The following is a 230,686-nucleotide window of genomic DNA, read 5'->3' on the forward strand; positions in this document are numbered from 1 at the left end:
TCCGGTCTCGCTCCGTGGGCCCGCCGCCATCCGCCATCCATGGCGGGGGGCGGCTCTCGCGGCATCCATGCCGCTCGGCCCACTCCGCGAGACCTCCGTTCAGCCTGCACCCAAGTCGCGATTGGCGGTGTCTGGGCTATCGTGGAGAAGATCAACAGTAACAGTTTTCCGGCTGAGGCCGGTTCTACAGGTGCGCGCGGTCTGTTAGTGGGACCGGCTTTAGCCGGGAAGAGGCCAGTCTAGGCGCCAACAATTTTGCTGATCGCACCCCCTCCCTGTGGGAGCGAGCTTGCTCGCGAATGCTGTATTCCAAACACCAGATATTCGATGGATGTACCAACCCCTTCGTGAGCAAGCTCACTCCCACAAGTCCATGGCGACTCATCTGCCCTCGATCCGCCCTCTATCTGTTCTTGATCTGCTTTTGATCTTCATACGCAAAAGGTTCTAACACCGCCAATCGCGACTTGGGTGCAGGCTGAACGCAGACGACGCGGAGTGGGTCGAGCCGCATGGATGCGGCGAGAGCGCCGTCAGGACATGGATGTCCGTTCGGCGCGGGCCCACGGAGCGTCGTTGGAGTGAGGGAACCCGACGAAGGAGGGCCAAACCAGGAGCAGGCACTTTTGGTTACTTTTAGTGCTTTTTAAAAGTAACTCGCCGAAGGCGAAACAGTCTGCCCCTAGGCAGACGCTATTGATCTCAAACCTTCAGGCGCCGCCGAGAATCGGGAAATATCGATTTGTTACCGCACATCCGCCCCGGTAACCTCCCGCCCCGCCGTGAGGCATTTCTACCCGAAAACAAAGCATTTCATCGCCCCGAATCAACCCGCTCCCACGCTGGACTTGCCGGATCATAAGGCTTTGCCAATAATGGGCGCGTTATTTGCTTCGTTGATAGGTTTGCCAACTCTGGCACTTGCATAAAGCTTTTTGGATGTCAATTAGCCTGAATACGATTTCATGCGCTTCTGTAACTAGTTGTCGCATTGAAGAAATATCGACTTTCAGCCTGCCGCTAAAATGCCGACCACTCGCCGAAGGCTAGTCGGGTCCAGAGACCTGCCGGCACCTCGCGTCGCAATTTCTGATTCCTCCTGTTCATTGAGCGCCTCGCTCACTGCCATTTGTCGCGTTATACCGATGGAGTTCCAAGAAATGAAAAAGCTCATGCTGCTGGGTGCGCTGGCACTGACCGTATTGGCACAGCCCGTATTCGCCGATGAAAAGCCCATGAAGATCGGCATCGAAGCGGCATACCCTCCGTTTGCCTCCAAGGCACCGGACGGCAGCATCGTCGGCTTCGACTACGACATCGGCAACGCCCTGTGCGAAGAGATGAAGGTCAAGTGCGTATGGGTCGAGCAGGAATTCGACGGCCTGATCCCTGCGCTGAAAGTGCGCAAGATCGACGCCATCCTGTCCTCTATGTCCATCACCGAAGACCGCAAGAAGTCCGTCGACTTCACCAACAAGTACTACAACACCCCGGCCCGCCTGGTCATGAAGCAGGGCACCGTCGTCAGCGATGGCATGACCGAACTCAAGGGCAAGAACATCGGCGTGCAGCGTGGCTCGATCCACGAGCGTTTCGCCCGCGAAGTCCTGGCCCCGCTGGGTGCTGAAATCAAGCCGTACAGCTCGCAGAACGAAGTCTATCTGGACATCGGCGCCGGTCGTCTCGATGGCACCGTGGCCGACGCCACCCTCCTGCAGGACGGCTTCCTGAACACCGAATCCGGCAAAGGCTACGCGTTCGTCGGCCCGGCCTTCACCGACGTCAACTACTTCGGCGACGGCGTCGGCATTGCCGTGCGCAAAGGCGACAAGGCTGATCTGGACAAGCTCAACGCAGCCATCGCGGCCATTCGTGCCAACGGCAAATACAAAGCCATTCAAGACAAGTACTTCGACTTCGACATCTACGGCAAGTAACGTGGTTTGAAGCCGTCAATGGCGCAAGCAGCCGGTCACCGTACCGACTGATTGCGCCATTTTTCTATCCCGCGCTTGAGGGCCAAACAACATGTTGAAAGGTTACGGAGCCGTCATCCTCGACGGTGCATGGCTGACCTTGCAGCTCGCTCTGTGCTCCATGGCGCTGGCGATCGTGCTCGGCCTGATCGGCGTGGCATTGCGGCTGTCGCCGGTGCGCTGGCTGGCATGGCTGGGCGATCTGTATTCCACCGTGATCCGCGGCATTCCCGATCTGGTGCTGATTCTGCTGATTTTCTACGGCGGTCAGGACCTGCTCAACCGCATCGCGCCGCTGCTCGGTCACGACGACTATATCGACCTGAACCCGCTGGTGGCCGGCATCGGCACGCTGGGTTTCATTTTTGGCGCGTACCTGTCGGAGACCTTCCGCGGCGCGTTCATGGCCATCCCGAAAGGGCAGGCCGAAGCGGGCATGGCCTACGGCATGAGCAGTGGCCGGGTGTTCTTCCGCATTCTGGTGCCGCAGATGATTCGCCTGGCGATCCCCGGGTTCACCAATAACTGGCTGGTGCTGACCAAGGCCACCGCGCTGATTTCCGTGGTCGGTCTGCAGGACATGATGTTCAAGGCCAAGCAGGCGGCCGATGCCACCCGCGAACCCTTCACTTTCTTTCTCGCAGTCGCGGCCATGTACCTGGTGATCACCAGCGTCTCGCTGCTGGTACTGCGCTACATCGAAAAACGTTACTCGGCCGGCGTAAGGGTGGCAGACCTATGATTTTCGATTACAACGTCGTCTGGGAAAGCCTGCCGCTGTACTTTGGCGGCCTGCTGATCACCCTCAAACTGCTCGCGCTGTCACTGTTCTTCGGCCTGCTCGCCGCACTGCCGCTGGGCCTGATGCGCGTATCGAAAATCGCTTGGGTCAATCTGCTGGCGTGGAGCTACACCTACGTCATTCGCGGCACGCCGATGCTGGTGCAGTTGTTCCTCATCTACTACGGGCTGGCGCAGTTCGAAGCGGTGCGTGAAAGCATTCTGTGGCCGTGGCTGTCGAGCGCTACCTTCTGCGCGTGCCTGGCCTTCGCCATCAACACCAGCGCCTACACCGCTGAAATCATCGCCGGCAGCCTGAAGTCCACGCCGCCGGGCGAGATCGAGGCGGCGCGGGCGATGGGCATGTCCAAAGCCAAGATGTACCGCCGCATTCTGCTGCCGTCGGCCCTGCGCCGGGCGCTGCCGCAGTACAGCAACGAAGTGATCATGATGCTGCAGACCACCAGTCTGGCGTCCATCGTCACGTTGATGGACATCACCGGTGCGGCGCGCGCGGTCAACGCCCAGTTCTACCTGCCGTTCGAGGCCTACATCACCGCAGGCGTTTTCTACCTGTGCCTGACGTTCATTCTGGTGAAACTGTTCAAGCTGGCCGAGCGCCGCTGGCTCAGTTACCTCGCCCCGAGGAAGCACTGATATGCAGCGCATCGATCACGATTTGCCGTGGGGCAACCTCGGCACCCAGCGCACCTTGAGTGTGTTCCGATTCGGGCAGGGCGAGCGCAAGGCCTACATTCAGGCCAGCCTGCACGCCGATGAGTTGCCGGGCATGCGCACCGCCTGGGAGTTGAAGAAACGCCTGACACAGCTGGAAGAGCAGGGCCTGCTCAAAGGCGTCATCGAGCTGGTGCCGGTCGCCAACCCGATCGGTCTGGGCCAGTTGCTGCAGGGCAACCATCAGGGCCGTTTCGAGTACGGCAGCGGCAAGAACTTCAACCGCGATTTCACCGAACTCAGCGAGCCAGTTGCCTTGGCGCTGGCGGGCAAGCTCGGCGACGACCCCCACGCCAACATCAAGCTGATTCGTCAGGCCATGGCCGACGTGCTCGAGCAATTGCCGCCTGCCGGCAGCGAGCTGGCCGGCATGCAGCGCGTTTTGCTCAGTCATGCCTGCAGCGCCGACGTGGTGCTGGACCTGCATTGCGACACCGACGCCTCGCTGCACATGTACGCCTTGCCCCAGCACTGGCCCCTATGGCGTTCGCTGTCGGCGCATTTGGGGGTGACCGTTGCGCTGCTGGCCGAAGATTCCGGCGGCAGCTCGTTCGACGAAGCCTGTTCGCTGCCGTGGCTGCGTTTGTCCAAGCACTTCCCGGACGCGCAGATTCCGCTGGCCTGCCTGGCGACCACCCTCGAACTGGGCGGTCAGGCCAACACCGGCAAGGCCGAAGCCGAGGCTTACGCCGAAGGCATTCTGGCGTTTCTCGCCGAGCAGGGCCTGATCAGTGGCGAGTGGCCGCAACCGGTCCATGAGGCTTGCGAGGGCATGCCCTTCGAAGGCACCGAAATGATTTATGCGCCCCATCCCGGCGTGCTGACGTTTTTACGTCCGGCGGGAGCCTGGGTTGAACCCGGCGAACCGCTGTTCGAGGTCATTGACCCGTTGACCGATCGCGCCACCACCGTCTGTGCCGGTACGGCCGGGGTGCTGTTCGCCATCGAAAAACTGCGTTACGCCCAGCCGGGTTTCTGGATGGCCAAAGTGGCCGGCCGCACGCCGTTGCGCAGCGGCCGCCTGCTCAGTGACTGATTACTTGTGAGAACCGACATCATGAACAAACTGGAAGTCCAGGACCTGCACAAGTGCTATGGCAGTCACGAAGTGCTCAAAGGCGTTTCGCTGACCGCCAGAGCCGGCGATGTCATCAGCATCATCGGCTCCAGCGGCTCGGGTAAAAGCACCTTTCTGCGCTGCATTAACTTGCTGGAGCAGCCAAAATCCGGCCGCATCCTGCTCAACAACGAAGAGCTCAAGCTCGTCTCCAACAAGGCCGGCGGCTTGAAGGCGGCGGACCCCAAACAGCTGCAGCGCATGCGTTCGCGCCTGTCGATGGTGTTTCAGCACTTCAACCTGTGGTCGCACATGACCGCGATGGAAAACATCATCGAGGCACCCGTGCACGTCCTGGGCGTGCCGAAGAAAGAAGCGCTGGAAAAGGCAGAACATTACCTGAACAAGGTCGGTGTCTATCACCGCAAGGACGCTTACCCGGGGCACATGTCCGGCGGCGAACAGCAGCGCGTGGCGATTGCCCGGGCGCTGGCCGTGGAACCGGAAGTCATGCTGTTTGACGAGCCAACGTCCGCCCTCGACCCCGAGCTGGTCGGCGACGTGCTGAAAGTCATGCAGGCGCTGGCTCAGGAAGGCCGAACCATGGTGGTGGTGACCCACGAAATGGGCTTCGCCCGTGAAGTGTCGAACCAGCTGATCTTCCTGCACAAGGGCCTGGTCGAAGAGTCCGGCAACCCCCGTGAAGTGCTGGTCAATCCGAAATCCGAGCGTCTGCAGCAGTTCCTGTCCGGCAGTTTGAAGTAACCCGCCCGCCACGTGAGAGCGGTGCGTTTTGCATCAGAACGGTTCATGCTGCGCGTCATCCAGACCGCAGCCATTGACTGCAGGTTACAGAATCCCATCGCATGCCAGGCGTGCGACCCCTTTTAGCGACACGTTTCGGACTGCACGCCATGACTGCCCATCGAATCGGATTTCTCATCTGGCCCGGCACCAAAGCCTTGACCCTGGCGCTGGCAGAGGAAGCCCTGCGTGTTGCTCAGCGCGTTCACCCCGAAGTGGTTTACGAACTGTCGTTTCTGCAGGCCGAGCCGCCCGTTGACGCTGCCGGTTGGCAGCTGCCGGGCGAGCCATGGGTCGGTCGTCTGGAAGGGTTTCAGAAGCTGTTTCTGCTGGCCGACGAGCCGCCGGCGCCGATGTCTTCGGCCCTCGGTGGCGCGCTCAAACAACTGGTTCGTGCCGGTTGCGTGATCGGTGGATTGTCGGCGGGCGTGTACCCGCTGGCGCAGTTGGGTCTGCTCGACGGTTACCGTGCAGCGGTGCACTGGCGCTGGCAGGATGATTTCGCCGAGCGCTTCCCAAAGGTCATTGCCACCAGTCATTTGTTCGACTGGGATCGTGATCGCCTGACCGCCTGCGGCGGAATGTCGGTGCTGGATCTGCTGCTGGCGGTGCTGGCCCGTGATCACGGCGCCGAGCTGGCCGGTGCGGTGTCGGAAGAACTGGTGGTGGAGCGCATCCGTGAAGGCGGCGAGCGGCAGCGGATTCCATTGCAAAACCGTCTCGGTTCCAGCCACCCGAAGCTGACCCAGGCCGTGCTGTTAATGGAAGCCAACATCGAAGAACCGCTGACCACCGACGAAATCGCCCAGCACGTGTGCGTGTCGCGCCGTCAGTTGGAGCGCATCTTCAAGCAGTACCTCAATCGCGTGCCGAGCCAGTACTACCTCGAACTGCGCCTGAACAAGGCCCGACAGATGCTGATGCAGACCAGCAAATCGATCATTCAGATCGGCCTGTCCTGCGGGTTCTCCTCAGGGCCGCATTTCTCCAGCGCCTACCGCAACTTCTTCGGCGCCACCCCCCGCGAAGACCGCAACCAGCGCCGCAGCAGCAGCCCGTTCGAATTGTCCTCGGTGCCCGCCGAGCGCGGCTGAATATTCAGCTTGGCCGGTTTCGAATCAGCACTGCTCCAGGCGCACGCCACCGGTTAAACTGCGCCTTTGTGACGCAATTTGTCGCATTGCCGAAAACCCCGTAAAAAGCCGGTTTGGCGCTATAAGAAGTTGTCGCTTGGCGGCAAGGCCCGGCCCGAATCAGTCCTTACAATCCTTCCATCGCTCGCCTGTCCCAGGCAGGCGTTCCTCTTCAGGAGACTCCGATGTCCGTTGAGCAAGTACCGGTGCAACGTGCCGATTTCGACCAGGTGATGGTTCCCAACTATGCCCCGGCAGCGTTTATCCCCGTGCGCGGTCAGGGCTCTCGCGTCTGGGATCAGTCGGGTCGTGAACTGATTGATTTCTCCGGCGGCATCGCGGTCAACGTGCTGGGCCATGCGCACCCTGCGCTGGTCGGCGCGCTGACCGAACAGGCCAACAAGCTGTGGCACGTTTCCAACGTCTTCACCAACGAACCGGCGCTGCGCTTCGCCAAAAAGCTGGTCGACGCCACTTTCGCCGACCGCGTCTTCTTCTGTAACTCCGGCGCTGAAGCCAACGAAGCTGCGTTCAAGCTGGCCCGCCGCGTTTCCCACGATCTGTATGGCCCGGACAAGTACGAAATCGTCGCAGCCCTGAACAGCTTCCACGGTCGCACCCTGTTCACCGTGAGCGTCGGCGGTCAGCCGAAATACTCCGACGGCTTCGGCCCGAAAATCACTGGCATTACCCACGTCCCGTTCAATGACCTCGACGCGCTGAAAGCCGCCGTCTCGGACAAGACCTGCGCGGTGGTGCTGGAGCCGATCCAGGGCGAGGGCGGCGTACTGCCTGCCGAACTCGACTACCTGCAAGGCGCGCGCAAGTTGTGTGACGACCACAACGCGCTGCTGGTCTTCGACGAAGTCCAGAGCGGCATGGGCCGCAGCGGTCACCTGTTTGCCTACATGCATTACGGCGTGACGCCGGACATCCTCTCCAGCGCGAAAAGCATTGGCGGCGGCTTTCCGATGGCGGCCATGCTGACCACCGAAAAACTCGCCAAGCACCTGGCCGTTGGCGTTCACGGCACCACCTACGGCGGCAACCCGCTGGCGTGCGCGGTGGGCGAGGCGGTCATCGACGTGATCAACACCCCGCAAGTGCTGGCCGGCGTGAAGGCCAAGCATGAACGGTTCAAGGCCCGTCTGGAGAAGATCGGTCAGCAGTACGGCGTGTTCAGCCAGGTGCGCGGCATGGGCCTGTTGATCGGCTGCGTGTTGACCGAGGCCTGGAAGGGCAAGGCCAAGGACTTCTTCAACGCCGCCGAGCAGGAAGGCGTGATGGTGCTCCAGGCCGGTCCCGATGTGGTGCGTTTCGCGCCGAGTCTGGTGGTCGAAGACGCCGACATCGACGAAGGCTTGAACCGTTTTGAACGGGCGGTGGCTAAGCTGGGGCCGGGGCGTAACGCCCTTCGCTGATGGACGCATAACTTCTGTAGGAGTGAGCTTGCTCGCGATAACGGTGTGTCAGCGAAACACTTGGATCAGACACGACGCATTCGCGAGCAAGCTCGCTCCCACGAGGTTGAGCGCCGCTTCACCTTTTGTTTTTTCCTGTGCCGGTCGACCGGCCCGATTTTTTCTCAAGGAGTGACACCATGCTGGTGATGCGCCCCGCGCAAATGGCGGATCTGAGCGAGGTTCAACGACTCGCGGCAGACAGCCCGATTGGTGTCACGTCCCTGCCGGATGACGCTGGACGTCTGGGTGACAAGATTGCCGCGTCCGAAGCCTCGTTCTCGGCGGAAGTCAGTTTCAATGGCGAAGAAACCTACTTCTTTGTCCTCGAAGACACAGAAGCAGGCCGTCTGGTGGGCTGTTCCGGGATCGTCGCTTCGGCGGGCTATTCCGAGCCGTTCTACAGCTTTCGCAACGAAACCTTCGTCCACGCCTCCCGCGAACTGAAGATCCACAACAAGATTCACGTGCTTTCGCAGTGCCACGACCTCACGGGCAACAGCCTGCTGACCAGCTTCTACGTGCTGCCTGAGCTGGTTGGCACGCTGTGGTCCGAGCTTAACTCCCGCGGCCGTTTGCTGTTCGTCGCCAGCCACCCGGAGCGCTTCGCCGATTCAGTGGTCACCGAGATCGTCGGTTACAGCGACGACCACGGCGACTCGCCGTTCTGGGACGCCATCGGGCGCAACTTCTTCGACATCAACTACGCCGAAGCCGAGCGCCTGTGCGGGCTGAAAAGCCGGACCTTCCTCGCCGAGCTGATGCCCCATTACCCGATCTACGTGCCGCTGCTGCCCGATGAAGCGCAGGAAGCCATGGGCCAGGTCCATCCGCGTGCGCAGATCACCTTCGATATCCTGATGCGCGAAGGCTTCGAGACCGACCATTACATCGACATCTTCGACGGCGGGCCGACCCTCCACGCGCGGGTGTCCGGCATTCGCTCCATCGCCCAGAGCCGCGTCGTGCCGGTCAAGGTCGACACGGTCAGCACCGGTGATGCGGTCAAGGGTGGCCGACCTTATCTGGTTTCCAATGGCCAGCTGCAGGATTACCGCGCGGTGATGCTGGAACTGGACTGGGTGCCTGGCAAACCGGTGGCCCTGAGCCTGGCCGCGGCCGAAGCGCTGGGCGTCGGCGAAGGCGCCAGTGTGCGTATCGTCGCGGTCTGACAACCGGGTCATGTTGGGTTGAGATGAGTTGACGGCGACCGGTGCTGCAGTGGCAGGCCGACGCCGTAAAGCAGGTTAGCGAGTTCGCCGGGGGTTGCAGAACCCACGGCTTGAGGAGAAAGCATGATCGTTCGTCCCGTACGCAGCAGTGACCTTCCGGCGTTGATCGAGCTGGCGCGCAGCACCGGCGCAGGCCTGACCACCTTGCCGGCCAATGAAGAGCGTCTGGCGCACCGGGTCGGCTGGGCCGAGAAAACCTTCCGTGGCGAGGCCGGGCGGGGCGACGCCGACTACCTGTTCGTGCTCGAAGATGACGACGAAAAAGTCGTGGGCATTTCTGCCGTTGCCGGCGCTGTGGGGCTGCGCGAGCCCTGGTACAACTACCGGGTGGGCCTGACAGTCAGCGCTTCCCAAGAGCTGAACATCTACCGTGAGATCCCGACGCTGTTCCTGGCCAACGACCTCACCGGCAACTCCGAGCTGTGCTCGCTGTTTCTCCACGCCGATTACCGCAATGGCCTCAACGGCCGGTTGCTGTCCAAGGCGCGGATGCTGTTCATCGCTGAATTCCCGGAGCTGTTCGGCACCAAGACCATCGCGGAAATGCGCGGCATCTCCGACGAGCAGGGACACTCGCCGTTCTGGGAAAGCCTGGGCCGGCACTTCTTCAAAATGGAATTCAGTCAGGCCGACTACCTTACCGGTGTCGGTAACCGCGCCTTCATTGCCGAGCTGATGCCGAAGTTTCCGCTGTACAGCTGCTTCCTCTCGGAGGCCGCGCGCGAGGTCATCGGCCGCGTACACGTCAGCACCGAACCGGCGCTGACCATGCTCAAGGCCGAAGGCTTCAGCTATCAGGGTTACGTCGACATCTTCGACGCCGGCCCCGCTATCGAGTGTGAGACCAGCAAGATCCGCGCAGTCCGTGACAGCCAGGCCCTGGTGCTGGCGGTCGGGACGCCGGGTGACGATGCGACGCCATTCCTTATTCATAACCGCAAGCGCGAAGACTGCCGCGTGACCGCTGCGCCTGCGCGTTTCGCCGCCGGCACCCTGGTGGTCGACCCGCAGACGGCCAAGCGCTTGCGCCTCAGCGCCGGTGATCAGGTTCGCGCCGTGCCGCTGTCGCCTGCCCGGGAGGGTATTTGATGAACACCTTGTATATCGGCGGTGCCTGGCAGGACGGCCAGGGCGACGCATTCAATTCCCTGAACCCGGTGACCCAGCAGGTGATCTGGTCCGGCAAAAGCGCAACGGCTGAACAGGTCGACGCGGCAGTGAAATCGTCTCGTCAGGCGTTTCCGGCCTGGGCGACGCGCAACCTGGACGAGCGCATCGCCGTGCTCGAAGCCTTCGCTGCTGCGCTGAAGAGCCGCGCCGATGAAATCGCCCGTTGCATCGGTGAGGAAACCGGCAAGCCGCTGTGGGAATCGGCGACTGAAGTGACCAGCATGGCTAACAAAGTCGCGATCTCGATTCAGAGCTACCGCGAGCGGACGGGCGAGAAGAGCGGCCCCCTAGGCGACGCCACCGCTGTGCTGCGACACAAGCCCCACGGCGTGGTGGCGGTGTTCGGGCCTTACAACTTCCCGGGGCACTTGCCTAACGGGCACATCGTCCCGGCGTTGCTGGCGGGCAACACCGTGGTGTTCAAGCCCAGCGAGCTGACCCCCAAAGTCGCCGAGCTGACCGTGCAATGCTGGATCGAAGCCGGTCTGCCTGCGGGCGTGCTCAATCTGCTGCAAGGTGCCCGTGACACCGGTATCGCGCTGGCCGGGCATTCAGGCATCGACGGGTTGTTCTTCACCGGTTCGAGCCGCACTGGCAATTCGCTGCATCAACAGTTCGCCGGCCGTCCGGACAAGATTCTTGCCCTGGAGATGGGTGGGAACAACCCGCTGGTGGTCGATCAGGTCGCCGATGTCGATGCCGCGGTCTACACCGTGATTCAGTCGGCCTTTATTTCCGCCGGCCAGCGCTGCACCTGCGCCCGACGTCTGCTGGTGCCCCAAGGGGCGTGGGGCGATGCATTCCTGGCGCGGCTGGTTGAGGTGACATCGACCCTTCAGGTCGGCGCGTTCGATCAACAACCTGCGCCGTTTATGGGTTCGGTGATTTCCCTTGCCGCTGCCCGTGCGCTGCTTGATGCCCAGGAAGTGATGCTCGCCAATGGCGCAGTGGCCTTGCTTGAAATGACCCAGCCCGCTGCGCAATCGGCGCTGCTGACGCCGGGCATCATCGACGTCAGTGACGTGGCGGATCGTGCCGATGAGGAGCTGTTCGGGCCACTGTTGCAGGTCATTCGCTACGCTGATTTCGACGCAGCGATCGAAGAGGCCAACGCCACGCAGTACGGGCTGGCGGCGGGGCTGTTGTCGGACTCCCAGGCGCGCTATCAACAGTTCTGGCTGCAGAGCCGCGCGGGTATCGTGAACTGGAACAAGCAGCTGACCGGCGCGGCCAGTACCGCACCGTTCGGCGGTGTCGGCGCCTCCGGTAACCATCGCGCCAGCGCTTATTACGCGGCGGATTATTGCGCGTACCCGGTGGCCTCGCTGGAGACGGAAACCCTGGCACTGCCTGCCAGCCTGACGCCCGGCATTACCCTGAATTGAGCGCGCTCCTTGATAGCGCAGCGCACGTCGAAGAACGTGCACATAAAAACAGATCCACGGAGCCTCACCGATGAAATCCTGTGAAGTCAACTTTGACGGTCTAGTGGGCCCGACCCACAACTACGGTGGGCTGTCCTACGGCAACGTTGCGTCCCAGAACAACTGCCAGCAATCCTCCAACCCGCGCGAGGCCGCTTTGCAGGGGCTGGCCAAAATGAAAGCGCTGATGGAGATGGGGTTCACCCAGGGCGTACTGGCCCCCCAGGAACGTCCCGACGTGGCCGGTCTGCGCAAGCTGGGCTTCAGCGGCAGCGACGCACAGGTGATCGAGCGCGCCGCCAAAGAGTCGATGCCGCTGCTGGCCGCCAGTTGCTCAGCGTCGAGCATGTGGGTGGCCAATGCCGCCACGGTCAGCCCGAGCGCCGACACCGCTGACGGCCGCGTGCATTTCACCGCCGCCAACCTCAACTGCAAATACCACCGCAGCATCGAGCACCCGACCACCAGCCGTGTCCTCGGCGCGATGTTCGCTGATCAGCAGCATTTCGCCCACCACGCGGCGCTGCCTGCCGTCGCCCAGTTCGGCGACGAAGGTGCGGCCAATCACACGCGCTTTTGTCGCAGCTACGGAGAGCCCGGCGTCGAATTTTTCGTCTTCGGCCGCGCCGCGTTCGACAGCCGGTTCCCTGCACCGCAGAAATACCCGGCCCGTCAGACCCTCGAAGCGTCCCAGGCCGTTGCGCGTCTGCATGGCCTGAGCGCCGAGGGCGTGGTCTTCGCCCAGCAGAACCCGGCGGTGATTGATCAGGGCGTGTTCCACAACGACGTGATCTCGGTCGGTAACGGTGAAGTCCTGTTCTATCACGAGGACGCCTTCCTCAACACCGAGCCCATGCTCGCCGAACTGCACAACAAGCTCGGTCAACGCGGCGGTCGCTTCCAGGCCATCTGCGTGCCGCGCAGTGAAGTGGCCGTGGAAGACGCGGTGCGTTCGTACCTGTTCAACAGCCAGTTGCTGTCCCGCGCCGACGGTTCGATGCTGCTGATCGTGCCGGAAGAGTGCCGCAGCAACGAGCGCGTGTGGCATTACTTGCAGCGCCTGCTGGTGGACGACAGCCCGATCCGCGAGGTCAAGGTGTTCGACCTCAAGCAGAGCATGCAGAACGGCGGCGGCCCGGCGTGCCTGCGTCTTCGCGTGGCGCTGAATGAAACCGAACTGGCGGCGGTCAATCCAGGCGTTATCATGACCGCGCCGCTGTACGACACGCTGACGCAGTGGGTCGACAAGCACTATCGCGACCGCATGAGCGACAGTGATCTGGCCGATCCCCAACTGCTGATTGAATGCCGTACGGCGCTGGACGAGCTGACGCAGCACCTGAAACTGGGCGCGGTTTATCCTTTCCAGATCAACTGATGCACCCCATCCGTTACGCCTGCGCCCAAGCGGAGTCAGGCGACGATGTTTTTGCTTTTAAAGAGAGAGTTTTGCCATGACCGACGCGCTGCGTTTGATCCTTGAAGACACCGACGGCACTCAGCTGGAAACGTCCTGCACCCGTCTTGCCGTTATCTGGCAGGGCAAAGAGGTCTGGATTCAACAGGATGGCCGTGGCCAGTTGCTGATCGGCGTGGACGTCGAAGAAGGTGATGCCGAATACGCCAACCTGCTGCTGCGTCCATTGGCGACCAACCTGGTCAGCCTGCAGCTGGAAATGGAACCGGCTGACATGAGCGGCGACGACGAAGAAGGCCACGTGCACGGTCCCGACTGCACCCACGACTAAGCCTGCGCAGGAAGCTCCCCATGCTCGCCCTCGGCAAACTGCTTGAACTGACCCTCGCGGGTCGCGAACCCGCGGAAAAAACTCAGCTGACCGTCGACGGCGTTCGCATGCGCTGGCTCGCTGAAGGGGCACTGGAAGTCCGGCCTCCCGAAGCGCGGGACAATGGCACCGACCTGCTGTTGTCCGCCGGCATCCACGGCAATGAAACCGCGCCGATCGAACTGCTCGACGCGCTGATTCAGGCCATCGCCCGGGGCGAACTCAAGCCCCGCGCGCGTATTCTGTTCCTGTTCGGCAATCCCGAAGCGATGCGTCGCGGCGAGCGCTACGTCGAGCAGGACGTCAATCGGTTGTTCAACGGCCGTCACGAGCACAGCGGCGGCAGCGAAGCCTTGCGCGCCTGCGAACTCGAGCGTCTGGCCGCCAGCTTCTTCAACATTCCGGACCGCTACCGCCTGCACTACGACCTGCACACGGCGATTCGCGGTTCGAAGATCGAGCAGTTCGCGCTGTACCCGGGGAAGGAAGGTCGCGCCCATTCCCGCCGCGAACTCGCCCGGCTGCGGACGGCCGGCATGGAAGCGGTGCTGCTGCAGAACAAGTCATCGATCGTGTTCAGCGCCTACACCTACGACAAGCTCGACGCCGAAGCCTTCACCCTGGAGCTGGGCAAGGCGCGCCCGTTCGGGCAGAACCAGCAGGTCAATCTCGACAAACTGAAAACCTGCCTCGAACATCTGATCGCCGGCACCGAAGCCGATGAGCCTGCGGATCTGAACGGCTTGCAGCTGTTCAGCGTGGCCCGGGAGATCATCAAGCACAGCGACGCCTTCCAGCTGCACTTGCCGGCGGACATCGAGAACTTCTCGGAGCTGGAAAAAGGCTACGTGCTGGCCGAAGACCTGGCTGATTCACGCTGGGTGATAGAAGAGGAGGGCGCCCGGATCATTTTCCCCAACCCGAACGTCAAAAACGGGCTGCGAGCGGGGATTCTGATCGTGCCGGCGACGGAAGAGGCGTTGGTCTGACACGACCTGTTCAAACCGCCCTCGCTCAATGGTTGCAGGAGCGCGCTTGCTTGTGACGGCTTTGGTTGGGTCAGGCAGGGCATCAGTAATTTTCCCGCTGATGGGGACCTGTGGGAGCCGAGCTTGCTCGCGAAGGGGCCGGTACATTCGCTAAATATCTAGCGGCTGGAATGCCGTCTTCGTGAGCAAGCTCACTCCCACAGGGGCAGTTACACCCGCTCGATGTGCAGCGGATGAACTGCCGTCGGTTTGATCAACCCGCCGCTTTCTGCACCTCACCCACCCGACGCACCGCACGCAATTTAGTCAGTGTGTCCGCGCAGGTCTTGGCCGCTTCCTGGCCCTTGTGCACGAAGTGATCGAAAAAGAACTTCTGGTGCTCTTCACCGGCGTGGAAGTGGTGCGGGGTCAGCACGACCGAGAACACCGGCACTTCGGTTTCCAGCTGAACCTGCATCAGCGCACTGATCACCGATTGCGCGACGAACTCATGGCGATAGATACCGCCGTCGACCACCAGACCAGCCGCCACGACGCCGCCATAGCGACCTGACTTGGCCAGCAACTTGGCGTGAAGCGGGATTTCAAACGCGCCGCCGACTTCGAAGAAATCGATGTCGGTCTCGGCGTAACCGTGTTGCGCCATCTCGGCGACAAAGCCCTTGCGCGCCTGATCGACGATTTCCTTGTGCCAGCAGGCTTGAATGAAGGCGATGCGCTCGTGAGCGTGAATGGCGGTAGGTTGCATGTGTTCTGACTCCTGTTTAATAAAAAAAACAGGGCGTTTTGGATCGAATGGGATGCCAGGGTACGTGCGAAACCGTCCTCGACGCCAAGCGCCTGAACCCGTCTCGAAACGATCCTGCTGTGCCAGTCCCGTTCTCTCTTCATCCGGACTATGACCGTCGGCCCCGGGATCACACCGGGTCTGCTGACCTTGCATCGCGCATAAGCTCGCTGCAAGCGCTCGCGGGCTAGACGCATTGCGCGCCATTACCGCCGGTGGGGAATTGCACCCCGCCCTGAGAACGTTGCCAACGGTTTTTTCCGTCGGCGTGCAGTTTGTAACATAGATTCCCGCGATCCGCTTGGAGCCTTTTTGATGGTTTTCATCAGCTTTTCTTATAAGGCGTCTTGGCATTCCTGCCTCAAGCCTTGATTATCGATGCCCCGGCCTCAGAACTGAGGCTCGACCCTTACCAGTGGGAGCTTCATCGTGGCGGTTATCGATCTGCGCAGTGACACCGTGACCCAACCCTCTGCCGGCATGCGCGACGCCATGGCCAGCGCGCCCCTTGGCGATGACGTGTATGGCGAAGACCCGACGGTCAATCGCCTGGAGTCGTGGCTGGCGGAACGTCTGGGTTATGCCGCCGCGCTGTTCGTGCCGACCGGCACCATGAGCAACCTGCTCGGCCTGATGGCCCACTGCGAGCGCGGCGACGAATACATCGTCGGACAGCAGGCGCACACCTACAAATACGAAGGCGGCGGGGCGGCGGTGCTCGGCTCGATTCAGCCTCAGCCCCTGGACAACCAGACGGACGGATCGCTGGACCTGGATCAGGTGGCCGCCGCCATCAAGGCCGACGACTTCCATTTCGCCCGCACCCGCTTGCTGGCCCTGGAAAACACCATGCAGGGCAAGGTCCTGCCAATGGAGTACCTCTCGGCGGCCCGGGCATTCACCCGCGAAAAAGGCCTGAGCCTGCACCTCGACGGCGCGCGCCTGTACAACGCTTCCGTCAAGCTGGGCGTGGACGTGGGGGAAATCACCCGGCATTTCGATTCGGTGTCGGTGTGCCTGTCCAAAGGGCTCGGCGCGCCGGTCGGCTCGGTGCTGTGCGGCTCAAGCGAGTTCATCGCCAAGGCGCGGCGCCTGCGCAAGATGGTCGGCGGCGGCATGCGTCAGGCCGGGATGCTGGCAGCGGCGGGTTTATACGCGCTGGAGCATCAGGTCGAGCGGCTGGCCGACGATCACGCCAATGCCACCGCCCTCGGCAAGGCCCTCGCGGACCTCGGTTTTGACGTCGAGCCGGTACAGACCAACATGGTCTACGTGCACATCGGCGATCGTGCCCCGGCGCTCAAGGCCTTATGTGCCGAGCGCGGTATCGTGCTCAGTGCTGCGCCGCGGTTGCGCATGGTCACCCATCTGGATGTGACGTCTGCGCATCTGGACAAGGTGGTGGCGGCCTTTGCCGAATTTGGCGTTCGCTGATCGTGTGATCAGCCCGATTGCCGGTTTCTATCGAATAACACGCTGTACCGAGCGTACAACGCCTATATAATGCGGCCCTTTGCCGTCGCTGCGTCGAATGACGCTATGCATGTGCCAGGCCGCAGTTTCCGTGGAAGAACCTATGAAAAGCGCAGAAATCCGTGAAGCCTTCCTTCGCTTCTTCGAAGAGCAAGGCCACACCCGAGTCGCCTCCAGCTCCCTGATCCCGGGCAACGACCCGACCCTGCTGTTTACCAACGCAGGCATGAACCAGTTCAAGGATTGCTTCCTCGGCCAGGAAAAACGGGCCTACACCCGCGCCGTCAGCAGCCAGAAGTGCGTGCGTGCCGGTGGCAAGCACAACGACCTGGAAAACGTCGGCTACACCGCGCGTCACCACACCTTTTTCGAAATGCTGGGCAACTTCAGCTTCGGCGACTATTTCAAGCGCGACGCAATCACCTACGCCTGGACCTTCCTCACCGGCGTGCTGAACCTGCCCAAGGAAAAACTCTGGGTCACCGTTTACGCCTCGGACGACGAAGCCTACGACATCTGGACCCAAGAGATCGGCGTGCCGGCCGAGCGCATGGTTCGCATCGGTGACAATAAGGGCGCGCCATACGCCTCCGACAATTTCTGGACCATGGGCGACACCGGCCCGTGCGGTCCTTGCACCGAGATCTTCTACGACCACGGCGCCGACATCTGGGGTGGGCCGCCGGGTTCGCCGGAAGAAGACGGCGACCGTTACATCGAGATCTGGAACAACGTATTCATGCAGTTCAACCGCACGGCCGACGGCGTTCTGCACCCGCTGCCAGCGCCGTCGGTGGACACCGGCATGGGCCTCGAGCGCGTCAGCGCCGTGCTGCAACACGTCAATTCCAACTATGAGATCGACCTGTTCCAGAGCCTGTTGGCCGCCGCTGCCAAAGCCATCGGCTGCAGCAACGACAATCAGGCGTCCCTGAAAGTCGTCGCCGACCACATTCGTTCGTGCGGCTTCCTGATTGCCGACGGCGTGCTGCCGTCCAACGAAGGCCGTGGCTACGTGCTGCGCCGCATCATCCGTCGCGCCTGCCGTCACGGCAACAAGCTGGGTGCCAAGGGCAGCTTCTTCTATCAGATCGTGGCTGCACTGGTCGCCGAAATGGGCGAAGCCTTCCCCGAACTGAAAAACCAGCAGGCTCACATCGAGCGCGTGCTGAAGGCTGAAGAAGAGCAGTTCGCCAAGACCCTGGAGCAAGGCTTGAAGATCCTCGAACAGGATCTCGCCGAGCTCAAGGGCACCATCGTCCCTGGCGACGTGGTGTTCAAGCTCTACGACACCTACGGTTTCCCGATGGACCTGACCGGCGACATCGCTCGCGAACGCAACCTGACCCTCGACGAGGCGGGTTTCGAGCGTGAGATGGATGCCCAGCGTGAACGAGCGCGCTCCGCCAGCTCCTTCGGCATGGACTACAACAGCCTGGTGAAGGTCGATGTGGCCACGCAGTTCACCGGCTATAAAGCCACTGCAGGCGAGGCCAAGGTCGTCGCCCTGTACAAAGACGGCATCGCGGTCGAGCAATTGAGCGAAGGCGAGGACGGCGTGGTCATCCTCGACCAGACCCCGTTCTACGCTGAATCCGGCGGCCAGATCGGTGACAGCGGTTACCTGACTGCCGGCGGCGAAGTGCGCTTCGACGTGAGCGACACCACCAAGACCGGCGGCGCGTTCCTGCATCACGGTGTTCAAGTGTCGGGCAGCCTGAAAGTGGGGACCACCGTCAGCACCGACGTCGCCGCCGAAGTTCGTCAGGCGACATCGCTGAACCACTCCGCCACGCACTTGCTCCACGCCGCGTTGCGTCAGGTGCTGGGCGAACACGTTCAGCAGAAAGGCTCGCTGGTCGACAGTCAGCGCCTGCGTTTCGACTTCAGCCACTTCGAAGCCATCAAGCCCGAGCAGCTCAAGGCGCTTGAAGACATCGTCAACGCCGAAGTGCGCAAGAACACGGCCGTCGAGACTGAAGAGACCGACATTGAGACCGCCAAGCAGAAGGGCGCCATGGCGCTGTTTGGCGAGAAGTACGGCGACAGCGTTCGCGTGCTGAGCATGGGCGGCGGTTTCTCGGTGGAGCTGTGCGGCGGCATTCACGCCAACCGCACCGGCGACATCGCGCTGTTCAAGATCATCAGCGAAAGCGGTGTGGCCGCCGGCGTGCGCCGTATCGAAGCGGTGACCGGCGCTGTGGCGCTGGAATACCTGAACGCTGCTGAAGAACAACTGAAGGAAGCCGCGAACCTGGTCAAAGGCAATCGCGACAACGTTCTGGACAAGCTGTCGGCGGTGCTGGAACGCAACCGTCTGCTGGAAAAGCAGCTGGAACAACTGCAGGCCAAGGCGGCCAGTGCTGCGGGCGACGACCTGTCGGGCTCGGCAGTGGACGTCAACGGTGTCAAGGTCCTCGCTGCCCGTCTCGACGGTCAGGATGGCAAGGCGCTGCTGGCCCTGGTTGATCAACTGAAGAACAAGCTCGGCCGCGCAGTGATCCTGCTCGGCGGGGTGCATGAAGACAAGGTCGTGCTGGTGGCAGGCGTCACCAAAGACCTGACTGGCCAACTCAAAGCCGGTGATTTGATGAAGCAAGCGGCTGCCGCTGTAGGCGGTAAAGGCGGCGGTCGTCCTGACATGGCGCAAGGCGGTGGTGTTGATGCTGCCGGACTCGAAGCAGCGCTGGCACTGGCTGTTCCGTTCGCCGAACAAGGTATTTAAGTCGACCCACCCGGGGCCCGTCGTTCGGGCTCCGGCGCTTCGCGGTTTGAATGATAACGGGCGCCCTTCATGGGCTGAGGCGGCTTTGAGATGGCTTTAATCGTACAAAAGTTTGGCGGCACCTCGGTGGGCTCGGTCGAGCGCATCGAACAGGTGGCCGACAAGGTCAAGAAATTCCGCGATGCGGGCGATGATCTGGTGGTCGTGCTGTCGGCCATGAGCGGCGAAACCAATCGCCTGATCGAACTCGCCCGGCAGATCAGCGATCAGCCGGTGCCACGCGAGCTGGACGTCATCGTTTCCACCGGCGAGCAGGTCACCATCGCTCTGCTGGCCATGGCGCTGATCAAGCGTGGCGTGCCGGCTGTTTCGTACACCGGTAATCAGGTCCGCATCCTGACCGACAGCGCCCATAACAAGGCGCGTATCCTACAGATCGACGATCAGAAAATTCGCGCTGACCTGAAGGCCGGTCGTGTGGTTGTGGTCGCCGGTTTCCAGGGCGTCGACGAAGACGGCAACATCACGACCCTGGGTCGTGGCGGTTCCGACACCACCGGCGTGGCGCTCGCTGCAGCGTTGAAAGCCGATGAGTGCCAGATCTACACCGACGTCGATGGCGTTTATACGACGGATCCGCGTGTTGTCTCGCAGGCCCAGCGTCTGGACAAGATCACCTTCGAAGAAATGCTGGAAATGGCTAGCTTGGGCTCCAAGGTCCTGCAGATCCGCGCGGTCGAATTCGCCGGCAAGTACAACGTCCCGCTGCGCGTACTGCACAGCTTCAAGGAGGGTCCAGGCACCCTCATTACCATTGATGAAGAGGAATCCATGGAACAGCCGATCATTTCGGGCATCGCCTTCAACCGCGACGAAGCCAAGCTGACCATCCGTGGCGTGCCAGACACCCCGGGCGTTGCGTTCAAGATTCTCGGCCCGATCAGCGGCGCGAACATCGAAGTCGACATGATCGTGCAGAACGTCTCGCACGATAACACCACCGATTTCACCTTCACCGTACACCGCAATGATTACCAGGCGGCGCTGCAGGTTCTGCAGAACACGGCCAACGAAATCGGCGCCCGTGAAGTCATTGGCGACACCAAAATCGCCAAGGTTTCCATCGTCGGTGTCGGCATGCGTTCCCACGCCGGTGTGGCCAGTCGCATGTTTGAAGCGCTGGCCAAGGAGAGCATCAACATCCAGATGATCTCGACGTCCGAAATCAAGGTCTCGGTAGTGATCGAAGAGAAGTACCTGGAGCTGGCCGTGCGCGCGCTGCACACTGCCTTCGAACTCGACGCACCACGTCAGGGCGAGTAAGCCTTGGGCAGGGGGCGCGGTTTTGGTCGCGCCTTCCGATACTGAATGTGGGCAATAAACTGTTCTTTTTCCGGCGCTGGTCGATACTGAGACATAGACCTGCGGCCGCTTCCGGCTCGGGCCCCTGCCGTTTGTCTATGCAGACTGTTGTCCCTTGAATGCAAGCGGTAAGGAGATAGGTATGCTGATTCTGACTCGGCGGTGCGCGGAAAGTCTGATCATTGGTGATGGTGAAATCACCGTGACCGTGCTCGGCGTTAAAGGCAATCAAGTACGCCTTGGGGTCAACGCGCCCAAGGAAGTGGCTGTTCATCGCGAAGAGATTTACCTGCGTATAAAGAAAGAGAAGGACGAAGAACCAAGCCATTAATTTTTATTGAATTTTTGGTTTGCAAACGGGGAAAAGGGTGGTTATTATACGCCCCGTGTTGCGGAGAGCTGGCCGAGTGGCCGAAGGCGCTCCCCTGCTAAGGGAGTACACCTCAAAAGGGTGTCGGGGGTTCGAATCCCCCGTTCTCCGCCATTATTTGCGTAGTACGTTGTAATCTGGCTTGATCGGTAAGTTGTTGAATTTACTAGAAAAAGTGCTTGACCAAGAGATTTGACGGCCTATAATGCGCGGCAACAAATGCACTCGTAGCTCAGCTGGATAGAGTACTCGGCTACGAACCGAGCGGTCACAGGTTCGAATCCTGTCGAGTGCACCATTTAAGCGTTGTTTGTAGTGATACGAACAGCAGTCTTAAGTTAGAAAGAGCCTGGCTTCAACAGGTCTTCGGAAGAACCACTCACTTCCAGAAGTAAAATGCGATACCCAGAGGTGAACTGGTTTAAAAAGCGCCATATGCACTCGTAGCTCAGCTGGATAGAGTACTCGGCTACGAACCGAGCGGTCACAGGTTCGAATCCTGTCGAGTGCACCATAAAACGGAAAGCCCGCATGCAAATGCGGGCTTTTTGCTTTCTAGCGTTTGCCTTTTACGCAACCGTGTTCATCGAATGACACCTGTCGGCTGCGCCCCTTCTTCTCCTCATACACATACCGGACTTCAGCGTTACGGCTGACGATCTTGTCCGGTCGCCCCAGCAAGCTTTCCACGTCACGTTTGCTCATCCCCGTTGGCGTCTGCTGATTGATGATCGCCTTTCGGCGCTGCTCCGCACTCAGGACATTGCCGCAACCGTCGTCTCGCTGGCCCACAACCACCACTTCGTTGCTTTTACGTTTTTGCAGGGTGTCCGCGATTGCAGGCGGAGGAGGGGGAGTGAAAGTCATGCCCGACGCTGGATTGATACCCTGTGGGGTCATGGCTTGACCGCTGGGGCAGCTCAGTGTGGTGAATGTCACGCTGCCGCTTTGATCCTCGCAGCGATTAACGATGGTGGCGCCTGCGCCGAGTGGCAAAAACAGCACCAGGGTGATGAGGAGCTCTCCAGTGTTGCGCGGCATCGCAATGTCTTCCCTGATCCAAGTGCGGAAAGGGTAGCGGTGAAGATTTCTCACGGCGAGCGAGTTTTGTTCACCGGATGTGACCAGGGGGTAGGAGTGACTTCGTCAGCGTTAACGTTGTGTTGCAACCGATTGTTTCACGTTGAATTTTTAGCCTCCCGCCACGGCAAGCGGTGTATGATTGCGCCCGTCAGCCCCGCCGGGGCTTGTGGACTACCTCCATGGACTTACCCAGTAGCAACTCAACACTAAGTTTCACCAATCAAGAATCGACTGATTGATCTTCTGGCGGGTTCCACTGCTGGGAGTGGAGTTCGCCTATGACCCAAATCGAAGTAAAAAAGACGCAGGAAAGCCTTCAGGATCGTCTCGCCCAAGTCATCGACTTGCTGCAACGTCAGCGCATCGTCGAAGACCTGACACACCGTCAGGAAGGCCAGCACCAGGATCGTGTCGAGAACCTCGTTCACCGGCAGAACCTCGTCGAGCTGCAGCGTAAGCTCGACGACCTGCACTCTGCCGACGTTGCCTACATCCTCGAAGCACTTCCCCTCGAAGACCGTCTGACGGTCTGGCAGCTGGTGAAGGCCGAGCGTGACGGCGACATCCTTCTTGAAGTGTCGGACTCCGTTCGGGAAACCCTGATCGCCGACATGGACGATCACGAGCTGCTTGCGGCCGCCAAGGAAATGGACGCCGACGAGCTGGCCGACCTCGCACCAGAGCTGCCGCGTGATGTTGTCCATGAGCTGATGGAGGCGCTGGACAGCCAGCAGCGTGAGCGCGTGCGCTCGGCCTTGTCCTACGACGAGGAGCAGGTAGGCGCCCTGATGGACTTCGAGATGGTGACCATCCGCGAGGATGTCAGCCTGGAAGTCGTTCTGCGTTATCTGCGCCGCCTCAAAGAGCTGCCCGGTCACACTGACAAACTGTTCGTGGTCGACTCCGATGGCGTCCTCAAGGGCGTGCTACCCATCAAGCGTTTGCTGGTTAACGACCCGGAGAAGCAGGTGTCGGAGGTCATGGCCAGTGATCCCGTGAGCTTCCATCCTGACGGCGATGCGTATGAAGCCGCCCAGGCGTTCGAACGTTACGACTTGATTTCTTCCCCGGTGGTCGACAAGAACGGCAAGCTGATCGGCCGTCTGACCATCGATGAAATGGTCGATCTCATCCGTGAGGAGAGCGAGACCGAAGTGCTCAACATGGCGGGTCTGCGCGAAGAAGAAGACATCTTCGCCTCGGTCTGGCGTTCACTGCGCAACCGCTGGTCCTGGCTGGCGGTCAACCTGATTACTGCCTTTCTTGCATCGCGAGTGATCGGCCTGTTCGAAGGCTCCATCGAGAAGCTGGTGGCGCTGGCGGCGTTGATGCCGATCGTGGCGGGGATTGGCGGCAACTCGGGCAATCAGACCATCACGATGATTGTCCGGGCCATGGCCCTCGATCAGGTGAACACCGGCAACACCTCACGGCTGATGCGCAAGGAGCTGGCCGTCGCGCTCATCAACGGTCTTGTGTGGGGTGGCGTGATCGGGATCGTCGCTTACTTGCTGTACCACAGCTGGTCTCTCGGCGTGGTGATGACCGTCGCCATGACATTGAATCTGCTGTTGGCAGCATTGATGGGCGTGCTGATTCCCATGACCCTTTCTCGGCTGGGTCGCGATCCGGCGATGGGCGCCAGTGTGATGATCACGGCCATGACCGACAGCGGCGGGTTCTTTATCTTTCTGGGGTTGGCCACCGTGTTTTTGCTCTGACCCCACGCTTCACCCAAAACCGCCTTCAGGGCGGTTTTTTAATGTGCGCGATGCCGCTTAATGGGGTGGAAGCTATGAGTTCATTAAGTTTCAGGCACAAAAAAGCCAGCAGTGTGCTGGCTTTAAAGTCTCTGGTTTAAACGACTTATTCGTCGTCGTTTGCCAGGCTAGTGTCATGGGCAATCAACGAAACCAGTGCGTTCTGCTGGCGGTGAGCCAACTGACGGAAACGCTGCAGCAGCTCGCGTTCGTGGAGCGAAAGCTCCGGACTGTCCAGACGCAGACTCGGCTCATCACCCAGTGCGCCTTCCTGAATCAGACTCTGCTCAATACGCGCAATGATTTCCGAGTTCATGCTGCGGTGGTGCTGTTTGGCGACGTCCGCAATACGCTCGCGCATGCCTTCCGGTAGGCGAACTACGAACTTGTCAGCTGTGCGACTGGAATAATTGGCCTGTTTCATAGGGCTCATATATTTAACCGAATTAGTTCAAAGAGAGAGGCGGTTTCTACATTAGGCCGCAGATGTCATGCTCTGACTGTCTTTTGGCCGAAATGTTCAACCAGCCCGCATAAAGGATCGCCATCCTGCACCAACGTGTCGATTCCTTGGCGTCAAATGTGTGACAAATATTGAACTACATAAAGGCTTTTAGCCAGCACCAATTATCCGAAATGCGTCCTGGTTTGCAAAGTGAAACTCTGATCACCCTTGCAGTGCTGGGCAAACGCCGTGATGGCAATTTGTCTTCATCGTAGAGGGAGACTGGGGATAATACGAGGAGGCATTCAAGAAAGAGACGAAGGGTTCATTGCGCCCTTGTCGCTGTAGCGTAAGCCTAAGCCCACAGAGACAGGGTATCCGGCGTCGTATGTTTGGCGACTTGATGCGCCAGCAAGTGCTGGCGAAGGCTCGGGGCTTGGGTTAACGCAAAACCGGGTCAAACTTGATACGGCGACCCACAAACAGCGCTGCAACGAACAGGCTGGCGAAAATTGCTGCGGCTGCTTTCGCCAGCGTACTCATGGTTTCCATTGACGGAGCCAGCAGTTGGTCAGTGGCGAGGGCCATGACGGCCAGGATCAGGAACGAAATTGCTGCTTTGGACATGGCTGCTCTCTAATGGGTTGCTCTCTCATGGAAAGCGGGTCGAAGCCGTTGTGGTAGCTGATCAGCACCCGCTGTTCAGAACACCCAGCGCTCCGAGCGACTCACCGGCACGGCTTCTTCACTGTCATGGGCCAGAATGACTTCCGTGCCCTGACTTGGCATGACTGCGAACCGTGGCGTCTGTGGCATGAGGTGATGAGGCTGAGCCTGAACGGCGATGCTCTCTGATTTCACGGTCTCTGACGTGCTGCCATCGTTCTGGAAGTGGAAGGCGACCAATGCGACAAGCGCGGCAGCATTGAGCAGGGACAGTGTCATGTTCATCTCGGGTACCTTCGCTTGGACGGCGTTCAGAGGGGTGATTCGCGAAGAGTATGTTGCAGTCTGCATGCCAACCCTTAGTCCAAAGAAATGCTATAAAAATCAACAGGATGATTAGGATTTTCAGGATTGTAGGGTTGCGTTTTGCAATAAGGCCCATGGCCATCGTTGCATTCTGCACGATAGCCCTATGATGTGAGCGAGAGGCAGCGTCTTACAGCACCCATTGATAATGACGACATGACAAGCCAGCGCCTTGTCGTTAAGATGCACGCCGTCCGATTTGGTGTCCTCTTAGTTCAACGGATAGAACGAGCCCCTCCTAAGGGCTAGATGCAGGTTCGATTCCTGCAGGGGACATATCTGACTCGCCTTTACTCCCGCCCGAACACCTGTCTCACACCTCGCCCAACCGCCAGTCAACCCGAGCTGTCATTCATGCCTGCGCGCTCGCCTGTGGGTGCTGATCCGCGTACCACCGATTGCGGCCATTATTTTTCGCGCAGTAAAGATAGGCATCCGCCGCTTTGATCATGCCGGCAGGCGTCGTGTCTTCCCGCGCAGGGAACCTGACCGTCACGCCTGCGCTTGCGGTGACGATCTTTTCAGGATGATCGGCGTGCTCCAGCGCAAGCGCCCGGATGGCCTGCAGGATGTCCTCCACGAGGCGGCCCGCACCCTGAAGGTCGGTATCCGGAAGCAGCACGGTGAATTCCTCGCCACCGTAGCGAACGGCGAGGTCCGCAGGCCGCTTCAACACGCCGCTGATGGCTTGGGCGACCTGCTGGAGACAGTCGTCACCCGCCGCATGGCCGTAGCGGTCGTTGAAGCGCTTGAAGTAATCGATATCAAGCATGATCAAGGCGAGTGGGTAGCGCTGTCGTTTTGCCCGGCCGATCTCGGTTTCGAGGGTCATGTCGAGGCGGCGCCGGTTGCCCAGTCTGGTCAGGCTGTCGGTCAGGGCCATGTCTCTGACGGCCTGATGGGCGAGGCGAATCTCGCTCTCCATGGCCATCCGTCCGCGCAGTTGAGTGAGCACGATGAAGGCAAATCCGACAAAGCCGGCGACCAAGACCAGCAGCACAAGCCCGGACTTGAGCAGATCACGACGCCACGGCCCGACGAAGGATTCTCTCGACAGCCCGGCAGCGACCACCAGCGGATAACTCGACAGCGCACGAAATCCATACAACCGGTACGTGCCGTCCACCACGGCTTTGATCTCGACGATCCCTTCGTTGACGGTCGGCAGGTAGCGTTTGAAGATCTCGCTGTCAGCCAGGCTTTGCCCCACCACGGAATGAATGAACGGGCGTCTCACCAAAATGGTCCCGTCTCGCATCGCCAGCACCAGCGCACCGCGATCATCAATCTTGAAGTCGCCGTAATAATCCATGAAGTAGCTGAGTTTGATGGTCCCCAGCAGCACACCTGCGAACGAGCCATCAGCGTTATTCAGCCTTCGGGAGACCGGAATGATCAGCTCGCCGGTGGAGCGGCTTTTGACCACGTTGCTGATGCGCACACGGCGATCGGTGTGGGTGCGGTGATAGTTGAAATAGTCACGGTCGGCGTTGTTTGCGGTGTCCGGGGTCACGTCCTTGTCGGTGACGATCCATCGCCCGTCGGCGCCATAGATGAACAGCCCGTGGAGCTGAGGCATGAGCTTCGATTGCTCCGCCATCAGTGTGTGGAGGCGCGGAACGTTGATAGCGGCCAAGCCATCGCCCTCCACCCGCTCGCCCAGGGCGTAGGTAAGGATGTCGACTTGCCGGATGGCGTCCTCGGCGTGCTGCGCGGTGGCACGGGCCAGGTTAGTGACCGAGTCTCGGGCGAAATCGTAGGCGTGGGTGTAATCGCGCCAGGCGCGCCACCCCTCGACTGAAAGGAACGTCATCAGCACCATGATCATGAACGCGAGGGTCAGGCGAAACACGGCCGTATTGCGCCCTGGCCCCAAGTCCAATTGATCGAAGGCGCCTGACGGCGGCGGATGCTGTTCGCCTCCTGGCATGCTCTCTGGCCTCCTGTGAAATGTCAGCTGTTGACGGTGCGGACCGCTTTGGTCAGCGCGTCCGCCATTTCTTCCGCACTCAGCTGAGGGCTCAAAATAGTTTTTCGCATCGTCTCAATCGGCATGCTGGGCACCGGCGCTTCCTCGGGACGCTGTACGAAACTCAACCCGCCAGCGTTCCTGACCTCTACCGCGCCATCCGAACCGTCGGAGTCGCCGCCTGACAGCACCAGGCTGATCACCCGCTCGCGGAACACTTCGGCAGCCGTGGTGAACAGGCGATCGGCGGCAGGACGTGCGAGGTGTACCTTGGGGCCGTTGTCGAGATGAATGATCCCGGGCGAGACGATCTCCAGATGCCGGTCTGCAGGAGCCAGATACACACGGCCCGGCAGTACCGGTTCGCCTTCTTTTCCGTAGTCCACAGGCAGCGTCGAGTACCGAGCGAGCACAGACGCCAGGTAGTCCGGACCTAATGGGTGGGTGTGAATGACGATGAGCACGGCAGCGGGAAAATCTGCCGGCAGCTTGGCGAGGAGGTGACGGAGGGCCTCGGGGGCGCCTCGTGAACCTGCGATGACGACAACATCCCTCAGCACTTGCGTGTTTGTAGCGTCCATACCGTTGCCCCTCACTGGTTCTATAGGGTGGACACAACGCAAGCGCTTGCCGTTCATTTTCACGTCATCAGCGGCCGACGAATTCCTCGTGCAATTCGCGCGTCACTCGACGGGATCAATGGGCAATAAAAAAGCCACGAGACGCGGAGTCTCGTGGCTTTCGTGATCAGCGGCATCGGAATTGATGCAACCGGTCAGACTTTGTTACAGCGCCATGTCGCTGGCGGGCTTGCTTTCAGCAGGCTTGCCCGGCGCGGCAGTGCTGGTGCCGACGCTCTGATCGAGCACAGGCGGCTTGCCCAGTTGCAGCACTTCGGCGGTGTAGTTCCACTCTTGCTGAACAGCGGCTGGCGAATCATTCAGCTTGGTGCCATAGCTCGGCACGATCTGATGGATCTTCGCTTGCCACTCAGGCGTCGCGACCTGGGTTTTGAAGAGCTTCTCCAGGACATTCATCATGATCGGTGCAGCAGTCGATGCGCCTGGCGATGCGCCCAGCAGGGCAGCGATGGTGCCGTCCTGGGAAGAAACCACTTCGGTGCCCAGTTTCAGCACGCCGCCCTTGTCCGCGTCACGCTTGATGATCTGTACGCGCTGACCGGCTTGCCACAGGCGCCAGTCTTCTTTCTTGGCGTGCGGGAAGTATTCCTGCAGCGCTTTGAAGCGGTCGTCGTCAGACAGCATCAGCTGACCGGCGAGGTACTCGACCAGCGGGTACTGCTCCACGCCCACCTTGGTCATCGGCCAGATGTTGTGGGTGGTCATGCTGCTGAACAGGTCGAAGTACGAACCTTCTTTCAGGAACTTGGTAGAGAAGGTGGCGAACGGGCCAAACAGGATGACGCGCTTGCCGTCCAGCACGCGGGTGTCCAGGTGCGGAACCGACATGGGCGGCGCGCCGGTGGAGGCGATGCCGTAAGCCTTGGCCATGTGCTGCATGGCCACGGTCGGGTTCTCGGTCACCAGGAACGAACCGCCAACCGGGAAGCCTGCGTACTCCTGAGCTTCGGGAATGCCGGATTTCTGCAGCAGCTTCAATGCCCCGCCGCCTGCACCGATGAACAGGAACTTGGCGTCGGTACCGGTGGTGGTGCCGTCTTTCAGGTTCTTGTATTCAACGTGCCACGAGCCGTCGTCGTTGCGGGTGATGTCGTTGACTTCGCTGGACAGCTTCAAATCGAAGTTCGGGCGGGTCTGCAGGTACGACACGTACTGACGGGTGACTTCACCCCAGTTCACGTCGGTGCCGATTGGCGTCCAGGTGGTCGCCAGCTTCTGCGAAGGATCACGGCCCTCCATCATCAGCGGGACCCACTTGGCGATCTGCGCCGGGTCTTCGGAGTACTGCATCGGGCGGAACAGCGGGCTGGCTTGCAGCGCGTCATAACGCTTTTTCAGGAATTTGATGTTGTCATCGCCCCACACAAAGCTCATGTGCGGTGTGGTGTTGATGAACGAAGGCGGGTTCTTCAGGACGTTCTGGCGGACCTGCCAGGACAGAAACTGACGGGTGACCTGGAAGGCTTCGTTGATCTCGATGGCTTTGGAGATATTGACCTTGCCGTCTTTGTCTTCAGGCGTGTAGTTCAGCTCGGCGAGACCGGAGTGACCGGTGCCGGCGTTGTTCCAGCCGTTGGAGCTTTCTTCGGCGACGGCGTCGAGGCGCTCGACCATTTCCATCGACCAGCTTGGTTCGAGTTCATTGAGCCAGACGCCCAGGGTCGAACTCATGATGCCGCCGCCGATCAGCAGGACATCGACTTTCTTGCTCTCTGCGGCGTGGGCTTGCAGGAAGGTGGCCGAAATCGCGAGGCCCAGTAGAGCGGTGCTCGTTTTCTTGAACATCGAATCATCCAATAGATAGAAAGTTATCCGCCTGCCGCATTCGTCGCGCAACGTCCTGCAGTGCCGGGCGCCATCGTGCGGCGCGAACGTCAGACAGGCTTCGCTCTCGGAAAACGAGGAGGAAGGGTCAAGAGGCCAGTCAACAGGTCGACCTCGTGTTCTATGTCCCTCGGCGCTGTGCTTTTTATTCGATCATTGGAATCAGCAGCTTGAGTAAACATCATCCACCGCAGGACCTGGTCATCAGGTCCATCCCCTGCGGCGGGCGGGGATTGTACCCGAAATGTCATTTTCGACAAATCGAGTGTCAAATTAGTCAATACGCCATTTTGTCTCAGGGGGACGATTGGCTGGCCTGGCGCCGAAACGCCAAGCGGATTACAGCGTAAATTTGCCCACCATGCCGTGGAACGACACGGCCAGTCGCGACAAGGCCTGACTCGACGCGCTGGTCTGATTGGCGCCTGCCGCGGTCTGCGTCGACAGGTCCTGAATGTTCACCAGATTGCGGTCTACCTCGCGAGCCACTTGCGCCTGTTCCTCGGCCGCGCTGGCGATCACCAGATTACGTTCGTTCATCTGGCTGACGCCTTCGCTGATGCGCTCCAGTGCCCGGCCGGCTTCGGTGGCCAGTGACTGGGTATGCACGGCGATCGCCTGGCTCTTGCCCATGGCCTGCACGGCTTCGTCGGCGCCATTGCGCACCTTGGTGATCATTGATTCGATTTCGCCGGTGGAGGTCTGGGTGCGGTGGGCGAGGGCACGTACTTCGTCCGCCACCACCGCAAAACCTCGACCCTGCTCGCCGGCGCGGGCGGCTTCAATGGCCGCGTTGAGCGCCAGCAGGTTGGTCTGCTCGGCAATCCCGCGGATCACGTCGAGCACTTTGGTGATGTCGCGGATCTGCCCGGCCAGCGCTCCGACGCGCTCGGTCGATTCGGTGATTTCCACGGTCATGGTGTTCATCGCGGTGACAGCCTGCTGCACTTGTTACTGACCCCTGATGGCGTCTTCGGAAGTCTGCGCAGACACCTGCGACGCGCTGGCGGCGTTACGCGCCACTTCTTCCACCGCGGCGGTCATCTCGTTGACGGCCGTGGCGGCCTGCTGGATTTCATCGTTCTGACGCATCAGCCCGCGGGTGCTGTCGTCGGTCACCATGGTCAGCTCTTCAGCCGCAGAAGCCAGCTGATCCGAGGCGGTGGCGATCTGCTGAACCGTGCCTTTGAGGCTGCCCTGCATGGTGGACAGCGCCTTGAGCAACTGCCCGGTTTCGTCCTGGCCGCCGACGTGGATGGGCTGACTCAGATCGCCGGCCGCCACTCGAGTGGCGCTTGCCACCGATTGATAGATCGGCCGGGTGATCATGCGCGTGACGATCAGCCCCAGCGCAATGGCGCACACCACCGCGATCAGCGAACCGATGATCAGAATCCACGTCACCTGGGTGTCGGTTTCAACCCCGGCCTGTGCCTGCTCGTTGGCCTGGCGCAGATTGGATTCGATCATGATTTTCAATTCGCCCATGGTCTTGCGATAGCTGGGCGTCACGCTGGTCGCGGCCAGTTTGCTGGCTTGCTCCAGGTCTCCGCTCTGCGCCACAGACAGCGCATTGAGGGCGGCGCTGATGTAAGCGGCCCAGTCGCGTTCGAAGTCATCGCCTGCGGCTTTTCATCCGGATCGAGCGGCGTGGCGCGGTAGGTCTTGAAGTCCGTCTCGGCCTGGGCCTGGTTTTCTTTCAGTGACTGGATCGCGGCGTTGATGTCTTCAGGGTTGGCTTTGAGCGCGCTCAGTCCGATGGCCTTGAAAAAGTCGCGGTTGGTGGCGATGACGTTGGCCTTGACCGAATCGACCTTGGCGATCGACACCAGGTTGTCGCTCACCGTATTTTCAAACAGCTCGTACAGGCGCGAGATACCGCTCTGTCCCAGCACACCCACCACTACAGTGATCAGCGCACACAGGCAGAATGCCGAAAGGAGCTTGGTCTTCAATTTCAGATCGGTCAGCCAGGACATAGGGCGCACTCGGAGAGGGTGGGTGTGGCTGTTGGCTACGCGTTGCATGACTGGATATCGGCGGGACGCCCGAGGACTTTACCCATTCTCCTGCGCTTGCTTGGGCGTTGATCTTCCGTCGCAACGGCGCGTACGCGTCACTTTTCCAGCGCCGGGTGCCTAAGCTTTGCTCCGCTGCCGCCGATAACTCGGACAAGTGGCGTCATGCCGCAACTCTATTGGCCGTCTCTACCCCGACGTCGGGAACGAGACCGCCGCTCTTGCAAGTGCCTCAGGGCCGAATTTTTATCCGGTGACAGGAATCTCGATGCTGGCGTGGAACCAAAAAAACTTTCTGATCGTCGACGATTTTTCCGACTTCCGCAGTTCGGTCCGATCGATGCTGCGCGAGTTGGGGGTCAAGGTGGTGGACACCGCCGACACCGGCGAGGAGGCGTTGAAGATGTGCGCGCACAAGCGCTACGACTTCGTTCTCCACGACTTCAATCTGGGCGACGGCAAGAAGAACGGCCAACAGGTGCTCGAAGACCTGATGACCGATCGGCTGATCAGCCATGAAAGTGTGTTCGTCATGGTCACCGCCGAAAACAGCCAGGCGATGGTGATGAGTGCGCTGGAGTGGGAGCCGGATGCCTACCTGACCAAGCCGTTCAACCGCGCGAGCCTGGCTCAGCGTCTGGAGAAGATCGTCCAGCGCAAGACGTTGCTCAAGCCGATTTTGCAGGCGCTGGACCGTGGCAATCCGACGGAGGTGCTGAACGCCTGCGTCGCACTGACCCAACAGGAACCCCGCTTCGCGCCCCTGTGCCTGCGCTATAAAGCCGACGCCTTGCGTGACCTCAATCAGCACGAGCCGCTGGAAGCCTTTCTCAAGTCGATCCTCGCTGATCGTCCGCAACCCTGGGCCTATGCGGCGTTGGGCAAACTGTTGTTCAAGCGTGGGCGCCATGCTGAAGCGCAGACCGTTTACGAAGAAGCCATTCGCGCCTTCAATGCCATGCCGGTGCTGTATGACGGGCTGGCGGATGTGCTGGTGGCCACCGGCGATAGCAAGCGTGCGCAAAAGATGCTGGAAGAAGCGGTGCGCTTATCGCCCTACGCCGTGCGCCGTCAGCGTCTGCTGGGCAAGCTGGCGCTGGAAAACGAGGATTTCGACGGCGCTTCAAAGGCGTATCGTCAGGCCGTTTCCCAGGGCCAGTTTTCCCGCTTCAAAGACCCGGAAACCAACCTGGGTTTTGCTCAGGCCCTGATCAGCCGTGGCGGCGAACGCGGCCTGGATGCGCGCACCCGCGTGGAGATCAACCAGACCCTGACCGAAGTGGCCAAGGAAAACGGCAACGACGCCGGCCTGCAAGTGCGCGCGCGTCTGATGAAAGCCACCAGTGTCGCGTCCTCCGACCCTGAAATGGCCGCCAAGCTGACCGAGCAGGCGATGGAGCGGCTCGAGGGCATGGAGCAGTTTCTCAGCGCCGATGCGGCACTGGCAGTGGCTTCGCAGCTCAAGGCCCTCGGCCAGGAAGACGCTGGCGCGGGCATTCTGAAAAGCTGTGCCGAAATTTACGGTGACGACCCGCAGGTCATGCAGAACATCGCCAGGCAGACCGACGATCCTGAAATTCTGGGCGCGGGCAAGGCGGCCATCGATTTCAACATTCAGGGCATTCGCTGTTACCGCGCCGGCAAGCTCGGCGAGGCGCAGGACCTGTTCCGCCAGGGCCTGGCCCTGCAACCGAAGAACATCAGTATCGCGCTGAACATGGCGCAGTCGCTGCTGCACATGGGCGTTCATAACCTCGACGCGGCGAGCCTGGCGGAATGTCAGAACAGTCTGAAGATGGTGGGCAAGATGCCGGAAAGCGACGCTCGCTTCGAACGTTTCCAGAAACTGCGGCTCAGGGCTTTCGGCGAATGAAAGATCAGGATCTCGGGCTCGACTTCTCGATGGTGATTGCTTCCACCGTCCATGACATGAAGAACTCGCTGGGGTCGTTGATCCAGGCCCACGGCCAGTGGGTCAAGCAGCTTCCCGAGGCCTGTCGGGGTACGCCGGATCAGGGCGTCATCGACTACGAGTTCGCTCATCTCAACGGCATGCTCGTGCAGTTGCTGGGGCTGTACAAGCTGGGCGTGAACCAGTTGCCGTTGCGCCCGGATTATCACGAGCTGGATGACTTCATCGAAGCGCAGCTGGCTTTCCATCAGGAGGTGCTCGTCAGCCGCGGCATCACGGCCCGCTATGCGGTGGACGATTTCGGTCTGCCGGGGTTCTTTGATCGGGAGCTGGTGGGGTCGGTGGTGTCCAACGTGGTCATCAACGCCATTCGTTTTGCGCGCAGTGAAGTGCTGATCACGGCAGGCCAGGTCGGCGAGCAGCTGGTGATCAGCATCAACGACGACGGCCCGGGGTTTCCTGCGCGCATGATCGAGGAGCACACCGACTACGTGCTGGGCATCAACCAGAACAGCGGCAGCACAGGGCTGGGTTTGTATTTCGCGGCGAACATCGCCAAGCAGCACCAGCGAAAAGGCGTCCCCGGCCACATCGAAATTACCAACGGCGGCGAGCTGGGCGGCGGGTTGTTCAGCATTTATCTGCCCTGAGATTGCGTGCGCTTGGCTGCGGTCGAGAGCAGATCAAAGGCTTCCCGGCTAAAGCCGGTCCTACGAAGTGCACGCGTCGTTTTGTGGCGTTAAAGCTTCACGCCTTGCCCCAACACCACATTAAGCGCGTTGCGTGCATCGTCCAGTTGCACCAGCGTGGCGTGGTGGGCGCCCAGCGCATCGCGGTTTTCAATGGCGGTGAGGATCGCACGATGACGGGGCAGGGCCAGTTCGTGCAGGTTCGGGCGCTTGTTGGAATGCTTCAACGCCTCGCGCAGTGCCAGCGACAGCATGTTGCACAAGTGCGCGAGCAGGTCGTTGTGGGTGGCGTCGGCAATGCGGCTGTGGAAATCGAGGTCCGGTTGCAGCACGTCCTCGACGGTGGGCGCGGCGGCCATGCGGTCGTAGGCTTCGCCGATGGACGCAAGGTCTTCGGGGGTCGCGTGTTGCGCAGCGAGCGCGGCGGCAGCTGGTTCGATGATGCTGCGCACGCTGGTGAGCAGGGCGAAAAATTCATTCTGCGGCGAGCTTTGCATCAGCCAGTGCAGCACGTCCGGATCAAGAATGTGCCACTCCCGGCGCGGCTTGACCACCGTGCCCACCCTCGGCCGGGAATACACCAGCCCTTTGGCGACCAACACCCGCGTGGCTTCGCGCAGCACCGGACGACTGACGGCATATTCTTCACAAAGCAAGGCTTCGGCGGGGAGTTTGTCATCAGGTTTGAAGCGGCCCGAGACAATCTGCATGCCGATGTCCTGGACAATGCGCGAGTGCATGCTTTTACGATTGGAGGGCTTACGGTAATCCATGGGGCGCGGGGCAATCCTGAGCGGTGAATGCGGCGCATCATAGCATTGGCGACAGAGCGCAAGGGTGGACTCTGCCTCCACCTGTAGGGGCGTGGCGCATTCAATCAATGGCTCCTAATCAATGGGAATGCCGTGGCACTTCCGAGCCGCGCATACCCACCAGGAAGTCAAAATCGCAACCCTGATCCGCCTGCATCACATGGTCGATGTACAGCTGACGGTATCCGCCGATCAACAACTGTGGCGGCGCTTGCCAATCGGCCAGGCGCGCGGTCAGTTCCGCTTCCGGAATGTCCAGGTGCAAACGGCCGGTCGCGCAATCCAGTTCGATGAAATCACCTTCCTGCACCACCGCCAGCGGACCTCCGGCAGCGGCCTCGGGCGCGACGTGCAATACCACCGTGCCGTACGCCGTGCCGCTCATGCGCGCATCGGAAATCCGCACCATGTCGGTCACGCCCTGGGCCAGCAGCTTGGCCGGCAGCCCCATATTCCCAACTTCGGCCATGCCTGGATAACCCTTCGGCCCGCAGTTCTTCATCACGAGGATGCTGCTGGCGTCGACGTCCAGATCCGGATCGTTGATGCGTGCCTTGTACATGTCGAAGTTTTCGAACACCACCGCCCGACCCCGGTGCTTCATCAGCGCAGGCGTGGCGGCGGATGGCTTGAGCACCGCGCCCAGTGGCGCAAGGTTGCCGCGCAGCACGCAGATGCCGCCGTCGGCGACCAGCGGATTGTCGATGGCGCGGATGACTTCATCGTCGCCATAGATTGGCGAGTTCTGCACGTTTTCCCACAGCGTCTTGCCGTTGGCGGTCAAGGCGTCGGGATGGGGGATCAGATTATTCTCGCCCAGACGACGCAATACGGCCGGCAAGCCACCGGCGTAGTAGAACTCTTCCATCAGGAAGCGCCCGGAAGGCTGCAGGTCCACCAGCGTTGGCGTGCCGCGACCGATACGGGTCCAGTCGTCCAGCTCCAGGTCCACGCCGATACGACCGGCGATGGCTTTAAGGTGAATGACCGCGTTGGTCGAACCGCCGATGGCCGCGTTGACGCGGATGGCATTTTCAAAAGCTTCGCGGGTCAGGATTTTTGACAGGCGCAGGTCTTCGTTGACCATCTGAACAGCCCGCATGCCGGACATGTGCGCCAGTACGTAACGGCGCGAATCCACCGCAGGAATCGCAGCGTTGTGCGGCAGCGAGGTGCCCAGCGCTTCGGCCATGCAGGCCATTGTCGAAGCAGTGCCCATGGTGTTGCAGGTGCCGGCCGAGCGCGACATGCCCGATTCGGCGGAAAGGAATTCGTCGAGGCTGATTTGCCCGGCTTTGTAGGATTCGTGCATCTGCCAGACGATGGTGCCGGCGCCGATGTCCTTGCCTTTGTGTTTGCCGTTGAGCATCGGCCCGCCGGTGACGACGATGGCCGGGATGTCACAGCTGGCAGCGCCCATCAACAGGGCAGGGGTGGTCTTGTCGCATCCGGTCAGCAGCACAACGCCGTCGATGGGATTGCCGCGGATCGCTTCTTCGACGTCCATGCTCGCCAGGTTGCGGGTCAGCATGGCGGTCGGGCGCAGGTTCGATTCGCCGTTGGAGAAGACCGGGAATTCAACCGGGAAACCACCGGCTTCGATTACGCCGCGTTTGACGTGTTCGGCGATGGTGCGGAAGTGAGCGTTGCAGGGCGTGAGTTCGGACCAGGTGTTGCAGATGCCGATGATCGGCTTGCCCTGGAACTGGTGGTCGGCGATGCCTTGGTTCTTCATCCAGCTGCGGTACATGAAGCCGTTCTTGTCGGCGGTACCGAACCACTGGGCGGAGCGCAGCACGGGTTTCTTATTGGAATCAGACATAAATCAGCACTCTTATTGTAAGGCTTTATTTGTAAGACTAAAGGCTGCAGGTGCTGACTAAAATAGGCCGAAAATGTCACCAGTGGAAGAGTTGTAACCTTAAATAGTAATACTATATAGTCGATCTCAACCGAGGGACGACCCTGCCGGCTTCACCCGCAGCAATGCGCACACGAAGGCAGAGGCGATCCCCGCAGGCTTCCATAACAAAAACAATGAGGACCGCATCCATGAGCCAGGAACTCAGGCTTATTCGTCGCATCACCCTGAAACTCATTCCCTTCCTGATCCTGCTCTACCTGATTGCCTACGTGGATCGCTCAGCCGTCGGTTTCGCCAAGCTGCACATGGGCGCGGACGTCGGCATCGGCGACGCGGCATATGGCATGGGTGCCGGCCTGTTCTTCATCGGCTACTTCCTGCTGGAAATCCCCAGCAACCTGATGCTCGAACGCTTCGGCGCGCGGCGCTGGTTCGCGCGGATCATGGTCACCTGGGGCGTCATCACCATGGGCATGGCCTTTATCCAGGGCCCGACCAGCTTCTATGTCATGCGCTTCTTGCTTGGCGCTGCCGAAGCTGGGTTCTTCCCGGGCGTTCTGTACTACATCACCCAATGGTTCCCGGTCCGCCATCGCGGCAAGATCCTCGGCCTGTTCATCCTTTCCCAACCCATCGCGATGATGATCACCGGCCCGATTTCCGGTGGTTTGCTGGGCCTGGAAGGCGTGGCCGGTCTGCACGGCTGGCAGTGGCTGTTTCTGTGCATCGGCGCGCCGGCGATTCTGCTGACCCTGCCGGTGCTGCGCTGGCTGCCTGACGGCCCGAAAGACGTGAAATGGATGGACCCGGTCGAGAAGCAATGGCTCGCCGGCGAGCTGAAAAAGGACCTGGAAGAATACGGCCAGACCCGCCATGGCAATCCGCTGCACGCGCTGAAAGACAAACGCGTCCTGCTCCTGGCGCTGTTCTATCTCCCTGTGACCCTGAGCATTTATGGCCTCGGCCTGTGGCTGCCGACGCTGATCAAACAGTTTGGCGGCAGTGATCTGACCACGGGCTTCATTTCTGCCGTGCCCTACATTTTCGGCATCGTCGGCCTGTTAATCGTGCCGCGCAGCTCCGACCGGCTCAATGACCGCTATGGCCACTTGGCGGTGCTGTATGTGATCGGCGCCATCGGTTTGTTTCTCAGCGCGTACCTGACGGTTCCGGTGCTGCAACTGGCGGCGCTGTCGCTGGTGGCGTTCTCGCTGTTTTCCTGCACCGCGGTGTTCTGGACCTTGCCCGGTCGATTCTTCGCCGGGGCCAGTGCGGCGGCGGGCATTGCGCTGATCAACTCGGTGGGCAATCTTGGCGGCTACATCGGCCCCTTCGTCATCGGCTGGCTGAAAGAACTGACCGGCAATCTGGCCAGCGGCTTGTACTTCCTCTCAGGCGTCATGATCTGCGGCCTGATCCTGACCGGTGTGGTCTACCGCGTTCTGGAACGCAAGCACGTGTTGCCCGAATCGAAATTTGCCGCCAGCGCGCGCGGCTCTCGTTAACCGCAGGCCGCTCCGTGGAGCGGCCGTGTAGACCCCAAACAGGAGAACCCCATGCATTTAGTACAGTTCGAGCTGGGCAATGGCCAGCGTCGCGTCGGTCTGGTGGACGGTCCGCTGGTGCGCGAAATCCAGGGCGCGACCAGCACCCGTGAGCTGGCCCTGGCGGCCATCGAAAAACACATCTCCCTCGCCGAGCAGGTCGACAGCCTGGGCCTGGGTGACAATCACGATTACTCGCAGCTGCGCGCCGATTTGATGATTCTGCCGCCGCTGGACCATCCGGATCCTGCCCACTTGCTGGTCAGCGGCACGGGCCTGACGCACTTGGGCAGTGCCTCGGCGCGGGACAAAATGCACCAGCAAGGCAATGACGAAGCGGGCATGACCGACACCATGCGTATCTTCAAATGGGGCCTGGAAGGCGGCAAGCCGGCGGCCGGTCAGCCGGGCGTGCAGCCGGAGTGGTTCTACAAGGGCGACGGCAGCATCGTCATTCGTCCGGGCGAGTCGTTCCCGCAGCCTCCCTTTTCCGAAGACGCTGGCGAAGAGCCCGAGCTGAGCGGCCTGTACGTGATTGGTCACGACGGCAAGCCTTACCGTTTGGGTTTCGCCATCGGCAACGAATTCTCCGATCACGTCATGGAGCGCAAGAACTACCTGTACCTCGCCCATTCTAAACTGCGCGCCTGCTCGTTCGGGCCGGAGTTGCGGGTTGGCGATCTGCCGCAGAACCTGGCGGGCACCAGCCGCATCCACCGTGACGGCCAGGTGCTGTGGGAGAAGGAATTTCTCAGCGGCGAGGCCAACATGTGCCACAGCCTGGAAAACCTTGAGTACCACCACTTTAAATACGCCCAGTTCCTGCGGCCGGGCGATGTCCACGTGCATTTCTTCGGCACCGCGACGCTGTCGTTTGCCGACGGCATCAAGACCCGGCCGGGGGACAAGTTCGAAATCAGCCAGCATGAATTTGGCGCGCCGTTGATCAACGGTATTGCACCGGCCGAGGCCGTTTTCCAGCCGGGTGGCATCAAGCAGCTTTAAGTCATCAAGCCCTGCAGAAGCACGCTACTGCAGGGCTTTTCGTATCCGCGTCCTGCACACCCCGACACCCCCATAAAAACAAAACGAGGTGCGACCCATGACCGCCACTGCCATCCCGCTGGAACGGGTCGATGCCGACGCGCTCGAGGACAGCATCTACCGCAAGGTGAGCTGGCGAATCGTGCCGTTGTTCATCGCCTGTTTCCTGTTTGCCTACCTCGACCGCGTCAACATCAGCTTCGCCAAATTGCAGATGGCCAGCGATCTGGGCTTCAGCGAAACCGTTTATGGCTTGGGCGCGAGCCTGTTCTTCGTCGGCTACTTCCTGTTCGAAGTGCCGAGCAACGTGCTGCTGCACAAGATCGGCGCGCGGATCTGGATTGCACGGATCATGGTGTCGTGGGGCATCGCGTCCGCGTGCATGATGTTCGTGCAGACCGAGTTCTGGTTCTACACGCTGCGCTTTCTTATCGGCGTGATGGAGGCGGGCTTTGTCCCCGGCGTGCTGTATTTCTTCACCCAGTGGTACCCGGGCTCACGTCGGGCGCGGGTGAACTCCTACTTCAAAAGCTCCATCTGCCTGTGCGGGATTGTCGGCGGTCCGATTGCCGGGCTGATCCTCGGTCACTTCGATGGCGTTATGGGCCTGGCCGGCTGGCGCTGGCTGTTCCTGATCGAAGGCATCCCGTCCATCTTGCTCGGCGGCGTGGTGTTCTGGCTGGTCAAGGACCGTATCGAAGACGCCACCTGGCTCAGTGATCAGGAGAAACAGGTGGTGCTGGCGCGGATGGCGAAAGAGGCCAAACCCGTCGTCAAACAGACCGTGAAAGACATCTGGAAGCACCCGACCACCTACGTGATGTCAGGCATTTACCTGTGCCTGGTCATGGCGCTGACCGGGCTGTTGTTCTGGATGCCGCAGCTGATCAAAACTGCCGGTGTGATCGATACGCTGAACATCGGCCTGCTGACGGTGATTCCGTATGTGGGCGCGGTGATCGGCAATCTGCTGATCGGCGCCAGCTCCGACCGCCACGGCGAGCGCCGCTGGCACATGGCGGGCTGCGCAACGCTGACGGCTGCGGGCTATCTGGTGTGTGCGTTGTTTCCCGGGCAACTGCTGCCGCTGATGATCGGCATGACCATGATCATGACCGGCATCATCGCCTGGATGCCGATCTTCTGGACCATTCCGCCGCGCTTTCTCACCGGTATCGCTGCGGCGGCGGGCATCGCGCTGATCAACTCCCTCGGGCAACTGGGCGGGATCATCGCGCCGTTCATGGTTGGCCGCATCAAGGACCTCACCGGCACGGCGACGCCTGCGCTGTTTGCGTTGTTCGCCGTCAGCGTGCTGGCCATCGCGCTGATCGTCTGGGGCATCCCGGCGCGTTACTACGCCAGGGAAGCGGTTCAGGACTGACTTCGCTCTCTAACGACGCCAAAGCCACTGCTTCGGCGTCTTTTCACCTATCATTCGCGCTTTCACTGATGCGAACGACTGCCATGACCTCGACACCTCAATCCCTGCGCACTGAACTCCAGAACGCGCTGACCGCCCACAGCATGCTGGAAATCGACGGCCTGCACGCCTTCGAATTTACCCTCGACGACATGCTCCAGATCGAAAGCATGGACGGCCGCGAGCGCAAGGTCTGGCGCTTCTCGCTGGCGCAGATCGACGCCGCCGAATTTGATGCCGAATTGCAAAGCTGGATCGTTAACGACGGCAACGCCGACCATCGCATCGTGGTGCTGCAAGGGATCGCGGCGAGTGACGAGGATGAAGAGGGCGAGCAGGAGTAATCGCGCACTGTTGCACTGCAGAGGATTTGTAGGTGGAGTGAATATCGAGGGGACTGATTTATTTACAACGCTTCACTGTATCGAGGGGACTGATTTATTTACAACGCTTCACCGTAAATCAATCTGTCCCCGGGCATGCGGCGGTCAACCGTAAATCAATCCAACCCCGGCAAGCCTCATGCCCTCGCAGTTTCACAGCGCCCAGTCGGCAACTACTTTCCGCAATCCGCTGTCATAGCCGGAGACCCCCGCGCGCACGCCGCGCCAACAACTCCAAAAAGAGAACACCCCAAATGACTCCCAGACTTCTGCCGTGGTTAGCGCTCGCCAGCAGCCTTTCCGCGCTCTCTGCTCAGGCCAAACCCATGACTGATTACGACGTACTGGTGGGTTCCTACACCGCCGGCGCCAGCGAAGGCATCTACCGACTCGGTTTCAATACCCAAACCGGTCAGCTCGACGCCAAACCGCGTCAGGTGATCAACACTGAAAACCCGTCCTGGCTGACCCTCTCCAAGGACCAGCGCCACCTTTTCGCGGTCAACGAAAACGGGCCGGGCCAGACTGACGTCGTCGGCAAAGTCAGCAGCTACGCCATCGACCCCAAGACCCACGCGGTGTCGTTCCTCAATCAGGTCGAAACCAAAAGTGAGGAGCCGACCCATTCCAGCCTGAGCCTGGACGGCCGTTTCCTCTTCGTCGCCAACTACGCCGTGAACCCCGATCCGGGTGGCCTGCTGGCGGTAGTGCCGGTCGGCAAGGACGGCAAACTCGCGCCGGTGGTGCAGACCGCGGCCCACGAAGCGAGCAAGGTCAATCCGGAGCGTCAGGCTTCGTCCCACGTTCACGCGGCGGTCCCTACGCCCGACGGCAAGCATTTGATCGCCATGGACCTGGGCGCTGACAAGATGTTCGTCTTCAACTACGACGCCACCAAGCCTCAGCCCCTGCAACCGGCGAAAGTGCCTGAAGTGGATCTGCCAGCGGGCAGCGGTCCGCGCCATCTGACATTCAGCAAAGACGGCAAGCACGCTTGGCTGACGATGGAAATGACGGCGCAAGTGGCGGTGTTTGACTACCACGACGGCGTGTTCAAGCAGACCCAACTGGTGGACCTCGCCAACAAGGAAGGTCAGCAAAACCGCGCTGCCGGTGGCCTGCACACCTCGCCGGACGGCAAATTCCTCTACGTTGCCAACCGTGGCGAAGTGAACGAGCTGCTGGTGTTCAGCATTGACGCTGCCAACGGCCAGCTCAAGGAAATCCAGCGCCGCGCCGTGGAAGGCAAGGAACCGCGGGAATTCGCCTTCGACCCGAGCGGCCACTTTGTGCTGATCGCCAACCAGAAGAGCAACCAGATCGTGACCGTTCGCTTTGACCCGAAAACCGGCCTGCTGGGCGACACCGTGCAGAAAGTCGACTTCGATTCGCCGTCCGACTTTCATTTCCTCACGGCCAAGTAATCCCCGAGCAAGCAGCTCAGCGACACTTTGACGCAGGCTCAGCCCTTGGTTCTCAAGGGCTCCGGGCCTGTATCAATTCAGGTGATATGGGCTAGTGCCAGAAAAGATTTTTTCCAGAACATCCTCGGGCGTAACTTTCATTCCACGGCCACGACGGTCAAGACTTGAAACGACACCACAGCGAGGTACCCACCATGAACTTCAATCTCTTCTCCATCTCCGCCACTGTTGCATTGCCCGCCAGTGCCAGTGTTGAAGCGACCGACAAGAAAGTCAGTTCGACCCAGAGTTACACCCCGAAGTACCTGCAACAAAGCGCCAACTTCTACGCCGCTCTGGATCACAAGATTCAACAATGAACAGCACTTCGAAGTGAATCCATTCCCCGTTAACGAACGTATCGTTGCCGGGGAATGGATTTGTAAGAACCTGATTTGATCTGCAACTTTCTGAAAGCCGGAAAACGCTTTCGCGAGCAACTTCGTCTTCTACAGGTTGATGCGACCCACTGACCACCGCGTGTCAGGCCATGCATCAAGTGTCGGCGAGCTTGTTCGCGAAAGCGTTGATTTCCTCCCCTTTGGTCCCCGTCTGCTGGATAAGCGATGGGGATTTTTTTGTGGGCTGGATTCAAGGGGCGACGCCCGGTTTCCAACAGCAGGCACCGATCATGTGGGAGCGAGCTTGCTCGCGAAGACTGCATTTCAGCCTCTGGAGATTTGGTGGATGTCCCAGCCTATTCGCGAGCAAGCTCGCTCCCACTTGGATTGATGTCAATAGGACCAATGCGTTGGTCTATCAAGCTGATTAACTTCTTGAATAATCAAGCCCGTCGATGTTTTGAATCGTCCGCCATCGTTTTTTAATAAGAGCACCTTCAAGCATTCTGGGCGCCTGAAACAGACACGTCCCGGAGCTGCAAACATGGCCACTGCCATTCTCACTTCAATCAAACACGGCGCTTATACCGCCATCGCGTTGTATGTTGTTTTCATCGCAGTGGTCACCGTCATCAGCACGAACCCACCACTCAATGCCCCGTCGCAGATGTCGACGCAAACAGCGTCCGTTGAACTTAATCGCGCGGCGGTTCATTCCCAAGGGCGTGCGTCGTGAAAGGCGCGAACTTCTGGGTGATTGTGTTTTTTGCGGTCATCAACAACGGCTGCTCATTGCTCGGCCATGGCGAAGGTTCGGTGGGCGGTGTGGCACGCAGCATGGCGTTCAAGACCGAGGTCGCTGAAGCGGTCGAGATGCAGCGCTCGCAGAAGCTCAACGCCGGCAACCCGCCGCCACGGCACAGCGAAATGATTTCGCCGATCTTTCAGATGGAAGTGGTGTAGCGAAAGGGTTTGGCTATTAACCAACGCCGTTGCAATCAGCGTTTGGCCATCGCGGTGATGAACAGGTCCGATGCGAGAAATCGCTGTAACCAGCGTTGCAGGTGGGGGTAGGGGCTTTGCCAGAACCAGTCCGCATCCACCGCGCAGAACTGCCGTATGAACGGCGCAATGGCGATGTCGGCGAGGGTCAGTCGATCGGTGATCAGAAAGTCCCGTGACGCCAGTAATTCGTTCAGCCTGCGCAGAAAATCCTCACCCCGCTGGCGGTATTCTTCCTGGGTGAATGCGGGGTAACGCACGGCGTATTTGTAGTGATCCAGATCCTGCTTGAACCTGCCGTCGTTTTCCGCGATCAGCTCGGCGATCTGCCGCTGCCCGTCGTCGGCCAGGGACCAATCATCCGGGTCATGCTGCGCCAGGGCCCAATGCATGATGTCCAGACTTTGCTCCAGCACCCGGTCTTGCAGCACCAGAACCGGCACCGTGCCTTTGGGTGAGCGTTCGAGCATCTCGGCCGGTTTGGCCTTGAGGCTGACTTCCACGGTATGCACCGGTACGCCGCAATACCCCAGCGCCATGCGGGCGCGCATGGCGTAGGGGCAGCGGCGGAACGAGTAGAGCGTCGGCACCGTCGATTCAGCGTGAGGCGCCGACGTCATGCTCAGGCCTCGGTCAGTTCGCCGCAGTCGGCGATGATGACTTTCTTGCTGGTGCGGCCGGATTGCGAACCCAGCGCTTCGATGGCCTTGACCACGTCCATGCCTTCAACGACTTTGCCGAACACGACGTGTTTGCCGTCCAGCCATTCGGTGACGATGGTGGTGATGAAGAACTGGCTGCCGTTGGTGTTCGGGCCAGCGTTGGCCATCGACAGGTCACCCGGGGCGGTGTGCTTGAGGGTGAAGTTTTCGTCTTCGAACTTGTTGCCGTAGATCGACTTGCCGCCAGTGCCGTTGTGGTTGGTGAAATCACCGCCCTGCAGCATGAAGTTCTGGATCACGCGGTGGAACGACGAACCCTTGTAGCTCAGGCCATCGCCTTTTTCGCCGGTGCACAGGGCGCGGAAGTTTTCAGCGGTTTTCGGAACGACGTCGTTGTGCAGTTCCATGACAATGCGGCCCATTGGCTCGTCGTTGGCAGTGATGTCGAAAAATACTTTGGAGTTTGCCACGTGGTTCTACCTTCTTTCGAGTTTGGCGCGACTGCTGCCGCGCAAGGGATACAGGGTTGCACAGAAACGCCATCAGGCGTGTCCGTGCGTCGTGAAAAAACGGTTTAGCCGCTGCTGACCTCGACGGTGCTCAGGCCATTGCCCTGACGCCGGACCTGAATCTGCACGGGGATTCGCTCGTGCATTTCCTGTACGTGGGAGATCACCCCGACCTTGCGGCCCTGGGCCTGCAGCCCGTCGAGGGCGTCCATGGCCAGTTGCAGGGATTCGGGGTCGAGGCTGCCGAAGCCTTCGTCGATGAACAGCGATTCAATCTTCAGCGTGCTGGACGCCATGGACGCCAGGCCCAGCGCCAGGGCCAGGGAGACCAGGAACGTTTCACCGCCCGAGAGCGAGTGAACCGAGCGCAGCTCGTCGCCCATTTCGGTGTCCATGACCAGCAGGCCGAGCATGCTGCCGCCGCGTTTCAGGCGATAGCGACGCACCAGTTGCTTGAGCTGCGCGTTGGCGTGGTGCACCAGCAGATCAAGGTTGTAGGCCTGGGCGATCTTGCGGAACGTGTCGCCGGTGGCCGAGCCGATCAGCGCGTTGAGGCGGCCCCAGCGCTGGTATTCGGACTGGGCGTGAGCGATGCGCTCTTGCAGCTCGCTGCTGGCGTCGCGACGGCGGTTGTCTTCACTGACCTGGGCACGCAAGTCGGCGCACTGCTGATCCTGAACCACCGATTGCGCCTGCGCTTCGGTCAACGCCGCGAGTAACTGCTCGGCGTCGCCACTGTCACTGTGCTGGGCCTGATGCTGCTGCAACTGCGCCGCGCGCTCTGCCACCAGAACCCTGGCTTGCTCCAGGGCTTTTTCGCTGGACTGCAATTGCTGACGCAACCCGCTGACGCTGTCGTCGCTTAGCCCCAGCAAGGCTTCAAGGGCGGCATCGTCAAGCTCGCTGTGGCTGCTGCGCCACTCGGCGATCTGCCGTTCGAGCTCTGCCACGTCCTGTTCGAGGGCTTGCAAGCGCTGTTGTTCGCCCTCCAGCTCCGCAGTCACCTTGATCAGTTCGCTGCGCGCCGCTTGAAGTTCGTGGGCGATGGCGGCCTGAGCCTCACGGGCCTGCTCGACCCCCTGTTCAAGGGCGTGCTGCCAGCGCTCGGGCGATGCATGGTCGCCGAGGGTCTGCGCCAATTGTTGTTGCACCGTCTGTTGCTGCTGCTGACGGGCAGCGAGTTGCGCCTGCAATTTCTGATGTTCTGTCTCGCGACTCTGCTGCGCAACCTGCTCGCGCTCCAGTTTTTGCGCCCGCTCGCTGTGCTCTTGCTGCTCGGCCTTCTGCTGATCGAGCTGCTCGACGCGCGCGGCAATGTCGTTGTCCAGCTGCATGAAGCTCTGGGTCGCCGACTCGCGCCACTGGCTCAGGCTTTCGGCGGGGAGCAGGGGCTCGAACTCCTGCAGCGCCGCTTCGAACTCCTGGTTGTCCAGAGCGATGTGGCGTTGCTGATCGTCCAGCAGCTTCATCGCCTGCTGACTGGCCTCGCGGGCATCGAGCACCTGCTGCTGCAGGGATTCGGCATCCCGTTGCACTTTCAGCAGACGGCTCTGGCGCTGCTCGGCGCTGAAGATGTCCTGGGCCAGTTGATGCAGGCGTTCGCTCAGCCAGTCCCCGCGCAGGTGCTCGGGTTGCTCCATCAGGCGCGGATGCAGCGGGTGAGCTTCCAGTTCAGGCGCGAGGGTTTGCAACTGTTCGGCCAGTTGGTCTTGCTGCGGCTTGGACTGCTTAAGCTGATTGTTCAGCTCAGCAACTTCGGCGCGCAGCTCGGCGAGCTTTTCGCTGAGCTGCCCGACGGTCTGCCGGGCGCGCGCTTCCTCGCCGTCGTCGTGGCCCGACAGCGCTTCAAGCAGTGCCTCGGACTGGTGATACGGATGGTCTTCGCTGCCGCACACCGGGCACGGTTGCTGATCGACCAATTGCTCGCGCAGTTGCTCGACACTGGCGCTGCGGGTCAGGCGCTGGCGTTGCAGCAGTTCAACGGTGACCTTCAGCGCCTGCTCGGCGGCTTCATGTTCGGCCTTGAGTTTCAGGCCCTGGGCGATGCCTTGGGCACGACGTTCGGTGGCCTGCTGCTGGCGGGTTTGCACGTCGAGCAGGCGGCCGGCGACGTCCTGATGGCGCTGCCACAGACGTTCAAGTGAGTCGCTGGCGCTGTGCTGCTGGCGGTTGTCTTGCAGCAGTTGCCCCAGCCGCTCGATGTCGTGGCTGACCGCATCGGCCTTGACCTCGGCGTCGTCGTAAAGCGCCTGCAGGGCGCTGCGGCGTTCGCTCAGGGTCTGCTCGGCGAGGGTGGCGTTTTTTTCCAGCTGCGGCAGCTCGCCACGGCCCTGGATCAGACGCGCGCTGAGTTGCACGGTTTGCTGCAGACGCGGCCTGTAGGCGCTCCACGACTGACTCAAGGTGGTCAGCGACGCGCTCTGCTCCAGTTGCTCGGCGATCGATTGCAAACGCACTTCGACCTGGCGTTGCTGCTCGCCCAGGTGCTCGAGCGTCGACTGGCCCTCAATGCTGGCTTGCTGCGCGGCGCGCGCCTGCTCGCCGAGCGGTTGCAGCTCCTGATTCAGATGATTGAGCTGGGCCTGCTGTTCAAGCGCTTCACTCAGGGCCGGCCGCGCGTTGAGCAGTTGTTCCTGCGCCTGCTGCAACGCGCCGTCGGCGCTGATGCGTGTGCTGTCCAGCTCGGCGATGCGCCCATTGAGCCCGGTTTGCTTGAGCTGATGGGTCTGAATCGCGGCGGTGAGCGGCGCGAGCTGAGCCTGCAGCCGGGCGCGCTGACCGAACAGATGCCGCTGCGGCGCCAGACGCTCCAACAACGCGAGCTGCTGACGATCGGCGCTGTGTGCGTCCCACGTCTGCTGGGCGCTGGCGAGCTGTTCGTTGGCGGCCTGGTGGCTGTCGCGCAGGCGATTCAATTCCTTGAACCATTGCTGCTTGAGCTCCAACTGGCGCAGTTGCGCCTGTTCCAGCTTCAGTTGCTGTTGAGCGTCGTTGAAGCGCTGCTCAAGCTCGGCGCGCTGCGCAGGCTCCATCGGCGTCAGCGTGCCGGCCTGGGCCTGAAGGGTTTTCAGCGCTTCTTCGGCTTCCTTGCTTTTGCTGTAGGCGCGACGGCCCAGCTGGCTGTAGATCGCCGTGTCGGTGAGCTTTTCCAGCAGTTCGCTGCGGTCTTTGTCGTCGGCCTTGAGGAAGGCACTGAATTCGCTTTGCGCCAGCATCACCGCCCGGGTGAACTGCTCGAAGTTCAGCCCCAGGCGCGCTTCCAGCAGGGTCTTGTACTCGGTCTTGTTCTGCGTGCTGAGAATCTGCCCGCTGTCCAGGTCGATCAGCGTCTGGCGGCTGGCCTGGAGTTTTTTCGTGGCGTTGTCACGGGCGCGGTTGGCTTCCCAGCGCGCGCGATAACGGCGCTTGTCGATGCCGACGAAATCCACCTCGGCGTAACCGCTGCCGGTGCCGCGACGCAGCAGGTTGCGCGGGTCGTTGGTGCTGATGTCGCCGTCGATCTCCGGCACGCGGGACTGGCCGATGTTGTTGAGCCGGGGAATCGCGCCGAATAGCGCCAGGCAGAGGGCGTCCAGCAGCGTGCTTTTGCCCGCGCCAGTGGGGCCGGTGATGGCAAACAAGCCGGCGCTGGCGAGGGGCTCGGCAGTGAAATCCAGCTCGAACGGGCCGGCCAGCGAGGCGAGGTTTTTCAGGCGAATGGCGAGGATTTTCATGGCTGCTCGCTCTCCAGCTGCACGTCCTGAAGCAGGGTCGCGAAGTCCTGCAGCGTCTGCTCATCCACTTCGCTGCCGTAGCTGTCCTGCCATGCACGGCTGAACAGTTCCTGCGGGCTCAACTGGTCCAGTTCGATCAGGTCTTGATTGGCGTCTTCATCACGACTGCCCTTGCCGGCGTATTCGGCGGCGATGCGCACCAGTCGCACGGCCTTGCCCTCCAGCGCGGCTTCGATCTGGTTGCGCAGGTCCGGCTGAGGTTCGTCCAGACGCACACGGACTTCGAGCCACGGCTGACGGTCGACGTCAGCCAGCAAATCGATGTCCGGAAGATCCCGCAGTTGCAGCAACAGCTCGGCCAGTGGCGCCGGGCCGACCCGTTGCAGGTTGACGGCACGGGGGATCAGCAGGGGTTTGACGCTGACCAGCTTGTCGCCGTCGCACTCGATTTCGAGGATCTGATGCTGGTAGCCGATTTCCGAAAACGACAGCGGTATGGGAGAGCCGCAGTAGCGGATGCGGTCCTCGCCGTTGATTCGCTGGGGTTTGTGCAGATGCCCGAGCGCCACGTAGGTGATGCTTTCGCCGAAGAGGCTGGCGGGGAGGGCTTCGGCGTTGCCGATGATCAGGCTGCGTTCGGAGTCTTCCGACACCGAGCCGCCGGCCATGTGCGCGTGGCTGATGGCGATCAGGGCCTGGCCTTTCTTGCGCCGCTGATTCGCCGCGGCGATAAGCATGTCGTGGACCTGCCCGATGCCGCGCAGGTAGTTGTCGCCCAACGCCGCGCCGGTGACTTCGGCCGGCCGCAGAAAAGGCAACGCTAGGCACCAGCCGAGGACTTTGCCCTTGGCGTTGCTCAGTGGAAGCAGCAGTCGGTCAACGTCCAGCACGCCATCGTCAAGCCACAGCACCCGGCCCAGCGCGTGGGTGCGCAGGCGTCGCATCAGCGGCGCGGGCAACTCGATGCGCGAGCCGGAGTCGTGGTTGCCGGCGATCATCACGATGGTCAGGTGCGGGTTCTGTTCGTGGGCGCTGACGATGAAGTCGTACAGCCGCTCCTGGGATTTGACCGGCGGATTGACCGTGTCAAAGATGTCGCCGGCGATCAGCAGGACATCCGGTTTGCGCTCGGCGAGACGGGCCAGCAGCCAGGTCAGGAAGCCGGCGTGTTCGAAATCTCGCTCCTGACCATGGAGGTTCTGGCCGAGGTGCCAGTCGGAGGTGTGGAACAGACGCATGGGGGTACCTTGGTTTAACAATCAGCGCATTTTGTCTGTGACCGGAGAATGCGCTGATCGATGGAAATCATTTCGGATAAAGCGGCGGTAAGCTGTCGCCCCCGCTCGGGTCCTGGGGGTTTTCGATGGCGGGCAGCGCTTTGACGGCGCGCCAGAGGTCTTCGCCCAGCCACAGTTTTTCGGTCTCGCTGTACAACGCGCCGTTCAGGCCGTCCAGCGCATGGGACAGCGGCACGAAGCGCGCAGCCATATCGGCCAGGGTTTCCGGCTGCTGTCGGGCCCAGGCGTCCAGCGCCTGGCGGGTGGCGTGGGGATCGTTGGCCAGGGAGGCGCGTTTCAGGTCGTCGAGCACTGTACGCGGACTCGGCCCCGTTTGCGCGACCCGGGCCAGCGCCGGTTGCCAACGACCGCGCCACCACAGGCCGAAGCCCAGCAACGTGGTGAAGCTCAACAGCACTGTGCTCAACTGCCACGGCCACACCGGCGGGCCGATCACCGTCACATTGCTGTTGTCGCTCACGGGCGTGTCCACCGCAAACGCCGGGTTAAGGGTGACCTGCAAGGTGCGGGCGGGCAGGGCGCTGTGTTCAAGGTGATCTTCCTGGGTGTTCCACCAGACCAGATCGATAGCAGGAATCTCGATGGCGCCGGGACGGTTGGGGACGAGCGCTTCCCGCTCCTCGCGCACGCCGGTCAAACCGCGCTCACCGGGCTTGTTGCTCAGTTGCGGCTGATCGGGGTAACGCCGCAATGCGCTGACGTCGGTGGCAGGCAGCGGCGGCAACTGCGCGCTGGACAAGCCTTCGGCTTTCAGTTGCAAGGTGCGCGTGAGGGAATCGCCGACCTGGCTGTGGGCCGGCTCCGGGCTCCAGTTCTCACTGAGGCTGACACTGCGCGCCGGCAGCCATGGCGTGTCGGCGGGGTAGTGCGCCGGTTGCGGCTTGACGTCGAGGGTCAGGGGCAGCGACGTTACGTGCATCAATCGGCCCGGCTTCGGCCCGCTGGCGATTGCGCCCGGTGCCATGGCGGCGGCCGCACTGGCGTCGGTGGTGTCCTGAACCAGCGTGGCGCTGAACGCCTGGGCCGGGATGGTCAGCTTACCGCTGTGCTGGGGGTACAGCGCGTAGCGCATTTCGATCACGCCGTGGCGAATGCCGTTGATCTGCTTCTCGTATGTGCGGGTGTCGCCGAGCTTTTCGATGCGCGCGTCCGGCACTTGCAGCGGCGTCAGGCTGCTGTCGTCGAACAGCGACACCGAGTGGTAGATGCGCACGGTCAGCAAGACCTGCGCCTGAACATACACGCTGTCCTGATCGAGGCTCGCCTCCATGAACACCGGGGCGAGCTTCTGCTCCTGACCCTGGGCGACGGGGCCGACATCGACCACCTGCAGCACGATGGGCTTGCTGATCATTTCGCCCAGCTTCAGCGACGGAATCTCAATCGAGCCGCTGTGGCGCGGCATCAGCGTGATCAGCCAGCGAGTCGTCGCGTGAACGTTGCCTTCCAGTGTGGTCAGGCTGTTGAGCTGGCGGGTGTCGCGCACTTCGAAGTCGGTGTCCAGCGCGGTCATGTCCGGCCTGCCGAAGACGGTCGCGTCGTCGGTTTCAAGGGTCAGTTCAACAGTTTCGCCGGTGTTGACGCGCGTGCGGTCGACGCTGGATTGCAGCGTGGAGCCCGCACTCTCGGCCTGTGCCAGCTGCGCCACTAGAGCGAACAGGCACCACATTCCTGCAATCAGCAACCTGTGCAGACGACTCATCGGGTCTTTTCCTGATGCTGCTGTTGTTCGTACCAGAATTTGCGCCGCAACAGCTCACCGGGTTCGTCGGGGATCTGCCGCAGCCATTGTTCGAGCGCCTGTTTCTGCTCGCCATCGATTTGCCCGTCGCCCGGTTTGCCGGAGGCACGCGCCGGCTCATCGCTGTCGGATCCTGCGCCGGAAGCCTGCTCGTCGGCGGCGCTTTGCTGATCGCTGGCCGAGCGGTCGGCATTGGCCTCCTGCGCCGCCGACTGCGCGCTCGACGACGACTGTCCGGCATTGCCTTCGCGGGCCTTGTCTGCATTCTCGTCAGTCTTCGCCTTCTCGTCGGCTTTCCCCTGATCCGATGCCTTGGTCTGCTCCAGCACCTGTTCCACCAACGCCTTGTTGGCCAACGCCGCCGGGAAGTCCGGTTGACGCTCCAGCGCCTGTTCATAGGCGTCGATGGCGGCTTCCAGCTCACCGCTTCGGGCCAGCGCATTGCCGCGATTATAATGGTCGGCGGCGCTGCTGCCCTGGGCAAAGCGCTGGACGGCGCCGGCGTAGTCACCGGCCTGGTATAGCGCGACACCTTGCCACTGCGGGTCTTCGAAATGCCGCGCGGCTTCTGCCGGGTGATGCCGCTTGAGCAGATGCTCGCCCTGTTGATCGGGGCGGCGCCACAGGTCGTCGAAACCAGAGGCATAGCTGGGTTGCGGCACGGCCATCATCAGCAACGGCAGGCACAACAACCAACCGCGTCGCCCGGCGCAACCGGCCAGCAGCAGAAGTGGCAACAGCAACCAGTAGCCCTGGTCGGCCCAGCGGTCGAGGCGCACTTTCTGGCCCTGGCTGATCAGACTCTTCGGACCGTCGAGCAGGCCCAGGTCGTTGAGGTCCTGGTTGTCCAGGCGCAGCGACGTGTAGCGACCGCCCATGCCGTCGGCGAAATCCTTGAGCACCGGCCCGTCCAGACGCGGCACAAGGATGCCGCCCTGGGCGTCCTTCAGAAAACCGCCTTTCTCCTGGGTGACCGGGGCGCCTTCAGCGGTGCCGACGCCGAGCATCAATAAAGGAGGGGCGTCGCGGCCGGTCATCGCGGTGCGAATGCCCTGACGCTCGGCGTCGCTGAGGGACGAACCGATCCACAGCAGCCGCCCTTGACCGAGGTCGCCCTGTTCCAGCAAGTCGAGAGCCTTGCGCACGGCGAGGTCTGCGCGCTGGCCGGCTTCGGGCATGATCGACGGCTTGATCGCATCCAGCAGGTTTTTGCTGGTCGTCAGGTCGTCCGACAGCGGCACCAGCGTGTGGGCGCTGCCGGCATACACGATGATCGCGGTCTGTGAATCGCTGCGCGCCTGTAACAGGTCGAGCACTTTGCGTCGCGCCTGTTCCAGGCGGGTGGGCGGGCTGTCGGCGGCGAGCATTTCCGGCGTCAGTTCGAGCATCACCACCAGTGGATCAACCGGCCGCTGACTGTTCTGCTCGACACGCTGCCAGCTCGGGCCGAGCAGTGCCAGGACCGCCAGCAACCAGCCGAGACCCAGTACCACCCACGGCCATTTGCTGTCCCGGCCACCGCCGCCACTGAGCAACGCTGAATGAAACGCGCTGGGCAAAATCATCTGCCAGCGCCCGACGCGCTTCTGCCGATTCCATAACCGCCACAACAGCCAGCCGAGCGCGGGCAACAGGAGCAGCCAGCCAGGGCGGGACCAATGGGGCCATAGACCGGAGAGAAAGTCGATCATGGGCGCCTCGTCAGGCGCTTCAAGCGTTCACGCCACAGCGTGGCCTGTACAAGCGTCGGGCGGCGCGATAAAAGGCGGTAAACCGGGTTGTTCGGCCAGCGCTCCTGGACCACCAGCAGAAGGCTCAGCAACAGGGCCATCGCCAACGGCACATGATAAAGCGCCCGGGCCGGACGTGCCTGGGTCGGTTGCTGTGCCACCGGCTCAAGCCGGTCCAGCGCCTTGCCGATGCCGGCGAGTTCGGCGCCGTTGCGCGCGCGGAAATACTGCCCACCGCTGACCGCGGCGATTTCCCGCAGCGCAGGCTCGTCCAGATCCAGGCTGGGGTTGAGGCCAAGAATGCTGGTGGCGCCTTTATCGGGATCGGCACCGATGCCGATGGGGTAGATTTTCACGCCTTCGCTGGCGGCCAGACGCGCGGCCGTTCTCGGGTCGATCTGGCCCGCGTTGTTGGCGCCGTCGGTGACCAGAATCAGCACGCGGCTCTGGGCCGGGCGTTGGCGCAGACGCTTCAACGCCAGGCCGATCGCGTCGCCGATAGCGGTGTTCTTGCCGGCAATGCCGATCCGCGCTTCGTCCAGCCAGACCCGCACGGTCTTGCGGTCAAAGGTCAGCGGCGCCTGCAGATATGCCTGGCTGCCGAACAGAATCAGGCCGATGCGATCACCCTGACGGTGCTCAAGAAAGTCCCCCAGCAGGGTTTTTACCAGGGTCAGGCGGCTGACCTCGTCGTTTTTCCAGACCATGTCCGGGTAATCCATCGATCCCGACACGTCCACTGCGACCAGCAGATCGCGGCCGCTGGCGGCAACCGGTAACGGCTCGCCCAGCCATTGTGGACGGGCGGCAGCGACCAGCAACAAGAGCCAGACGGTCACGAACGGCAATTGTCGCCGCCAGCCCGGCAAATGGGTTCGCGCACGGCGCCCGGCCAGACCTTCCAGCTCCTGGAGAAAGCTGACGTTCAGCGCCGCTTCGCCGCTGTCTGCGGCGGGCAGCACAAGGCGCATCAGCCAGGGCAGCGGGAGGAGGGCGAAAAGCCACGGCCAGGCGAACTCAAACATGCTTGCGAATCCAGGTCTCGACCGACTGGGTCAGGCCGTTGATGGCCTTGTCGTCGAGTTTGCATTCGGGCTTGTAGGCGCCCTCGACGAGGATCATCCAGCGCGTGAGGCCGGCGGCCGGGCAGCGGTTGTCGAGGAACGCCAGCCATTTGCGGCCATTGAGGGTGTGGCTCTGGCTGTAGGGGTAGTGATTGCGGCACAGGCGCTTGAGCAGGCCGTTGATCTGTTGCAGCCAGGCTCCGGCCGGTGCGCCGTCGTAGGGTTTGGGCATCTGCGCGAGTTCGACCAGTGCGGCCTGGCGCAAGGGGTCCAATGGCTCGACGGTGTCAGCGCTGGCCTTTTTTGGCAGCAGCGTGCGCGCTCGCCACAGGCCGTAGCCGAGCGCGGGCAGCAGGATCAGCAACAGCCACCAGCCCGGCGCGGGCGGCCAGAACCCGACCGGCTCCGGCAGGATCAGCGGTTGCAGCTGGTCCAGCGCACTCATGGCTGTTTCACCGGACGCTGGCCGTTGAGGTACTCGCGCAATTGCTCGACCATTTCACGCTGAGTGCTCAGCGGCATCAACAGCACGCGCAGTTTCTGCGCCAGCAGTTCCCAGCGCGCCTGACGCGCTTCGCCCTGGGCACGGTAGCTCTGGCGCAGGTCGGCGTTCAGGGTGTCGAGCTCCAGGTGCGCGCCGCGGTCAGCGAAGCGCAATAAACCGGCGGCAGGCAACGCGTGGTCCAGCGGGTCGGAAAGCGGCAGCAGCAACAGGTCGCAATGCCGTGACAGCAAGGCCAGTTGCTGTTCGGCCGAATCGGACAGCGCGCGCTCGTCGCACAGGATGATCGCCAGACTGCCCGGACGCATCACCTCCCGCGCACGACGCAGCGCCACGCCGAAGGTGTCACGGTCGGCAGCCGCCTCGGTATGCAGCGACTGATTGACTCGCACCAGCCGGTTCAGCAGTTGCAGCAGGCTTTGCTTGCTGCGTCGCGGCTTGATTTCGTAATGCTCGTTGTCACCAAACACCAGCCCGCCGACCCGGTCGTTGTGGCCCAGTGCGGCCCATCCCACCAGCGCGGCAGCCTGGGCGGCGAGGACTGACTTGAACATCAGCCCGGACCCGAAAAACAGGCGGCGGCTTTGCTCGACCATGATGAAAATCGGCCGCTCGCGTTCTTCGTGAAACAGCTTGGTGTGGGGTTCTTGCGTGCGTGCGGTGACGCGCCAGTCGATGGTCCTGACGTCGTCGCCGGCCTGATAGACCCTGACCTGATCGAAGTCCACCCCGCGCCCCCGCAGCTTGGAATGGTGCAGACCAATCAGCGGGCTGCGCTGGCTGGGGGTGGAGAACAGCTGCACTTCCCGCACGCGATGACGCATTTCAATCAGCTCGGCGAGGCTGATGCGAATGCCCGGTTGGGAAATCAGATAGGGTTGCATGGGGTCAGGCGACGGCCACGACGTCGAGAATGCGCTGGATCACGCGGTCTTGATCGATACCCGCCGCTTCTGCTTCGAACGACAGAATGATGCGGTGACGCAGCACGTCGAAGACCATGGCCTGGATGTCTTCCGGGCTGACGAAATCACGCCCGGCCAGCCAGGCGTGGGCCCGGGCGCAGCGGTCCAGGGAAATCGAACCGCGGGGGCTTGCGCCATAACCGATCCACTCGGCCAGCTCGGCATCGAACTTGGCGGGCGTGCGGGTCGCCATCACCAGCTGCACCAGGTATTCCTCAACGGCGTCAGCCATGTACAGCCCGAGGATTTCCTTGCGCGCCGCGAAGATCGCCTGCTGGCTGACCCGGCGCTCCGGCTTGGTCTCGCCGTTGAGCGCTTCGCCCCGGGCCTGCTGGAGGATCTTGCGTTCGACGGTGGCGTCCGGGAAGCCGATCTTGACGTGCATCAGAAACCGATCGAGCTGCGCTTCGGGCAGCGGGTAGGTGCCTTCCTGCTCGATGGGGTTTTGCGTCGCCATCACCAGAAACAGCGGCGACAGGTCGTAGGTACTGCGCCCGACACTGACTTGACGCTCGGCCATGGCTTCCAGCAGCGCCGATTGCACCTTGGCCGGCGCGCGGTTGATTTCGTCGGCCAGCACCAGGTTGTGGAAGATGGGGCCTTGCTGGAACACGAAACTGCCGGTTTCCGGTCGATAAATTTCGGTGCCGGTGATGTCGGCCGGGAGCAGGTCGGGGGTGAACTGAATGCGATGGAATTGTGCTTCGATGCCTTCAGCCAGCTCTTTGATCGCCTTGGTCTTCGCCAGTCCCGGCGCGCCTTCGACCAGCATGTGACCGTCGGCCAGCAGCGCGATCAGCAAGCGCTCAACCAGTTTCTCCTGCCCGAGAATCTGGGTGGAGAGAAAGGTCCGCAGCGCGATCAACGCTTCACGATGTTCCATCGATGACAGTTCCTGGCAGGAGAGGCAGCAGCGCCAAGTGGCGCCGAAGCTGGGGGCGTTACTTTAATCCATCGCAGGGGCGCCGACTAATCGGCCGGCGGGTTTTTTCGGCTTTTCAGCAAAGGACGGGGCAAAAACAAGAACTGTCTTACATTTGCGTCAATTGGGGCCCGATGCCGGGGAGGTCTCAGTTGATCTGGCTGACGTACGTCCCGACACCGCTGAGGATGATCCGCAGCGTGGCGTCCAGCTCGGTCAGCTCATTGGCAGGTGTGCTGTGGGTAATGTCGTACGTGGCGTCGCCGCCCAAGGGTTTGGCGTCGTTGGCGTCGATCTCGACCAACAGCCGAGTGGCGCTCAGGGTGACGGTGATGTTGTCTTCGACATGGATAGTGTCGTCACGAAACGTGATATCGACCTCATCCTCATCGGGGAAACGCGCGAGCAGAAACAGATCACCGGTGCTGCTGCCATGGCAACAGGCCAGCGCCATATCATCTTCCTCCTCGTCGCATGGGTTATAGATGAAGCTGTCGGTGGTCATTTGCATGGCGGTGATTCCTGTGGCTGGGGGGCAGGGCAGGGATGGGTTTTGCCAGTCTTGTGGGAGATTTGCTGGATATTGCGGTTGGCAGTTGAATGACCGATCCGCCGGGGACAGATTAATTTACGGTGAAGCGCTGTAAATAAATCAGTCCCCTTAGCAGGCTAGTCCCCTTAGCAGGCTGGCCCCTTCCCGGCTAAAGCCGGTCCCACTAAAAAAGCAGCGCGTGCATCAAGTGGGATTGGCGCTGACTGTAGGACCGGCTTTAGCCGGGAAGCTTTTGCTTTTGATCTTCGTACACAAAATGTCCAGGCACCGCCAAACGCGACTTTGGTGCAGGCTGAGCGCAGGTCTCGCGCAGTGGGCCGAGCCGCATGGATGCGGCGAGAGCGCCGTCAGGACATGGATGTCCGTTCGGCGCGGGCCCACGGAGCGGGACCGGAGTGAAGGAACCCTGACGAAGGAAGGGCCAAGCCAGGAGCAGGCACCCTTGGTTACTTGGGGTGCTTTTCCAAGTAACTCGCCGAAGGCGAAACCAAGGCCGTTAGGCCGACGCTCTTGACCTTCTTACGGAACAGGCCCAGCGAAGCACCCTGCCTGCAACCCGATGTCCGAATATGTCGCAGCATCGCAAGCAGATTCAGGGCGCCACTCGTTAAGCTGCACCCGAGCCGAACAAATGTGACGGCACACACACCAAAAGCGTTAGTAATTCACGCAGTGCCAATCGCATTGCCCTCTGTCACGTTATGCTGACTATCATCGACCAGACGCAAACGAGGCAAACACACAAGCTCCACCCGACACACGCATCTCTCCTATATAAAAGCTCAAGCCAATCGGAGTACCACAGATGGCGTTCTTCACCGCAGCCAGCAAGTCCGACTTCCAGCACCAACTGCGAGCGGCACTGGCTCAGCACATCAGCGAACAGGCACTGCCACAAGTGGCGCTGTTCGCCGAACAATTCTTCGGCATCATCTCCCTCGACGAACTCACCCAGCGCAGACTCTCTGACCTGGCCGGTTGCACCCTCTCGGCCTGGCGCCTGCTCGAACGCTTCGAGCACGGCACGCCGCAGGTACGGGTCTACAACCCCGATTACGAACGTCACGGCTGGCAGTCCACCCACACCGCCGTCGAAGTGCTGCACCACGACCTGCCGTTCCTGGTCGACTCGGTGCGCACCGAACTGAACCGCCGCGGCTACAGCATCCACACGCTGCAGACCACCGTGCTCAGCGTGCGTCGCGACGAGAAGGGCCAACTGCTCGAACTGCTGCCAAAAGGCACCAGCGGCGACGGCGTGCTGCAAGAATCGTTGATGTACCTGGAGATCGACCGTTGCGCCAATGCCGCGGAGCTGAACGTGCTCGCCCGCGAACTGGAGCAGGTGCTGGGTGAAGTCCGCGTCGCGGTGGAAGACTTCGAGCCGATGAAAGCCAAGCTCCACGAGCTGCTGGCCGGCATCGACGCCACGGAGTACACCATTGACCCGGAGGAGAAATCCGAGGTCAAGGTGTTCCTCGAATGGCTGGTCAACAACCACTTCACGTTCCTCGGCTATGAAGAATTCACCGTCAGCAGCGAAGGCGAGGGCGGTCAGCTCCAGTACGACCCGTCGTCCTTCCTTGGCCTGACCAAACTGCTGCGCGCAGGGCTCACCGCCGAAGACCTGCACATCGAAGGCTATGCAGTGAACTACCTGCAGGAGCCGACCCTGCTGTCGTTCGCCAAGGCTGCGCACCCGAGCCGCGTGCATCGACCGGCGTACCCGGACTACGTGTCGATCCGCCAGATCGACGCCGACGGCAAGGTCATCAAGGAATCGCGCTTCATGGGCCTGTACACCTCCTCGGTGTATGGCGAAAGCGTGCGTGCCATTCCGTACATCCGCCGCAAGGTCGCCGAAGTCGAGCGCCGCTCCGGGTTCGACGCCAAGGCGCACCTGGGCAAGGAACTGGCGCAAGTGGTTGAAGTGCTGCCCCGCGACGACCTGTTCCAGACCCCGGTGGACGAGCTGTTCACCACCGTCATGTCGATCGTGCAGATCCAGGAGCGCAACAAGATTCGCGTGTTCCTGCGCAAGGACCCGTACGGCCGTTTCTGCTACTGCCTGGCCTATGTGCCGCGCGACGTCTATTCCACCGAAGTCCGTCAAAAGATTCAGCAAGTGCTGATGGATCGCCTGAAAGCCACCGACTGCGAGTTCTGGACCTTCTTCTCCGAGTCGGTACTGGCGCGCGTGCAGTTGATCCTGCGTGTGGACCCGAAAGTCACCCTCGACATCGATCCGCAGCAGCTGGAAAACGAAGTCATCCAGGCCTGCCGTTCGTGGAAAGACGACTACGCCAGTCTGGTCATCGAAAGCTTCGGCGAAGCCCAGGGCACCAACGTGCTGGCCGACTTCCCGAAAGGTTTCCCGGCCGGCTACCGCGAGCGTTTCGCCGCGCACTCCGCCGTGGTCGACATGCAACACGTGCTGAGCCTGTCCGAAGCCAATCCGCTGGTCATGAGCTTTTACCAGCCGCTGTCGGGCGACAAGGCGCAGCTGCACTGCAAGCTGTACCATGCTGACACGCCGCTGGCGCTGTCCGACGTGCTGCCGATCCTGGAAAACCTCGGCCTGCGCGTACTTGGTGAATTCCCGTACCGCCTGCGCCACACCAATGGCCGCGAATTCTGGATTCACGATTTTGCGTTCACTTACGGCGAAGGCCTGAACCTGGACCTGCAACAGCTCAACGACACGCTGCAGGACGCCTTCGTCCACATCGTTCGTGGCGAAGCCGAGAACGATGCCTTCAACCGTCTGGTGCTGACCGCCGGTTTGCCGTGGCGCGACGTGGCGTTGCTGCGTGCCTACGCGCGTTACCTGAAGCAGATCCGCCTGGGCTTCGACCTGGGTTACATCGCCAGCACGCTGAACAACCACGCCGACATCGCTCGCGAGCTGACGCGTCTGTTCAAGACCCGCTTCTATCTGGCGCGCAAGCTGAGCGGCGGCGACCTCGACGACATGCAGCAGCGTCTGGAGCAGGCCATTCTGACCGCGCTGGACGGCGTGCAAGTGCTCAACGAAGACCGCATCCTGCGTCGCTACCTTGACCTGATCAAGGCGACCATGCGCACCAACTTCTACCAGACCGACGCCAACGGCCAGAGCAAGAGCTACTTCAGCTTCAAGTTCAACCCGCGCCTGATCCCCGAGCTGCCGAAGCCGGTGCCGAAGTTTGAAATCTTCGTCTACTCGCCGCGCGTCGAAGGCGTTCACCTGCGCTTCGGTAACGTGGCCCGTGGCGGCCTGCGCTGGTCCGACCGTGAAGAAGACTTCCGCACCGAAGTGCTGGGTCTGGTCAAAGCCCAGCAGGTGAAGAACTCGGTCATCGTGCCGGTCGGCGCCAAGGGCGGTTTCCTGCCCCGTCGTCTGCCGACCACCGGGACCCGCGACGAGATTCAGGCCGAAGCGATCGCCTGCTACCGCCTCTTCATCTCCGGTCTGCTGGACATCACCGACAACCTGAAAGAAGGCGCACTGGTGCCGCCGGCCAACGTCGTGCGCCATGACGACGATGACCCGTACCTGGTCGTCGCCGCCGACAAAGGCACCGCGACCTTCTCCGACATCGCCAACGGCATCGCCATCGACTACGGTTTCTGGCTCGGCGACGCCTTCGCGTCCGGCGGCTCGGCAGGTTACGACCACAAGAAAATGGGCATCACCGCCAAGGGCGCGTGGGTTGGCGTACAGCGCCACTTCCGCGAGCGCGGCATCAACGTGCAGCAGGACAGCATCAGCGTGATCGGCGTCGGCGACATGGCCGGTGACGTGTTCGGTAACGGCCTGTTGATGTCCGACAAGCTGCAACTGGTCGCGGCCTTCAACCACCTGCATATCTTCATCGACCCGAATCCGGACCCGGCCAGCAGCTTTGCCGAGCGTCAGCGTCTGTTCGACCTGCCGCGTTCGGCGTGGACCGATTACGACACCAGCCTGATGTCCGCAGGCGGCGGTATCTTCCCGCGCAGTGCGAAAAGCATCGCGATCACCCCGCAGATGAAAGCGCGCTTCGACATCACCGCTGACAAACTGACCCCGACCGAGCTGATGCACGCGCTGCTCATGGCGCCGGTGGATCTGCTGTGGAACGGCGGCATCGGCACCTACGTCAAAGCCAGCACCGAGACCCACGCAGACGTCGGCGACAAGGCCAACGACGCACTGCGCGTCAACGGCAATCAGCTGCGCTGCAAGGTAGTGGGCGAGGGCGGCAACCTGGGCATGACCCAGCTGGGCCGCGTCGAATTCGGCCTGATGGGCGGCGCGACCAATACCGACTTCATCGACAACGCCGGTGGTGTGGACTGCTCCGACCACGAAGTGAACATCAAGATCCTGCTGAACGAAGTGGTCCAGGCCGGCGACATGACCGAGAAGCAGCGCAACCTGCTGCTCGAAAGCATGACCGACGAAGTGGGCAACCTCGTCCTCGGCAACAACTACAAGCAGACCCAGGCCCTGTCTCTGGCGGAGCGTCGTGCCTACGAGCGCATCGCCGAGTACAAGCGCCTGATGAGCGACCTGGAAGTGCGGGGCAAGCTGGACCGTGCCATCGAGTTCCTGCCGGCGGAAGATCAACTGGCCGAGCGCATCGCCGAGAAGAAAGGCCTGACCCGGGCCGAGCTGTCGGTGCTGATCTCCTACAGCAAGATCGACCTCAAGGAAGCGCTGCTGGAATCCCGCGTTCCGGACGACGACTATCTGGCGCGTGACATGGAAACGGCGTTCCCGCCGTCACTGGGCGCTAAGTTCTCCGAGTCGATGCGTCGCCACCGTCTGAAGCGCGAAATCGTCAGCACGCAGATCGCCAACGATCTGGTCAACCACATGGGCATCACCTTCGTGCAGCGGCTCAAAGAGTCGACCGGCATGACCGCCGCCAACGTGGCCGGTGCTTACGTGATCGTGCGTGACATTTTCCACCTCCCGCACTGGTTCCGTCAGATCGAGGCGCTGGACTACAAGGTCCCGGCGGAGATTCAGCTGGCGTTGATGGATGAGCTGATGCGTCTGGGCCGTCGCGCGACGCGCTGGTTCTTGCGCAGCCGTCGCAATGAGCTGGACGCAGGGCGTGATGTGGCGCACTTCGGTCCGCACATCGCGGCACTGGGTCTGAAGCTGGACGAGTTGCTGGAAGGCCCGACCCGTGAGGTCTGGCAGACGCGTTATCAGGAGTACGTCGCGGCCGGCGTGCCGGAGCTGCTGGCGCGGATGGTGGCGGGTACGAGTCACCTGTACACGCTGTTGCCGATCATCGAGGCGTCTGATGTGACTGGTCAGAATGCAGCGGACGTGGCGAAGGTGTATTTCGCGGTGGGCAGTTCGCTGGATGTGACGTGGTATTTGCAGCAGATCAGTGCATTGCCGGTGGAGAACAATTGGCAGGCGCTGGCCCGTGAGGCGTTCCGTGATGATATCGATTGGCAGCAGCGGGCGATTACGGTGTCGGTGTTGCAGATGGCGAATGGTCCTGCGGATGTCGAGGAGCGTTTGAGTCTGTGGCTGGAGCAGCATTTGCCGATGGTCGAGCGCTGGCGCGCGATGTTGGTGGAGTTGCGTGCGGCGAGCGGTAACGATTATGCGATGTATGCGGTCGCTAACCGTGAGTTGCTGGACCTGGCAATGAGTGGGCAGACGGCGGTGGTGTGATGGTTTAGTCGTCTGTAATCGGAAGCCCCGCGTTGTGAGACGCGGGGCTTTTTTGTTTTTGCGCTTGGGAGATCAAGGTCAAGGGCGCCTGCCTGGGGGCAGACTGTTTCGCCTTCGGCGAGTTACTTGGAAAAGCACCCCAAGTAACCAAGGGTGGTTGCTCCTGGTTTGGCCCTTCGTTCCTCAGGGTTCCTTCACTCCGGTCTCGCTACGTGGGCCCGCCGCCATCCGCCATCCATGGCGGGGGGCGGCTCTCGCGGCATCCATGCCGCTCGGCCCACTCCGCGAGACCTGCGTTCAGCCTGCACCCAAGTCGCGTTTTGCGGTGTTTGGGCTTTTTGTGTATGAAGATCAAAAGCAAAGCAGATCAAAATCAGATCAACAGCTTCCCGGCTGAAGCCGGTCCCACAGGGTGTACGCGGTGTGCTTTTTAGTGGGACCGGCTTTAGCCGGGAAGGGGCCAGTGTGAGCGCTGGCAGTTTTGCTGATCGGACACCCTGCCTGTGGGGGCGAGCTTGCTCGCGAATGCTGTTGATCATTCCCACGCTCCGCGTGGGCATGCATCCCCAGACGCTCTGCGTCGCTCTTCCACAGGCTGAGCGGTTATTTAAAGCGCGCCATGCTGATAGCGTCGACGAGGACGCCGTCGCGTATGGCGTAGTCCCGCAGGCGGCCTTCGGTTTCGAAGCCGAATTTGCGGTACAGCGCCAAAGCGGCTTCGTTGTCGGCAAACACGGTGAGTTCCACCCGGTGCAGGTTCATCCAGTTGTCCGCGACTTCCAGCACAGCGGCCATGAGCCTCGACCCCACCCCTTTGCCCTGCCAGGCCGCCGCGATGCCCATGCCGATGGCGCCGACATGCCGCTGGCGAATGCGCGCGTATTGCTCCAGACCAATGTTGCCGATCACCTGACCCTGATGCAGAGCGACAAGCTTCAATGAACGCTCATCCGCCCCCGCCAGCCGTTTGCGCCAGACATCGGCCGACTGATACGGCATCTGAAGCACCTGACGGCACACCTCAGGGTCGTTATACAACGCAGTGACACCCTCGATATGGGCCTCGGTAAAACGATGGATCACCACCTGATCAACAGCAACATTCACTGGATTCGTCCTATGAAAACAGAAAGAGGGGACAGTCTAAGCGGCTGACTGCGGACCTGGCTACGGCTACCCGCGCGCACGATCAACAGCATTCGCGAGCAAGCTCGCTCCCACGGGGAAGGCGTCGTCTCATCGGCCTTTGCCTGCCTGAACTGGCGCCTTCCCGGCTAAAGCCGGTCCCACTAAAAGCATGCGCTGTGTCAGTAGGACCGGCTTTAGCCGGGAAGCTTTTGATCTGTTCTAAACGCGCTTTTGATCTTCATACACAAAAAGCCCAGACACCGCCAAACGCGACTTGGGTGCAGGCCGAACGTAGACGACGTGGAGTGGGTCGAGCCGCATGGATGCGGCGAGAGCGCCGTCAGGACATGGATGTCCGTTCGGCGCGGGCCCACGGAGCGTCGTCGAAGTGAGGGAACCCGACGAAGTCGGGCCAAACCAGGAGCAAGCACCCTTGGTTACTTGGGGTGCTTTTCCAAGTAACTCGCCGAAGGCGAAACAGTCTGCCCCCAGGCAGACGCCCTTGATCTTAAAAACAAAAAACCCCGCCGAAGCGGGGTTTTCTCAACACGGTCTCAGCTGTTAAGCCTGAACAACCGGAATATTAGCGTTCGCTGCAGCCTCACGGAACTCCGCGATCTGATCGAAGCTCAAGTAGCGATAAACATCGGCAGCCATGCTGTCGATCTTGCCCGCGTACTCCATATACTCCTCGACCGTCGGCAGACGACCCAGAATCGACGCCACAGACGCCAACTCAGCCGACGCCAGATACACGTTCGCCCCATCACCCAGACGGTTCGGGAAGTTACGGGTCGACGTCGACACCACCGTCGAATTCGGCTCTACACGTGCCTGGTTACCCATGCACAGCGAGCAGCCCGGCATTTCCATGCGCGCGCCAGCCTTGCCGTAGATCCCGTAGTAGCCTTCCTCGGTCAATTGATGAGCGTCCATCTTGGTCGGCGGCGACAGCCACAGACGCGTTGGAAGCTGACCCTTGACCTGATCCAGCAACTTGCCCGCCGCGCGGAAGTGGCCGATGTTGGTCATGCACGAACCGATGAACACTTCGTCGATCTTCTCGCCGGCAACGCTGGACAGCAGACGCGCGTCGTCCGGATCGTTTGGCGCGCAAAGCACAGGCTCTTTGATTTCGGCCAGATCGATCTCGATGATTTCTTCGTATTCGGCATCAGCGTCCGCAACCATGAGCTCCGGATTGGCCACCCAGGCTTCCATCGCCTGAGCACGACGCTCCAGCGTGCGCGGATCGCCGTAACCCTGTTCGATCATCCAGCGCAGCAGCGTGATGTTCGAGTTCAGGTATTCGGTGATCGACTCTTTCGACAGCTTGATCGTGCAACCTGCGGCAGAACGCTCGGCCGAGGCATCGGACAGTTCGAATGCCTGCTCGATGCTCAGGTTGTCCAGGCCTTCGATTTCCAGGATGCGGCCCGAGAAGGCGTTTTTCTTGCCTTTCTTCTCGACGGTCAGCAAACCGTTCTGGATCGCGAAGTAAGGGATCGCATGCACCAGGTCACGCAGGGTGATGCCCGGTTGCATCTCGCCCTTGAAGCGGACCAGGATCGACTCCGGCATGTCCAGCGGCATGACGCCGGTGGCCGCGGCAAACGCCACCAGACCCGAACCGGCCGGGAACGAGATGCCCATCGGGAAGCGGGTGTGCGAGTCACCGCCGGTACCGACGGTGTCCGGCAGCAGCATGCGGTTCAGCCAGCTGTGGATGATGCCATCGCCCGGACGCAGGGAAACGCCGCCGCGGGTCATGATGAAGTCAGGCAGCGTGTGGTGCGTGGTCACGTCGATCGGCTTCGGATACGCCGCGGTGTGGCAGAACGACTGCATGACCAGATCGGTCGAGAAGCCCAGACACGCCAGGTCTTTCAGTTCATCACGGGTCATGGGACCTGTGGTGTCCTGAGAACCGACGGTGGTCATCTTCGGTTCGCAGTAGGTGCCAGGACGCACACCTTTGCCTTCCGGCAGACCGCATGCCTTGCCCACCATTTTCTGCGCCAAGGTGAAACCTTTGCCGGTATCGACAGGGGCTTCAGGCAGCTTGAACAGGTCGGTCGGGCCCAGGCCCAGCTCGGCGCGCGCCTTGTCGGTCAGGCCACGGCCGATGATCAGCGGGATACGACCGCCAGCACGGACTTCGTCGAGCAGCACCGGGGTCTTCAGTTCGAAGGTGGTGATGACTTCTTCGCTGTCATGCTTGCAGACTTTGCCCGCGTACGGGTAGACGTCGATCACGTCGCCCATGTTGATGTTCGAGACATCGAATTCGATTGGCAGAGCGCCGGCATCTTCCATGGTGTTGTAGAAGATCGGGGCAATCTTGGTGCCGAAGCAGAAACCGCCAGCGCGCTTGTTCGGGACGTTCGGGACGTCGTCGCCGAAGAACCACAGCACCGAGTTGGTCGCCGACTTTCGCGAAGAACCGGTGCCGACCACGTCGCCAACGTAGGCGATAGGGAAGCCCTGACCGCGCATTTCTTCGATCTGCTTCATCGGGCCGATGGAGCCTTGAACGTCAGGCACGATCCCTTCACGGGCCATTTTCAACATGGCGAGGGCGTGCAGCGGGATGTCCGGACGCGACCAGGCATCAGGTGCAGGCGACAGATCGTCGGTGTTGGTTTCGCCGGTGACCTTGAAGACGCGCAGGCTGATCTTCTCGGCCAGGGTCGGACGCTTCTGGAACCACTCGCCGTCAGCCCAGGACTGCATCACGCCCTTGGCGTGTGCGTTGCCGTTCTTCGCTTTTTCAGCGACGTCGTGGAAGGCGTCGAACATCAGCAGTGTGTGCTTCAGTTGCTGTGCGGCGACCGGTGCCAGCTCGGCATCGTCGAGCAGGTCAACCATGGTCACGATGTTGTAGCCGCCCTGCATGGTGCCGAGCAGTTCGACGGCGCGCTTCTTGTCCAGCAGAGGGGATTGAACTTCGCCCTTGGCCAGGGCAGAGAGGAAACCGGCTTTGACGTAGGCAGCTTCGTCAACGCCCGGTGGAACGCGATTGGTGATCAGGTCAAGCAGGAAAGCTTCTTCGCCAGCCGGTGGGTTTTTCAGCAGCTCGACCAGGCCTGCAGTTTGTTCGGCGTTAAGCGGCTGGGGCACGATACCCTGGGCGGCACGCTCTTCGATGTGTTTACGGTAGGCTTCAAGCACAGTATTACCCTCATCAGTGGTCCCAAATGGGTGTCCGGGACGCTCATCCAGAGAAGGTCCGCATCGGCGCTCTCGAACTTTTTAAAGTTTCTTGGCAGGAAGCTGACGATCTCCAACAGAAGCTGTTTTCAAAGTTTTACGCCTGCATGATCGGTCGAGGAGGGGACGCAAGCGAACTCGCGTCGGACCGGACTGCGGGGCGGGCTTTGTGCGACAAGTGGCTGGCCGACTCATCGTAAAAAGCCCTGACTGTGCTCGTGACGCTTTGAAAACAGCTTCCAACGGACATTGGCGCCTTAAAAGGCCCGGTGATTCTACGGTAAAAAACCGCTGAAGGTAAGTTAGCCCCTACAGGTTGAAGGGTGTACCTCGTTAGACAAAGGGCTAACATGCCGGCTTGTTTCGTTCGCCGCCGTGTTGCTCCGTCATGCCCAATCAAATCATCAAAACGCCCTGCGTGGGCCTGTGCTCCACTGTCTACGGCGACCTCGTGTGCCGCGGATGCAAGCGCTTCCACCACGAAGTGATCCACTGGAACGGCTACGACGAAGACGCGAAGCGCGCTGTCTGGCTGCGCCTGGAACAGCTGCTGGTGCAAGTGATGGCCGGGAAAGTCGAGGTGTTCGACCCGGCCAGGTTGCGGGCGCAACTGGAGCAACGCAAAATCCGTTTCGTCCCGCATCAGTCGGAATATTGCTGGGCGTACCAGTTGATTGCACGGGGCGCGCGGGTGATCAACCAGCTGGACGCCTACGGCATGGTGCTGCTGCCGGAGTTTCGCGACTGGTCGCTGCCTGAACTGCGCGATGCCATTGATCGGGAATTCTTCCTGCTGTCCGAAGCGCACTATGAGCGCTACATCGCGCCCGGCTTCCTCAAGGATGCAATGGGTGCGGTCTGACAGTGGCGTGACCCTCACCCGCTGGCAGTAAATCCTGCGCTTTTCATCTGCGCAGGCTGGCTCTGCCCGTCAGGCTCCGTATAATGCTGCGCCTTGCCCAGCCAGCCATCCGTGAACCCATGCAGATTTATCCAGAGATCGACGCCTTCCTGCTTTGCCCCACGCCCGACAGTTGGGTTCAGGCCGCTTTGCAGAATCTGGATATCCTGCTGATCGATCACGCCAACAATGAAAAGAAGGCCGCCGGTGCGGCGTTTCAGTTCATGTTCCAGTACAACGACAAGTTCGACCTGCTGGCCAAGATGTCCCGGCTGGCGCGCGAAGAGCTGCGTCACTTCGAGCAAGTGATCGGCATCATCAAGAAGCGCAACATCCCGATGGCCAACATCAGTTCGGCGCGCTATGCCGGGTCGCTGCGCAAACTCGTTCGCACCCACAACCCCTATCGCCTGACCGACGCGCTGGTCGTCGGCGCCATCGTTGAAGCGCGTTCCTGCGAACGCTTCGCAGCACTGGTGCCGCATCTGGACGAAGACCTGTCGAAGTTCTACGCCAGCCTGCTCAAGTCCGAAGCCCGGCATTTTCAGGATTACCTGAAGCTCGCCTACACCTACGGCACAGAGGCGGACGTCGATGCCAAGATCGAAGAAATCCGCCTGGCCGAGCGCGAGCTGATACTGAGCCCGGATGAAGATTTCCGCTTCCACAGCGGTGTGCCGGCGCTCTAAGCCCACTGTAGAAACCTACCCATTCAGCAGGCGAACCACGTTCGTCTGAATTCGCGCGCCTTAAAATTTGTTTCATTGTGTGTTTGCTGCCTAAGCAGTAAGATCCGCCCCATTCACTGCCTAAGCAGATAATGGGTGGCTATCAATGGCACATTTCACTCCTGAAAACTTTCACGACAGTCTTTTGGGCATGCTGCTGGGCCGGACTGAGCAGCTGAAAAACCGCATCCTCGACCGACATCTCGAGCCCCACGGCGTCACCGCGCAGCAGTTCAAAGTGCTGGTGATGATCGCGCGTTTCTGCGCCGAGACCCCGGCTGACATCTGCCGCATGTTGAACCTCGACAGCGGTTCGATGACCCGCATGCTCGATCGTCTTGAGCAGAAAAACCTGCTGTCCCGCGCGCGCTCGGAATCCGATCGGCGTCAGGTGCAGCTGGTGCTGACCGACGAGGGGAAGGCGCTCTCCGACCTGTTGCCGGAAATCGGCGCACACGCGATGAACGAGATGGTCGGCGTGCTGGAAGACAGCGAGCTGCTGGCATTGGAAAAGATTCTGACGAAAATTCTGGTTGCCTCGGGCGACCCCATCACGATTGCCCGGATCGCCGAACGATGAGCACTCACATTCAGCGGGGCTCGACCCTGCGCACGTCCTTGAGCGTGATATTCGTGGCACTGGTGCTGGCCGGTTGCGCCAGTTCCAAAGGCCTGAACACCGAAGCCGTCGGCATCGATGCCAACAGCCTGCAGACCGCCCAGAGCCTCAACGGCATCACCCTGTCACCGGCGGCCTGGCCGAAGCGCGACTGGTGGACCAGCCTTGGCGATCCGCAGCTCAATAGCCTGATCACCGAAGCACTGCGCGACAGCCCGGACATGCAGATCGCCGCGGCCCGTACCCATCAGGCCAGTGCCCAGGCCTATGCCGCCGACGCCGAACGTATGCCGACCGTCGATGCCGATGCCGGCGTCAGCCGTTCCCGTCTGGCCCGCGACCAGGACCCGACCGGTGCAGGCGGGCGCTACAGCACCTTGCGCAGCCTGAGCGCCGGCTTCAATTACAACTTCGATCTGTGGGGCGGCCAGCGCGCTGCCTGGGAAGCGGCATTGGGCCAGGCCCGTGCCAGCGAAGTCGATCAGCAAGCGGCGCAACTGACCCTGGCGGCCGACGTCGCCCGCGCCTACAGCGACCTGGGCCAGGCCTACATCGTCCGCGACCTGGCGGCCGAAGACCTCAAGCGCACCAGTCAACTGCTGGACCTGGGCGCGCGGCGTTTCAAGTCGGGCATCGACAGCGAGTACCAGTACGAGCAGACCCAGAGCCTGGAAGCCAACTCCCGCGAATCGCTCGCGGACGCGGACAAGAGCCTGCGCAGCGCCAAAATCCAGCTGGCCGTGCTGATGGGCAAAGGCCCGGACCGCGGCGAACAACTGAGCCGGCCTGCCGTGCTGCAACCCGCTGTTGTGGCCTTGCCCTCGGTTGTGCCCGCTGAGTTGCTGGGCCGTCGCCCCGATCTGGTGGCGGCGCGGTGGCGGGTTGAAGCGGCGAGCAAAAACATCGACGTCAGCAAGACCAACTTCTACCCGAACCTCAACCTGAGCGCGTCGGCGGGAGTTGAGTCGCTGTTGGGCGACGCGATGTTCGGCTCGGCCAGTCGCTTTTTCAACGTCGCGCCGACGGTGTCGCTGCCGATCTTCGACGGTGGCCGTCGCCGTGCCGACCTTGATGCGCGGGACGCCGACTACGACCTCGCCGTGGCGCAGTACAACAAGACGCTGGTCCGGGCGCTGGGGGATGTCAGCGATGGCATTGGCCAGTTGCGCGACATCCGCCGCCAGATCGAGGCGCGCCAGCAGGCGACCGACGTCATTCAGAAATCCTACGACACCGTCGTTCAGCGTTACTCATCCGGCATCGGCAACTACCTGGACGTGCTGAGCGTCGAGCAACAACTGCTGCAATCGCAACGCCAACAGGCTGATCTCAACGCGGAACGAATCGATCTTTCGATCCAGTTGATGCAGGCCCTCGGGGGAGGCTTCGAAGACAGCAAGCCCGGCGAAAACGCCGCCCCGGTCGTCCCGTCAACTGCTTCGCTGACTCATTAAGGTAATCGTCATGGCCACTGCCACTACCGACAACAATCCTGCAAACGAACAAAAGGACGCCAACGCATCGGCGCCCGACAACAGCGCTGACAAAGGCGGCGACAAAGGCGCCGAGCAGACCAAACCGGCCAAGAACCCGCGCAAGCGCAAGCTGCTGTTCCTTGGCCTGCTGCTGGTCGTGGTGCTCGGTGCGGTGGGTGTCTGGGCCTGGTACGAAATGTACGGCCGATGGAGCGAGAGCACCGACGATGCCTACGTCAACGGCAACGTCGTGGAGATCACCCCGCAAGTCACCGGCACCGTGGTGAGCATCGGCGCCGACGACGGCGATCTGGTCCGCGAAGGTCAGGTGCTGGTGCAGTTCGACCCGAATGACGCCGAAGTGGCGCTGCAAAGTGCCGAAGCCAATCTGGCAAAAGTAGTGCGTCAGGTGCGCGGTCTGTACAGCAACGTCGACGGCATGAAAGCGCAACTGGCGGCCCAGCGCGCCGAAGTGCAGAGAGCCCAGGACAACTACAACCGTCGTCGCAGTCTGGCGGCGGGCGGGGCAATTTCTCAGGAAGAGCTGTCCCACGCCAAGGATGACCTGACCACTGCGCAGAACGCGTTGACCAACATCCAGCAGCAACTGGCAACCAGCAGCGCGCTGGTGGATGACACCCAGGTCTCTTCGCACCCGGACGTCAAATCGGCTGCCGCGCAACTGCGTCAGGCCTACCTGAGCAACGCGCGCAGCACGCTGATCGCCCCGGTCACCGGTTATGTTGCCAAGCGCACCGTGCAACTGGGCCAGCGGGTTCAGCCGGGCACTGCGCTGATGGCCGTGATTCCCCTCGACCAGCTGTGGATCGACGCCAACTTCAAGGAAACCCAGCTCGGCCAGATGCGCATCGGCCAGCCGGTGGACATCGAAGCCGACCTGTATGGCGGCGACGTCAAGTACAGCGGCACCGTGGACAGCGTCGGCGCCGGCACCGGCAGTGCGTTTGCCTTGCTGCCTGCGCAAAACGCCACCGGTAACTGGATCAAGATCGTCCAGCGTGTGCCGGTGCGGGTTCGCATCAACGCCGATGAACTGGCCAGGCACCCGCTGCGCATCGGTCTGTCGACCACCGTTGACGTGAACCTGCATGACCAGAGCGGTCCGGTGCTGGCGCAGCAACCGCCGAAGCAGCCGCTGTTCACCACCGATGTCTACGCCAAGCAACTGGCCGATGCCGACACGATGATTGCCCGCGTGATCCACGAGAACAGCGCGTCAACCAGCGGCAAGACGGCCCAGCGCTGATTCGCCAATCCATCTGCCCCGGCCCGCTTCAGCCGGCCGGGGTGATCTTCGAGTGTCAAGGGATTCGCGATGAGTACTAACGCTCCCGCTTCTTTTACGCCGCCAAGCCTGTTGCTGACCACCATCGGCCTGTCGCTGGCGACTTTCATGCAAGTGCTCGACACGACCATCGCCAACGTGGCCTTGCCGACCATCTCCGGCAACCTCGGCGTGAGTTCGGAGCAGGGCACGTGGGTCATCACCTCGTTCGCGGTCAGTAACGCCATCGCGCTGCCGCTGACCGGCTGGCTCAGTCGACGCTTCGGTGAAGTGAAGCTGTTTCTGTGGGCCACGCTGCTGTTCGTGATGGCTTCGTTCCTCTGCGGCATATCCACGTCGATGCCCGAACTGGTGGGCTTTCGGGTCGTGCAGGGCATGGTCGCTGGACCGTTGTACCCGATGACCCAGACCCTGCTGATCGCGGTCTATCCCCCGGCGAAACGGGGGATGGCACTGGCACTGCTGGCGATGGTCACCGTTGTGGCGCCGATCGCCGGCCCGATTCTCGGCGGCTGGATCACCGACAGTTATAGCTGGCCGTGGATCTTCTTCATCAACGTGCCAATCGGTCTGTTCGCGGCGTTCGTGGTGCGTCAGCAAATGGCCACACGTCCGGTCAGCACCAGTCGCCAGCCCATGGATTATGTGGGCTTGATCACGTTGATCATTGGTGTGGGTGCGCTGCAGATCGTGCTCGACAAAGGCAATGACCTGGACTGGTTCGAGTCGAACTTCATCATCATTGGCTCGGTGATTTCAGCCATTGGCCTGGTGGCGTTCGTGATCTGGGAAATGACCGATGACCATCCGGTCGTCAATCTTCGGCTGTTTGCGTTCCGCAACTTTCGCTTCGGGACGATCTGCCTGGTGGGCGGTTATGCGGGGTTTTTCGGTATCAACCTGATTCTGCCGCAATGGCTGCAAACGCAGATGGGCTATACGGCCACCTATGCCGGGCTGGCAGTAGCACCGCTCGGGGTGCTGCCGGTGTTGATGTCGCCCTTTGTGGGTCGCTACGCGCATAAGTTCGACTTGCGTCTGTTGGCCGGTCTGGCGTTTCTGGCGATCGGCCTGAGCTGCTTCATGCGTGCGGATTTCACCAGTCAGGTGGATTTCACCCACATCGCTCTGGTGCAGTTGTTCATGGGGGCAGGCGTGGCGCTGTTCTTCATGCCGACCTTGAGCATTCTGCTGTCGGACCTGCCGCCGTCGCAGATTGCCGACGGCTCGGGGCTGGCGACGTTCCTGCGTAACCTTGGCGGCAGCTTCGCGGCGTCATTGACCACCTGGATCTGGATCCGCCGCGCCAATCAGCATCATGCGTATCTGAGCGAAAACGTGAACGCTTACGAGCCGACAACGCGGCATGCGCTGGAGACCCTGGGCGGGGCGAGCAACCAGGCCTACGCGCAGCTTGATTCGATGGTCACCAGTCAGGCCTACATGATGTCGACGGTGGACTATTTCTACATGATGGGCTGGATCTTCCTGTCGCTGATCCTGATCATCTGGCTGGCCAAGCCACCGTTTACCGCCAAGGCTGCGCCCGGGGGAGGGCATTGATCACAGCTATCGGGCGCAGACTGTAGGAGCGTGGCTTGTCCCGCGATCGGCCGGGAACCGGTCGTAAAACTGCGAATGCGGTGTATCAGGTGCATCGCGTTTTACCGGTTCACTGCCGCTGCGCGCCAGATCGCGGGACAAGCCACGCTCCTACAGGTTTAGTGCCCGGCAACGAGGCTGCGTTTAGGGCCGCAGGTCGCCCTGCTCATTCGCCAAACCCGGCTCTGGCTCAAACGCAAACGACTCCAGATGAAAGCCCGATTCATCGATCTGCAGCAACCACCCCTCGCGGTCCCAATCCCCCAGCACAATGCGCTGCGCCGTGGTCTCACCCAGCTGCACGTCGTGAACCGCAGGCCGGTGGGTGTGACCGTGAATCAGCGTCTCCACGCCAGACTCGGTCATCACCTGCGGCACTTCGTCCGGCGTCACATCGACAATGTCGTTGGCCTTCATTCGTGTCTGCGCACGGCTTTCGCTGCGCAGCTTGCGCGCCAACTTGTGCCGGGTGCTCAACGGTAGATGACGAAGCACCCACAGCGTCAGCGGATGGCGCAGGTAACGGCGCATACGCATGTAGGCTTCGTCCCGGGTACACAGGCTGTCGCCGTGCATCAACAGCACCGGCTGGCCGTTGAAATGTACGACGCTTGGGTCCTTGAGCAGCGTGCAGCCCGCCGCTTTGCAGAACGCCTTGTCGATCATGAAGTCGCGATTGCCGTGCATCAGGAACACCCGGGTGCCGCTGTCGCTTAACGCGCGCAGCGCCTGGCAGATCGAGCGCTGAAAGGGCGACATGGCGTCATCGCCGATCCAGGCCTCGAAAAAATCCCCAAGGATGTACAGCGACTCAGCGTTGCGCGCGCGGCCGTTCAGCAGGCCGAGAAACGCCCGGGTAATGTCCGGGCGTCCTTCTTCCAGGTGCAAATCGGAGATCAGCAATATCACTCAACGATCTCGGCTTTCTCGATGATCACGTCGTCAGCCGGCACGTCTTGATGACCCGCCTTGGACGTGGTGGCGACGCCTTTGATCTTGTCGACCACCTCAGTGCCTTCGACCACCTCGGCGAACACGGCGTAACCCCAGCCCTGTACGGTCTTGGCGCTGTGGTTGAGGAAGTCGTTGTCGGCGACGTTGATGAAGAATTGCGCCGAGGCTGAATGGGGCTCCATGGTGCGGGCCATGGACACCGAATATTTCTTGTTCGGCAGACCGTTGTCGGCTTCGTTCTGTATGCTCGGGCGCTTGTCTTTCTTCTCTTTCATGCCCGGTTCGAAGCCGCCGCCCTGGATCATGAAATTACCGATCACGCGGTGAAACACGGTGTTTTCGTAGTGGCCGGCTTTGACGTATTCGATGAAGTTGGCGACGGTCAGCGGCGCCTTTTCTGCGTTCAGTTGCAGAACGATTTCACCGTGGTTGGTGGTCAGCTTTACTTTCGACATGGTCAGCTCGCTCTTTGAAGTCGTGGTGAGAGGCAGTGATCGCGGCAGTCGGCCATCGAGATGCGAGGCCAGTGCCGCTGATGCACACCAGGCGCGCAGTTTACAGAGGGTAGCCGCTGCTCGGGTAGTTGCGATTGCGCCGGCGGTTCTCGCTGAGCGCAGGCCCATCTCGGCAGTTTTGTCACAGCGCGCTGTCAGGGGCTTGACAGCTTCGGCTATGATAGGCGCTTTGATTTAACCGGCCTTCCTGGCCGCGACCCGTACAAGGATCCTATGAGCAAGCCCACTCAAGATGCCGCTGCGAATTCCAAGGCAGGCCCTGCAATTCCAACCAACTTCCTGCGCCCGATCGTGCAGGCTGACCTGGACTCGGGCAAGCACACCCAGATCGTGACCCGCTTCCCGCCGGAGCCCAACGGCTACCTGCACATCGGTCATGCCAAGTCGATCTGCGTCAACTTCGGTCTGGCTCAGGAATTCGGTGGCGTTACGCATCTGCGCTTTGACGACACCAACCCGGCGAAGGAAGACCAGGAATACATCGACGCCATTGAAAGCGACGTCAAATGGCTGGGCTTCGAGTGGTCCGGCGAAGTGCGTTATGCCTCGCAGTACTTCGACCAGCTGTACGCCTGGGCGGTCCATCTCATCGAAGCGGGCAAGGCCTACGTCGATGACCTGACCCCCGAACAAGCTCGCGAATACCGCGGCACCCTGACCGAGCCGGGCAAGAACAGCCCGTTCCGCGATCGCAGCGTCGAAGAAAACCTTGACCTGTTCGGCCGCATGAAAGCCGGCGAGTTCGAAGACGGCGCCCGCGTCCTGCGTGCCAAGATCGACATGGCTTCGCCGAACATGAACCTGCGTGATCCGATCCTCTACCGCATTCGTCACGCGCACCACCACCAGACCGGTGACAAGTGGTGCATCTACCCGATCTACGATTTCACCCACGGTCAGTCTGACGCCATCGAAGGCATCACCCATTCGATCTGCACCCTGGAATTCGAGAGCCATCGCCCGCTCTATGAGTGGTTCCTCGACAATCTGCCGGTGCCGTGCAAGCCGCGTCAGTACGAGTTCTCGCGCCTGAACCTGAACTACACCATCACCAGCAAGCGCAAGCTCAAACAACTGGTCGATGAAAAGCACGTGCAGGGCTGGGACGATCCGCGCATGTCGACGCTGTCAGGCTTCCGCCGTCGCGGCTACACCCCGGTGTCGATCCGCAATTTCTGCGAAATGATCGGCACCAACCGCTCCGACGGCGTGGTCGATTTCGGCATGCTGGAGTTCAGCATCCGTCAGGACCTGGACCACAACGCCCCGCGCGCCATGTGCGTGCTGCGTCCGTTGAAAGTCGTGATCACCAACTACCCGGAAGGCCAGGTCGACCACCTCGAACTGCCGCGCCATCCGCAGAAGGAAGAACTCGGCGTGCGCAAGCTGCCGTTCTCCCGCGAGATCTACATCGACCGTGAAGACTTCATGGAAGAGCCGCCGAAGGGCTACAAGCGCCTGGAACCGAACGGCGAAGTGCGCCTGCGTGGCAGCTACGTGATTCGCGCCGACGAAGCGATCAAGGACGCCGACGGCAACATCGTCGAGCTGCGTTGCTCCTACGACCCGGAAACCCTGGGCAAGAACCCTGAAGGCCGCAAGGTCAAAGGCGTTGTGCACTGGGTGCCGGCAGCGGAAAGCATCGAGTGCGAAGTGCGTCTGTACGACCGTCTGTTCCTGTCGGCAAACCCTGAGAAAGCAGAAGAGGGCAAGACCTTCCTGGACAACATCAACCCAGGCTCCTTGCAGGTCCTGACCGGTTGTCGCGCTGAACCGTCGCTGGCTGACGCTCAGCCGGAAGACCGTTTCCAGTTCGAACGCGAAGGCTATTTCAGCGCGGATCTGAAGGACTCGAAACCCGGTCATCCGGTCTTTAACCGGACTGTGACGCTCCGCGATTCGTGGAGCTAAGGTAGGCAACGTGCTTTCTATCTACAACACGCTCAGCAAGAGCAAAGAAGTCTTCAAGCCGCTGGATGGCAACAAGGTGCGCATGTACGTCTGCGGGATGACCGTGTACGACTACTGCCACCTGGGCCACGGCCGCAGCATGGTGGCGTTCGACGTCGTCACCCGCTGGCTGCGTTTCAGCGGCTACGACCTGACCTACGTGCGCAACATCACCGACATCGACGACAAGATCATCAACCGCGCCCGTGAAGACGGCGAGGCGTTCGATGCCCTGACCGCGCGCATGATTGACGCGATGCACGAGGACGAAGCGCGCCTGAACATCCTCAAGCCGGACATGGAACCACGCGCGACCGATTACATCGGCGGCATGCACGACATGATCCAGCGCCTGATCGACAAGGGCTATGCCTACGCACCGGGCAATGGCGACGTGTACTACCGCGTTGGCAAATTCCTGGGCTACGGCAAGCTGTCGCGCAAGAAGATCGAAGACCTGCGCATCGGCGCTCGCATCGAAGTCGACGAAGCCAAGGACGACCCGCTGGATTTCGTGCTGTGGAAAGGCGTCAAGCCGGGCGAGCCTAGCTGGGAATCGCCGTGGGGTGCAGGACGTCCGGGCTGGCACATCGAGTGCTCGGTGATGTCCACCTGCTGCCTGGGTGAGACCTTCGACATCCATGGCGGCGGCAGCGATCTGGAATTCCCGCACCACGAAAACGAGATTGCCCAGAGCGAAGCCGCGACCGGCAAGACCTACGCAAACGCCTGGTTGCACTGCGGCATGATCCGCATCAATGGCGAGAAGATGTCCAAGTCCTTGAACAACTTTTTCACCATCCGCGACGTGCTGGATAAATACCACCCGGAAGTGGTGCGTTACCTGCTGGTGTCGAGCCACTACCGCAGCGCGATCAACTATTCCGAAGACAGCCTGAAAGAATCGAAAGGCGCGCTGGAGCGGTTCTACCACGCGCTCAAAGGCCTGCCGGTCGCTGAGCCTGCGGGGGGCGAGGCGTACGTCGAGCGTTTTTCGACTGCCATGAACGACGACTTCGGGACCCCGGAAGCGTGCGCCGTGCTGTTCGAGATGGTTCGCGAGATCAACCGCCTGCGCGACAGTGATGTCAACGCAGCGGCAGGCCTGGCGGCACGTTTGAAGGAGCTGGCCAGCGTGTTGGGCGTGTTGCAGCTGGAAGCCGATGACTTCCTGCGCGCCGGCGCCGAAGGGCGGGTGGATGCTGCCGAAGTCGAAGCCTTGATCGCCGCACGCCTGCAGGCACGCGCCGAAAAGAACTGGGCTGAGTCCGACCGCATCCGCGATCAGCTCACCGCCATGGGCGTGGCGCTGGAAGACAGCAAAGGCAGCACCACCTGGCGTTTGGCGGATTGATCGGCAACCCTCGGTAAACGCCTATCCTTGATCGTTCCTACGCTCCGCGTGGGAATGCCTCGCCAGACGCTCCGCGTCTTCGTTGACGCGGAGCGTCTTGGGCGGGGTTACCACGCGGAGCGTGGGAACGATCAGCGTCCCGAAGGTCGTTTGGCAAATTGTTGATTTCTACTGGCCTGCTGCCGTTCGCGCTTGGGCGCCTCAAGCCAGCACTGCGAGCGACGTGTACTTAGCAACCATCGCGTCTGACGTAATTAGCTTCATCGGTTCAGTGATGGCGGCAGCAACGATTAGCCTATCGAATGGGTCGCGATGATGGTGTTCCAGATCTTTGACTGCGATTGCATGTTCAACGCTGACAGGGAGCTCGATAAAGCCGCTGTCTCGGCAGTATTCGCGAATCTCCTCAAGATCAGCCGTTAGTTTCCCCAAGCCAATCTTTATCGACATCTCCCAAAACGTGGCGGCGCTGATGTAAACCTCAGTAGCGGTTTCGATCAGTTTTTTTGCTTTGGGAGAAAGCTTCGGGTCGTCAGTCAGAGCCCACAGAAGAATATGAGTATCCAGCAGTATCCTCATGGGCGACTGCCTTCGAAATCATCCAGCACAGAGTCAGAAAGCGGCGCACCGAAGTCGTCCGGTAGTTGAAGAATACCTTTCATAGCACCGATGCGTTTACCGGTGGGCCGCCCGATCGGGACGAGGCGCGCCATTGCGCGACCATGTTTGGCGATCGTGATAGTCTGGCCCGCCGCAGCGTCATCTACCAGTTTTGACAGATTGTCCTTGGCCTCACCGAGAGGGACGATAATCATGACGTATGCTCGCATTCGGAAATATTGGCCAAATATAGCCATATAATTCTTCTTGCCCAAGCCACCGTTACAATTCTGTGCTGATTGCGGTGACCCCCCCCCGCGTGGGAATACCTCGTCTGACACTCCGCGTCTAATTTGGCGCGGAGCGTCATCGGCGGGTTACCACGCGGAGCGTGGGAACCATCTAAGCCTTCAAAACCCCTGTTCCCTCAGCCGCTTGTACAGCGTATTCCGGCTCACCCCCAGGCGTTTCGCCAACTGCGAGATATTCCCGCCGGCCGCCTGCAGCAACTCACTCAGCTCTTCCGGCGTGTCCAGCGCTGCCTTGCGGTTGAACACTGTCTCGGGTTCGACGCGCTCGCAGCCCATCGCCAGGTCGGCAAAAAAGTCTTCCGGCAGATGCTCCGTGGAAATGGGTTGATCATCGGCCAGCGCCAACGCCACCTGAATCACGTTGCTCAACTGCCGCAGGTTGCCCGGCCACGGGTGCCGTTCGAACAACTCCATCACCTGTGGCTCAAAGCCTGCTGTCTGCTGCGGTTCGCGATGCTGTTCCCAGATGGCACGGACCAGCGCGGGCTTGTCGCTGCGATCCCGCAACGGCGGCAACTCCAGGTTCAGGCCGCTGATGCGGTAGTACAAATCCTGACGAAACCGTCCGTTCTGCACATGTTCGCGCAATGAGCAGTGAGTGGCGGAAATCACCCGAATATCCACCGGGTACAACTCGCTGCTGCCAACCGGCTGCACACACCGTTCCTGCAACACCCGCAACAGACGCGCTTGAACCGGCAGCGGCATGTCGCCGATCTCGTCGAGAAACAGCGTGCCTTTGTCCGCCTTGCGGATCAGCCCGATGCTGCCTTTATGGTGAGCGCCGGTGAACGCGCCTTTTTCATAGCCAAACAATTCAGCCTCGACCAGCTCCGACGGGATGGCCGCGCAGTTCACGGCAATCATGGGCTGATCGGCGCGGGAGCTGGCGCGGTGCAGGGCCTTGACGAACACTTCCTTGCCCACACCCGTCTCGCCAAGAATCAACAGCGGGACGTTCTTCTCCAGCAATCGCTGACCCTGACGCGCGGCTTTCTCGACCCGCTCGTCACCCATGCCGGGCTCAATGACACCGACCGCGAGTGGGCGGGACAGAATCGGCACCTGCACAGGCACCGTTCTGAGCTTGAGCACCGGTGCTTTCGGCCGCTTCAGCACGCAATGGAAACGGTTGTGGCCCGACGCCTGGAGCGGGAAGGGCTGGCCTTCCATTTGGTCAAGCAGATCGGCAACCGGCGCTTTGAACAGGTTCTCGATGTTGGCGTTGAGCAGGCTGACGCCCAGCAGGGTGTCGGCGCGGCGGTTGGCGCAGAGCACACGGCCGCTTTCATCGAACACCAGCAGGCCGGCCCACTGGCTGTCGAGGTTGTTCAGGCCGGTGTTGAACACCAGTTGAAAATGGCTGTGCTGGAACTGGTCGAGGATCAGCCGGTTTTCGATGGTCTGGCTCATCATCTTGACCATCCCAAGGGTGTGGGAAGGCGGCAGGAAGCTGTCGCTGGACACATCGAGCACCGCGATCATCCGCCGCGACGCATCGAAAATCGGCGCCGCCGACCCGGTCATGAAACGGTTGGCCTTGAGAAAGTGTTCATCGTGTTCAATGTGAACAGCCTGTTCACAGGCCAGCGCAGTGCCGATGGCATTGGTGCCGGCGCTTTGCTCCAGCCAGCTGGCGCCGGCGACGAAACCCGGCTGTTGATCCGGCTCGACGAAGCGCTTGTTGCCCCAGGAATTGAGCACCTGGCCCTGCTGATCGGCGAGCAGGATCAGGCAATTGGAATTGCTCAGGATGTTCTCGTAGAAGGGGAGCACCTGCTGATGGGTGGTCTGCACCAGGGAATGATGGCGCTCGAGCAGCTGCGAAACCTGCTGATCGGGCAGGCGACCGAAGGACGGGCGTGACTGGTGGTCGAGGCCGAACTCGCGGCAACGGGCCCACGAGTCCTGAATGATCGTGTCGTGGCTGGGGGATGCGCCTGCTGTGGCCATGAAATGGCTCCGTCCGAGTACTTTTATTTATTGTTGTCGAGATGCCGTTAGGCAGAGCATCCCTGCTCGAAAACGTCCACCCATTGTTGTTCAGGATTGTTCAAAGTCAATGTTCATTTTGTTCAGGTGTTCAGCATTTCCTGTTCATTTACGTTCATCAACGAATGCCGGTCTGTGCGGCAAATTGTCGCAACCGCTCTAGTCCGCGTATCCCAGCCAGAAAGCGCCTGAGCGGGCCGGTTGGCACGATTGTCGCTATCCAACAATCGGTCAGCACAATCGGTCAACGGATGTCACGACCTGCCATACGGCATACACGCAACACCCCGAACAAAACAAATAAAAAGGGCACGCCATGTCTCTCACGCTTGAGCACGTCAGCCGCGCCGTCGACGGTCAGATCTGGATCGACGATGCTTCGCTGAGCTTTGAACCCGGCTCATTCAACGTATTGCTGGGGCGCACCTTATCAGGCAAAACCAGCCTGATGCGCTTGATGGCCGGTCTGGACAAGCCAGACAGCGGCCGGATACTGATGAATGGCAAAGATGTCACCCAGGTCGCGGTGCGTCATCGCAATGTCTCGATGGTTTATCAGCAGTTCATCAACTATCCGAGCATGACCGTCTACGACAACATCGCCTCGCCGCTGCGCCAGGCCAAGATGTCGAAAGACGAAATCGACCGACGCGTCCGCGAAACCGCGAAGATGCTGCGCATCGAGAAATTCCTCAGCCGTCACCCCCTCGAATTGTCCGGCGGTCAGCAGCAGCGCACGGCCATGGCGCGGGCGCTGGTCAAAGACGCCGAGCTGATTCTGTTCGATGAGCCGCTGGTCAACCTCGACTACAAGCTGCGCGAAGAGCTGCGTCAGGAAATGCGCCAGCTGTTCGAAACGCGCAACACCATCGCCATTTACGCCACCACCGAGCCGAACGAAGCGCTGGCGCTCGGCGGGACCACCACGATTCTGCACGAAGGCCGCGTGATCCAGAGCGGCCGCACGCCCGAGGTGTATCACCAGCCGAAAACCGTGCTGGCCGCCGAATTGTTCTCCGAGCCGCCGATCAACCTGATGCCCGGCCGTATCGAAGGCAACGAAGTCAGCTTCGCCAATTTCGTGCACTTCCCGCTAAACGTTGACCTGCGCAGCATCGGTGACGGCGAGTACCGCTTCGGCGTGCGGCCGAGCCACCTGAGCCTGGTGCCGTCCAACGACGACGATCTTGAGCTGGCGGTCACCGTCGAACTCGCCGAGATCAGCGGTTCGGAAACCTTCCTGCACGTGCGCAACGAGCATTTCTCGCTGGTGCTGCATCTGCCGGGCGTCCACGAGTACGACGTGGACACGCCGATTCGCGTGTACATCCCGACTCACAAACTGTTCGTATTCGATCAGCAGGGCGGCCTGATTCAGGCGCCGGGCCTGCGCATGGCGAGGGTTGCCTGATGGCCGAGATCCGCTTGCAAAAACTCGCGCACAGCTACAGCGCCAATCCGACCGGCCCTGAAGACTATGCCATCCGGGAAATGACCCACATCTGGGAGCAGGGCGGCGCGTATGCCTTGCTCGGCCCGTCCGGCTGCGGCAAATCGACCCTGCTCAATATCATCTCCGGCCTGCTCAGCCCGTCTGAAGGCAAGGTCATGTTCGACACCACGGTGGTCAACGACATGTCGCCGGAGGAGCGCAACATCGCTCAGGTTTTCCAGTTTCCGGTGGTCTACGACACCATGACGGTGTACGACAACCTCGCGTTTCCGCTGCGCAATCAGGGCATGCCGGAAGCGAAAGTGAAGATCAAGGTGCAGGAAATCGCCGACGTGCTGGATCTGCAGCCGTTGTTGAGCAAGAAAGCCAAAGGCCTCACCGCTGACGAAAAACAGAAAGTCTCCATGGGCCGCGGACTGGTCCGCGATGACGTGTCGGCAATTCTGTTCGACGAACCGCTGACCGTGATCGACCCGCACCTGAAGTGGAAACTGCGCCGCAAGCTCAAGCAGATTCACGAGCAGTTCAACATCACCATGGTTTACGTCACCCACGATCAGTTGGAGGCCTCCACCTTCGCCGACAAGATCGCGGTGATGTACGGCGGCCAGATCGTGCAGTTCGGCACCCCGCGTGAACTGTTTGAAAAGCCGCACCACACCTTCGTCGGCTACTTCATCGGCAGCCCCGGCATGAACCTCATCGAGGTCAAGCCTGAAGCCGGTGGCGTGGGCTTTGGCGGCATTCACCTGCCGTTGCCCGATGCGCTGCAGCAGCGCCTTGCATCGACTCAGTGGAGCACGCTGAAAGTCGGGATTCGCCCCGAGTTCGTACACGTCTGGGACAGCCCCAACGACGACGCCATGCAGGCCGAGGTGACCTATGTCGAGGACCTGGGGACCTACAAGATCATCACCGTCAACCTGGCCGGCCAGTCGCTGAAAGTGCGCCTGCAGGAAGACAAGCCGGTGCCCCAGGGCCAGGCCTGGATCAGTTTCCCGGCGCAATGGCTGATGCTCTACGCCGATGAATTTCTGCTGGAGGCCGCCACGAACACACTGCCGGCCAGCGAGGTGTCCCATGACTAAAGTGCAAAACAACAAGGCCTGGTGGCTGGTGCTGCCGGTGTTCCTGCTGGTGGCGTTCAGCGCCATCATTCCGATGATGACCGTGGTCAACTATTCGGTGCAGGACATCTTCGACCAGTCCAGCCGCTACTTCGTCGGCGCCGACTGGTTCCGCCAGGTGCTGCAGGACCCGCGCCTGCATGACTCGCTGCTGCGCCAGTTCATCTACTCCGGCTGCGTATTGCTGATCGAAATCCCGCTGGGCATCGGCATCGCCCTGACCATGCCGACCAAGGGTCGCTGGTCGTCGCTGTGCCTGATCGTCATGACCATTCCGTTGCTGATTCCCTTCAACGTGGTCGGCACCATCTGGCAGATCTTCGGCCGTGGCGACATCGGCCTGCTGGGCTGGGTCCTCAACGACGTGCTGGGCATCAGCTACAACTACGCGGCCAATGCGTCGGACGCCTGGGTGACCGTGCTGGTCATCGACGTCTGGCACTGGACCTCACTGGTGGCGTTGCTGTGCTATTCGGGGCTGCGCGCCATTCCGGACGTGTACTACCAGGCGGCACGAATCGATCGGGCGTCCAACTGGGCCGTGTTCCGACACATCCAGCTGCCGAAGATGAAAAGCGTGCTGCTCATCGCCGTGATGCTGCGCTTCATGGACAGCTTCATGATCTACACCGAGCCGTTCGTGCTTACCGGTGGCGGTCCGGGCAACTCCACGACCTTCCTCAGCCAGACCCTGACGACCATGGCCCTCGGCCAGTTCGACCTGGGCCCTGCGGCGGCATTCTCGCTGGTGTATTTCCTGATCATTCTGTTGGTGTCGTGGGTGTTCTACACCGCCATGACCCACAGCGAAAAGAACTGAGGAGCGCCCATGAACAAGCGCGAGAAAGTGTCGTTCAAAAAGCTCATACCGCTGTGGATCTACCTGCTGTTTCTGCTGGTGCCGATCTACTGGCTGGTCAACATGTCGTTCAAGACCAACACCGAAATCCTCGGCGGTCTGACCCTGTTCCCACAGGACTTCACGCTGGCGAACTACAAGGTGATCTTCACCGACGAAAGCTGGTACAGCGGCTACATCAACTCGCTGTACTACGTCTGCCTGAATATGGTGATATCGCTGAGCGTCGCATTGCCTGCGGCCTACGCGTTTTCACGCTATCGTTTCCTCGGCGACAAACACCTGTTCTTCTGGCTCCTGACCAACCGGATGGCGCCACCGGCGGTTTTCCTGCTGCCATTCTTCCAGCTGTACTCGTCCATCGGCCTGTTCGACACGCACATTGCGGTAGCGTTGGCGCATTGTTTGTTCAACGTGCCGCTGGCGGTGTGGATTCTGGAAGGGTTCATGTCCGGGGTTCCCAAGGAGATTGACGAAACGGCTTACATCGATGGCTACAGCTTTCCCAAGTTCTTCGGCAAGATTTTCATCCCGCTGATCGGCTCGGGCATCGGTGTCACGGCGTTCTTCTGCTTCATGTTCTCCTGGGTCGAATTGTTGCTGGCGCGCACGCTCACCTCGGTCAATGCCAAGCCGATCGCGGCGGTCATGACCCGTACCGTTTCAGCGTCGGGGATCGATTGGGGGGTGCTGGCAGCGGCGGGGGTGTTGACCATTCTGCCGGGCATGCTGGTGATCTGGTTCGTTCGTAATCACGTGGTCAAGGGCTTTGCTCTTGGTCGTGTCTGAGGAGTCGAAAAATGGAGTGGATGTCCTGGACCCTGCCAACTGCTATTTTCTTTGCGTCCATCGCCGCGATTCTGGTGGCGATGACGGCCTGGGAACTGCGTTCGGCGAGTATTGAGCGTCGCGGTTTTCTGCCGATTGCCACCACGCGCGGCGATCGTCTGTTCATCGGCCTGCTCGGAAGCGCTTACCTGCATCTGCTGGTCATCGGCGCGACGAGCTGGGATATCTGGGTGGCCTCCGGGTTGTCCCTGGTCTGGCTGTTGGTGGTGATGCGTTGGGGTTGAAAGGTTTTGACGGTGCAAGCGCAGACGCGCTTGTGCCGCGAACGAATGACGAAGGTTGAAACGCGGGATCACATAAGAATCAACACAAGAGGTGTCTATGTTCAATAAGAAAAACAAGCTGCGACATAGTGTGACGGTAGCGACGATGGTAATGCTCAGTGGCTTGAGCGTGTCGGCTTGGGCCGATCAGTACGAGGATGCGGCGAAGAAATGGGCCGACAGCGAGTTCAAGCCGAGCACGCTCTCCGATGCCGAGAAGCTCAAGGAACTGGAGTGGTTCATCAAGGCCGCCGAGCCGTTCCGCGGCATGGACATCAAGGTGGTGTCCGAAACCTTGACCACCCATGAATACGAATCCAAAACCCTGGCCAAGGCGTTCACCGAAATCACCGGCATCAAGGTCACCCACGACCTGCTGCAGGAAGGCGACGTGATCGAGAAACTGCAGACCGCCATGCAGTCCAACCAGAGTATCTATGACGGCTGGGTGAACGACTCCGACCTGATCGGTACGCACTTCCGCTACGGCAAGGCGATGTCTCTGACAGACCTGATGGCCAGCCCGGAAGGGGCGAAAGTCACTTCTCCGACCCTCGACCTCAAGGACTTCATCGGCACCTCGTTCACCACGTCGCCAGAAGTCAAAGACGCGTCCGGCAAAGTCGTTACGCCGGCCAAGCTCTATCAGCTGCCTGACCAGCAGTTTGCCAACCTTTACTGGTTCCGCGCCGACTGGTTCGAGCGTCCTGACCTGAAAGAGAAATTCAAGGCCAAATACGGCTACGAGCTGGGCGTTCCGGTGAACTGGTCGGCCTATGAAGACATTGCCAAGTTCTTCAGCGAAGACGTCAAGGAACTCGACGGCAAGAAAGTCTACGGTCACATGGACTACGGCAAGAAAGACCCGTCCCTGGGCTGGCGCTTCACCGATGCCTGGTTCTCCATGGCCGGCAGCGGCGACAAAGGCTTGCCGAACGGTCTTCCGGTCGACGAGTGGGGTATCCGCGTAGAGGACTGCCACCCGGTCGGTTCGAGCATTACCCGCGGCGGCGACACCAACGGCCCGGCCGCTGTGTACGCCACTCAGAAGTACATCGACTGGCTCAAGGCCTACGCGCCGCCTGAAGCGGCAGGCATGACGTTCTCCGAGTCCGGCCCGGTGCCGTCCCAGGGTAACGTTGCTCAGCAGATCTTCTGGTACACCGCTTTCACCGCCGACATGACCAAGCCGGGTCTGCCGGTCATGAATGCCGACGGCACGCCGAAATGGCGCATGGCTCCATCGCCAAAAGGCCCTTACTGGAAAGAGGGCATGAAGCTGGGTTACCAAGACGTGGGCTCCTGGACCTTCCTCAAGTCCACCGAGGAGAAGAAACGCCTGGCCGCCTGGCTTTACGCGCAGTTCGTGACGTCGAAATCCGTCTCGCTGAAGAAAACCATCGTGGGCCTGACGCCGATTCGTGAATCGGACATCAACTCCAAAGAGATGACCGCCCTGGCGCCGAAACTCGGTGGTCTGGTCGAGTTCTATCGCAGCCCGGCCCGCGTGCAATGGTCGCCAACCGGCACCAACGTTCCGGACTATCCGAAGCTGGCACAGCTGTGGTGGAGTCATGTGGCTGAAGCCGTTACCGGCGAGAAAACCGCGCAGGCGGCCCTCGACGGTCTGGCCAAGGATCAGGATGCAATCATGACCCGCATCGAGCGCTCCAAGGTTCAGGAACCAAGCGGTTGCGCGCCGAAGATGAACCCGGAAACCTCGGCGGAAGAGTGGTACACCAAAGCCGAGAAGAGCAACGGTGCCTTCCTCGCACCGCAGCGCAAACTGGCCAACGAGAAGCCGAAGGGCGAAACCATCGCTTACTCCGACCTCTTGAAGAGCTGGGAAGCGGCCAAGAAGTAAAGCTGCACGCTTCCACGTTCAGCCCATAAAAAACGGCACCCTCGGGTGCCGTTTTCATGTGCGCGTCTTGATGCGTCGGCTTGAATGATCAGCCGTGCAGCGTTTCTGCCGCGTACAGTGTGTTTTCCAGCAGGCAGGCGCGGGTCATAGGGCCAACGCCGCCTGGCACTGGCGTGATCCAGCCGGCACGTGGCAGGGCGGTCTCGTACACCACATCACCCACCAGCTTGCCGTCATCCTGACGGTTGATGCCGACGTCGATAACGATCGCGCCTTCCTTGATCCACTCGCCCTTGACCAGGCCGGGCTTGCCCGCCGCCACGACCACCAGATCGGCACGGCCCACGTGTCCGGCCAGGTCCTGAGTGAAGCGATGGGTCACGGTCACGGTGCAGCCCGCCAGCAGCAGCTCCATCGCCATCGGACGACCGACGATGTTGGAAGCGCCCACCACGACCGCGTCCTTGCCGTACAGGTTGACACCGGTGCTTTCCAGCAGGGTCATGATGCCCTTGGGGGTGCAGGGCCGCAGCAGTGGAATGCGCTGGGCCAGTCGCCCTACGTTGTAGGGGTGGAAGCCATCGACGTCTTTATCCGGGCGGATGCGCTCCAGGAGGCTGGAAGATTCCAGATGCTCGGGCAGCGGCAGTTGCAGCAGGATGCCGTCGATGGCCGGGTCGTCGTTGAGACGATCGATCAGATCGGTCAGTTCGGTCTGGGTGGTTTCACTGGGCAGGTCATAGGCCTGGGAGATGAAGCCGACCTCTTCGCAGTCTTTGCGTTTGTGCGAGACGTAAACCTGAGAGGCGGGGTCGCTGCCGACCAGAATCACCGCGAGGCCCGGCGTGCGCAGGCCTTGCTCGCGACGCTGGGCGACTCGTTGGGCGATCTGCTGGCGCAGGTTGGCTGCGATCGCTTTGCCGTCTATTAGTTTTGCAGTCATTACGCGTGATTAACCATCGGAAGGGGAGGGAAAAAGAGCGCGCATTCTCGCATGACCTGACCCAAGGGCAAAGACGGTTGGTCCGCTTAATAACCTAACCCCTTTAATTAACTGAATTTTTTTGAAAAAAGTGTTGACGACCTTTTGGGCCGTCTATAAGATTCGTCGCACTTGTCGGGCACAACCCCACACAGGATTAGCCGGAAGCGGCAAATCAGGTCGAAAGGTTGAATAAGTCAGGTAGAGTTAAGATCTGCTCAGCGTGATTGAAAGCTCTTAATTTGCAGTCTTACGAAGGCAAATGAAATAAGTGCCCGTAGCTCAGCTGGATAGAGCATCCGCCTTCTAAGCGGATGGTCGCAGGTTCGAGTCCTGCCGGGTGCGCCATTAGGCAGCTTTGGCACAAGTAGCATTCAAGTTGAATGCGTCGGTTACAACGCAATATGGTGGGCGTAGCTCAGTTGGTAGAGCACGGGATTGTGACTCCCGTTGTCGAGGGTTCGATCCCCTTCGTCCACCCCATATTCGAAAAGGCGCCAGATTCATAATCTGGCGCCTTTGCTTTAAGCGCTTTAAAACGCGGATGTGGTGGAATTGGTAGACACACTGGATTTAGGTTCCAGCGCCGAAAGGTGTGAGAGTTCGAGTCTCTCCGTCCGCACCAGTTACAGGTCTCGCAACACCTCGGGTGTTGAGGGATGAAAGAAGGCCGCCTTGTGCGGCTTTTTTTGTTTCAGCGTACTGCTTTTTAACGCGGTGCGAGCTTGATGGGTCCAGGACACGGGGCTCGTCCGGTGTGCTTCCAGGGACTGGATCATGTTTCGGTCGTCCTTTTGCTTCCTTTATATAGGGGCGTATCAGGTGCGTTCCAGACACCTCGCGCGGGCTGAAACATTCGTCTGCGATTCCCGGGCTGCATGCCACTTTATTTACCCTTGTTCAGTAGGGTGACTTCTTGAGTTTGACCCACTAGAATGCTTGCCCTTGATTCTGGGGTCGGAAACGGCCGGCTAACGTCTGTGCAACGAGGAATATCCATGCAAGTTTCTGTTGAAAACACTTCCGCTCTCGAGCGCCGCATGACCATTGGCGTGCCCGCTGAGCGCATCGAGACTGAAGTCAACAAGCGTCTGCAGCAGACCGCACGTAAAGCCAAGATCCCGGGCTTCCGCCCAGGCAAAGTGCCTATGAGCGTGATCCGCCAGCGTTACGAAGACGGTGCTCGTCAAGACGCACTGGGCGACCTGATCCAGGCGACCTTCTACGAAGCCGTCGTCGAGCAAAAGCTGAACCCGGCTGGCGCACCTTCCGTCGAGCCGAAAACCTTCGAAAAGGGCAAGGACCTCGAATACATCGCTACTTTCGAAGTGTTCCCTGAATTCACCGTTGCCGGTTTCGACTCCATTTCCGTCGAGCGTCTGTCGGCTGACGTCGCTGATTCCGATCTGGACAACATGCTGGAAATCCTGCGCAAGCAGAATGTCAGCTTCGAAGTAGCCGACCGCGCTGCGCAAAACGAAGACCAGCTGAACATCGACTTCGTTGGCAAGATCGACGGTGAAGCGTTCGCTGGCGGTTCGGCCACCGGTACTCAGCTGGTGCTGGGTTCGGGTCGCATGATCCCGGGTTTCGAAGACGGTCTGGTTGGCGCTAAAGCCGGCGAAGAGCGCGTTCTGAACCTGACCTTCCCAGAGGATTATCAGAATCTGGAGCTGGCTGGCAAAACCGCCGAGTTCACCGTCACTGTCAACACTGTGTCGGCACCGACCCTGCCTGAGCTGAACGAAACGTTCTTCAAGCAGTTCGGCATCAAGGAAACCAACATCGAAGGCTTCCGCACCGAAGTTCGCAAGAACATGGAGCGCGAGCTGCGTCAGGCCATCAAGTCCAAGGTCAAGAATCAGGTAATGGACGGTCTGCTGGCCGCCAACCCGATCGAAGTGCCTAAAGCGCTGCTGGAAAACGAAGTGAACCGCCTGCGCGTCCAGGCTGTTCAGCAGTTCGGCGGCAACATCAAGCCTGACCAACTGCCGGCAGAGCTGTTCGAAGAGCAGGCCAAGCGCCGCGTTGAACTGGGTCTGATCGTGGCTGAAGTCGTCAAGCAGTTCGACCTCAAGCCTGACGACACCCGCGTTCGCGAGCTGATTCAGGAAATGGCTTCCGCTTACCAGGAGCCAGAGCAGGTTGTGGCCTGGTACTACAAGAACGAACAGCAAATGAACGAAGTTCGTTCGGTTGTGCTGGAAGAACAAGTTGTGGATACTGTTTTGCAGAAAGCGAGCGTGACCGATAAAGCGGTCTCGTACGAAGAGGCAGTCAAGCCGGTTGAAGCTCCACAAGCCGACTGATTTCCTTCTCTCGTTCGAAAACACCATAAGCCAGCCTTCGCGCTGGCTTATGCGTATTCAAGACATGACTATTTGGGAGTGAATGCGAGACATGTCCCGCAATTCTTATATTCAGCAGAACTCTGACATCCAGGCCGCTGGCGGCCTGGTCCCGATGGTTATCGAGCAGTCCGCCCGTGGCGAGCGCGCCTATGACATCTACTCCCGCCTGCTCAAGGAACGCGTCATCTTCCTGGTCGGTCCGGTTGAAGACTACATGGCCAACCTCATCTCGGCGCAGCTGCTGTTCCTTGAAGCGGAAAACCCGGACAAGGACATCCATCTTTACATCAACTCCCCAGGCGGTTCGGTGACTGCGGGCATGGCGATCTACGACACCATGCAGTTCATCAAGCCTGACGTTTCCACGACCGTCATGGGCCAGGCCTGCAGCATGGGCGCTTTCCTGTTGGCCGGTGGCGCCAAGGGCAAGCGTTTCGCACTGCCGAACTCCCGGGTCATGATTCACCAGCCGTTGGGCGGTTTTCAGGGCCAGGCGTCGGACATCGACATCCACGCACGGGAAATCCTGTTCATCCGTCAACGTCTGAACGAACTGCTGGCGCACCACACCGGCCAGTCGCTCGAAACGATCGAACGCGACACCAACCGCGACAATTTCATGAGCGCAGAACGCGCTGCCGAATACGGTCTGGTGGACTCGGTCATCGATCGGCGTCAAATGACCAAATGACTGCGTGAAGGGCAATGATCCCGGGCGGTCAGTACTTCCGTGCCGCCTGCGGACTTGAAAAATCGAGCAATTGCCTTCATCTTGTGTTGCAAGCCTACCGGATTGGATCGATCGAATGACTGACACCCGCAACGGCGAGGACAACGGCAAACTGCTTTATTGCTCCTTCTGCGGCAAAAGCCAGCATGAAGTGCGCAAGTTGATTGCCGGCCCCTCGGTATTTGTTTGTGACGAGTGCGTCGACCTGTGCAACGACATCATCCGCGAGGAGGTGCAGGAAGCACAGGCCGAAAGCAGCGCGCATAAATTGCCATCGCCTAAAGAAATCAGCGGCATCCTTGACCAGTACGTCATTGGTCAGGAGCGTGCCAAAAAGGTTCTCGCAGTAGCGGTGTACAACCACTACAAGCGACTGAACCAGCGCGACAAGAAAAACGACGACGTTGAATTGGGCAAGAGCAACATCCTGCTGATCGGCCCGACGGGCTCCGGCAAGACCCTGCTGGCGGAAACGCTGGCTCGTTTGCTCAACGTTCCTTTCACCATCGCCGACGCCACCACCCTGACCGAAGCTGGTTATGTGGGTGAGGACGTCGAGAACATCATTCAGAAGCTGTTGCAGAAGTGCGATTACGATGTCGAGAAGGCCCAGATGGGTATCGTCTACATCGACGAGATCGACAAGATTTCGCGCAAGTCCGACAACCCTTCCATCACCCGTGATGTGTCGGGCGAGGGCGTGCAGCAGGCCTTGCTGAAGCTGATTGAAGGCACCGTGGCTTCCGTTCCGCCTCAAGGTGGTCGCAAGCACCCACAGCAGGAGTTCCTGCAGGTGGACACGCGCAATATCCTCTTCATCTGCGGCGGTGCGTTCTCTGGCCTGGAAAAAGTCATCCAGAATCGCTCCACCAAAGGCGGCATCGGCTTCAACGCCGAAGTGCGCAGCAAGGAAGAGGGCAAGAAGGTCGGCGAATCCCTGCGTGAAGTCGAGCCTGACGATCTGGTCAAGTTCGGTCTGATCCCGGAGTTCGTGGGTCGTCTGCCTGTACTGGCGACGCTGGACGAACTGGACGAAGCTGCGCTGATGCAGATTCTGACCGAACCGAAGAACGCGCTGACCAAGCAATACGGCAAATTGTTCGAAATGGAAGGCGTGGACCTCGAGTTCCGCCCGGATGCGTTGAAATCGGTTGCCCGTCGTGCGCTTGAGCGCAAGACCGGTGCTCGCGGTCTGCGCTCCATCCTCGAGGGCGTTCTGCTCGACACCATGTACGAGATCCCGTCGCAATCCGACGTGAGCAAGGTGGTGATCGATGAGAGCGTGATCGAGGGCACCTCCAAGCCGCTGTTGATTTATGAAAACAGCGAGCCACCTGCCAAGGCGGCACCGGACGCGTAGCCTGCTGGCAACGCACCGGGCGACTGGAAACGAAAAGGGCCCTCGGGCCCTTTTCGCGTTTCCCTCAAGTCCGGCCCGCGTTTCAGGGTCCTTTCGCTTTAACTCAAAGCGGCGCTTGTTTTTTTAAGGTTCAACCCCCATCTTGATTTTCAGCTTATTTATATCTGTCCATGGCCTGAAGGCCGCCGTAGAGGCGAAATCATGAAGACGACCATTGAACTGCCTCTCTTGCCACTGCGCGATGTTGTGGTTTACCCGCATATGGTTATCCCGCTGTTCGTGGGGCGCGAGAAGTCGATCGAGGCCCTTGAAGCGGCCATGACCGGCGACAAGCAAATCCTGCTGCTGGCGCAACGGAACCCGGCCGACGACGATCCCGGTGAAGACGCGCTGTACAACGTTGGCACCGTCGCCACCGTGCTGCAGCTGCTGAAGCTGCCGGATGGCACTGTGAAGGTTTTGGTTGAAGGCGAGCAGCGTGGCTCGGTCGAGCGCTTCATCGAGGTCGACGGCCATTGCCGCGCCGAAGTCGCGCTGATCGATGAAGTGGACGCGCCGGATCGTGAATCCGAGGTCTTCGTCCGCAGCCTGCTGGCTCAGTTCGAACAGTACGTCCAACTGGGCAAAAAAGTCCCGGCGGAAGTGCTTTCCTCCCTCAACAGCATCGATGAGCCGGGTCGTCTGGTCGACACCATGGCTGCCCACATGGCGCTGAAGATCGAACAGAAGCAGGAAATTCTCGAGATCATTGACCTGTCGGCCCGTGTCGAACACGTGCTGGCGTTGCTGGATGCCGAAATTGACTTGCTGCAGGTCGAGAAGCGCATCCGCGGTCGCGTGAAAAAACAGATGGAGCGCAGTCAGCGCGAGTACTACCTGAATGAGCAGATGAAGGCCATTCAGAAGGAGCTCGGCGACAGCGAAGAGGGCCACAACGAAATCGAAGAGCTGAAAAAGCGCATCGATGCCGCCGGTCTGCCCAAAGACGCGATGACCAAAGCGACCGCCGAGCTCAACAAGCTCAAGCAGATGTCGCCGATGTCCGCCGAGGCCACTGTCGTTCGTTCCTACATCGACTGGCTCGTCCAGGTGCCGTGGAAGGCTCAGAGCAAGGTCCGTCTGGACCTCGCCCGCGCCGAGGACATTCTCGACGCCGACCACTACGGCCTGGACGAAGTCAAAGAGCGCATCCTCGAATACCTCGCCGTGCAAAAGCGCGTGAAGAAGATTCGCGGTCCGGTGTTGTGCCTGGTCGGGCCTCCTGGCGTGGGTAAAACCTCGCTAGCCGAGTCGATCGCCCACGCCACCAACCGCAAGTTCGTCCGTATGGCGCTGGGCGGCGTGCGCGATGAAGCTGAAATTCGCGGCCACCGTCGCACCTACATCGGTTCCATGCCTGGTCGTCTGATCCAGAAAATGACCAAGGTTGGTGTGCGCAACCCGCTGTTCCTGCTCGATGAAATCGACAAGATGGGCAGTGACATGCGCGGTGACCCGGCGTCGGCATTGCTGGAAGTGCTCGACCCCGAGCAAAACCACAACTTCAACGACCATTACCTGGAAGTCGACTACGACCTGTCCGACGTAATGTTCCTGTGCACCGCCAACTCGATGAACATTCCACCGGCGCTTCTTGACCGTATGGAAGTGATTCGTCTGCCCGGCTACACCGAAGACGAGAAGATCAACATCGCCACCAAGTACCTCTCGCCCAAGCAGATCGCTGCCAACGGCTTGAAGAAAGGCGAGGTCGAGTTCGAAGTCGAGGCGATTCGCGACATCATCCGTTACTACACCCGTGAAGCGGGCGTACGTAGCCTCGAGCGTCAGATCGCCAAGGTGTGCCGTAAAGCGGTCAAGGAACACGCCCACGAGAAGCGTTTCTCCGTGACCGTGACCGCGGACATGCTCGAGAACTTCCTGGGTGTGCGCAAATTCCGTTATGGCCTCGCCGAGCAGCAGGATCAGGTCGGTCAGGTGACCGGCCTGGCGTGGACGCAGGTGGGTGGCGAGCTGCTGACCATCGAAGCGGCGGTCGTTCCGGGCAAGGGTCAACTGATCAAGACCGGTTCGCTGGGCGATGTGATGGTCGAGTCGATCACTGCCGCGCTGACCGTTGTGCGCAGCCGTGCGAAGAGCCTGGGCATCCCTCTGGACTTCCACGAGAAGCGCGACACGCACATCCATATGCCGGAAGGTGCGACGCCAAAAGATGGCCCGAGCGCAGGCGTAGGCATGTGCACGGCGCTGGTGTCCGCCCTGACCGGGATTCCGGTTCGTGCCGACGTGGCCATGACGGGTGAAATCACCCTCCGTGGACAGGTGCTGGCAATCGGCGGTCTCAAGGAGAAATTGCTGGCTGCTCACCGTGGTGGCATCAAGACAGTGATCATCCCCGAGGAGAACGTTCGCGATCTGAAGGAGATCCCTGACAACATCAAGGCCGACCTGCAGATCAAACCGGTTAAATGGATTGACGAGGTCTTGCAAATTGCGCTGCAATACGCGCCAGAGCCCTTGCCGGACGTGGCTCCCGAGATGGTTGCCAAGGATGAAAAGCGCGAGTCTGACGCCAAGGAGAGGATCAGCACGCATTAGTCTGGGAGGCCTTCCTTGACAGGTTTTTGGAGCCCTTGCTATAAAGCGGCTCTTCAAGCCTGTTCAGGCCGCTCAGTGTTCGTTTGGTTACACCAAAAAAACTTAGAAATACTCAAATACATAAGGGGACTTAGAGTGAACAAGTCGGAACTGATTGATGCCATCGCCGCATCCGCTGACATCCCGAAAGCTGCTGCCGGCCGTGCGCTGGACGCTGTAATCGAATCCGTCACTGGCGCTCTCAAGGGTGGCGACTCTGTTGTACTGGTAGGCTTCGGCACGTTCTCTGTCACTGATCGTCCTGCCCGTACCGGCCGTAACCCTCAGACCGGTAAAACCCTGGAAATTCCAGCGGCCAAGAAACCAGGTTTCAAAGCCGGTAAAGCTCTGAAAGAAGCCGTCAACTAAGTTTCTTTCTACTTTGCCCGCCCAGGACAGCGTTATCTCTGTTCAGGGCGTGAAGCGGCAAGTGCGGTTGGTCAAGCGCTGGACTGTCACTCGGGGAACGCACATCGAACCCCGTCCGCTTTGCAAGTTACGAGAAGGCGCATCCTCCGATGCGCCTTTCTTCTATCCGGATTCAACCCACGCTCCGCGTTACCGTGTGCAGCAGCCTGGTGAGTCGAGTACAACCCTCTGGGGGATACATGCTGCAGAATATCAGGGACAATTCACAGGGCTGGATTGCCAAAACCATCATCGGGGTCATCATCGCTCTGATGGCCCTGACCGGGTTCGATGCCATCTTCCGCGCAACCAGCCACTCGCAGGATGCTGCGAAGGTGAATGGCGAAGAAATCACCCAGGCTGAACTGGGTCAAGCGGTTGAAATGCAACGCCGTCAGCTGATGCAACAGCTGGGCAAGGATTTCGATCCTGCGATGCTCAACGAAAAGATGTTGCGTGACTCGGCCCTCAAGGGCTTGATCGACCGCAAGCTGCTGTTGCAGGGCGCCGCCGATTCCAAGTTCGGTTTCTCCGAAGCTGCGCTGGACCAGCAGATGCTGCTGACCCCTGAATTTCAGGTCGACGGTAAATTCAGTGCTGATCGCTTCGATCAGGTCATTCGCCAGCTCGGCTATTCCCGTCTGCAGTTCCGCCAGATCCTGGGCCAGGAAATGCTGATCGGCCAGATTCGTGCCGGTATCGGCGGCAGTGCATTCGTCACTGACGCCCAAGTCGACGCATTCGCCCGTTTGGAAAAACAGACCCGGGATTTCGCGACGCTGACCCTGCCGGCCGATCCGTCGAGCGTGAAAGTCACCGACGACGAGATCAAGGCGCACTACGATCAGCACGCCAAAGAGTTTCTGAGTCCTGAGCAAGTGGTCCTCGACTACATCGAACTGAAGAAGTCCTCCTTCTTCGACAAAGTGTCGGTGAAGGACGAAGACCTGCAGGCGGCGTATCAGAAAGAGATCGCCAACTTGGCCGAGCAGCGCCGTGCGGCCCACATCCTGATCGAAGTCAACGACAAGACCACAGACGCTCAGGCGAAAGCCAAGATTGAGGAAATCCAGCAGCGTGTGGCCAAGGGCGAAGATTTCGCTGCGCTGGCCAAGGAGTTCTCCCAGGATCCGGGCTCGTCGACCAAGGGCGGTGACTTGGGCTACGCCGGCAAGGGGGTCTATGACCCGGCCTTCGAAGACGCGCTGTACGCGCTGAACAAGGATCAGGTGTCCGCACCTGTTCGCAGTCAGTTCGGCTGGCACTTGATCAAGCTGCTGGGCGTTGAAGCACCGTCGGTGCCGACGTTCGCCAGCCTGAAAGACAAGCTGACCCACGACCTGAAGTCTCAGCAGGTCGAGCAGAAGTTCGTCGATGCGAGCAAGAAACTGGAAGACGCGGCGTTCGAGGCGTCGGATCTGTCGCAGCCTGCTCAGGATCTGGGACTGAAAGTGCAGACCACTGCGCCGTTCGGTCGCGAGGGTGGCGAAGGCGTTGCAGCCAACCGTGCGGTGATTCAGGCGGCTTTCAGCCCGGAAGTGATGGAAGAGGGTTCTAACAGTTCCGCGCTGGAGCTGGATCCCGAGACCGTGGTGGTGGTGCATGTCAAAGAGCACCGTCAGCCTGAGCAGTTGCCGTTGGAAGCGGTATCGGCGCCGATTCGTGCGCAACTGGCGAAGGAACATGCCAGCGATGCGGTGAAGACCAAGGGCGAGGCGCTGCTCGGAGGCCTGCGTGACGGTAAAGTGCCGTATGCGGCGACCAAGCAGGAAGGTCAGAGCTGGAAGGTCGTGGAAGCGGCCTCACGCAGCCAGGAGGGTGTCGATCCTCAGGTGCTGCAGGCTGTATTCCGTATGCCGAAGCCGGAAGGCAAGGACAAGCCGGTTTATGGCAGCCTGACGGCGGCGGATGGCAGCTTTGTGATTGTGCGTCTGAATGGCGTGAATCAGGCGGCGCCGGCGTCGGATGAGGAGAAGAGCCAGTACCGTCGTTTCCTGTCGTCCCGTGAGGGTCAGCAGGATTTCGCGGCCTACCGTAAGCAGTTGGAAGCAGCGGCGAAGATCGAGAAGTATTGATCGACGCAGGAAGCTGTTAACAGAAAGCCCCGACTCGCGAGAGTCGGGGCTTTTTTGTGTCTTGTGAAAGGGTGTGAAAGGGGACTTGTGAAAGGGGACTGATTTATTTACAACGCTTCACCGTAAATTAATCTGTCCCCGGGTTTGCGGCGCGGCTGACTGTACCAAGATCAAGAGCGTCTGCCTCACGGCAGACATTTCGCCTTCGGCGAGTTACTTGGAAAAGCACCCCAAGTAACCAAGGGTGCCTGCTCCTGGTTAGGCCCTTCCTTCGTCAGGGTTCCTTCACTCCGGTCTCGCTCCGTGGGCCCGCGCCGAACGGACATCCATGTCCTGACGGCGCTCTCGCCGCATCCATGCGGCTCGGCCCACTCCGCGAGACCTGCGTTCAGCCTGCACCCAAGTCGCGTTCTGCGGTGTCTGAGCTTTGTGTGTATGAAGATCAAAAGCAGAGCTAAAGCAGATCAACAGCTTCCGGGCTAAAGCCGGTCCTACAGTCGGCGCCAGTCCCACTGGATGCATGCGATTTCTTGGTAGGACCGGCTTTAGCCGGGAAGCTTTTGCTGTTGATCTTGATCTTATACGCGGTAGCCCGGACACCCCGGAACCCGACGAAGTCGGGCCAAACCGGGAGCAGGCACTTTTTGTGAAAGGGTGTGAAAGGGGACTGATTTATTTACAACGTGTGAAAGGGGACTGATTTATTTACAACGCTTCACCGTAAATTAATCTGTCCCCGGGTCTGCGGCGCGGCTGACTGTACCAAGATCAAGAGCGTCTGCCTCACGGCAGACATTTCGCCTTCGGCGAGTTACTTGGAAAAGCACCCCAAGTAACCAAGGGTGCCTGCTCCTGGTTAGGCCCTTCCTTCGTCAGGGTTCCTTCACTCCGGTCTCGCTCCGTGGGCCCGCCGCCATCCGCCATCCATGGCGGGGGGGCGGCTCTCGCCGCATCCATGCGGCTCGGCCCACTGCGCGAAACCTGCGTTCAGCCTGCACCCAAGTCGCGTTCTGCGGTGTCTGAGCTTTCTGTGTTCAAAGATCAAAAGCAGGTCAACAGCTTCCCGGCTGAAGCCGGTCCTACTGTGGGTCCGCGGTGCTTTAAGTGGGACCGGCTTTAGCCGGGAAGCTGTTGCTGTTGATCTAGATCTTGATCTTCAAGCACATAACGCCCAGACGACACCTATCGCGACTTGGGTGCAGGCCGAACGCAGACGACGCGCAGTGGGCCGAGCGGCATGGATGCCGCGAGAGCGCCGCTAGGACATGGATGTCCGTTCGGCGCGGGCCCACGGAGCGGCGTCGGAGTGAGGGAATTCCGACGTAGGAGGAACCTAGCCAGGAGCAAGCACCCTTGGTTACTTGGGGTGCTTTTCCAAGTAACTCGCCGAAGGCGAAACAGTTCTGCCTCTGGCAGAACCCTGTCAGCGCCACCCGCGGCCTGGAATTATCACGCTACTCCAGGGCCGATCTCACCAAAGAAACCCAAGGCGAAAAAAAAGGGCAGATCATCCAGCCACAGGGCCGTCTGATCCACCGCTTTCGCCAGCTAGCCGGCGCTTACAGGTCGTGCGCCAGGCTTCAGAGCGTCATCACTCTGAAAAGGGGCAAGCAACCCTCAACCTTCCAGATCACCCATCGCCGTGGTATTGAAACCACCGTCGACGTACATGATCTCGCCACTGACACCGGACGCCAGGTCAGAGCACAAGAAAGCACCAGCGTTACCCACTTCTTCAATGGTCACGTTGCGACGCAATGGAGTCTGCGCCTCGTTGGCCGCCAGCATCTTGCGGAAGTTGGAGATACCCGAAGCGGCGAGGGTACGGATCGGGCCAGCCGATACCGCGTTGACACGGGTACCGTCCGGGCCGAGGCTGCGGGCCAGGTAACGGACGCCGGCTTCAAGGCTGGCCTTGGCCATGCCCATCACGTTGTAGTTCGGCATGGTGCGCTCGGCACCCAGGTACGACAGGGTCAGCAGGCTGCCGTTGCGGCCCTTCATCAGGTCGCGGCCGGCTTTGGCCAGGGCCACGAAGCTGTAGGCGCTGATGTCGTGAGCGATACGGAAACCTTCACGTGTGGTGGCTTGGGTGAAATCACCGTCCAGCTGGTCGCCCGGCGCGAAGCCAACGGAGTGCACGATGCAGTCCAGGCCGTCCCACTTTTTGCTCAGTTCTTCGAAGACCTTGGCGATTTCTTCATCGCTGGCGACGTCGCAAGGGAAGCACAGGTCGGCGTTCGAACCCCAACCCTCGGCGAATTCCTCGACGCGCTTCTTGAGTTTTTCGTTCTGATAGGTGAAAGCAAGCTCAGCGCCTTCACGGTGCATGGCGGCAGCGATACCGGATGCGATGGACAATTTGCTGGCGACACCGACGATCAGGACGCGCTTACCGGCGAGAAAACCCATTGTTTTGTTCCTCTTCAGGTTAATCGACAGCTGCCGGCGCCAAGAAGGCGGCCTCCAGCAGCTGCTGTGTATAAGGATGTTGCGGTGCGGCGAAGATGTCTTCTGCCACACCCTGTTCGACCACTTGGCCTTGCTTGACCACCATCAGTTGGTGGCTTAACGCCTTGACCACCGCCAAGTCATGGCTGATGAACAAATACGTCAGGTTGTACTTGGTTTGCAGGGAGCGTAACAGCTCCACCACTTGACGCTGAACGGTGCGGTCGAGGGCCGATGTCGGCTCGTCCAGCAAAATCAGCGCCGGTTTTAACACTAATGCCCGGGCAATGGCGATCCTTTGCCGCTGTCCCCCTGAAAACTCGTGGGGGTAGCGGTGCCGGGTGGCCGGATCCAGGCCCACTTCCTTGAGCGCTTCAACCACGGCGGCTTCCTGTTCCACCGGGGTTCCCATCTTATGAATCCGCAGGCCTTCGCCGACGATATCGCACACCGACATGCGCGGGCTGAGGCTGCCGAACGGGTCCTGAAACACCACCTGCATCTGCCGCCGCAGCGGTCTGACCTGATGCTGATTCATCCCGCTAAGCGATTGCCCGTGAAAGCGTATCTCGCCTTCGCTGCGAATCAACCGAAGGATCGCCAGGCCCAGCGTCGATTTGCCCGAGCCGCTCTCGCCGACAATCCCCAGCGTCTGGCCCTTGGGCAGACTGAAATGGATGCCGTCGACCGCCTTGACGTGATCCACCGTGCGCTTGAACACGCCTTTCTTGATCGGAAACCAGACCCTCAGGTCTTCAACTTCCAGCATCGGCGCGCCCGGCGGGTTGTTCGCCGGCCCGCCCTTGGGCTCGGCGCTGAGCAGTTCACGGGTGTACGGATGCTGCGGCGCGCGAAACAGCTCTTCGCACGATGCCTGTTCGACGATGCAACCGCGCTGCATGACACATACTCGGTTGGCAATTTGCCTGACGACGTTCAAATCATGGCTGATCAGCAGCAAGGCCATGCCCAGCCGGGCCTGCAATTCCTTGAGCAGCTCGAGGATTTTCAGCTGCACCGTGACGTCCAGCGCGGTGGTCGGCTCATCGGCGATCAGCAGCTCGGGCTCGTTGGCCAGGGCCATGGCAATCATCACCCGCTGACGCTGTCCGCCGGACAGCTCGTGGGGCAGAGCCTTCAAGCGCTTGGCCGGTTCCGGAATGCCCACCAGATCCAGCAGCTCTAGCGTGCGCCGCGTCGCGGCCTTGCCGGTCAGGCCCTTGTGCAGGCCGAGCACTTCGTTGATCTGCTTTTCGATGGACTGCAGCGGGTTCAGCGACGTCATCGGCTCCTGGAAGATCATCGCGATGCGGTTGCCGCGAATACCGCGCAGGCGCTTCTCACTGACTGTCAGCAGGTCATCACCGGCGTAGCGAATCGTCCCGGTCGGATGACGCGCGAGCGGGTAGGGCAGCAGCCGCAGGATCGAGTGTGCGGTGACTGACTTGCCCGATCCGCTTTCTCCGACCAGCGCCAGGGTTTCGCCCTTGCGGATGTCGAAGCTGATGCCCTCGACCACCCGCTGGACGTTGGTGCCGTTCACGAATTCGACGGAGAGGTCGCGGATTTCGACCAGATTGTCCTGATTCATCTCATTTCCTCGGGTCGAATGCGTCGCGGGCGGATTCGCCGATGAACACCAGCAGGCTCAACATGATCGCCAGCACGGCGAAGGCACTGATGCCCAGCCACGGCGCCTGCAGGTTGGATTTACCTTGCGCCACCAGTTCGCCCAAGGAAGGCGAGCCAGCCGGCAGGCCGAAGCCGAGGAAATCCAGCGCGGTCAGCGTGCCGATCGCGCCGGTGAGGATGAACGGCATGAAGGTCATGGTTGAGACCATCGCGTTGGGCAGGATGTGGCGGAACATGATCGCGCCGTTTTCCATGCCCAGCGCCCGGGCGGCGCGCACGTATTCCAGGTTGCGGCCACGCAGGAACTCGGCGCGCACCACGTCCACCAGGCTCATCCACGAGAACAGCAGCATGATGCCCAGCAGCCACCAGAAGTTGGGCTGCACGAAGCTGGCGAGGATGATCAACAGGTACAGCACCGGCAGCCCGGACCAGATTTCCAGAAAGCGCTGGCCGATCAGATCGACCCAGCCGCCGTAGAAACCCTGCAGCGCCCCGGCGATCACGCCGATGATGGAGCTCAGGATCGTCAGCGTCAGGGCGAACAGCACCGACACGCGGAAGCCATAGATCACCCGCGCCAATACGTCGCGGCCCTGATCGTCGGTGCCCAGCAGGTTGTCCCGCGAGGGCGGGGCAGGGGCCGGGACTTTCAGGTCGTAGTTGATGCTCTGGTAGCTGAACGGGATCGGCGCCCACAGCGTCCAGCCGTCTTTGGCCGTCAGCAGCTCTTTGATGTACGGGCTCTTGTAGTTGGCTTCCAGCGGGAATTCACCGCCGAAGGTGGTTTCCGGGTAGCGCTTGAACACCGGGAAGTACCACTCGCCGTCGTAGCGCACCGCCAGGGGTTTGTCGTTGGCGATGAGCTCGGCGCCGAGGCTGGCGCCGAACAGGATCAGAAACAGCCACAACGACCACCAGCCACGCTTGTTGGCCTTGAAGCGTTCGAAACGGCGTCGATTGAGGGGGGACAACGTCATATCAATGATCCCTGCGGTCGAAGTCGATGCGTGGGTCGACCAGCGTGTAGGTCAGGTCGCCAATCAGTTTCACCACCAGCCCCAGCAGGGTGAAGATGAACAGCGTGCCGAACACCACCGGGTAATCACGGTTGATCGCGGCTTCGAAGCTCATTAGGCCAAGGCCGTCGAGGGAGAAGATCACTTCCACCAGCAGGGAGCCGGTGAAGAAGATGCCAATGAACGCCGACGGGAAACCGGCGATCACCAGCAGCATGGCGTTGCGGAACACGTGGCCGTAGAGCACCCGGCGCTGGGTCAGGCCCTTGGCCTTGGCCGTGATCACGTACTGCTTGCCAATCTCGTCGAGAAAGCTGTTTTTCGTCAGCAGGGTCATGGTGGCGAAGTTGCCGATGACCAGCGCGGTGATCGGCAGCACCAGGTGCCAGAAGTAATCGCCCACTTTGCCCAGCCAGCTCATCTCATCGAAGTTGCTCGACGTCAGCCCGCGCAACGGGAACCAGTCGAAGTAACTGCCGCCGGCGAACACCACGATCAGCAGGATGGCAAACAGGAACGCCGGAATGGCGTAGCCGACGATGATCGCCGAGCTGGTCCACACGTCGAAATGGCTGCCATGGCGCGTGGCTTTGGCGATCCCCAGGGGGATCGACACCAGGTACATGATCAGCGTGCTCCACAGCCCGAGGGAGATCGACACCGGCATCTTCTCGACGATCAGGTCGATGACCTTGGCGTCGCGGAAGAAACTGTCGCCGAAATCCAGATGTGCGTAGTTCTTGACCATGATCCACAAGCGTTCCGGCGCCGATTTGTCGAAGCCGTACATGTGCTCGATTTCTTTGATCAGGCTCGGGTCCAGGCCCTGTGCGCCGCGATAGTTCGAGCCGGCCACCGAGACTTCAGCGCCGCCACCGGCGATGCGGCTGGTGGCGCCTTCGAAGCCTTCGAGCTTGGCGATCATCTGCTCCACCGGGCCGCCCGGCGCGGCCTGGATGATGACGAAGTTGATCAGCAGAATGCCGAACAGGGTCGGGATGATCAGCAGCAGACGCCGCAGAATGTAGGCCAGCATGCTATTGCTCCGTGCCTTTGGCTGACTCGGCGTCGGCCGGCATCTGATCTGGCGCGGCCTGCACGGGAATCGCCGGCGTCGCGTCGGGTTTGACCCACCAGGTCACGGTGCCGATGTCGTAGAGCGGGGTTTTGCCCGGGTGGCCCAGGTGATCCCAGTACGCCACGCGCCAGGTCTTGATGTGCCAGTTCGGGATCACGTAGTAGCCCCACAGCAGCGCGCGGTCGAGGGCGCGGGTGTGGTCGATCAGGCTCTGGCGCGAGTCGGCGTTGATCAAGCCGCTCACCAGCGTGTCGATCGCCGGGTCTTTTAGGCCGATCACGTTGTAGCTGCCCGGCTTGTCGGCGGCGGAGGAATCCCAGTATTCGCGCTGCTCGTTACCCGGCGAACTGGATTGCGGGAAACTGCCGACGATCATGTCGTAGTCCCGTGAGCGGCGGCGGGTGATGTACTGGGAGACATCGACCCGGCGGATTTCCAGATCAATGCCGATGTCGGCCAGGTTGCGTTTGTACGGCAGCAGCACGCGCTCGAATTCGGTCTGGGCGAGCAGAAACTCGATGGTGACCGGCTTGCCGTCGGTGTCGACCATCTTGTCGCCGACGATCTTCCAGCCGGCGTCCTTGAGCAGCTGGAACGCCTTGCGCTGTTGCTCGCGGATGATGCCGCTGCCATCGGTGACCGGCAGCTTGAATGCCTCGGTGAACACCGATTCCGGCAGCTTGCCGCGCAGGGGCTCGAGGATCTTCAGCTCGGCAGGCGTCGGCAGGCCTTTGGCGCCCATGTCGGAATTGTCGAAATAGCTTTTGGTGCGGGTGTAGCTGCCGAAGAACAGCTGCTTGTTGGTCCACTCGAAGTCGAGCAACAGGCTGAGGGCCTGACGCACGCGCACGTCCTGGAACATCGGCTTGCGCAGATTGAAGATAAAGCCCTGCATGCCCTGGGGATTGCCGTTGGGGATTTCTTCCTTGATCAGACGGCCCTCTCTGACCGCCGGAACGTCGTAGGCCGTCGCCCAGTTCTTCGCCGCCATCTCCTGCCAGAAGTCGAAAGCACCGGCTTTTAAAGCTTCGAGGGCCACCGTGTTGTCGCGGTAGTAGTCGGTGGACAGCCGATCAAAGTTGTAGAAGCCCTTGTTGATTGGCAGGTCCTTGCCCCAGTAATCCTTGACCCGCTCGTAGCGCACCGAGCGTCCGGCTTTGACTTCGACCACCCTGTACGGCCCGCTGCCCAGCGGGATTTCCAGGTTGCCCTTGCTGAAGTCGCGGGTGGCCCACCAGTGCTTGGGCAGCACTGGCAGCTGGCCGAGGATCAGCGGCAGTTCGCGGTTGTCGTTGTGCTTGAACTTGAACAGCACCGTGGTCGGGTTTTCGGCGACGGCCTGATCAACGTCCGCGTAGTAACTGCGGTACAGCGGCGAGCCGTCCTTGATCAGGGTCTCGAAGCTGAACACCACGTCTTCGGCGCGGACCGGGTGGCCGTCATTGAATTTCGCTTCGGGACGCAGGTAGAAACGCACCCAGCTGTTGTCCGGGGCTTTTTCGATCTTGCCGGCGATCAGGCCATATTCGGTGAAAGGCTCGTCCAGGCCCTGGCGGGCAAGGGTGTCGTAGATCAGGCCGATGTCGTCGGCAGGCACGCCCTTGCTGATGAACGGGTTGAGGCTGTCGAAGCCGCCAAACCCGGCGCTGCGCAGAATCCCGCCTTTGGGCGCGTCCGGGTTCACGTAATCGAAATGCTTGAAGTCCGCGGGGTATTTCGGCGCTTCGTTGTACAGGGTGATGGCGTGTTGCGGAGCCGCCTGGGTTGCACAGGTTACGCCCAGCAGCAGCGGGGCCAGCACGAACGGGCTCAGAAACAGGCCGCCGGCGCGGGTCAGGGAGCGCAGGGCAGTCATTGGGTTTTCTCCGAAGGCTTGAGCCACCACGCACGCAGGCCCAGGGTATAGGGCGGGGTGGTGACCATGGCGAACCGGTTGCGGTACGCCAGACGGTGATTATTGAGGTACCAGTTGGGGATCATGTAGTGCTGCCACAGCAACACGCGATCCAGTGCACGGGTCGCCGCCACCTGATCATCCCGGGTCTTCGCGGCCAACAGCTGGTTGAGCAGGTTGTCGACCACCGGGTTGGCGACGCCGGCGTAGTTTTTGCTGCCTTTGATGGTGGCCTGGCTGGAATGGAAATACTGCCATTGCTCCAGCCCTGGGCTGAGGGTCTGGTTCAGGGTCATCAGAATCATGTCGAAATCGAACTGGTCCAGCCGCTGTTTGTACTGAGCGCGGTCAACGGTGCGCAGGTGCGCGTCGACGCCAATCCGCGTGAGGTCTTCGATGTAGGGCTGCAGGATTCGCTCCAGGTTGGGATTGACCAGAAGTATTTCGAAACGCAACGGCTGCCCGGCGCTGTTGGTCAAACCGCGCTCGGTGAATGTCCAGCCCGCGTCGGCCAGCAGCCCCAGCGCCTTGCGAATGGAATCCCGGGGCACGCCGCCGCCGTCGGTTTTCGACACCGCGAAGGGCTGGGTGAACAGCCTGGCCGGCAGCTGCTCGCGGTAGGGCGCGAGCATGAGGAACTCACGACCGGCGGGCAGTCCGCTGGAAGTGAATTCGCTGTTGGGGTAGTAGCTGGTCGAGCGCATATAGGCGTCGTTGAACAGCGTGCGGTTGGTCCACTCGAAGTTGAACATCAGCCCCAGGGCTTCGCGCACACGGATGTCGGCGAACGCGCCGCGACGGGTGTTCATGAACAGCCCTTGGGTCTGCGTGGGGATCTGGTGCGGGATCTGCGCCTTGATCACCTTGCCCTCGGTCACCGCCGGGAAGTCATAACCGGTGAGCCAGTTCTTCGCCTGATGCTCGATGTAGATGTCGAACTCGCCCGCCTTGAACGCTTCGAACGCTACGTCGGCGTCGCGGTAGAACTCCACTTCGACGCGGTTGAAGTTGTACTTGCCGCGGTTGACCGGCAGGTCCTTGCCCCAATAGTCCTTCACCCGCTCGAACACCAGGCTGCGCCCCGGCCGCACCTGGGTGATGCGATAGGGGCCGCTGCCCAACGGGGCCTCGAAGGAGGTGGCCTTGAAGTCGCGGTTCTTCCAGTAATGCTGCGGCAGAACCGGCAGTTCGCCGAGGCGCAGAATCAGTAATGGGTTGCCGGAACGCTTGAACACGAAACGAATGCGGTGGCGGTTGAGGATGTCCACGCGCTGCACTTCCTGCAAAGCCGTGCGGTACTGCGGGTGACCGTCCTTCAGTAACGTTCTATAGGAAAACGCCACGTCGTAGGCGGTAATCGGCTTGCCGTCGTGAAAGCGCGCTTCGGGGCGCAGGTTGAACACCACCCAGCTGCGGTCGTCGCTGTACTCGACGGTTTTGGCGATCAGGCCGTAACTGGAGGTGGGTTCATCGCCGGAGGGGTCGTACTGGCCGGTGCCGACCATCAGTGGTTCGTTCAGCTCGCTGACACCGTACTGGCCGAAGTTGGCCGTCGAAATCGGGCTGCTGCCCTTGAAGGTGTACGGGTTGAGGGTGTCGAACGTGCCGTTGGCCATGATTCGCAGGGTGCCAGCTTTCGGCGCCTCAGGATTGACCCAGTCGAAATGCGTGAAGCTGGCAGGGTACTTGAGGACGCCGAATTGTGCGTAACCATGGCTTTCGCTGATGGTCGCGGCGGCTGTCGTGCTCAAGACCAGGCTGAAAGTCAGCAGCAGGTGACGTATCAAGTCGGCGGTCGATCCAGGCAGCGGTCGGTCACAGTAACAGCTTGTATCGGCTGGAAAAAGGGCAGGGCGGAGGTGTCAGGCTGACGCAACATCTGTAGGAGCGTGGCTTGTCCCGCGATCTGCCGGGGACCGGCAGTAAATCCTGAGAGTGCGGTATGCCTGGCAGATCGTGAACAGAGGTTTTACGACGACTTTGTCGCCGATCGCGGGACAAGCCACGCTCCTACAAAGAGCATCGGCGTTGCCTGCGACTCATCAGTGCGGCAGGTACACCGTCAGTGTCTGCCCTGGCTTGAGGGCCTGGCCGCTGCGCGGATTCCAGCGCTTGAGGTGCTGCATTTCGACGTTGAAGCGCTTGGCGACGAGGTACATCGAATCGCCTTTCTGGATCTTGTACTGCATCGACTTCTTGCCGGCGTCTTCGCCCCTGGCGCTGTTGTCAGCCTTGGCCACGGCGCGTGAGCTGGCTTTCGCCGGTTTGCTGTTGTCCTGCATGACCAGCGTCTGGCCGACCTTGAGGTTCTGGCCGGACAGCTTGTTCCAGTGCTGTAAATCCTTGACGTCGACCTTGTTGATGCGCGCGATCTGCACCAGGTTGTCGCCCTTCTTCACCCTGTAGCTGCGGGTGCGCGCCGGCTTTTCGTCCACCTCGGCGACTTCTTCGAACACCGGCATCGCGTACTGCATGCCGGGCTGCACCGGAATCGTCAGCGCCTGTCCGCGTTTCACCTGATTGCCGGACAGCTTGTTGATGTCCTTGAGGGTGCTGGTCGACACCTTGTAGCGGCTGGCGATGCTGGCCAGGCTGTCGCCCGGACGCACGCGGTATTGCTGCCAGTCGACCAGCTCTTCAGGCTTCATGTTGGACAGGTTGGTGGTCAGCAACTGGGATTTCGACGTCGGCACCAGCAGGTGTTGGGGGCCGTCGATGGTCAGACGCTTCTTGAAGGCGGGGTTGAGCTGCACCAGCTCGTCTTCGTCGATGTTCGCCATGGCGGCGACTTTCGACAGGTCCATGCGCTGATTCAGCTCGACGACCTGGAAGTACGGCTTGTTGTCGATCGGGCTGAGGTTGACGCCGTAGGCATCTGGCGACATGACCACCTGGGACAGTGCCAGCAGCTTCGGCACGTAGTCGCGGGTTTCCTGGGGCAGCGGCAGGTTCCAGTAGTCGGTGGGCAGATTGAGCTTGTCGTTGCGTTCGATGGCGCGGCTGACCGTGCCTTCGCCAGCGTTGTAAGCCGCCAGTGCCAGCAGCCAGTCGCCGTTGAACATGTCGTGCAGCTTGGTCAGGTAGTCCAGCGCTGCCGTGGTGGACGCAGTGATGTCGCGGCGGCCGTCGTAGAAATTGGTCTGACGCAGGTTGAAGTAGCGGCCGGTGGACGGAATGAACTGCCAGATCCCCGCCGCATCGCTGCGCGACAAGGCCATCGGGTTGTACGCGCTCTCGATCACCGGCAGCAACGCCAGTTCGAGGGGCATGTTGCGCTCCTCCAGCCGCTCTACGATGTAGTGCATGTACAGGCTGCCGCGGTTACCGGCCGTCTCGAGGAACGACGGGTTGTTGGCGTACCAGAGGCGTTGCTGATCGATGCGTGGGTTGAGGTCGTTGCCGTCTTGCAGCTGAAAACCCTGACGCATGCGCTCCCACACATCATGGGGCGGGGCGAGGGGCACGGGTTTGCGTGCGATGTAAACAGGTTTTGGTTTGGTGCTGGCGACGGGATGGGCGGCGCTGGCGCCGTTCCCGGATTCGAGGCCGCCGGTGCTCTGGCAGCCTGCCAATGTCGCGCTCGCGACCACTGCGATTGCCTGGGCCAACCGAGTCAATGTGTCGGAATTAAAGGTTTTGCGTATAGATGACGACATTGGCTGGGGGATAGTTCCAGGCGAAAATTTCGGGCGATTCTAGAAAGTGACTGGTGAACGGTCAACCTTTCAGAATTTCCGTGCTGATTCGCAGCCTGTTTAGAACTTATCTTTCCATGCCCGCAACACGGCAAAGACCTCTGTGGCCGTCGCGTTATGGGTTCCGCTCCGTTCGTCTGCTTTTTGTTTCACGGAGATGACGGCGGCTCGCAGAAACGGATTGGTCTTGCGCTCCAGTGCCAGCGTCGACGGCACACTGATACGATTTTGTGCACGCCATTGCGTCACTTCTTCAAAACGCTGCAGCACGTCGGCGTTGTCCGGTTCAACCGCCACGGCGAAGCGCAAATTGCTCAAGGTGTACTCGTGGGCGCAGTAGACGAGGGTGCTGTCGGGCAGCTCGGCGAGTCGGCTCAGGGAATGATGCATCTGCTGCGGGGTGCCTTCGAACAAGCGGCCGCAACCGGCGGCGAACAGTGTGTCGCCGCAGAACAGCAGTGGCTGTTGTGCGTCGGCATGGTAAAAGGCGATGTGGCCCAGGGTGTGGCCGGGGACCGCATGGACGCTGAATGTCAGGCCGAGTACGGTGAGCTGATCGTTGTCGGACAGGGCCACGTCCCGCGCCGGAATCTTCTCATTGGCCGGGCCGTAGACCTTGGCGTCGGTGAGTGTTTTCAGTTGCGCGACGCCGCCGGTGTGGTCGGCGTGGTGATGGGTGATGAGAATGTCGGTCAGGCGCCAGTCCGGGTTGCGCTCAAGCCAGGCGATGACGGGGGCGGCATCACCCGGGTCAACCACGGCGCAGCGTTTGACGGCATTGTCTTGTAACAACCAGATGTAGTTATCGCTGAAAGCGGGCAGGGCATCGACCTGTATCATGGCGCGGTTCGCTTGGCTGGAAACATAGAGAAGCATCTTAGGGTCTGAACAGACTCGAGGCGAGTCTCTATCGCAATGACCCTCTCATGGAGACCGGAAATGACCGATGAAGCGTTCGCCCAGGCCGATCCCGAGTGGCTTGAGCTGATCAGCGCCGCCCGCGACTGGCTGTCCGGGCCCCTGGGGCAGTTGTTGCTGGAAGAAGAAAGCCGTGTGCTGGAGCAAGAGCTCGAGCGTTTTTTTGGCGGTTATCTGGTGCATTACGGCCCGTCGGCGCAAACCCCGCCGGCGGCGAAGCAAGTGCAGCGCAACGTGCGACTGGGCGCGCCGTTGCCGGGCGTCGAGATTGTCTGCGAAGAGCAGGCCTGGCCTTTGAGCGAGCACGCCGCGGATGTGGTGGTCATGCAGCACGGTCTGGATTTCTGTCTGTCGCCCCACGGCCTGTTGCGCGAAGCCGCCAGCAGCGTGCGTCCCGGCGGGCATCTGGTGATCGTCGGGATCAACCCCTGGAGCACCTGGGGCATCCGCCATTTCTTCGCCAATGATGCCCTGCGCAGGGCGCGCTGCATCTCGCCATCGCGGGTCGGCGACTGGCTTAACCTGCTGGGCTTCGCGCTGGAGAAACGCCGCTTCGGGTGCTATCGTCCGCCGCTCGCTTCGCCCAAGTGGCAGGCTCGTCTGGCCGGGCTCGAACGTCTCGGCGATGGCTGGCAAAGTCCCGGCGGCGGCTTCTATCTATTGATCGCGCGCAAGATGAGTGTAGGGCTGCGGCCCGTGCGCATGCCGCGCCGCGAGCCCATGGGCAAACTGCTGCCTCTGCCGATGGCCAAGGTCAATCGGCGCACGCCCGAGCCCTGATTCACCGGCTGACGCCACGCTTTCTCAATTTCTGGAAACATCGTAATGAGCGATACCGTAGAACTCTTCACCGATGGCGCCTGCAAGGGCAACCCGGGCCCCGGCGGCTGGGGCGCGTTGCTGGTGTGCAAAGGCGTCGAAAAAGAACTCTGGGGCGGTGAAGCCAACACCACCAACAACCGCATGGAGCTGCTGGGCGCCATTCGCGGTCTCGAAGAACTGAAGCGGCCGTGTGAAGTGATCCTGGTGACCGACTCGCAGTACGTGATGAAAGGCATCACCGAGTGGATGGTCAACTGGAAGAAGCGCGGCTGGAAAACGGCAGCGAAGGAACCGGTAAAAAACGCCGATCTGTGGAAGCAGCTGGACGAGCAGGTCGGCCGGCACAATGTGAGCTGGAAGTGGGTGCGCGGCCACATTGGCCATCCGGGTAACGAGCGCGCTGACCAGTTGGCGAACCGCGGCGTGGATGAAGTGCGCGGTATCAAGCACGGTTAGGTAGCATCGAGCGCTATTGCCTGCTCTCGGCTGGGCCCTTCCTTCGTCAGGATTACTTCACTCCGGTCTCGCTCCGTGGGCCTGCGCCGAACGGACATCCATGTCCTGACGGCGCTCTCGCCGCATCCATGCGGCTCGGCCCACTACGCAAGACCTGCGTTCAGCCTGCACCCAAGTCGCGTTTGGCGGTGACTGATCCTTTGGCGTATGAAGATCAAAAGCAAAACAAAAGCTTCCCGGCTGAAGCCGGTCCCACTGACCCACCGCGCACCCACTGTAGGACTGGCTTTAGCCGGGAAGAGGCCAGCATGACCGACATCAATGTCGTGGCAAACAATCCTTGTGTGCGGTCTGGCAAGGTTGCGCACATCGCAAAACCGCCATGCTAATATCCGCGCCTGAAGCTGAGGCGGTAGGCAATGACTGTACAAAACATCATCACTGAACGAAGGGTTGTCCTCGATACCGAGACCACCGGCATGCCCGTCACCGACGGCCACCGGGTCATCGAAATCGGCTGCGTCGAGCTGATTGGCCGGCGTCTGACCGGGCGGCATTTCCACGTTTACCTGCAACCGGACCGGGAGAGTGACGAGGGCGCCATTGGCGTTCACGGCATCACCGACCAGTTCCTGATCGGTAAACCGCGTTTCGCTGAAGTCGCCGACGAGTTCTTCGAGTTCGTCAAAGGCGCGCAGCTGATCATCCACAACGCGGCGTTCGACGTCGGCTTTCTGAACAACGAATTCGCCCTGATCGGCCAGCACGATCGCGCCAATCTCAGCAGTTACTGCACGATCCTCGACACCCTGGCCATGGCCCGCGAGCGTCATCCGGGCCAGCGCAACAGCCTTGATGCGCTGTGCAAACGCTACGACGTCGACAACTCCGGCCGTGAGCTTCACGGCGCATTGCTCGACTCCGAGATTCTCGCGGAAGTCTATCTGGCGATGACCGGTGGCCAGACGACCCTGTCGCTGGCCGGCAACAACGACGGAGAGGGCGGCGCCGATCGCCCATCGGAGATCCGCCGCATCGCCAACCGCACGCCCGGACGCATCATCGTCGCCAGCGAGGCCGAACTGGCGGAGCACGAAGCGCGGCTGGCCGTGATCGCCAAATCCGCCGGTGCCCCGGCCCTGTGGACCCAGTTGCTCGAAGCCCAGGCTCAGGCCGAAGCCTGACGATGGCAGCCCCGCTCTCGCCCAGCAAACACAGTAGGTGTGGGAGTGACCGGTGTGGCGCTGCGCCTTGCTCACGAAGACGGCATTTCAGGCGCCGCGGATGTACCGGACGCAAGGGCCTCTTCGCCAGCAAGCTCGCCCCCGCATTGGCAGATACATCTGTGGTTGTTTGACGAGAGAGGCCCATGGTGAACACGTCCAGCCCGACTTTCAGCATTCGTGTCGCTGACGAATGCTTCGAGGATTACATCCTCAACAGCGAGTTCACCTTCACCGTCACCGGCTATGCCCGGGTGCAGATCGGCGAGCCCGTGGCGCAGTGGCACGTCGATGCAGTCGAGCCTTACCTGAAAAACTACGGCATCGATTCCGAAGAGTTCTGCAATTATCGGGACGCCGCCGACGGCACGGTGCTGGTGGCCTGGCTCGATGAGCAGCCGGTCGGGCATGTGGTGGTCAGCGAGCACTGGAACGGTTTCGCTCACATCGACGAACTGGCGGTCGATACCGGGGCGCGACGCAATGGCGTGGCACAAAAGCTGCTGGACGTGGCGCAGTTCTGGAGCCGCAAGCGCGGGCTGCCGGGCATCACCCTGGAAACCCAGAACAACAATCTGGAGGCGTGCCGGTTATATGAGCGCTACGGGTTTGTGGTCGGCGGGGTCGATCATCTGCGCTATCGGGCGATAGAACCGTTGACGCAGGAGGCGGCGATTTTCTGGTATCTGTTGTTCGACGCGCCTGGCGTCGATTGAAGCGGCAAGCCCCTCTGACCTGACTCGTGGCCGCAGGATATGAGCGGCCTGAGTGGAAAGAGGCGGGCTTGCAGCGGTGTTTCAATGCTCTCGTATGAGCTTGACCTTGCCCTGAATCAACTCGAATTCCTCTCCGCCCAAATGTTTGACGCGGTCGCCAATGGCCAGGCGATAAGTGGAAACGGGCTCCTTTCCATCAGCCTCGTCAGGCTGTGATTCACGGAATTCATGCACCGAGTAAACGCGTCCCTCCGCATCCCTCGCATGAAATTGCCCAACTAGAACTGAAGCCATTTGCTTTGTAACCTCTGGAAATAACTGCTCGTTTTCGCTCGCATCCTAACACCGCGAGTGAATAAACCGTGTCCGCTTGTAAGGTAATTCCCAAATTTGTCCGGGGACCTTATTCGCCTAAGGCAGTCAGACCGCCGTTTCCGGGGGGAGTTTTCGGCGATCGGAAAAATAGTCGCGACCGACGGTAGCACGGCTCGCCCAAAGCAGGGGCCGATAACCCACGGGCCAGCATCGAACGCTTCGATGATTAGCAACGGAAAAACAACACAGAATTGCCTTCCTGTTTCATCTATAACTGTTGTCTCCTCCCACAGCAGAAGGTCCGTTTCATGAGCCAGGTTCATTCGATTGCAGTCATCGTCGGCAGCTTGAGGAAAGACTCCATCAACCGCAAAGTGGCCCACGCACTGGCTGAGCTGGCGCCGTCCAGCCTGAAGCTGAGCATCGTCGAAATCGGCGACCTGCCGTTGTACAACGAAGACATCGACGCGGATTCGCCGCCTGCCGCTTACACCGCCTTCCGTCAGGCCCTGCAGGGCGCAGACGGGTTTCTGTTCGTCACCCCCGAATACAACCGTTCAGTGCCGGGCGCGCTGAAAAACGCCATCGACGTTGGCTCGCGGCCCTACGGCAAAAGCGCATGGGGCAGCGCCAAACCGGCGGCCGTGGTCAGTGCGTCGCCCGGGGCGATCGGTGGTTTTGGCGCCAACCAGCATTTGCGCCAGTGCTTCGTGTTCCTCGACGTGCTGTGCATGCAGCAACCGGAAGCCTACCTGGGCAACGCCGGGACCTTCTTTGACGAACACGGCAAGCTGAGCGAGAAAACCCGCCCGTTCCTGCAGAACATCATCGATGCATTCGCCGGCCACGTTGCGCGCACCTTGAAAGCCTGATCATCTGTACCGTCTTTCGGTGAAAGGGCCTGCGCGCGGCGCCGCGTGCAGGCCCCTCGCACCCACCGCGCAAGGTCGTCGCGCCTTCGTCAGTCAATCCTGAATTTCCTTGCCCGTGTACAGCGTTATGTACCGCAATCGCGGTGGATTTCTTCCCTACGCTCCCAGCCTTTCCTGCCCATGCCCGGCCAATGCCGGCCGTGGACGCTTGTGCTCAAGGAGTTGTCATGTCCACCGTTACCACCACGTACTTCAACAGCGCGTCATTGCGACGGCGCTTCCTCGAAGAACTCGACCGCGCCGTCACTGCCGATCTTCTCGTGTCATCCGAACAGACTTGGCTGAAACGCGCAGCAGGCGCGCCGGCAACCGATGATGCCGATCCGGTCCGAGTGGATCGGCTGCTGCTCAATGACGGCCTGCCCAACTCGCTGGAGCTCAGCGCGGCGTTGATGTTCAGCCATGGCCAGACCGCCGATCCGCGTGTGTTTCTGTTTACCCTGGCGTCCGGGGTTGAAGCTTTCGAGGATCGCGCACAGCTTTTGGCGACGCTGCTCAGGCGATTTGCCAACGATGATCCATTGGCCTCGTTCGAATACGAAAAAATCGACGGCGATGCTTTCCAGGCGCAAATGGAAGCCATCGTTGAGTACCAGGCCCATTCAGTCAGGCAGTTCACCGACCAGTTGAAGCTGATCCCGGACCTGATCGGCGCGGTCAATTCGTCCCTGGCCCTGCAGCTGCGCCGGCTGTTGCCGGATCAGCAGATGGATCCGGCGACGCACCTCATGCGCCTGGTGCAGCCGGCTTCCAGTGCCGAAGAAGAACTCGTGTTCAGGACCCAGACGCTGGTTCAAACGGCGTATGAAGCCGTGTGCCGTGCCGAGCTGGACCAGGGCGTGACGATGCAGTACCTGGATGCGCAGGGGCGAGTGGCGAGCGACAGCGATGCGGCGTTGTTCGCTCAGGCCATACGCGAGACGATTCCTGCGGTGCCTGCTCGATTCGCCCAATTGCTAAGCGACTATTGGGGGCAGCGACACGCGGCCGGTTCGTGCCGTGACATGGCCATGCAAATTTACGCCACGAGCCTGTGCCATGAGCTCTACCGTTATGGCCACGAGGCGAATCTCACTCGGCGGGAGCAAGCGTTGTTGCGGCCGTTGCTCGTGGCCGGGCCGCGCTTCACCGCATCAGACGCCGAGTTCCACTGCAGTCGTCTCGCGCTGCATGTGCCGGGCGCCCCTGCAAAGCCACTGGCCGGCACCCTGGTCTTCGATGTCAGCCCGGCAGCGTTGCCGTTGCTGTGGTTTACGCCGGAGCACGGCCTGCGCCGATTCGCCAATCTGACGGCGCTGAGTGCCTTTTGCTCGACCCCGGAAGGACGCGAGATGCTCCGCCCGACACTGGCGCTGGCCGATCAGCCCCTGTTGCTGCGCGAAGGCGCCCTGTCCCTTTCGATGCAACGCATCAGCGGGCCCCTGCTGGGCGAACGGATTGATTCCATCCTTGCGCTGCAGGCGCGCAATCTGCAGTTCGTCACGGGGTTGTCGACCGAGTCGGAAATGATCTCGGCGATGTACGACGACGCGCTGGACGTGCGTCAACTGATCGACCCTCGTCAACTGCACTTCAGCGCCGGACGCTGGCGCCGCGAGCAGCCGATGGACTTCGCCGCCGTCTGGTGCAGCAGCGCCAACGATGACTTGGTGGTGGCCGTCACGGAGCCAGAGAGCATTGGCAGTCAACTGTCAGCGTCCGACCCTTCCCAGCCGACCCAACTGCAACCAACGCCGCCTTCCTGGCTGGAGCGAACCCAAGTGTTCGATGCCAATGCGGCGCATCTGCGCGAGCTGGACAACGTCCTTGCCGGCTACGCCGAGCAGGCGCTGCAACGTTATCTGTGCGTGGCGTCGGCCCGGGGATTGCGCGCGAGCGAGGTGCGGGTGCGCTGGCTGGAGTCGCTGCCGCTGGGCTCCTCCGATGTCGAACCAGACTCCGTCGCCATCAGTGAGACCTTGAGTGCCACGTCGATGGATCTGGTGGCGCTGTTGCTGGAACGCGTCAGCGGACACCGTTGCGATCCGCTCGAATCGTCGGCGCAGGTGCTGCTCACCGCCCAGGCTGCAGGGGCACTCCTGGATATCGAGCTCATCCGCTTCATGCTCAAGCGCGTGGCGGCGGATTTCATCGAACGTTATCTCGACCACTTCAGGCGCTTGCGCACGGGCCTTGCGCGTCTGGGCGACAGGCAGCTGCAACCGGTTGCCATCGCGCTGGTCCTCAGGGAAGACACGTTGCGGCTCGATCTGGCACTGCGCCAGCGAATGGAGCAGGTGACAAGCGCGTCGGCGAGCATGGTCATGCAAGTGCTGAACGCGCCGGTCCGCGCGCAGAGGACCGAGCCGGGGGCGCCGACCACTGAAGTGTTTGCGGTGTCGCTGGTCTACGGCCCACAGCCGGGGGCCACCCTCAGTGACTCAATGGCCCTCTGGCAACCCTTGGCCCTCGATGCGGGCGTGATGTTCTGGAGCAGCCAGCTGGGCTGGGAGTATTTCGTCTCCAAGCAGGCATTGAGCGACAAAATAGGCAGTCGCTTGCGTGGCGCTCATAGTGAGCGTTGGCTGGCGCTTTTGGGGGAACGCGACCGTGTGCTGCTGCGCAGCCACCTGCAAGCACACCCTGCGGGTCCGATTCGCATTCATTTCAGTCATCGCGCCGGCCACGCGATCGAGGCGTTGCAGCAAAGCGTGTTTGACCGACAGTCACAGAACCTCCAGCAGATGTGCGCCCGCGCCCGGCGTTGTCGCTTTGAAGCCGGGCTGTTCACGCGCCTTGCCCGGGCCACCGAGCTGGACACGCAATTGATCGAGATGCTCGATGCGCTGTCGGTGCGGATCGACAACACGCTGTTTCAAGAGCTGCTGCCGGACTGGCTGAAGGCGGCATCGCCCAACGACCTTCGAGCGTATAACGCGATATGGCGTCGTTTCTTTCTGGCCAGCGACGGCGAGGAGGACTTTCTCTTCGACATCCCGACGCTCTCGGATTACGCACGCGACCGGCTGCTCGAACAGATGCGCAAGGATTTTCCCGAGCATGTCCTGCACCCCGACGAGATCACCGTCACCCAGCGCCGCTACGTTGCGGCGCCCACCGGCGTTGGCCAGATCCCGTCAGGGATTCCGGCCGCCACCCTCGTGCACAGTGAGACGCTGACCGATTACGCGATCAATCGCTTTTCCGACATCCCGGACGGTGTATTGAGCATCAATGACGCCGACGACCCAGAGGCAGCCCGCCTGATCACGCCCGATTACCTGCGCAGCACGGTGCGAAAGCTGGACGTCGGCACAGGATTCAGGACCCTGCTGCGTCAGACGTTGAACCCCGCGGATGCCAAATGGGTGAGGCGCAACAAGCTGTTTATCGACCAGCTGCCACCGATGATGCAGGCGGTGGCGATGCAGCAGAAGCTTGAAGGACAGCTGAGCGCCGAAGCCTACGCGTTCATCTCGCGTGTGGTTGAGATGCCTGACGGGATCGCCCGTGAACCGGTCAACGGGGTGCGCGTCATTATCAGTGCGTTGCGGCTGGTCGCCGACGCAGGCATGACGCCCGACATCCTCAAGGGCATTTATCTGATCTGCGCCGAGGCGGGCGCCAGCGGTCCGGTTATCCTGCACGCCGTGTTCCACCGCGATTTTGTCTTCCGCGAGTACACCAGCCTCTCGGCGCTGGAGGCCGATATCCGCAGCGATGCGAGCCTGCAAGCGTTGTTGTTGCAGCGAGTGGACCCGGAAGTTCGCAAGCGGTATGAACACGGCGGCTTCATTGAGCCTCACCTGCCGTTCTTTGCGCAGGGGTTCGGGGATGTGCCGACACACACACCGGGTCCGGTCACGGTGTCACTGGCTGAGGAAAACGGCAACTCGCTGCAGTTCATGTTCACCGACACCATGAGCCTGCTGGTGGACATCGGTGAGTCCGACACGGTCACGAATCAGGAGGCTGATCACGCGTCGCGCCAGTTTCTGGCGTCCCTTGGCCTTGAGCAGGCACTGAGTGTCATGCCCGGCAAGCTTGGCACGATGATCGCGCTGTGGCAGAGCCATACGTTGTTTCGTGCGTCAGCTGCGTCGGCCTCCGGGCGTCATTGGGGGGAAGCCCTCTCCGAATTTTCTGCCGCCCTGGGCGTCATGATGACGGCCCGGGACCAGGCTGAAAAAGACGAGTTGATCAGCGCCGATCTGGTGGAGGGCGAGGAGGTGCCTGCGCCGGTGTTCTTCTGGGGAGGCGCCACGCTCACGGGCGAGCAGCTGACCCGTCTGCATGCGCTGGAGGCCCGGAACGTCTCGCTCAAGGACTTGCGCCGGGACGACCTGCTGAGTCTGTTCATGAACACGGAAAACGGCAGGGCGTATGCGGCTGTTTCCGGGCGGGTCTATGAAGTGCGCCGTCAGGCCGAAAGTGGCCGCTGGATGATTATCGGCCCCGACCGATCGCCCGGCCCGTGCCTGAAGCTGGACGACAGGCAGCGCTGGCAGCTGGATATCGAGTCCGGTCTGAAGGGCGGCGGCGGGGCCATGACCAAGCTGCGGACCCACGCTGCCGATGTCAGTGCTGACGACGTGCTGCTTATCGAGGCCAGCGGCATGGCCGACATACGCACCTTCTATCGGGAGCGCGCCCAGCGTATCGGTGAAGCCCATCTGCAGGCCAAAAGGTACCTCGAAAATGTGCTGGATAACCTCAACGTGCATGCCCCCGGCACGCCGCTGGACCCGAGGGTTACGCAGATCATTGGCGACTTTTTCGGGGTCAGTGAGCCCGGACAAGAGCTGCTGGTCGACACCGAACGCGCGGTCAAGGCGCTGTTTGATGAAGTGATGGATGCGTCGCTGTCACCCTATTCTTCGCCACGGTTTGTGGTGGGCACCAACCGCCCGGGGCGGGAGGGCACCATGGGCTTCGTCATTAAACGAGACCCGAAAAAGCGCGTGTTTCTGACCGACCGGTATTTTGATGCGCCGCCGTTTCCACTGAAGCCTGAGGCGGCGAACGAAGGGTTCGATTGCCCGGCCCATTACCGCGCGGCCACCTTGATCCATGAACTCTCGCATCTGGTGCTCGATACCCACGACATCGCCTACCTGGAAAGCACGTCGCCGTATCCGGACCTGCTGCAGGAAAACAATGCCTACAACATCAAGTTGAAGGGAGACATTGAGCGCATGCAGTCGTCCGGGTTGTCGCATCTGAGCATCAAACGGGAGCTTTTTCTGCAATTGACGGACGGGGAGTGGCGCGATTTCGATGAGGAGGAGAGTTTCGAATACGACGCGATCCTGAAGCTCACTAAGTGCAAGACCCTGGACGATGCCCGTGATGTGTTTATGAGCGATGCCCAGAAACGCAGCCGGGTTATTCTGGCCAACGCCGATTCGGTGACCCTGCTGGTGCTGCGGCTGGGGCGCCGAAGCTTTGTCGTGCCGAGCCCTTCGCCGGGCGGCCGCTGAGTGACAGGCTCCGAGCGTTCAGGCTCGGCGTCTGCTCCTTGATGGGCAGGCGCCGGTGTTGGCGAGCCGGCACGTCCCTTACAGCGAGTAGTGGCGCAGCTCGCGGGCGATCAAAAGGCGCTGGATTTCGCTGGAGCCTTCGTAGATCTGGGTGATCCGCGCGTCTCGGTAGTATCGTTCCACCGGGTAATCTTCCAGATAGCCGTAGCCGCCGTGAATCTGCACCGCCTTGGAACAGACCCATTCGGCCATTTCCGAGGCGAACAGCTTGGCCTGGGACGCTTCCGACAGACAGGGTTTGCCCGCCGTTCTCAAGCGCGCGGCGTGCAGGACCAGCAGCCGTGAGGCGTTGATGCGGGTGTGCATGTCGGCCAGCAGATTGGCGACGCTCTGGTGCTCGATGATCGGCTTGTCGAATTGCACCCGCTCACGGGCGTAACCCAGTGCCGCCTCGAATGCCGCACGGGCGATGCCCAGGGCCTGGGCGGCAATGCCGATGCGTCCGCCTTCCAGGTTTGAAAGGGCAATGGACAGTCCCTTGCCGCGTTCACCCAAGAGGTTTTCCGCCGGAATCCGGCAATCGCTCAGGGTCACGGCGCAGGTGTCGGATGCACGGATACCCATCTTGTGTTCCATGCGGTCGACGCGGTAGCCGGGGTTGTCGGTGGGCACCAGAAACGCTGACAGGCCGCGCTTGCCCAACTCCGGGTCGGTCACCGCGAAGACGATCGCCAGCTGTGCGCGCTTGCCGTTGCTGACGAACTGCTTGGCGCCGTTGAGCACCCACTCGCCGTCTTTCAATTCGGCACGGGTGCGCAGGTTGTGGGCTTCGGAGCCGGCCTGGGGTTCGGTCAGGCAGAAGCAGCCGATGGCCTGGCCGCTGGCGAGTTTTTCCAGCCACTGTTGTTTCTGCGCGTCGCTGCCGTAATTGAGCACCGGCCCGCAGCCCACCGAGCTGTGCACGCTCATGAGCGTACCGGTGGCGCCGTCGGCGGCAGAGATTTCTTCGACGGCCAGCGCATAGGCGACATAGTCGATGTAGCTGCCGCCCCATTCCTCGGGGACGATCATGCCGAGCAGGCCCAATTCGCCCATCTTTGCCACGAGCGCGTCGTCGATCCAGCCGGCCTTTTCCCAGGCCTGGGCATGGGGCGCGATTTCATTGCGCGCGAAGTCCCGCGCCATGTCGCGGATCATCACTTGTTCTTCGGTCAATTCAAGATCTTGCATAGGTCACGCCTCATGACCGCTGAAGAAGCTTGCCACGTGCTCGGCATTCAAGGCCTGCACGCTGGAGGGGCTCCATTGCGGTTTCTTGTCTTTGTCGACGATCAAGGCGCGCACGCCTTCGATCAGGTCACCGCGTTCAAACCACTGGCGGTCCAGATGCAGCTCCAGGGCGAAGCAACGCTCAAGCGGCATATGCCGGCCGCGGCGCAGCAGCTCCAGAGTGACCGCCATCGCCAGGGGTGAACGGGTCTGCATCAGGTTGGCAGTGTCGACGGCCCAGGCATGGGTGTCGTGGACGGTCACCTCCAGCAGTTGTTCGATGATGCTCGGGATGTCCGGCAGCGCGAAGAAATGATCAATGGCCGGCCGCAGCTTTGCCAGCGGCGGCGCAGGCAAGTGCTGCACGCCGAGTTTCGCCAGCGCGCCCTGTACATCCTTGAGCGGGGTCAGGCTCCACTTCAGGTTATCCAGCTGCAGATCGAGGTCTTCAAGGCGCTGGCTGTTGAGGTACCAGTTCGCCAGCCCGCAATACAGCGCATCGGCGGCCTGGATCTGCACGCCGGTGACGCCGAGGTAAATCCCCAGCTCGCCCGGTATCCGGGGCAGAAAGTAGCTGCCGCCTACGTCAGGGAAATAACCGATCGCCACTTCCGGCATTGCCAGACGGCTGCGTTCGGTGACCACGCGCAGGTCCGCCCCTTGGGCCAGCCCCATGCCACCGCCCAGCACGAAGCCGTCCATCAGGGCAATCACGGGTTTGCGGTAATGATGAAGGGTGAGGTCCAGCGCGTATTCTTCGACGAAGAAGTCCAGGTGCTCGGTTCGACCGGTTTTAAAGCTGTCGTACAGCGAGCGGATGTCGCCGCCGGCGCAGAACGCCTTTTCGCCTGACCCGCGCAGGACCACGGCGTAAACGTTGTCATCCTTCGCCCAGGCGTCCAGCTGAAACTGCAGCTGCCGGACCATGTGCAGGTCGATGGCGTTCAAGCCCTGGGGGCGGTTGAGGGTGATGTGACCGATATGATTGCGTACGTCGGACAGAACGCTCTCGCAGGCTGATTGCTCGCCCGCGTATTCGGCAGGTAGTACCTGAGCCGTCATCGCTGAATCCCTGTTGATTTTTGTTGTACTCAATTCCCGGCTGAACAGCCGGGATCCGTGAGGGTGCTGATGGATGCTACCAGCGCCATTTTGCAAATGACAATGAAGATTCCTGCGGGGCCGGGCGCATGACTCCAGTCACGCCTGCAGGCTGAACAGCGCCATTTCCGGCGCCTCGCTGATCCAGCATTCGCTGACGGTCCACCCTGCACGGGCGGCCAGTTCGGTGAACGATTCAACGGTAAACTTGTGGGAGTTCTCGGTGTGCAGTCGTTCCCCGGCGGCGAAGCGGAAGGTGTGCCCGGCGACGGTGACGCTTTGCTGCTTGCGGCTGACCAGGTGCATTTCCATGCAGGCCTGGTCGGCGTTCCACACCGCCAGATGATCGAAGGCGGACACATCGAAGTCGGCGTTCAGCTCGCGATTGATGCGGGTCAGCAGGTTCTTGTTGAACTGCGCGGTCACGCCCTCGGCGTCATCGTAAGCCGCTACCAGTGTCTGCTCATCCTTGACCATATCGACACCGACGATGAAATGCGCGTTTTCCCCCAGGACCTCATGGGCGCTGTGGAGGAAATCCACGGCCTGCTCGTGGCTGAAGTTGCCGATGGTGGAACCCGGGAAGAAGCCCACGCGGGTGTGGCCGTCGGCTTCTTCAGGCAGGGTGAGCACCCGGGTAAAGTCATCGACTTGCGGGGCAACGATCAGCGCAGGGTAGCGCTGGCGCAATGACCGCGCGGCCTTGTTGAGCGCCGTTGCGCTGATGTCGATCGGCACGTAAACGGCGATGTGCGGCGCGGCATCGAGCACCAGGCGCGTCTTCTCGCTGGCGCCGCTGCCGAACTCCACCAGCGCTGCGCCGGATGGAATGGTCGCAGCAATCTGCCCGGCGATGCCTTTCAGCAGCCCGGTTTCGGCGCGGGTCGGGTAGTACTCGGGGGTTTCGCAGATGGCTTCGAACAGATCTGAACCCGCTGCGTCGTAGAAATACTTGGGCGACAGGGTTTTCACCGCGGCGCCAAGACCGGCCACCACGTCGCGGGCGAATTCGCTGTCGTTCGGGTCCACGACGCCGGGCTGACGGCTGTCACGGGCCAGACGCAGGCCGGAGACCATCCAGCGCTTGTCGGCGTGGAAGAAGTTGCGGTAGGTCAGGCGGCAATGATCGGGCGACGTGACGCTGGCGCCGCCGCGCAGGACCATCTGATTGACCATGAATTTCCCGTTGTACTCACCGACCGCGCCCACTGAGGGCTTGAAGCCTGGGTAGGCGCTGTAGGCGCTTTGCGTCCACTGCCAGGCGACGTCGTCCATTTGCTCGAGCAAGCCGGCGCGGGCGGCGGCTTCCCATTCCGCTTCGGTGGGCAGGCGCGCGTCGGCCCAGAGGGCGAATGCGGCGGCTTCGTAATAACTGATGTGGGTCACCGGCGCAGACGGGTCGATCGACTCAAGGCCGCGCAGGCTCATGCGCTTCCAGCCGTTCTCGTCGTGCTGCCAATACATGGGCGAGTTCCAGCCGTTTTCCTGCACCAGGCTCCAGCCCTCGGACAGCCACAGGGCGGCAGTGTGGTAGCCGCCGTCGGCAATAAAACTCAGCCACTCGCCGTTGGTCACCAGCCGGTCGCTGATCTCAAAGGACTGCAAATACGTGGTGTGGCGCGGGCCTTCGTTGTCGAAAGAAAAACCGTCGCCGTCGTGGCCGATCTCGGTCAGGCCGGCGCTCAGCGGCTTGAAGTGACCGCGACGCCCCGATGGGTCTTTCGGCCAGCGCGGGCTGTAGGCGGGTTTCAGGGACGACAGGCTGAACAGATGAAGAATGTCCATCAGCAGCAGTTCCTGATGCTGCTCCTCGTGGGCAAGACCCAGCTCAATCAGGCTGGTCATCTCGTCGCTGAGCGGCGTCATCAACAGCGTCGTCATGTTTTCGTCGACGTGCCTGCGGTAGGCCAGCACCTGATCGACGCTTGGCCGGGTCATCAACCCGCGTTGGGGGCGGGGATGACGCGGGCCGACCGCTTCGTAATAGGAATTGAACAGGTAACCGAATGTCGGATCGAAGGCTTCGTAACCCGGCAGGTTCGGCGCCAGCAGAAAGGTTTCGAAGAACCACGTGGTGTGCGCCATGTGCCACTTGGCCGGGCTGGCGTCGGGCATCGACTGCACCACCATGTCCTCGGCGCTCAGTGGCTCGACCAGAAATTCGGTACGTTCCCGCACACTTTGAAAGCGCTGGCACAGGGTGTGGGTAGCGGATGTTTCACGAAGCTGGCGTAGTTGGCGCGTCATCAGGTGCTCTCCGGCGTTGCCGATGCCCGGTGGACCCGGTGGAGTGATTCCACGCAGCCAGGCGGTACGGCGATTCAGGGTTTGAGGCTCGTGGGGCCCGGAATGTTCAACCGAAATATCCAAACGAAGGATGGCCACTGCCCACGCATACGTCGATGCCTTGAGTCATCAGCGTTTGCATGGATTTAACGGCACGCACCGAGTGTAGTCACAGCGTGGGTTGATTCGCGCAGTCGGTGACCGATGGCCAATGAGCGGCCAGTCTGCGTTACCCTGCCGGCCATTCCAGCGCAGTTGCGCTGCCCAGGACGTAGGTCTTGTGGGCAAAACCTGAACCTGCGCGGCAACTGGCAGTCAGCACAACAGCACGTTTGTCCGAGAGGGCAGGGGCGTTGCAGGGCATTAGTCAGGTTAAAAGTGAATCACGTCAGATGAATGAACCGGTTTTTGGGGACGCGCATGAATGATCTATCCAGTCTGCTGGTGGCGCTTGATGAAGCGCAGGCCGGGCAGCAGGAAGTGGTGATCGCCACGGTGGTCAAGGTCGAAGGCTCGGCTTACCGGCGCCCCGGCGCGCGGATGATTATTGCGCCGATGGGCGAAGCCACCGGCACCGTCAGCGGCGGATGCCTGGAAAGCGACGTCAGCAAGAAGGCCTGGTGGCTGACCGCCAACGGCAAGCCGTCCATGCGTACGTACAGCACCGGCGAGGATGACGACGAGCTCGAAGATGCCGAACTCAGCTTCGGCCTGGGCTGCAACGGCACGGTGCACATCCTCTTCGAACGGATAGATCCGCAGGCGGCGAGCCTGGTGGTCGACGTGCTGCGTGAGGTCAAGGCCAGCGGCACTGGCGCTGCGCTGGCGACGGTGATCGGTACGCAAAGCGAACGCCACACGGCACTGGGCGAGCGGGTAGCCATCCGTGCATCCGGGCAGATCCAGAGTGAAATGCGCGAACGCTGGCTGGCGACGGCCATGTCCGAGGACCTGAAAACGGTGCTCGACGCCCGCCGTTCAGCCACACGTACTTACGACAGCGCCGACGGCGCCGTCGAAGTGCTCCTCGAATACATCGCTGCGCCCCGCCGGCTGGTGGTCTTCGGTGCCGGGCACGACGCGATGCCGCTGGTCAGCATGGCGCGGCTGCAGGGCTGGCACATCACGGTGATTGATGCGCGCTCGCACTTCGCCCGGCCCCAGCGTTTCCCGGACGCCGACCAGGTGCTGTCGGCGCCGCTGCAGCCGATGCCTGAATTGCACGCAATGGTCGCCGATGCCGCCGTGGTGGTGATGACCCATAGCCTGACCCAGGACCGTCACTGGCTGGGGCAGGTCCTTGAGTCGACGCCGCGCTATATCGGCCAGCTCGGGCCGCGCAGCCGCACCGAGCGTTTGCTCGACGAGCTGCCGGATCAGCTCCGCGACGCCGCGGCACAAGCCAGCCTCCATTACCCGGTTGGCCTTGATCTGGGCGGCGACGCGCCGCACAGCGTGGCGTTGTCCATTCTTTCGGAGATCAATGCGGTGTTCAACGGCCGCAGCGGCGGGATGCTCAAACACAGGCAAGCGAGCATTCACGCAGTGGATGTCACACTGGAGCAGGCGCGCGAACTGAGAATGATCAGCTAGCTTTGACGGGGGCAGCGCTGATAGAGCGCGCCCCATCGCGCTTCAGTGGTATTGCATGGCATTCATCAGGTTCGCTCAATGAACGACAAGTACAGACCCCACGACTGGGCCCCCCACGAGCGACCGACGTTGCCGGGGTCGCCGTCGACGCCCTTGCACGCGACGCCGAAACGCTGGGCCTATGCCATCGTTGGCGTCATCGTGGCGCTGACCGGCGGGCTCGGCAATGCGCTGGTGGTCGCCAACCTCCAGTACCTGCAGGGCTCGCTCGGCGCTATCCAGGCCGAAATCGCCTGGCTGCCCGCCGCGTATGTCATGACCAACGTGTCGATGAACCTGCTGCTGGTGAAGTTTCGCCAGCAGTTTGGTTTGCGGGCGTTCACTGAAGTGTTCCTGGTGCTGTACGCCCTGGTCACCTTTGCTCACCTGTTCGTCAACGACATCGAATCAGCGGTTGCCGTTCGAGCGGCCCATGGCATGGTCGGCGCTGCGCTGAGTTCGCTGGGCCTGTATTACATGATCCAGGCCTTCCCGCAGAAGTGGCGGATGAAAGCGCTGGTGCTGGGCCTCGGCACGGCGCAGCTGGCGACGCCGCTGGCGCGACTGGTTTCCGAAGACCTGCTGCAGATTGCCGAGTGGCGCGGGCTTTACCTGTTCGAACTGGGCATGTGCCTGCTGTCCCTGGGCTGCGTGCTGATTCTCAAACTGCCACCCGGTGATCGCTTCAAAGCCTTCGAAAAACTCGACTTCCTGACCTTTGCTTTGCTGGCATCAGGCTTTGCGGCATTGTGCGCGGCGTTGTCCCTGGGGCGGATCGAATGGTGGCTTGAAGAGCCGTGGATCGGCATCGCCCTGGCGTCGTCCATCGTGCTGATCCTCGCCGGACTGTGCATCGAGCACAACCGCACCCGCCCGCTGTTGATTACCCGCTGGCTGGGCAGTGGCCGGATGATCCGCTTCGCCTTCGGCGTGCTGCTGACGCGCATCGTGCTGTCGGAGCAATCCACCGGCGCGGTCGGTTTTCTTCAGGGCCTGAATCAGGGCACCGAGCAGTTGCACACGCTGTACCTGTTCATGCTGCTGGGCAGCGTTGCGGGCCTTGCGGTCAGCGCGCTGACGATCAATCCCCAGCACCTGTTCAAGCCGCTGATCATTTCCCTGGCGTTGATGGCGATCGGCTCAAGCATGGACAGCTTCTCGACCAGCCTCACCCGCGAGCCGCAGATGTATTTCAGCCAGTTTTTGCTGGCGTTCGGCGGCACCTTCTTTCTGGGGCCGACCCTGGTGATGGGCATCAGCGGGGTGATCAGCAACCCGCGCAACATGGTCAGTTTTTCGGTGATGTTCGGGATTACCCAGAACGTCGGCAGCTTGATCGGCTCGGCGTTGCTGGGCACCTTTCAGGTGTGGCGCGAGAAATTCCATTCGGCGCACATCGTCGAGCACGTCACGCTGATCGATGCCCAGGTGCAGTCGCGCCTGCAAAGCGCGAGCGGCGCGTATATGTCCGCCATCGCCGACCCGGCCGCGCGCACCAGCCTGGGCATTCGCTCGCTGGCGACCGCCGCCACCCGCGAAGCCAATACCCTGGCGTACAACGATGTGTTCATGCTGATCGCTGTCATCGCGGTGCTGACCATGATCTGGATCACCAGCCGCGCCATCTGGCTGTGGATCACCACCGAGCCGGTCGCACCCTTTACTCCGGCGACCCCTGCGGCATCTCCTCTCACACCTTCTGGCGCTCAACCTTCATGACAAAACCCGGTAAACCTTCTGGCAACGCTTCCAACAGTTCTGCGGGCGGCTCGGCTCCGTCTCAGGCAACCTCCGCAGCACCTGCACCGGCGGTCATGCCGGCCACCACGCAACCGCGTTCGGCGCGCATACGCCTGGTGTCGTCGATTCTGTTCGGCGGCATTGCCCTGGCGGGTGTGCTGGTGGTGCTCTACGCGTGGCAGTTGCCGCCGTTCAGCAGCCCGATTGAAAGCACCGAGAACGCGCTGATTCGCGGGCAGACCACGCTTATCGGGCCGCAGCTGAGTGGCTACGTCTACGAAGTGCCGGTGCAGGATTTCCAGTGGGTGAAGAAGGGCGACCTGCTGGTGCGCATCGACGACCGGATTTACCAGCAGCATCTCGATCAGGGCATTGCGCAGTTGGGCGTCCAGAAGGCCGCACTGGCCAATAATCTGCAGCAACGGCGCAGCGCCGAGGCCACCATCGCCCAGCGTCAGGCGGCCGTTGCGAATGCTCAAGCGCAGAGTGAAAAAGCCGCTGCCGACCTTCGCCGCGGTCAGGCGCTGGTGACCGATGGTTCGGTGTCCAAGAGCGAATTCGACGTGACCCGCGCCGCGGATGCGCAGGCGAAAGCGGCACTGGCCGAAGCCAAGGCAGCGCTGGAGATTTCCCGTCAGGACCTGCAGACGGTGATCGTCAATCGCGGCTCGCTGGAGGCCTCGGTGAAGAACGCCGAGGCCGCCATCGAGCTGGCGCGGATTGATCTGACCAACACGCGCATTACCGCGCCTCGGGACGGTCAGCTGGGGCAGATCGGGGTGCGCCTCGGTGCGTACGTCAATTCCGGCGCGCAGTTGATGGCCCTGGTGCCGCGTCCGCGCTGGATCATCGCCAACATGAAAGAGACCCAGATGGCCAACGTGCGCCTGGGCCAGCCGGTGAGCTTCACCGTCGATGCTCTGGAAAACCTGAAGATGCGCGGTCGGGTGCAGCGCATCTCGCCGGCGGCGGGGTCCGAGTTCAGCCTGCTGCCGGCGGACAACGCCACCGGCAACTTCGTCAAGATCGCCCAGCGCATCCCGGTGCGCATCACCATCGACGACGACCAGCACGACGTGGACCGGCTGCGCCCCGGGATGTCGGTGGTGGTCAGCATCGACACCAGCCAGGACGGGGTCGTACCGCCGGATCCGGTGGATGGGCGGGTGGATTCAGTCGATCCTCGCTGATCCGCAGCAGGTTGACGCAAGCGGCGCCGTCGAATGAACGGTCCGGCCTACACCATGCGCTTGACGGTGTTGTCCTTGCGCACGAAGTGGTGCCAGATCGCCGCAATCACGTGCAGGCCTATGACGTAGTAGAAAATCGTGCCCAGCAAGACGTGGTAATGCTCCAGCGTTTCGGCGGTGTCCTTGGACAGGTCGAACGGCGCGGGAATGCTCAGGGATGTCAAGGGGATCGGCAGTGCGCCGCGCTCCAGCAGCACCGTGAACAGACCCAGCAGCGGTTGCGCGAACAGGAACGCATACAGCGCGTAATGGGACAGCGTGGCGGCCAGACGCAATACGCCTTCCAGGGGCGGAGTAATCCCCGGCGGCGTGTGGCGGTGACGCTCGGCGATGCGGAAAAACGCCATGACCAGCACCACGATGCCGACCCAGAAATGCGTTTGCACAACGAAAGTCCGCGCGTCACTGCCACGGGCCAGCTGGGTGCGGCTCAGGATCAGCGCATACGCCAGCACAATCAGGATCGCCATCACCCAGTGAAACCAGCGGGCTTTCCAGCGGGCTTTGTAGCTGTAGCGTTCGGTAGCGGAAGGTTTGCTCACGGTCAGGTCTCTTGGTCTGTTTTTTTGAGTGGCGCAGTGCGGTGACCGCCCCTGCGCTTTCTTAACCCAATGGCTGACGGTCGTCGAGGAGAACGTGCAAGGCGCGCTGCAAGAAAGCCGTCGCTTGTTCCTCGGAGAAACGTGTTGACGACACATGCGCTTACATCTTGGCCACTCATTAATATAAGTAGTATGACTAATTAATTCAGCGATCCCTGGGTGTAACTTTTATTGTGAATCATGACGCATCAATACAATTTTGCACTGGATCTTGTATTGAACATTCATTTTCATTCGTTTGAGTTACTTCGAAAAAGGGAAGAAATTCTGATAGAGATTCATCTTCATATCAGCGATAACAAAGCGTTTTTCTTATTCGAATTTGGCATTAGAATCCCGGCCAATTGCATTTGACAGGTTATGGGAATGGATCCATCTTAGAGCCTCGAAGGCTCAGTTTCCTGACTATCAGCTTGAAATAGCTGGCATTTTGCCCGTGTACAGCCGGGGCCTCGATTTTCGTGAATTTATCGAACCGGGAAGGGCACCCTCATGGATGTTTCGGGCTTCGTTCAGCGATTAAAAACATATAATTCCGATTCGGAAGTATGGTTCGATTCTTCACCCCTTATATATAAGCAGTGCCAAAGGCGGTTATTACAGACCTACCCGGATATGCAGTCGTCGGTTATTGCGCTGTTGCCTGAAGCATTGGGTTCATCGGCCGCGGGTGTCAGCGGAGCCACTACAAATCCTGCGTTGATGGGGCAGGCGTTGGTGACCCATTCAGCCCACTACCGATCATTCCTCCACACCTTGCCGGCGTCCCTGCCTGCGGACATTCGCCTGCGATCGCTTTATGACCAACTGATCATCGACAGCGCGCAGCTGTTACTACCGCTGTTCCTGCAATCCTGGCATCGAACGGGCTGGCTGTCCGCGCAGATCGAGGGCGGGCACTGGATGAATCAGGACGCGCTGGTGGCCCGCGGGCTCGAACTGGCGGCGCTGGCGCCGAACATCATGATCAAGATCCCGGGCAGCGCTCAGGGCTATCGCGCCATCGAGCAACTGGTCGCCCGGGGCTGCTCGATCAATAACACCTTCTGTTTTAGCGTCTCTCAGCTGGATGCCTGCCTCAAGGCCATTCAAGCCGGGCGCCAGCGGGCGCTTGCCAACGGTGTGAACACGGAGCGGGCGCGTTACGTGGTGAGCTTCATGATCGGCCGGCTGGGTGCGGAACCGGAATTCGAGCGGCAGGCGCGGGGCCGTCGCCTCCACCTTGGCCAGACGGATAAGCGCTGGGCCGAACTCGCGGTGTACCAAGCGATGCAGGCGCTGATGCGACGGTGCGAGACACCGGCGCAACTGTTGCTGTGCAGTATCAAGGTCGACACCGATGCGCGTGGGCGTGAACATTGCTGGCACCTGCAGCGCACCGGCGCCGACACCACGCTGTACACGTTGACGCCTGAACTCATCGAATTCCTCATACGCCGTCAGCAGGCCGGGCGCAGCATCGCACCGGCGACGGAATGGGTGCAGATTCCCGGCAAAGTGCTGGACCGCCTTCTGGCCATTCCGTATTTCAACCAGGCGTACTTTGAGGGCGGCCTGACCTCGGACGAATACGCCCGTTATCCGGCGTTCCTGACTGCGGGCAATGACGCACGCCTGGGCGTGCAGCGTCTGCAGGGCTTCATCGCCGACACGCTTGATCCGCCCGTTTCCACGCCGCCCGTCGCGCGTCACAAAACGACCATGGAGGGCCGCGCATGAACCGCATGATCGGCCTCTGGGCCCATCCCCGCTCGCGGTCGACGATCCTCGAAAGGGTGTTCATCGAGCGCGGTGACTTCGAGGTTTTTCACGAGCCGTTTTCGCACATGGCCTTCGACGAACAGTCCGCCATTCCCCATGGGGACCTCAACTGCGGCATGCCCCGTGACTATGAAGCGATCAAGGCCCTGTTGCGCGACGCCCGCCAGCGCGCTCACGTTTTCCATAAGGATATGGCCTACCACTGCCTCACGCCGCTGAAGGCCGACGCCGAGTTTCTCGCAGAGCAACAGAACGTCTTCATCGTTCGCGACCCGGCCCGGGCAATTGTTTCCCACCACGCCATCTTCCCGCAGATGCCCGCGCACGCCATCGGCCATCAAGCGCTGTACGAAGTCTTCTGCGAGGTCAGGCGGCTGACCGGCAAAACCCCTTGTGTGATCAACGCCGAGGACCTGGCCAGCCATCCGGAAACCACCCTGCGCAGGCTTTGTGACCACCTGCAGCTGGATTTCCTGCCCGAAGCATTGAGCTGGAATGCGAGGTGCCCCGAGCAATGGAAAGCCTGGCGCAGCTGGCACAAGGACGCCGAGAACAGCACCACGATCACGCCGGATAGCGCCGATTTCGACCCGCGACCGCTGCACGATAATCCCCATCTGATGGCGTATGACCAGCTGCATCGACCTTTCTACGAACGCATGAATCAGTTCACCGAGCAGGGACAGCCATGAAAAAGATCGTGATCACCGGCGCCGCCAACGGCATTGGCAAGGCCACCACCCTGGCCTGCGTCAAGGCGGGCTACTACGTCATCGCAGCGGACAGCGACAGGCTGGGCCTGCAGTCGCTTCAGGCAAGCCTGCCCCTGCACCGACTGGAAACCCACCTGGCTGACTTCTCCCAGGCGCACGTCTATCAGTCGTTTATCGGCAACCTGTACGACCTTCACAATCACCGGGCGCTGTATGCCCTGGTCAACAACGCGGGGATCTATCACGGCAAAGGTGTGTACGACTACACCGACGCGGAAGTGGATGAGATCTGGGCCGTCAACCTCAAATCCCTGGGGTATCTGTCCAAGGACTTCGCACGGCGGGAGTCGGCGGCCGACTACTCGCGCAGCATCGTCAACATCACGTCGGTGGCAGGGGAGGTCGGCAGCATGGATGCGTGGTACGGCGTGACCAAGGCTGGCGTGATCGGCCTTACCAAGGCGAACGCCTGGAATTTCGGCCCCCGGATCAGGGTAAACGCTGTGTCCCCGGGGCTGATTCGCGACACCTCGATCCATGACCGTATTCCCGAGCACCGACGCCGTGAGTACGAGCGCCAGGAAATCCTCAAGGAGCCCATTCAGCCGGACGGCGTGGCCGACGTCATTCTGTTTCTGCTGTCGGAACAGAGCCGTCACCTGACCGGAAAAGTCATCGCAGTGGATAACGGCGCCTACCCGCGCTAGCGATCGAAAACACCGTCGTCCCTCACGTATTTCAGGGAGAACACCATGCATCGCAAAAAACTGCTCATCGTTGGCGGCGGCAACCTGTGCCTGCAAGTCCTGCAGATCCTGGGCCCGCGCAACCCGTTCGAATTCCACGTCGCCAGTCGAGACCTCGGAAAGGCCACGCGGATGTGCAACCTGATCCGACTGGCCGCGCTTCAACAGAACGTCAACATTCAGATTGAAAGCCATCAGATGGACCTGCGCGAAGCCTGCATCAGCCGCAACGCCGAAACGCTGCTCAAGATTCGCCCGGACATCATCCTCAACTGTGCCTCGCTGCAATCCTGGCGGGTGATCACGCAGTTGCCGGCCGAGCGTTTTGCTGCCCTTGATCAGGCGCAGCTCGGGCCTTGGCTGCCGATGCACCTGGCGCCGGCCTACGCACTGATGCGAGCCGTCAAACAGTCCTGCCCGAAAAGTCTGGTGGTCAACGCGGCGTTCCCGGATGCGGTCAACCCGATCCTCTACAAGGTCGGCATGGCGCCCGACGTCGGCATCGGCAACATCGCCAACCTGATCCCGGCCACCCGCAGCGCCATTGCGCATTTGTCCGGCTGCCTGCCAACTCAGGTCTGCGCCAAGCTGGTCGGGCATCACTATTTCAGCCATTGCGTGCCTCGCCATGGCCTGCCGCCGCAACGCATGGAGCCTATCTTCAACCTGACGTACTGGATCGACGGTGAAGAGCGCACCGGCGAGCACGCGCCCGAGGCTATTTTCGATTGCGTCGCCCGTCAATTCAGCCGGCTGGGCGGCGTCGACGGCCAGTACCTCACCGCCATGTCGGCGGTGACGGTGCTGGAAAACCTGCACGCCGAGCATGAGGTGCGGGTGCATGGGCCCGGGCCTCAGGGGTTGCCCGGCGGTTATCCGGTCAAGGTTGGCATGGGCAAAGTCCTGCTCGACCTGCCATACGGCGTGACCCGGGAAGAGGCGATCAGGGTGAATGAGGCGGGGCAGCGGCTCGACGGCATCACGCTGATTCGTGCCGACGGCTCGGCGGTGTTTGGCGAGGTGCAGAGGCAGATCATGCAGCGCGAGCTCAACTTCGCCATGGCCGAGATGCGCGTGTGTGACGCTGCGGCGTGGGCGGAAGAGCTGGGCAGCAAATACCTGGCGTACGCAGAAGGCACTCCCCACACCAACAGCCACCACACAGGAGTCGCCGCCCATGGCGCCGGTCATCGCGCTTTTGCCTGCTGACCGATCGGCAACCGCCGATCACGACTACACCCGCCAGTACGTGGCGGACTTCGTCGAGCGCTGGGACGAACTCATCGACTGGGAAAAGCGCGCAGCCGGCGAAGGTTCTTTTTTCTTCGACCTGCTGCGCCAGGCCGGCGCCTGGCGTGTGCTGGATGCCGCCACCGGCAGCGGCTTTCATGGGGCGCAGTTGCACAAGGCCGGCTTTGACGTCACCGCGTGTGACGGCAGCGCGACCATGGTGGATCGCGCCCGGCGCAACTTCGATCGGCTGGGCGTCGATGTACCGGTCCACCGTTGCGAGTGGCAAGCGCTGGACGCTCGCGTACTGGGCAGGTTCGACGCGGTGCTGTGCCTCGGCAGTTCGCTTTGCCACCTGTTCGACCGCGACGCGCGCATCGCGGTGTTGAAGCGGTTTCGGCAGATGCTCAAACCCGGCGGAATGCTGCTGATCGATCAGCGCAATTTCGAAGCGATTCTCGCCGGGCGCTTCACGTCTTCAGGGCGCTATTACTACTGCGGCAACTCCGCCAGCATCACCCTCGGCGAACTCGACGAGTCGGTGTGCGAGTTCGTGTATCGCTTTGCCGACGGTGCACAGTATCGGCTGCGGGTGTGCCCGATTCGTCCGCGACACCTGCAGGAAGAGTTGCGAGAGGCCGGGTTCCGTACCGTGTCTGCCTACGGCGATTTCAAGCCGATCTACGACGTCATGGACGTGGATTTCGTCATTCACAAAGCCCACATCTGATGCTGATCCACGCAGGAGTTTGGTCATGAGCACGCGCCATCCTGGGCTGACGCAGCACCACAACCTGGTGCCATACCCGTTCAGCGAGATCACTCCGGCCCCGTCCGCCGTCCGACCGAGGGTCATCTGGTTGACCGGGCTCTCGGCGGCGGGGAAGTCCACCATCGTCGACAGCCTGAACCCGGTGCTGCAGGCGCGCGGGTTAACCACCTGCATTCTGGACGGGGATTCGGTGCGCACCGGCTTGTGCCGCGATCTGAGTTTTTCTGCGGAGGACCGAGAGGAAAATGTGCGGCGGGTGGCGGAAGTGGCCGCGTTGATGGTTGATGCGGGGCTGACGGTGATGGTCGCGTTGATCTCGCCGACCCGCTCGGCCCGGAAGCTGGCCCGCTCGATCGTTGGCGGTGCGCGGTTTGTGGAAGTGTTTGTCGACGTGCCTCTGGCGGTGGCTGAAGCCCGGGACCCGAAGGGGTTTTACCGGCGCGCGCGGGCAGGGGGCATTACGGGGTTTACCGGGGTGGATTCAGCGTATGAACCGCCGGTGTTTCCGGAGCTGCATATTCGCAGTGATGAAGTGGATGTGGGGCGGGCGGTGAAGATGATTGATGACTGGTTGTTGGCGCGGGGGTAGGGCGCTGTGTATCGGCTGTGCACGCTTTCACCGTGCGTGATGGGCCGCAAAATGGCTCATTGCAGCACCACGGTACGGAAACTGCATAGGTCCCCCTACCGCCAATCCGATGACAGCCCAATGAAGCATTTCTCCTTTATGTCGACCAGGTTAACCGCCTCGGCGCTCAGCAAAGCGCTGATCAGCTTCATTGCCCTGGTTTGTCTATCGTTGATTCTGGCGACAGCCTGGCAGATGAACCAGTCCAAGCGTGAGCGCATCGCCACCGCGCAAATTGCGGTCTCCAACATCGTCCTTGCCGCTGAGCAGCAAGCCCAGGACACCCTGAGACAGGCTGACAACACGCTGCGCGATCTCGTTGAGCGTGTTGAACATGACGGCATCGCAGGTGAGCAGCAAACACGATTAACCAAGCTGATGGCTCAAGCCGTGGTGAACGTGGAAGGGATTCAAGGGCTCTTCATCTACGATGCCCAGGGCAATTGGGTCGCCAACTCCTTCTCCAAAGGCGTCAAGGCTAAAACCAACGACGACCGCGCCTACTTCGTCTATCACCGTGATAACGCTGATGAATCCATCCACATCGGCTCCATTGTGGAGAGCCGGAATACGGGGGACATGGTCATCCCGATCAGTCGGCGTATCACTGCGGCTGACGGCAGTTTCGCAGGTGTTGCCCTGGCAACGGTTCCCGTGGCTTATTTTCAGAAGTTTTTTGAGCGCATGGACGTCGACGACAAGGGCGTCATCTTCCTGGCCCTGAACAATGGCGACTTGCTGGCCCGGCGGCCTACATTAACCGCATTGATGACCACCAACGTGGCCAAGGGCGATATCTTCACGCGCTATCTACCCTATAGCGATAGCGGCACCGCCGTTATCACCTCTGTGGTGGATGGCATCGAGAGGATCTACGCCTATCGGCGCGTGTCCGGATTACCCATCGTCGCCGCGGCTGGCGTCTCTTGCGAATACGTCCTCGCGCCCTGGTGGGCCTATGCGCAACGATCCATCATCCTGACCGGCATGATTATCCTGGCCCTGGTTCTGCTCGGCATCTTGTTGTACCGACAAATCAAGCAGGTGATGACTGCAGAAGGTGAACTGAACATTGCCCGCAACGAGCTGGAGATCATCGCTCAGACCGACAGCTTGACGCATCTGCCCAATCGACGTTGCTTCGACGCTGCCCTGCACCGGGAGTGGGGACGGGCAAGCCGTAATCACTCAACGATCGCCATTATTTTGTTGGATATTGACTGGTTCAAACAATACAACGACAACTACGGCCATCTCCGGGGTGACGACTGCCTGAAGCAGGTCGCGGGGCTGATCGGCAACAGTGTCAAGCGGGCAGGGGATGTCGCGGCACGTTACGGCGGTGAAGAGTTTGTCATGCTGCTGCCCGAAACGGACCTGGCGGGTGCGTTGAGTGTGGCCGAAAAGGTCAAGTCATCCATCGCGGACAACTGCATAGAGCACTCAGCCAGCCCGCTGGGCAATCTCACGATCAGCTCGGGCGTGGTGGTGATCGACGCACCCGACAAAGAGGGCTATACAGCCGCGCTTGAAGAAGCCGATCGACTCCTTTACTTCGCTAAAACCAAGGGTCGCAACCGTGTCGAGGGACGATTGATTCAGGGGGCGTGTGCGGATAATCACCTTGCCGAGGAGTTACCCGCAACGCTGGTTATTTAAGCGCAGTCCATGGCTGCATCGCTTCACACGATAAGTGCTGCAGGCAGCGATAAAGAAAGAAAACGCATCGACAATCCTTTCAAATAACAGCCTTTGATGAGCGGAAATCAGCGCACTCAGAGATGTTTTTTGACTTCTTTATCCAGATGCTTATCCGCTTTATGACGTTCCTCGTCGTCATGTTTAACGCCTTTATCCACTTCGCTGGCGTCGTGCTTGACGCCTTTGTCGGCTTCCTTGGCATCGTGTTCTACGCCCTTGTCCAACTCCCGATTGTCGTGACGGATACCTTTTGCCACGTCGTCTTCGGCGAGGGCCAAAGGAACAACGGACGCAGTCATCAGTGCAGTGATGAGTGCAGACGAAACGAGCTTGTGCATGGTAATACTCCTGAGCGAACGTCGAGGTCCTCATGACCCCATCGCTTTTCAGCGTAGACAAAGTTCCGCAACATGGAAGTCGTTTGGCAATGTCACGCCCACGCGCACAAGGGGGCACACGTGCTGGTGACCGGAATCCTCTGGATAGCGTTTTTCATCATTAACTTCAACGTGGTGATGATGATCCCGCTGCTGCCTTTTATTCAGCGTGATCTGCACCTTTCTTCCAGTGAGTCAGGGTGGATATTGGCCGCTTTTCCGGTCGTGGCGCTGATCAGCAATCTCGCCCTTGGTCCGCTGATTGATCGCTTTGGCAGAAAGCTGTTTATCACGGTGGGAGGGGCTGCTTGCTGCTGCACGCTGCTGATCACCGCCGCATCCTACAGCGCTTCGATGATCGTGCTGAGTCGGGCGGCGACAGGGCTGTTCATGCCGATGATTGGCGCATCGATTTTCGCCGCCCTGGCGGACAATGTCCCCGAGCCCAAACGCACCAGGGCAGCCGGGTATGTCACCACCGCCGCGCCCATTGCCTTTTTGTGCTCGCTGTCGATGGGCGTTGTCGTCGGAGGGCTGCTGTCGTGGCAAGTCACGGTCATTGGCCTCGCGCTTGTCTGCGCCGCCCTTGCCGGACTGGCGCTTACCTTTCCCACACCGCCTTCAGCTTCGTTGTCCTCTTCCAGAATAAGCCGAGCCATGTACAAGGAGCGCTTGACGTCGCTGTCGGCCAGTCCCGGCACCCGCCCGCTAATGGCGGCGTACTTTTGCTGGTCGATTGGCGTGTACGTTTTTCTGGGGCTGTATCCGAGCTGGCTGGTGCAGCACGGCCTGTCCTCATTCGGCGTCGATACCGTCGGCTCGGTCATCTTCATTGGCGAGGTCGGCGGGCTGTTCGGCGCGATGCTTTCCGCCAGGCTTGCCAGTCGGTTCAACAATCCGTTGCGCCTGTGCGCCGTCGCCTCAATGGCGATCGCGGTGGTGATTCAGGTGATCCCATGGGGCGAGGGCTCGCCGTTTACGCAAGGCGCCGCCTACATGGCTTTCGCGTTCGGCCGAGACCTGATGCTGGCGTTGATCCTGGGCGATGCCATGGGGCTGGTTGAAGCGTCGCGCAGGGGAAGTCTTAACTCATCGCTCAACGCGGTCTACCAAACCGGCGGCACGCTGGGGGGATTGTTGAGTGCCTGGCTCTATGGCTTGAGCACCGGGTACTTTGCGAATGTCGTGGGCGCTTCGCTGGCGTTCGTGGCGTCTGCGGTTTTGCTGCACGGTATCTCGGGGGCGAGGATTCGTTCCTGAGGTCGCCACGGGAGTGTGTACTGCCATTTGTAGTCGGTGAGCCTGAAGCGGGCGCCTGACGCCCGCCCGCAGTGCTTGCATTGCCCCCACGACTACGAGGCGTTTAAAAAAAGAGCGAAAGCGCGTGGTTGCATTGCTCTGTGCGCGGAACCGATCGGCCCTCCAGCGCCACACAAGGGCAACCCACTCACCACGCGAACCTCACAGCGATCGCCCCGTGACAACATCCAACACGCCTGCACCTGTGCAAGCGGCCAAGAGTGGGCTTGGGGCACTGCCAACCGACCTTTCAGTTTGGAGAAAAAACGTGAAATTACCCGGAATCGGCGCCTCGTCGCCCAAGACGCCTGACATTACCCCCCATGCCTCCAAGCCGGACGCCAAACCGACGCCCGACGCGGGCAAACCGACGAATAGCCCCAATGACTCCGGTAACGGCGGCAGCCGCGCCACCGGTAACTTCAGCAACGTGGCCCAAGGTACCGGGGCTCTGGCCAGCGGCGGCGCGGCCATCTATCGGGCTGACCAAAGCACGCAGAATTCCCAATACGCCGCTCAGTCCCCCACAGGCGCGGTCAACTATGGCGGCCCTGCCGGGAGTGGCGCGCCGGCCGCTTTGCAAAACCAGTCTCTGGCTGAGCAAAGCCCGGGGCTGAGCAACAACGGTGAGGCCTCGAAGCCGTCTTCTCCCTTGATGCAGCTGCTTGATAAGTTAATCGGGGCGCTGTTGCAGCCGTTCGGTGGCGGGGCGAGTGCGCATTCCGCCGGCGATTCTGCCCGCACCCAGACCAAGGACGCCCCTGTGGCGGAGAAAGGCGATGACAAGAACGGACTGGCATCGGCCGCTGGCGAAGTGGGCAAAGCGCTGTGGATGGTCCCCGGCTTGAGTAACGTCATGACGGGGATCGGTGAGTCTGATGGCAGCGCTGGCGGGATGATCAAAGGCGGGGTTGAAGGCGGGGTGCACACCGCCAAAGGCGCGGCCGAAGGCCTGATCGGCGGTGGCGGCAACCCGGCGGCCATGGCGGCTGGCGCCTATGCCGGCGCCTTGTCAGAAACCAAAGCGGCACCCGAAGAGGTGCGCAACGTCGCGGGCATGCTCTAAACGATTCCTGCCGCATGTTTCTTTTGGGGGGCATGCCTGGCAGGGCCTGAATCAGGGTACTGAGGATCATCTCCGACAACAGAAACCTTGTAAAAACTGGTCTTTGAGATACGCCACCAGAGCAGTGACAGCCCTGGGAATTTGTGGCGAGTAAGGTCGAACCAGATTGATCTCGTCCGAGAACGCCCCCTTGAGTTGCCAGTGCTCAAGTAGTTGAACCAGAGAACCTTCCCCCCAACGCTGGCTGAGCGCTGATGTTGTTGCCGAGCGAGAGCGACAGGTGCAGTCAACCTGAGAAGCCCACGCACAGCGCCTGCCGAGTGCCTGACGTCTAAAAAACGTTTGGCGATATGCACACAGGCGTCGCGCACCTGTGCGACCAGTTCGCTGCCTGCATCGTCCCCATCAATAGCAGTGTCTGTGTGGCGGAAGTCCTCGACCCTGCTTATCCCGTCAAAAAGTACCGCTCCGGGCTCGAAAAGGGCAGAGGCGTAGGGTGGACTAAAGCGAATCCATCTCCGCGCGCGTGATGCTGCACGTTTGATGGCAAATAACAGCCGGATTCAAGCTGCGAAGAAAGCTGTCGATAAGAGTGATGTCGGAATGATATCGACCAGATTGTTCACGAAAAAAACTAAAAGCCGGAGCGAAGGATGCTCCACTGTCGAAGTGCACACCTATGTTTAGCAAACTCAGTATTACCCAAAAGCTCTATCTCAGTTTCGCCGCGATCGTGGTGATTCTGGGCATTCTTGTCTTCAGTGCCTATCGTGGTTTTGGTCAGGTCGACAGCGCAATTAACAGCAACGTCCACACGTATCGTGTGTTAAATCAGTCCCAGATGGCCCTTGAACAGTTGATCAATATCGAGACCGGCATGCGCGGCTTCGTGATTACTGGCAAGGACAACTTTCTTGAGCCGCAGATTGCCGGTGAAGCGAAGTTTTCCGAGGCGTTGGCAACGCTCAAATCATCGACGATTGATAACGCCGAACAACAGAAACGACTGGCTTCATTGGCGCAGTTACAAACACGCTGGCTGGACGAAGATGTTCATTCGATCATTGCTCAGCGTCGTCAATTGGCACAAAGCGGCAACTCCGATGATTCGGTTGATCAGCGCATCGACAGTGGCGCGGACAAAGCCAAAATGGATGGCATGCGCGGGATCATTTCAGATATCTCGCAGACGGAAGAAGCCCTGCTGGCACGGCGCACTCAAGAGATGAACGACGCCAAGGATCGCGCGATCACGATCCTGATGGCCGGTGGGCTGATTGCCGCCGTTCTGGCAATCATTCTGGCTTACGCCTTGGGCCGCACGGTCCGTGCCCGCCTGCAGGTGGCTATCGACGCGGCAACCGCAGTCGCCGAGGGCAGACTGGACACGGTAATCGATACCAGTACCAGCGATGAACTGCCTAAGGCGTTTGCTCGTATGCAAGCTCGCTTGCGAGAAATGATCCAGCAGATCAATCAAGCTGCCAGCCAGTTGATCGAGTCCGTGCAGAACATCTCAGGGGCGTCGCAGCAGCTTTCCGGCGCGGTGAGCGAACAATCCAACGCAGCATCAGCGATGGCGGCCACGGTTGAAGAGCTGACGGTCAGTATCAATCATGTTTCCAATAACGCGGGGGAGGCCGGTGGACTTGCCAGTCGCTCTGGTCAGCAATCGTTGGATGGATCGGCCGTCATCCAGAACACGCTTACCAGCATGAATGGTATCGCCAAGACCGTGCAGCATGCGTCGACCAAGGTGTCGGAGCTGGGTCAACACTCCGAGCAGATTTCCACCATCGTCAGTGTTATTCAGGGCATCGCAGATCAAACCAATCTGCTTGCCCTCAATGCGGCCATTGAGGCGGCGCGGGCGGGGGAGCAGGGTCGCGGCTTTGCAGTCGTGGCCGACGAGGTGCGGTTGCTGGCGCAGAACACCGGTAAATCCACCAAGGAAATTGCCGGGATGATCGACAAGATCCAGCTCGGCGTCCGCGATACCGTGGAGAGCATGCGCAGCGGCGTGATGGAAGTTAGCCAGGGCGTTGAGATGGCGGAGTCGGCAGGCAAGGCGATTACCGAAATCAGTGAAAGCTCTGGCCAGGTGCTCGTGGTCGTCGAACAGATATCGCTGGCATTGCGTGAGCAAACAGCGGCCAGTCAGGACGTCGCCCGTAACGTCGAGCGATCTGCACAGATGTCCGAGCAGAATAATCTGTCCGTGCAAGATCTTCTGCGCAGCAGCCATGATCTGAATCAGCTGGCGATAGGGCTCAAGCAGGAAGTGGGTCGGTTCCGTCTGTAGGGCTGTCAGAAATGATGTGTTCTTGAAGATGAGTGCGGAAGGCTTGCCGGTATGCCGGGCAGAAGAACACTGCCCTGGCGTCCCCCGTGAGCTTCCCGGCTGGCCTGTCGGCGGCTAGACAGTCGCGCGGGATCCGGGCGAGGTCCGGCTGGGTGCGCAAACCGATCTTTGCCATGCCGATTCGAGATGACTTTTTTCACCCTTAAAGACTCACCCTGAACAGGCCGCCCCAGCGAAGACGCTGGGTGCTGCATGAGCGCTAACCCTGATGGCCTCATATATTTCTCTTTCGATACATAACAGGCTTGCAACTGGGTATGTATTGTCCGACACTCTCGCCATCGGCTTCGACAATATACAGGCGCCATTGCGGTGACTATCGAAAGTGCATCGGATTAAGTATTTCTATATAGTCTGCGTCGCGACAACGGCATATAAGAAAAGGTCCAAGTCGGCAGACGGGCGGCATGTGTTAATCCCGGCACCCCCGGAAATACTGGGGCAAACGCCCGTTTAGTTGCTTAAGAAGTTTCCACTCCCAACGAAATAAAAACCCCTAATCGACTGTTCATAACTTCAGAAGTTTCACGTTGAATAATTAAACATTCTTTTTGCCCATCTGTGTTTGCAGTCATCCCTATTAGTGTTAATAATCCCGACTGCTCCGGGAAGCAAGGCAATGCGCCATCTCACAAGAAGTGAATATCAAGTCTGAATTCTGATTAAGTCCCCGGCCCAATAAACTCAATTCTCAGTTCGTTCAAGACGCAATGACGCCTTGAGCAGCGAGTAGGCGCGGAACATCCGTGTGAGGAGGGCATCATCGCTCGTAGTCATTCCGGGATTAAAATCCTGTCGATTTTCGGTACACGTCCGGAAGCCATCAAGATGGCCCCGCTGGTAAAGGCACTGGCTGCAGAGCCGGGTATTCACTCGCAGATCTGCATCACCGGCCAACACCAGAGCATGCTCAAGCAGGTGCTGGAGCTGTTCGATCTGAAAGCTGATTTCACGCTCGATGTGATGACGCCGCATCAGACCCTCAACTCGCTGACAGCCGCGCTGTACGGAGCCATTGATCCGGTGCTGGAAATCACCCGGCCGGACCGTGTGCTGGTGCATGGCGACACCACGTCCGCCATGGTCGCGTCGATGTGCGCCTTCCATCGCCGGATCCCTGTGGGGCATGTCGAAGCCGGTCTTCGCACCGGTGACATCTACAGCCCATGGCCTGAAGAGATGAACCGCCGGTGCATCGATCTGAGTGCCGACATGCTGTTCGCTCCGACCGATGAATCGCGCCGCAATCTGCTGGGCGAGCGCTTGCAAGGGCGTTCCTACGTGACCGGTAACACGGTCATCGATGCCCTGCAGTTGACGGCTCAACGCATTGATCAGAACGCTGAACTGCGTACCCGGCTGGATCAGCAATACTCCTTCCTGCGCAACGACCGCAAAGTGCTGCTGGTGACCGGCCATCGTCGGGAAAACTTCGGTGACGGCTTCCTGGATATTTGCAAAGCCTTGCGTCAACTGGCCCAGCGCAGTGATATCCAGATCGTCTACCCGGTGCACTTGAACCCGAACGTCCTGGGCCCGGTGACCGAGCATTTAGGCGGCTTGGCCAATGTGCACCTGATCGAGCCGCTGGATTACCTCGCGTTCGTGCGTCTGATGCAGCGCGCCCACGTGATCCTTACCGATTCCGGCGGCGTGCAGGAAGAGGCGCCAAGCCTGGGCAAACCGGTACTGGTCATGCGCGATGTGACCGAACGGCCTGAAGCTGTTGCGGCGGGCACCGTGCGGCTGGTCGGCACTTCTCCGGACTCGATCATCAGCGGCGTCAACGCGCTGTTTGACGACGACCTGCTGTGGCGCCGCGCGTCCCAGGCGGCCAACCCGTACGGTGACGGCAAGGCCAGTTCGCGCATCGTTGATGCCTTGATGGGCCGCCCGGTCAACGACTTCGTGGTCGGCCAGTTGCACGTGCCCAGATACCTCGAGTACGGGCACAGCGCCCCGGCACGGGACGACAACCGCCCGTCGTCCACTTACCAGTAACAAACGCCCGACCCCTCTATTAGCTTGAGATCTGCCTGAATGAAGTCTTCCGTTGCCACCCAAACGGGCGCACTTAGCGCCCTTGTCTGTGGCGTGAGCCTGCTCGCGCTCATGCCCAACTTTGCCCTGGCGGCGGACAGCCCGCTCACCGAGGCGATCAACCGACTCAATGCCGATACGCTGCAACACCGGGAGATTCGCCTGAGAGATCTGGGCATCGACGCCCCCATCGTGCTCGGCTCCACGGATTCGCGCCGCGAACTGTACCTGCCGGTTCCGGCGGGTGTGCCGTTGTCCGATGCGTCGCTGAACTTCGATGCCAGCTACCTGAATGGGGAGGGCGGTCGCAACACCCTGCTGCTGTCCCTGGATGGCTATCCGGTACGGGCCGAAGGCCTCAGCGAAGCGCAAGGCAATGCCAGCTCCACGCTCGGCGTGGACAAGGCCGCTCGCAACAGCGGTTCGGTACGCCTGGGCGTGGCCTGGTCGTCGATCGTTTCTCGCGTGCTGTGTGAAGACGAACGCGCGATTGGCAACGTGTTGCGCATCGAACCCGACACCCGCCTCAATTACAGCTACGACGCCAACCTGTTGCAGGACGTCGGCGCTGCCTGGACCGCATTGCCGGCCAAGCCGGGCATCATGGTCGCGCCGGGCAGCCTGGCAGTCGGCACGTACGACGCCGCCTGGCGCCTGGGCGTTGCGCTGGAACGGATCGGCAAACATGCGCGCATCCTGTCTTTCCCTGCCGTGCAGGACAGCGTTGACCTGAGCGCACTGCGCATTCCGGCCGAACTGCAGAGCATTCCGGCCTTCGCCAGCCTCAACGGCAAGGGCCCGCATGCCCTGGCCAACCCGGCGGAAATCGGTGCATTGCTGATGCTCGGCCAGACCCCTGACGTGCAGGCCGACCTGGCGATCAACGACCCGCAATTGCTCAAGGCGATCAACGAATCCCTGGAAGCCTTGCAAAGCCAGATTCAAGGTGTGGACGCCACAGCTGCCAGCGCGTTCACGCAATGGCGCGAGCGTCACGTGAACGCCGGTTTGGCCGCCAAGGGCACGGATAACGTCCGTCTGGCATTGCTCGGCACCCGTCCGGTGCTGATGATCGCCCCTGAATCGACCGGCAAGGCCATGGCCCTGTTCAGCAGCGCCTGGAACAAACTGGCCCGCAGTCGCACGCTGACCGTCAGCGAAGCGCAGATGCCATTGAGTGCCGACGGCCGTGTGGCCCTGACCAATCTGGGCGGCAACCCCGGCACCATCGACGTGCTCGCCAAGTCCGACTGGAGCGCCTCCTTCCCTCTGGGCAGCGTGGCCTACGACGGTCGCCTGCCAGTCAAGGCCGTGATGGATGTGTCCGCCGCCCCTGGCGCTTCGGACACCGCTCCTGTGGCGTCACTGTTCCTCAACGATTACCTGATCGGCGCGCAACAGTTGCTTGCCAACGGTGAGAAACAGCGCATCGAAGCGCGTATCCCGAGCTACGCCCTGGGTTCCAAGAACGTCCTGCGTGTCTCGTTCCAGCGTCAGCCCGTCAGTGATCGCTGCCTGGAAACGCCGCAAGCGTTCCCGGTTTCCGTATTGCCGACCAGCCACATCGTGCTGGACAAAATTTCACTGGATGACGGTTTCTCCGGCATGGCCGCCCGTTACGCCACGAACACGCAGATCCTCGTGCCCCAGGCTTACCTGGATTACCCGGCCAGCAGCTTGCCGCAGGTGATCTCGGTGGCTGACGGTGCGGGCGTTTCGCCGCTTCGCGCTGAACTCAAAGTCAGCAGCGATCCTAAAGCCACGGTCACGCCGGACAAAGACTTTCTGGCCTTCGAGCTGCCGCTCAAGGACAGCAAGGAATCGGTTCGCGTCGATGATCAGGGTCGCCTGCGCATCAACCACCAGGATCAGCCGCTGCTGGACCTGTCGCCGCTCAACCACCTGGCGTCATTGCAGGCCGTGGATGCCGGTGGCCAGCACGGTCTGGTCTATCGCGTCCTGGGCAGCGATGCCCCGGTATTCGCCAAGCCCGTGCTGTTGACCCGCGGCGACGTGTCAATCCTGGGCGACAACGGTGTCGTGAACACCTTCGACAGCAAGGATCCGAGCGGTAGCCAGTTCATCGACAAAGAGGAGCCCAAGGGCCTGGACGCCTGGCGCACGCCTTCGATGTTGTGGCTGATTCCCGGCGGCATCCTGTTGGTGCTTATCCTGATGTTGGCTGGCCGTAGCGCCCGTCGCAATCGCCAGTAACGGAACCCTTCGATGACGTCGCTTTATTGGCCCTACTGGCTGGCTCATTACTACAGCTTCCTGGAAGTCGCGACCATTGTGGTCGCGGTGCTGATCCTGATTTCCAGCCTGGACGATCTGTTCATTGACTTGTGGTACTGGTCTCGCCGCCTGTTTCGCAAGTTCACCGTGGACCGCAAATACCGGCCACTGACCGCCCAGCAATTGCTGGACCGGGATGAGCAGCCACTGGCAATCATGGTTCCGGCCTGGCTGGAATACGACGTCATCGCGCCGATGATCGAGAACATGGTGTCGACCCTGGACTACCAGAACTACGTGGTCTTCGTCGGCACTTACATCAACGACCAGCGCACCATCGATGAGGTGGAGCGCATGCGTCGGCGTTACAAGCAATTGCACCGTGTGGAAGTCCCCCATGCCGGGCCGACCTGCAAGGCTGACTGCCTGAACTGGGTGATTCAGGCGATTTTCCTGCATGAACAAACCCACGGCATGACCTTCGCCGGTGTCGTGCTGCACGACAGCGAAGACGTGCTGCATCCGCTGGAACTGCGCCTGTTCAACTACCTGTTGCCACGCAAGGACATGATCCAGCTGCCGGTCGTTTCCCTGGAACGCAACTGGTACGAATGGGTGGCCGGTACGTACATGGATGAGTTTGCCGAATGGCATGGCAAGGACTTGGTGGTCCGCGAAAGCATGACCGATACCGTGCCCTCGGCCGGCGTCGGTACCTGCTTCTCGCACCGGGCCCTGAGAGTGCTGGCCGGGGAAACCCAAAATCAGCCGTTCAACACCGACAGCCTTACCGAGGACTATGACGTTGGCGCACGCCTGGCCAAGGTCGGCATGAACGCCATCTTCGTGCGCTTCCCGGTGGAATTCCGCGTGCTGCGCAAATCGTGGTTCCGCAAACCCTACGAATCAACCCTGAAGATGCCGCTGTGCGTACGCGAATTCTTCCCGGACACCTTCCGCACGGCGTTCCGCCAGAAAGCGCGCTGGACCCTGGGCATCGGCCTGCAAGGCTGGGAGCAGATGGGCTGGAACGGCTCGCTGGCCAACCGTTACCTGCTGTTTCGCGACCGCAAGGGCGTGGTCACAGCGTTTGTCAGCATCCTGGCCTACGTGATCCTGGTGCAACTGGTGGCGCTGATTATCCTGCGCCAGAGCGGGCTGTGGAACGTGAGCTTCCCGACGCCGTTCGAATCCAACGGCTGGATCAAGTACCTGCTGATTGCCAACGGCCTGGCCCTGGGCTGGCGCATCCTGCACCGCTGCTACTTCACCACGGTGCTGTACGGCTGGCAGCACGGCTTGCTGTCGCTCCCGCGCATGGTGGTGGGCAACTTCGTCAACTTCATGGCCGCCTCCCGGGCGTGGCGCATGTTTCTGGTAGGCAAGGTGCTCAACCGCAAGCTGGTCTGGGACAAGACCATGCACGACTTCCCGTCCACCGACCTGGTCGCTGCCGCACCGCGCAAACTGGGCAGCGTGTTGTTGTCCTGGCAGGCCATCAACGACAGCAATCTGCAAACCGCACTGGACGAACAACAAACCCGCCACATGCCACTGGGCCGCATTTTGCTCAGCCACGGCTGGCTGGATGACGAAACCCTGGCGGAAGCCATCGCGTTTCAGAACGATCTGCCGCGGGTGTTCGATGTGGCCCACAAAGCCAATCCATCGCTGCTGGCCGACGAGTTCGCCCTGCGCTGGCGTGTTGTGCCACTGGGGACCAACGAGGAGGGCCGTGGGCAGATCGCCGTCGCCAGCCCGCTGTCTGCTGAAGGCCTGCAACAGATCAGCGATGAGCTGGGCAGCGAGCCGGTGCAGCTGATTGCCCGTGAAAGCGAGATCGTCGCGCAACTGCGAAACGTCTATGCGCTCGACGGCCAACCGGTGCCCAACGCCCGCGCACCGATGCTGGGCGACCTGTTGATCGAAATGGGGCTGCTGGATCGCGACGTGTTCAACCGCACCATGCTCAATTACCGCCCGCAGCACCACGGGCGCATCGGCGACTATCTCGTCGACAGCGGCGTGCTGCCTCGGACCACCATCGAACAGGCCGTGGCCCGTCAGCACAGTCATTACCCAACGGAGCTCCCGGCATGAACCGCCCTTTCCTGACGCTCATGGCCACGGGGCTGACCCTTTTGCCTGCGCTGGTGCATGGCGAAATTCTGCCGCTGCCGTTGACCGGTCCCGCGTATCAGGCGGCCAATGAGGCCTACAGCGCCTATGATCGCAAGGACTACGACCTGGCCATCGCCAAAGCGCGCGAAGCCTTGCGTCAGCGCGCCGATGTCACCCGTCTGAACCGGCTGATCGTGCAGGCGCAACGAGACAAGGAACAGCGCGACAACCCCAAGCGCTACCCGCAGTCGCCTTCGCGCCCGGCCCCCGGTTTCAGCGCGGCGGCCCAAGCGTTCAAGGCCTACGATCGCGAAAACTTCGGCGTCGCCGCGCAGGCCGCTCGCAAAGCGATCGCCCAGGCACCCAGGCGCATGGATTACCGCCTGCTGCTGATCGAGTCCCTGCAACGCCAACAGCATCTGGAGGAAGCCGATCAGGCCACCACCGAAGCCCTGCGGGTGTTCCCGGATGACGACACCTTGCTGATGCGTCGCGAAGCGATTCGCCGTCAGCTCGCCGCGCCACTGGCCATCGCCGGTTATCGCGCGCTGGAACAAGGCAACCTGCCGCTGGCCGTGGATCAAGCCCGCAAGGCCGTGGCCTGGGCACCGGAAATCGGCGCTCACCAGCAGTTGCTGATCAGCGCGCTGATCGCCAACAAGGATTACCGCGCCGCCGAACTGGCCGCCACCGGCGCGCTGGCCCAGGACGATGGCGAAACCGCGCCATGGATTCTGCGCAGCTATGCCCTGGATCGTCAGGGCAAGACGCAGGCGGCACAGGCTGACCTGAACCGGGCCTTGTCCATCGAAGGCTTGCTGGATTCTGAGGTGCGCGAGATTCGCTTTTTCGCCGCCGACCTGGCGCTGGCCAACAACCAGCCGCAGCAGGCCCTGGATCAATTGCAAAAACTGCCCGCCGACACGGGCGGTGAAGTCGCCCGCCGTCGCGCCGCCGCCCAGGTTGCGTTGCGCCAGAAGGACAATGGCCTGAAAACCGCGACGCGTTTTCCGGCCCCGGCCCTTAACTGCCAGGAAAGCGCATTCGGCCTGATCTGCGATATCTGGCCGGGCAACCAGCGCGATGGCGGCACGGACACGGCCGTGCAGGCTTACGCTGCGCTGGCCCGCAAGGACGCCGCTTCGGCTGCGGCCCTGGCCAGCGAAGCCATTCGCCGGGCGCCGCAGAATCCGGCATATCGCAGTCTCTTGGTCAGCGCCCTGACCGAGCAGAAGCGCCTGCCCGAAGCCATATCTGCGGCCAGCGATGGCCTGCAAGCCAATGGCGACGACGCCCGTCTGCTGGCCCAGCGCGGTCGGTTGAAGCAGCAGACCGGTGACGATGCCGGTGCCCGCAAGGACTTCACCCAGGCCCTGGCCTTGGGCAGCCTGCCCACGTATGAAGAAGCCAGTCTCTATGCTGCCCTGGGGCAGCGTCGTACGGCGCGGGAACGCCTTCAGGTCGCCCGCGACGCTGGCGAACTGGATGGCATGAGCGATCTGCAAGTGGCTTACCTGTCGGTACAGGCCGGCGACGATGACAGCGCCCATGAGTCATTCCGCAAGGCTGACGCTGCCACGCCTCTCGCGCCGACAGCGACTCAGGACGCGGCCTACAACGCGATGCGGGTCAGTGACGACGAACACGCTGTCGGCTATTTCAAGCGGGTTATCGACGCCAAAAATAGCGGCGAACTGGACATGACCGACCAGCAGCTGTTCGACACCCGTCGCGCCGTGGCCGATGTGTCGCGCACCTGGGGCCTGACCAGCACCACCAGTTATCGCGGCAACAGTTCCACCAGTGGCCTGAGCTCGGCGCCCAGCACTGGCAGCAATAATGGCAACAGCGGCAGTGGCAGTAGCAGCAACGACAGCCTGCAGAACAGCACCGAACTGTCGTGGCGCCCGCTGGGTTACCGCAACGCCCGTTTCGTCGAACTGTATGGCCGGGTCACCGACACGCTGTGGAGCAAAAACAGCGATTCGGACACCGGCCTGGATGCACTGCAAGGCGCTTTGGGCGTGCGGGTCAAGCCGTTCACCTCGTTGAACGTCATGGCGGCCGTGGAACGCACCTTTCCCCTGGGTTCTTCCGACGTCGACGGCGACTGGCTGTTGCGCCTGGGCTACGGCTCCAGCATCGGCACCGATTTGCGGGTTGATGTCCCCAGCTGGTGGACGTCGCAGTTGTTCGCCGAAACCGGTCATTACGTCAACGACTCGCGCAATTACATCAACAGCGAATGGCAGGGTGGTCGCAGCTACGCCATTGGCGGCGCCGGCTCGCGCTGGGTGACGTTCCCCCACGTGGTGGCCGCGTTCGACTACGACTCCAAGATGGACAGCGAAACCCGCTCCGACGGCAGCACCGACTACTCTTCCGGCCATGCGGCTGGCGTCGGCGTGGGTAACAACGTGCGCTACTGGTTCCGGGAAGACGCGTACAACGCGCCGCGCTCCTATGTGGATTTTTCGCTGCAATACCGAGTGAAAGTGTCTGGCGATGACCGCGCCAAAGGTGTTTTCGCTCGTCTGACTTACTCCTATTGAGGACGGATATGCACCCTCGTATGTATTGGCTGATGTCGCTTGGACTGAGCCTGGGCATGGCGTCGACAGCGGCTCAGGCTGCTTCGGAAATCGCTCAACTCTATGCACCGAAGCTGCCGGAAGGCTCTTCCTGGGTGCGGGTGGTCAATCCCGCCGACGGCGCCGTGCAAGTGAGCGTGGATCGCAAGCCCGGCGTTGCCCTGTCTGCGCAGTCGGTGGTGGCCAGTCCTTTCCAGGTGGTGGACTCGCGGCAACCGCTGCGCATCACGATCAACGAACGTGAGCTCAAGGGCCTGAACGTCCCGAAAAACGCCTTTGTCACGGTGATTCTGGGCAGCGATCCTGCAGCGGCCCCCCGTCTGGTGATCGACCCGCAGCCGCGCGGCAAAGACTTGCGTGCCGAACTCAACGTCTACAACCTCAGCGCCGGCTGTGAGAAAGCCGATATCAAGCTGGCCAACGGCTCCAGCGTATTTAGCCAGCTGCCGCTCAACGGCCAGGCGCAGCGCACTATCAATCCGGTGCAGGCGACGCTGATTGCCAGCTGCGATCAAAGCGCCAGCCTGCCGCTCAAGCTTGAGCCATTCAAGGCCGGTGACCGTTACAGCCTGTTCCTGGTCGGCTCACGCCAGACCCCCCGCCTGATTGGCCTCGTTGACCAGACTGCCCCATGACCTCTTTAGTAAGATCTCGCCATATCCTGCGTCGCCCTCCGGTATCCGGCCTGATTGCCGGTGTACTGCTGAGCCTGTCCGGCGCCGCTGCCCAAGCTGATTCTGCAGTGATCACCGGGCAGGGCGGCTGGTTATTTCCTGCGTGGGAAAGCCTGAACACCGTCGATAACCCCGGCATTGCCCGGGACATCGCCCTGATCAAGGACGTCCAACACCAACTTGAGCGCGAGAAAATCGCGCTCGTGGTGCTGGTGGTGCCGATGAAAGCGCCGTTCTACGCCCAGCGCCTGCCTGCCGACCACCCTCTGAGCCCGGCCGTGGTGCAGCGCTACGACCGTTTGCAAGGCGAACTGACGAAGGCTGGCCTGACGACGCTGAACATCAAGCCGATACTCCAAGCCACGGAGCAGGGCAAGCAGACGGCGTTTTACCGCGCTGATTACCACTGGACCGCGTGGAGCGCCGAAAACACGGCCGATGCCACTGCGAAACTGATCACCGGACGCTATCGCCTGCAGGGTGAACCCGGCGGCGGTGCAGTGCTGGGGGAGTGGTTCGACAAGCGTGCCTTCGGCGATCTGGCCAGCAACTTCCTGCCGTCGATCAAGCGCAAAGCCATCGGCCGAGACATTTACACCGTGCGCCATCAGGTCGAGAAAGACCTGCTGATCGACGACGCCCCGGCCCCTGTTCAGGTCATCGGCAACAGCTTCGTGCAGCCTTACCTTGGTTATACCCAGAAACTGTCCAACGCCCTGGACCGCCCGGTCACGTTGACCTGGAACCCCGGCGACGTCGGCCCGTGGGCAACACTGCTGCAATACCTCGAATCACCGGACTTTGCTCAGCACAAGCCGCAGGTGATCGTGTGGCAATTCAACGAGGGCCAGTTCCACCTCGGCCCCGATGCAGCCGCCCAGTGGAATGCCAAGGGAGTGACGTCGTTGGGCCAGTGGCGCCAGCGCATCAACAAGGCCCTGCCTTGAAGATTGTCCCGGGGCGCCTCGGGCGTGCGACTCTAGCTGTCCTGCTGCTCGCAGCGACACTGGTCACAGGCACCGCCATGTTTTACGTCACCACGCAAAAACGGCTGGACCCTGGCATCGTTGGCATCGTCTGGCAGCCCGATAACAAAACAGTGGGCATCAAGGGGCAATGGGACCAGCTCGGAGCCAAAGAATTGCTGGTGCAATGGACCGTGGTCGACGATCAGGCGTTTGTGCCTGGCACCGGTCTGCCCAGCGTGCCGGTCCTGCCCGATTGGGCACGTATCGCCAAAGAGCCCTGGGCTCAGGATGTGATCATAGGCCTGGCGGGATACTTCAGCGAAAACCGCTCCCGGGACAACATCGAGCAACTGGCGGCCGTCTCGGAGCGCATCGCCAAACTGCCGACTCCGCTGCACGTCACCGGCTACTACTTCCCGGCCGAAGTCGACCCCAGCTGGACCCGTGCCAAGGAGCTGCCTGCGCTGCTGGCCAAGCTTCCGCGTCCGTTGTGGATCAGCGTCTATGACGGCGCCAACATCGGCCCGGCCGCCACAGCAGACTGGCTCAAGCAATGGCTGCCAGACGACATCGGCGTGTTCTTTCAGGACGGCGTCGGGGTCTACGCCCGTACTGCACCGGTAGCCCGCACCTACGCCGACACCCTGCGTGAACGCTTGGGCAAGGACCGCGTGCGCATCATCGTCGAAGCCTTCCGCCCTAACTACGGCGGCGGTTTCCGCTCCGCAACGGCCGCCGAACTCAAACCGCAGCTCGCCGCCTATGACGGCTACCCGCTGTACCTGTTCGATGGCCCGCATTACGTGACGCCGGCGTTGGTGAAAGCGTTGGCGAAGTAATTATTCACGTCCCGTTTCGCGCGTGGGGACGTCACCAGACGATGGGGGTGTCGTCCCAGGCCCAAAAGGTCCCGCTGTCGGCCGGCCCATGTGCGCCCACCACCTCAAGAATACGGTCCGCCGAGAACGCCGGTTCGAACAACTGGCCCTCAGGCACGTTCCCCTGGAATGGCCGGGACAGCTCGGTGTCAGTGGTGCCTGGGTGTATGGCCAGGACAGTCGAGGCAGGGTTCAACCGTTTCAGTTCGATGCTGGCCGTGTGCAGCAACTGGTTGAGCGCCGCTTTGCTGGCTCTGTAGCTGTACCAGCCTCCCAATCGGTTATCGCCAATAGAACCAACCCTCGCCGAGAGCGCCGCGAAGGTAGAAGGTTGTTTGCGCAATAAAGGGAGGAGGTGTTTAAGCAGCAGGATCGGCGCGAACGTGTTGGTCCCAAAGCTGGCTTGCAGGCTCGCAAGCGTCAACTGAGCCAGACCCTTTTCTGGTTTTGCGCCGTCCTGATGAAGAATGCCCAGCGCGCTGATAACCAGGTGCAGATGGTCGCATCCGGCAAGCGTCTCGCTCACGAGCGCTTCGAGGGATTGCTCATTGCGCGCGTCGCAGTCGACTCGTTTCAGGCGCTGGCCATAGCGTTCTGCAAGCGCTGCCAGTTCTGAGGAGGTGCTGGCGTTTCGCGACACTCCCCATACCTGCGTCACATCATCGCGAGCCAGCAACGCCGCGCACAGTGCCAGGCCAATACCCCGGCTGGCGCCGCATATCAGCACATGAGCTTCGCTGTTCAGTTCGGGTATCAAACGCATAAGGCACCTTGAGGGGCGTGGCTGAAGTGTGTTTATGACCCTGAGTCAGGTTTTGATGTTCAGGTTTCGTGGCGTTCGGTTATGGACTAGCCTCTTCGCCAACCGTGATCATGGCACAGGACATTGGCTCATTCTCATGGGCGCTCTACACGCCTTACCCTGGAGATAAAATCATTTATGGAAAATAAACTGGCCTCCAAGACAGCCGTCGTTACCGGCGCGGCTCAAGGCATCGGTACCGCCATTGCAAAACTCTTTGTGCAAGAAGGTTGCTTCGTTTACGTCACGGATATCAACGAAGCGCTTGGTCGTGCGGTTGCAAGCGCGTTGGGGGCGCGCGCCTGTTTTCTGCGTCTGGATGTGCGGCGTGAAGAAGATTGGCAACGATTGGCCGGGCAGATTTCAAATGACGGCCGCCGTTGGGATGTTCTCGTCAATAACGCGGGCATCACCGGATTCGAGGATGGCGCTGTGCGGCATGACCCGGAACATGCACGGCTGGAAGATTGGCGTTCGGTGCATCAAACCAATCTCGACGGGGTATTCCTCGGATGCAAATACGCCATTCGCTCCATGCGCCCGTCAGGCGCCGGTTCCATCGTCAACATCTCCTCTCGCTCCGGTCTGGTGGGTATTCCAGGTGCCGCCGCGTATGCGTAGTCCAAAGCTGCCGTTCGCAATCACACTAAAACGGTGGCGCTTTACTGCGCCGAACAAGGGCTGAAGATTAGATGCAACTCGATACACCCGGCGGCCATTCTGACCCCCATGTGGGAACCCATGTTAGGCAGCGATGCCGGTCGCGAAGCGCGAATGGCTGCGCTGGTTCGAGACACGCCGCTCAGGCGATTCGGAATGCCTGAAGAGGTGGCCGCTCTGGCCTTGTTGCTCGCGTCGGATGAAGCCACGTACATCACGGGCAGTGAGTTCAACGTTGATGGTGGGCTGTTGGCCGGAACGGCTGCGACTCCCGCAATCGTAGGTGACAGCGAAACCTAGGCATTAATGTCGCGGGGGCGGGAGACGGTTCTGCCCGATAACGGCCCATCGCTGGGAGCAGCTTTTGACCCCTCGGCAGTACAAAAATGTAGTACATGGCGGGGAACCGATTTGCGTGCTGGTACCACACACAGCTACGAACATGCCTTGCCTACTTGTAACGCCCTTGGTAGCAGCTTCCCACGTGCCAGGGCGCTTTATAAGAAGGCGCTGACGGATTGGTGATTTCATGCTCACAGACCCCAACCTGCGTTTTTCTACGCCGTCTCGCTCGCCCCGGGCCCGCAATGCGCCCGCCGACACGACGCTAAACGGCCTCCCGCCAATGGGGGACGACACCCGCTCCTGGCTGACCGAAGTGGCCCGAGCACTGGGCCTGTCTCCCCAGGCAGCCGCCACTTTCACACGCTACGGCATGCTGACGCTGTCACCCTTGAACGTGGTGATGGTCCGCCAGCAAGAGGAACCACCCAGATGGTCCCTGCTGGGGTTCATTCAGTCGCCGACCGGGATCAGCCCTTTGCTTTGGCGCGAGGCCCTGCTGCGCGCCAACTGCGTGAGCATGGCCCTGGACACCTGCGTGTGGGCCCAGGATGCAAGCGGCGCCACGCTGCTGGTCAAGCAATTGCCCTTCTACCACCATAACGACAGCCAGGCGCTGATCAAGGCCTTCGAGCAGATGCAAGCGTTGGGGGCCAGCCTGCTGGTCACACTGATAGCCGCCGCCAACGCCAGCGAGAATCCTCCCGAACAGCCCTCGGCGGATATGGCACCGGCGAACTCGCAATTGGCGCAGCTGGGCGAGAAGGTCGACGCCATCGCTCAGCAGCAGATCAACGACCAGTGGCACCGACCTTTGCTTGAGCGGGCCTTCACTGCTCTGCAAGTGCCGCTGCCAGGCCAGGCGTTCGGTAGCGTGGGCTCGCTTAAGGTGAATGATCGCTACATCGACATCATCGCCGACCCCGACCAACGCCACCTGTTGCTCAGCACGCCGGTGGCGGTTGCCCTGAACGGCAATGAGCAACGCGGCGCCGCGTTGCAGAGCAATCTGTACTTGATGACCGGCGCCCAATGTGGCGTCGCCCTGGCACCGGCTGGCGCCAGTCTGCAAGCGCGCTGGGACAGTACTGGGCTCGATGGCGACGACCTGGCGAGCTGGCTGGTGCGTTTCGTGACCCTGGCCGTTGGCATTGACAGTAATCACCGGACTGGGGCTACCTCCGGCAGGCGTTTGAACGGGAGCAATATCTGATGGTTGGCGGCATTGGCAATAACCACGTTACGGCCCCTCTACTGCCCAGCACGCAGCCGTCTGCAGGCAACGCAGGCAATGCGGGGCATCAACCACCTACTCTGCAGGACCGCTTGCGCAATGCTGGTCACTCGGCATTGGCGACGGGTGGCATGCTCATTGACGATACGCGGAACAGCCTGCCTTCGGGCCGCACCATGGGCGCCATGGCGGGGCACGCGTTGCAACAGGCGGTGACTTGCGGGGCCACGACCTTCGCTCGGGAAGAAGTGTTCATGCATGCCTACAATGCCATGCTGCCAATACTTCAGGACCAGGGTGCCCCGGCGTTGATGGCCGCCCAAGTGGCGGTGTCGGGCACCAAGATCGCGGCGAACCTCTATCGTCATTCACGCCTGGACCACCCGGATCCGGAAGCGGGGGTGAGGGGCCACTTTGGCCTCAGCCCCGAGCAGTGGCAGAGCAAGACGCCGACCGAAAAAGCCGCGCTCACGGCCGAACATAAGAGCGACTCGCGCAATGTGACGCGCAACGAGATCGTGGCCGACGCCGCTTTCCTGGTGATGTCCGCGCTGAGCCACAGCCATGGCGATGGCGCCCTGGCTGCCCGGGTGCTGGCGACCCAGATGCGCAATCTGACCTACGCCGCCAGCCGCGAAACCTTGCAGGCGACCGTCTCCACGACCACCAGCAGCAACGGCACGAGCACCCATGGTGTCAATTCCGATCATATGAACGCCAATGCCTGGACGTACTCAGCGATGACCCTGGCCATGGGTTACCTGCAAGATGCGGTGATCGGCCATGCCTTGCCCGCCGGGCAATCGGCGGCGGGCCCAACGGTTAATGATGAGCATGGCAAACCACTGACCGGCGCGGCGCTCAACAGCGCGATCAACACGGTGGCGGGCATACGCGCCTTGGCTAACACCGCGATCGAGACAGTGGATGCCTACCGGGGCAAGCACGCCAGCCTTGCTGAAGTGGGCGATACGCAAAAGCTTCAGACCGATGCAAGCAAATTGTTACCGCTCAAGGATTATGAGCGTTTGCTTGACCATTCTCCTGCGCGCTTGAGCTGGAACAATATTTCAGGGGCCCTGCCCCTGGCGCTGGACACTCTGACCAAGGGCAAGGTCTCGCCCGCTGTGTCTCAGTTCTTTAATAACGCTGGCGCCGCTGCCATGTTTGGTTTGACCTACGAAACGGTCAACAAGACCTACAATGCCCATGCCACCAACCGGGCTGCCCGCGCCGCATTGAATACCGGTAGCCCCCAGACTACCGGCGGCCAGGCGGGTGTTACCGCCACGGTAGCACCGGCGCAAGTGCAGCCAACTCCAACTGCACCGGCGCAAGCGCAGCCAGCTCCAGTCGCGCCGGCGCAAGCGCAGCCGGCTCCAACTGCACCGGCGCAAGCGCAGCCAGCTCCAGTCGCGCCGGCGCAAGTGCAGCCGGCTCCAACTGCACCGGCGCAAGCGCAGCCAGCTCCAGTCGCGCTGGCGCAAGTGCAGCCAGCTCCAACTGCACAGGCGCAAGCGCAGCCAACTCCAATTGCGCCGCCGCCGGCGCCTGTCGCCCAGCCGGCTCCAGCCCAACCTGCCCAGGCCCCGCAACCAGCCGCCCAGGCCAGCACACTTGCCCCGGCAACACCGGCGAGCCGAACTGCACCCAAACCAGCGCCAGTGCCGACCTCCGCCCTGGCCCAAGCCTCTATGAGGTCTCAAGCCCGTTTTGCTAATGTGGGCGTAGGCCAATCGTCCGCGGGCCCTGCCCGTTCGCCGGCCGCCGTGGCTGCCGGTGCCGCTGCCATTGCTCGTGCCGCCGCTGCCGCTCGACCCGCGCCCATGCCCACATCGACGCCGACCGCCGCTCAAGCCGCCGCTGCCTTAGCCACACCTGTCGAGCCAAGCGATGCGGCAGCGCCTGCACCTGAGAGCATAAATATGGACTTGGCAGACAGCTCGAGCGGGAAGCCGTAATCGGCAGGGGAATGTCAGCGTGCGGTGAAGGTACCTACCCGATCCGCCGCCTCCATCATCAGCAAGATCAAGCTGGCCAAGACCGGGCAGGGCGGGGCCTCGGGGATCTGGGGCCCAATCCAAACACCGATTACCGGCAAGATGATCGATACCATCACCCGCAGACCCCGGGTTATTTTGCCCGCCCGTTAGTTGCGATGGCCGGCCCGGAAGAGGCCCCGATTTACCTCCGACGCGTGCTGCGACGGGATATCGTTTCGAAGATGGTTCATGATTCCCCAGAGTGTGTTTTTTGTTCTGCAACGCTTATGTCGCAGCCATCGCGTGTGTTGGGGCGCCTGCTGAAACTACAAGTGCTTATAGGTCGCGGATCGAAAGGTCAGTACATGCAACCGCCGACATTCAGCTTTTACCCTGGGCGGCTGCAATTGGCAGCTAGCTGACCTCAACGAGCGGCCGATCTAGGTCGACCCTAAGCGGCCGCTCAGACTTAAGCCCCCCTAACGCTTAGCTGAATCGAGCGATGTTTACGTTGAATCCCTGGGAATGTGTAAGAGCATGACGTATTTCTTGCGCTGGTAATTGGAGCTGGCATCGCCGCTTTGCATAGGAAGTGTAGGGCTGCCTGCTCCTTAGAATGGTCATCACTCAGGCCCGTCAGAACCGTCCTGTCAACGGATACTCCACGGCCAACCTGATTTGCTCCGCATCTAGCTCTGCCTGAGCAGTATTTCCTCTGTGCAGATTATGCCGTATCGACACCGCTGCACCTTTGGCGGGCCCGCTCTGTACGACGTAGCGGGCCTCCAGATCTCTTTCCCAATGCTTACCATTGGCCCCATAACCTAGATAAGCGTAACCACCGCGAGTATCCACACGACTGCCATCAATCTTGCTGCCACGCGTATAGGCAGCGCTCAAAAGCAGACCCGGAGCGCCCCATTGCGCAAACGACAGGTCATACCGGGCTTGCCATGATTGTTCATTGGGCGCATTGAAATCCGACATCTGCACGGCGTTAGTGAGAAAGATGGCACCTCGGGTAACGTAGTCAAAAGGCGTATTCCCGTCGACGTGCTGATACCCCAATCCGAAGCTGTGTGCACCTTGAGCGTAAGTCGACATCAGACTCCAGGTCGTATTGTCGATGCGACCCGAAAGCGACTTTCCCGTATTGGTTGTGCGGTAAAGGTTCAGGTTGAAAGCAAGAGAGCGATTGTCATCCAAGGGGAACGCAAACGTGCCGCCCAGGTAGTGCTGGTTCCAGGTGTCTTCGTACCGAGAGCTGTAAAGGCTCGCAGTCATCTGTTTGGAAGGGGTAAACACCACGCCTGCAAGATCGAATGCGTTACCTTTCAAGCCGTTTGAGTAATTGACTACAAAACCTTGGTCGTGACTGGTTGCATTGCGATCAGTGCTTTCGGTGAAGTGTCCACCCACGAGCTTGACGCCTTGGAACTCATTGCTGCTAAGGAATACACCCGTCGCGGTCTCTGGCAGCAGGCGGCTATCTGAAGAGCTGAATACTGGTGTCTTTACCCGCTGCTCACCATAGGAAATGACTGTTGAACTGAACCGCAGCTTAAGCGCTGCCCCGGCTCGGCTGAACTCGTCTTTGGGATGTCCATCGTTATCCAGACCCAGCAGACGCGCTTTGCCGGCTCTGCCACCGCCGCTGTCGAGTTTCAAGCCTTGATAGGCATGTGCATCAACACCCACGCCCAGTGTTCCTTGGGTGAACCCCGACTGAACGGTGCCCATGAGACCGTATCCCCACTCCTCGGCATAGCCGTTACGATCAGCGCGTGGTTTGTATGCATTGCGAGCGCCGCCGTTGCGTGCCCCCTTCTGATAATTGCGATGGTCGTACACGCTTCGGTTAAGAACAGCCCAAGTGCTGTCCTCAATAAAACCCTTCGCCTGGGATTGTGCCGAGTCCGCAAATGCAGCGGGGCTCAGGAGGCTGGTCAACATTACGGTTCGAAAAGATAGAGCGTTCATTTGGTTTTTGACTTGTCCATGCGTTGGGCGGGAAGGTGGCGAGCATGGAACTCTTCCGTCGAGGTAGCCGATAAGCGCCTTTTAATGGACTGGCTTGTCGGATTATGCTTCGAAAGACCTCCATGCGTGCACGGCGCGCGCTCTTGCGAATGTGCGCCGTTAACCAATGGATTCAGCCTTTAGCCGCATTGGAGAGGGCTTCTGCCTTTTCAGTGAAACCGGCTACGAGCTCGATCATGGCCTTCTTGACGTTCGGCGGTGCGGTCTTCATGGAACCGGCATTGAACGGCGGATCGGGATCGTATTCACCCATCAACTGAGCGCACTCGGCGTAGGTCTGATCGCGCAGCTCAGCGACCATGCTCAGGCCGAAATCCAGTCCTGCCGTTACACCCGCCCCAGTGATTCGGTTGCGGTCGCGGACCACACGGGCATCGGTGGGAATCGCACCAAACCCGGCCAAAGCATCCCGGCACGACCAATGCGAAGTTGCCTTATAGCCCTTTAAAAGCCCTGCCGCGCCGAGGATTAGCGAACCGGAACAAACACTGGTGACGTATTTGGCACGTGCGCCGCGATCAGCCATGAATGTCAGTGTCGCGGCATCTGTTGCAGCTGCAATGGTGCCGTCCGTGCCGCCCGGGGTGAACAGCACAGTGAGGTCGCGGGGGCAGGTGTCGAAGGTAGCGGTCGGGATGATCGTCAACCCTGCATCGCTCGTCACCGGGTCCAGTGTTTTGGCGACTATGTGAATTTTGGCGCCCATGAGAGAGCCGAACATGCAGTGTGGCCCGATCAGGTCCATGACCGTCATGCCGGGGTAGATCAGCATTCCTATTTGCTCGTCACCTACCCAGTGCACCTTGTCCATGTCGCGGTCCATGTCAGGCATGGTGTGTGCGTACGTTGGCTGTTCAGCTGCCGAGACTGCGCGAGGAATACTGGCCGCTAACGGCGCGAGAAGCGCGCCAAGCATCAGATTACGGCGTTGGTTATCGATCATGATGGTCGTCCTTAGAAGCGGGCAGTGAGAGTGAGGTACGCCGAGCGCGGCTGAGTGGGCAACACCAAGGGCGAGCCGAGGTATTGATAGGTCTCGAAGACCTTGCGTCCCGTGAGGTTGACTGCTGAGACCGAGACCGTGTAACGGTCGAAATCGTAGGAAGTCTGCGCATCGAGCAGTGCATATCCGGGTGCGGATACTGTGTTGGGGAGGGTGAGTTCGCGTGCGCTGAGCGCTGTGATACCGGCACCGAAGCCCACACCCTTGGCGGCGCCGTCGAGTATTCGGTAACGCGCGGCGAGGCGACCGCTGTGCCTCGGCACGCGCGGCAGGCCATCACCGACCGGGATCGAGTTGTCCTGCGTCACTTCTGCCTGGGTGTAGGCATAGTTGGCCAGCAATGAAAGGGCCGTGGTCGGTTCCCAGACCAGATCCGCCTCCACGCCACGAGCGCGTTGTTCACCGCTTTGCACTGAATAACCCAGAAGCGCATTAGCAGGATCAGGATCAGGGGTCGAGACATTACGACGCGTCTGCTCAAACACCGCGAGGGTGCCGGAAAGGCCCACATCGTTGAATGCCAGCTTGATGCCCGCCTCATAGTTGCGAGACAGCTCAGGCTTGGGTGTTTCATTACCGATGAAGTTGAACGCGCCGCGAAAACCGGTGGAGTACGCGGCATAAAGCGCGAGGCTCTCGGTCAGGTCGTAGGTGACGCCCAGCCGTGGCGTAACACGATGATAAGCGGTGTCGACGCCCTGTTCTTGCTGCTTGAGGTCTAGCTGGGTCAGACGCAACGAACCCAGCAAGTGCCAACGGCCGTAGGTCGCCTGGTCCTGAAAATAAGCGGCCGTGGTCTCGTAACGATTGGTCTGAGTCACGAGTACCTCAGGCGTCGCTCCGTAGGATATCCCATAGCGTGGATTGGCCAGATCAAGCTCGCCGATCAGCTCGGCATTGGAGACACCTGAGGTGAAGTCTGTACGGTCGTAACTGGCGCCCACGAGTAATCCGTGGCTCCCGCCCAGCGCCTCGACACGGGTGCCCAAATTGGTATCGAAGGTGTTTTCTCGTACGTTTCCTGGCAGGTACAGCTTGAAAATAGGATAGACGGTGGGTGACGCAGGACTCGCCCCGAGCAACTCCGGATAAACGAAGCTGCCGTAATCGCGGAACTTGCCCTCGTAGTGCTGAGCGGTGACGCTCATCCGCGTGTCGTCATTCAACTCATGCGTGAGTTGCGCGGTGGTTGTTCGATTTTCGATAGTAGTGTGAGGCTGCCCACTGGTAGCACCCGGGAAGGCATTGCGATCAATCTGACCGCTCAATGCCTGGACGGCTGGCAGGCCGGAATATTCAAGCTGGCTGCGATCCTCGTACTGGCCGCGCAGCAACAACTCGGTCTCTGGCGTCAGCTGGAACGAGATGCTCGGCTGAATCGACCATTGATGGCCTTTGACATGGTCAATCCAGCTGTCGTTTTCCTGGTAGTCAGCGGAAAGCCGTGCAGTGACCTTGTCGCCGATGGGCGTATTGAGATCCATCGACGGATTCACCGTACCGAAGCTTCCGGTGCGCATCGACAGCAAAGCGCTTGGCTCGGCCTCGGGTCGTTTGGAAATCACATTGATCAAACCACCTAATGGCGCACCGATGCCACCGCCATAAAGGGCAGATGTAGGACCTTTGAGCACCTCGATACGCTCGGTGCCAATCAGGCTGGTTGGGTCGATGCTTGCCGCTGTCCCTCCAAATGCAGGGAGCCCGTTCATGTAAATCTCAGCCGGAAAACCGCGCACAATGGGCTGAGCAAACAGCGCCTCTTGCGGCTTGGTGGCCCTCACACCCGAGACGTTGATCAGTGCATCTGAAAGCGAGTGACTGTCTTGCTCCTTGAGCATCGATTGGGTGACGACTTGCACCGATTGCGGAACCTCATTCAGCGGCGTATCGGTCCGGGTAGCTGAAGAGGCTGTGGGTGCTGTGTAGCCGTCACGCACACCTGAAACGCTTATAGGCTCCAGTGTCCAGGTCTGTGAACGCTTGGCTAGTTGTGCGGCATCTACGGCGCCGTTCTCTGTTTGTGCGGCTTGGGCAAGCACGGGTGCCGCCAAGCCCACAAACATGCAGAAGGCATGACGCCAATACAGGCGAAATGGATCAATGTGGAACAGCGGCTCGTTCTGAGTCGAGTACATGGGATCGTCCGATGAAAGTCAGAGGCTGGCCGAGCGCGCAGGTCCGCATTCCATCAACGAGCACAACAGCCCATCGACGCAGAATCAGCGATTCGCGCTCAGCAAAAAGTAGAGGTGACGTTCAGCGGCCAAGCCGGTGGTGCCCTGCTTCGCGCACCGGGAAATACCGGCGCAGTCGTTAGCTGGGTGGTGAAGTGACTAGAACGATATTGCGGGGATGGGACATTCAGCCGCAAGACTGGCAGGTTGGATTCGGCAAGCGCGGGATGCTGGAACAGCAGCGAGCAATACCCACACTTCTCCCAGACGATCAGCGCATGTTTTTTCTCGGCAGCAGCATGGAGAGACATCTGGCTCATGCCAGGCATGTCGTGGCATTCCATGCCAGCCATCATCTGCACCGGCTGGCTTTTACCGTGGGCAAGGCTGATCCCCTGACTGATCAGCGGACCGACGAAGATCATCAGCATGGCGAACAGACTCAACCATGCTCCGATCAGACGCCTGTTACCCATTAGCCGCGCACCTGAAGATTACGCCTCGCTTTCGACAAAACGTCTGGCGGCTCGCCGGTAACCCAGGAGTGCATCCAGAACGATGAAGCCCAGGAGACTGACGCCCAGTACGGGCAGCGCAAAGCCAATGAGCAGGGCTGTCAGGATCGTCGTCCAGCGCACTCCCGGACTCAATGAGCGCCAGAGATTCAAGAGCGTTGCCTGCTGCTTGCGCGCCAAAGAGAGCGTTGGGCGACGTCGCCACCACATCACATAACCCATGACAACCATGGCAGCCAGGCCACTGGCGAAGACCACCAGCACCCATTGATTGACCAGACCCAACAACACGCCCATGTGTGCATCAATGCCCCACCGGGTGAGTTTGGCAGGCAACGAGTATTCCGAAAACCTGACGTGGTCGACTACTTCCAGCGTTTGCGGGTTGATCGACACAGCATCCACGTGCGTGGGCCAGCTGCGGTCTATCTCGCTGACTACCCAAGCTTTGTCATTGCTCGTGGAAGGCCTGATTTCAACCTTGGCAGCATCGATATGCTCGGCGCGCGCTCTGGCCAAAACTCGGTCGAACAAGGCAGGGTCCAGCACGAATTCCTGTGCCGAAGCCGCCATGTGCATATGATGCTCGGCGTGCTCGTCCATGGGCATCTGCATCGGCGTTGCCCCCGACTTGCCCAGTGAAGTTGCGACGCTAGGCGTTGACCAGCCGTAGTAGGCACGCAAAACGCCAATGTTATCGCCGGCGTACTGCGACCACGTCAGCCCGGTGGCCGAGAAGAACAGCAGCCCCAGCAGCAGCCATACGCCGGTAGTGGAATGCCAGCGGCGCACATTGCCGCGTTCGCGACTTTGCCCACGACGGCGAACTGCCCACAGTGTCAGGCCGCCGAGTGCCGCCACCCACAACCACGAGGCGGCCAACTCGCTGTAGATCCTGCCGATGTCCCCAAGCAAAAGACCTCGATGGAACTGATCGATCCAGGTCCGCAGCGGCAGTACACCGCTGGTACCGTAGACCTTCATGTCCCCGCGAATCTCGCCACTCACCGGATCTACGAACAGCGCCCGGTGCTCTGACGGGCCAAAGCCCGGATCGTTGAACATAACCCGAGTGGTATCCCCTTGCCCGGGGGCAGGGCGTACCGCTGCAATGCTTAGACCTGGACCTGCTGATGCCTGGGCGTGCTGAATCTGATCCTGCAAGCTCAGAACAGGGCCACGGCTGTCTGTGTGGAGGGCATGTGCGTAGAGCGAATCTTCGATCTGAGGAGTTAACGCATAGACGATCCCGCTCAAAGCCGCGACCAGCATGAACGGACCGACAAATACACCGATGTAAAAGTGGAGCCTTTTCAGAAAGGCGACAAATGCCCCGGACGATTGGGGCTCCGTGCGTGAAGATGATACGGACATAAGGACTCACCAACGTGTAAACGCGTCCGAACGGGATCACATCCCGGAAGACTATAAATTGGTTATTCGTGCGAGCGATGCTCACACTTCCACGACAGCCGCTAAGGGGCCTGTGGATTGAGTCCTGGGAGGGAGTGGCGTGATATTTTGCTCAGACAGAGGTCGGGCAACACGAAACGCGGACTGCGGGTACGGATCAGCCAGCTCAGCGCCACGAAAAAGATCATCGCCAGCGTGAGTGTCCCGGCGAATGAACAGTCTGCCGACTGCATCTTCATACTGTCTGACCGATCCTTCTTTACTGAAGCACCGTCCATGGACATAGGCATCTTGTGATGCCCACCATGCATATCCGACATGCTGTGGGCAGCAGGGGAGGCTGGGCCCGCTGCATCACCGGCAGAAGCCGACATCATCCGGCCGTGGCCGACACTGCACGCAAGACCATTGAACAGGACAACTGCATAAAGTATCCAGGCAATGGCCGAGCAGTGGGTTCGGAAAAAATTCATGGCGGGTAATTTAGCATCTCTCGCATGGCCTAAGCACACGTTTACGACCTGTCAAAACGACGCAGTGCCTTGCAAAACGCGCGCAGTCGATCTGCCTGGCAAGATCGTGAACAGCCATGGGGTTCCCATCCGCATACCCGCCAAGTTGTGCAGCCGCACATCCAGGCATGCACACGTCGGCTCTATCGTCTCAGCTTCAGGTCAGTTCCATTCGATCAAAGCCTTTGAATCGATACAAAGCCACAGACGCTAGCCAGCTCAACACGAAAACAGCGATGATCAGATAACCCAGCATGCCAAAGTGATCGTTCATGTCGCCGACCAAGTCCCAGAAAGGTCCCTGCAGGGACAACTTGTCCGCTAATAACCCCAGCCCCTCCACGCCGCTTATCAGTACCGCGACTACGACGGACACCAGGGTGATGGTCATGTTGTAGTAGATCTTACGCATGGGCTTCAGGTAGGCCCAGCCATAGGCGCCAAGCATGAGGTGCCCGTCAAGGGTATCAACCAGTGACATGCCTGCGCTGAACAAGATCGGAAAGACCATGATCGACCACGGCGACATGCCTTGTGCGGCCTGTGATGCCGAGATACCCAACAGCGCAATTTCTGAGGCAGTATCGAAGCCCAGTCCGAACAGAAAGCCCAGTGGAAACATGTGCCAGCTGCGAGTGATGACGCGAAACAGCGGACGGAACAGGCGTGCTAGGAAGCCGCGGTTGGCCAGTAGTAGGTCAAAGTCGTCATCGTTATACTTGCCTCCGGCGCGGACGTTCTTCCAGGCCTTGTAGATCGAGCGCAGTATGATCAGGTTCATGAGCGCGATGAGCAGGAGGAAGGTGGCTGATACAGAAGTGCCGATGACTCCGCCGATTTCTTTAAAGCCCTCGAAGCGATCGCTCAGGGCCGAAGTTGTCAGCGCCACTAGCAACGAAGCGATCACAACCACTGCGGAATGGCCCATGGAGAAGAAGAACCCGACCATGGCTGGGCGCTGTCCTTCCTGCATCAGCTTGCGCGTGACGTTGTCGATTGCCGCGATGTGATCGGCATCCACGGCATGGCGCAGCCCAAAGCCATAGGCGAGCAGAGCGGTACCGAGCAACACGGGGTGATCCCGGAAAGCGATGAATGCCCACATCCAGGCGAACACATTAATGGCCAGTAACAACGCATAGGTACTGATCAGCTTACGACGTGTTTCGGGATTGGCATTGCGGATGACGTTACGCCATTTGGAGAACATGAGCCTACCTCGGGAAAATGCGTCCCATTGGTGAAGATGAAGATCGGCAAAGACAGGTCTGGCTCCCAGCTAACTGGTTACAGTGGCGCGACCGCGCGGAATTTCACCGGCTTCCGTCTTTACGATAGTGTTGAGCCGTCTCAGTTTAACCCTGCGCGGGTCGAAGTCGACGGCTGTTTTGATGAGAGCAGCATGCGCCACCCATACCGGCCGGCGTCTGGCAGAGGACAGTCCGATCGGAGCCCTCGGCGGCCTGATTAGAAGACTCACATTTGCATATGATTCTCCACCAGCTTCAAGTCTTTGCTCAATTGAATCCGCAACGCAGAGATCAATCTTCGTGCGTTGTCCGCCAAAGGCTTCCCCGGGCGGAACAACAGTAAGCTGGTGAAGTTAACCTTAAGGGAGAACGGCCGAATGACCAGGCCACGGTCAATGTAATCCACAACCGCGACCGGGTTAGCGAAGCCAAAGCCGATGCCACGCATTGCCATCTCGCAGACTGTGTGGGCATAGGGCGTTTCAATCCTGATATTCGGCGTGACACCGTAAGGAGCTAGCGCGGCCTCCAATCGCCGACGGCTACTGTCTTCTGGGTTGAGCGCGATGAAGTCATGATCGCCTATGTCCTGCGGGGTGATCACTGACAGCCTGGCAAGTGGGTGATGGGGTGGCATTGCCATAACGCCTGGCGAATCCAGAAAAGACGAATGTTCAAGCCCTGCCACAGGCATCTCATCTGCCATCAGGCCAAAATCGCATTGGCCGGACGATACGTCTTGATGAACCTCCCTTGAGCTCAGCACCCGTAATGAAAGCCTCATGTCTCGCGCTGCCAGATCGAAAGAGGAAAGGGCCCTGGGCATGAACGCATTGCCGAGTGCGGGATGGACGGCAATGGCCAGGCGATCGGTGCCGAATTGCTTGAGGCTCTTGATCCGATGCTCGATGGCGTCCATTCCGATGAAGAGTCTGTCCACATCCACCATCAACGCGTGGGCTTCCTGTGTGGGTACCAGGCGACCGCGAATCCGATGAAAAAAAGCCAGCCCGGCTGAGGTCTCCAGTTTGCGAATCGCCTGGCTGACAGCGGGCTGCGATATTCCGAGCATATTGGCGGCTTTGCTGGTACTGCCTGCGTTCATGACGACCCGGAACACTTCGATCTCGCGGATGCTCATCTGTGCAGCCTATAATCTTTGCTTATTGAGTTAATAATTCTACGTGTAGCCGCCTTGGTAGGTCTATTGAACAATGTGCTTCAGTGTTAGTGACCCAACAAGGCGCATTCAGATGAAATTCGTAGACCCTGCCGGCAGCCCTTATGCCAGCCTCTCGCCAAGTGTGTGGCGAGGTTCGACTGTGGTATTCGACTCTTTCGAAGATTTCGTGAGTCGTAAAAGCCGTCAGCCAGATGGCTACAGCTATGGCATTACAGGTACGCCGACTTCCCGCGCCCTTGAGCGTCAAGTCGCAGAGCTTGAAGGGGCACGCCATTGCGTGATCATGCCGACCGGGGCTTCCGCGCTCATTACGACAGTCATGGGCTTTGTCCGAGCTGGCGACCACCTGCTTATTTCTGATTCCTGCTACGGCTCACTCAAGACGTTTGGTCGCCAATGGTTGGCCCAGTTTGGTGTGGAGGTCGAGTTCTATCCGCCGACTATCGACGCTGGGATCGAGCCGTTGATCCGGCCGAATACTCGCATGATCTGCATGGAAGCGCCCGGCACCGTCACCATGGAGATGCAGGACATCGGCGCTATTACCGCCATCGCCAAAAGGCACGGAGTGCTGACCATGATGGATAACACATGGGCCAGCCCCCTGTACTTCAAAGCTGTCGAGCACGGCGTCGACTTCGTCGTCCAGGCGGCCACGAAGTATTTCGGCGGACACTCCGATCTTCTGATGGGAACCGTCAGTCTCAACGACCCGGACCACTACGCCACGCTTCGGGAAACTCAAAGCATTTTCGGTCAGGCGACCAGCCCCGAAGATTGCTTCCTGGTCCAGCGGGGGCTCCAGACCTTTGAGCTTCGGCTGCGTGAGCAAAGTCGAAAAGCACTTGTGGTCGCGCGTTGGCTGGAGGCTCAACCGTTAGTACGACAAGTGCTCTTTCCCGCTCTGGAAAGCGATCCTGGTCATGACCTTTGGAAAAGGCAGTTCGAGGGTAGTGGCTGTCTGCTTTCGATCATCCTGGAGCCCGCTACCGATGAAAGTGCATTCGGCGCGTTCTTCAATGCCTTGCAACTCTTTCCCATCGGGGCGAGCTGGGGCGGTACGCATAGTCTGATTGCCTACTATCCGGCGTCGCAGCAACAGGCGCGGCAATTCTCGCCAACAGATCAACCTGTCGTGCGTATCTCGATCGGCCTTGAGGATGAGGCGATGCTGATTGCCGATCTGGCCAGTGCCCTGGATGCGTACGCCCGAGTGCGCTGACTCCACACAGCACGCTGCGCTTTAGACGCGGCGGCGACACAAGTTTTTTCTGCCGTTACTCCCGCGCGCCCATTGAGGCCGCACACTCAAATGAGGATGGACAAAAATGAAACAGAACGGCATTCGTTTCGCGATCGCAATGGTGTTGTCACTGGGCATCGGCTCGGCTGCGGTCGCTGAGGACTCCCTGCAGAACCTGCGTGAGCGTGGCGTTATCCGCGTCGCCAATACACAGGCAAGCCCTCCCTGGAGTTATCTGGGGCAGGACAATCAGCCAGCAGGGTACGACGTGGCAATCGCCAAGGAAGTCGCCAAGCGCATTGGCGTAGCAAAAGTTGAGTTCATAGCCGACAGCTTCAAAAGCTTCGTCGAGGGATTGAAGGCGGACAAGTACGATATGGTGATGAACGACCTCACACCCACTGACGAACGTAGGAAGCAGGTAGATTTTGCGAGTCCTTATGGCGTTGAAGAGTTCTACATTTTCATTCGCAACGATAATGCGGACATTCACAGCATCAAGGACATGCCAGCGCACTCCATCGGGGTAACGTCAGGAACCAGCAATGAGTCCTGGGCACGCAAGCACATGACCACGTCCGACATCCGGGCCTACGAAAACGGTGGTCTGGTATTTAATGACCTCGCCATCGGGCGCGTGGATGCCGTGTTGTCCTCTTTGTTCGGCGGTGAGAAATACAGAAAGGTTAATAACCTTCCGATAAAAGCAGTAGGTGAGCCGCTGACGTATCAGCTTTCAGCTCCGGCACTGGCCAAGGGTAAAGACAGCTTGCGTGACGCCGTCAGTAAAGCCATTGAGTCAATGGTCGCGGACGGCACAGTGGACGCTGTGGCCAAAGAGTGGATCGGGCCTGATTACCACATGACTAACGGCATCAAGGCCGCCCTCGCCGAACTGAACGAGGAATAGGTGATGTGGGATCTATTTCTACGCGCATTGCCTTTGTTGCAAAAGGCGATCGTTGTGACGCTAGGGCTTGGGCTGGGCGCGTTTGTATTGGGTACCGGCATCGGGCTGATGATTGCCCTGATGCGAATCTCCCCGGTGCGTTTGTTCCGTGTGCTTGCCTTCAGCTATGTCTCGCTCTTTCGCGGCACACCGTTGTTGGTACAGATACTCCTGATTTACTTCGGGCTGCCGCACTACGGCATCGTCATGACGCCGATACCGTCTGCGCTCCTGGCACTTACGCTTTTTTCGGCGGCATACCTGAGTGAAACCTTCCGTGCAGGCATTAGCGCGGTCGACAGCGGCCAGTGGGAAGCGGCTAACTCGATGAGCATGGGGTACTGGACCTGCCTTCGCCGCATCATCATCCCGCAGGCGTTTCGGATAGCACTGCCGACCATGGGAAGCCGACTCATTGCGTTGATCAAGGACACCTCACTGGCCTCGACGATCACCGTAATGGAGTTGACTCGCGTCGCTGAGCAATTAGGTGCCTCCACGTTCCGTTACATGGAAATGTTCTTGATGGTGGGTGCGATGTACTGGGTGATCAACCAGGTGTTGACCATCCTGCAAACCTGGCTGGAAGGCCGCTGGACGAGGCACATGCGATGAATGCAAGCACTGTACGTGTTACTGGCCTGAGCAAGTCCTTCGGTGATCTTGCCGTACTCAAAAATATTGATCTGGAGGTACAGGCTGGCCAGGTCGTTGTTATTCTAGGGCCTTCGGGGTCGGGCAAGACGACGCTTCTGCGCTCTTTGAACCTCCTGGAAAAACCAGACGCCGGCGTGTTGGAGGTGTGTGGTCACCGGGTCGAAATTCCAAGCAATGGGCGGTTCGACCGGGCAACGCGCAAGCAAGTGGCGCTGCTTAGGCAAAAGACCGCCATGGTCTTCCAGTCCTTCAACCTTTTCCCGCACATGACGGCGCTTGAAAACGTCATCGAGGGGCTCCTCAGCGTGAAGAAGGTCCCACGGGCACAGGCGCTTGAGCGAGGGCGCCATTTGTTGGATCAAGTCGGTCTCGCTGACAAAGCCGACAGTTATCCGGCCAAGCTTTCAGGTGGCCAGAAGCAGCGTGTCGCGATCGCGCGAGGGCTATCCATGGACCCTGAGGTGATCTTCTTCGACGAGCCGACTTCAGCACTGGATCCCGAGCTGCGTGACGAAGTGCTCGGGGTCATGCGTGAGCTGGCCAACACCGGTATGACCATGCTTGTGGTGACTCACGAGCTGCGCTTTGCCCGGGAAGCGGCAGATCGCGTGGTGTTCATGGAAAACGGTGTGGTGATCAAGGATTGCTCCACTGAAGCGTTCTTCGGTGGGGAAAGCGGAGAGCGCATTCAGCAGTTCCTGCGCCGATATTAATCACCCGAGTTTGGCCGAAAGCAGCCTTATTTAATGGCTGTTCTCGACCAAGCGGTTATTGGGGATTAGCTACCGCTCCATGCTTATTTAGGACTTTCAGGCGCGCCGTCGCTCTTTGCACCGCCGCCATTTTCTCCGGCCACTTCATGCGTCTCCACTTTCTGATGTCTTCCTTATTTCGTAAGCGTCCGGCGAACTCACCTTCCGAACTCCAGCTTTAAGGGCGATGGTGTCCGTATATTTTAAGCGGACGCGATCGTCCTTATCGCGGGATTTCCATGCGCCACCGAACCTCCTATCCGAAAACGTTCAAAGCCCAAGTCGTTCAGGAATGCCTGCAACCTCGCGCATCCATTTCCAGTGTCTCCAGCGAACACGGCATCAATACCAACGTCATTTTTAACTGGATGCCGCTCTACCGAGATCAGCCCGCAGGGACTTCACTAACGACATTCGTCCCGATAAACCGCACCTAAACGGCCAGCCGAAGCGTCAGTGATCAACGAGTTGCCAATGGCCGGCCAAGTGATCACGGTGAAATGGTCGACCTCAGATCGCGAGGGCTGCGCGCAATTTATCAGGGCTGTCGCTTAATGCCCCTTGGCGCCACTCCGCTGCGTGATCATGAGCGTTCCTAATACTTTATTGAAATCAATTCGTTTTTATTCATACAAGCTCCCCGCGTAAAATGCGCCCAGCTCTTCACGATCGGCAGATCTAAAGTCTGCGACGTGAGAAAACGGAACAACGGCCACATCTGAAAAGCACTCAGCAGATTCAGATCTGGCACGATGAACAGGCTCCCATGCACGATGAACAAAGACCTCATATTTTCCATCAAGAGCATTTGCTTTGATGAAAATTACTCTCCCTCGGACAGTTCCCGACTCACGACTAACTTTGCCAATTTGGCCAGGGGAGAGTGCCGTGAGGAGAATTTGCGCAATACGTTGAAGATGATAGATAACCGCTTCAATGCCCTTGCGCATTGGGACAACCCTACGGGTGATCGTTACACGGTCAAGCTGGATATCATTTCCGCCGAAATGAATATCGATGCGCACAGTCGAGAACACGCGATTCCGTTGATTGAGGTGCTAAAGACCACGATTGTTGATCAGAATACCGGTGAGCGCATCAACGGCATCGTCGGCAACAACTTTTCGTCCTATGTGCGGGACTATGATTTCAGTGTGCGGTTGCTGGAGCACAACAAGAACCAGTCCGGGTTCAGTACGCCAGAAGACTTTGGCCGATTGCACGGCAAGCTATTTAAGTCGCTCGTCAACTCAAATGCCTACAAAGAGCATTCTGAAAAGCCGCCTGTGATCTGCCTGAGCGTGTCGAGCACCCGAACCTACCATCGCACCGAGAATCAGCATCCTGTGCTGGGCTTCGAGTACGAGCAAGACGCGTACTCGTTGACCGATGAGTATTTCAAGAAGATGGGCTTGCAGGTGCGCTACTTCATGCCGCCCAACAGCGCTGCACCGTTGGCCTTTTATTTCTCGGGCGATTTGCTGGGTGACTACACGAACCTTGAGCTGATTGGCACCATCAGCATCATGGACACCTTCCAGAAAATTTATCGGCCTGAGATTTATAACGCTAACTCGGCGGCTGGAAAATCTTATCAGCCGAGCTTGCAGAACCAGGACTACTCGCTGACTCGAATTGTGTATGACCGAGAGGAACGTAGTCGGCTGGCTGCCGAGCAAGGAAAGTTTGCGGAAGAACAATTCATCAAGCCCTATCAAGCCGTGCTTGAACAGTGGTCGCTTAGCTGCGCTCTCTGATTATTTGGAAATCAAGGTTTTCACACATGAAAAAACTGTTGCCCACTTCGACCGCCGGAAGCTTACCTAAACCGTCTTGGCTGGCTCAACCTGAGACCCTCTGGTCACCGTGGAAATTACAAGACGACGAATTGATTGAAGGCAAGCAAGATGCCCTGCGCCTGTCGCTGCATGAACAACAGCTGGCCGGAATTGATATCGTCAGCGACGGCGAGCAAACTCGTCAGCATTTCGTGACGACCTTCATCGAACATCTCGACGGCGTTGACTTCGAAAACCGCGAGACAGTCAGGATTCGTGATCGTTATGACGCAAGCGTGCCGACAGTGGTGGGTGCCGTTTCCCGGAGAAAGCCGGTGTTCGTTGAAGACGCTAAATTCCTGCGTCAGCAAACCGGACAGCCTATCAAGTGGGCTCTGCCAGGGCCGATGACGATGATCGACACCCTTTACGACGCTCATTACAAGAGCCCTGAAAAACTGGCTTGGGAATTCGCCAGGATCCTCAACCAGGAGGCCAAGGAGCTTGAGGCTGCTGGCGTCGACATCATTCAGTTCGATGAACCGGCCTTCAACGTGTTTTTCGATGAAGTGAACGAGTGGGGCATTGCCACGCTGCAAAGGGCAATAGAAGGGCTGAAATGCGAGACCGCCGTGCACATCTGCTATGGCTACGGCATCAAGGCGAATACTGACTGGAAAAAGACGCTGGGCTCAGAGTGGCGGCAGTACGAAGAAGCCTTCCCCAAGCTACAAAAATCCAGCATCGATATCGTCTCGCTGGAATGTCACAACTCCCACGTGCCCATGGATCTGATCGAACTCATCCGAGGCAAGAAAGTAATGGTCGGCGCCATTGACGTCGCCAACCATGCCATTGAAACGCCCGAAGAGGTCGCCAACACCTTGCGAAAGGCACTGCAATTCGTCGATGCCGACAAACTTTATCCATGCACTAACTGCGGTATGGCGCCCCTGCCTCGTCGAGTCGCGAGCGGCAAGCTGAATGCGCTGAGTGCCGGCACAGAGATCGTCCGTAGAGAGCTTTTGAACGGACGCTAATCCGCATTGCGCGGTGGCGTACACAGGTTGTGTGAGCGTACCGGCCTCTTTTGATCAACGGGTCACTTTCACAACTGGGGAAGGTTGAAGACAGCCAGGTATTGGGCGGCTTCAGACTTCCCCGAAGACGCCAGCCGCACGCTTTATTTAGGATCTGTCATGTCACTTCTTGGTAATGCCATTGAGCCTTTGAGCTTTCGCGAGGCGCTAGGGCACTACGCATCGGGTATCACAGTCATTTCGTCACACGCTGATGGTGAGCCTATTGGTTTTACCTGTCAGTCGTTCTACAGCGTGTCGATCAGTCCGCCACTGGTATCTTTCAGCGTCATGGCCAGTTCCGCGAGTTATCCCAAGATTCGCCAGGCAGGTCGATTCGCGGTCAATATCCTGTCGGGTGAGCAGGTCGATATTTCCAACCAGTTTGCCCGGCGAGGGACGGACAAATGGCTCGGTGTCGACTGGCAGGAATCGCCATTGGGTAATCCGATCATTGCGGGCAGCCTGCACTGGCTGGATTGCGAGATTCACGCTGAACACGCGGCAGGTGATCATTTGATCGTGATTGGCGAGGTGAAAGCGATGAACCTGCAACACGCTACTGCGGGGCAGCCGCTGCTGTACTTCAAAGGGCAATATCGCAACCTCGCACCGCACATGGCGCGGTCTGAGCCGCTGCGTGCGCAGGTTCAGTGACTTGGACTGGGACAAAGCATCACCGCTGCGTCGGTAACGGAGTAATCAACGCTAGCACGCGGGGTAGCACTGGGCTTGATTGACTGAATAGTCTCCAACGTGTTGCCCCTTGGTGTGCCTGCACACTTAGAGGTTTGGATGACTAGCACTGACTACATTCATGCGTCAGCCCATCTGAACACCAATGTCTTCCAGCCCCCGTTGCAGTTCACGGATCTGCTTGAGCGCGTTGCTCAGCTCGGAGGCCGGCACGACGGCTTCACCGGCGCTAACTGCCGACAGGCTGCCGTCCTGAATGAGTTCGCCGGTCGCTTACGTTTCAGAGTGCGGCACGGCTAGTTGATCTATCATAGGAAAGGTTTTGCACAGCAAAACCCAGATGGCTTACGTGATACTTCATACCCCTAGGTGGAAAATCTAATCGGGCTCTGTCGGTCAGATCGCTGCGAGTCTCGATGCAGGGATGGTCAGGATCCTAGCGGGATGACAATCGCTTTAGCACAGCATGCAATCGGTTATTTATCCTGATGGTAGACTGCCTCGCTCGAAAAATGAGCTACTGCAAAGACAGTTTTCTCATTGGCCTTACTCCCGAGGCAGTGATACCTTTCGCCGCCATGGACGGGACCCGCTCTTATCTTAAGTATCTAGCTCCAGCCTTGCTGATCCTCGTGCTACTTAATGGCATGGCATGCAGCATTGGGCACGGGCAGATGTTGCAGAAGATGTTTGCGCCCAGTGTGGCGTTCCAATCTAGCCAAGTAATGTCCGCCGGACATGCGATGGCAATGGACCATTCTCATCACCACTTGAGCACGGCATCCGCGAATCAGCCTATGCCGCCCATGCCAGGCATGGATTCTCCTTTCAGCGACTGCTTTTTTGCAGCGTCACTGCCGTTGGGCCTCATTCTGTTCGCCGTGCTGGGCTGGCTGCTTAGGCGCCGACCGATGCGCCCAATTCCGCACCGCCTAACGCTACCGATCCATCCCACAGCGTTATTACTGAGTCTGCATCCTCGCGCGCCTTGAGTAGCCTGTTGCCCCTATAACCATCACTAAGCGCTTGGCTCTAAAATGAGCTAAAAGCGCTTCTGCGCATGGTGTATAGGGAAACTGTCGAAATCCTGAAGTGCTGGCCCCGAGGCCTGCGCCATTCGTTGCTGCCTACTCTAAAGAAACAGACCATGAACAGTACTTTCAACCGCAGGCCTTTTCGCTCGCTCCCTTATGTCGTTTACCTTGCAGCAATCTCGTGCGCGCCAGGGCTTGCCTTGGCTGCAAACGGCAAAGCGGAAATCGGTGCCGAGCCATCACCACCCGCTCAGGCAAGAAAAGAACCAAGCATGACACCCAACAATCCGGTAGTGCCGAACTCGGCACAACCTACGGTCGATCTGCCAAGCACCCTCGTCGTGGACACCCCGATCTCTGGCTACGTTACTCAGACGTCGGCCAGCAGCATCCGAACGGATACCCCACTCAAGGAGTATCCCGCGTCCATTCAGGTCGTACCCAATGAACTGCTGAAGGACCGAGGCGTTACCCGAATCGATCAGGTGGCTGAAACCGTCAGCGGTGTCCATGCGGAGGCCAACTACGGTGGGAACGGTGGAACCTTCTTTAACATCCGGGGCTTTAGTGAAAGCAATGGCCTGCGCGATGGTTTTCGGAACTACGGCTATTACGCCTTCCGCGACGTGCAAAACATTGATCAAGTCGAAATATTCAAGGGGCCGGCTGGTGCGTTGTACGGGGGCATCGGTGCAATCGGTGGTTACATCAACACCGTCTCGAAACGACCTGAGTGGAGTGACTTTGGAGAAGTAACCGGCACAGCAGGCAGCCACGACTTGGCGCGTTCCACCCTGGACGTTAACCGAGTTTTGAATGAAGACCTGAGCGTGCGTGTCAACGCGTCCGCCGAACATGATTCGTCTTTCCGCGACGACACCCGTGACCACTCCTGGTCATTTGCGCCTGCGATAACCTGGGATAACCACGACGGAACTTCTTTGACGCTGTTAAGTGAGTATAACCACCTCAACCGAGATGGATTCGACTTCGGCGTTCCTGCAGTGGCCAACTACCGCGAACTGTCGAAAACCCGATACTACGGACTCAGCCGGAGTCGGTACGCTGGTATTGACGGCGACTACGGGAAAAACGACACCCTCTCTGAAACTCTGCTGTTCGAGCATCAGCTATCTGACACTTGGAAGTTGCGTCTGGCAGGTCAGTATTCGTATGCACGGCAGCGTTCGACCCAGTCATTCCCTAACAGCACAACGGCGACGGATAATCTGCTCGACTACTCTGTTTACAGCAACGCAAATGAGTCTTCTCGACAGCTCGGGACGCGTGCGGAGCTGGTAGGCGACATCATCACTGGGGACATCAAACACCAGTTGTTGATAGGCACCGACTACAGCCTCCAGAAGATTTCAAGCTCGGGTTCACAGGTGTCTGCGATGACGCTTGATCTGAGCAATCCGGATTACTTTTCAGGTTTGACGCCGGCCGGTTCGCTAAATGGCCACGAATCTCAAGGGAAGGACTACGGTGCGTACGTACAGGACCTCATCGAGCTGACACCGACGATCAAGCTCCAGGCCGCGTTACGTGCAGACCGATTCGTCAACCGCGCCAGGGAGTCGGGTGGTGACCCGGCTCAAGGACAACAATCGACCTTGTCTCCGCGTGTGGGAGTCGTATGGCAGGCCACTGACAGCACGTCGTATTTCGCGGATTGGAGCCTCAGCCATTCACCGAATGTCGGTCACAGCGGCAGCAACGTCACCTATGAAGCTGAGGTTGCGGAGCAGTTCGAGGTGGGGCTCAAGCACGAGCTGATCAAGGACCGCCTTGATGCCAATCTGGCGGTGTTCAATCTTGATCGTAACCATATCCTGACCACAGACCCGGACAACCCCTTGCTCCAGGTGTTAACCGGCAAACAGCGAAGTCAGGGCGTAGAGCTGGATATTACTGGCAACATCACCCCACGATGGAAAACTGCTGCGAGCTACACCTACACCGTTGCGAAGGTACGCAGTGATAGCAACTACCCTGTGGGGGATGTTTTGAGCAATGCACCGCGCCACAGTGCCAACCTGTGGACGGCCTACCAGTTAAAGTCAGTCGAAGGTCTGCAGGTGGGCGGCGGTATTTACTATGTAGGCTCTCGCGAAGCAACGCTGCCCAACACGTTCAAGCTTTCAAGCTATGTCCGAACAGATGTGATGGCCTCATACAAGGTTGGAGGCTGGACGACGCAAATGAACGTTTTCAACCTCTTCGACCGTACGTACTACACCGGAGGCACCGCTGCGACGTTTGACTACACGCTGATGCCAAGTCCGCCGAGAACGGTTCAGCTATCTGAAACCTATCGGTTCTGATCGCCACGAGCCTTGTTCAGCCCTTTAGTCGATACTTTTTAGTATGTGGCGAAAAGGGCTGGCAATGGCTCTGGGTGCAGGTTTGACTGGGAAGCGAGCTGATATTCATGCATGCGCAAGGCGACACTGGATGCGAGACCGCTAGCCTAAATAATGTGGAAAAGGGGGGCCGTACCAGGCTGGTAGCTTCCGGTTAGCAGCGGGGCTTCATAAGGTTTTCCTGGACTGCAAAACCAGTAAAACGCTTTCATACAAGGGCATGTATCGGGCTTACCGATGTGTCTGCTGGGAAGGTAAGCTCAGTGCTTAAGGAAGCCGGCTTTTTTCAAATCCCAACACAACCGGCGATCTACTGGTCACTGATGGGTTCTGTTCGAGTGCCCTGGTCCTTGTAGCGCATCCGCTCCCACAGCGCCCCTGACCGTTCTCGACCCAAGATCGCTAATCAATGGGCTCTTTTCAAAAGCTGACCATTTCCCACGGTAAACCGACCACTGCGGACACCTTGAAAGCGCATACCACGCTTTACCGCAGATGAAAGCTTGGTCATCCAGTTCGCCCCGCTACGTATAACGGCAACGTATCAAGTGCCTGACTTGATCTTGGTCCAGGCCCGCGTGCGGGCGCGTTCGGCGTCACGACCCAGAGGCTTGAGCGTATAGAGCGTGGCCATCGCGGCCTCGGTGGGGTAAAGGTTGGGGTTGTTGCGAATCGCCGGATCAACCTGTTCGGTAGCGTCTTTGTTGGGATTGGGGTAGCCGACAAAATCGCTGATTGGCGCAATCACCTGCGGCTGCAGCAGGTAGTTGATGAATGTGTAGGCGTCTTGTGTGTTCTTGGCACCCTTGGGAATGGCGAGCATGTCAAACCAGATGGGTGCGCCTTCCTTGGGCAGACGCATGTCTACGGTCACGCCGTTATTGGCCTCTTTAGCGCGGTTGGCGGCTTGGGAAAAGCTGCCGGAGTAACCGACCGCGACGCAGATGTCACCGTTGGCGATATCCGCCATGTATTTGGAGGAATGGAAGTAGGTGATATAGGGGCGGATTTTCATCAGCAGCGCTTCGGCCCTCACATAGTCCTTGGGGTTGCTGCTGTTGGGGTCGATGCCCAAGTGCTGCAGGGCCAGGGGCAGGATTTCGGAGGGCGAGTCCAGCAGCGCTACACCGCAGGACTTGAGCTTGCTGATGTTTTCTTCCTTGAAAATCAGGTCCCAGCTGTCCACTGGCGCATCGGCACCCAGGGCGGCCTTGACTTTGTCCGGGTTGAAGCCGATCAGGATGGTGCCGTACATGTAAGGCACGGCGAATTTATTGCCCGGATCGTTGGCCTCGATCAGCTTCATCAGCTTGGGATCGAGGTGGTTCCAGTTCGGCAATTGGCTGCGGTCCAGCGGCTGGAATATTCCGGCTTCGATCTGCTTGGCCAGGAACACGTTGGATGGCACTACCACGTCATACCCTGAGTTGCCGGTGAGCAGCTTGGCTTCCAACGCTTCATTAGTGTCGAAGATGTCGTACACCAATTTAAGGCTGGGATTGTGCGCCTTGAAGTCCTCCAGCGCCTTGGGGGTGATGTAGTCGAACCAGTTGTAGACCCGCAGGGTTTTCTCTTCGGCATGAGCCATGCCGCTGATAACGGCAGTGCAGAGGATAAGTGACTTGAACATGTTCATTGGGCAGCCCCTTCAAAACCTTCGAGAACGTTGACGGCATTGATGCCGATTTCTTCCACCGCGTAGCCGCCTTCCATCACGAACAGCGTAGGTTTACCCAAGCGGGAGATGCGTGCGCCCATCGCCAGATAATCCTCGCTGTCGAGTTTGAATGTCGAGATCGGATCGTCCTTGAATGTATCCACGCCCAGGGAGACGACGATGATGTCGGCGCCATAACGATCAATTTCTGTGCAGGCTTGCTCAAGCGCTGCGCTCCAGGTCTCCCAGCCGGAACCGGCCGGCAGAGGGTAGTTGAAGTTAAAGCCGGCACCGGCGCCTTCACCCGACTCGTCGGCATAGCCCAGGAAAAACGGAAACTCCGCTTCCGGGTGGCCGTGGATCGAGGTAAACAGCACGTCGCTGCGCGCATAGAAAATCGACTGGGTGCCGTTGCCGTGGTGGTAATCCACATCCAGAATCGCGACCTTTTTGTGGTCTTGATCAAGAAAGGCCTGGGCGGCAATTGCGGCATTGTTGAGGTAGCAATAACCGCCCATCAAGTCGCCAGCTGCGTGGTGTCCCGGTGGACGGCACAGGGCGAACGCACTGTGGGCCCCTTGCTGAATCGCCTGTTGGGCGCTAAGCGCGACCTGCGCCGCCGAGTAGGCTGCCTGCCACGTGCCGGCGGTGATTGGCGCTCCGCCGTCGAAGCTGTAATAACCGAGTTGACCATGCAGGCTTTCGGGTAACACGCGGCGCAGGGTGCGGGCGGGCCAGGTGTAGGGCAAGAGGTCGCCGTCCTGACCAAATTCGGTCCAGCGCGCCCAGGCACCCTTGAAGAAATCCAGGTACTCCCGGCTATGAACGCGTTGCAGCGGTTCCAGGCCAAAGTCCTGCGGCGCCTGTACCTCGCCAAGTTGACGGTCCCTGACCCGTTGTAATACATGATCGGCGCGTGAGGGCATTTCGAAGCAGGGCATCAACTGCCCGTCCATCAGCTCACAGCGGCCGTGGTGCAGGTGGTGATCATCCGAGTAGATGGTCAGCATTGGTTGTTCTCCGCAGGCTGTATCGGTCAATACAGTCTTGCCCTTGGCGCAGCTTATGAGAACGGTAAGTGCGGCCAAAAGGGGATAAATATGGCCAGATTCTCTGTCCGTAATTCGCCCCTCAATGAGGCGTCATGCGCGAAATTGGCTCGGCGCCACGCCACTCCAGCGCACAAAGGCGTGCCGAAAACTTGCGGTCTCGCTGAAGCCCAGAGTCTCGGCGATCCGGTAGATGGGCCACCGGTCTTCGGCCAGCAGTTGCTTGGCGCGTTCGAAACGAAGTTCGTCGAGCAGTTCCTGATAGCAGCAGCCCAGGTCGTGTAAGTGTCGACGCAAGGTGCGCGCCGAGCAGTTCATCTGTCGGGCCAGCCCGTCCAGCCCAGGTGCGGCATGCAGTTGTGCAGCCAGCAATAGCCGGATTCGCCCCAGCCAGGCCTCGCGCCCGGTGAATTCAGTGTTCTGTTTTCGGCAGCGCTCGGTCATGGCCTGGTGTGTTACCGCATCAGCCAGCGGTAAAGGCTGGTCGAGCCAGCGTTTATCAAAAGCAAATGCATTGACGGTGGACTGGAATTGCAACGGACAGTCGAAACATTCGGCGTAGCGAGTCTTATAGTCCGGCGCATCGTGCTCAAAGCGAGCGCCCAGCAAGGGCAGTGAGTGGCCGAGCAGGTCGTCGCAAATGACCTTTAGCGACCCCAGGCACAGCTCGACATTGAAGGCGGTCAGTGCCGGATTCTCGCGGTAATCGCCCGCAGTGAACCAGATCCGCTCGCCGTCTTCCTCCAGACTCAGCTCGAACAGTGTTCCCAGCAGCGCGGGATAACGCAGAGCCAGACGTAGCGCGTCACCGAAAGTGGCACTGGTAAGCAGGGCATAGCCGAGCATGCCGTAGGATGAGACATGCATACGCCGTCCCACGATCAGGCCGATATCGCGCTGCAGAGCCACGGCGTTGGCGCACACCTGCATCTCCTGATGCGTGGCGATGCGCGTGTCGGCACGGTTCAAGTCCGCTGCGCATATGCCACTGCCGGCCAGCAGCGCCTCGGCGGACCAGCCTTGCGCCTTGAACGTGCTCAGGACCAGTGAGACAGCATTGAGGGTGGTGAGATGGGAGTGCAACATGGGACTTCCAGCCAGGCGAGGAATACAAAAAGGGCAAGTTATGTGCCGGAATCCCGCCTGGTTATTTTTGCTTCGGCGACTGGCTGTTCGAGCCTGGGCCGGTTCAACAACCAATCGCCCATTCCGGCCTCCAAGATCTCGGCACTCTGCCATGCCGCATGGACGCTGACGCCGTCCATCGCAGCTCAGGCATGCTACCTTCACCCGACATCGATCACTGCGTCCTCTAGGGAGAATGTCCCGTGCTGATTGCCCACCTTTCCGATCTGCATATCAGGCCGCAAGGCATGCTTTATCAGGGGCTGGTTGATTCGAACACAATGTGCGAGCAGGCCATTGCACACCTGAACAGGCTCGTGCCGCGACCCGATGTCGTGATCATCACCGGCGACCTGGTGGATGAGGGGCTACCGCAAGAGTACGCAATGGCGCGTACATTGCTGGCCGGGATCGAGCCGCCGTTGCTGATGATTCCTGGCAATCATGATGACCGAAACTTAATGCGTAGTACCTTTTCCCAGCCGTATCTCTCTTCAACGGCAGGCCCGTGGCACTTCGTCGCCGATGACCTCGGGCCGGTACGGATCATTGGCGTGGATGTGACCGTACCGCAGGAACATCACGGCGACATGACCGAGGCGGCTGGGGCCTGGCTCGATGCGGCACTGGCCCAGGAGCCGGCGCGTCCGACTCTGATCATGCTGCACCAGCCACCGTTCCTCAGTGGCATTCCCTATATCGACACGTATGCCTGCCGGAACTCGGAGCGACTGCGCGAGGTGGTGCAGCGCTATCCGGCGATCGAACGTGTGGTGTGCGGACACATTCACCGCTCGATGCAATTACGTTTTGGCGGCACAGTCCTGTGCACTGCCCCCAGCACAACGACAGCCATCGGGTTGGCCCTGGATCCAGAGGCAGAAGAGGCGTCGTATGTGGAGCCGCCGGCGTTGCTTCTGCATCACTGGAAGGTGGATACGGGTCTGATTACCCACTGGGTGCCAATCGGCACATTCCGCGGGCCACTGCCGTTTGCATGACTGCAGGAGTGGGGCGGGAACTGAAGAGGGCTGCTGCCGAGCGGCGCTGCGGCATGCATTCAGTCCCGACACTTGTATCTGATGGCAGGGCCACTTTCCGAAAAACGACAGCCCCGCAAAAGCGCTCGGTCAACCAACGGCTGCCAACCTGAAAGCGCCAACCCACCCGCCACAAAAAAACCAAAATCCTGTCCAATTGTGTGATCCCGCCCCTCCAGCATTCGTCATGAACCCTAACCCCTGCTGCCGTCAGGGGATCAACGCCAGGACCCTCCATGCAAACGCTGTTGAACGAGATTCTCGACGAAGTGCGTCCCTTGATCGGCCAGGGCAAGGTGGCTGATTACATTCCCGCGCTGGCCGACGTGCCGGCGCAGCAATTGGGCATTGCCGTTTATGGCAACGATGGCACCTATTATTGCGCGGGCGATGCCCTGGAGCCGTTCTCGGTGCAGAGCATTTCCAAGGTGTTCAGCCTGGTTCAGGCGATCGGTCATTCTGGCGAAGCCATTTGGGAGCGCCTGGGCCATGAGCCGTCGGGTCAGCCGTTCAACTCGCTGGTGCAGCTTGAGTTCGAGCGCGGACGCCCGCGTAACCCTTTTATCAATGCCGGGGCTTTGGTGATCTGCGACATCAACCAGTCGCGGTTCGCTGCGCCGACCTTGTCCATGCGCGATTTCGTACGGCGGCTGTCGGGCAATCCCCAGGTGTTGATCGATGCCCGCGTGGCGGATTCCGAATATCAATTCCGCGCACGCAACGCGGCCATGGCCTACCTGATGCAGTCATTCGGCAATTTCCATAACGAAGTCGAAACCGTGCTGCGCAGTTATTTCAGCTGCTGCGCGCTGAAGATGAGCTGCCTGGATCTCGCCCGGGCGTTCTGCTTTCTGGCGAACAACGGGTTCTGCAAACACAGCGGTGAGCAGATCCTCACGCCGCGCCAGACCCAACAAGTGAACTCGATCATGGCCACCAGCGGGCTGTATGACGAAGCCGGCAATTTCGCCTACCGCGTGGGATTGCCGGGCAAGAGCGGAGTAGGGGGCGGAATCGTCGCGATCGTGCCCGGCCAATTCACCGTGTGCGTATGGTCGCCGGAACTGAATGCTGCCGGGAATTCACTCGCCGGCATGGCGGCGTTGGAGTTGCTGAGTTCGCGGATTGGCTGGTCTGTTTTCTGACAGGGGTCGTGGTTGTTTGACGTTCGGTGGATCATTGAAAAAGTTTGACCGGCGGGCGCGTTGGTCGCTTTTCCGAGAAAGCCGAATCGAGCCGTGTCGAGGGCGAAGGGTTACCCGATACAATGCCGCTTTGGCCCTGTCCAGTTCGAACCAGTCTGCGGGATGTTGATGCCGTGGCGATGTCGGGAGATCCGTGTGACTACTGTTCCAGTCGACCCCAGCGGCGATGAGCGCCTGTCTCATGTGCTGAGTGCCAGTGAACGGCTCGTCATGGCGGGATCCGTGGACGAGGTCGTCGCCGTGCTGCGAGACGTGGCGCGTGCCACGCTCGGCGCGGATGGCATTGCGGTGGTGATTCAGGACGAAGGACGGTGTTCTTACATAGCCGAAGATGCGGTCTCTGCGCTGTGGCAGGGCCAGACCTTTCCGGCTGACCACTGTGTTTCCGGGTGGGTCATGCACCGCGGCGAGACGATTGCGATCCGTGACGTCCGGCTCGATCCACGCATCTCGCAAGACATCTACGCGCCGACCTTTGTGCGTAGCCTTGTTATGGCACCCATCGGTCGGCCAGTGCCGGTCGCGGCGCTGGGCGCCTATTGGTCGCAGGTCCGCAGTCACGATGACGACACGGTCAAACGCCTGGAAAGTCTGGCGCGGCTGGCAACCATCGCCATCGAGAATGCGCGCCTGACCCAGGCCCGCAATCGCGCGGCTGCACTCGGGGCCGCCCAGAACCGTATCCTTGAACTGGCTGTTGAAGAAACACCGCTGAACACCGCGCTGGACGCGATCGTCCGCGAGGTGGAGGCGCTGTCGCCATCCTGTTTTCTGGGCAGCATCCTGCTCCTGAACGAGGAGGGCAGCCAGCTGCAGCATTGCGCCGGGCCCAACCTTCCCCTTGCATTTATCGAGGCTGCCGCACACATCAGTGTCGGCGCAGGTTCAGGCTCCAGCACAACCGCGACGGTTCCGAACTCGCGGACGGCGGTGTCCGACATCGTGGACCACCCTCACTGGGCCCAATTCAGGGCGCTTGCCGTCGGACACGGGTTGCACGTTTGTGGGGCGATTCCGATCCGTTCGGCGCAGGGCGCCATGCTCGGCACTTTTACCATGTATCACACCGAGCGGCGCGAGCCCTTGACGGCGGATATCGAGATCGGCGATTTCGTGGTCAAAACGGTGGGACTGGTCGTGCACCGTGCGCGCGCTGAGGCCGCCATTCGCAGCAGTGAGGTGCGCTACCGGCAGATAGTCGAAGGCGCCGAGGACTTCGCGATCATCACCTTCGATGGGCGGGGGGCCGTCACCGGTTGGAACATCGGCGCCCAGCGCATCGTCGGTTACTGCGCCGATGAAGTCATGGGCCGCGACGGTGATCTCTTCTACACCGATTCGGACCAGATCGAACGGGTCTTTCAAGCCGAGCTCGAACTCGCCATGGAGCAGGGGCGCGCCGTCAACGAACGTTGGCACGTCGATAAACACGGCGCGCGCTTCTGGGGCTCGGGTTTGATGATGCCGCTGGCAACGGATCAGGGCGGCTTCGTGAAGATCTTCCGCGACCGCACGGCCGAGCATCAGGCGGAGGCGGCGCTGCAAGAGAGCGCGGCGCGGCTGAGCTTTTTTGATGAACTCGACAACCGCCTTTTCAACATCCGCCGGGCCGAAGACGCGATGCTCGCGGCGACCGAGTTGCTCGGGCGCAGGCTCAACGTGTCGCGCTGCGCCTACGCAGATGTCGACATCGACCATGACCGCTTCTGGATTCGCAGCGACTACAACGCGGCTGGCATTCAGAGCTCGGTCGGCGCCTACAGCCTCGATCTTTTCGGCCCGCGGACGGCGGCTGACATGCGCGAAGGCCGAACCCTGATTGTGCGCGATGCCGTTGCAGAACTCGGTCCCGGCGAAGGCCTGGAGACCTTCCGCGGGATTGGCATCGACGCGATCATCTGCTGCCCGCTGGTCAAGAATGGCCGGCTGACGGCCATGATGGCGGTTCATCAAGATCAGCCTCGCGACTGGTTGCCCGCTGAAGTCCTGCTGGTCAGGGAAGTGGTCGAGCGCTGCTGGGCGCATGTCGAGCGTGTGGGCGCCGAGATGCGGATGCGCGAGAGCGAAGAGCGCCTGCGCCTTGCCGTCGAACACGCCGATATCGGTTTCTGGGACGTGGACATCGTCCACGACGCGTTGATCTGGCCGCCCAGAACCAAAGCAATGTTCGGCATCCCGGCTGATGTGCGGGTCACGATTCAAGACTTTTATGACGGCTTGCATCCGGAGGACCGGGACGCGACGATCGAAGCCTTTACGGCGGCCAGCGACCCCGAACGCCGCGCGCTGTATGACGTCGACTACCGCACCGTCGGCAGAGACGATGGTGTGATTCGCTGGGTGGCCGCCAAGGGGCGGGGCGTGTTCGATGCCGCCGGCCGTTGCTTGCGCGTCACCGGCACGGTGGTTGAAGTCACGGCCCGCAAGGATGCCGAGGAGGGGCTGCGCGAACTCAATGCCACGCTGGAAGTGCGGATTGCCAAAGCCATCGCCGAGCGCGAAGAAGTCCAGGAGGCGTTGCGCCAGAGTCAGAAGATGGAGGCCATGGGTCAGCTGACCGGCGGCGTCGCCCATGACTTCAACAACCTGCTCACCCCGATCGTCGGCACCCTCGACATGCTCCAGCGCAAAGGCGTGGGCGGCGAACGTGAGCAGCGGTTGATCTCCGGCGCCGTGCAATCGGCCGATCGCGCCAGGACACTCGTGCAGCGGTTGTTGGCTTTTGCGCGCCGTCAGCCGCTGCAGCCGGTGTCGGTCGACGTGGCGAAACTGGTGAACGGCATGGGCGATCTCGTCGCCAGCACCACCGGGCCGCAAATCCGGGTCGTCGTCGATGCCCCGCCTGATCTGCCCGCCGCCATCGCAGACCCGAATCAGCTCGAGATGGCGCTTCTCAATCTTTCCGTGAACGCGCGGGACGCCATGCTCGAAGGCGGCACGATGAGGATTTCGGCGAGTGCCGAATGGGTGTGCACCGGCCACCGTTCCAGGCTGCCGACCGGTGACTACCTCTGTCTGTCCGTTGCGGACACCGGCATTGGCATGGATGCGTCCACGCTCGCCCGGGCGGTGGAACCGTTCTTTTCCACCAAGGGCGTCGGTAAAGGCACGGGGCTTGGGCTGTCGATGGTGCATGGCCTGGCGTCCCAGCTCAACGGCGCGCTGACGATCCAGAGCTCGCCGGGGCTCGGGACGAACGTGGAGCTGTGGCTGCCGCGCAGCATGACCGTGCCGGCGGTGGCGTTGCGTATCGACGAGGCCCCGGACCGACGCTCCCTGCGCGGGATCGCGCTGCTGGTCGACGATGAAGACCTGGTGCGCGCCAGTACAGCGTACATGCTGGCCGATCTGGGTTATCGCGTGATCGAAGCCTCGTCCGGCGAAGAAGCCTTGCAGTTGTTGGGCACCGGGCAGCCTGTCGATCTGATCGTCACCGACCACCTCATGCCGGGCATCAGTGGCACCGACCTGGCCAGACGCGTCCGAAACGCCCGGCCCGGGACGGCGATCCTGCTGGTCTCGGGGTATGCCGAACATGAAGGGCTCGACCCGGATTTGCCGCGCCTGACCAAACCGTTCCGCAAAAGCGAACTGGCGGCGAGTCTTGCTCAGTTGGGAGGGACGGCCTGAGGCGTCTGGCGGGTCTCAGTGGTATCAACACGCATCCCACGACCGTCCGAAGCTTCAGCACCCCCTCACTTCTCTGCCATCATTCCCTCATCGCTTCAAACTGAGGGCAGGCAATGTCTATCGGACAGCTGAAGATCAACGCCATCCGTCTCGTCGGCGGGGCTGCGGTGCTGGATTACCTCAATACCTGTGACGGCCGTCGGCCGGGCACGGGGTTGCGGGAGGTCGTCGACAAGCTGGGCAACCTGGAGGACATCGTCCACTGGTTTCACCACGCCGGGCTGATCGACGATCAGGAGCATCAGCACTTCGTCGCGCTGGTACAGGATTCGTCCTGGCACACGATGACGGCATTTGGACAGTTAATCGATTTCCGCGAAGCGTTGTATCGGTTGCTGCTGCCCGTGGCGCTGGGCCAAGGGTCTGGCACGTCCAGCCTGGATGCGTTGAATCAGGCACTCATGGACACCGCTGGCCAGCGTTTGCTGGTGCTGACGCCTGCGGGCGTGATCTGGCGCTGGCGTGTGGGCGATGATCTTGGCTCGATGACGGCCGGTTTCATCGGTCGTCTCGCGGTGCAGGCAGCGGCGCTGCTGACCACCAGTGATCTGACGCGTCTCAAGGCCTGCGCCACGCCGGATTGCGACTGGCTGTTTCTCGATACGTCGAAAAACGGCCGCCGTCGCTGGTGCCAGATGAATATTTGCGGCGCCCGGGAAAAGATCAAAAGGGCCACGGTCGAGTCATGAGCACTGGCGTCCGTGCAGCCTGCGGCAATCTGCGCCCTAACACCGGCAAAAAGCCAGGGAACCTGCCACGTTCTCAAGCTTCTTATCTCTAGTTCACAAGCGTCGGGGCAGGTGCCGCGGCGGGACATGAGAGAGCACAGGCATGGGCGACATTCGTATCGGCATTTCAGGCTGGCGTTACACCCCTTGGCGCGGGGATTTCTATCCCGTCGGCCTGACGCAGAAAAACGAGTTGAAATTCGCCTCCAGAGCCGTGAACAGCATCGAAATCAATGGCTCGTTCTATTCGCTGCAGTCTCCCGACCTGTACGCGCGCTGGTACGACGAGGCGCCGAAAGGCTTCGTCTTCAGCGTCAAGGGCCCGCGCTATATCACCCATGTCCGCCGCCTCAAAGAGATCGACGAGCCCGTCGCCAATTTCTTCGCCTCCGGTATTTTCCAGCTCAAGGAAAAGCTGGGCCCGATCCTCTGGCAGTTTGCGCCCAACTTCACATTCGAAGCCGAGCGCTTCGAGCATTTTCTGAAACTGCTGCCCCACGACGGTAAAGCCGCCAAGGCCTGTGCCAGCAAGTGCGCCGAGCGGTTGCAGCAGCCGGGTTATCTGGACATTCCGCCCCGCCTGAAGCTGCGGCACGCCGTTGAAATCCGCCACGAAAGCTTTAAGGTGCCGGCCTTTGTCGCGCTGCTGCGCAAGTACAAGGTCGCGCTGGTGGTCGCGGACACCGCCGGCAAGTGGCCCCACGTCGAAGACCTCGCCACCGACTTCGTCTACGTGCGACTGCATGGCGACAAGGAACTCTATGCCAGCGGCTATTCCGACGAGGCGATCAAGCACTGGGGCGACCGCATCGACGCGTGGCAGCGGGGCGCGCAGCCCAGGGATGCTCAACTGATCGTGGACAAAGCGCCCCGGGCGCGGAAATCCCGCGACGTCTATTGCTACTTCGATAACGACATCAAGGTCCGCGCGCCCTACGACGCGCGCCGGTTGCTTGAGCGTTTCAATCTCACTGAAAACCTGGAAGTTGCGCCAGGCGATTTGCATGGAGCCACGTTGTGACCAGTGCCCTGATCCCCGAAGAACTCCACGGCCGACGACAAAGCGCGTCGACGTCGGTCACGCTTAATGTGCTGACCATGAACATGCACATGGGCTTCGGTTTCCTCAATAAACGCTTCATCCTGCCGGAGCTGCGCGACGCGGTGCGTACGGTGTCCGCCGATATCGTGTTCCTGCAGGAAGTCCACGGCGAGCATCAGGACCACGCGCAGAACGTGAAAAACTGGCCGACCACGTCGCAGTACGAATTCCTCGCCGACAGCATGTGGAAAGATTTCGCCTACGGCCGCAATGCCGTGTACCCCCATGGTCACCACGGTAATGCGCTGCTGTCCAAGTACCCGATTATTCGCCACGAAAACCTCGACATCTCGATCCACGGCACCGAAGAACGCGGCCTGCTCCATTGCGTGCTGGACGTGCCGCATTTCGGCGAGCTGCATGCGGTGTGCGTGCACCTGGGCCTGAAAGAGGTTCATCGCCAGCAGCAGCTGAAATTGCTCGCTGATCTGGTGGGTCGGTTGCCGTCCAATGCGCCAGTGATTGTGGCGGGGGATTTTAACGATTGGCGGCAGAAGGCCGATGGCGTGTTGAATCCTGCCGGGCTGCGCGAGGTCTTTGTTGAATCATTTGGGGCGCCGGCGAAGAGTTTTCCGGCGCGCTTTCCGTTGTTGCGCCTGGACCGTATTTACGTGCGCAACGCGCACATCCGGTCGCCCAGGGTGATGTCCAATCGTCCCTGGTCGCACCTTTCCGATCATGCGCCGTTGGCGGTGGAGGTAACGCTATGAGGGGTATGAGAGCGATGGGCGCCATGTGTGGCCTTTGGCGGGACGGCAACTCGGTAGAGTTGTTGATCAATGGCGAAGACTTTTTCGCCCGGGTGTTCGACGCCATTCGTGCGGCGCGCGAAGAGGTGCTGATCGAGACCTTCATCATCTTCGAAGACCGCGTCGGCGAGGGTTTGCAGCAGGCCGTGATCGAAGCGGCCAGCCGTGGCGTTCGCGTGATTATCACGGTGGACGACTACGGCACCAGCGACCTGAGCACGGCGTTCGTCAGCAAGATGATCGAGGCCGGCGTGCAGATTCAGCTGTTCGACCCGCGCCCCAAGCTTATGGGCATGCGCACCAACCTGTTCCGGCGCCTGCACCGCAAAGTGGTCGTGATCGACGGCGAAACGTCGTTCATGGGCGGGATCAACTACAGCGTCGACCACATGGCCGACACCGGCATCACCGCCAAGCAGGACTACGCGGTGCTGGTGCGCGGGCCGATTGTCGCCGACATTTATCGCTCGACGCTGGGCATGCTCGGCCCCGCGGTGCGCAAGACTTTCACGCCGCTCAAGCCGGTGACGCGTCAGGCCGGCAGCGCGCGCATGCTTCTCGCCGAACGCGACAACCGTAATCACACCACCGACATCGAAGAGCAATACCTGCTGGCGATGCGCAACGCGACTCAGCGCATCACCATCGCCAACGCCTACTTCTTCCCCAGCTACCGGTTCCTGCGTGAACTGCGCAATGCGGCCCGACGCGGGGTGAAAGTCACGCTGATCCTCCAGGGCCAGCCGGACATGCCATTTGTGCGCGTGTGCTCGCGTCTGACCTACACCTGGCTGCTGCGCGAAGGGGTGATCATCCACGAATACAAACAGCGGGCGCTGCACGGCAAGGTCGCGTTGATCGACCACGAGTGGTCAACGGTGGGCTCGAGCAACCTCGACCCGCTGAGCCTCGCGCTGAACCTGGAAGCCAACCTGTTCATCCGCGACCACGCCTTGAACCAGCGCTTGCACGAACACCTGCGAGACCTCGCCGTGGCCCACAGCAAACAGGTCAACCTCAAGGGCCTGGCGAAAGGGCAGTGGTGGCGTGCGCCGATGATCTTCCTCAGCTTCCACTTCCTTCGGCACTTCCCGGCCATTGCCGGCCTGTTCCCGGTGCACGGTCCACGCCTGAAACCCCTGCGCGCGCCTGAAACCCTGCCGGAAGCCGCCGCGCTCAAAAACGAGCTGCCGGCCGATCAGGAGAAATCCCTATGACCGGTGTCTCCCAAGCTTCCACTCACGAGCAGAAACCGGCCGACGCGGGCAAGAATCGTCCGTGGCTGACGTGGGCCAAGCGCGTCTTCACGCTGTTCTTCTTCATCGCGGTGCCGGTGCTGCTGTTCACCCTGATGAAGAACCTCGACTGGAACGAGGTGATGCACGCGCTGGAGTCCTACAAGCTCAGCACCCTGGCGCTGGGCTTCGTTATCGCGGCAGGCAGTTACCTGACGTATTGCTGCTTCGACGTCCTGGCCCGGCGCTACACCGAACACAAATTGGCGGTCAAGCAGATCATCCCCGTGACCTTCGTTTGCTACGCCTTCAACCTCAACCTGAGTTCCTGGGTTGGCGGCATTGCGCTTCGCTATCGCCTGTATTCGCGCCTGGGGCTGGACGTGCCGACTATCACCCGCATCCTCAGCCTGAGCCTGATCACCAACTGGCTGGGCTACATGCTCCTGGCCGGTTTCGTGTTCGCCGGGGACTTCGTCGACCTGCCCGAAGGCTGGAAGATTGGCGACACCACGCTGCAACTGATCGGCTTTGTCTTGCTGGCCGTCTGCCTGGCGTATTTTTTGGCCTGCCGCTTCTCGAAAAAGCGCACCTGGACCGTCCGCAAGCAACAGCTTGTTCTGCCCTCGCTGAACCAGGCACTGCGCCAAGCCCTGCTGGGCGCGCTGAACTGGGGACTGATGGCGCTGCTGATCTACGTGCTGCTGCCGGAAAAAGCCTTCTACCCGGCGGTGCTCGGGATCCTGCTCATCAGCAGCATCGCCGGCGTCATCGCCCACATCCCTGCGGGACTTGGCGTGCTTGAAACGGTGTTCATCACACTGATGCAACACCAATTCAGCAAAGGCCAACTGCTGGCCGCGCTGATTGGCTATCGCGTGATCTACTTCCTCATCCCGCTGATGATTGCGCTGGTGGTGTATGTGGTTTTGGAGAAACGGGCCAAGGCCATGCGCAGCAAGAACGAAGGGCAGTTGTAGGAGAGGAGATCGACTATCTGGGGCAGGTCGGGGACAGATTGCAGGTCGGGGACAGATTAATTTACGGTGAAGCGTTGTAAATAAATCAGTCCCCTCAAACATCGATCTGGAAAGGTAGGGGACAGATTGCAGGTTGGGGACAGATTAATTTACGGTGAAGCGTTGTAAATAAATCAGTCCCCCTCAAACATCGGCTCTGACTGTAGGACCGGCTTCAGGCGGGAAGCTTTTGATCTGCTTTTGACCTTCGTATACAAAAAGCTCAAACACCGCCAATCGCGACTTGGGTGCAGGCCGAACGCAGACGACGCGGAGTGGGCCGAGCCGCATGGATGCGGCGAGAGCGCCGTCAGGACATGGATGTCCGTTCGGCGCGGGCCCACGGAGCGTCGTCGGAGTGAGGGTACCCTGACGAAGGAAGGGCCCAATCAGGAGCAAGCACCCTTGGTTACTTGGGGTGCTTTTCCAAGTAACTCGCCGAAGGCGAAACAGTCTGCCCCCAGGCAGACACCCTAGATCTTGATCTTGATCTTGATCTCAAAGATCAATCCCGCCCAGCGAACATTTTGACGGCATCCACCGCATCATTCGTCCCCGAACTGATCTGCACAATCGCAGCCCCCGCCTGATCCGCCAGATCCACACCCTTCACCGCCGTACTCCGCGTATTGTCCATACTCACAATCGCCTGACGCGTCTCAGTCTGAATCACCTGAATCATCTCCGAAATCTCCTGCGTCGACCGACTCGTACGACCCGCCAGTTGCCGAACCTCATCGGCCACCACCGCAAACCCACGGCCCTGATCGCCGGCCCGGGCCGCCTCGATCGCCGCATTCAACGCCAACAGATTCGTCTGATCCGCAATACTGCGAATCGTGTTCACGATCGCCGTAATCTGCTCCGAGCGCTCACCCAACTGACCGATGATCCGCGACGAATCATCGATATTCTGCGAAATCTGACGCATCTCACTGGCCGCCTGCTGAATCACCTGCGTGCCTTGCTCAGCGTATTTCTGCGTCTGCACCGAAATGTGATAGGCCTGCGCAGCACTCTGGGAATCCTCCTCGTGCTTCTGAATACGCGCGGTCACATCCGACGCAAACTTCACCACCTTCCACAGCTTGCCGCTGGCGTCATACACCGGGTTATAGGACGCCTCCAGCCAGAGCGTTCGGCCCTGCTTGCCGACGCGCTTGAACTGATCGCTGAAAAACTCACCCTTGTTCAACCGACGCCAGAAGTCCTGATAATCGGCGCTGTTGCTGAACTCAGGCGGGCAGAGCATCTTGTGGCTTTTGCCCAACAACTCCTGCCGGCTGTAGCCCAACAAACGCAAGAGGTTATCGTTGGCCGCGATGATCGTGCCGTCCAGGTCGAACTCAATCACCGCCATGGCGCGGTCGATGGCCTGCAACTTGTTGTGGGTTTCGCTCTCGGCCTGAAGCTTGGCGGTCACGTCCATGGCGTACTTGACCACCCGGATGACCTTGCCGTCCGAATCCCTGACCGGGTTGTAACTGGCCTCCAGCCACACCGTGCTGCCGTCGCCGGCGACACGCTGGAACGTCGCGGTCACAAACTCGCCGCTGCGCAAACGTGACCACAACTGAGCGTACTCAGGGCTGCGCCCGTGTTCCGGGGTGCAGAACATGCGGTGCTCTTTACCGATGACCTGCTCGGGCCGGTAGCGCATGGTGTTGAGGAAGTTGTCGTTTGCCTTGAGCACCATACCGTTCAGATCGAACTCGATGCTGGCCATCGAGCGATTGATCGCTTCCAGCAGACTGGCCTGATGGGCGACGGTCAGCTGCAGGTCCTGGATGATTTTATTCTTGGACGAGTCGAAAAACATGATGGCGGCTCACGCAGGTGGAGAGGCGAGGGTCCAGGTCCATGACCGTGCGAGCGAGAGTCAGCTCAGATGCGTGTTCCCTGTGCAGTGCAGCGGATAATCACGCAGGTGATGTTAAAAAGCTATGCCAAAGTTATACAGCTCGTCGGGTTTGTACAAGGCTGCCAGTTAATCGTCGAAACCGGCCTGCTCGGAGATCTCGTCCACCTTCAGCTCCAGTCGATAGGCCACGGCAATGAACAGTGCCTGACACAAACACAACGTAGCGCTGAGCGAACGAAACGCGAACGAGCTGCCTTCGTTGACCAGCAGCACGGCGTTGGCGCGCTTGGCCAGGGGCGACAGATTGCTGTCAGTAATGATCAAGGTCTTGGCCTGATGATGCTGGGCGATGCGCAGACAGTGCTGGGTTTCTTTGCCGTAGGGCGTGAAGCTGATGGCGATTACCAGGTCATTGGCGCGCACGCTGCGCATCTGCTCGCGGTAACTGCCGCCGAGGCCGGAAATCAGGTGGATGCGCTTATTGGTGTGCTGCAGGTTGTAGACCAGATAGTCGGCAACGGCGAAGGAGCGTCGTACCCCGACCACGTAGATGTTGTCGGCGTTGACCACCAGGTCCACGGCTTTCTCGAACGCTTCGTCGTCCAGTTCCAGCGCCAGCCGCTCCAGCCCCGACAGTGTGGCGTTCACGCATTCGCGGGCCAGGTCGCCGGCGCTGGCCTTCTGCGATTTGTTGGCGATCATGCTGCGAATACGTTGCTGGTAGTTCTGCACCGGGGTGGTTTTGTGGGTGTAGGCCTCGCGAAACAGCGCTTGCATTTCGCTGAACCCACTGAAGCCGAAGCGCTGGGAGAACCGCACAATGGCCGAAGGATGCACCTCGCATTCCCGGGCGATGTCGCTGATGCGGTCGACCATGATCCGGTCGCTCTGCTGGCTCATGTAGCTGGCGATGCGTTTGAGCTGGCGCGGCAGGCTCTCGTATTCGGCCGTGATCAGCTTGAGCAGGGCATCGGCGGTCTCCGGCGCGGCGGTGACGGGCGTTTCGCCGTCGGCTCCGTTATCGGGCGCGCCTGGCTGATCGAGGCTGGACATACGTGCAAATCCTTTGGCGGATGGTGGCGTGGCGGATTGTCCGGGAAGACAGGCGGCCAGTTTTGCAGGCTGTGACCCGCAATGCAAAGTGGAATAAATATTCCACCTGAAAATAATTTAGAAAAATTCATTGATCAAGGCCCGGCGCCGTTCTAGTCTGCATCCACGAACTCGCTTGCAAGCATCGGTTTCGCAGGCAAGAGCATCAGCACTCAAATCCATAACAATAAAAGAAGAGGGGCCGGCATGGGCCAGACTCGTTTTGCCACTGGGCGTCAGCTGGACGTGATTTGTCTCGGGCGCCTGGGTGTCGATCTCTACGCGCAGCAGATCGGCGCGCGCCTGGAGGACGTCAGCAGTTTCGCCAAATACCTCGGCGGCTCCTCCGCCAACATCGCGTTTGGCACCGCACGGTTGGGTGTGAAATCCGCCATGCTGACCCGCGTTGGCGACGACCACATGGGCCGTTTTCTGGTGGAGTCCCTGGCGCGGGAAGGCTGCGACGTCAGCGGCGTCAAGGTCGACGCCGAACGCCTGACCGCCATGGTCCTGCTCGGCATCAAGGACCGCGAAACCTTTCCGCTGGTGTTCTACCGCGAGAACTGCGCCGACATGGCGCTGCAACCGGAAGACATCGACGAAGCGCAGATCGCCTCCAGCAAGGCGCTGTTGATCACCGGCACACATTTCTCCACCGATCAGGTGTTCCGCGCCAGCAGTCAGGCGCTGGACTACGCCGAAAAACACCACGTCCGACGCGTCCTCGATATCGATTACCGCCCGGTGCTCTGGGGCCTGGCCGGCAAGGCTGACGGCGAGACGCGCTTTGTCGCCAACGACACCGTCAGCCAGCACGTGCAGCGCATCCTGCCGCGCTTCGACCTGATCGTCGGCACCGAAGAAGAATTCCTCATCGCCGGTGGCACGACCGATTTGCTCAGCGCCCTGCGTCGGGTCCGCGAACTCAGTGCCGCGACCCTGGTGGTGAAGCTTGGGCCACAAGGCTGCACGGTGATTCACGGCGCGATTCCGGCAAGGCTGGAAGACGGCGCGATCTACCCCGGCGTGCGCGTGGAAGTGCTGAATGTGCTGGGCGCAGGCGATGCGTTTATGTCCGGCTTTCTCAAGGGTTGGCTCAACGACGAGAGCGATGAGCGCTGCTGCCAGTTGGCGAATGCCTGCGGCGGTCTGGTGGTGTCGCGGCATGCGTGCGCGCCGGCCATGCCGACGCTGGTCGAACTGGAATATCTGTTCAACAGCCCGGTGGCGATTACCCGACCCGATCAGGACGCGGTGCTGCAGCGCCTGCACCGGGTCAGCGTGCCCCGTCGCGAATGGCAGCCGCTGTTCATCTTCGCCTTCGATCACCGCGGGCAACTGGTGGAGCTGGCGCAAAAGGCCGGGCGCGATCCGGCCTGTATCGGCCAGCTCAAGCAGTTGTTCGTGCAAGCGGTCGCGCGGGTCGAGGCCGATTTGCACACGCGCGGGATCGCTGCCGATGTCGGCGTGCTGGCGGATCAGCGCTTCGGTCAGGATTCACTGAATGCCGCCAGCGGGCGCGGCTGGTGGGTGGCTCGCCCGGTGGAAGTCCAGGGTTCACGCCCGCTGGCGTTCGAGCACGGGCGTTCGGTGGGCAGCACGCTGCAAAGCTGGCCTCAGGAACAGATCATCAAGTGCCTGGTGCAATACCACCCGGACGACGAGCCGATGCTGCGCCTGGAACAGGAAGCGCAACTGCTGGGGCTGTATCAGGCGGCGCTGGCCAGTGGTCACGAACTGCTGCTGGAGGTTATTCCGCCCAAGGATCATCCTTCGACCCATCCAGACGTTATCTACCGTTCCCTCAAGCGCCTCTACAACCTGGGCATTTACCCGGCCTGGTGGAAAATCGAGTCGCAGCCCGCCGAGGTCTGGGAGCAGCTCGACGCGCTGATCCACGAGCGCGATCCGTACTGCCGGGGCGTGGTGTTGCTGGGGCTGAACGCGCCCGCCGAAACCCTGGCAGCCGGCTTTCGTCAGGCGGCGAAAAGCACCACCTGCCGCGGTTTTGCCGTCGGCCGGACGATTTTTCATGAGCCCAGCCGAGCCTGGCTGGAAGGCGAAATCGACGACGCGGGCCTGATCACGCGGGTGCAGAGCAATTTCGGTTTCCTCATCGAATCCTGGCGCGACGCCCGGGCCTGACGTCAGAACCCGCGGCCTCTGTTTTCAGTTGAACGAGATAACAACAATAAAGGTGCAGCCATGCCCGCTTCTGCAATCCGAATTGGCATCAACCCGATTTCCTGGAGCAACGACGACCTCCCGGCCCTCGGCGGCGAAACGCCCCTGAGCACCGCGCTGGGTGAGGGCAAGGAAATCGGCTACGAAGGCTTCGAGCTCAACGGCAAATTCCCCAAGGATGCCCAAGGCGTGGCCGATGTGTTGCGCCCCTATGACCTGGCGCTGGTGTCGGGCTGGTATTCCGGTCGGCTCGCCAGCCGCTCGGCGGCCGAGGAAATCGACGCCATCGCCAGCCACGTCGAGCTGCTCAAGCACAATGGCGCCACGGTGCTGGTTTACGGCGAAGTGGCCGATTCGATTCAGGGTCAGCGCATTCGATTGGTCGAGCGACCGCGTTTCCACAGCGCCAGCGCCTGGCAGGCCTACGCCGACAAGCTCACCGAGCTGGCCCGGTTTACCCTGTCCCAGGGCGTGCGCCTGGCCTATCACCACCACATGGGCGCCTACGTGGAATCGCCGGAGGACATCGACACGCTGATGGCCCTGACCGGCGATGAAGTCGGCCTGCTGTTCGATTCCGGTCACTGCTACATGGGCGGCGGCGAACCGCTTCAAGTGCTGAGCAAACACATCGACCGCGTCTGTCACGTTCACTTCAAGGACGTGCGCAAGCCAGTGGTGCAACTGGCGCGCAACCATTTGTGGAGCTTTCCGGACTGCATCGTCAACGGCACCTTCACCGTGCCCGGCGATGGTGACATCGATTTCGCCGCGCTGCTGGATGTGTTGATGCAGGCCGGTTACCAAGGCTGGCTGGTGGTCGAAGCGGAACAGGACCCGGCCGTCGCGCCGAGCTATGCCTATGCAAAGAAAGGCTACGAGACCCTGCGCGCGTTGCTGGCCGCCGCGCAGGTCAATCACTCCGCTCGACAACACCGCACGCCCCAACAACCGCCTGAACACAGGAGTCTGTGAACATGAATCTCTTGGTCAAGAGCAAGGTCGAAGGGCGCGACGTGGTCGCGCTGGCCGACGGCGTGCTGACGTACGTCGGCTTCTCCGCCCATCGATTGAGCGTCGGCGAACGTCTGCCGGTGAGTGCGGGCGACAAGGAAATCTGCCTGGTGCTGCTCAGCGGTCGCATCAGCGTCAGCGGCGAGGCGCCGGGGCAGGGCGGGTTCAACTGGGAAAACCTCGGCGATCGGCAGTCCGTGTTCGAGGACAAATCTCCCTTTGCGGTGTATCTGCCGCCGGGCAGCCAGGCCGAAGTCACGGCGTTGAGCGCGGTGCAGATTGCCGTGTGCGCGGCGCCCGGCGATGCGTCCAAAGACCTGCCGGCGCGAGTCATCACCCCCGACACGATGAAACGCAGCGTGCGCGGCCGGGCGGCCAACACCCGTTACGTCTGCGACATTCTCCCTGATTCCGAGCCCGCGCATTCGTTGCTGGTGGTGGAGGTGCGCACGCCCTCGGGCCACTCATCCAGCTACCCGCCGCACAAGCACGACACAGATGATTTACCGCACCAGAGCTTTCTCGAAGAAACCTATTACCATCAGGTCAACCCGCCCCAGGGCTATGTGTTCCAGCGCGTGTACACCGACGATCGCAGCATCGATCAGGCCATGGCCGTGGAGAACAACGACCTGGTCACGGTGCCCAAGGGGTATCACCCGGTCACCGTGCCTTACGGCTACGAATCCTATTACCTGAACGTGATGGCCGGCCCCAAACGCGCCTGGCAATTTCATAACGATCCGCAGCATAGCTGGCTGCTCGATTTGTAAATCTATTGGAAGGAGCCCCTCAATGAGCACTGCCCCGATCATCGGCCACTACATCAACGGCCAGATTCACGACAGCGCCGAGCGTTTCAGCGATGTGTTCAATCCGGCCACCGGCGCCGTGCAGGCCCGGGTCGCGCTGGCGGAACTGAAGACCGTCGATGAAGCCGTTGCCGCTGCCCAGGCGGCGTTTCCCGCTTGGGCGGATCAGTCGTCCCTGCGCCGTGCGCGGGTCATGTTCAAGTTCAAGGAGCTGCTGGACCAGCACCATGACGAGCTGGCGGCCATCATCTGCCGCGAGCACGGCAAGGTGTTTTCCGATGCCAAGGGCGAAGTGGTGCGCGGTATCGAGATCGTCGAGTTCGCCTGTGGCGCGCCGAGCCTGTTGAAAAGCGACTACAGCGACAACATCGGTGGCGGCATCGACAACTGGAACCTGCGTCAGCCACTGGGCGTCTGCGCCGGCGTCACGCCGTTCAATTTCCCGGTGATGGTGCCGCTGTGGATGATCCCCATGGCGCTGGTCACCGGCAACTGCTTCATCCTCAAGCCGTCCGAACGCGACCCGTCTGCAAGTCTGCTGATGGCGCAACTGTTGAAACAGGCGGGCCTGCCGGATGGCGTGTTCAACGTGGTGCAGGGCGACAAAGTGGCCGTGGACGCGCTGTTGCAGCACAAGGGCATCGAGGCGATTTCCTTTGTCGGCTCCACGCCCATCGCCGAATACATTCATCAGCAGGGCACGGCCCACGGCAAGCGCGTGCAGGCTCTCGGCGGTGCGAAAAACCACATGATCGTCATGCCCGATGCCGACCTGGATCAGGCTGCCGACGCATTGATCGGCGCGGCTTACGGTTCGGCGGGCGAGCGCTGCATGGCGATTTCTATCGCCGTGGTGGTGGGTGACGTGGGGCAGAAACTCATCGACAAGCTGCTGCCGCGCATCGATGCCCTCAAGGTCGGCAACGGCATGAACGCCGACTCGGACATGGGCCCGCTGGTCACGGCGGTGCACAAGGCCAAGGTCGAAGGCTACATCGCCCAGGGCGTGCAAGAGGGCGCGAAGCTGATTGTCGACGGGCGCAACTTCACCGTGCCGGGGGCGGAACAGGGCTTCTTCGTCGGTGCCACGCTGTTCGATGAGGTGACGCCGGAGATGACTATCTATAAGGAGGAAATATTCGGACCGGTGCTGGGCATCGTCCACGTGCCTGATTTTGCCTCGGCGGTGGAGCTGATCAACGCCCACGAATTCGGCAACGGCGTGTCGTGCTTCACCAGCGACGGCGGCATTGCCCGGGCCTTTGCGCGCAACATCAAGGTCGGCATGGTGGGCATCAACGTGCCGATCCCGGTGCCGATGGCCTGGCATTCGTTCGGCGGCTGGAAACGCTCGCTGTTCGGCGATCACCATGCCTACGGCGAAGAAGGCCTGCGGTTCTACAGCCGCTACAAGAGCGTCATGCAGCGCTGGCCGGACAGCATCGCCAAGGGCGCGGAATTCAGCATGCCGACGGCGAAGTAGGGGAACAACGTTAATCGTTTGCTGAACGCGGTCGATGTGGGAGCGAGCTTGCTCGCGAAGGCGGCTGTATGGCCACTGGGGATGTGCCAGACGGACCGGCCCCTTCGTGAGCAAGCTCACTCCCACAGGGATCATCGCTGAGTCTGAATATTCAGCCCAGTCAGCCAAGTCCGCTAACCATTCCCAGGGCTTTCATCACCGCCAATAACAGCAAGGTGCAAGCATGACCACGACTCGATTGACCATGGCCCAGGCCCTGGTGAAGTTTCTCGATAACCAGTACGTCGAAGTCGACGGCGTGCAGAGCAAGTTCGTCGCCGGGGTGTTCACCATTTTCGGTCACGGCAACGTGCTCGGCCTGGGCCAGGCGCTGGAGCAGGACAGCGGCGAGCTCATCGTCCATCAAGGCCGCAACGAACAAGGCATGTGCCACGCCGCCATGGGTTTTGCCAAGCAACACCTGCGGCGCAAGGTCTACGCCTGTAGCTCGTCGGTCGGCCCCGGCGCCGCCAACATGATCACTGCCGCGGCCACCGCGTCGGCCAATCGCATTCCGCTGTTGTTGCTGCCCGGCGATGTCTACGCCAGTCGCCAGCCCGATCCGGTGCTGCAACAGATCGAACAGTTCCATGACCTCAGCATCAGCACCAATGACGCCTTCAAGGCCGTGAGCAAATACTGGGACCGCATCAACCGCCCCGAGCAGCTGATGAGCGCGGCCCTCAACGCCATGCGCGTGCTCACGGACCCTGCCGAAACCGGCGCCGTCACCCTGGCACTGCCCCAGGACGTGCAGGCCGAAGCCTACCACTACCCCGATTCATTCCTGCAAAAGCGCGTGCACCGCATCGACCGCCGTCCGCCCACCGAAGCGATGCTCAACGATGCCGTGACGCTGCTCAAAGGCAAACGCAAGCCGCTGCTGATCTGTGGCGGCGGCGTGCGTTATTCCGGTGCGGCCGCCGAGTTGCAGGCGTTCGCCGAGCGCTTCGGCATCCCGTTCAGCGAGACCCAGGCAGGCAAAAGCGCCATCGTCTCCGCCCATCCACTGAACATGGGCGGCATCGGCGAGACCGGCACCCTGGCGGCGAATACCCTGGCCCGGGAGGCGGACCTGATCATCGGCGTCGGCACCCGTTACAGCGATTTCACCACCGGCTCCAAATCCCTGTTCCAGAACCCTGACGTGCAATTCCTCAACCTCAACGTCGGCGCATTCGATGTGCAGAAACTCGATGGCGTGCAGGTGTTGGCCGATGCGCGCCTGGCGCTTCGCTCCCTGTCGGATCAGTTGGGGGACTACCGCGCGCAGTGGGGCAATCAGCCGCGCGAGGCGAGGGCTGCTCTGGATGCGGAAGTGGATCGGCTGTACGCCGTGGAATACCAGGCCGAGGCTTTCGAGCCGGAAGTCAGCGGCCATCTCGACCCGCAGGTGCTGCGCGATTTCATCGAAATGACCGGTTCGTGCCTGACCCAGAGCCGGGTATTGGGGGTGCTCAACCAGCAATTGCCCTCAGACGCGGTCATCGTCGCGGCGGCCGGCAGTCTGCCCGGCGATTTGCAGCGGACGTGGCGCAGCACCAGCGTCGACAGTTACCACGTCGAGTACGGCTATTCCTGCATGGGCTATGAGGTCAACGCCGCGTTGGGCGTGAAAATGGCGGCGCCGGAGCGCGAGGTGTACGCGCTGGTGGGTGACGGTTCCTACATGATGCTGCACTCGGAACTGGCCACCTCGATTCAGGAACGGCGCAAGATCAACGTGATACTGCTCGACAACATGGCCTTCGGTTGCATCAACAATTTGCAGATGGGCAACGGCATGGGCAGTTTTGGTACGGAATTCCGCTACCGCAATCCCGAGACCGGTCAGCTGGATGGCGACTTCGTGCCGGTGGATTTCGCCATGAGTGCCGCGGCGTATGGCTGCAAGACCTACAAGGTCAGCAACGCCCGGGAGCTGGAAGCGGCACTGGCCGATGCGCGCCTGCAGACCGTTTCGACGCTGATCGACATCAAGGTGCTGCCGAAAACCATGATCCACGGCTACCTGTCGTGGTGGCGCGTGGGCGTGGCGCAGGTGTCGACCACGGGAACAACGGCCGAGGCGTACGAGCGGCAAAAAGCGGCGTTGGCCAAGGCCCGCCAGTATTGAACACAGGCCCTGTAGGAGCGTGGCTTGTCCCGCGATCTGCCGGGAACCGGCAGCACATTCAGGCAACGCGATGTGTCTGATACACCGCATTGGCTGGATTGACGACGACTGCGTCGCCGATCGCGGGACAAAGCCACGCTCCTACAGGGCAAGGAGATTACTTATGAAAATCGGACTCATCGGCTACGGCAAGGGCGGGCGTTACTTTCACGCGCCGCTGATTGCCAGCCAGCCCGGCATGACGTTTGCCGGCGTGGTCACCCGTTCGCCGGAACGCCGCCAGGACCTGCGCAACGATTACCCCAAGGTCCCGGCCTTCGACAGCCTGGCCGATCTGGTCGCGGCCGGTGTCGATGCGGTGGTGATCTCGACGCCGCTGGCCTCCCGCCGTGCCTTGATTCTCGAAGCCATCGCACTCGGCGTCCCGGTCGTCAGCGACAAACCGTTCGCGCCGGATGCCCAGGCGGCCCAGGAACTGGTAGACGCCGCCGAACGCCGAGGCGTGCTGCTGGGCGTGTACCAGAACCGTCGCTGGGACTCGGATTTTCTCACCGTGCGCAAGCTGATCGATCAGGGCGTTCTCGGCGACATCAGCCGCTTCGAGTCCCGGGTCGAGCGCTATTCGCCGTCCTCGGTTGGCAAGGAAAGCGGCGGCGGCATTCTCCGCGATCTCGGCAGCCATCTGGTGGATCAGGCACTGCTGCTGTTCGGGCCGGTGAAGCGGGTGTACGCCGAGCTTGAGTTCGCGACGCCGGAGCAAAAGGTCGATCACGGCTTCTTTATTTCACTGACCCATGCCAACGGCGTGGTTTCGCACCTCTGGGGCAACTGCCTGCAAAACGCCCAGGGCCCGCGTTTTCGAGTCAACGGTTCACAGGGCTGCTATACCGTGGAGGGCCTCGACGGTCAGGAAGCTGCCGCACTGGCCGGGTTGTCCCCCCGATCCGAAGGCGATCGCTGGGGCGTGGAAGAACACCGACGCTGGGGCTGGTTCCAGCAGGGCGAGCACCGCGAGCGGGTCCCGTCGGAGCGTGGCTGCTGGACCGAGTTTTACCGGCAGTGGCAGGAAGCGGTGATGAATCAGGGGCGTAATCCTGTGGATGCAAACGATGCGGTTGCCTCGGCCCGCGTGCTGGATGCCGCGAGGATCAGCGCGATGGAGGGCAGGGTGGTTGTGCTGTAGGACGTGCACCCGAATGTCCCGCGAGGGAGTGCGCTGCACCCACCGGATTGCCCGAACAAGGCGCATCAAACCGAAAATAGAAATTAATTCTAAAAGCTGTTGAAGTAGAAATTATTTTCCAATAGAGTCATTTCCAGGTTGCCGACGATCGCCGTCAGCGCCTGGTGCCGGGTCTCCCGGCAGCAGGCCGAACGAGCGACACAAAAACAAGAAAGCCAATCGCAGACAGGTACCGCCAATGAATATTCTCAGATCAGCCGCCAAGGCTTGCCGTCCCTTCTTACTCGCGCTTCCTGCTATTCCCCGCGCTGTTTCCCACAGATTGATCAACGCCGCCCCCGCTGTCGAGTCCGCCCTCGAAACCATCGCCCATGTGCTCTGCGTCCAACGCCGCGGGGTTGTGGTATGCGGCGCATCGGGTGGTTCGGTCGCGCACCTTTCAGACACAGCGCGCACTGCTCCGCGCTGAGTGTCAGTACCTCCAGCCGTCATCATCCCTGTCATTACAACAACAAGAATCTGGAGAAAGACCGTTCATGAATACCCCGCTCCGTTTCACCTCACTCGCTCTAGCCCTCATGCTGAGCAGCGGCGCCACCCTGGCCGCCGACCTGAAGATCGGCGTGTCCATGTCGCAGTTCGATGACACGTACCTGACCTACATGCGCGAGGACATGGACAAGAAAGTCAAAGCCATGGGCGGCGTCGATTTGCAGTTTGTCGATGGCCGCAATGACGTGAACAAACAGCTCGATCAGGTGCAAGAGCTGATTGGCAAGAAGGTTGACGCACTGATCGTCAACCCCGTCGACACCGAAGCCACCGTGAAGATCACCAAGGCTGCCACGGATGCCGGCATTCCGCTGGTCTACGTCAACCGCCGTCCGGACGATCCGAAGCTGCCCGCAGGCGTTGCCTCTGTGACCTCCGACGACAAGGAAGCAGGGCGCATGCAAATGGAATACCTGGCCAAGAAAATGGACGGCAAGGGCAACGTCGTCATCTTGCTCGGTGAGCTGGCCAATAACTCGACCCGCGACCGCACGGCGGGCGTCAAGGAAGTCCTGAAAAACTACCCCGACATCAAGGTCACTCAGGAGCAGACCGGCGCCTGGCAGCGGCAGAAAGGCATGGACGTCACCAATGACTGGCTGACCCAGGGCCGCGACTTCAAGGCGGTCATCTCCAACAACGACGAAATGGCCATCGGTGCGGCCATGGCGCTGAAGCAGGCGGGCAAGAAAGGGGAGGTGTTTGTGGCCGGTGTCGACGGCACGCCGGACGGTCTGAGCGCGGTCAAGAAAGGCGACCTCTCGGTCTCGGTGTTTCAGGACGCCAAGGGGCAGGGCGAGGGCGCAATCGATGCGGCCGTGAAACTGGCGAAGAAGGAAACGCTGCCCGAACAGGCCATCGTGATTCCCTTCAAGCTGATCACGCCTGACAACGTCAACACCTTCAAATAACCGCTCATCTCAGACCGACTGACACCCGGCAGAGCACCGCCTGGCCGTGCCTCTGCCGACCCTGTCACCCGAGGAGCCTGTGACCATGTTCGCTTCCACAACCGCTTCGGCTTCAACCCTCTCGCCTGTCTCCGGGACGACGAACGACGCCGAGCACCCTTATCTGCTGGAAATCACCAACATCAGCAAGGGCTTCCCCGGGGTGGTGGCGCTGGACAACGTGCAACTGCGCGTGCGGCCCGGCAGCGTGCTGGCGCTGATGGGCGAGAACGGCGCGGGCAAGTCCACGCTGATGAAAATCATCGCCGGCATCTACCAGCCCGACACCGGTGAAATCCGCCTGCGTGGCGAGCCGGTGGTGTTTCAGTCCCCGCTGGCGGCGCTGCAATCGGGCATTGCCATGATCCATCAGGAGCTCAACCTGATGCCCCACATGAGCATCGCCGAGAACATCTGGATCGGCCGCGAGCAGCTTAACGGCCTGCACATGGTTGACCACCGTGCGATGCACCGCTGCACGGCGCAATTGCTCGGACGCCTGCGCATCAACCTCGATCCAGAGGAGATGGTCGGCAACCTGAGCATCGCCGAGCGTCAGATGGTCGAGATCGCCAAGGCCGTTTCCTACGACTCCGACGTACTGATCATGGACGAGCCGACCTCCGCCATTACCGAGACGGAGGTCGCCCACCTGTTTTCGATCATTGCCGACCTGCGGGCCCAGGGTAAGGGCATCATCTACATCACCCACAAGATGAACGAAGTGTTCGCCATCGCCGATGAGGTGGCGGTGTTCCGGGACGGCGCCTATATCGGTCTGCAGCGGGCCGACAGCATGAACGGCGACAGCCTGATTTCGATGATGGTTGGCCGTGAACTCACCCAGCTGTTTCCCGAACGCGACCAGCCCGTGGGCAAGTTGCTGCTGTCGGTTCGCGACCTGTCGCTCAACGGCGTGTTCGAAGGCGTGTCGTTCGACCTGCACGCCGGCGAAGTGTTGGGCATCGCCGGGCTGATGGGCTCGGGGCGCACCAATGTCGCTGAAACGATCTTCGGCATCACCCCCAGTACGCGCGGGGAAATCCTCCTCGACGGCACGCCGATCCGTGTCAGCGACCCGCACTTCGCCATCGAGAAGGGCTTCGCGTTGCTCACCGAGGATCGCAAGCTCAGCGGCCTGTTTCCGTGCCTGTCGGTGCTGGAAAACATGGAGATGGCGGTGCTGCCCCATTACGCTGGCAACGGTTTTGTCCACCAGAAAGCCTTGCGCGTGCTGTGCGAAGACATGTGCAAAAAGCTGCGGGTGAAGACGCCGTCCCTTGAGCAGTGCATCGACACGCTGTCCGGCGGCAATCAGCAGAAGGCGCTGCTGGCGCGCTGGCTGATGACCAACCCGCGGGTGCTGATCCTCGATGAGCCCACCCGCGGCATCGACGTCGGCGCCAAGGCCGAGATCTATCGGCTGATTTCCCTGCTCGCCAGCGAGGGCATGGCGGTGATCATGATTTCTTCCGAACTGCCGGAAGTGCTGGGGATGAGCGACCGGGTCATGGTCATGCACGAAGGCGAAATGATGGGCACCCTCGACCGCGCCGAGGCCACCCAGGAGCGGGTCATGCACCTGGCGTCCGGAAACCCGGTCCACTGAATCTCGGGCTATTGACGCTCCGATTCAAGCACTGCACCACGCCCCAGTCACACTGCCCCAGTCGGGTCGCACAAGAACAAGAGGCACACATGAAGATGAACGCGATGCTGGAAAACAAACCCGCTCTGGCGCCCCGCAAGCACAAGCGCCGGCTGCCCACCGAACTGAGCATCTTTCTGGTGCTGATCGGCATTGGTCTGATCTTCGAGTTGTTCGGGTGGATCGTCCGCGATCAGAGCTTTCTGATGAATTCCCAGCGGCTGGTGCTGATGATTCTGCAGGTGTCGATCATCGGCCTGCTGGCCATCGGCGTGACCCAGGTCATCATCACCACCGGCATCGACTTGTCGTCAGGTTCGGTGCTGGCGCTGTCGGCGATGATTGCCGCCAGCCTGGCGCAATCGTCGGACTACACCCGCGCCGTGTTTCCGTCGCTGACCGATCTGCCGGTGTGGGCGCCCGTCATCGCCGGCCTTGGGGTGGGGCTGCTCGCCGGGGCGATCAACGGCAGCATCATCGCCATCACCGGCATCCCGCCGTTCATTGCCACGCTGGGCATGATGGTCTCGGCGCGGGGGCTGGCGCGCTACTACACCGGCGGCCAACCCGTGAGCATGCTGAATGACTCCTACACCGCGATCGGCCAGGGCGCCATGCCGGTGATCATCTTTCTGGTGGTCGCGGTGATCTTTCACATTGCCCTGCGCTACACCAAGTACGGCAAATACACCTACGCCATCGGCGGCAACATGCAGGCGGCGCGCACCTCGGGGATCAACGTCAAGCGGCATCTGGTGATCGTCTACAGCATCGCGGGTCTGCTGGCCGGGCTGGCCGGGGTGGTGGCGTCGGCACGGGCGGCCACCGGGCAGGCCGGCATGGGCGTTTCCTACGAGCTGGACGCCATCGCGGCGGCGGTGATCGGCGGCACGAGCCTGGCCGGTGGCGTCGGACGGATCACCGGCACGGTGATCGGCGCGCTGATCCTCGGGGTCATGGCCAGCGGCTTTACCTTCGTCGGCGTCGATGCCTACGTGCAGGACATCATCAAGGGCCTGATCATTGTCGTCGCCGTGGTCATCGATCAGTACCGCAACAAGCGCAAGCTCAAGCGCTGAGTCGTTCAGGCGTCATCAAAGAGGGCCTCATTGCAGGCCCTTTTCGTTTTTCATCGGTTTGAACCGATCACGCCACGGTCGGTCAGACACCATCTGCCTCGTTTCGAGGACGCCCGGGCCGGGTGAAGGGTGCGATCAAATCCCCGGCGCGACCCAATGCCACCGGGTATTGCGGCCCTTGTTGGACGAATCCTGATCAATTATGTTGCCGAGTACCGAACCCGGCCTTAGACTGCCGCCCCTCGTAAATTGAGTGCCAAGCGGCGCTTCGAGACTACGGCGCGTTTAATGCCAGGTTGAGGCGCACCTTTGAGATCGCCTTAATGCACGTTTTTTTATAGAGAAATCAATGACCAAGGAAAAGTTGCTGGCGATGCCGGCCGATGACTACATGAACGCCGAGCAACACGCGTTCTTCGTCGGCCTGTTGCAAGCCATGAAAGTCGAAATCCACGAGCGCATCGAGCAGAGCCGTATCGCGATCGAAAGCCTGGACACCCCGGCTGACCCTGCCGACGCCGCTTCCGTGGAAGAAGAGCGCCACTGGCTGGTGAACGTGATTGACCGCGATCAGCGCATGCTGCCTCAGCTGGAAATGGCCTTGAGCCGCATCGCTGACGACAGCTTTGGCTGGTGCGAAGACAGCGGCGAGCCGATTGGCCTCAAGCGCCTGCTGATCAGCCCGACCACCAAGTATTGCATCGAAGCTCAGGAACGTCACGAGCAGATCGACCGCCACCAGCGTCAGGCGTGATCCATCGGGTTCGACCGCCCGCAACGGGTGGTCGAGCCGTTCCCTTGCGCACCGTTCAAGCGCCTACCGTATAGCCCCCCCCCCCCCGTCGCAGCACATTCCGACCGACTACCACCAATGACTCATGGCGCATGGCCGCTATTTGGGCGTTTAATGCTTTCACAATAATGAAAGCAGGGCAGGTCCCGGACATGGATGCGAAAGGTCGTCACGCAGCAACACCCTCCCACCCCGCGCACGCGGCCGTCGACAGTCAGGTCGTCACCGGTTCGCGCTGGCTGACGCCCGCCCTGCAAAGCCTTGGCTTGTGCCTGCTGTTTGCGGCGATGGCGTGGGGTTATGTGTCCGTTTACGTGTGCCTGCCCGTCGCGCTGTTGATTCTGTGGTTGCCGCCGCTGTTCGCCGGCCGAACGCCGGTGGCGGCGGGAGAGGCGGGCGAAGACACCATGACCCGTCTGACCCGGGACCTGTCCCGAAGCACCAGTCACAACGCGTTGTCTGCTGCGGCCGTGGCGTTTTCGGTCAGGCAACTGGCGGGCAAGCTGCAGTCTCAGGTCAACGCGGCCGAGCAGATCGTCAGCAGCGCCGATGTGATGATCGCTACCGAGCGCGCCACGTCGACCCTCAGCCAGCAAGCGCTGACGGCCGCCAGCCAGGCGCGGGAGAGCAGCGGCGCCGGGCTCAACGTCCTCAACGCTTCCATCGGCCTGATGCACCAACTCAGTGAGCGGGCCGACAGCAGCCGTGAACTGATCGAAGCGCTCAGCCAGCGCAGCGAAGACATTCAGCGTGTGACGGCGGTGATTCAGTCCATCGCCAGCCAGACCAATCTGCTCGCCCTCAACGCCGCCATCGAAGCCGCGCGGGCCGGCGAACACGGCCGTGGCTTTGCGGTGGTGGCCGATGAAGTGCGCGGGCTGGCCGGGCGCACGGCGACGGCGACCAGTGAAGTCGGGGAGATGGTCGTTGATATCCAGCAGCGCACCCGTCAGGTGGTCGAGCAGATCCGGCAGTTGTCGGGCGACCTGAGTGGCGGCGTGGCGCAGGTCGAATCCACCGGTCAGCAACTGGCGAGCATCGCTCAGCTGGCGGTTGGCGTAGAGCAGCAAGTGGGTGAGATCGCGCGGGGCGCCCAGACCAATCAGGCGCAATTGAGCAGCCTGTTCGTGGCCGTCGAGCAAATGCGCAGCGACCTTGCCGTCAGCGATGACCAGACCCGGCGCCTGGCGCAATCGGCGTTGCAGATGGAGGAGCAGGCGGAAACCATCAGCGAACGCCTGGCCCAGGTCGGTCTGGATGACTATCACCAGCGCATTTACGACCTCGCCCGCGAAGGCGCCAGCCAGATCGCCGCCACGTTCGAGGAGGACATCGATCAGGGCCGGGTCAGCCTGACCGATCTGTTCGACCGCACCTATCAGCCCATCGCCAACACCTCGCCAGCCAAGTACCAGACGCGCTTCGACCGCTACACCGACCAGACGCTGCCGGCCATTCAGGAACCGCTGCTGACCCGTCATGAGGGTCTTGTGTTCGCTATCGCCTGCACCCAGCAAGGCTACGTGCCGACCCACAATCAGGCGTTCAGCCGACCTTTGACGGGCGACACGGCAGTCGACGCGGTCAACAACCGCACCAAGCGCAAGTTCGACGACCGCACCGGGATTCGCTGCGGCAGTCACCAGCAGCCGGTTCTGTTGCAGACCTACACCCGCGACACCGGCGAACTGATGCACGATCTTTCCGTGCCTGTCATGGTCAAGGGCCGGCATTGGGGCGGGCTGCGGCTGGGTTATAGGCCGGAGAAAAGCTGAGGACTGAGTGGCAAGCTACAAGCTTCAAGTGAAGAGCAGTGAGCAGTGATCGGGCGTCTTGTGGCTTGTCGCTTGAAGCTTGCAGCTCTTCGCGGAGCGTTAGTTGTGAGACTAAGGCCCTTTAATTATTTAAACGTCCGATATTGAAGTAGGAAGCGTCTGAAGTGCAGTTCCATCGGTTGACGGGACGTTAACTGCGATCATCCTGTGAGTATATGTCCGAATATGTAAATGCCTGTTCGGGACTCATGTCAGTACTCACGGATGAATCAAATGACAAAGAAAACTATCACTCACGCGTCGGCCGATTCCCGCACCGACGCGCCGGAAGTCACCGTTCGTCTCGGTGTGTTCTTCGACGGGACCGGTAATAATCGCGTCAATAGCCAGATAGGCGCCGACTGCGAGGCCATGGCGGAAGTCTACGGCGGCGTGCATATAAAAGAGTGTGGTGGCCGACACACTGACCCCGGCAGCAGTTACAGCAACAGCCCCACCAATATCGCGAGACTGGCCGGCTTATATAAGCAACAGCGCAAGGCGATCATTAAAGCCGACGGCCTGTATGTATATGGTGCGGTGTATGTCAGCGGCGTTGGCACCACCTCTGGCGGGCGCGATTCACGCGTGTCGGGCCAGGGCTTTGGTCGCGGCACCACCGGCGTGGTGGCGAAAGTGTCACGGGGCATCAAAAAACTCGCCGACGAACTTCAGATGTTTGAAAGCGATAACCCGGGTTGTGTCATCGGTGCGCTGGAACTGGACGTGTTTGGCTTCAGTCGGGGTGCGGCCTCGGCCCGGCATCTGGCCAACGAAGTGCTGAAAAAATCCCGGGGCGCGCTGGACCCGGTTCTGGACCCACGCAAACTGCCGCTGTCGGACAGCTTCTCATGGGCCAGCGGCAGCGTACGGTTGAAGGTTATCGGGCTGTTCGACACCGTGGCCGCCGTCGGTGGGATCTCCGATCTGGGCAGCGTTCGGGATGCGGTCAATAAACGGGTCAATCTGTTTCTGCCGCCCGGGTGCGCGCAGCAGGTGCTGCATTTGGTGGCCGGCGATGAGCATCGGCGCAATTTCGTCCTAAACAGCGTCAAGCCCGACTGGCCCCGGGAAATCGTGCTGCCCGGCAGCCATTCGGACATCGGCGGCGGCTACCAGCCCCAGGAAGTCGAGAAGGTGTCGCTGTTCCGGCCACGCCGCAGCCTGGCTTGCGTCAACACGCCCTACGACGAAACGGACGCCTGGCTGCAGGCCCACGCCGAGCTGTCCACCCTCGACGCCAGGCGTCTGCTCGACCCCACCGATGAGAGCGCTTCGCTGGGCGTTGAATGTTTCGAACGGTTTGCCAGCAGCTCACGCGGGGTCAAAACGGTGGTCGCGACGGTGACGCTGGAACGCCGCGTCTACAACCACCTTGCCCACGTTTACCTGCGGCTCATGCACACCCTGGCGAGTGACGAAGGTGTGCCGTTTTTGCCGATCCGTGATTCCGCAGAAATCACCCTGCCACCAGAATTGCGTCCCATCGCCGCCAAGCTGATCAGCCATGCAAAAGGAGAGGGCGGGGTGCTGAACGACGCCGAGCTGACGCTGTTGCATCAGCGCTACATCCATCGCTCGGCGCACTGGAACAACGCCCGACGCGATGCGCTGGTGGATGGCCTTTTCGTGCACGCGCCTGCGCGGAATGGGCGGCAGATGTTTTCCAATGTCGGCCAGCCCGGTTACCCACAGTGACCGGGCTGCCTTGAGGGGTTGGGGCACGATAATGGCGGATCAGGCAAAAAAATGGCGGCCTCGAAGGGCCGCCTTTTTCACACGTGCGCCGGGTCAGGTCGGCGTGTGCAGCAACACATTCAGCTCGTCAACGATGGGCGCCCAATCGTCATCCAGCTGAATCTTCTCCTTGAGCAGTCCGGCTTGATTCTCCGTCCAGAAATCGGCTTCGGAGACCTTCTCACCTTCCGGCAGTTGGTGCGCGGCGACAAATGCGTCGATGCTGGCCTGATCGGACTCCAGCCCCAGTTGTTCGAACAACATTTCAAGCGACGGCGTCATGATTTCCATTTTTTCTCCCGAACGGGTCAAGGACCCGGGTTGGCGTGTCAGTGAGTAACCTTCTGCTGCATGGGAGTACGCGCGGCAGGCAAGAGTTCTAACTGATTGCCTGAAGAGCCGCCGACACACCACGCGCTGTTAGTAGGACTGGCTTTAGCCGGGAAAGCGTCAGGTGGCACACCGCGAAATTAATGGTGCCCAATCAGGCCACTTCCCGGCTGAAGCCGGTCCCGCTAAAAAAATCGCATGGCTCTTTACTGGGGTGAATCCACCCCACTCAAACATCCGATGGCGTCTTGCCGTGTCGGGCCAGTCCCACCGAAACATCGTATGGCGGCAAAAACGTCATCGCAGCGGACGAAAGGGATATAGCCCGTATAGACTGACTGCCGGTAGAATCCGTACCCACGCCAGCGTCCGGCTTCAGGACGCACCATTTCTCGTTTTTTTCTCGCCCGGTCCGCTGTCCGGGCGAGTTCCTATCTGGTTGGGAGTTTGTACATTGGCAGTAGGTAATCTGGATACCCACGCGTTATTCGTGCTCGGCGACGTGCGCGCGAAGTTGGTGAAGCTATTCCAGGCGCGATTCGTTTACGTCATCGAACAATCCCCTGAAGGCATTTACATGTCGGAGATCGACACCGACACCGCACTGGTGGTCGATGACAAACCCGGTCTGGAGCTGAAAGTGGGTGACCACTTCCGTGCCGCGGTATTGCCCAGCCGCGAAGGCGGCAAGTTCGAAATCCGCTTTCGCGACATCAGGATGACCATCTATGGTCTGGGCGAATACGCGTTTGTCGAAGTGCCTGAAGGCCAGGGCATCGTGTTCAAAGAGTCCCACAGCATCTTCATGGTGTTCGCCGCCCACGAGCAGATTGAGTCCGGCCTGAGCACAGTCCTCAAAGCCGCCACCGCCAAAGCCGCGAAATGGCGCAAGGGCGAGCTGACGTTCAAAGCCAGCGAGTAAGCACCGCGCTTCAACACACCTGCACACGGAACGCGCCCACATCCCCCCACGCCACAAGCGATGGGTGGCGGGCATGCGTGCGTCCGGCTATCGCCAACGGCACAGCATCAATGCCCTTGCTGTCTGCCGTCGCTGACTTCAGGTGGTACGTCGTCACCGGCCATGCGCTTGCGAAAGAGTCCGGTGCGCGCCAGCAGCAAGGTGGTGACCGGCACGGTGATGGCGAGCAGGACCGGGATCAGCCACGCGTGCAGCACGGGACCTTCCTTCAGCGCCGAGAAGTAGACGATGGACGCCAGCGCCACGCACCACGCCCCGAGGGTCGACGCCAAGGCAGGCGGGTGCATGCGCTGAAAAAAGTCTTTCATGCGCAACAGACCCAGCGCGCCGATCAGCCCGAACAGGCTGCTCAGCACCAGCAGGACGGCGGTCAGCACTTCGACCCAGAACGGCAGAACCTGCAGCGAATTCATTCGATCACCTCGCCGCGCAACAGAAATTTGGCCAGCGCAAATGAGCCGACGAAGCCGAACAGTGCGATCAGCAGCGCCGCCTCGAAGTAGGTGTCACTGGCATAGCGAATCCCCAGCACCAGCATCATCAGCATCGCCAGGATGTACAGGTAGTCCAGCGCCAGCACCCTGTCCTGCGCCGACGGGCCTTTGAACAGGCGGATCAAGGTCAGGACCATGGCGAGGGTGAACACCGACAGCGTAAACAGAATCGCGTTTGTGAGCAGGGCGCTCATTGGAAAATCTCCATCAGTGGCCGTTCGTACGTGCTCTTGAAGTGCTCGATGAAGGCAGCTTCGTCGTCCAGATCGAACACATGCATCAGCAGCACGCTGCGATCCAGCGCCAGTTCAGACCAGACCGTGCCCGGCACCACCGTGCAGATCATCGCCAGCGCCGCGAGGCCGTGGGCGTCGTGCAGGTCCAGCGGCACCTTGACGAAGGCCGAGCGCGGTGGACGGCGGCCCGCGCGCAGTACGCCCCAGGCGACGGCCAGATTGGACACCACCACATCGCGGCCCACCAGCAAGAACAAGCGCAGTGCGGCGCCGGGTTTGCGGATTCGCGCGGGCGAAGGGCGCAACGGCGCGAAGATGTAGGGCGCGAAAAAGCCGAGCAGGGCGCCCAGCAGCAGGTTGCCCGGGCTCAGCGACAGGTTCAGCAACAGCCACAACCCCCACAGCGACAGCGACAACAGTGGCGCGGGAAACAGGCGCTTCATGGCTGCACCTCCGCCGCTGCCGAAGCGGGCCCCGGTATCGGCCTGGCTGCCTTGACGGAGAGCACGTATTGCTGCGGGTCATGCAGCGCCTGGGCGGTGTCCTGGGTGTAATGCAACAGCGCCTGGGCCTTGAACGTCAGCACGATGGCGCAGCCCACCAGCAAGGCGATCGGCAGGCATTCGTTGAGCCGCAGCAGTGGCGCCGCGTGTTCCTGGGGCGTCCAGAAGCGTTTGATGCCGACCCGCACGAAGGCAAACAGCGACGTCAGTCCGGAAATAATCAGCAGTGCCACCAGCGTCCAACTGTCGCCGCGAATGGCTTCGGCCTTCGCCACATCAAGGCCCAGCGGATTGAGCAGGGCGCTGATCAGCGTCAGCTTGCCGAGAAAACCCGACAGCGGCGGCATGCCGATGATCAACAGCGCGCAGGCAATGAAACTCAGGCCCAGAAACGCCATGGTCCAGGGGATGACGTGGCCGACCACGGCTTTCTGCTCGTCATCCAGATTGGTCCCCGGCACCGGGTGCAACGACTCCAGCGCCTTGGGCAACTGGTCGGCGTCCTCGTCGAGGGCGATGTCATTGGCCGAGCGTGAGCGTTCGATCAACTCCGCCAGCAGGAACATCGCGCTGAGCGCCAGGGTCGAGCTGACCAGATAAAACAGTGCGCCTGCGGTCAGGCTCGGCTGCGCGAAACCGACCGCCGAGAGCAGGATCCCCGCCGACACCAGAATGCTCAGACTGGCCATGCGCTCCAGGCGCTGGGCGGCCACCACTGAAATCGCCGCCACGGTCACGGTGGCCATGCCCCCCCAGATCAGCCAGTCCCCGCCGAAGAACGCCGACGCGCCGGCCTGACCGGAAAACAGCAGCGTCCACAGCCGCAGCAGCGTGTAGAAACCGACCTTGGTCATGATCGCGAACAGCGCCGCCACCGGTGCGCTGGCGGCGGAATACGCCGGCACCAGCCAGAAATTCAGCGGCCACATGCCGGCCTTGGCCAGAAACGCCACTGCCAGAATGGCCGCGCCCGCGTGCAGCAAGCCCAGATCGCCCTCCGGCACCTGAGGAATTTTCACGGCCAGGTCGGCCAGGTTCAGCGTACCGGTGACGCCGTAAATCAGCGCCGCGCCAATCAGAAACAACGACGAAGCCAGCAGGTTGATGGTGATGTAATGCAGGCCCGCCGACACCCGCGCGCGGCCCGAGCCGTGCAGCATCAGGCCATAAGATGCCGCCAGCAAAACCTCGAAGAACACGAACAGGTTGAACAGGTCGGCAGTAAGAAAGGCGCCATACAACCCCATCAGTTGAATCTGAAACAGCGCGTGGAAACTGGCGCCGGCGCGGTCCCAACGGGCCAGGGCGAAGAGCAGGGCGCAGAAGGCGACGATGCCGGTCAGCACCAGCATCAGCGCCGACAGGTGATCGACCACCAGCACGATGCCGAACGGCGCCTCCCAGTTGCCCGGCAAGTACACGCCGATGGAGCCGGTGGTGCCGGTCTTCTGCACCCAGATCATCAGCGTGATGGCGATCGCCAGGCCGAGTCCGGTGGAGAACAGGTTGATCCGCGCTTTCAGCGGGCGGTGTTTCTCGCCGAGCCACAGCACCAGCGCAGCGGTGAGCACCGGCAGCAGGATCGGTGCGACGATCAGTTGATTCATCACACTCATTCACCCAGCTCCCGGCCGTCGACGTGGTCGTTGCCGGTCAGACCGCGCGACGCCAGCAGCACCACCAGGAACAGCGCAGTCATGGCGAAGCTGATGACGATGGCCGTCAGCACCAGCGCCTGGGGCAGGGGATCGGTGTAATTGAGCAGGTCCTGGGGCACGCCGTCCTTGATGATCGGCTCCTTGCCGATGAACAGGCTGCCCATGCTGAAGATAAACAGATTGACGCCGTAGGACAGCAGGCACAGGCCCATCACGACCTGAAAGGTCCGTGGACGCAGGATCAGCCACACGCCGGAGGCGGCAAGCACGCCGATGGCAATGGCGATGACTTCTTCCATCAGATGGCTCCTTGTGAAATCGGACTGTCGGCCGGGACCGGTTCAATGGGCTGCGGCAGCGAGGTCGGGCGATGGCTGCGCACCGACTGGTGAGCCAGCGCCGTGAGGATCAACAGGGTCGAGCCGACCACCACCGCGTACACGCCGATGTCGAAAAACAGCGCGCTGGCGATGTGCAGGTCACCCAGTATCGGCAGGACCACATGCGCGGTGTGGGTGGTCATGAACGGATAACCGAGGGCCATCGAGCCCAGACCCGTGGCCAGCGCGAAGAACAGCCCGGTGCCCATCCAGCGCAACGGCCGCAGGCTCATGTTGGCCTCGACCCACTGGGTGCCGGCGACCATGTATTGCAGGATGAACGCCACCGACATGACCAGCCCGGCCACGAAACCGCCGCCCGGCTGGTTATGCCCGCGCATGAACAGGTACATCGAGACCACAAAAGCCACCGGCAACAGCAGGCGCACCAGCACCGCCGGCACCATCATGAAGCCCAGCGCGGTATCGGCGGCGTGACGCGGATTGACCAGATCGGTGACCACGTCACGGGCCAGCAAGCGCTGTTGCGCCGGCAGGGCGATGCTTTCTTTCGGCGGGCGGAAGCGCCGCAGCAGGGCAAAGACCGTCAGCGCCACCACGGCCAGCACGGTGATTTCGCCAAAGGTGTCGAAGCCACGGAAGTCCACGAGCATGACGTTGACCGCATTGGTGCCGCCGCCCTGGGCCAGGGCACGGCTCAGGTAAAACTCGGAAATGGCGTTCGGCGTCGGCCGCGTCAGCATCGCGTAGGACAACACCGCCATGCCGCCACCCACCGCCACGGCGAGGACGAAGTCGCGGATCCGCCGCACCTTGGCCCGGCGTCGCGCCTGGGACGGTGGTGGCACGTTTTCGTTACGTCGCGGCAGCCAGCGCAGGCCCAGCAGGATCAACACCGTGGTGACGACTTCTACCGCCAGTTGGGTCAGTGCCAGGTCCGGCGCGGAAAACCAGACGAAGGTCACGCAGGTCATCAACCCGCAGACGCTGACCATGGTCACGGCCGCCAGACGGTGGTACTTGGCTTGCCAGGCGGCGCCGATGGCGCAGGCAATGGCGATCAACCAGAGCATCACAAACACGCCGGAACCCGGGATCTTCGGTCGATCGCCCCAGCTCAGTCCGCTTTCGTACATCGGCACGAAACCGGCGACCAGCGCGGCCAGCACCATCAGAAACAGCTGCGCCTGCAAACGACGTGTGGTCAGCAGCCTCATCAGTCGGCGGGCGCCGCGCATCTTCCACACCAGCACGCGCTCGAACATGCGCTTGCCGTTCAGGCGCCACATCAGCGGCGGGCCATTGACCTGTTTGCGCTTGATCGGGCCGCGCAGCAGCAGGTACAGAACGATGCCAGCCGCCATGGCGATCAGGCTCATGATCATCGGCGCGTTCAACCCGTGCCAGATCGCCAGGCTGTACTCGGGGAGTTCACCCCCCACCACCGGCTGTGCCGCAGCGGCCAGCAACGGGCCAACGGAGTGCGTGGGAAAAATGCCGACGATCAGGCACGCCAGCACCAGCAATTCCACGGGCAGGCGCATCCAGCGCGGCGGCTCGTGGGGCGTGTGAGGCAGGCGCGTGGCTTTAGGGCCGAAGAACACGTCGACGGTAAAGCGCAGCGAATACGCCACGCTGAAGATCCCGGCGATCGTGGCGATCACCGGCAGGGCGATCTCGACCCAGTCGGTTGAGGTGATGAACACCGTTTCTGCGAAGAACATTTCCTTGGACAGGAAGCCATTGAGCAGCGGCACCCCCGCCATTGATGCGCTGGCGACCATGGCCAGCGTCGCGGTGTAGGGCATCAGCTTGATCAGCCCGCTGAGTTTGCGGATGTCGCGGGTGCCGCTTTCGTGGTCGATGATCCCCGCCGCCATGAACAGCGAGGCCTTGAACGTGGCGTGGTTGAGGATGTGAAACACCGCCGCGACGGCGGCCAGTGGACTGTTCAGGCCCAGCAGCAGGGTGATCAGCCCCAGGTGACTGATGGTGGAATAGGCCAGCAGGCCCTTGAGGTCGTTTTGAAACATGGCCGAATAGGCGCCGATCACCAGCGTGCACGCCCCCGCGCCGCTGACGATCCAGAACCACTGCTCACTGCCCGACAGCGATGGCCACAGGCGCGCCAGCAGGAACACCCCGGCCTTGACCATGGTCGCCGAGTGCAGATACGCCGACACCGGTGTCGGCGCCGCCATGGCGTGGGGCAGCCAGAAGTGGAAGGGGAATTGCGCGCTCTTGCTCAGCGCGCCGATCAGGATCAGCGTCAGCAGCACGGGGTACAGCGCGTGGGCGCGAATCGCATCGCCTGAAGCCAGCACGCGATCCAGGTCATAACTGCCAACAACATGCCCGAGCAGCATCATCCCCACCAGCAGCGCAAGGCCGCCCGCGCCGGTGACCATCAGGGCCATGTAAGCGCCGCGTCGGGCGTCGGCGCGGTGGTGCCAGTAGCCGATCAGCAGGAACGAGAAGACGCTGGTCAGCTCCCAGAAAAACACGATCTGAATGAGGTTGCCGGACATGACCAGTCCGAGCATGGCGCCCATGAACGCCAGAAAAAACGAGAAGAAGCGCGGCACCGGGTCGTCCGGCGACATGTAATAACGCGCATACAGCGACACCAGCGCGCCGATCCCCAGTACCAGCATCGAGAACAGCCAGGCGAAACCGTCCAGACGTAAAACAAAGTTCAGGCCCAGGCTGGGCAGCCAGAAGAACTCTTCTCTGATGACCCCGCCGTGGGCGATCTGTGGATACCACAATGCCACCTGCACCGCGCCAATCAAGGCGATCAGGCCGGCGAGGAGGGATTCACTGTTGCGTGCGTTGTGCGGCAAAAGCGCCGCCAGACAGCTGCCGATGAAAGGCAGAAGCAGTAGAACTATCAGGGACATAGGCTTCTAATCTGCGGAGAAATGTCAAGGATCATACGTGCCGGGTCCGGGATGACCAAACGCCAAGATGTCGCAGAATCCTACAAAGTTTGTAGGCAGCAGCGTAGTTGACAGTCTGGTTCGCGTAAGGTTGGCGGCTATCTGCCCTGTGGTGGGAGCGAGCTTGCTCGCGAAGGGGCCGAGGCAAAGTGCCGATTGGCGGCATGTACCGATTAGGCGACAATGCCGGCCTGTTTCCGGAGCCCCCTCATGTCTGATTCGATCGCCCCCCTGTCTGATTCCATTGAAAGGCCCGCCGTCGATGCCGTGCTCGACGCCACCGGCCTCAATTGCCCCGAGCCGGTCATGATGCTGCACCAGAAGGTGCGCGACCTGCCGCCCGGCGGCCTGCTCAAGGTGATCGCCACCGACCCTTCCACCCAGCGGGATATCCCGAAATTCTGTGTCTTCCTCGGCCACGAACTGGTGGATAAACAGGCGGGCGACGGCGAGTTCCTGTACTGGATCCGCAAGAAGCTCGACTGATTTGCGACCTACTCGCTGACGCGTTGCGCGTCACGCTGGCTCGACAGGACGCTGGCGCCTACACTGCGGCCACTCCAGGAGCCCTGACATGCGCATAGTTGCCGACGAAAACATTCCCTTGCTCGACGCCTTTTTCGCAGGCATCGGTGATATCCAGCGTTACCCGGGCCGCACACTCGACCGCGCCGCCGTCGCCGAGGCCGATATCCTGCTGGTGCGCTCGGTGACCCGGGTCGACCGCGCCTTGCTCGAAGGCACGCCCGTACGATTCGTCGGGACCTGCACCATCGGCACCGATCACCTCGACCTCGATTACTTCAAAGAAGCCGGCATTCAATGGTCCAGCGCCCCGGGCTGCAATGCCCGCGGCGTGGTGGACTACGTGCTGGGCAGCCTGCTGACCCTCGCGGAAATCGAAGGCGTCGGCCTCGCCGGTCGCACCTACGGCGTGGTCGGCGCGGGGCAGGTCGGCGGTCGCTTGATCAAGGTGTTGCGCGGCCTGGGCTGGAGCGTCCTGGTCTGCGACCCGCCGCGTCAGGCCAGCGAGGGCGGCGATTACGTCAGCCTCGACGAGATCATTGCCCGCTGCGATGTGATCAGCCTGCACACACCGCTGGATAAAACCGGCGACACGCCCACCTGGCACCTGTTCGACCGCGCCCGGCTGCAGCAGCTCAAGCCGGGCGCCTGGCTGATCAACGCCGCGCGCGGCCCGGTGGTCGATAATGCCGCCCTGCGCGAAGTGCTGCTGGAGCGCGAAGATCTGCAAGCGGTGCTGGACGTCTGGGAGAAAGAACCGGCGGTCGACGTCGAACTGGCCGAGCTGTGCGTCATCGGCACCCCGCACATCGCCGGCTACAGCCTCGACGGCCGGCAGCGCGGCACGGCGCAAATCTATCAGGCCCTGTGTGCGCACCTTGAGCAACCGGCGAACATTCGTCTTGAAGATCTGCTGCCCAAGCCGTGGCTGGCCGAGGTCACGCTGGATGCCGCCACGGACCCGGTCTGGGCGCTGAACACGCTGTGTCGCGGCGTGTACGATCCGCGCCGCGATGACGCGGATTTCCGCCGCAGTGTGGTGGGGGATGCCCAGAGCCAGCGCCTGGCCTTCGATGCCCTGCGCAAGCATTATCCGCCCCGTCGGGAAATCGACAGCCTGCGGGTTCGCCTCAACGGTGAGTCGACGACGTTGAGTCAGATCGTCGAGGCCTTGGGCGCCACCGTTGTCACCGCGTGAGTCACTCGCTGTATTTTTTGATGTAAGACCAGAGTGTCTCGGGCAGGCGGGGCGGAACGTGCTGCCAGAATCGGCGCATTCTCGGGAGTGCGGTGTAGGCCTCTTGCCAGGCTTCCAGGCGATCTTCAGCGCCTGAGACAGGGGCTTGGATCAGCGCGATGAAGCTGGCAAAGCTGCAGGGGGTGGGTAACGCTTCGCTGCGTTCGATCCGGTGCACCTGTTCCTGCAACGTGATTTCTGTGCCTTGTTCATTGGTGAACACGTACGGGGTCAGCGAGTCCACTCGATCACAGCGGCTGCTGCAGATTTTTTTGCGGTCTTTGAGCTCACCGAATCCGCGCTCGTACAGGGTGATGGTGGAGCCGCTCACCCTCATGCAAGCCTCCTCGAACGCATTGAGAATGACCTCGGCGTTCTCGATGCTCGTCTCGATGGTGGCGATATCGACAAAACGCTCGAGGGTCCCGGCTTCCAGCGCGTTGAAGGCGCGCCTGATGGTTGAAAGGTGCACGAAATCCTTCTTGCAGCCAATCAGGTGAACGTCGAACTGGTAGGCGGCCAGTGCCTGGCCCGAGATCACCGTGGCGAAGGCTTTGGTGTCCAGTGCGGTTTCCATCACGATGTTGAACGTGTTGCTGTGGGCATACGCAAAGATGCGGCTGCACAGCTCCCAGATGAAGGTTTCAGTGTGCTTGTAGCGGCGGGTCACGTCCTGATCGGCGAACTCGGCATAGCGCGGGTGCAGCTCGCGAAAATATTCCTGATAAAGATGCACGTAGTTGCCGTATCCGGGAATCTTGAGCAGCGTGTTGTTCAGCATGTAGGTCTTGCCGGACCCTTGTACGCCGGCGACCACCAGAATTTTCGGGGCGGGCTGCCCATCGTCTGCAATGTCCTTCGGCACATCGAAGATGGTATTCACAACTGCCTCAAATACGGCATCCAGTTCTTTTGGTGTGTAGGCGTAGTGAGTGTCGGTCATGGCAGGTCTTCCTTGAGTTGAGTCGGATTGACTGTTGAAAGTCCCAAGGACGTAATCGGAGTGCCCGCCGATGGGCAACGGAATAAACGCGCTGTGTATTGCAGAATGTTTATCGCGCCCATAAAAAACCCGGCGCCATGGCCGGGTTTCAGGCAGATCTGTGCATCAATCTTGTTTTTCGGGCTGCACCCAGTACTTCTCGCATTCCTGACAGGCAGCCTGAACCATTTCTTCAGTGATCAGGATTTCCTGCCCGTTTCTGTCGAGAATCGCGCCGCCCAGTTGCAGCTCAGGTTGCGGGCGGAACACGGGTTCTTGATTGCTGCTGCTTTGCAAGCTCATGGGCTGTCTCCTCATCAGGGGGTTGCGCGTTCATAGTAGCCACGCCCGCGTGACTGCGCCGTGACACCTGCTGCGGCCGATCTGCGTCGCGGTCGCGAGTCGTCGGGGAAGGCGGTGTGCAAGGCCCATGCACGCAGGGCGTGAGAACAATCCATGACTGACGGCGGCGCGCAGAGTTCAGCGAAAGCTGACGAGCGTGCGCGGGGAGGGAGGTGTAGGCTCTGCGACTGATTCGTCTTGCGAGTGTTCCCCATGGCTTCAGTTTTTTCCGGCCGTCAGCGGCATGCCATTCGTCTTGCCTTGCGCATGATCGCTCCGTACCGCAAGCAAGCCCTCGGCGCGTTGCTCGCGCTGGTGGTCACCGCCGGCATCACGCTGTCGATGGGGCAAGGCATCCGGCTGATGGTCGATCAGGGGTTCATGACCCGTTCGCCGACGCTGCTCAATGAAACCATCGGCCTGTTCATGGGGCTGGTGATCGCCCTCGCCATCGGCACCTTCGCGCGGTTTTATCTGGTGTCGTGGATCGGCGAACGGGTGGTCGCCGATCTGCGCAAGCAGGTGTTCGACCATCTGGTCAGCCTCCACCCGGGCTTCTATGAGAACAACCGCAGCTCGGAAATCCAGTCGCGCCTGACCGCCGACACCACGCTGCTGCAATCGGTGATCGGCTCGTCGCTGTCGATGTTCCTGCGCAACGCGCTGATGGTCATTGGCGGAATCATCCTGCTGTTCTTCACCAACCCCAAGCTCACCAGCATCGTCGTCGTGGCATTGCCGCTGGTGATCGCGCCGATTCTGATTTTCGGGCGGCGTGTGCGCAGCCTGTCGCGGGAGAGCCAGGACCGCGTGGCGGATGTCGGCAGCTACGTGTCCGAGGCCCTGGGGCAGATCAAAACCGTCCAGGCCTATAACCATCAGGAGCAGGATCGACAGCGTTTCGCGCAGACCGCCGAAGGCGCCTTCGAGACGGCACGCAAGCGTATTCTGCAGCGCTCGTGGCTGATTACCCTGGTGATTGTGCTGGTGCTGGGCGCGGTGGGTGTGATGCTCTGGGTCGGCGGGATGGACGTGATTGCCGGCCGCATCTCCGGGGGCGAGCTGGCAGCGTTCGTGTTCTACAGCCTGATCGTCGGCAGCGCGTTTGGCACCCTCAGCGAGGTGATCGGGGAAATGCAACGGGCGGCGGGCGCGGCAGAGCGGATCAGCGAGTTGCTGCAGGCGCGCAGCGAAATCACTGCGCCCGCCAGCGATCTGCTCACGCTGCCCGAGCGCATCAGCGGTCGCCTGGCGCTGGAAAACCTCAGTTTTGCCTACCCCTCGCGCCCGGAACGCAATGCCGTAGACGGCTTGAGCCTGAGCGTCGAAGCGGGGGAAACCCTGGCGCTGGTCGGGCCTTCGGGCGCGGGCAAGTCGACCTTGTTCGACCTGCTGTTGCGCTTCTATGACCCGCAACAGGGCCGCGTGTTGATTGAAGGCATCCCCGCCGAACGCCTTGATCCCCTGGACCTGCGCCGGTGCTTCGCCTGGGTGTCACAGACCCCTGCGCTGTTTTTCGGCTCGGTGGAGGACAACATTCGCTACGGCAACCCGGCGGCGAGTGTCGAGCAGGTGGAGGCCGCGGCGCGGATTGCCCATGCCCATGAGTTCATTCAACTGCTGCCCCAGGGTTATCAGACGCACCTGGGTGACGGCGGCATGGGCTTGTCGGGCGGGCAGCGTCAGCGGTTGGCGATCGCCCGGGCTTTGCTGGCCGATGCGCCGATTCTGTTGCTCGACGAGGCCACCAGCGCACTGGATGCCCAGAGCGAGTACCTGATTCAGCAGGCGTTGCCAACGTTGATGAAGGGCCGCACGACCCTGGTGATCGCCCACCGACTGGCGACGGTGCAGAACGCAGACCGAATTGCTGTCATGGATCAGGGGAGATTGGTCGCGGTGGGAACCCACCGCGAGCTGATTGCCAGCAACCCGCTGTACGCGCGGCTGGCAGCCTTGCAGTTCAATGCCGGGGTGGAGCAGGCCGGCTGAGCGCCGGCCTGAATCTGCGTATCAGTCTTTGCGGTATTCGCAGAGGTAGGCGGTTTCTTCGGTGGCTTCGACGTCGAATTTGACGTTCGCCGGGATCTTGAAATCCGTGCCGGCTTTGAATGTTTCCCAATCATTGGCGCCCGGCAGCAGCACTTTCAGCTCGCCTGAGATCACGTGCATGATTTCCCGGTCGCCGGTGCCGAAGTTGTATTTTCCGGGAGCCATGACGCCGATGGTCGCGTCGCCTGCTGCTTGCTTGAAGGCGATGGATTTGACGGTACCGTCGAAATACTCGTTGACCTTGAACATGGCTGAATTCCTTGGGAAGGGCTGGAAAGGGCCGGACAGTATGCCGAACGTATAAAAGGCCGTCATCCGCTTTGATAAATGCGTCACGCCCTAGCCGGGAATCACCAGCGGTAACAACCGTGCGGTATTGCGCGCGTCTGACAACGCCCGGTGCTGCTGGCCGTTGAAATGCATTCCCGCCAGTTGCAGCGCGGTGTTCAGGCCACAGGGCTTTTGCAGGTGACGGGCTTTGGCGAAGCGTTGTTTCAGGTTGATGTGGGGCAGGGTGGCGAGTTCGCTGGCGAGCCGGTGCTGATGCCAATCCTGTTGCAGTTGCTGGCGGTCGTAATCGCCCCAACTGGTCCAGGCCACCAGTCGCTCGCGGTGTTGGGCGATCCAGCGTTCGAACTGTGGCCATACGGCGGGCAGCGTCAAGGCGCTGTCGATGACGCTCTGCCGAATGTGCGTCAGCTCGCGGCAGAAGGGCGTGAGCAACGGCCGGCGCATGGGCCGCACGTAACGTTCGAAATGGTCGATTTCGCGCCCGTCCTGATTGACCAGCGACGCACCGATTTCGATGATTTCCATTTCCGCCACCGGCCACCCGCCCTCTTCGGTGGTGGCCTCCAGGTCTATCACCAGCCAGTAGGGCATTTCGAACTCCTGTCTCATAACCTGCGGCAGCGCCCTGGAGCGTAGCCACATCACGGCCCTTACGTCCAACTGCCGGCGCAGATGATCCATGATTGGGACTCGCGGCGGGCAGGAAGGTTTGCCGGGCCAGCGTCTTTTGTAGCGCCTGACTTGCATATGGCCGGGACAGCGCTTGCCTGGCCCCCATCCCTCGGCATAAATTGCAGGCGCATTGGTCCTCACATAAAGCGCTGCGCGGTCGATAATGCACAGGACAAGGACAGCTTCAGCCCGGATGTGGGCTAAAAGGGAAAGGGGGCAGCAAGGCGCAAGGAGGGCGAGAGTTGGAACGACAGAGGCGATTTAGCTTCCGTTTGACCGTTGTCTAATTGATCGCGAACGCATAGCTTACGTACTCCGTTTCGCCTGAGGTGCCTTTTCTTGATATCCACGCCCATGCGGATGGTTTTTAAAACCCTGCTGTTCACGACC

179 protein-coding genes, 7 tRNA genes, 6 pseudogenes and 2 riboswitches (1 of these 194 cut by a window edge) are annotated in these 230,686 nt (G+C 60.8%); of the genes and pseudogenes, 119 read left to right on the forward strand and 73 right to left on the reverse strand.

All coding sequences use genetic code 11. The annotated features are described in order from the left end of the window. Positions 1 to 1,160: 1,160 nt before the first annotated feature. The 13 genes from SLW74_RS14060 (at position 1,161) to astE (ending at position 14,547) form a co-directional block, all read left to right on the forward strand. A complete protein-coding gene (locus SLW74_RS14060) occupies positions 1,161 to 1,937 on the forward strand; it encodes an ABC transporter substrate-binding protein (RefSeq protein ID WP_065986206.1) in 777 nt (258 codons plus the stop codon). A 91-nt stretch (positions 1,938 to 2,028) separates the two neighbouring features. Next, a complete protein-coding gene (locus SLW74_RS14065) occupies positions 2,029 to 2,718 on the forward strand; it encodes an ABC transporter permease (RefSeq protein WP_065986205.1) in 690 nt (229 codons plus the stop codon). Next, complete coding sequence (locus SLW74_RS14070; protein WP_122537547.1) at positions 2,715 to 3,413, forward strand: ABC transporter permease; 699 nt, start codon at positions 2,715 to 2,717, stop codon at positions 3,411 to 3,413. Before SLW74_RS14065 ends, SLW74_RS14070 begins: the two co-directional genes overlap by 4 nt. Before the next feature lies 1 nt (position 3,414). Further along, the gene (locus tag SLW74_RS14075) at positions 3,415 to 4,527 is read left to right on the forward strand and encodes a succinylglutamate desuccinylase/aspartoacylase family protein (RefSeq protein ID WP_410929259.1); all 1,113 of its coding nucleotides are present in this window, start codon (positions 3,415 to 3,417) and stop codon (positions 4,525 to 4,527) included. A gap of 21 nt (positions 4,528 to 4,548) precedes the next feature. Next, on the forward strand, positions 4,549 to 5,313 hold the full coding sequence (locus tag SLW74_RS14080) for an ABC transporter ATP-binding protein (RefSeq protein ID WP_065986202.1): 765 nt from the start codon (positions 4,549 to 4,551) through the stop codon (positions 5,311 to 5,313). Positions 5,314 to 5,462: 149 nt separating this feature from the next. Beyond that, positions 5,463 to 6,446, forward strand: coding sequence for a transcriptional regulator ArgR (argR, locus tag SLW74_RS14085; protein WP_192135432.1), 984 nt, complete (start codon positions 5,463 to 5,465; stop codon positions 6,444 to 6,446). 224 nt (positions 6,447 to 6,670) lie between these two features. Continuing rightward, the gene (locus SLW74_RS14090; RefSeq protein ID WP_410929260.1) at positions 6,671 to 7,906 is read left to right on the forward strand and encodes an aspartate aminotransferase family protein; all 1,236 of its coding nucleotides are present in this window, start codon (positions 6,671 to 6,673) and stop codon (positions 7,904 to 7,906) included. Positions 7,907 to 8,085: 179 nt separating this feature from the next. Further along, entirely contained in the window at positions 8,086 to 9,117 is a 1,032-nt protein-coding gene (aruF, locus tag SLW74_RS14095; RefSeq protein ID WP_065986199.1) for an arginine/ornithine succinyltransferase subunit alpha, read from the forward strand. 123 nt (positions 9,118 to 9,240) lie between these two features. Continuing rightward, positions 9,241 to 10,266: an arginine N-succinyltransferase gene (gene astA, locus SLW74_RS14100; protein ID WP_410929261.1), complete on the forward strand. Its 1,026-nt coding sequence runs from the start codon at positions 9,241 to 9,243 to the stop codon at positions 10,264 to 10,266. Further along, positions 10,263 to 11,732 carry a succinylglutamate-semialdehyde dehydrogenase gene (gene astD, locus SLW74_RS14105; RefSeq protein ID WP_410929262.1) on the forward strand — a complete coding sequence of 490 codons (1,470 nt, stop codon included), beginning with the start codon at positions 10,263 to 10,265 and terminating at the stop codon, positions 11,730 to 11,732. The genes astA and astD overlap by 4 nt, the downstream gene beginning before the upstream one ends. Positions 11,733 to 11,802: 70 nt before the next feature. After that, on the forward strand, positions 11,803 to 13,149 hold the full coding sequence (astB, locus tag SLW74_RS14110; protein WP_410929263.1) for an N-succinylarginine dihydrolase: 1,347 nt from the start codon (positions 11,803 to 11,805) through the stop codon (positions 13,147 to 13,149). Between the two features lie 76 nt (positions 13,150 to 13,225). Continuing rightward, entirely contained in the window at positions 13,226 to 13,519 is a 294-nt protein-coding gene (locus SLW74_RS14115; protein ID WP_065986195.1) for a topoisomerase II, read from the forward strand. Positions 13,520 to 13,539: 20 nt separating this feature from the next. Continuing rightward, complete coding sequence (astE, locus tag SLW74_RS14120; RefSeq protein ID WP_410929264.1) at positions 13,540 to 14,547, forward strand: succinylglutamate desuccinylase; 1,008 nt, start codon at positions 13,540 to 13,542, stop codon at positions 14,545 to 14,547. Positions 14,548 to 14,800: 253 nt separating this feature from the next. Here astE and SLW74_RS14125 read toward each other — a convergent pair whose 3' ends face one another. After that, positions 14,801 to 15,295: a 6,7-dimethyl-8-ribityllumazine synthase gene (locus SLW74_RS14125; RefSeq protein ID WP_065986193.1), complete on the reverse strand. Its 495-nt coding sequence runs from the start codon at positions 15,293 to 15,295 to the stop codon at positions 14,801 to 14,803. A gap of 126 nt (positions 15,296 to 15,421) precedes the next feature. Beyond that, positions 15,422 to 15,581: riboswitch (FMN riboswitch) on the reverse strand. Between the two features lie 182 nt (positions 15,582 to 15,763). Between SLW74_RS14125 and ltaE the strand changes: the two genes are divergently transcribed. From ltaE to SLW74_RS14160, 7 genes are all read left to right on the forward strand, one after another. After that, positions 15,764 to 16,768 carry a low-specificity L-threonine aldolase gene (gene ltaE, locus SLW74_RS14130; RefSeq protein WP_410929265.1) on the forward strand — a complete coding sequence of 335 codons (1,005 nt, stop codon included), beginning with the start codon at positions 15,764 to 15,766 and terminating at the stop codon, positions 16,766 to 16,768. A 142-nt stretch (positions 16,769 to 16,910) separates the two neighbouring features. Continuing rightward, on the forward strand, positions 16,911 to 19,532 hold the full coding sequence (gene alaS / locus SLW74_RS14135) for an alanine--tRNA ligase (RefSeq protein ID WP_410929266.1): 2,622 nt from the start codon (positions 16,911 to 16,913) through the stop codon (positions 19,530 to 19,532). 90 nt (positions 19,533 to 19,622) lie between these two features. Then, positions 19,623 to 20,855: an aspartate kinase gene (locus tag SLW74_RS14140; protein WP_065986190.1), complete on the forward strand. Its 1,233-nt coding sequence runs from the start codon at positions 19,623 to 19,625 to the stop codon at positions 20,853 to 20,855. A gap of 181 nt (positions 20,856 to 21,036) precedes the next feature. Further along, complete coding sequence (gene csrA / locus SLW74_RS14145) at positions 21,037 to 21,225, forward strand: carbon storage regulator CsrA (protein ID WP_037013733.1); 189 nt, start codon at positions 21,037 to 21,039, stop codon at positions 21,223 to 21,225. A 62-nt stretch (positions 21,226 to 21,287) separates the two neighbouring features. Then, positions 21,288 to 21,378 (forward strand) — tRNA-Ser (locus SLW74_RS14150). A gap of 107 nt (positions 21,379 to 21,485) precedes the next feature. Next, positions 21,486 to 21,562: transfer RNA gene (locus SLW74_RS14155), tRNA-Arg, on the forward strand. A 139-nt stretch (positions 21,563 to 21,701) separates the two neighbouring features. Then, positions 21,702 to 21,778: transfer RNA gene (locus SLW74_RS14160), tRNA-Arg, on the forward strand. 41 nt (positions 21,779 to 21,819) lie between these two features. Here the strand turns inward: SLW74_RS14160 and SLW74_RS14165 are convergent. Continuing rightward, on the reverse strand, positions 21,820 to 22,305 hold the full coding sequence (locus SLW74_RS14165) for a cell envelope protein SmpA (protein WP_410929267.1): 486 nt from the start codon (positions 22,303 to 22,305) through the stop codon (positions 21,820 to 21,822). A 320-nt stretch (positions 22,306 to 22,625) separates the two neighbouring features. Here SLW74_RS14165 and mgtE point away from each other — a divergent pair, with 320 nt between their 5' ends. Then, positions 22,626 to 24,068 carry a magnesium transporter gene (mgtE, locus tag SLW74_RS14170; protein ID WP_065986188.1) on the forward strand — a complete coding sequence of 481 codons (1,443 nt, stop codon included), beginning with the start codon at positions 22,626 to 22,628 and terminating at the stop codon, positions 24,066 to 24,068. A 145-nt stretch (positions 24,069 to 24,213) separates the two neighbouring features. On the opposite strand, the gene SLW74_RS14175 is transcribed toward mgtE, so the two are convergent. The 3 genes from SLW74_RS14175 to SLW74_RS14185 all read right to left on the reverse strand — a co-directional run bounded on the left by SLW74_RS14175 (position 24,214) and on the right by SLW74_RS14185 (position 25,503). Then, positions 24,214 to 24,540 carry an Arc family DNA-binding protein gene (locus tag SLW74_RS14175; protein WP_065986187.1) on the reverse strand — a complete coding sequence of 109 codons (327 nt, stop codon included), beginning with the start codon at positions 24,538 to 24,540 and terminating at the stop codon, positions 24,214 to 24,216. 453 nt (positions 24,541 to 24,993) lie between these two features. After that, entirely contained in the window at positions 24,994 to 25,179 is a 186-nt protein-coding gene (locus SLW74_RS14180; protein ID WP_192135415.1) for a PA3371 family protein, read from the reverse strand. 75 nt (positions 25,180 to 25,254) lie between these two features. Next, positions 25,255 to 25,503 (reverse strand): hypothetical protein, encoded by a 249-nt coding sequence (locus tag SLW74_RS14185; RefSeq protein ID WP_410929268.1) that lies wholly within the window; start codon positions 25,501 to 25,503, stop codon positions 25,255 to 25,257. Positions 25,504 to 25,788: 285 nt separating this feature from the next. On the opposite strand from SLW74_RS14185, the gene SLW74_RS14190 reads away from it, so the two are divergent. Beyond that, positions 25,789 to 25,860: transfer RNA gene (locus SLW74_RS14190), tRNA-Arg, on the forward strand. 76 nt (positions 25,861 to 25,936) lie between these two features. Here SLW74_RS14190 and SLW74_RS14195 read toward each other — a convergent pair. The 5 genes and pseudogenes from SLW74_RS14195 to SLW74_RS14215 all read right to left on the reverse strand — a co-directional run bounded on the left by SLW74_RS14195 (position 25,937) and on the right by SLW74_RS14215 (position 32,045). Further along, positions 25,937 to 27,514: a diguanylate cyclase domain-containing protein gene (locus SLW74_RS14195; protein ID WP_410929269.1), complete on the reverse strand. Its 1,578-nt coding sequence runs from the start codon at positions 27,512 to 27,514 to the stop codon at positions 25,937 to 25,939. A gap of 23 nt (positions 27,515 to 27,537) precedes the next feature. After that, complete coding sequence (locus tag SLW74_RS14200; RefSeq protein WP_410929270.1) at positions 27,538 to 28,134, reverse strand: chemotaxis protein CheB; 597 nt, start codon at positions 28,132 to 28,134, stop codon at positions 27,538 to 27,540. A 204-nt stretch (positions 28,135 to 28,338) separates the two neighbouring features. Then, positions 28,339 to 29,979 (reverse strand): malate dehydrogenase (quinone), encoded by a 1,641-nt coding sequence (gene mqo / locus SLW74_RS14205; protein WP_065986182.1) that lies wholly within the window; start codon positions 29,977 to 29,979, stop codon positions 28,339 to 28,341. 378 nt (positions 29,980 to 30,357) lie between these two features. Then, positions 30,358 to 31,575 (reverse strand): annotated as a pseudogene (locus tag SLW74_RS14210) (methyl-accepting chemotaxis protein); the annotation flags it as partial. Beyond that, positions 31,527 to 32,045, reverse strand: a complete 519-nt coding sequence (locus SLW74_RS14215) for an MCP four helix bundle domain-containing protein (protein WP_410929271.1) — start codon at positions 32,043 to 32,045, stop codon at positions 31,527 to 31,529. The pseudogene SLW74_RS14210 and the gene SLW74_RS14215, both read right to left, overlap by 49 nt. Positions 32,046 to 32,304: 259 nt before the next feature. Between SLW74_RS14215 and SLW74_RS14220 the strand changes: the two genes are divergently transcribed. Both SLW74_RS14220 and SLW74_RS14225 read left to right on the forward strand, forming a co-directional pair. Beyond that, on the forward strand, positions 32,305 to 33,909 hold the full coding sequence (locus SLW74_RS14220) for a response regulator (RefSeq protein WP_410929272.1): 1,605 nt from the start codon (positions 32,305 to 32,307) through the stop codon (positions 33,907 to 33,909). Then, positions 33,906 to 34,598 (forward strand): sensor histidine kinase, encoded by a 693-nt coding sequence (locus tag SLW74_RS14225; RefSeq protein ID WP_065986179.1) that lies wholly within the window; start codon positions 33,906 to 33,908, stop codon positions 34,596 to 34,598. Before SLW74_RS14220 ends, SLW74_RS14225 begins: the two co-directional genes overlap by 4 nt. 89 nt (positions 34,599 to 34,687) lie before the next feature. Here the strand turns inward: SLW74_RS14225 and SLW74_RS14230 are convergent, their stop codons facing one another. After that, positions 34,688 to 35,410 carry a FadR/GntR family transcriptional regulator gene (locus SLW74_RS14230; RefSeq protein ID WP_410929273.1) on the reverse strand — a complete coding sequence of 241 codons (723 nt, stop codon included), beginning with the start codon at positions 35,408 to 35,410 and terminating at the stop codon, positions 34,688 to 34,690. A 118-nt stretch (positions 35,411 to 35,528) separates the two neighbouring features. Then, complete coding sequence (locus SLW74_RS14235) at positions 35,529 to 37,271, reverse strand: IlvD/Edd family dehydratase (RefSeq protein ID WP_065986177.1); 1,743 nt, start codon at positions 37,269 to 37,271, stop codon at positions 35,529 to 35,531. A gap of 230 nt (positions 37,272 to 37,501) precedes the next feature. Between SLW74_RS14235 and SLW74_RS14240 the strand changes: the two genes are divergently transcribed. The 8 genes from SLW74_RS14240 (at position 37,502) to SLW74_RS14275 (ending at position 44,474) form a co-directional block, all read left to right on the forward strand. Then, positions 37,502 to 38,818, forward strand: coding sequence for an MFS transporter (locus SLW74_RS14240; RefSeq protein WP_065986176.1), 1,317 nt, complete (start codon positions 37,502 to 37,504; stop codon positions 38,816 to 38,818). Positions 38,819 to 38,869: 51 nt separating this feature from the next. Next, positions 38,870 to 39,862 (forward strand): AraD1 family protein, encoded by a 993-nt coding sequence (araD1, locus tag SLW74_RS14245; RefSeq protein ID WP_192135407.1) that lies wholly within the window; start codon positions 38,870 to 38,872, stop codon positions 39,860 to 39,862. Positions 39,863 to 39,959: 97 nt separating this feature from the next. Then, positions 39,960 to 41,285 carry an MFS transporter gene (locus tag SLW74_RS14250; protein ID WP_410929274.1) on the forward strand — a complete coding sequence of 442 codons (1,326 nt, stop codon included), beginning with the start codon at positions 39,960 to 39,962 and terminating at the stop codon, positions 41,283 to 41,285. 83 nt (positions 41,286 to 41,368) lie between these two features. After that, positions 41,369 to 41,668: a DUF5629 family protein gene (locus SLW74_RS14255; protein WP_410929275.1), complete on the forward strand. Its 300-nt coding sequence runs from the start codon at positions 41,369 to 41,371 to the stop codon at positions 41,666 to 41,668. A 293-nt stretch (positions 41,669 to 41,961) separates the two neighbouring features. After that, entirely contained in the window at positions 41,962 to 43,131 is a 1,170-nt protein-coding gene (locus SLW74_RS14260) for a lactonase family protein (protein WP_410929276.1), read from the forward strand. Between the two features lie 194 nt (positions 43,132 to 43,325). Then, positions 43,326 to 43,490, forward strand: a complete 165-nt coding sequence (locus tag SLW74_RS14265) for a hypothetical protein (RefSeq protein ID WP_410929277.1) — start codon at positions 43,326 to 43,328, stop codon at positions 43,488 to 43,490. Positions 43,491 to 44,055: 565 nt separating this feature from the next. Further along, on the forward strand, positions 44,056 to 44,247 hold the full coding sequence (locus SLW74_RS14270) for a hypothetical protein (protein ID WP_410929278.1): 192 nt from the start codon (positions 44,056 to 44,058) through the stop codon (positions 44,245 to 44,247). Then, entirely contained in the window at positions 44,244 to 44,474 is a 231-nt protein-coding gene (locus tag SLW74_RS14275; RefSeq protein ID WP_410929279.1) for a hypothetical protein, read from the forward strand. Before SLW74_RS14270 ends, SLW74_RS14275 begins: the two co-directional genes overlap by 4 nt. A 35-nt stretch (positions 44,475 to 44,509) precedes the next feature. On the opposite strand, the gene SLW74_RS14280 is transcribed toward SLW74_RS14275, so the two are convergent. From SLW74_RS14280 to SLW74_RS14330, 11 genes and pseudogenes are all read right to left on the reverse strand, one after another. After that, positions 44,510 to 45,103 carry a glutathione S-transferase gene (locus SLW74_RS14280; protein ID WP_410929377.1) on the reverse strand — a complete coding sequence of 198 codons (594 nt, stop codon included), beginning with the start codon at positions 45,101 to 45,103 and terminating at the stop codon, positions 44,510 to 44,512. Between the two features lie 32 nt (positions 45,104 to 45,135). Beyond that, the gene (locus SLW74_RS14285) at positions 45,136 to 45,645 is read right to left on the reverse strand and encodes a peptidylprolyl isomerase (protein WP_296312085.1); all 510 of its coding nucleotides are present in this window, start codon (positions 45,643 to 45,645) and stop codon (positions 45,136 to 45,138) included. A gap of 104 nt (positions 45,646 to 45,749) precedes the next feature. Next, positions 45,750 to 49,397: an AAA family ATPase gene (locus tag SLW74_RS14290; RefSeq protein ID WP_410929280.1), complete on the reverse strand. Its 3,648-nt coding sequence runs from the start codon at positions 49,395 to 49,397 to the stop codon at positions 45,750 to 45,752. Then, on the reverse strand, positions 49,394 to 50,635 hold the full coding sequence (locus SLW74_RS14295; protein ID WP_065986165.1) for an exonuclease SbcCD subunit D C-terminal domain-containing protein: 1,242 nt from the start codon (positions 50,633 to 50,635) through the stop codon (positions 49,394 to 49,396). The genes SLW74_RS14290 and SLW74_RS14295 overlap by 4 nt, the downstream gene beginning before the upstream one ends. 67 nt (positions 50,636 to 50,702) lie before the next feature. Further along, positions 50,703 to 52,397: a BatD family protein gene (locus tag SLW74_RS14300; RefSeq protein ID WP_410929281.1), complete on the reverse strand. Its 1,695-nt coding sequence runs from the start codon at positions 52,395 to 52,397 to the stop codon at positions 50,703 to 50,705. 361 nt (positions 52,398 to 52,758) lie between these two features. Beyond that, a pseudogene (locus SLW74_RS14305) lies at positions 52,759 to 54,127 on the reverse strand (VWA domain-containing protein); the annotation flags it as partial. Continuing rightward, positions 54,124 to 55,191 (reverse strand): vWA domain-containing protein, encoded by a 1,068-nt coding sequence (locus SLW74_RS14310; RefSeq protein ID WP_410929282.1) that lies wholly within the window; start codon positions 55,189 to 55,191, stop codon positions 54,124 to 54,126. The pseudogene SLW74_RS14305 and the gene SLW74_RS14310, both read right to left, overlap by 4 nt. Then, the gene (locus SLW74_RS14315; RefSeq protein WP_065986161.1) at positions 55,184 to 55,675 is read right to left on the reverse strand and encodes a DUF4381 domain-containing protein; all 492 of its coding nucleotides are present in this window, start codon (positions 55,673 to 55,675) and stop codon (positions 55,184 to 55,186) included. Before SLW74_RS14315 ends, SLW74_RS14310 begins: the two co-directional genes overlap by 8 nt. Then, positions 55,672 to 56,616 carry a DUF58 domain-containing protein gene (locus tag SLW74_RS14320; RefSeq protein WP_065986160.1) on the reverse strand — a complete coding sequence of 315 codons (945 nt, stop codon included), beginning with the start codon at positions 56,614 to 56,616 and terminating at the stop codon, positions 55,672 to 55,674. Before SLW74_RS14320 ends, SLW74_RS14315 begins: the two co-directional genes overlap by 4 nt. Before the next feature lie 4 nt (positions 56,617 to 56,620). After that, positions 56,621 to 57,580: an AAA family ATPase gene (locus tag SLW74_RS14325; protein ID WP_037013687.1), complete on the reverse strand. Its 960-nt coding sequence runs from the start codon at positions 57,578 to 57,580 to the stop codon at positions 56,621 to 56,623. A gap of 187 nt (positions 57,581 to 57,767) precedes the next feature. Next, entirely contained in the window at positions 57,768 to 58,130 is a 363-nt protein-coding gene (locus SLW74_RS14330; protein ID WP_410929283.1) for a hypothetical protein, read from the reverse strand. An 847-nt stretch (positions 58,131 to 58,977) separates the two neighbouring features. On the opposite strand from SLW74_RS14330, the gene SLW74_RS14335 reads away from it, so the two are divergent. Further along, the gene (locus tag SLW74_RS14335; protein WP_065986158.1) at positions 58,978 to 63,834 is read left to right on the forward strand and encodes an NAD-glutamate dehydrogenase; all 4,857 of its coding nucleotides are present in this window, start codon (positions 58,978 to 58,980) and stop codon (positions 63,832 to 63,834) included. A gap of 603 nt (positions 63,835 to 64,437) precedes the next feature. Here SLW74_RS14335 and SLW74_RS14340 read toward each other — a convergent pair. Beyond that, the gene (locus tag SLW74_RS14340; RefSeq protein WP_410929284.1) at positions 64,438 to 64,941 is read right to left on the reverse strand and encodes a GNAT family N-acetyltransferase; all 504 of its coding nucleotides are present in this window, start codon (positions 64,939 to 64,941) and stop codon (positions 64,438 to 64,440) included. A 582-nt stretch (positions 64,942 to 65,523) separates the two neighbouring features. Then, positions 65,524 to 68,133 (reverse strand): bifunctional aconitate hydratase 2/2-methylisocitrate dehydratase, encoded by a 2,610-nt coding sequence (acnB, locus tag SLW74_RS14345; RefSeq protein WP_410929285.1) that lies wholly within the window; start codon positions 68,131 to 68,133, stop codon positions 65,524 to 65,526. A 427-nt stretch (positions 68,134 to 68,560) separates the two neighbouring features. On the opposite strand from acnB, the gene SLW74_RS14350 reads away from it, so the two are divergent. From SLW74_RS14350 to SLW74_RS14375, 6 genes are all read left to right on the forward strand, one after another. Beyond that, the gene (locus SLW74_RS14350; RefSeq protein ID WP_065986417.1) at positions 68,561 to 69,034 is read left to right on the forward strand and encodes a DUF1289 domain-containing protein; all 474 of its coding nucleotides are present in this window, start codon (positions 68,561 to 68,563) and stop codon (positions 69,032 to 69,034) included. Positions 69,035 to 69,153: 119 nt separating this feature from the next. Continuing rightward, positions 69,154 to 69,762, forward strand: a complete 609-nt coding sequence (locus SLW74_RS14355; protein WP_369306420.1) for a tRNA-(ms[2]io[6]A)-hydroxylase — start codon at positions 69,154 to 69,156, stop codon at positions 69,760 to 69,762. A gap of 145 nt (positions 69,763 to 69,907) precedes the next feature. Beyond that, positions 69,908 to 70,381, forward strand: a complete 474-nt coding sequence (locus tag SLW74_RS14360) for a MarR family winged helix-turn-helix transcriptional regulator (protein ID WP_065986418.1) — start codon at positions 69,908 to 69,910, stop codon at positions 70,379 to 70,381. Further along, entirely contained in the window at positions 70,378 to 71,874 is a 1,497-nt protein-coding gene (locus SLW74_RS14365) for an efflux transporter outer membrane subunit (protein WP_410929286.1), read from the forward strand. The genes SLW74_RS14360 and SLW74_RS14365 overlap by 4 nt, the downstream gene beginning before the upstream one ends. 10 nt (positions 71,875 to 71,884) lie before the next feature. Then, complete coding sequence (locus tag SLW74_RS14370; protein WP_410929287.1) at positions 71,885 to 73,162, forward strand: HlyD family efflux transporter periplasmic adaptor subunit; 1,278 nt, start codon at positions 71,885 to 71,887, stop codon at positions 73,160 to 73,162. Positions 73,163 to 73,231: 69 nt separating this feature from the next. Continuing rightward, positions 73,232 to 74,764 carry a DHA2 family efflux MFS transporter permease subunit gene (locus tag SLW74_RS14375; RefSeq protein WP_065986421.1) on the forward strand — a complete coding sequence of 511 codons (1,533 nt, stop codon included), beginning with the start codon at positions 73,232 to 73,234 and terminating at the stop codon, positions 74,762 to 74,764. Positions 74,765 to 74,947: 183 nt separating this feature from the next. Here the strand turns inward: SLW74_RS14375 and SLW74_RS14380 are convergent, their stop codons facing one another. Continuing rightward, on the reverse strand, positions 74,948 to 75,712 hold the full coding sequence (locus SLW74_RS14380) for a UDP-2,3-diacylglucosamine diphosphatase (protein ID WP_410929288.1): 765 nt from the start codon (positions 75,710 to 75,712) through the stop codon (positions 74,948 to 74,950). Beyond that, complete coding sequence (locus SLW74_RS14385; RefSeq protein ID WP_065986423.1) at positions 75,709 to 76,212, reverse strand: peptidylprolyl isomerase; 504 nt, start codon at positions 76,210 to 76,212, stop codon at positions 75,709 to 75,711. The genes SLW74_RS14380 and SLW74_RS14385 overlap by 4 nt, the downstream gene beginning before the upstream one ends. Positions 76,213 to 76,485: 273 nt before the next feature. On the opposite strand from SLW74_RS14385, the gene SLW74_RS14390 reads away from it, so the two are divergent. After that, a complete protein-coding gene (locus SLW74_RS14390; protein WP_410929289.1) occupies positions 76,486 to 78,183 on the forward strand; it encodes a glutamine--tRNA ligase/YqeY domain fusion protein in 1,698 nt (565 codons plus the stop codon). Between the two features lie 10 nt (positions 78,184 to 78,193). After that, positions 78,194 to 79,576, forward strand: a complete 1,383-nt coding sequence (gene cysS, locus SLW74_RS14395) for a cysteine--tRNA ligase (protein WP_410929290.1) — start codon at positions 78,194 to 78,196, stop codon at positions 79,574 to 79,576. A 201-nt stretch (positions 79,577 to 79,777) separates the two neighbouring features. On the opposite strand, the gene SLW74_RS14400 is transcribed toward cysS, so the two are convergent. The 3 genes from SLW74_RS14400 to SLW74_RS14410 all read right to left on the reverse strand — a co-directional run bounded on the left by SLW74_RS14400 (position 79,778) and on the right by SLW74_RS14410 (position 82,440). Then, entirely contained in the window at positions 79,778 to 80,155 is a 378-nt protein-coding gene (locus SLW74_RS14400; RefSeq protein WP_065986426.1) for a type II toxin-antitoxin system VapC family toxin, read from the reverse strand. After that, on the reverse strand, positions 80,152 to 80,391 hold the full coding sequence (locus SLW74_RS14405; protein WP_410929291.1) for a type II toxin-antitoxin system Phd/YefM family antitoxin: 240 nt from the start codon (positions 80,389 to 80,391) through the stop codon (positions 80,152 to 80,154). Before SLW74_RS14405 ends, SLW74_RS14400 begins: the two co-directional genes overlap by 4 nt. Before the next feature lie 195 nt (positions 80,392 to 80,586). After that, positions 80,587 to 82,440 (reverse strand): sigma-54-dependent Fis family transcriptional regulator, encoded by a 1,854-nt coding sequence (locus SLW74_RS14410; RefSeq protein WP_410929292.1) that lies wholly within the window; start codon positions 82,438 to 82,440, stop codon positions 80,587 to 80,589. 355 nt (positions 82,441 to 82,795) lie between these two features. Here SLW74_RS14410 and SLW74_RS14415 point away from each other — a divergent pair, with 355 nt between their 5' ends. The 6 genes from SLW74_RS14415 to SLW74_RS14440 all read left to right on the forward strand — a co-directional run bounded on the left by SLW74_RS14415 (position 82,796) and on the right by SLW74_RS14440 (position 88,894). After that, positions 82,796 to 83,890 carry an ABC transporter ATP-binding protein gene (locus tag SLW74_RS14415; protein ID WP_065986430.1) on the forward strand — a complete coding sequence of 365 codons (1,095 nt, stop codon included), beginning with the start codon at positions 82,796 to 82,798 and terminating at the stop codon, positions 83,888 to 83,890. Next, positions 83,890 to 85,020 (forward strand): ABC transporter ATP-binding protein, encoded by a 1,131-nt coding sequence (locus tag SLW74_RS14420; RefSeq protein WP_065986432.1) that lies wholly within the window; start codon positions 83,890 to 83,892, stop codon positions 85,018 to 85,020. The genes SLW74_RS14415 and SLW74_RS14420 overlap by 1 nt, the downstream gene beginning before the upstream one ends. Continuing rightward, a complete protein-coding gene (locus SLW74_RS14425) occupies positions 85,013 to 85,879 on the forward strand; it encodes a carbohydrate ABC transporter permease (protein ID WP_192134653.1) in 867 nt (288 codons plus the stop codon). The genes SLW74_RS14420 and SLW74_RS14425 overlap by 8 nt, the downstream gene beginning before the upstream one ends. Before the next feature lie 27 nt (positions 85,880 to 85,906). Beyond that, on the forward strand, positions 85,907 to 86,707 hold the full coding sequence (locus tag SLW74_RS14430) for a carbohydrate ABC transporter permease (RefSeq protein WP_074892149.1): 801 nt from the start codon (positions 85,907 to 85,909) through the stop codon (positions 86,705 to 86,707). Between the two features lie 11 nt (positions 86,708 to 86,718). Then, positions 86,719 to 86,991 carry a DUF2160 domain-containing protein gene (locus tag SLW74_RS14435; protein WP_065986436.1) on the forward strand — a complete coding sequence of 91 codons (273 nt, stop codon included), beginning with the start codon at positions 86,719 to 86,721 and terminating at the stop codon, positions 86,989 to 86,991. A gap of 97 nt (positions 86,992 to 87,088) precedes the next feature. Further along, positions 87,089 to 88,894 (forward strand): ABC transporter substrate-binding protein, encoded by a 1,806-nt coding sequence (locus SLW74_RS14440; RefSeq protein WP_065986437.1) that lies wholly within the window; start codon positions 87,089 to 87,091, stop codon positions 88,892 to 88,894. A gap of 88 nt (positions 88,895 to 88,982) precedes the next feature. Here the strand turns inward: SLW74_RS14440 and folD are convergent, their stop codons facing one another. Beyond that, positions 88,983 to 89,837 (reverse strand): bifunctional methylenetetrahydrofolate dehydrogenase/methenyltetrahydrofolate cyclohydrolase FolD, encoded by an 855-nt coding sequence (gene folD / locus SLW74_RS14445; protein ID WP_065986438.1) that lies wholly within the window; start codon positions 89,835 to 89,837, stop codon positions 88,983 to 88,985. Between the two features lie 310 nt (positions 89,838 to 90,147). Between folD and SLW74_RS14450 the strand changes: the two genes are divergently transcribed. From SLW74_RS14450 to SLW74_RS14490, 9 genes are all read left to right on the forward strand, one after another. Continuing rightward, positions 90,148 to 90,224: transfer RNA gene (locus SLW74_RS14450), tRNA-Arg, on the forward strand. A 59-nt stretch (positions 90,225 to 90,283) separates the two neighbouring features. After that, positions 90,284 to 90,359, forward strand: a tRNA-His gene (locus SLW74_RS14455). Between the two features lie 57 nt (positions 90,360 to 90,416). Further along, positions 90,417 to 90,501: transfer RNA gene (locus SLW74_RS14460), tRNA-Leu, on the forward strand. A gap of 373 nt (positions 90,502 to 90,874) precedes the next feature. Then, positions 90,875 to 92,185: a trigger factor gene (tig, locus tag SLW74_RS14465; RefSeq protein ID WP_065986439.1), complete on the forward strand. Its 1,311-nt coding sequence runs from the start codon at positions 90,875 to 90,877 to the stop codon at positions 92,183 to 92,185. Positions 92,186 to 92,276: 91 nt separating this feature from the next. Next, the gene (gene clpP, locus SLW74_RS14470; protein ID WP_065986441.1) at positions 92,277 to 92,918 is read left to right on the forward strand and encodes an ATP-dependent Clp endopeptidase proteolytic subunit ClpP; all 642 of its coding nucleotides are present in this window, start codon (positions 92,277 to 92,279) and stop codon (positions 92,916 to 92,918) included. A 115-nt stretch (positions 92,919 to 93,033) separates the two neighbouring features. Continuing rightward, a complete protein-coding gene (gene clpX / locus SLW74_RS14475) occupies positions 93,034 to 94,317 on the forward strand; it encodes an ATP-dependent Clp protease ATP-binding subunit ClpX (protein ID WP_037013640.1) in 1,284 nt (427 codons plus the stop codon). Between the two features lie 201 nt (positions 94,318 to 94,518). Further along, complete coding sequence (lon, locus tag SLW74_RS14480; protein ID WP_065986444.1) at positions 94,519 to 96,915, forward strand: endopeptidase La; 2,397 nt, start codon at positions 94,519 to 94,521, stop codon at positions 96,913 to 96,915. Between the two features lie 135 nt (positions 96,916 to 97,050). Further along, entirely contained in the window at positions 97,051 to 97,323 is a 273-nt protein-coding gene (locus SLW74_RS14485) for an HU family DNA-binding protein (RefSeq protein ID WP_065986445.1), read from the forward strand. A 239-nt stretch (positions 97,324 to 97,562) separates the two neighbouring features. After that, entirely contained in the window at positions 97,563 to 99,437 is a 1,875-nt protein-coding gene (locus SLW74_RS14490) for a SurA N-terminal domain-containing protein (RefSeq protein WP_410929293.1), read from the forward strand. Between the two features lie 1,617 nt (positions 99,438 to 101,054). Here SLW74_RS14490 and fabI read toward each other — a convergent pair. From fabI to gloB, 9 genes and pseudogenes are all read right to left on the reverse strand, one after another. Next, complete coding sequence (gene fabI / locus SLW74_RS14495) at positions 101,055 to 101,849, reverse strand: enoyl-ACP reductase FabI (RefSeq protein WP_065986448.1); 795 nt, start codon at positions 101,847 to 101,849, stop codon at positions 101,055 to 101,057. A gap of 19 nt (positions 101,850 to 101,868) precedes the next feature. Further along, complete coding sequence (locus SLW74_RS14500; RefSeq protein WP_065986449.1) at positions 101,869 to 103,479, reverse strand: ABC transporter ATP-binding protein; 1,611 nt, start codon at positions 103,477 to 103,479, stop codon at positions 101,869 to 101,871. Between the two features lies 1 nt (position 103,480). Then, positions 103,481 to 104,500 carry an ABC transporter permease gene (locus tag SLW74_RS14505; RefSeq protein ID WP_410929294.1) on the reverse strand — a complete coding sequence of 340 codons (1,020 nt, stop codon included), beginning with the start codon at positions 104,498 to 104,500 and terminating at the stop codon, positions 103,481 to 103,483. Position 104,501: 1 nt separating this feature from the next. Then, positions 104,502 to 105,575 (reverse strand): microcin C ABC transporter permease YejB, encoded by a 1,074-nt coding sequence (locus SLW74_RS14510; protein WP_410929295.1) that lies wholly within the window; start codon positions 105,573 to 105,575, stop codon positions 104,502 to 104,504. A gap of 1 nt (position 105,576) precedes the next feature. Beyond that, the gene (locus SLW74_RS14515) at positions 105,577 to 107,472 is read right to left on the reverse strand and encodes an extracellular solute-binding protein (RefSeq protein WP_410929296.1); all 1,896 of its coding nucleotides are present in this window, start codon (positions 107,470 to 107,472) and stop codon (positions 105,577 to 105,579) included. After that, positions 107,469 to 109,298, reverse strand: coding sequence for an extracellular solute-binding protein (locus SLW74_RS14520; protein ID WP_410929297.1), 1,830 nt, complete (start codon positions 109,296 to 109,298; stop codon positions 107,469 to 107,471). The genes SLW74_RS14515 and SLW74_RS14520 overlap by 4 nt, the downstream gene beginning before the upstream one ends. A 255-nt stretch (positions 109,299 to 109,553) precedes the next feature. Continuing rightward, on the reverse strand, positions 109,554 to 110,990 hold the full coding sequence (locus tag SLW74_RS14525; protein ID WP_410929378.1) for a LysM peptidoglycan-binding domain-containing protein: 1,437 nt from the start codon (positions 110,988 to 110,990) through the stop codon (positions 109,554 to 109,556). Positions 110,991 to 111,058: 68 nt separating this feature from the next. Next, positions 111,059 to 111,167: pseudogene (locus tag SLW74_RS14530) on the reverse strand (lytic transglycosylase domain-containing protein); the annotation flags it as partial. Between the two features lie 99 nt (positions 111,168 to 111,266). Next, on the reverse strand, positions 111,267 to 112,046 hold the full coding sequence (gene gloB / locus SLW74_RS14535) for a hydroxyacylglutathione hydrolase (protein WP_065986549.1): 780 nt from the start codon (positions 112,044 to 112,046) through the stop codon (positions 111,267 to 111,269). A gap of 99 nt (positions 112,047 to 112,145) precedes the next feature. On the opposite strand from gloB, the gene SLW74_RS14540 reads away from it, so the two are divergent. The 4 genes from SLW74_RS14540 to SLW74_RS14555 all read left to right on the forward strand — a co-directional run bounded on the left by SLW74_RS14540 (position 112,146) and on the right by SLW74_RS14555 (position 115,341). Further along, positions 112,146 to 112,904: a class I SAM-dependent methyltransferase gene (locus SLW74_RS14540; protein WP_065986459.1), complete on the forward strand. Its 759-nt coding sequence runs from the start codon at positions 112,146 to 112,148 to the stop codon at positions 112,902 to 112,904. A 45-nt stretch (positions 112,905 to 112,949) separates the two neighbouring features. Continuing rightward, entirely contained in the window at positions 112,950 to 113,402 is a 453-nt protein-coding gene (gene rnhA / locus SLW74_RS14545) for a ribonuclease HI (RefSeq protein ID WP_065986461.1), read from the forward strand. 437 nt (positions 113,403 to 113,839) lie between these two features. Beyond that, positions 113,840 to 114,586: a DNA polymerase III subunit epsilon gene (gene dnaQ / locus SLW74_RS14550; RefSeq protein ID WP_410929379.1), complete on the forward strand. Its 747-nt coding sequence runs from the start codon at positions 113,840 to 113,842 to the stop codon at positions 114,584 to 114,586. Positions 114,587 to 114,771: 185 nt separating this feature from the next. Further along, a complete protein-coding gene (locus SLW74_RS14555; protein WP_065986465.1) occupies positions 114,772 to 115,341 on the forward strand; it encodes a GNAT family N-acetyltransferase in 570 nt (189 codons plus the stop codon). Between the two features lie 81 nt (positions 115,342 to 115,422). Here the strand turns inward: SLW74_RS14555 and SLW74_RS14560 are convergent, their stop codons facing one another. Further along, positions 115,423 to 115,635, reverse strand: a complete 213-nt coding sequence (locus SLW74_RS14560; RefSeq protein ID WP_083232993.1) for a hypothetical protein — start codon at positions 115,633 to 115,635, stop codon at positions 115,423 to 115,425. A gap of 329 nt (positions 115,636 to 115,964) precedes the next feature. Between SLW74_RS14560 and SLW74_RS14565 the strand changes: the two genes are divergently transcribed. Both SLW74_RS14565 and SLW74_RS14570 read left to right on the forward strand, forming a co-directional pair. Further along, positions 115,965 to 116,528, forward strand: coding sequence for an NADPH-dependent FMN reductase (locus SLW74_RS14565; protein WP_065986466.1), 564 nt, complete (start codon positions 115,965 to 115,967; stop codon positions 116,526 to 116,528). Between the two features lie 227 nt (positions 116,529 to 116,755). Next, positions 116,756 to 122,047 carry a dermonecrotic toxin domain-containing protein gene (locus tag SLW74_RS14570; RefSeq protein ID WP_410929298.1) on the forward strand — a complete coding sequence of 1,764 codons (5,292 nt, stop codon included), beginning with the start codon at positions 116,756 to 116,758 and terminating at the stop codon, positions 122,045 to 122,047. Positions 122,048 to 122,125: 78 nt separating this feature from the next. Here the strand turns inward: SLW74_RS14570 and SLW74_RS14575 are convergent, their stop codons facing one another. From SLW74_RS14575 to egtB, 3 genes are all read right to left on the reverse strand, one after another. Continuing rightward, positions 122,126 to 123,277, reverse strand: coding sequence for an acyl-CoA dehydrogenase family protein (locus tag SLW74_RS14575; RefSeq protein ID WP_192134679.1), 1,152 nt, complete (start codon positions 123,275 to 123,277; stop codon positions 122,126 to 122,128). A 3-nt stretch (positions 123,278 to 123,280) separates the two neighbouring features. Beyond that, a complete protein-coding gene (locus tag SLW74_RS14580) occupies positions 123,281 to 124,378 on the reverse strand; it encodes an enoyl-CoA hydratase/isomerase family protein (RefSeq protein ID WP_410929299.1) in 1,098 nt (365 codons plus the stop codon). Positions 124,379 to 124,516: 138 nt separating this feature from the next. Beyond that, positions 124,517 to 126,664 (reverse strand): ergothioneine biosynthesis protein EgtB, encoded by a 2,148-nt coding sequence (egtB, locus tag SLW74_RS14585; protein WP_410929300.1) that lies wholly within the window; start codon positions 126,662 to 126,664, stop codon positions 124,517 to 124,519. A 459-nt stretch (positions 126,665 to 127,123) separates the two neighbouring features. Between egtB and SLW74_RS14590 the strand changes: the two genes are divergently transcribed. From SLW74_RS14590 to SLW74_RS14600, 3 genes are all read left to right on the forward strand, one after another. Further along, the gene (locus SLW74_RS14590; protein ID WP_410929301.1) at positions 127,124 to 128,296 is read left to right on the forward strand and encodes an XdhC family protein; all 1,173 of its coding nucleotides are present in this window, start codon (positions 127,124 to 127,126) and stop codon (positions 128,294 to 128,296) included. A gap of 78 nt (positions 128,297 to 128,374) precedes the next feature. Beyond that, positions 128,375 to 130,054, forward strand: coding sequence for an MFS transporter (locus SLW74_RS14595; RefSeq protein WP_410929302.1), 1,680 nt, complete (start codon positions 128,375 to 128,377; stop codon positions 130,052 to 130,054). Between the two features lie 95 nt (positions 130,055 to 130,149). Further along, a complete protein-coding gene (locus SLW74_RS14600) occupies positions 130,150 to 131,265 on the forward strand; it encodes an HlyD family secretion protein (RefSeq protein ID WP_244160300.1) in 1,116 nt (371 codons plus the stop codon). A 47-nt stretch (positions 131,266 to 131,312) separates the two neighbouring features. Here SLW74_RS14600 and SLW74_RS14605 read toward each other — a convergent pair whose 3' ends face one another. Beyond that, complete coding sequence (locus tag SLW74_RS14605; protein WP_410929303.1) at positions 131,313 to 131,867, reverse strand: cytochrome b; 555 nt, start codon at positions 131,865 to 131,867, stop codon at positions 131,313 to 131,315. A gap of 675 nt (positions 131,868 to 132,542) precedes the next feature. Between SLW74_RS14605 and SLW74_RS14610 the strand changes: the two genes are divergently transcribed. From SLW74_RS14610 to SLW74_RS14640, 7 genes are all read left to right on the forward strand, one after another. Next, positions 132,543 to 133,646 carry a transaldolase family protein gene (locus tag SLW74_RS14610; RefSeq protein ID WP_410929304.1) on the forward strand — a complete coding sequence of 368 codons (1,104 nt, stop codon included), beginning with the start codon at positions 132,543 to 132,545 and terminating at the stop codon, positions 133,644 to 133,646. Continuing rightward, on the forward strand, positions 133,643 to 134,380 hold the full coding sequence (locus SLW74_RS14615; RefSeq protein ID WP_410929305.1) for a sulfotransferase family protein: 738 nt from the start codon (positions 133,643 to 133,645) through the stop codon (positions 134,378 to 134,380). Before SLW74_RS14610 ends, SLW74_RS14615 begins: the two co-directional genes overlap by 4 nt. Further along, positions 134,377 to 135,108, forward strand: a complete 732-nt coding sequence (locus SLW74_RS14620) for an SDR family NAD(P)-dependent oxidoreductase (RefSeq protein ID WP_065986486.1) — start codon at positions 134,377 to 134,379, stop codon at positions 135,106 to 135,108. Before SLW74_RS14615 ends, SLW74_RS14620 begins: the two co-directional genes overlap by 4 nt. Positions 135,109 to 135,153: 45 nt before the next feature. Beyond that, positions 135,154 to 136,356, forward strand: a complete 1,203-nt coding sequence (locus tag SLW74_RS14625) for a hypothetical protein (protein WP_410929306.1) — start codon at positions 135,154 to 135,156, stop codon at positions 136,354 to 136,356. Continuing rightward, positions 136,325 to 137,107, forward strand: coding sequence for a class I SAM-dependent methyltransferase (locus SLW74_RS14630; RefSeq protein WP_410929307.1), 783 nt, complete (start codon positions 136,325 to 136,327; stop codon positions 137,105 to 137,107). The genes SLW74_RS14625 and SLW74_RS14630 overlap by 32 nt, the downstream gene beginning before the upstream one ends. 25 nt (positions 137,108 to 137,132) lie before the next feature. Further along, positions 137,133 to 137,738 (forward strand): adenylyl-sulfate kinase, encoded by a 606-nt coding sequence (gene cysC, locus SLW74_RS14635; protein WP_410929308.1) that lies wholly within the window; start codon positions 137,133 to 137,135, stop codon positions 137,736 to 137,738. Between the two features lie 120 nt (positions 137,739 to 137,858). Further along, entirely contained in the window at positions 137,859 to 139,436 is a 1,578-nt protein-coding gene (locus SLW74_RS14640; protein ID WP_410929309.1) for a diguanylate cyclase, read from the forward strand. Positions 139,437 to 139,552: 116 nt separating this feature from the next. Here the strand turns inward: SLW74_RS14640 and SLW74_RS14645 are convergent, their stop codons facing one another. Next, a complete protein-coding gene (locus tag SLW74_RS14645; RefSeq protein WP_410929310.1) occupies positions 139,553 to 139,816 on the reverse strand; it encodes a hypothetical protein in 264 nt (87 codons plus the stop codon). 72 nt (positions 139,817 to 139,888) lie between these two features. Between SLW74_RS14645 and SLW74_RS14650 the strand changes: the two genes are divergently transcribed. From SLW74_RS14650 to SLW74_RS14695, 10 genes are all read left to right on the forward strand, one after another. Then, entirely contained in the window at positions 139,889 to 141,115 is a 1,227-nt protein-coding gene (locus tag SLW74_RS14650) for an MFS transporter (protein ID WP_410929311.1), read from the forward strand. Positions 141,116 to 141,422: 307 nt separating this feature from the next. Continuing rightward, a complete protein-coding gene (locus SLW74_RS14655; RefSeq protein ID WP_065986498.1) occupies positions 141,423 to 142,220 on the forward strand; it encodes a hypothetical protein in 798 nt (265 codons plus the stop codon). A gap of 679 nt (positions 142,221 to 142,899) precedes the next feature. Further along, positions 142,900 to 144,522 (forward strand): methyl-accepting chemotaxis protein, encoded by a 1,623-nt coding sequence (locus SLW74_RS14660; protein ID WP_410929312.1) that lies wholly within the window; start codon positions 142,900 to 142,902, stop codon positions 144,520 to 144,522. 888 nt (positions 144,523 to 145,410) lie between these two features. Next, the gene (gene wecB, locus SLW74_RS14665) at positions 145,411 to 146,583 is read left to right on the forward strand and encodes a non-hydrolyzing UDP-N-acetylglucosamine 2-epimerase (RefSeq protein ID WP_410929313.1); all 1,173 of its coding nucleotides are present in this window, start codon (positions 145,411 to 145,413) and stop codon (positions 146,581 to 146,583) included. A gap of 39 nt (positions 146,584 to 146,622) precedes the next feature. Beyond that, complete coding sequence (locus tag SLW74_RS14670; RefSeq protein ID WP_410929314.1) at positions 146,623 to 148,836, forward strand: hypothetical protein; 2,214 nt, start codon at positions 146,623 to 146,625, stop codon at positions 148,834 to 148,836. A gap of 12 nt (positions 148,837 to 148,848) precedes the next feature. Then, positions 148,849 to 150,957, forward strand: coding sequence for a glycosyl transferase family protein (locus SLW74_RS14675; protein WP_065986506.1), 2,109 nt, complete (start codon positions 148,849 to 148,851; stop codon positions 150,955 to 150,957). Next, positions 150,954 to 153,530 (forward strand): NfrA family protein, encoded by a 2,577-nt coding sequence (locus SLW74_RS14680; protein WP_410929315.1) that lies wholly within the window; start codon positions 150,954 to 150,956, stop codon positions 153,528 to 153,530. The genes SLW74_RS14675 and SLW74_RS14680 overlap by 4 nt, the downstream gene beginning before the upstream one ends. A gap of 8 nt (positions 153,531 to 153,538) precedes the next feature. After that, the gene (locus SLW74_RS14685; RefSeq protein ID WP_141695097.1) at positions 153,539 to 154,204 is read left to right on the forward strand and encodes an alginate O-acetyltransferase AlgF; all 666 of its coding nucleotides are present in this window, start codon (positions 153,539 to 153,541) and stop codon (positions 154,202 to 154,204) included. Continuing rightward, a complete protein-coding gene (locus SLW74_RS14690; RefSeq protein WP_410929316.1) occupies positions 154,201 to 155,190 on the forward strand; it encodes an alginate O-acetyltransferase AlgX-related protein in 990 nt (329 codons plus the stop codon). Before SLW74_RS14685 ends, SLW74_RS14690 begins: the two co-directional genes overlap by 4 nt. Positions 155,191 to 155,267: 77 nt before the next feature. Next, positions 155,268 to 156,050 carry a hypothetical protein gene (locus SLW74_RS14695; protein WP_244657036.1) on the forward strand — a complete coding sequence of 261 codons (783 nt, stop codon included), beginning with the start codon at positions 155,268 to 155,270 and terminating at the stop codon, positions 156,048 to 156,050. 31 nt (positions 156,051 to 156,081) lie between these two features. Here SLW74_RS14695 and SLW74_RS14700 read toward each other — a convergent pair whose 3' ends face one another. After that, entirely contained in the window at positions 156,082 to 156,852 is a 771-nt protein-coding gene (locus tag SLW74_RS14700) for an SDR family NAD(P)-dependent oxidoreductase (RefSeq protein ID WP_192134729.1), read from the reverse strand. A gap of 177 nt (positions 156,853 to 157,029) precedes the next feature. On the opposite strand from SLW74_RS14700, the pseudogene SLW74_RS14705 reads away from it, so the two are divergent. From SLW74_RS14705 to SLW74_RS14715, 3 genes and pseudogenes are all read left to right on the forward strand, one after another. Continuing rightward, positions 157,030 to 157,851 (forward strand): annotated as a pseudogene (locus SLW74_RS14705) (SDR family oxidoreductase). A gap of 229 nt (positions 157,852 to 158,080) precedes the next feature. Continuing rightward, on the forward strand, positions 158,081 to 159,106 hold the full coding sequence (locus SLW74_RS14710; protein WP_410929317.1) for a type III secretion system chaperone: 1,026 nt from the start codon (positions 158,081 to 158,083) through the stop codon (positions 159,104 to 159,106). 152 nt (positions 159,107 to 159,258) lie between these two features. Further along, a complete protein-coding gene (locus tag SLW74_RS14715; protein ID WP_410929318.1) occupies positions 159,259 to 161,088 on the forward strand; it encodes a hypothetical protein in 1,830 nt (609 codons plus the stop codon). A gap of 657 nt (positions 161,089 to 161,745) precedes the next feature. On the opposite strand, the gene SLW74_RS14720 is transcribed toward SLW74_RS14715, so the two are convergent. The 8 genes from SLW74_RS14720 to SLW74_RS14755 all read right to left on the reverse strand — a co-directional run bounded on the left by SLW74_RS14720 (position 161,746) and on the right by SLW74_RS14755 (position 171,160). Continuing rightward, positions 161,746 to 163,062, reverse strand: coding sequence for an OprD family porin (locus tag SLW74_RS14720; RefSeq protein ID WP_410929319.1), 1,317 nt, complete (start codon positions 163,060 to 163,062; stop codon positions 161,746 to 161,748). A 199-nt stretch (positions 163,063 to 163,261) separates the two neighbouring features. Next, positions 163,262 to 164,092 (reverse strand): DJ-1/PfpI family protein, encoded by an 831-nt coding sequence (locus tag SLW74_RS14725; RefSeq protein ID WP_410929320.1) that lies wholly within the window; start codon positions 164,090 to 164,092, stop codon positions 163,262 to 163,264. A gap of 11 nt (positions 164,093 to 164,103) precedes the next feature. Continuing rightward, a complete protein-coding gene (locus tag SLW74_RS14730; protein WP_410929321.1) occupies positions 164,104 to 166,290 on the reverse strand; it encodes a TonB-dependent siderophore receptor in 2,187 nt (728 codons plus the stop codon). 98 nt (positions 166,291 to 166,388) lie between these two features. After that, the gene (locus SLW74_RS14735; protein WP_296306230.1) at positions 166,389 to 166,775 is read right to left on the reverse strand and encodes a DUF2946 domain-containing protein; all 387 of its coding nucleotides are present in this window, start codon (positions 166,773 to 166,775) and stop codon (positions 166,389 to 166,391) included. Between the two features lie 48 nt (positions 166,776 to 166,823). Beyond that, on the reverse strand, positions 166,824 to 168,218 hold the full coding sequence (locus SLW74_RS14740; protein ID WP_410929322.1) for a PepSY-associated TM helix domain-containing protein: 1,395 nt from the start codon (positions 168,216 to 168,218) through the stop codon (positions 166,824 to 166,826). A gap of 101 nt (positions 168,219 to 168,319) precedes the next feature. Further along, positions 168,320 to 168,730: a DUF2946 family protein gene (locus SLW74_RS14745; RefSeq protein ID WP_410929323.1), complete on the reverse strand. Its 411-nt coding sequence runs from the start codon at positions 168,728 to 168,730 to the stop codon at positions 168,320 to 168,322. A gap of 196 nt (positions 168,731 to 168,926) precedes the next feature. Continuing rightward, positions 168,927 to 169,979, reverse strand: coding sequence for a HoxN/HupN/NixA family nickel/cobalt transporter (locus SLW74_RS14750; protein ID WP_410929324.1), 1,053 nt, complete (start codon positions 169,977 to 169,979; stop codon positions 168,927 to 168,929). 33 nt (positions 169,980 to 170,012) lie between these two features. Next, positions 170,013 to 170,134: riboswitch (cobalamin riboswitch) on the reverse strand. A gap of 111 nt (positions 170,135 to 170,245) precedes the next feature. After that, entirely contained in the window at positions 170,246 to 171,160 is a 915-nt protein-coding gene (locus SLW74_RS14755) for a LysR substrate-binding domain-containing protein (protein WP_410929325.1), read from the reverse strand. A 112-nt stretch (positions 171,161 to 171,272) separates the two neighbouring features. Here SLW74_RS14755 and metC point away from each other — a divergent pair, with 112 nt between their 5' ends. From metC to SLW74_RS14775, 4 genes are all read left to right on the forward strand, one after another. After that, entirely contained in the window at positions 171,273 to 172,424 is a 1,152-nt protein-coding gene (metC, locus tag SLW74_RS14760) for a cystathionine beta-lyase (protein WP_410929326.1), read from the forward strand. 106 nt (positions 172,425 to 172,530) lie between these two features. After that, positions 172,531 to 173,355, forward strand: a complete 825-nt coding sequence (locus tag SLW74_RS14765) for a transporter substrate-binding domain-containing protein (RefSeq protein ID WP_410929327.1) — start codon at positions 172,531 to 172,533, stop codon at positions 173,353 to 173,355. A 3-nt stretch (positions 173,356 to 173,358) separates the two neighbouring features. Further along, positions 173,359 to 174,009 (forward strand): amino acid ABC transporter permease, encoded by a 651-nt coding sequence (locus SLW74_RS14770; RefSeq protein ID WP_369318741.1) that lies wholly within the window; start codon positions 173,359 to 173,361, stop codon positions 174,007 to 174,009. Beyond that, positions 174,006 to 174,764, forward strand: coding sequence for an amino acid ABC transporter ATP-binding protein (locus tag SLW74_RS14775; protein WP_410929328.1), 759 nt, complete (start codon positions 174,006 to 174,008; stop codon positions 174,762 to 174,764). Before SLW74_RS14770 ends, SLW74_RS14775 begins: the two co-directional genes overlap by 4 nt. 55 nt (positions 174,765 to 174,819) lie before the next feature. Here the strand turns inward: SLW74_RS14775 and SLW74_RS14780 are convergent. Continuing rightward, a pseudogene (locus SLW74_RS14780) lies at positions 174,820 to 174,945 on the reverse strand (DUF1289 domain-containing protein); the annotation flags it as partial. Positions 174,946 to 175,042: 97 nt separating this feature from the next. Between SLW74_RS14780 and SLW74_RS14785 the strand changes: the two are divergent. The 5 genes from SLW74_RS14785 to SLW74_RS14805 all read left to right on the forward strand — a co-directional run bounded on the left by SLW74_RS14785 (position 175,043) and on the right by SLW74_RS14805 (position 181,717). After that, positions 175,043 to 175,240, forward strand: a complete 198-nt coding sequence (locus SLW74_RS14785) for a transposase (protein WP_410929329.1) — start codon at positions 175,043 to 175,045, stop codon at positions 175,238 to 175,240. Between the two features lie 336 nt (positions 175,241 to 175,576). Beyond that, a complete protein-coding gene (locus tag SLW74_RS14790; protein WP_410929330.1) occupies positions 175,577 to 176,560 on the forward strand; it encodes a DUF1852 domain-containing protein in 984 nt (327 codons plus the stop codon). Positions 176,561 to 176,586: 26 nt separating this feature from the next. Continuing rightward, on the forward strand, positions 176,587 to 177,621 hold the full coding sequence (locus tag SLW74_RS14795; RefSeq protein ID WP_410929331.1) for a methionine synthase: 1,035 nt from the start codon (positions 176,587 to 176,589) through the stop codon (positions 177,619 to 177,621). Positions 177,622 to 177,780: 159 nt separating this feature from the next. Further along, entirely contained in the window at positions 177,781 to 178,317 is a 537-nt protein-coding gene (locus tag SLW74_RS14800) for a flavin reductase family protein (RefSeq protein ID WP_410929380.1), read from the forward strand. Positions 178,318 to 179,503: 1,186 nt separating this feature from the next. Then, positions 179,504 to 181,717, forward strand: a complete 2,214-nt coding sequence (locus SLW74_RS14805) for a TonB-dependent receptor (protein ID WP_410929332.1) — start codon at positions 179,504 to 179,506, stop codon at positions 181,715 to 181,717. A 583-nt stretch (positions 181,718 to 182,300) separates the two neighbouring features. On the opposite strand, the gene SLW74_RS14810 is transcribed toward SLW74_RS14805, so the two are convergent. The 3 genes from SLW74_RS14810 to SLW74_RS14820 form a co-directional block, all read right to left on the reverse strand. After that, positions 182,301 to 183,392 (reverse strand): polyamine ABC transporter substrate-binding protein, encoded by a 1,092-nt coding sequence (locus SLW74_RS14810; protein ID WP_410929333.1) that lies wholly within the window; start codon positions 183,390 to 183,392, stop codon positions 182,301 to 182,303. Then, the gene (locus SLW74_RS14815) at positions 183,389 to 184,423 is read right to left on the reverse strand and encodes a histone deacetylase family protein (RefSeq protein WP_192134739.1); all 1,035 of its coding nucleotides are present in this window, start codon (positions 184,421 to 184,423) and stop codon (positions 183,389 to 183,391) included. The genes SLW74_RS14810 and SLW74_RS14815 overlap by 4 nt, the downstream gene beginning before the upstream one ends. A 132-nt stretch (positions 184,424 to 184,555) precedes the next feature. Then, the gene (locus SLW74_RS14820) at positions 184,556 to 185,548 is read right to left on the reverse strand and encodes an AraC family transcriptional regulator (RefSeq protein ID WP_410929334.1); all 993 of its coding nucleotides are present in this window, start codon (positions 185,546 to 185,548) and stop codon (positions 184,556 to 184,558) included. A gap of 242 nt (positions 185,549 to 185,790) precedes the next feature. On the opposite strand from SLW74_RS14820, the gene SLW74_RS14825 reads away from it, so the two are divergent. The 8 genes from SLW74_RS14825 to SLW74_RS14860 all read left to right on the forward strand — a co-directional run bounded on the left by SLW74_RS14825 (position 185,791) and on the right by SLW74_RS14860 (position 196,316). Next, a complete protein-coding gene (locus SLW74_RS14825) occupies positions 185,791 to 186,588 on the forward strand; it encodes a phosphodiesterase (protein ID WP_410929335.1) in 798 nt (265 codons plus the stop codon). Positions 186,589 to 186,863: 275 nt separating this feature from the next. Further along, positions 186,864 to 187,772, forward strand: coding sequence for a glutaminase B (gene glsB / locus SLW74_RS14830; protein ID WP_065986527.1), 909 nt, complete (start codon positions 186,864 to 186,866; stop codon positions 187,770 to 187,772). A gap of 270 nt (positions 187,773 to 188,042) precedes the next feature. Further along, positions 188,043 to 191,462: a PAS domain S-box protein gene (locus SLW74_RS14835; RefSeq protein WP_410929381.1), complete on the forward strand. Its 3,420-nt coding sequence runs from the start codon at positions 188,043 to 188,045 to the stop codon at positions 191,460 to 191,462. 113 nt (positions 191,463 to 191,575) lie between these two features. Continuing rightward, positions 191,576 to 192,211, forward strand: coding sequence for a CGNR zinc finger domain-containing protein (locus tag SLW74_RS14840; RefSeq protein WP_410929336.1), 636 nt, complete (start codon positions 191,576 to 191,578; stop codon positions 192,209 to 192,211). Between the two features lie 142 nt (positions 192,212 to 192,353). Next, positions 192,354 to 193,271, forward strand: coding sequence for a DUF72 domain-containing protein (locus SLW74_RS14845; protein ID WP_410929337.1), 918 nt, complete (start codon positions 192,354 to 192,356; stop codon positions 193,269 to 193,271). After that, positions 193,268 to 194,062, forward strand: a complete 795-nt coding sequence (locus SLW74_RS14850; protein WP_410929338.1) for an endonuclease/exonuclease/phosphatase family protein — start codon at positions 193,268 to 193,270, stop codon at positions 194,060 to 194,062. Before SLW74_RS14845 ends, SLW74_RS14850 begins: the two co-directional genes overlap by 4 nt. Before the next feature lie 23 nt (positions 194,063 to 194,085). Next, positions 194,086 to 195,318 carry a cardiolipin synthase ClsB gene (clsB, locus tag SLW74_RS14855; protein ID WP_410929339.1) on the forward strand — a complete coding sequence of 411 codons (1,233 nt, stop codon included), beginning with the start codon at positions 194,086 to 194,088 and terminating at the stop codon, positions 195,316 to 195,318. Beyond that, on the forward strand, positions 195,315 to 196,316 hold the full coding sequence (locus SLW74_RS14860; RefSeq protein WP_410929340.1) for a lysylphosphatidylglycerol synthase domain-containing protein: 1,002 nt from the start codon (positions 195,315 to 195,317) through the stop codon (positions 196,314 to 196,316). Before clsB ends, SLW74_RS14860 begins: the two co-directional genes overlap by 4 nt. A 544-nt stretch (positions 196,317 to 196,860) precedes the next feature. Here SLW74_RS14860 and SLW74_RS14865 read toward each other — a convergent pair. The 3 genes and pseudogenes from SLW74_RS14865 to SLW74_RS14875 form a co-directional block, all read right to left on the reverse strand. Beyond that, entirely contained in the window at positions 196,861 to 197,412 is a 552-nt protein-coding gene (locus SLW74_RS14865) for a methyl-accepting chemotaxis protein (protein WP_410929382.1), read from the reverse strand. Next, positions 197,398 to 198,174 (reverse strand): annotated as a pseudogene (locus SLW74_RS14870) (PAS domain-containing protein); the annotation flags it as partial. The pseudogene SLW74_RS14870 and the gene SLW74_RS14865, both read right to left, overlap by 15 nt. Before the next feature lie 168 nt (positions 198,175 to 198,342). Next, positions 198,343 to 199,269, reverse strand: coding sequence for a MurR/RpiR family transcriptional regulator (locus tag SLW74_RS14875; RefSeq protein ID WP_296311100.1), 927 nt, complete (start codon positions 199,267 to 199,269; stop codon positions 198,343 to 198,345). Positions 199,270 to 199,515: 246 nt separating this feature from the next. Between SLW74_RS14875 and SLW74_RS14880 the strand changes: the two genes are divergently transcribed. The 12 genes from SLW74_RS14880 (at position 199,516) to SLW74_RS14935 (ending at position 216,673) form a co-directional block, all read left to right on the forward strand. Continuing rightward, positions 199,516 to 201,453, forward strand: coding sequence for a bifunctional 5-dehydro-2-deoxygluconokinase/5-dehydro-2-deoxyphosphogluconate aldolase (locus SLW74_RS14880; RefSeq protein WP_410929341.1), 1,938 nt, complete (start codon positions 199,516 to 199,518; stop codon positions 201,451 to 201,453). Between the two features lie 60 nt (positions 201,454 to 201,513). Beyond that, positions 201,514 to 202,467, forward strand: coding sequence for a myo-inosose-2 dehydratase (gene iolE / locus SLW74_RS14885; RefSeq protein ID WP_410929342.1), 954 nt, complete (start codon positions 201,514 to 201,516; stop codon positions 202,465 to 202,467). Positions 202,468 to 202,469: 2 nt separating this feature from the next. Then, positions 202,470 to 203,279, forward strand: a complete 810-nt coding sequence (iolB, locus tag SLW74_RS14890) for a 5-deoxy-glucuronate isomerase (RefSeq protein ID WP_410929343.1) — start codon at positions 202,470 to 202,472, stop codon at positions 203,277 to 203,279. A gap of 22 nt (positions 203,280 to 203,301) precedes the next feature. After that, the gene (locus SLW74_RS14895) at positions 203,302 to 204,801 is read left to right on the forward strand and encodes a CoA-acylating methylmalonate-semialdehyde dehydrogenase (protein WP_065986212.1); all 1,500 of its coding nucleotides are present in this window, start codon (positions 203,302 to 203,304) and stop codon (positions 204,799 to 204,801) included. A gap of 223 nt (positions 204,802 to 205,024) precedes the next feature. Then, the gene (gene iolD / locus SLW74_RS14900; RefSeq protein ID WP_410929344.1) at positions 205,025 to 206,956 is read left to right on the forward strand and encodes a 3D-(3,5/4)-trihydroxycyclohexane-1,2-dione acylhydrolase (decyclizing); all 1,932 of its coding nucleotides are present in this window, start codon (positions 205,025 to 205,027) and stop codon (positions 206,954 to 206,956) included. Between the two features lie 163 nt (positions 206,957 to 207,119). Continuing rightward, positions 207,120 to 208,139: a Gfo/Idh/MocA family oxidoreductase gene (locus tag SLW74_RS14905; protein ID WP_410929345.1), complete on the forward strand. Its 1,020-nt coding sequence runs from the start codon at positions 207,120 to 207,122 to the stop codon at positions 208,137 to 208,139. A 536-nt stretch (positions 208,140 to 208,675) separates the two neighbouring features. Continuing rightward, complete coding sequence (locus SLW74_RS14910) at positions 208,676 to 209,602, forward strand: sugar ABC transporter substrate-binding protein (protein WP_410929346.1); 927 nt, start codon at positions 208,676 to 208,678, stop codon at positions 209,600 to 209,602. Positions 209,603 to 209,687: 85 nt separating this feature from the next. Next, a complete protein-coding gene (locus SLW74_RS14915) occupies positions 209,688 to 211,250 on the forward strand; it encodes a sugar ABC transporter ATP-binding protein (protein ID WP_369318724.1) in 1,563 nt (520 codons plus the stop codon). Positions 211,251 to 211,345: 95 nt separating this feature from the next. After that, positions 211,346 to 212,368 (forward strand): ABC transporter permease, encoded by a 1,023-nt coding sequence (locus SLW74_RS14920; protein ID WP_065986264.1) that lies wholly within the window; start codon positions 211,346 to 211,348, stop codon positions 212,366 to 212,368. A gap of 349 nt (positions 212,369 to 212,717) precedes the next feature. Next, on the forward strand, positions 212,718 to 213,122 hold the full coding sequence (locus SLW74_RS14925; protein ID WP_065986217.1) for a TraR/DksA family transcriptional regulator: 405 nt from the start codon (positions 212,718 to 212,720) through the stop codon (positions 213,120 to 213,122). 710 nt (positions 213,123 to 213,832) lie between these two features. Beyond that, positions 213,833 to 214,936 carry a methyl-accepting chemotaxis protein gene (locus tag SLW74_RS14930; RefSeq protein WP_410929383.1) on the forward strand — a complete coding sequence of 368 codons (1,104 nt, stop codon included), beginning with the start codon at positions 213,833 to 213,835 and terminating at the stop codon, positions 214,934 to 214,936. Positions 214,937 to 215,209: 273 nt separating this feature from the next. Beyond that, positions 215,210 to 216,673: a T6SS phospholipase effector Tle1-like catalytic domain-containing protein gene (locus SLW74_RS14935; protein WP_410929347.1), complete on the forward strand. Its 1,464-nt coding sequence runs from the start codon at positions 215,210 to 215,212 to the stop codon at positions 216,671 to 216,673. Between the two features lie 93 nt (positions 216,674 to 216,766). On the opposite strand, the gene SLW74_RS14940 is transcribed toward SLW74_RS14935, so the two are convergent. Beyond that, positions 216,767 to 217,003, reverse strand: coding sequence for a DUF2789 family protein (locus tag SLW74_RS14940; protein WP_065986220.1), 237 nt, complete (start codon positions 217,001 to 217,003; stop codon positions 216,767 to 216,769). Positions 217,004 to 217,496: 493 nt separating this feature from the next. Between SLW74_RS14940 and SLW74_RS14945 the strand changes: the two genes are divergently transcribed. Next, positions 217,497 to 217,964, forward strand: a complete 468-nt coding sequence (locus SLW74_RS14945) for a hypothetical protein (RefSeq protein WP_410929348.1) — start codon at positions 217,497 to 217,499, stop codon at positions 217,962 to 217,964. A gap of 107 nt (positions 217,965 to 218,071) precedes the next feature. Here the strand turns inward: SLW74_RS14945 and SLW74_RS14950 are convergent, their stop codons facing one another. From SLW74_RS14950 to SLW74_RS14975, 6 genes are read right to left on the reverse strand one after another with little or no spacing between them, the layout of a single operon-like run. Then, entirely contained in the window at positions 218,072 to 218,437 is a 366-nt protein-coding gene (locus SLW74_RS14950) for a Na+/H+ antiporter subunit G (RefSeq protein WP_410929349.1), read from the reverse strand. After that, positions 218,434 to 218,712, reverse strand: coding sequence for a K+/H+ antiporter subunit F (locus SLW74_RS14955; RefSeq protein ID WP_065986223.1), 279 nt, complete (start codon positions 218,710 to 218,712; stop codon positions 218,434 to 218,436). The genes SLW74_RS14950 and SLW74_RS14955 overlap by 4 nt, the downstream gene beginning before the upstream one ends. Continuing rightward, the gene (locus SLW74_RS14960; protein ID WP_065986224.1) at positions 218,709 to 219,197 is read right to left on the reverse strand and encodes a Na+/H+ antiporter subunit E; all 489 of its coding nucleotides are present in this window, start codon (positions 219,195 to 219,197) and stop codon (positions 218,709 to 218,711) included. Before SLW74_RS14960 ends, SLW74_RS14955 begins: the two co-directional genes overlap by 4 nt. After that, a complete protein-coding gene (locus SLW74_RS14965) occupies positions 219,194 to 220,873 on the reverse strand; it encodes a monovalent cation/H+ antiporter subunit D (protein WP_065986225.1) in 1,680 nt (559 codons plus the stop codon). The genes SLW74_RS14960 and SLW74_RS14965 overlap by 4 nt, the downstream gene beginning before the upstream one ends. Next, the gene (locus SLW74_RS14970) at positions 220,870 to 221,214 is read right to left on the reverse strand and encodes a Na+/H+ antiporter subunit C (protein WP_065986226.1); all 345 of its coding nucleotides are present in this window, start codon (positions 221,212 to 221,214) and stop codon (positions 220,870 to 220,872) included. Before SLW74_RS14970 ends, SLW74_RS14965 begins: the two co-directional genes overlap by 4 nt. Next, the gene (locus SLW74_RS14975) at positions 221,214 to 224,156 is read right to left on the reverse strand and encodes a monovalent cation/H+ antiporter subunit A (protein WP_065986227.1); all 2,943 of its coding nucleotides are present in this window, start codon (positions 224,154 to 224,156) and stop codon (positions 221,214 to 221,216) included. Before SLW74_RS14975 ends, SLW74_RS14970 begins: the two co-directional genes overlap by 1 nt. Before the next feature lie 249 nt (positions 224,157 to 224,405). On the opposite strand from SLW74_RS14975, the gene tusA reads away from it, so the two are divergent. Together tusA and pdxB are read left to right on the forward strand one after the other, a co-directional pair. Further along, positions 224,406 to 224,681, forward strand: coding sequence for a sulfurtransferase TusA (gene tusA / locus SLW74_RS14980; protein WP_192134779.1), 276 nt, complete (start codon positions 224,406 to 224,408; stop codon positions 224,679 to 224,681). 88 nt (positions 224,682 to 224,769) lie between these two features. Further along, positions 224,770 to 225,918, forward strand: coding sequence for a 4-phosphoerythronate dehydrogenase PdxB (pdxB, locus tag SLW74_RS14985; protein WP_410929350.1), 1,149 nt, complete (start codon positions 224,770 to 224,772; stop codon positions 225,916 to 225,918). A gap of 1 nt (position 225,919) precedes the next feature. On the opposite strand, the gene SLW74_RS14990 is transcribed toward pdxB, so the two are convergent. Continuing rightward, positions 225,920 to 226,900 carry a zeta toxin family protein gene (locus SLW74_RS14990; protein ID WP_296307430.1) on the reverse strand — a complete coding sequence of 327 codons (981 nt, stop codon included), beginning with the start codon at positions 226,898 to 226,900 and terminating at the stop codon, positions 225,920 to 225,922. Between the two features lie 165 nt (positions 226,901 to 227,065). Then, a complete protein-coding gene (locus tag SLW74_RS14995) occupies positions 227,066 to 227,242 on the reverse strand; it encodes a PA1571 family protein (protein ID WP_166650608.1) in 177 nt (58 codons plus the stop codon). A 252-nt stretch (positions 227,243 to 227,494) separates the two neighbouring features. On the opposite strand from SLW74_RS14995, the gene SLW74_RS15000 reads away from it, so the two are divergent. Beyond that, positions 227,495 to 229,273: an ABC transporter transmembrane domain-containing protein gene (locus SLW74_RS15000; RefSeq protein WP_410929351.1), complete on the forward strand. Its 1,779-nt coding sequence runs from the start codon at positions 227,495 to 227,497 to the stop codon at positions 229,271 to 229,273. Between the two features lie 21 nt (positions 229,274 to 229,294). Here the strand turns inward: SLW74_RS15000 and SLW74_RS15005 are convergent, their stop codons facing one another. Beyond that, positions 229,295 to 229,582: a pyrimidine/purine nucleoside phosphorylase gene (locus SLW74_RS15005; protein ID WP_065986230.1), complete on the reverse strand. Its 288-nt coding sequence runs from the start codon at positions 229,580 to 229,582 to the stop codon at positions 229,295 to 229,297. Positions 229,583 to 229,672: 90 nt separating this feature from the next. Then, positions 229,673 to 230,215 (reverse strand): exonuclease domain-containing protein, encoded by a 543-nt coding sequence (locus tag SLW74_RS15010; protein ID WP_065986231.1) that lies wholly within the window; start codon positions 230,213 to 230,215, stop codon positions 229,673 to 229,675. Between the two features lie 441 nt (positions 230,216 to 230,656). Between SLW74_RS15010 and SLW74_RS15015 the strand changes: the two genes are divergently transcribed. After that, positions 230,657 to 230,686 carry the 5' end (the start) of a substrate-binding periplasmic protein gene (locus tag SLW74_RS15015; protein ID WP_244657039.1) on the forward strand. It continues 783 nt past the right edge of the window, so 30 of the gene's 813 nt are visible here — the first part of the coding sequence; it begins with the start codon at positions 230,657 to 230,659; the stop codon falls past the right edge of the window.

Source organism: Pseudomonas sp. W5-36, assembly GCF_046540455.1.
GTDB classification, from domain to species: Bacteria; Pseudomonadota; Gammaproteobacteria; order Pseudomonadales; family Pseudomonadaceae; genus Aquipseudomonas; species Aquipseudomonas graminis_B.

Bases quoted from the DNA above. Each gene is read 5' to 3' on its own strand.
- SLW74_RS14660 (WP_410929312.1), top strand. From the start codon at position 142,900: ATGTTTAGCAAACTCAGTATTACCCAAAAGCTCTATCTCAGTTTCGCC.
- cysC (WP_410929308.1), top strand. From the start codon at position 137,133: ATGAGCACGCGCCATCCTGGGCTGACGCAGCACCACAACCTGGTGCCA.
- SLW74_RS14620 (WP_065986486.1), top strand. From the start codon at position 134,377: ATGAAAAAGATCGTGATCACCGGCGCCGCCAACGGCATTGGCAAGGCC.
- SLW74_RS14610 (WP_410929304.1), top strand. From the start codon at position 132,543: ATGCAGTCGTCGGTTATTGCGCTGTTGCCTGAAGCATTGGGTTCATCG.
- SLW74_RS14835 (WP_410929381.1), top strand. From the start codon at position 188,043: ATGGCGGGATCCGTGGACGAGGTCGTCGCCGTGCTGCGAGACGTGGCG.
- SLW74_RS14200 (WP_410929270.1), bottom strand. From the start codon at position 28,134: ATGGACGCTACAAACACGCAAGTGCTGAGGGATGTTGTCGTCATCGCA.
- SLW74_RS14355 (WP_369306420.1), top strand. From the start codon at position 69,154: ATGCAGATTTATCCAGAGATCGACGCCTTCCTGCTTTGCCCCACGCCC.
- SLW74_RS14995 (WP_166650608.1), bottom strand. From the start codon at position 227,242: ATGAGCTTGCAAAGCAGCAGCAATCAAGAACCCGTGTTCCGCCCGCAA.
- SLW74_RS14815 (WP_192134739.1), bottom strand. From the start codon at position 184,423: ATGCTGACCATCTACTCGGATGATCACCACCTGCACCACGGCCGCTGT.
- SLW74_RS14240 (WP_065986176.1), top strand. From the start codon at position 37,502: ATGAGCCAGGAACTCAGGCTTATTCGTCGCATCACCCTGAAACTCATT.
- SLW74_RS14745 (WP_410929323.1), bottom strand. From the start codon at position 168,730: ATGAATTTTTTCCGAACCCACTGCTCGGCCATTGCCTGGATACTTTAT.
- SLW74_RS14970 (WP_065986226.1), bottom strand. From the start codon at position 221,214: ATGGAAGAAGTCATCGCCATTGCCATCGGCGTGCTTGCCGCCTCCGGC.
- SLW74_RS14595 (WP_410929302.1), top strand. From the start codon at position 128,375: ATGAACGACAAGTACAGACCCCACGACTGGGCCCCCCACGAGCGACCG.
- SLW74_RS14715 (WP_410929318.1), top strand. From the start codon at position 159,259: ATGCTCATTGACGATACGCGGAACAGCCTGCCTTCGGGCCGCACCATG.
- folD (WP_065986438.1), bottom strand. From the start codon at position 89,837: ATGACTGCAAAACTAATAGACGGCAAAGCGATCGCAGCCAACCTGCGC.
- iolB (WP_410929343.1), top strand. From the start codon at position 202,470: ATGAATCTCTTGGTCAAGAGCAAGGTCGAAGGGCGCGACGTGGTCGCG.
- SLW74_RS14765 (WP_410929327.1), top strand. From the start codon at position 172,531: ATGAAACAGAACGGCATTCGTTTCGCGATCGCAATGGTGTTGTCACTG.
- argR (WP_192135432.1), top strand. From the start codon at position 5,463: ATGACTGCCCATCGAATCGGATTTCTCATCTGGCCCGGCACCAAAGCC.
- wecB (WP_410929313.1), top strand. From the start codon at position 145,411: ATGGCCCCGCTGGTAAAGGCACTGGCTGCAGAGCCGGGTATTCACTCG.
- SLW74_RS14790 (WP_410929330.1), top strand. From the start codon at position 175,577: ATGAACAAAGACCTCATATTTTCCATCAAGAGCATTTGCTTTGATGAA.
- SLW74_RS14580 (WP_410929299.1), bottom strand. From the start codon at position 124,378: ATGACGGCTCAGGTACTACCTGCCGAATACGCGGGCGAGCAATCAGCC.
- csrA (WP_037013733.1), top strand. From the start codon at position 21,037: ATGCTGATTCTGACTCGGCGGTGCGCGGAAAGTCTGATCATTGGTGAT.
- astA (WP_410929261.1), top strand. From the start codon at position 9,241: ATGATCGTTCGTCCCGTACGCAGCAGTGACCTTCCGGCGTTGATCGAG.
- SLW74_RS14590 (WP_410929301.1), top strand. From the start codon at position 127,124: ATGAATGATCTATCCAGTCTGCTGGTGGCGCTTGATGAAGCGCAGGCC.
- SLW74_RS14385 (WP_065986423.1), bottom strand. From the start codon at position 76,212: ATGTCGAAAGTAAAGCTGACCACCAACCACGGTGAAATCGTTCTGCAA.
- metC (WP_410929326.1), top strand. From the start codon at position 171,273: ATGAAATTCGTAGACCCTGCCGGCAGCCCTTATGCCAGCCTCTCGCCA.
- SLW74_RS14060 (WP_065986206.1), top strand. From the start codon at position 1,161: ATGAAAAAGCTCATGCTGCTGGGTGCGCTGGCACTGACCGTATTGGCA.
- SLW74_RS14845 (WP_410929337.1), top strand. From the start codon at position 192,354: ATGGGCGACATTCGTATCGGCATTTCAGGCTGGCGTTACACCCCTTGG.
- tig (WP_065986439.1), top strand. From the start codon at position 90,875: ATGCAAGTTTCTGTTGAAAACACTTCCGCTCTCGAGCGCCGCATGACC.
- SLW74_RS14920 (WP_065986264.1), top strand. From the start codon at position 211,346: ATGAACGCGATGCTGGAAAACAAACCCGCTCTGGCGCCCCGCAAGCAC.
- SLW74_RS14255 (WP_410929275.1), top strand. From the start codon at position 41,369: ATGACCTCGACACCTCAATCCCTGCGCACTGAACTCCAGAACGCGCTG.
- mgtE (WP_065986188.1), top strand. From the start codon at position 22,626: ATGACCCAAATCGAAGTAAAAAAGACGCAGGAAAGCCTTCAGGATCGT.
- SLW74_RS14370 (WP_410929287.1), top strand. From the start codon at position 71,885: ATGGCCACTGCCACTACCGACAACAATCCTGCAAACGAACAAAAGGAC.
- SLW74_RS14755 (WP_410929325.1), bottom strand. From the start codon at position 171,160: ATGAGCATCCGCGAGATCGAAGTGTTCCGGGTCGTCATGAACGCAGGC.
- clsB (WP_410929339.1), top strand. From the start codon at position 194,086: ATGTGTGGCCTTTGGCGGGACGGCAACTCGGTAGAGTTGTTGATCAAT.
- SLW74_RS14140 (WP_065986190.1), top strand. From the start codon at position 19,623: ATGGCTTTAATCGTACAAAAGTTTGGCGGCACCTCGGTGGGCTCGGTC.
- SLW74_RS14510 (WP_410929295.1), bottom strand. From the start codon at position 105,575: ATGCTGGCCTACATTCTGCGGCGTCTGCTGCTGATCATCCCGACCCTG.
- SLW74_RS14915 (WP_369318724.1), top strand. From the start codon at position 209,688: ATGTTCGCTTCCACAACCGCTTCGGCTTCAACCCTCTCGCCTGTCTCC.
- SLW74_RS14165 (WP_410929267.1), bottom strand. From the start codon at position 22,305: ATGCCGCGCAACACTGGAGAGCTCCTCATCACCCTGGTGCTGTTTTTG.
- SLW74_RS14360 (WP_065986418.1), top strand. From the start codon at position 69,908: ATGGCACATTTCACTCCTGAAAACTTTCACGACAGTCTTTTGGGCATG.
- SLW74_RS14185 (WP_410929268.1), bottom strand. From the start codon at position 25,503: ATGAACATGACACTGTCCCTGCTCAATGCTGCCGCGCTTGTCGCATTG.
- SLW74_RS14800 (WP_410929380.1), top strand. From the start codon at position 177,781: ATGTCACTTCTTGGTAATGCCATTGAGCCTTTGAGCTTTCGCGAGGCG.
- SLW74_RS14270 (WP_410929278.1), top strand. From the start codon at position 44,056: ATGGCCACTGCCATTCTCACTTCAATCAAACACGGCGCTTATACCGCC.
- egtB (WP_410929300.1), bottom strand. From the start codon at position 126,664: ATGACGCGCCAACTACGCCAGCTTCGTGAAACATCCGCTACCCACACC.
- SLW74_RS14230 (WP_410929273.1), bottom strand. From the start codon at position 35,410: ATGGATTACCGTAAGCCCTCCAATCGTAAAAGCATGCACTCGCGCATT.
- clpX (WP_037013640.1), top strand. From the start codon at position 93,034: ATGACTGACACCCGCAACGGCGAGGACAACGGCAAACTGCTTTATTGC.
- SLW74_RS14935 (WP_410929347.1), top strand. From the start codon at position 215,210: ATGACAAAGAAAACTATCACTCACGCGTCGGCCGATTCCCGCACCGAC.
- SLW74_RS14065 (WP_065986205.1), top strand. From the start codon at position 2,029: ATGTTGAAAGGTTACGGAGCCGTCATCCTCGACGGTGCATGGCTGACC.
- SLW74_RS14410 (WP_410929292.1), bottom strand. From the start codon at position 82,440: ATGGCCACAGCAGGCGCATCCCCCAGCCACGACACGATCATTCAGGAC.
- SLW74_RS14615 (WP_410929305.1), top strand. From the start codon at position 133,643: ATGAACCGCATGATCGGCCTCTGGGCCCATCCCCGCTCGCGGTCGACG.
- SLW74_RS14515 (WP_410929296.1), bottom strand. From the start codon at position 107,472: ATGACTGCCCTGCGCTCCCTGACCCGCGCCGGCGGCCTGTTTCTGAGC.
- SLW74_RS14225 (WP_065986179.1), top strand. From the start codon at position 33,906: ATGAAAGATCAGGATCTCGGGCTCGACTTCTCGATGGTGATTGCTTCC.
- SLW74_RS14875 (WP_296311100.1), bottom strand. From the start codon at position 199,269: ATGTCCAGCCTCGATCAGCCAGGCGCGCCCGATAACGGAGCCGACGGC.
- SLW74_RS14500 (WP_065986449.1), bottom strand. From the start codon at position 103,479: ATGAATCAGGACAATCTGGTCGAAATCCGCGACCTCTCCGTCGAATTC.
- SLW74_RS14420 (WP_065986432.1), top strand. From the start codon at position 83,890: ATGGCCGAGATCCGCTTGCAAAAACTCGCGCACAGCTACAGCGCCAAT.
- SLW74_RS14925 (WP_065986217.1), top strand. From the start codon at position 212,718: ATGACCAAGGAAAAGTTGCTGGCGATGCCGGCCGATGACTACATGAAC.
- SLW74_RS14600 (WP_244160300.1), top strand. From the start codon at position 130,150: ATGCCGGCCACCACGCAACCGCGTTCGGCGCGCATACGCCTGGTGTCG.
- SLW74_RS14425 (WP_192134653.1), top strand. From the start codon at position 85,013: ATGACTAAAGTGCAAAACAACAAGGCCTGGTGGCTGGTGCTGCCGGTG.
- SLW74_RS14685 (WP_141695097.1), top strand. From the start codon at position 153,539: ATGCACCCTCGTATGTATTGGCTGATGTCGCTTGGACTGAGCCTGGGC.
- SLW74_RS14335 (WP_065986158.1), top strand. From the start codon at position 58,978: ATGGCGTTCTTCACCGCAGCCAGCAAGTCCGACTTCCAGCACCAACTG.
- SLW74_RS14880 (WP_410929341.1), top strand. From the start codon at position 199,516: ATGGGCCAGACTCGTTTTGCCACTGGGCGTCAGCTGGACGTGATTTGT.
- SLW74_RS14675 (WP_065986506.1), top strand. From the start codon at position 148,849: ATGACGTCGCTTTATTGGCCCTACTGGCTGGCTCATTACTACAGCTTC.
- SLW74_RS14725 (WP_410929320.1), bottom strand. From the start codon at position 164,092: ATGATCGATAACCAACGCCGTAATCTGATGCTTGGCGCGCTTCTCGCG.
- SLW74_RS14435 (WP_065986436.1), top strand. From the start codon at position 86,719: ATGGAGTGGATGTCCTGGACCCTGCCAACTGCTATTTTCTTTGCGTCC.
- SLW74_RS14720 (WP_410929319.1), bottom strand. From the start codon at position 163,062: ATGTTGACCAGCCTCCTGAGCCCCGCTGCATTTGCGGACTCGGCACAA.
- SLW74_RS14805 (WP_410929332.1), top strand. From the start codon at position 179,504: ATGAACAGTACTTTCAACCGCAGGCCTTTTCGCTCGCTCCCTTATGTC.
- SLW74_RS14300 (WP_410929281.1), bottom strand. From the start codon at position 52,397: ATGAGTCGTCTGCACAGGTTGCTGATTGCAGGAATGTGGTGCCTGTTC.
- iolD (WP_410929344.1), top strand. From the start codon at position 205,025: ATGACCACGACTCGATTGACCATGGCCCAGGCCCTGGTGAAGTTTCTC.
- SLW74_RS14940 (WP_065986220.1), bottom strand. From the start codon at position 217,003: ATGGAAATCATGACGCCGTCGCTTGAAATGTTGTTCGAACAACTGGGG.
- pdxB (WP_410929350.1), top strand. From the start codon at position 224,770: ATGCGCATAGTTGCCGACGAAAACATTCCCTTGCTCGACGCCTTTTTC.
- SLW74_RS14125 (WP_065986193.1), bottom strand. From the start codon at position 15,295: ATGCAACCTACCGCCATTCACGCTCACGAGCGCATCGCCTTCATTCAA.
- glsB (WP_065986527.1), top strand. From the start codon at position 186,864: ATGCAAACGCTGTTGAACGAGATTCTCGACGAAGTGCGTCCCTTGATC.
- SLW74_RS14075 (WP_410929259.1), top strand. From the start codon at position 3,415: ATGCAGCGCATCGATCACGATTTGCCGTGGGGCAACCTCGGCACCCAG.
- SLW74_RS14965 (WP_065986225.1), bottom strand. From the start codon at position 220,873: ATGAGTGTGATGAATCAACTGATCGTCGCACCGATCCTGCTGCCGGTG.
- SLW74_RS14905 (WP_410929345.1), top strand. From the start codon at position 207,120: ATGAAAATCGGACTCATCGGCTACGGCAAGGGCGGGCGTTACTTTCAC.
- SLW74_RS14175 (WP_065986187.1), bottom strand. From the start codon at position 24,540: ATGAGCCCTATGAAACAGGCCAATTATTCCAGTCGCACAGCTGACAAG.
- SLW74_RS14565 (WP_065986466.1), top strand. From the start codon at position 115,965: ATGAGCCAGGTTCATTCGATTGCAGTCATCGTCGGCAGCTTGAGGAAA.
- SLW74_RS14750 (WP_410929324.1), bottom strand. From the start codon at position 169,979: ATGTTCTCCAAATGGCGTAACGTCATCCGCAATGCCAATCCCGAAACA.
- SLW74_RS14795 (WP_410929331.1), top strand. From the start codon at position 176,587: ATGAAAAAACTGTTGCCCACTTCGACCGCCGGAAGCTTACCTAAACCG.
- SLW74_RS14910 (WP_410929346.1), top strand. From the start codon at position 208,676: ATGAATACCCCGCTCCGTTTCACCTCACTCGCTCTAGCCCTCATGCTG.
- SLW74_RS14645 (WP_410929310.1), bottom strand. From the start codon at position 139,816: ATGCACAAGCTCGTTTCGTCTGCACTCATCACTGCACTGATGACTGCG.
- aruF (WP_065986199.1), top strand. From the start codon at position 8,086: ATGCTGGTGATGCGCCCCGCGCAAATGGCGGATCTGAGCGAGGTTCAA.
- SLW74_RS14320 (WP_065986160.1), bottom strand. From the start codon at position 56,616: ATGCAACCCTATCTGATTTCCCAACCGGGCATTCGCATCAGCCTCGCC.
- SLW74_RS14090 (WP_410929260.1), top strand. From the start codon at position 6,671: ATGTCCGTTGAGCAAGTACCGGTGCAACGTGCCGATTTCGACCAGGTG.
- SLW74_RS14990 (WP_296307430.1), bottom strand. From the start codon at position 226,900: ATGACCGACACTCACTACGCCTACACACCAAAAGAACTGGATGCCGTA.
- SLW74_RS14220 (WP_410929272.1), top strand. From the start codon at position 32,305: ATGCTGGCGTGGAACCAAAAAAACTTTCTGATCGTCGACGATTTTTCC.
- SLW74_RS14070 (WP_122537547.1), top strand. From the start codon at position 2,715: ATGATTTTCGATTACAACGTCGTCTGGGAAAGCCTGCCGCTGTACTTT.
- SLW74_RS14770 (WP_369318741.1), top strand. From the start codon at position 173,359: ATGTGGGATCTATTTCTACGCGCATTGCCTTTGTTGCAAAAGGCGATC.
- SLW74_RS14540 (WP_065986459.1), top strand. From the start codon at position 112,146: ATGACCGATGAAGCGTTCGCCCAGGCCGATCCCGAGTGGCTTGAGCTG.
- SLW74_RS14260 (WP_410929276.1), top strand. From the start codon at position 41,962: ATGACTCCCAGACTTCTGCCGTGGTTAGCGCTCGCCAGCAGCCTTTCC.
- SLW74_RS14290 (WP_410929280.1), bottom strand. From the start codon at position 49,397: ATGAAAATCCTCGCCATTCGCCTGAAAAACCTCGCCTCGCTGGCCGGC.
- SLW74_RS14650 (WP_410929311.1), top strand. From the start codon at position 139,889: ATGGAAGTCGTTTGGCAATGTCACGCCCACGCGCACAAGGGGGCACAC.
- mqo (WP_065986182.1), bottom strand. From the start codon at position 29,979: ATGTTCAAGAAAACGAGCACCGCTCTACTGGGCCTCGCGATTTCGGCC.
- SLW74_RS14115 (WP_065986195.1), top strand. From the start codon at position 13,226: ATGACCGACGCGCTGCGTTTGATCCTTGAAGACACCGACGGCACTCAG.
- SLW74_RS14860 (WP_410929340.1), top strand. From the start codon at position 195,315: ATGACCGGTGTCTCCCAAGCTTCCACTCACGAGCAGAAACCGGCCGAC.
- SLW74_RS14700 (WP_192134729.1), bottom strand. From the start codon at position 156,852: ATGCGTTTGATACCCGAACTGAACAGCGAAGCTCATGTGCTGATATGC.
- SLW74_RS14080 (WP_065986202.1), top strand. From the start codon at position 4,549: ATGAACAAACTGGAAGTCCAGGACCTGCACAAGTGCTATGGCAGTCAC.
- iolE (WP_410929342.1), top strand. From the start codon at position 201,514: ATGCCCGCTTCTGCAATCCGAATTGGCATCAACCCGATTTCCTGGAGC.
- SLW74_RS14670 (WP_410929314.1), top strand. From the start codon at position 146,623: ATGAAGTCTTCCGTTGCCACCCAAACGGGCGCACTTAGCGCCCTTGTC.
- SLW74_RS14840 (WP_410929336.1), top strand. From the start codon at position 191,576: ATGTCTATCGGACAGCTGAAGATCAACGCCATCCGTCTCGTCGGCGGG.
- SLW74_RS14710 (WP_410929317.1), top strand. From the start codon at position 158,081: ATGCTCACAGACCCCAACCTGCGTTTTTCTACGCCGTCTCGCTCGCCC.
- SLW74_RS14315 (WP_065986161.1), bottom strand. From the start codon at position 55,675: ATGAGTGCGCTGGACCAGCTGCAACCGCTGATCCTGCCGGAGCCGGTC.
- araD1 (WP_192135407.1), top strand. From the start codon at position 38,870: ATGCATTTAGTACAGTTCGAGCTGGGCAATGGCCAGCGTCGCGTCGGT.
- SLW74_RS14975 (WP_065986227.1), bottom strand. From the start codon at position 224,156: ATGTCCCTGATAGTTCTACTGCTTCTGCCTTTCATCGGCAGCTGTCTG.
- SLW74_RS14575 (WP_192134679.1), bottom strand. From the start codon at position 123,277: ATGCAAGATCTTGAATTGACCGAAGAACAAGTGATGATCCGCGACATG.
- clpP (WP_065986441.1), top strand. From the start codon at position 92,277: ATGTCCCGCAATTCTTATATTCAGCAGAACTCTGACATCCAGGCCGCT.
- SLW74_RS14930 (WP_410929383.1), top strand. From the start codon at position 213,833: ATGCACCAACTCAGTGAGCGGGCCGACAGCAGCCGTGAACTGATCGAA.
- lon (WP_065986444.1), top strand. From the start codon at position 94,519: ATGAAGACGACCATTGAACTGCCTCTCTTGCCACTGCGCGATGTTGTG.
- fabI (WP_065986448.1), bottom strand. From the start codon at position 101,849: ATGGGTTTTCTCGCCGGTAAGCGCGTCCTGATCGTCGGTGTCGCCAGC.
- astE (WP_410929264.1), top strand. From the start codon at position 13,540: ATGCTCGCCCTCGGCAAACTGCTTGAACTGACCCTCGCGGGTCGCGAA.
- SLW74_RS14390 (WP_410929289.1), top strand. From the start codon at position 76,486: ATGAGCAAGCCCACTCAAGATGCCGCTGCGAATTCCAAGGCAGGCCCT.
- SLW74_RS15000 (WP_410929351.1), top strand. From the start codon at position 227,495: ATGGCTTCAGTTTTTTCCGGCCGTCAGCGGCATGCCATTCGTCTTGCC.
- SLW74_RS14695 (WP_244657036.1), top strand. From the start codon at position 155,268: ATGTTTTACGTCACCACGCAAAAACGGCTGGACCCTGGCATCGTTGGC.
- SLW74_RS14555 (WP_065986465.1), top strand. From the start codon at position 114,772: ATGGTGAACACGTCCAGCCCGACTTTCAGCATTCGTGTCGCTGACGAA.
- SLW74_RS14250 (WP_410929274.1), top strand. From the start codon at position 39,960: ATGACCGCCACTGCCATCCCGCTGGAACGGGTCGATGCCGACGCGCTC.
- SLW74_RS14690 (WP_410929316.1), top strand. From the start codon at position 154,201: ATGACCTCTTTAGTAAGATCTCGCCATATCCTGCGTCGCCCTCCGGTA.
- SLW74_RS14810 (WP_410929333.1), bottom strand. From the start codon at position 183,392: ATGAACATGTTCAAGTCACTTATCCTCTGCACTGCCGTTATCAGCGGC.
- SLW74_RS14730 (WP_410929321.1), bottom strand. From the start codon at position 166,290: ATGTACTCGACTCAGAACGAGCCGCTGTTCCACATTGATCCATTTCGC.
- SLW74_RS14505 (WP_410929294.1), bottom strand. From the start codon at position 104,500: ATGACGTTGTCCCCCCTCAATCGACGCCGTTTCGAACGCTTCAAGGCC.
- SLW74_RS14195 (WP_410929269.1), bottom strand. From the start codon at position 27,514: ATGCCAGGAGGCGAACAGCATCCGCCGCCGTCAGGCGCCTTCGATCAA.
- SLW74_RS15010 (WP_065986231.1), bottom strand. From the start codon at position 230,215: ATGCCCTACTGGCTGGTGATAGACCTGGAGGCCACCACCGAAGAGGGC.
- SLW74_RS14625 (WP_410929306.1), top strand. From the start codon at position 135,154: ATGCATCGCAAAAAACTGCTCATCGTTGGCGGCGGCAACCTGTGCCTG.
- SLW74_RS14180 (WP_192135415.1), bottom strand. From the start codon at position 25,179: ATGTCCAAAGCAGCAATTTCGTTCCTGATCCTGGCCGTCATGGCCCTC.
- SLW74_RS14215 (WP_410929271.1), bottom strand. From the start codon at position 32,045: ATGCAACGCGTAGCCAACAGCCACACCCACCCTCTCCGAGTGCGCCCT.
- SLW74_RS14265 (WP_410929277.1), top strand. From the start codon at position 43,326: ATGAACTTCAATCTCTTCTCCATCTCCGCCACTGTTGCATTGCCCGCC.
- SLW74_RS14375 (WP_065986421.1), top strand. From the start codon at position 73,232: ATGAGTACTAACGCTCCCGCTTCTTTTACGCCGCCAAGCCTGTTGCTG.
- SLW74_RS15005 (WP_065986230.1), bottom strand. From the start codon at position 229,582: ATGTTCAAGGTCAACGAGTATTTCGACGGTACCGTCAAATCCATCGCC.
- alaS (WP_410929266.1), top strand. From the start codon at position 16,911: ATGAAAAGCGCAGAAATCCGTGAAGCCTTCCTTCGCTTCTTCGAAGAG.
- tusA (WP_192134779.1), top strand. From the start codon at position 224,406: ATGTCTGATTCGATCGCCCCCCTGTCTGATTCCATTGAAAGGCCCGCC.
- SLW74_RS14820 (WP_410929334.1), bottom strand. From the start codon at position 185,548: ATGTTGCACTCCCATCTCACCACCCTCAATGCTGTCTCACTGGTCCTG.
- SLW74_RS14415 (WP_065986430.1), top strand. From the start codon at position 82,796: ATGTCTCTCACGCTTGAGCACGTCAGCCGCGCCGTCGACGGTCAGATC.
- astB (WP_410929263.1), top strand. From the start codon at position 11,803: ATGAAATCCTGTGAAGTCAACTTTGACGGTCTAGTGGGCCCGACCCAC.
- SLW74_RS14775 (WP_410929328.1), top strand. From the start codon at position 174,006: ATGAATGCAAGCACTGTACGTGTTACTGGCCTGAGCAAGTCCTTCGGT.
- SLW74_RS14310 (WP_410929282.1), bottom strand. From the start codon at position 55,191: ATGTTTGAGTTCGCCTGGCCGTGGCTTTTCGCCCTCCTCCCGCTGCCC.
- SLW74_RS14630 (WP_410929307.1), top strand. From the start codon at position 136,325: ATGGCGCCGGTCATCGCGCTTTTGCCTGCTGACCGATCGGCAACCGCC.
- SLW74_RS14640 (WP_410929309.1), top strand. From the start codon at position 137,859: ATGAAGCATTTCTCCTTTATGTCGACCAGGTTAACCGCCTCGGCGCTC.
- SLW74_RS14955 (WP_065986223.1), bottom strand. From the start codon at position 218,712: ATGAGCGCCCTGCTCACAAACGCGATTCTGTTTACGCTGTCGGTGTTC.
- gloB (WP_065986549.1), bottom strand. From the start codon at position 112,046: ATGATACAGGTCGATGCCCTGCCCGCTTTCAGCGATAACTACATCTGG.
- SLW74_RS14405 (WP_410929291.1), bottom strand. From the start codon at position 80,391: ATGATTATCGTCCCTCTCGGTGAGGCCAAGGACAATCTGTCAAAACTG.
- SLW74_RS14740 (WP_410929322.1), bottom strand. From the start codon at position 168,218: ATGTCCGTATCATCTTCACGCACGGAGCCCCAATCGTCCGGGGCATTT.
- SLW74_RS14235 (WP_065986177.1), bottom strand. From the start codon at position 37,271: ATGTCTGATTCCAATAAGAAACCCGTGCTGCGCTCCGCCCAGTGGTTC.
- SLW74_RS14295 (WP_065986165.1), bottom strand. From the start codon at position 50,635: ATGCGTCTGTTCCACACCTCCGACTGGCACCTCGGCCAGAACCTCCAT.
- SLW74_RS14490 (WP_410929293.1), top strand. From the start codon at position 97,563: ATGCTGCAGAATATCAGGGACAATTCACAGGGCTGGATTGCCAAAACC.
- SLW74_RS14785 (WP_410929329.1), top strand. From the start codon at position 175,043: ATGCGCCACCGAACCTCCTATCCGAAAACGTTCAAAGCCCAAGTCGTT.
- SLW74_RS14560 (WP_083232993.1), bottom strand. From the start codon at position 115,635: ATGGCTTCAGTTCTAGTTGGGCAATTTCATGCGAGGGATGCGGAGGGA.
- SLW74_RS14960 (WP_065986224.1), bottom strand. From the start codon at position 219,197: ATGAAGCGCCTGTTTCCCGCGCCACTGTTGTCGCTGTCGCTGTGGGGG.
- SLW74_RS14895 (WP_065986212.1), top strand. From the start codon at position 203,302: ATGAGCACTGCCCCGATCATCGGCCACTACATCAACGGCCAGATTCAC.
- SLW74_RS14950 (WP_410929349.1), bottom strand. From the start codon at position 218,437: ATGAATTCGCTGCAGGTTCTGCCGTTCTGGGTCGAAGTGCTGACCGCC.
- SLW74_RS14350 (WP_065986417.1), top strand. From the start codon at position 68,561: ATGCCCAATCAAATCATCAAAACGCCCTGCGTGGGCCTGTGCTCCACT.
- SLW74_RS14330 (WP_410929283.1), bottom strand. From the start codon at position 58,130: ATGCAAATGACCACCGACAGCTTCATCTATAACCCATGCGACGAGGAG.
- SLW74_RS14570 (WP_410929298.1), top strand. From the start codon at position 116,756: ATGTCCACCGTTACCACCACGTACTTCAACAGCGCGTCATTGCGACGG.
- SLW74_RS14365 (WP_410929286.1), top strand. From the start codon at position 70,378: ATGAGCACTCACATTCAGCGGGGCTCGACCCTGCGCACGTCCTTGAGC.
- SLW74_RS14400 (WP_065986426.1), bottom strand. From the start codon at position 80,155: ATGAGGATACTGCTGGATACTCATATTCTTCTGTGGGCTCTGACTGAC.
- SLW74_RS14680 (WP_410929315.1), top strand. From the start codon at position 150,954: ATGAACCGCCCTTTCCTGACGCTCATGGCCACGGGGCTGACCCTTTTG.
- SLW74_RS14325 (WP_037013687.1), bottom strand. From the start codon at position 57,580: ATGGAACATCGTGAAGCGTTGATCGCGCTGCGGACCTTTCTCTCCACC.
- rnhA (WP_065986461.1), top strand. From the start codon at position 112,950: ATGAGCGATACCGTAGAACTCTTCACCGATGGCGCCTGCAAGGGCAAC.
- SLW74_RS14440 (WP_065986437.1), top strand. From the start codon at position 87,089: ATGTTCAATAAGAAAAACAAGCTGCGACATAGTGTGACGGTAGCGACG.